161 protein-coding genes, 1 tRNA gene and 1 pseudogene are annotated in these 181751 nt (G+C 33.7%); 102 read left to right on the top strand and 61 right to left on the bottom strand.

What is annotated here, in order from left to right:
* Positions 1–127: 127 nt before the first annotated feature.
* Complete coding sequence (locus ABD935_RS11990) at positions 128–1009, bottom strand: OmpA family protein (RefSeq protein WP_345192313.1); 882 nt, start codon at positions 1007–1009, stop codon at positions 128–130.
* Between the two features lie 192 nt (positions 1010–1201).
* Positions 1202–1483: a pyrimidine/purine nucleoside phosphorylase gene (gene ppnP, locus ABD935_RS11985; RefSeq protein ID WP_345192312.1), complete on the bottom strand. Its 282-nt coding sequence runs from the start codon at positions 1481–1483 to the stop codon at positions 1202–1204.
* Positions 1484–1690: 207 nt separating this feature from the next.
* On the opposite strand from ppnP, the gene ABD935_RS11980 reads away from it, so the two are divergent.
* Complete coding sequence (locus ABD935_RS11980) at positions 1691–3472, top strand: Na/Pi cotransporter family protein (protein ID WP_345192311.1); 1782 nt, start codon at positions 1691–1693, stop codon at positions 3470–3472.
* Between the two features lie 39 nt (positions 3473–3511).
* On the opposite strand, the gene ABD935_RS11975 is transcribed toward ABD935_RS11980, so the two are convergent.
* Positions 3512–5812 carry an inorganic phosphate transporter gene (locus ABD935_RS11975; protein ID WP_345192310.1) on the bottom strand — a complete coding sequence of 767 codons (2301 nt, stop codon included), beginning with the start codon at positions 5810–5812 and terminating at the stop codon, positions 3512–3514.
* Between the two features lie 70 nt (positions 5813–5882).
* A complete protein-coding gene (locus ABD935_RS11970) occupies positions 5883–7073 on the bottom strand; it encodes a porin (protein WP_345192309.1) in 1191 nt (396 codons plus the stop codon).
* A gap of 383 nt (positions 7074–7456) precedes the next feature.
* On the opposite strand from ABD935_RS11970, the gene ABD935_RS11965 reads away from it, so the two are divergent.
* Complete coding sequence (locus ABD935_RS11965) at positions 7457–7771, top strand: toxin-antitoxin system YwqK family antitoxin (RefSeq protein ID WP_345192308.1); 315 nt, start codon at positions 7457–7459, stop codon at positions 7769–7771.
* Positions 7772–7853: 82 nt separating this feature from the next.
* Here ABD935_RS11965 and ABD935_RS11960 read toward each other — a convergent pair whose 3' ends face one another.
* From ABD935_RS11960 to ABD935_RS11950, 3 genes are all read right to left on the bottom strand, one after another.
* Complete coding sequence (locus tag ABD935_RS11960) at positions 7854–9065, bottom strand: multidrug transporter (RefSeq protein WP_345192307.1); 1212 nt, start codon at positions 9063–9065, stop codon at positions 7854–7856.
* Positions 9066–9096: 31 nt separating this feature from the next.
* Complete coding sequence (locus tag ABD935_RS11955) at positions 9097–11940, bottom strand: TonB-dependent receptor (protein WP_345192306.1); 2844 nt, start codon at positions 11938–11940, stop codon at positions 9097–9099.
* Between the two features lie 363 nt (positions 11941–12303).
* A complete protein-coding gene (locus ABD935_RS11950) occupies positions 12304–12687 on the bottom strand; it encodes a carboxypeptidase-like regulatory domain-containing protein (RefSeq protein WP_345192305.1) in 384 nt (127 codons plus the stop codon).
* A gap of 160 nt (positions 12688–12847) precedes the next feature.
* On the opposite strand from ABD935_RS11950, the gene dgt reads away from it, so the two are divergent.
* Together dgt and ABD935_RS11940 are read left to right on the top strand one after the other, a co-directional pair.
* Entirely contained in the window at positions 12848–14188 is a 1341-nt protein-coding gene (gene dgt / locus ABD935_RS11945; protein WP_345192304.1) for a dGTP triphosphohydrolase, read from the top strand.
* A 311-nt stretch (positions 14189–14499) separates the two neighbouring features.
* The gene (locus tag ABD935_RS11940; protein ID WP_345192303.1) at positions 14500–16077 is read left to right on the top strand and encodes a T9SS type A sorting domain-containing protein; all 1578 of its coding nucleotides are present in this window, start codon (positions 14500–14502) and stop codon (positions 16075–16077) included.
* Between the two features lie 175 nt (positions 16078–16252).
* Here ABD935_RS11940 and dxs read toward each other — a convergent pair whose 3' ends face one another.
* A complete protein-coding gene (gene dxs, locus ABD935_RS11935) occupies positions 16253–18007 on the bottom strand; it encodes a 1-deoxy-D-xylulose-5-phosphate synthase (RefSeq protein ID WP_345192302.1) in 1755 nt (584 codons plus the stop codon).
* A 39-nt stretch (positions 18008–18046) separates the two neighbouring features.
* Between dxs and ABD935_RS11930 the strand changes: the two genes are divergently transcribed.
* The 8 genes from ABD935_RS11930 to ABD935_RS11895 all read left to right on the top strand — a co-directional run bounded on the left by ABD935_RS11930 (position 18047) and on the right by ABD935_RS11895 (position 24977).
* A complete protein-coding gene (locus tag ABD935_RS11930; protein ID WP_345192301.1) occupies positions 18047–18496 on the top strand; it encodes a nucleoside deaminase in 450 nt (149 codons plus the stop codon).
* A 434-nt stretch (positions 18497–18930) separates the two neighbouring features.
* Positions 18931–20382 carry an arginine decarboxylase gene (locus ABD935_RS11925; RefSeq protein ID WP_345192300.1) on the top strand — a complete coding sequence of 484 codons (1452 nt, stop codon included), beginning with the start codon at positions 18931–18933 and terminating at the stop codon, positions 20380–20382.
* Positions 20383–20385: 3 nt separating this feature from the next.
* Positions 20386–21321 (top strand): agmatinase, encoded by a 936-nt coding sequence (gene speB, locus ABD935_RS11920; protein ID WP_345192299.1) that lies wholly within the window; start codon positions 20386–20388, stop codon positions 21319–21321.
* On the top strand, positions 21308–22285 hold the full coding sequence (locus tag ABD935_RS11915; RefSeq protein WP_345192298.1) for a deoxyhypusine synthase family protein: 978 nt from the start codon (positions 21308–21310) through the stop codon (positions 22283–22285). Before speB ends, ABD935_RS11915 begins: the two co-directional genes overlap by 14 nt.
* Before the next feature lie 6 nt (positions 22286–22291).
* A complete protein-coding gene (locus tag ABD935_RS11910; protein WP_345192297.1) occupies positions 22292–23818 on the top strand; it encodes a bifunctional GNAT family N-acetyltransferase/carbon-nitrogen hydrolase family protein in 1527 nt (508 codons plus the stop codon).
* A 48-nt stretch (positions 23819–23866) separates the two neighbouring features.
* Complete coding sequence (locus ABD935_RS11905) at positions 23867–24190, top strand: hypothetical protein (protein ID WP_345192296.1); 324 nt, start codon at positions 23867–23869, stop codon at positions 24188–24190.
* A 15-nt stretch (positions 24191–24205) separates the two neighbouring features.
* Entirely contained in the window at positions 24206–24433 is a 228-nt protein-coding gene (locus tag ABD935_RS11900; RefSeq protein ID WP_345192295.1) for a hypothetical protein, read from the top strand.
* A gap of 163 nt (positions 24434–24596) precedes the next feature.
* Positions 24597–24977 carry a hypothetical protein gene (locus tag ABD935_RS11895; protein WP_345192294.1) on the top strand — a complete coding sequence of 127 codons (381 nt, stop codon included), beginning with the start codon at positions 24597–24599 and terminating at the stop codon, positions 24975–24977.
* Between the two features lie 114 nt (positions 24978–25091).
* Here the strand turns inward: ABD935_RS11895 and ABD935_RS11890 are convergent, their stop codons facing one another.
* The 7 genes and pseudogenes from ABD935_RS11890 to ABD935_RS11865 form a co-directional block, all read right to left on the bottom strand.
* Entirely contained in the window at positions 25092–26630 is a 1539-nt protein-coding gene (locus tag ABD935_RS11890) for an MptA/MptB family glycosyltransferase (protein WP_345192293.1), read from the bottom strand.
* A gap of 288 nt (positions 26631–26918) precedes the next feature.
* Positions 26919–28409 (bottom strand): cellulose synthase family protein, encoded by a 1491-nt coding sequence (locus ABD935_RS11885; RefSeq protein WP_345192292.1) that lies wholly within the window; start codon positions 28407–28409, stop codon positions 26919–26921.
* Positions 28406–29098 carry a glycosyltransferase family 2 protein gene (locus ABD935_RS11880; protein WP_345192291.1) on the bottom strand — a complete coding sequence of 231 codons (693 nt, stop codon included), beginning with the start codon at positions 29096–29098 and terminating at the stop codon, positions 28406–28408. Before ABD935_RS11880 ends, ABD935_RS11885 begins: the two co-directional genes overlap by 4 nt.
* The gene (locus ABD935_RS11875; RefSeq protein ID WP_345192290.1) at positions 29095–29271 is read right to left on the bottom strand and encodes a hypothetical protein; all 177 of its coding nucleotides are present in this window, start codon (positions 29269–29271) and stop codon (positions 29095–29097) included. The genes ABD935_RS11880 and ABD935_RS11875 overlap by 4 nt, the downstream gene beginning before the upstream one ends.
* A 114-nt stretch (positions 29272–29385) precedes the next feature.
* Positions 29386–29442, bottom strand: a pseudogene (locus tag ABD935_RS16645) (toxin-antitoxin system YwqK family antitoxin); the annotation flags it as partial.
* Between the two features lie 351 nt (positions 29443–29793).
* A complete protein-coding gene (locus ABD935_RS11870) occupies positions 29794–31383 on the bottom strand; it encodes a 4Fe-4S binding protein (RefSeq protein ID WP_345192289.1) in 1590 nt (529 codons plus the stop codon).
* Between the two features lie 2 nt (positions 31384–31385).
* Positions 31386–32687: an NAD(P)/FAD-dependent oxidoreductase gene (locus ABD935_RS11865; protein ID WP_345192288.1), complete on the bottom strand. Its 1302-nt coding sequence runs from the start codon at positions 32685–32687 to the stop codon at positions 31386–31388.
* 209 nt (positions 32688–32896) lie between these two features.
* On the opposite strand from ABD935_RS11865, the gene ABD935_RS11860 reads away from it, so the two are divergent.
* The 6 genes from ABD935_RS11860 (at position 32897) to ABD935_RS11835 (ending at position 38431) form a co-directional block, all read left to right on the top strand.
* Positions 32897–33610 (top strand): DUF547 domain-containing protein, encoded by a 714-nt coding sequence (locus ABD935_RS11860; RefSeq protein WP_345192287.1) that lies wholly within the window; start codon positions 32897–32899, stop codon positions 33608–33610.
* A gap of 103 nt (positions 33611–33713) precedes the next feature.
* A complete protein-coding gene (locus tag ABD935_RS11855; protein WP_345192286.1) occupies positions 33714–34589 on the top strand; it encodes a hypothetical protein in 876 nt (291 codons plus the stop codon).
* 35 nt (positions 34590–34624) lie between these two features.
* The gene (locus ABD935_RS11850) at positions 34625–35629 is read left to right on the top strand and encodes a glycoside hydrolase family 113 (RefSeq protein ID WP_345192285.1); all 1005 of its coding nucleotides are present in this window, start codon (positions 34625–34627) and stop codon (positions 35627–35629) included.
* Complete coding sequence (locus tag ABD935_RS11845; RefSeq protein ID WP_345192284.1) at positions 35626–36372, top strand: hypothetical protein; 747 nt, start codon at positions 35626–35628, stop codon at positions 36370–36372. The genes ABD935_RS11850 and ABD935_RS11845 overlap by 4 nt, the downstream gene beginning before the upstream one ends.
* A complete protein-coding gene (locus tag ABD935_RS11840; RefSeq protein WP_345192283.1) occupies positions 36369–37628 on the top strand; it encodes a POTRA domain-containing protein in 1260 nt (419 codons plus the stop codon). The genes ABD935_RS11845 and ABD935_RS11840 overlap by 4 nt, the downstream gene beginning before the upstream one ends.
* 71 nt (positions 37629–37699) lie before the next feature.
* A complete protein-coding gene (locus tag ABD935_RS11835; RefSeq protein WP_345192282.1) occupies positions 37700–38431 on the top strand; it encodes a metallophosphoesterase family protein in 732 nt (243 codons plus the stop codon).
* Between the two features lie 41 nt (positions 38432–38472).
* Here the strand turns inward: ABD935_RS11835 and ABD935_RS11830 are convergent, their stop codons facing one another.
* The 8 genes from ABD935_RS11830 to ABD935_RS11795 form a co-directional block, all read right to left on the bottom strand.
* Positions 38473–39255, bottom strand: coding sequence for a TIGR04283 family arsenosugar biosynthesis glycosyltransferase (locus ABD935_RS11830; protein ID WP_345192281.1), 783 nt, complete (start codon positions 39253–39255; stop codon positions 38473–38475).
* Positions 39256–39259: 4 nt separating this feature from the next.
* A complete protein-coding gene (locus tag ABD935_RS11825; RefSeq protein ID WP_345192280.1) occupies positions 39260–40129 on the bottom strand; it encodes a DUF547 domain-containing protein in 870 nt (289 codons plus the stop codon).
* Between the two features lie 183 nt (positions 40130–40312).
* Positions 40313–41281, bottom strand: coding sequence for an arsenosugar biosynthesis arsenite methyltransferase ArsM (gene arsM / locus ABD935_RS11820; RefSeq protein ID WP_345192279.1), 969 nt, complete (start codon positions 41279–41281; stop codon positions 40313–40315).
* Between the two features lie 79 nt (positions 41282–41360).
* Complete coding sequence (locus tag ABD935_RS11815; protein ID WP_345192278.1) at positions 41361–42173, bottom strand: purine-nucleoside phosphorylase; 813 nt, start codon at positions 42171–42173, stop codon at positions 41361–41363.
* Positions 42174–42290: 117 nt separating this feature from the next.
* A complete protein-coding gene (locus ABD935_RS11810; RefSeq protein WP_345192277.1) occupies positions 42291–42920 on the bottom strand; it encodes a TIGR04282 family arsenosugar biosynthesis glycosyltransferase in 630 nt (209 codons plus the stop codon).
* Complete coding sequence (locus tag ABD935_RS11805) at positions 42913–43332, bottom strand: rhodanese-like domain-containing protein (protein ID WP_345192276.1); 420 nt, start codon at positions 43330–43332, stop codon at positions 42913–42915. The genes ABD935_RS11810 and ABD935_RS11805 overlap by 8 nt, the downstream gene beginning before the upstream one ends.
* Before the next feature lie 111 nt (positions 43333–43443).
* Positions 43444–44499 (bottom strand): arsenosugar biosynthesis radical SAM (seleno)protein ArsS, encoded by a 1056-nt coding sequence (gene arsS / locus ABD935_RS11800; protein ID WP_345192275.1) that lies wholly within the window; start codon positions 44497–44499, stop codon positions 43444–43446.
* A 77-nt stretch (positions 44500–44576) separates the two neighbouring features.
* Positions 44577–44912: an arsenosugar biosynthesis-associated peroxidase-like protein gene (locus ABD935_RS11795; protein WP_345192274.1), complete on the bottom strand. Its 336-nt coding sequence runs from the start codon at positions 44910–44912 to the stop codon at positions 44577–44579.
* 361 nt (positions 44913–45273) lie between these two features.
* On the opposite strand from ABD935_RS11795, the gene ABD935_RS11790 reads away from it, so the two are divergent.
* From ABD935_RS11790 to ABD935_RS11780, 3 genes are all read left to right on the top strand, one after another.
* The gene (locus ABD935_RS11790) at positions 45274–47238 is read left to right on the top strand and encodes a leucine-rich repeat protein (RefSeq protein ID WP_345192273.1); all 1965 of its coding nucleotides are present in this window, start codon (positions 45274–45276) and stop codon (positions 47236–47238) included.
* Between the two features lie 169 nt (positions 47239–47407).
* Positions 47408–49597 carry a tetratricopeptide repeat protein gene (locus tag ABD935_RS11785; RefSeq protein ID WP_345192272.1) on the top strand — a complete coding sequence of 730 codons (2190 nt, stop codon included), beginning with the start codon at positions 47408–47410 and terminating at the stop codon, positions 49595–49597.
* Positions 49597–50334: a LytR/AlgR family response regulator transcription factor gene (locus ABD935_RS11780; protein ID WP_345192271.1), complete on the top strand. Its 738-nt coding sequence runs from the start codon at positions 49597–49599 to the stop codon at positions 50332–50334. Before ABD935_RS11785 ends, ABD935_RS11780 begins: the two co-directional genes overlap by 1 nt.
* 89 nt (positions 50335–50423) lie before the next feature.
* Here the strand turns inward: ABD935_RS11780 and ABD935_RS11775 are convergent, their stop codons facing one another.
* Entirely contained in the window at positions 50424–51566 is a 1143-nt protein-coding gene (locus ABD935_RS11775; protein ID WP_345192270.1) for an acyl-CoA dehydrogenase, read from the bottom strand.
* 94 nt (positions 51567–51660) lie between these two features.
* Between ABD935_RS11775 and ABD935_RS11770 the strand changes: the two genes are divergently transcribed.
* The 10 genes from ABD935_RS11770 to ABD935_RS11725 all read left to right on the top strand — a co-directional run bounded on the left by ABD935_RS11770 (position 51661) and on the right by ABD935_RS11725 (position 60919).
* On the top strand, positions 51661–52725 hold the full coding sequence (locus ABD935_RS11770) for an anhydro-N-acetylmuramic acid kinase (RefSeq protein ID WP_345192269.1): 1065 nt from the start codon (positions 51661–51663) through the stop codon (positions 52723–52725).
* A gap of 157 nt (positions 52726–52882) precedes the next feature.
* A complete protein-coding gene (locus ABD935_RS11765) occupies positions 52883–54109 on the top strand; it encodes a Glu/Leu/Phe/Val dehydrogenase dimerization domain-containing protein (RefSeq protein WP_345192268.1) in 1227 nt (408 codons plus the stop codon).
* A 10-nt stretch (positions 54110–54119) separates the two neighbouring features.
* Positions 54120–55544 carry a sodium:proton antiporter NhaD gene (gene nhaD, locus ABD935_RS11760; RefSeq protein ID WP_345192267.1) on the top strand — a complete coding sequence of 475 codons (1425 nt, stop codon included), beginning with the start codon at positions 54120–54122 and terminating at the stop codon, positions 55542–55544.
* Between the two features lie 129 nt (positions 55545–55673).
* Entirely contained in the window at positions 55674–56375 is a 702-nt protein-coding gene (locus ABD935_RS11755) for a MotA/TolQ/ExbB proton channel family protein (RefSeq protein WP_345192265.1), read from the top strand.
* A gap of 1 nt (position 56376) precedes the next feature.
* The gene (locus ABD935_RS11750) at positions 56377–56769 is read left to right on the top strand and encodes an ExbD/TolR family protein (RefSeq protein ID WP_345192264.1); all 393 of its coding nucleotides are present in this window, start codon (positions 56377–56379) and stop codon (positions 56767–56769) included.
* A 4-nt stretch (positions 56770–56773) separates the two neighbouring features.
* Positions 56774–57622, top strand: a complete 849-nt coding sequence (locus ABD935_RS11745; RefSeq protein WP_345192262.1) for an energy transducer TonB — start codon at positions 56774–56776, stop codon at positions 57620–57622.
* A gap of 4 nt (positions 57623–57626) precedes the next feature.
* Positions 57627–58844 carry a bifunctional folylpolyglutamate synthase/dihydrofolate synthase gene (locus ABD935_RS11740; protein ID WP_345192261.1) on the top strand — a complete coding sequence of 406 codons (1218 nt, stop codon included), beginning with the start codon at positions 57627–57629 and terminating at the stop codon, positions 58842–58844.
* A gap of 63 nt (positions 58845–58907) precedes the next feature.
* Positions 58908–58982 (top strand) — tRNA-Val (locus ABD935_RS11735).
* 113 nt (positions 58983–59095) lie between these two features.
* Positions 59096–59866, top strand: a complete 771-nt coding sequence (locus ABD935_RS11730; protein WP_345192260.1) for a LuxR C-terminal-related transcriptional regulator — start codon at positions 59096–59098, stop codon at positions 59864–59866.
* Positions 59867–60142: 276 nt separating this feature from the next.
* Positions 60143–60919, top strand: coding sequence for an alpha/beta fold hydrolase (locus tag ABD935_RS11725; protein ID WP_345192258.1), 777 nt, complete (start codon positions 60143–60145; stop codon positions 60917–60919).
* Positions 60920–61014: 95 nt separating this feature from the next.
* On the opposite strand, the gene ABD935_RS11720 is transcribed toward ABD935_RS11725, so the two are convergent.
* A complete protein-coding gene (locus ABD935_RS11720) occupies positions 61015–61788 on the bottom strand; it encodes a LuxR C-terminal-related transcriptional regulator (protein WP_345192257.1) in 774 nt (257 codons plus the stop codon).
* Positions 61789–61796: 8 nt separating this feature from the next.
* Entirely contained in the window at positions 61797–62570 is a 774-nt protein-coding gene (locus ABD935_RS11715; protein ID WP_345192255.1) for a LuxR C-terminal-related transcriptional regulator, read from the bottom strand.
* A gap of 773 nt (positions 62571–63343) precedes the next feature.
* On the opposite strand from ABD935_RS11715, the gene ABD935_RS11710 reads away from it, so the two are divergent.
* On the top strand, positions 63344–63796 hold the full coding sequence (locus tag ABD935_RS11710) for a fibronectin type III domain-containing protein (RefSeq protein WP_345192254.1): 453 nt from the start codon (positions 63344–63346) through the stop codon (positions 63794–63796).
* A 122-nt stretch (positions 63797–63918) separates the two neighbouring features.
* Here ABD935_RS11710 and ABD935_RS11705 read toward each other — a convergent pair whose 3' ends face one another.
* Together ABD935_RS11705 and gldJ are read right to left on the bottom strand one after the other, a co-directional pair.
* Positions 63919–65199 (bottom strand): UDP-N-acetylmuramoyl-tripeptide--D-alanyl-D-alanine ligase, encoded by a 1281-nt coding sequence (locus ABD935_RS11705; RefSeq protein WP_345192252.1) that lies wholly within the window; start codon positions 65197–65199, stop codon positions 63919–63921.
* Between the two features lie 87 nt (positions 65200–65286).
* A complete protein-coding gene (gene gldJ, locus ABD935_RS11700; RefSeq protein WP_345192251.1) occupies positions 65287–66981 on the bottom strand; it encodes a gliding motility lipoprotein GldJ in 1695 nt (564 codons plus the stop codon).
* 263 nt (positions 66982–67244) lie between these two features.
* Between gldJ and porU the strand changes: the two genes are divergently transcribed.
* The 5 genes from porU (at position 67245) to ABD935_RS11675 (ending at position 75920) form a co-directional block, all read left to right on the top strand.
* The gene (gene porU / locus ABD935_RS11695) at positions 67245–71132 is read left to right on the top strand and encodes a type IX secretion system sortase PorU (protein WP_345192249.1); all 3888 of its coding nucleotides are present in this window, start codon (positions 67245–67247) and stop codon (positions 71130–71132) included.
* Between the two features lie 104 nt (positions 71133–71236).
* Positions 71237–72445, top strand: coding sequence for a type IX secretion system outer membrane channel protein PorV (gene porV / locus ABD935_RS11690; protein WP_345192248.1), 1209 nt, complete (start codon positions 71237–71239; stop codon positions 72443–72445).
* Between the two features lie 168 nt (positions 72446–72613).
* On the top strand, positions 72614–73096 hold the full coding sequence (gene cdd, locus ABD935_RS11685) for a cytidine deaminase (RefSeq protein WP_345192247.1): 483 nt from the start codon (positions 72614–72616) through the stop codon (positions 73094–73096).
* 187 nt (positions 73097–73283) lie between these two features.
* On the top strand, positions 73284–74282 hold the full coding sequence (pdhA, locus tag ABD935_RS11680) for a pyruvate dehydrogenase (acetyl-transferring) E1 component subunit alpha (RefSeq protein WP_345192245.1): 999 nt from the start codon (positions 73284–73286) through the stop codon (positions 74280–74282).
* A 3-nt stretch (positions 74283–74285) separates the two neighbouring features.
* Positions 74286–75920 carry a pyruvate dehydrogenase complex dihydrolipoamide acetyltransferase gene (locus ABD935_RS11675; RefSeq protein WP_345192244.1) on the top strand — a complete coding sequence of 545 codons (1635 nt, stop codon included), beginning with the start codon at positions 74286–74288 and terminating at the stop codon, positions 75918–75920.
* 103 nt (positions 75921–76023) lie between these two features.
* Here ABD935_RS11675 and ABD935_RS11670 read toward each other — a convergent pair whose 3' ends face one another.
* The 3 genes from ABD935_RS11670 to ABD935_RS11660 all read right to left on the bottom strand — a co-directional run bounded on the left by ABD935_RS11670 (position 76024) and on the right by ABD935_RS11660 (position 79044).
* Positions 76024–77415 carry an FAD-binding oxidoreductase gene (locus ABD935_RS11670; RefSeq protein WP_345192242.1) on the bottom strand — a complete coding sequence of 464 codons (1392 nt, stop codon included), beginning with the start codon at positions 77413–77415 and terminating at the stop codon, positions 76024–76026.
* 25 nt (positions 77416–77440) lie between these two features.
* Positions 77441–77815, bottom strand: coding sequence for a group I truncated hemoglobin (locus ABD935_RS11665; protein WP_345192240.1), 375 nt, complete (start codon positions 77813–77815; stop codon positions 77441–77443).
* Between the two features lie 122 nt (positions 77816–77937).
* Positions 77938–79044 (bottom strand): nickel-binding protein, encoded by a 1107-nt coding sequence (locus ABD935_RS11660; protein ID WP_345192239.1) that lies wholly within the window; start codon positions 79042–79044, stop codon positions 77938–77940.
* A gap of 145 nt (positions 79045–79189) precedes the next feature.
* Between ABD935_RS11660 and ABD935_RS11655 the strand changes: the two genes are divergently transcribed.
* The 7 genes from ABD935_RS11655 to ABD935_RS11625 all read left to right on the top strand — a co-directional run bounded on the left by ABD935_RS11655 (position 79190) and on the right by ABD935_RS11625 (position 87402).
* Positions 79190–80134, top strand: coding sequence for a M28 family metallopeptidase (locus ABD935_RS11655; protein ID WP_425550220.1), 945 nt, complete (start codon positions 79190–79192; stop codon positions 80132–80134).
* Positions 80134–80817: an SDR family NAD(P)-dependent oxidoreductase gene (locus ABD935_RS11650; protein WP_345192237.1), complete on the top strand. Its 684-nt coding sequence runs from the start codon at positions 80134–80136 to the stop codon at positions 80815–80817. Before ABD935_RS11655 ends, ABD935_RS11650 begins: the two co-directional genes overlap by 1 nt.
* 3 nt (positions 80818–80820) lie before the next feature.
* Positions 80821–81456, top strand: a complete 636-nt coding sequence (locus tag ABD935_RS11645) for an HAD family hydrolase (RefSeq protein WP_345192235.1) — start codon at positions 80821–80823, stop codon at positions 81454–81456.
* Positions 81457–81465: 9 nt separating this feature from the next.
* Positions 81466–84087: a glycoside hydrolase family 2 TIM barrel-domain containing protein gene (locus ABD935_RS11640; RefSeq protein ID WP_345192234.1), complete on the top strand. Its 2622-nt coding sequence runs from the start codon at positions 81466–81468 to the stop codon at positions 84085–84087.
* 15 nt (positions 84088–84102) lie between these two features.
* The gene (locus ABD935_RS11635; protein ID WP_345192233.1) at positions 84103–84735 is read left to right on the top strand and encodes a SprT-like domain-containing protein; all 633 of its coding nucleotides are present in this window, start codon (positions 84103–84105) and stop codon (positions 84733–84735) included.
* Between the two features lie 100 nt (positions 84736–84835).
* Positions 84836–85918: a mannose-1-phosphate guanylyltransferase gene (locus tag ABD935_RS11630; protein WP_345192232.1), complete on the top strand. Its 1083-nt coding sequence runs from the start codon at positions 84836–84838 to the stop codon at positions 85916–85918.
* Between the two features lie 2 nt (positions 85919–85920).
* Positions 85921–87402 carry a DUF389 domain-containing protein gene (locus ABD935_RS11625; protein WP_345192231.1) on the top strand — a complete coding sequence of 494 codons (1482 nt, stop codon included), beginning with the start codon at positions 85921–85923 and terminating at the stop codon, positions 87400–87402.
* 1 nt (position 87403) lies between these two features.
* Here the strand turns inward: ABD935_RS11625 and ABD935_RS11620 are convergent, their stop codons facing one another.
* Positions 87404–88171, bottom strand: a complete 768-nt coding sequence (locus tag ABD935_RS11620) for an ABC transporter ATP-binding protein (RefSeq protein ID WP_345192229.1) — start codon at positions 88169–88171, stop codon at positions 87404–87406.
* Positions 88168–88908 carry an MlaE family ABC transporter permease gene (locus ABD935_RS11615; protein ID WP_345192228.1) on the bottom strand — a complete coding sequence of 247 codons (741 nt, stop codon included), beginning with the start codon at positions 88906–88908 and terminating at the stop codon, positions 88168–88170. Before ABD935_RS11615 ends, ABD935_RS11620 begins: the two co-directional genes overlap by 4 nt.
* A gap of 105 nt (positions 88909–89013) precedes the next feature.
* On the opposite strand from ABD935_RS11615, the gene pafA reads away from it, so the two are divergent.
* The 3 genes from pafA to ABD935_RS11600 all read left to right on the top strand — a co-directional run bounded on the left by pafA (position 89014) and on the right by ABD935_RS11600 (position 93655).
* Positions 89014–90699 (top strand): alkaline phosphatase PafA, encoded by a 1686-nt coding sequence (gene pafA, locus ABD935_RS11610; RefSeq protein WP_345192226.1) that lies wholly within the window; start codon positions 89014–89016, stop codon positions 90697–90699.
* A complete protein-coding gene (locus tag ABD935_RS11605) occupies positions 90699–91508 on the top strand; it encodes a DNA/RNA non-specific endonuclease (protein ID WP_345192225.1) in 810 nt (269 codons plus the stop codon). Before pafA ends, ABD935_RS11605 begins: the two co-directional genes overlap by 1 nt.
* Positions 91509–91603: 95 nt before the next feature.
* Positions 91604–93655 (top strand): T9SS type A sorting domain-containing protein, encoded by a 2052-nt coding sequence (locus tag ABD935_RS11600; protein WP_345192224.1) that lies wholly within the window; start codon positions 91604–91606, stop codon positions 93653–93655.
* A 114-nt stretch (positions 93656–93769) separates the two neighbouring features.
* On the opposite strand, the gene ABD935_RS11595 is transcribed toward ABD935_RS11600, so the two are convergent.
* The 4 genes from ABD935_RS11595 to gcvP form a co-directional block, all read right to left on the bottom strand.
* On the bottom strand, positions 93770–94654 hold the full coding sequence (locus tag ABD935_RS11595) for a glycosyltransferase family 2 protein (protein ID WP_345192222.1): 885 nt from the start codon (positions 94652–94654) through the stop codon (positions 93770–93772).
* A 24-nt stretch (positions 94655–94678) separates the two neighbouring features.
* Positions 94679–95200 carry a class I SAM-dependent methyltransferase gene (locus ABD935_RS11590; protein WP_345192221.1) on the bottom strand — a complete coding sequence of 174 codons (522 nt, stop codon included), beginning with the start codon at positions 95198–95200 and terminating at the stop codon, positions 94679–94681.
* Positions 95201–95285: 85 nt separating this feature from the next.
* Positions 95286–96344, bottom strand: coding sequence for a 3-oxoacyl-ACP synthase III family protein (locus ABD935_RS11585; protein ID WP_345192219.1), 1059 nt, complete (start codon positions 96342–96344; stop codon positions 95286–95288).
* Positions 96345–96449: 105 nt separating this feature from the next.
* Positions 96450–99299: an aminomethyl-transferring glycine dehydrogenase gene (gene gcvP / locus ABD935_RS11580; protein WP_345192218.1), complete on the bottom strand. Its 2850-nt coding sequence runs from the start codon at positions 99297–99299 to the stop codon at positions 96450–96452.
* A gap of 132 nt (positions 99300–99431) precedes the next feature.
* Between gcvP and ABD935_RS11575 the strand changes: the two genes are divergently transcribed.
* The gene (locus ABD935_RS11575) at positions 99432–100250 is read left to right on the top strand and encodes a UbiA prenyltransferase family protein (protein WP_345192216.1); all 819 of its coding nucleotides are present in this window, start codon (positions 99432–99434) and stop codon (positions 100248–100250) included.
* On the opposite strand, the gene ABD935_RS11570 is transcribed toward ABD935_RS11575, so the two are convergent.
* From ABD935_RS11570 to ABD935_RS11550, 5 genes are all read right to left on the bottom strand, one after another.
* Positions 100233–100493 (bottom strand): hypothetical protein, encoded by a 261-nt coding sequence (locus ABD935_RS11570; protein WP_345192215.1) that lies wholly within the window; start codon positions 100491–100493, stop codon positions 100233–100235. The two genes, ABD935_RS11575 and ABD935_RS11570, sit on opposite strands and share 18 nt — an antisense overlap.
* A gap of 1 nt (position 100494) precedes the next feature.
* Positions 100495–101046, bottom strand: coding sequence for a sigma-70 family RNA polymerase sigma factor (locus ABD935_RS11565; RefSeq protein ID WP_345192213.1), 552 nt, complete (start codon positions 101044–101046; stop codon positions 100495–100497).
* Between the two features lie 52 nt (positions 101047–101098).
* Positions 101099–103141 (bottom strand): M3 family metallopeptidase, encoded by a 2043-nt coding sequence (locus tag ABD935_RS11560; RefSeq protein WP_345192212.1) that lies wholly within the window; start codon positions 103139–103141, stop codon positions 101099–101101.
* 151 nt (positions 103142–103292) lie between these two features.
* Positions 103293–103772 (bottom strand): 5-(carboxyamino)imidazole ribonucleotide mutase, encoded by a 480-nt coding sequence (gene purE / locus ABD935_RS11555; RefSeq protein WP_345192211.1) that lies wholly within the window; start codon positions 103770–103772, stop codon positions 103293–103295.
* A gap of 92 nt (positions 103773–103864) precedes the next feature.
* A complete protein-coding gene (locus ABD935_RS11550; protein ID WP_345192209.1) occupies positions 103865–105019 on the bottom strand; it encodes a 5-(carboxyamino)imidazole ribonucleotide synthase in 1155 nt (384 codons plus the stop codon).
* A gap of 148 nt (positions 105020–105167) precedes the next feature.
* Here ABD935_RS11550 and ABD935_RS11545 point away from each other — a divergent pair, with 148 nt between their 5' ends.
* From ABD935_RS11545 to ABD935_RS11535, 3 genes are all read left to right on the top strand, one after another.
* Positions 105168–106277: an adenylate kinase gene (locus tag ABD935_RS11545; RefSeq protein ID WP_345192208.1), complete on the top strand. Its 1110-nt coding sequence runs from the start codon at positions 105168–105170 to the stop codon at positions 106275–106277.
* Positions 106278–106419: 142 nt separating this feature from the next.
* Positions 106420–107418, top strand: coding sequence for a GTPase ObgE (gene obgE, locus ABD935_RS11540; protein WP_345192206.1), 999 nt, complete (start codon positions 106420–106422; stop codon positions 107416–107418).
* Between the two features lie 420 nt (positions 107419–107838).
* Positions 107839–108360, top strand: coding sequence for a DUF4136 domain-containing protein (locus ABD935_RS11535; protein WP_345192205.1), 522 nt, complete (start codon positions 107839–107841; stop codon positions 108358–108360).
* Positions 108361–108405: 45 nt separating this feature from the next.
* On the opposite strand, the gene ABD935_RS11530 is transcribed toward ABD935_RS11535, so the two are convergent.
* The 4 genes from ABD935_RS11530 to ABD935_RS11515 form a co-directional block, all read right to left on the bottom strand.
* Positions 108406–109830: a T9SS type A sorting domain-containing protein gene (locus ABD935_RS11530; protein ID WP_345192204.1), complete on the bottom strand. Its 1425-nt coding sequence runs from the start codon at positions 109828–109830 to the stop codon at positions 108406–108408.
* Positions 109831–110337, bottom strand: a complete 507-nt coding sequence (locus tag ABD935_RS11525) for a hypothetical protein (protein ID WP_345192203.1) — start codon at positions 110335–110337, stop codon at positions 109831–109833.
* Positions 110338–110459: 122 nt separating this feature from the next.
* Complete coding sequence (locus ABD935_RS11520; RefSeq protein WP_345192314.1) at positions 110460–110783, bottom strand: DoxX family protein; 324 nt, start codon at positions 110781–110783, stop codon at positions 110460–110462.
* A gap of 436 nt (positions 110784–111219) precedes the next feature.
* On the bottom strand, positions 111220–117333 hold the full coding sequence (locus ABD935_RS11515) for an alpha-2-macroglobulin family protein (RefSeq protein ID WP_345192201.1): 6114 nt from the start codon (positions 117331–117333) through the stop codon (positions 111220–111222).
* Positions 117334–117541: 208 nt separating this feature from the next.
* On the opposite strand from ABD935_RS11515, the gene ABD935_RS11510 reads away from it, so the two are divergent.
* Together ABD935_RS11510 and ABD935_RS11505 are read left to right on the top strand one after the other, a co-directional pair.
* Positions 117542–118459, top strand: coding sequence for a tetratricopeptide repeat protein (locus tag ABD935_RS11510; RefSeq protein WP_345192200.1), 918 nt, complete (start codon positions 117542–117544; stop codon positions 118457–118459).
* Between the two features lie 138 nt (positions 118460–118597).
* Positions 118598–119953 carry a UDP-N-acetylmuramate--L-alanine ligase gene (locus tag ABD935_RS11505; protein WP_345192199.1) on the top strand — a complete coding sequence of 452 codons (1356 nt, stop codon included), beginning with the start codon at positions 118598–118600 and terminating at the stop codon, positions 119951–119953.
* A 105-nt stretch (positions 119954–120058) separates the two neighbouring features.
* Here ABD935_RS11505 and ABD935_RS11500 read toward each other — a convergent pair whose 3' ends face one another.
* Entirely contained in the window at positions 120059–120670 is a 612-nt protein-coding gene (locus ABD935_RS11500) for an FMN-binding negative transcriptional regulator (protein WP_345192198.1), read from the bottom strand.
* Positions 120671–120928: 258 nt separating this feature from the next.
* Here ABD935_RS11500 and ABD935_RS11495 point away from each other — a divergent pair, with 258 nt between their 5' ends.
* From ABD935_RS11495 to ABD935_RS11470, 6 genes are all read left to right on the top strand, one after another.
* Positions 120929–122059, top strand: a complete 1131-nt coding sequence (locus ABD935_RS11495) for an FIST signal transduction protein (protein ID WP_345192197.1) — start codon at positions 120929–120931, stop codon at positions 122057–122059.
* The gene (locus tag ABD935_RS11490) at positions 122053–123795 is read left to right on the top strand and encodes a PAS domain-containing hybrid sensor histidine kinase/response regulator (protein ID WP_345192196.1); all 1743 of its coding nucleotides are present in this window, start codon (positions 122053–122055) and stop codon (positions 123793–123795) included. Before ABD935_RS11495 ends, ABD935_RS11490 begins: the two co-directional genes overlap by 7 nt.
* 241 nt (positions 123796–124036) lie before the next feature.
* Positions 124037–124735 carry a RadC family protein gene (gene radC, locus ABD935_RS11485; RefSeq protein ID WP_345192195.1) on the top strand — a complete coding sequence of 233 codons (699 nt, stop codon included), beginning with the start codon at positions 124037–124039 and terminating at the stop codon, positions 124733–124735.
* 102 nt (positions 124736–124837) lie between these two features.
* Positions 124838–126139: a polysaccharide deacetylase family protein gene (locus ABD935_RS11480; RefSeq protein WP_345192194.1), complete on the top strand. Its 1302-nt coding sequence runs from the start codon at positions 124838–124840 to the stop codon at positions 126137–126139.
* A complete protein-coding gene (locus ABD935_RS11475) occupies positions 126129–126818 on the top strand; it encodes a YjjG family noncanonical pyrimidine nucleotidase (protein ID WP_345192193.1) in 690 nt (229 codons plus the stop codon). Before ABD935_RS11480 ends, ABD935_RS11475 begins: the two co-directional genes overlap by 11 nt.
* A gap of 84 nt (positions 126819–126902) precedes the next feature.
* Positions 126903–127763 carry a hypothetical protein gene (locus ABD935_RS11470; RefSeq protein ID WP_345192192.1) on the top strand — a complete coding sequence of 287 codons (861 nt, stop codon included), beginning with the start codon at positions 126903–126905 and terminating at the stop codon, positions 127761–127763.
* 182 nt (positions 127764–127945) lie between these two features.
* Here the strand turns inward: ABD935_RS11470 and ABD935_RS11465 are convergent, their stop codons facing one another.
* Positions 127946–129229 (bottom strand): replication-associated recombination protein A, encoded by a 1284-nt coding sequence (locus ABD935_RS11465; RefSeq protein WP_345192191.1) that lies wholly within the window; start codon positions 129227–129229, stop codon positions 127946–127948.
* A 333-nt stretch (positions 129230–129562) separates the two neighbouring features.
* On the opposite strand from ABD935_RS11465, the gene ABD935_RS11460 reads away from it, so the two are divergent.
* Positions 129563–130297 (top strand): rhomboid family intramembrane serine protease, encoded by a 735-nt coding sequence (locus tag ABD935_RS11460; RefSeq protein WP_345192190.1) that lies wholly within the window; start codon positions 129563–129565, stop codon positions 130295–130297.
* A 261-nt stretch (positions 130298–130558) separates the two neighbouring features.
* Here ABD935_RS11460 and rlmB read toward each other — a convergent pair whose 3' ends face one another.
* The 6 genes from rlmB to ABD935_RS11430 all read right to left on the bottom strand — a co-directional run bounded on the left by rlmB (position 130559) and on the right by ABD935_RS11430 (position 139201).
* Complete coding sequence (gene rlmB / locus ABD935_RS11455) at positions 130559–131299, bottom strand: 23S rRNA (guanosine(2251)-2'-O)-methyltransferase RlmB (protein WP_345192189.1); 741 nt, start codon at positions 131297–131299, stop codon at positions 130559–130561.
* Between the two features lie 87 nt (positions 131300–131386).
* Positions 131387–132067, bottom strand: coding sequence for a lipid-binding protein (locus ABD935_RS11450; RefSeq protein WP_345192188.1), 681 nt, complete (start codon positions 132065–132067; stop codon positions 131387–131389).
* A gap of 9 nt (positions 132068–132076) precedes the next feature.
* Positions 132077–132742 (bottom strand): immunoglobulin-like domain-containing protein, encoded by a 666-nt coding sequence (locus ABD935_RS11445; RefSeq protein WP_345192187.1) that lies wholly within the window; start codon positions 132740–132742, stop codon positions 132077–132079.
* A 16-nt stretch (positions 132743–132758) separates the two neighbouring features.
* Positions 132759–134285, bottom strand: a complete 1527-nt coding sequence (locus ABD935_RS11440; RefSeq protein WP_345192185.1) for a SusD/RagB family nutrient-binding outer membrane lipoprotein — start codon at positions 134283–134285, stop codon at positions 132759–132761.
* Between the two features lie 12 nt (positions 134286–134297).
* Positions 134298–137459, bottom strand: a complete 3162-nt coding sequence (locus tag ABD935_RS11435) for a SusC/RagA family TonB-linked outer membrane protein (RefSeq protein ID WP_345192184.1) — start codon at positions 137457–137459, stop codon at positions 134298–134300.
* A 116-nt stretch (positions 137460–137575) separates the two neighbouring features.
* Positions 137576–139201: a POTRA domain-containing protein gene (locus ABD935_RS11430; RefSeq protein ID WP_345192182.1), complete on the bottom strand. Its 1626-nt coding sequence runs from the start codon at positions 139199–139201 to the stop codon at positions 137576–137578.
* 302 nt (positions 139202–139503) lie between these two features.
* Here ABD935_RS11430 and rpsL point away from each other — a divergent pair, with 302 nt between their 5' ends.
* From rpsL to ctlX, 37 genes are all read left to right on the top strand, one after another.
* Positions 139504–139878 carry a 30S ribosomal protein S12 gene (gene rpsL, locus ABD935_RS11425; protein WP_019386263.1) on the top strand — a complete coding sequence of 125 codons (375 nt, stop codon included), beginning with the start codon at positions 139504–139506 and terminating at the stop codon, positions 139876–139878.
* Between the two features lie 94 nt (positions 139879–139972).
* Positions 139973–140449: a 30S ribosomal protein S7 gene (rpsG, locus tag ABD935_RS11420; RefSeq protein ID WP_345192180.1), complete on the top strand. Its 477-nt coding sequence runs from the start codon at positions 139973–139975 to the stop codon at positions 140447–140449.
* A 6-nt stretch (positions 140450–140455) separates the two neighbouring features.
* Entirely contained in the window at positions 140456–142582 is a 2127-nt protein-coding gene (gene fusA, locus ABD935_RS11415) for an elongation factor G (protein WP_345192179.1), read from the top strand.
* An 11-nt stretch (positions 142583–142593) separates the two neighbouring features.
* Positions 142594–142899 carry a 30S ribosomal protein S10 gene (rpsJ, locus tag ABD935_RS11410; protein WP_295985741.1) on the top strand — a complete coding sequence of 102 codons (306 nt, stop codon included), beginning with the start codon at positions 142594–142596 and terminating at the stop codon, positions 142897–142899.
* A 144-nt stretch (positions 142900–143043) separates the two neighbouring features.
* Positions 143044–143661 carry a 50S ribosomal protein L3 gene (gene rplC, locus ABD935_RS11405; protein ID WP_345192177.1) on the top strand — a complete coding sequence of 206 codons (618 nt, stop codon included), beginning with the start codon at positions 143044–143046 and terminating at the stop codon, positions 143659–143661.
* Positions 143661–144290 (top strand): 50S ribosomal protein L4, encoded by a 630-nt coding sequence (gene rplD / locus ABD935_RS11400; RefSeq protein WP_345192176.1) that lies wholly within the window; start codon positions 143661–143663, stop codon positions 144288–144290. The genes rplC and rplD overlap by 1 nt, the downstream gene beginning before the upstream one ends.
* Positions 144291–144295: 5 nt before the next feature.
* Positions 144296–144586, top strand: coding sequence for a 50S ribosomal protein L23 (rplW, locus tag ABD935_RS11395; RefSeq protein ID WP_345192174.1), 291 nt, complete (start codon positions 144296–144298; stop codon positions 144584–144586).
* A 10-nt stretch (positions 144587–144596) separates the two neighbouring features.
* Positions 144597–145424 carry a 50S ribosomal protein L2 gene (gene rplB, locus ABD935_RS11390; protein WP_345192173.1) on the top strand — a complete coding sequence of 276 codons (828 nt, stop codon included), beginning with the start codon at positions 144597–144599 and terminating at the stop codon, positions 145422–145424.
* Positions 145425–145427: 3 nt separating this feature from the next.
* The gene (gene rpsS / locus ABD935_RS11385; protein WP_042499126.1) at positions 145428–145706 is read left to right on the top strand and encodes a 30S ribosomal protein S19; all 279 of its coding nucleotides are present in this window, start codon (positions 145428–145430) and stop codon (positions 145704–145706) included.
* A gap of 6 nt (positions 145707–145712) precedes the next feature.
* The gene (gene rplV / locus ABD935_RS11380) at positions 145713–146120 is read left to right on the top strand and encodes a 50S ribosomal protein L22 (protein ID WP_345192171.1); all 408 of its coding nucleotides are present in this window, start codon (positions 145713–145715) and stop codon (positions 146118–146120) included.
* A gap of 6 nt (positions 146121–146126) precedes the next feature.
* Positions 146127–146855: a 30S ribosomal protein S3 gene (gene rpsC / locus ABD935_RS11375; protein WP_345192170.1), complete on the top strand. Its 729-nt coding sequence runs from the start codon at positions 146127–146129 to the stop codon at positions 146853–146855.
* Between the two features lie 21 nt (positions 146856–146876).
* A complete protein-coding gene (gene rplP / locus ABD935_RS11370) occupies positions 146877–147296 on the top strand; it encodes a 50S ribosomal protein L16 (protein WP_345192169.1) in 420 nt (139 codons plus the stop codon).
* Between the two features lie 13 nt (positions 147297–147309).
* Positions 147310–147501, top strand: a complete 192-nt coding sequence (gene rpmC, locus ABD935_RS11365; RefSeq protein WP_298555381.1) for a 50S ribosomal protein L29 — start codon at positions 147310–147312, stop codon at positions 147499–147501.
* A 12-nt stretch (positions 147502–147513) separates the two neighbouring features.
* Positions 147514–147771 carry a 30S ribosomal protein S17 gene (gene rpsQ / locus ABD935_RS11360; protein WP_019386276.1) on the top strand — a complete coding sequence of 86 codons (258 nt, stop codon included), beginning with the start codon at positions 147514–147516 and terminating at the stop codon, positions 147769–147771.
* A 2-nt stretch (positions 147772–147773) separates the two neighbouring features.
* A complete protein-coding gene (rplN, locus tag ABD935_RS11355) occupies positions 147774–148142 on the top strand; it encodes a 50S ribosomal protein L14 (protein ID WP_069831953.1) in 369 nt (122 codons plus the stop codon).
* Positions 148143–148157: 15 nt separating this feature from the next.
* Positions 148158–148469, top strand: coding sequence for a 50S ribosomal protein L24 (gene rplX, locus ABD935_RS11350; protein ID WP_345192167.1), 312 nt, complete (start codon positions 148158–148160; stop codon positions 148467–148469).
* Between the two features lie 2 nt (positions 148470–148471).
* Positions 148472–149023 carry a 50S ribosomal protein L5 gene (gene rplE, locus ABD935_RS11345; protein WP_345192166.1) on the top strand — a complete coding sequence of 184 codons (552 nt, stop codon included), beginning with the start codon at positions 148472–148474 and terminating at the stop codon, positions 149021–149023.
* A gap of 3 nt (positions 149024–149026) precedes the next feature.
* A complete protein-coding gene (gene rpsN / locus ABD935_RS11340; RefSeq protein ID WP_034043320.1) occupies positions 149027–149296 on the top strand; it encodes a 30S ribosomal protein S14 in 270 nt (89 codons plus the stop codon).
* Positions 149297–149364: 68 nt separating this feature from the next.
* Positions 149365–149763, top strand: a complete 399-nt coding sequence (rpsH, locus tag ABD935_RS11335) for a 30S ribosomal protein S8 (RefSeq protein ID WP_345192165.1) — start codon at positions 149365–149367, stop codon at positions 149761–149763.
* Between the two features lie 17 nt (positions 149764–149780).
* Positions 149781–150323 carry a 50S ribosomal protein L6 gene (gene rplF, locus ABD935_RS11330; RefSeq protein ID WP_345192164.1) on the top strand — a complete coding sequence of 181 codons (543 nt, stop codon included), beginning with the start codon at positions 149781–149783 and terminating at the stop codon, positions 150321–150323.
* A gap of 10 nt (positions 150324–150333) precedes the next feature.
* Positions 150334–150690 carry a 50S ribosomal protein L18 gene (gene rplR, locus ABD935_RS11325; protein ID WP_345192163.1) on the top strand — a complete coding sequence of 119 codons (357 nt, stop codon included), beginning with the start codon at positions 150334–150336 and terminating at the stop codon, positions 150688–150690.
* A gap of 6 nt (positions 150691–150696) precedes the next feature.
* A complete protein-coding gene (gene rpsE, locus ABD935_RS11320) occupies positions 150697–151221 on the top strand; it encodes a 30S ribosomal protein S5 (RefSeq protein ID WP_345192161.1) in 525 nt (174 codons plus the stop codon).
* Between the two features lie 11 nt (positions 151222–151232).
* Positions 151233–151412 (top strand): 50S ribosomal protein L30, encoded by a 180-nt coding sequence (gene rpmD / locus ABD935_RS11315; RefSeq protein WP_345192160.1) that lies wholly within the window; start codon positions 151233–151235, stop codon positions 151410–151412.
* Positions 151413–151427: 15 nt separating this feature from the next.
* The gene (rplO, locus tag ABD935_RS11310; RefSeq protein ID WP_345192158.1) at positions 151428–151880 is read left to right on the top strand and encodes a 50S ribosomal protein L15; all 453 of its coding nucleotides are present in this window, start codon (positions 151428–151430) and stop codon (positions 151878–151880) included.
* 14 nt (positions 151881–151894) lie between these two features.
* Entirely contained in the window at positions 151895–153250 is a 1356-nt protein-coding gene (gene secY / locus ABD935_RS11305; RefSeq protein ID WP_345192157.1) for a preprotein translocase subunit SecY, read from the top strand.
* A 10-nt stretch (positions 153251–153260) separates the two neighbouring features.
* Positions 153261–153476, top strand: a complete 216-nt coding sequence (infA, locus tag ABD935_RS11300; RefSeq protein ID WP_007094967.1) for a translation initiation factor IF-1 — start codon at positions 153261–153263, stop codon at positions 153474–153476.
* 4 nt (positions 153477–153480) lie between these two features.
* Positions 153481–153597: a type B 50S ribosomal protein L36 gene (gene ykgO, locus ABD935_RS11295; RefSeq protein ID WP_013305171.1), complete on the top strand. Its 117-nt coding sequence runs from the start codon at positions 153481–153483 to the stop codon at positions 153595–153597.
* A 3-nt stretch (positions 153598–153600) separates the two neighbouring features.
* Entirely contained in the window at positions 153601–153975 is a 375-nt protein-coding gene (gene rpsM / locus ABD935_RS11290; RefSeq protein ID WP_194766089.1) for a 30S ribosomal protein S13, read from the top strand.
* Positions 153976–154080: 105 nt separating this feature from the next.
* Positions 154081–154464 carry a 30S ribosomal protein S11 gene (gene rpsK / locus ABD935_RS11285; protein WP_345192155.1) on the top strand — a complete coding sequence of 128 codons (384 nt, stop codon included), beginning with the start codon at positions 154081–154083 and terminating at the stop codon, positions 154462–154464.
* Positions 154465–154690: 226 nt separating this feature from the next.
* Entirely contained in the window at positions 154691–155296 is a 606-nt protein-coding gene (gene rpsD, locus ABD935_RS11280; RefSeq protein ID WP_345192154.1) for a 30S ribosomal protein S4, read from the top strand.
* A gap of 95 nt (positions 155297–155391) precedes the next feature.
* Positions 155392–156384 (top strand): DNA-directed RNA polymerase subunit alpha, encoded by a 993-nt coding sequence (locus ABD935_RS11275; RefSeq protein ID WP_298555360.1) that lies wholly within the window; start codon positions 155392–155394, stop codon positions 156382–156384.
* Positions 156385–156443: 59 nt separating this feature from the next.
* Entirely contained in the window at positions 156444–156917 is a 474-nt protein-coding gene (rplQ, locus tag ABD935_RS11270; RefSeq protein WP_345192149.1) for a 50S ribosomal protein L17, read from the top strand.
* Between the two features lie 111 nt (positions 156918–157028).
* A complete protein-coding gene (carA, locus tag ABD935_RS11265) occupies positions 157029–158132 on the top strand; it encodes a glutamine-hydrolyzing carbamoyl-phosphate synthase small subunit (RefSeq protein WP_345192148.1) in 1104 nt (367 codons plus the stop codon).
* 157 nt (positions 158133–158289) lie between these two features.
* The gene (gene eno / locus ABD935_RS11260; RefSeq protein WP_345192147.1) at positions 158290–159582 is read left to right on the top strand and encodes a phosphopyruvate hydratase; all 1293 of its coding nucleotides are present in this window, start codon (positions 158290–158292) and stop codon (positions 159580–159582) included.
* 171 nt (positions 159583–159753) lie between these two features.
* Positions 159754–161040 (top strand): citrate synthase, encoded by a 1287-nt coding sequence (locus ABD935_RS11255; RefSeq protein WP_345192145.1) that lies wholly within the window; start codon positions 159754–159756, stop codon positions 161038–161040.
* Between the two features lie 154 nt (positions 161041–161194).
* Positions 161195–162109 carry a dimethylarginine dimethylaminohydrolase family protein gene (locus ABD935_RS11250; protein WP_345192144.1) on the top strand — a complete coding sequence of 305 codons (915 nt, stop codon included), beginning with the start codon at positions 161195–161197 and terminating at the stop codon, positions 162107–162109.
* Between the two features lie 6 nt (positions 162110–162115).
* Positions 162116–163051: a citrulline utilization hydrolase CtlX gene (gene ctlX / locus ABD935_RS11245; RefSeq protein ID WP_345192142.1), complete on the top strand. Its 936-nt coding sequence runs from the start codon at positions 162116–162118 to the stop codon at positions 163049–163051.
* A 214-nt stretch (positions 163052–163265) separates the two neighbouring features.
* On the opposite strand, the gene ABD935_RS11240 is transcribed toward ctlX, so the two are convergent.
* The gene (locus tag ABD935_RS11240; RefSeq protein ID WP_345192141.1) at positions 163266–165338 is read right to left on the bottom strand and encodes a tetratricopeptide repeat-containing sensor histidine kinase; all 2073 of its coding nucleotides are present in this window, start codon (positions 165336–165338) and stop codon (positions 163266–163268) included.
* A 425-nt stretch (positions 165339–165763) separates the two neighbouring features.
* Here ABD935_RS11240 and argS point away from each other — a divergent pair, with 425 nt between their 5' ends.
* Positions 165764–167542: an arginine--tRNA ligase gene (gene argS / locus ABD935_RS11235; RefSeq protein ID WP_345192140.1), complete on the top strand. Its 1779-nt coding sequence runs from the start codon at positions 165764–165766 to the stop codon at positions 167540–167542.
* Positions 167543–167547: 5 nt separating this feature from the next.
* Here argS and ABD935_RS11230 read toward each other — a convergent pair whose 3' ends face one another.
* The 6 genes from ABD935_RS11230 to ABD935_RS11205 form a co-directional block, all read right to left on the bottom strand.
* Positions 167548–168660 carry an SGNH/GDSL hydrolase family protein gene (locus ABD935_RS11230; protein ID WP_345192139.1) on the bottom strand — a complete coding sequence of 371 codons (1113 nt, stop codon included), beginning with the start codon at positions 168658–168660 and terminating at the stop codon, positions 167548–167550.
* 192 nt (positions 168661–168852) lie between these two features.
* Positions 168853–170472, bottom strand: coding sequence for a DUF1501 domain-containing protein (locus ABD935_RS11225; protein ID WP_345192138.1), 1620 nt, complete (start codon positions 170470–170472; stop codon positions 168853–168855).
* 13 nt (positions 170473–170485) lie between these two features.
* A complete protein-coding gene (locus ABD935_RS11220) occupies positions 170486–172132 on the bottom strand; it encodes a DUF1800 domain-containing protein (RefSeq protein WP_345192137.1) in 1647 nt (548 codons plus the stop codon).
* Between the two features lie 115 nt (positions 172133–172247).
* Positions 172248–174566 carry a TonB-dependent receptor plug domain-containing protein gene (locus ABD935_RS11215; RefSeq protein WP_345192135.1) on the bottom strand — a complete coding sequence of 773 codons (2319 nt, stop codon included), beginning with the start codon at positions 174564–174566 and terminating at the stop codon, positions 172248–172250.
* Positions 174559–175470 (bottom strand): FecR family protein, encoded by a 912-nt coding sequence (locus ABD935_RS11210; protein WP_345192134.1) that lies wholly within the window; start codon positions 175468–175470, stop codon positions 174559–174561. The genes ABD935_RS11215 and ABD935_RS11210 overlap by 8 nt, the downstream gene beginning before the upstream one ends.
* 268 nt (positions 175471–175738) lie before the next feature.
* A complete protein-coding gene (locus ABD935_RS11205; RefSeq protein ID WP_345192132.1) occupies positions 175739–176254 on the bottom strand; it encodes an RNA polymerase sigma factor in 516 nt (171 codons plus the stop codon).
* A 194-nt stretch (positions 176255–176448) separates the two neighbouring features.
* Between ABD935_RS11205 and ABD935_RS11200 the strand changes: the two genes are divergently transcribed.
* From ABD935_RS11200 to folD, 4 genes are all read left to right on the top strand, one after another.
* Entirely contained in the window at positions 176449–178209 is a 1761-nt protein-coding gene (locus tag ABD935_RS11200; protein ID WP_345192131.1) for a hypothetical protein, read from the top strand.
* 636 nt (positions 178210–178845) lie between these two features.
* Positions 178846–180174: a signal recognition particle protein gene (gene ffh, locus ABD935_RS11195; RefSeq protein ID WP_345192129.1), complete on the top strand. Its 1329-nt coding sequence runs from the start codon at positions 178846–178848 to the stop codon at positions 180172–180174.
* 39 nt (positions 180175–180213) lie between these two features.
* Positions 180214–180588 (top strand): four helix bundle protein, encoded by a 375-nt coding sequence (locus tag ABD935_RS11190; protein WP_345192128.1) that lies wholly within the window; start codon positions 180214–180216, stop codon positions 180586–180588.
* A 69-nt stretch (positions 180589–180657) separates the two neighbouring features.
* Positions 180658–181536, top strand: a complete 879-nt coding sequence (gene folD / locus ABD935_RS11185) for a bifunctional methylenetetrahydrofolate dehydrogenase/methenyltetrahydrofolate cyclohydrolase FolD (protein WP_345192127.1) — start codon at positions 180658–180660, stop codon at positions 181534–181536.
* Positions 181537–181751 lie beyond the last annotated feature (215 nt).

Genomic DNA, 181751 nt, shown 5'->3' with positions numbered 1-181751 from the left:
CATGATTCAAAGTTAATTTATGTAACTCTAAATCTCGCAACATAATGTCCAGTCTAATATAGTAAGTCCAAATCTAAAAAGCATCCCAATTGGGATGCTTTTTAATACTTGTAAATAAGTTTTGTGTTTAATCTAATATATTGTGTTCTGCAACAGTATTGTCATTTTCAGACATTAAAGCAAAAAACTTGTCAATGTTTGGAAGGATAACAATACGTGTTCTTCTATTTCTTGCTCTGTTTTTCCATGTTTTATTATCTGTTAGTGGTTGGTAGCTACTTCTACCTGAGGCTATCAGTTTTTCTGGAGAAACATCAAATTTGTTTTGCAATCTTCTAACTACAGATGTAGCTCTTAAAACACTTAAATCCCAGTTATCCGAAACTCTTTCAGTGTTAATTCCTCTAGAATCCGTATGACCTTCTACCATAACATCTAAGCTAGGTTCAGAATTTATAACATCTGCTAGTTTTGCTAAGATTTTATCTGCTTTAGAGCTTACTACGTAGCTTCCACTATTAAATAACATTTTGTCTGAAATAGAAATCATAACTACGGTTTCGTTAATATTTACAGAAATATCATCGTCTTCATCAATATGGTTGGCGTTAATTGTTTTCTCCAAGTTATAAGCAACAGCTAAATTCATAGAATCTTTTAGTGTTTTAGCTTGACTTAGTTTAGCAGCATCAACATGTGCTAATGTAGCACGCATTTTGGCTTTAGCATTATTAGAGATAACCGTGCCGTTTCCTAGCGCTTCAAATTTAGAATTGCTTTCTTCGGTTATTACTCCAATATCTTCTTTTAGAGACGATATTTTGGTGTTATACTCGTTTACTCTAGTTTGGATTTTCGCAAATTTAGTTTCTAGGTCTTCATTTGCTACTTGAGTTTTTTGTAATTCACTTTTAATTTCTCCATTTTCGTGTTCTAAAGCCATGTATTTCTTTTTTGAAACACAAGAAAAAGTGAGGGCAACTAATAATAAAATTGAAATTTTCTTCATAATAAAAAGCTTTTGGTTTATAACATTTATTTACGACGAAAAGCTAATTATAGACGTTAAGATGTGATTTATTTGTTTTTTGTAGTCTTTTTAAATGTTTTACAGTGTTTAAAACACTGAATATTAGATGTGTATAATAAAAAAGCACACTTAAAAAAAGTGCGCTTTATATACTTATTTCAAACAACTAGTTTACTTATACTGACATAAATAAGCTGTTTGTTCAGATACTTTTACTTGAAATTTTTCATTAGCTTCAATTTCGTAGGAGGCTCCGGCTTTATAAGTTGTCCATTCGGAACTGTTAGGTAATTTAACCGTCATTTCTCCTTCAACAACATGCATGGTTTCATGCGTAGATGTTCCAAATTCATATTCGCCAGCTTCCATAACGCCGACAGTAGATTTTCCTGTTGTTGATGTATAGCCTAAAGATTTTACGTTGCCTTCAAAATATTCGTTTGTAGAAATCATTTGCAATTTTTTATTTAAATGGTTATTAAGAATTCATCTCATAATTGAATAGTACAGATTGCAAATGTAAACCTTTTTATGAGTCAATAAGATGTTTTTTATGATACAACAACCATCAATATTATGTTTTGAGAGGATTAATTTTCTATTACAACTACTTTGTACTATATTAATGGCGGTTTTAGAATATTAATTAAATAATAATGTATGATCAGAAAGTCTTTATTCTTCGGACTTTTAATTGTCTTGGGCATTTCGCTTTACTTGAATCCAAATTTTAAAACAATTTCTGCTGGAGTTGCTATTTTACTTTTTGGGATGATAATGTTAGAAGAGGGCTTTAGAGTTTTTACTAAAGGCCCATTACAAAATATCTTAAAAAATGCTACAAATAAACTTTATAAAAGTATTACAGCAGGGGCTCTAGTAACGGGATTAATACAATCGAGTTCTTTAGTGTCGGTTATTACCATATCTTTTATAAGTGCAGGCTTAATTTCTTTAGGAGGAGGTTTGGGGTTGATTTTTGGAGCCAATATAGGAACTACGGCTACGGCTTGGTTAGTTGCAGGCTTTGGACTAAAAATAAAGATAGCAGCCTTAGCAATGCCCATGCTTGTTTTTGGGGTTGTTTTTTCTTTTCAAAAAAAACCATCACTTAAAGGTATTGGGAATGTTTTAGCTGGACTAGGCTTTTTCTTTCTAGGTATTCATTATATGAAAGAAGGATTTGATGTTTTTAAAGAATACATAGATTTATCTCAATATGCAGTTTCTGGGTTTTTAGGAGTCCTTATTTATACGGGACTAGGTATCATTATTACCACCATTTTACAATCTAGTAGTGCAACCTTAGCACTAATTTTAACAGCTTTAGCGGCTGGGCAAATTGAATATGAAAACGCTTTGGCATTGGCAATTGGTGCAAATGTAGGTACAACCATAACAGCAATTTTAGGGGCTTTGGGCTCAAATAGTGCTGGTAAAAGGCTGGCTGTTGCCCATTTTATTTTTAATATTATAACGGGTCTGGTAGCCATAGTCTTTATATTTCCATTGGCAAGATTAGTAAATAATTTTTCAGAAATATTATATATTGCCTCAACAAACTATACTTTGAAATTAGCACTGTTCCATACTATATTTAATGTTATTGGTGTTGTTTTAATGATTCCTTTTATTAAAAGGTTAGAGCGTTTTTTAATGCGTTTCTTTAAAGATAAACGTGATAAAGAAATTAGCGAGCCTAAATACCTTAATCCAGCGGTGTTAAAATTTCCTGGAACTGTTATTTCAGCATTATTAAATGAATCTAAATATTTATTTAAGAATAGTGTTTTTGAAATTGTAGCCCATGCATTAAATATTCATAGAGCGGATATAATATCTGATAAAAAACTAAAAAAGGTTATCAAAAAATCGAACATTGATTTAAAAACAAATGTTGATGATTTATATTATAGTAAGGTTAAAATTATCTATGGTGAAATTATAAAATATGCTTCAACGGCTCAAGGTACTTTAAGCTTGAATGATAGGCAAACAAAGGCTATTACAGATATAAAAATAGCCAATAGAAAAATGGTTGAAATTATTAAAGATGTTAGAGAGTTAAATAAAAACATCACTATGGTTTTAAATTTAGAAAACAAATACTTGCAAAATGAATACGACAGTTATAGAAAAAAAATAACCAAAGTCTTACGCGTGATATATTTATTCAGAACTGAAGATAATGCCGGGAAATATGCGCTTCAACTAAAGCAATTAAAGAAGGAAGCAAAAATTAATATTAGACAAAGTAACAAATCTATAGATAGACTGATAAGAAAAAATTTAATTACAGCAGAAATGGCTTCATCATTGTTTAATGATTATGCGAATGTAAATGATATGATTGAAAAATTAATTGATGTCGCAGAATTGTTATATGGTAAAAAAGATTCTTTACTAGAAGAACCATCTGAAAATGAAAACACCACGAAATAGAAGTTTTATTCAGTGGTGTTTATGTGATTTTTTTATTTGTTATTCTGCTTTTTCTATTCCGATTTCCTCACTTTCAACAACCGAAATTGTTGCAGGTTCAATAGAGCTATCGTGTGCGCCATGATACTCTTCAAGCAAGTTCATGGTTGCGTTTATTAGATCTTTTGTTTCTAATAGCACACTAAAATATAATGTAGTATTTTTCGGACTCGATTCTTCATTACGCGTTCGTTCAACTTGTTTCTGAATTTTTTCTTTAACTATAGCATAAACCTCAGCCTTTTCATTTAAAATAGTACCAATTTGTTCAAAAGAGTGAGATTTGAATGCAACTTCAGTATCACTAAACAAAATTTCCAGTTTATCGTCGATCACTTTCAGCTCCTTAATTTGACTGAATTTAAGTTTTTTGTGATTATTATTGATGTGCTTATGGCTCACTTTAGAAATGTATTCTAAAGATTGTGTCATGTCCTGCAGATGTCCTAAAATATTAATATAAAAATTACTTGCGTCAACACTAGTTTCATCTAGGTTTTTGATAAAATAGAAGATGTTATCTCTTAAATCATCAACTTCAGCAGTTAGTTTTACTACTTGTTTTTTACTCTTTTTAAGCAATGACAAATCCTGTTTGGCAAGCCCTACAATTGCATTAGAGTAAATTCTATTAGTTCTCTTTACAACGTTAGCTATGTTTTTCGCGCTTTCATGTATAACCCCTTGAACTGAACTACTTTCTGCCTTTGTTAGACTGTCTTCCTCAATAGTCTTTGTTGATTTTTTCTTATGAGAGGTGTAGTTTCTGTATAATAAAATAAAAGTTAGCAAAAGCAATATTGGAATTATTACACTTGGGTTCCAGTTAATCAAGAACACCACAAGACCCGCAGCAACAAATGCGCCAAGAGCAGTACCAAACCATCCTCCAATAACATTTAGTACTCCAGCAACACGATAAACAGCACTTTCTCTTCCCCAAGCTCTATCTGCTAATGAAGTACCCATGGCAACCATAAATGTAACGTATGTTGTTGATAGTGGTAATTTCATTGAGGTTGCAATAGCAATTAAGACCCCTGCTACCATTAAATTAACCGAAGCACGGATCATATCGAATGCAGGTGCATCAATACTTTGATCTTTTGTCATTACAATGTTTGGTTTTTCAAAACTCTTATCTACGAATTTTTGAACTGGTTCAGGCACAATTACACTAAAGTAATTAGATAATTGTGTTGTTCCTTTAACAATGGCTCTCGATAGGCGGTTAGGTTCAAATTTGTCGTGCGTATCGCCTTGTCGCGATAAGCTTATTTCTGTTTCTGCAACAGTTTTTGCTTTTTTAGAAAACCATAACGTTAGTACCATAATGCCACCTGCTATAAAAAGTAGTATAGGTTCAGCAGGTACTTTCTTTTCTAATACGGCCATTGACATAGTTGCGTCCATTCCACCAGCTACCCAAGCTTCATATGAATGATATGCTGCCATTGGTACGCCAATAAAATTCACTAAGTCGTTTCCAGAAAATGCTAATGCCAATCCAAATGTTCCAACTGCAATTACAACAAGTAAAATGGTTTTTTTAGAAAGCTTCTCGAATATGAACGAAAACAAGGTCCAGAAAACAAAACTGCCTACAATAATAAAAACTTCATTACCTTCTACTATACTTTTTAAGTCCTTATAATAGGGTGTTCCTTTTAGACCTTTAAGGAAAATGAAATAGGTTATAGCTGTTAAAGCTACTCCTCCAAAAATTACACCAAAACTCTTTATTTTTTTCTCGTAATTAAATGTAAATATCATTCTTGATATCCATTGTACAAAAGCGCCAACAGAGAATGCAATGACTACTGATAGCAAAATACCAGAAATGATTTCAATTGCTTTTTCTGTATTAATATAGGTCGCTAGATCTGAGAAAGTTTGAGTCTCAGAATTACTAATTTTAATTAAGGACATGACCACAGCAGCTCCCAATAAATTAAAAACAATCGAAACCGTAGTTGATGTTGGAAGACCAAGTGTATTAAAGAAGTCTAATAATAAAATATCTGTAATCATTACAGCCATAAAAATTAGCATAATCTCGCCAAATTCAAACTGAGCAGGTACAAAAATCCCTTTTCTAGCAACTTCCATCATTCCACTCGAAAATACGGCACCAATGAAAATCCCTAGACTCGCAACTATCATAATTGTACGTAACGAAATGGCCTTAGAACCGATTGCGGAATTTAAGAAGTTAATAGCATCATTACTTACGCCAACAACAATATCAACAACAGCCAAAACCGTTATGGCAATTAACATAAATAAATAAATATTATCCATAATTTAGTTATAATTAGTCTGCAAATATCTTATGCACGTTTGGTTATTAGGTTATCTTAATGTTATGTTTTTAAAAATGTATATCGAATTGTAATCGATACATTAATTCATTGTTTCCGCCATTAATTTCTAAATGACTTATATCAGATTGAACTTTTAAGCTATGGCCCACAATATACTTAGAAATGCCCAAAGTATATTGAGTTTCTGGATTTTTTCCAGTAATATTTTTATCTAATTCTATGTTGGTGTAACGACCAGAAACTTCCCAATCGTTTTTTAATAAAAATCCAGTTTGCACGTTTAAACCGTGGCCTACTTGTACTTCGTCTCCAGTTAATGTGCCATCGGAGTTTTTAGCAAAAGGATCTTTAGCATCCCTATTAGAGTATTCTGCCATTAAAGAAAAGCCATTATATTTAAACATGGCATCGATAAAGAGAGTGTTTATATTGGTTTCAAAAAAACCAGTATCTGTTACCATATAAGAACCTTGGTTACTTCTGGTTTTAACCGCATTGTTATTATGATCATAACTTACAGCTAAGGATAGTTTAGGCGTATTTTCTCGTTTTAAATCAGCGCCTTTATAGTCGCCTTTACTTTTAAATTGTCCAAAAGGGAATAGTTCTATTCGACCGGTATATTGGTGACCGCCTAAGTTTCCAGTGGTAATGTTTCTGCCTTCACCTTGTGCTAAAGAGAATATTTCTTTTACGACAAATTTATCTGAAAGATTAAAATGATGTCTTAATTGAAAACCGAAGTCGCGATCAATCGTAAACCGACTATTTAATAATGAACGGTCTACTTGTTGAAGATTTGCTGAAGATATAACACGCTCTCTGTTTCCAGGAAGTTTTGTTTGACCAAACCAAATCACGAAATTTTGATGAAAATTCCACATTAAAACGGCATCTAGGATATATCTAGGTGCATTACTTGTGAACTGTGATGCGCCAGATTGGTCTCTGTTTGATAACCCTAATTCAATTTTATATTTTAATTTTGGGCTATAAGCAAAACCATCAAATTTTAAACGAGATCTTCGAGTCAAAAAACTGGCTTCGCCACTTTCTCCTTCTTCCCAGGTTGAAGTTCCTAGAAGTTGTGCTCTTAAGCCGACTCTCATAGTCCATGAACTATCTTTCCCAACAATATTGAAAAGACCTTTTCCGAATTTACCTGATTTAATTTCTTGTGCGCTTAAAGATGTAATTGCAAATAGAAGCGCCGCGATAAGGGTAATTTTAGTTTTCATTGTATTTATTAGTTTTTGTCGGTGCAAATAACTAAAATCAATGTTAACTTAATGTTTCTAAATGATTAATTTTAGAACAAAAAAGACTGCCTCGGCCAAAGGCAGTCTCATTAGAAATCATGATAATGTAGTCGACAAAAACTAATAGATTATATGAAATACTAATTGTTTTGTCTCAAGACGTTACAAATATCGAGGTTTAAGGTAATCTTAATGTAACCTCTATATTAAGTAATTATTAATATTCCAATGTTAAATCTTTGCTTTTAAGATACTGGTAGTTAGTTTTTTGAAGATTTAATGTTAATTTAATGTTATGTGAAAGTTGTGTAAATGTTATCGAATTTGTATCTTTATACTATAATGTTAAAACCCCCATAATTATGAAGAAATTATTATTTGTTTTTGCCTTTTTAATTACTGTGGTTTCTTTTGCTCAGCAAAAGAGAGAATTAAAACTTAATAAAGACACAAATTTAATTGATGTTGTTTATTATCATGACAATGGTGTTGTAAGCCAAACTGGATCTTACACAGCAGATGGTAAACTTCAAGGTGTTTGGTTAAGCTTTAACACAGAAGGCAAGAAAACAGTTTCTGCAAATTATGATAATGGAAAAAAAGTCGGCAAATGGATTTATTGGATTGACGGAACTAAAAAGGAAGTCAAGTATGAAAATAATGTCGCTTCGCTTTAATGTATATGGCAAAGTGATAAGATAAAAAAAGCATCCTGATTTTCAGGATGCTTTTTTTTATGATAATTTGTTGTGTATGTAATTAGTTTCCAGTGGTCCAACTTGCTCCCCAGATTGCATAATCTGTACCTGTTGCATTCCCAATACCTGTCATAAAATCTGCATCAGCAAAGGTGTCACCTGTATCATTTTTAAGTTGTTTGGTAACATCCGTAAAGGTTACATTGGTAATATCTAAATCGCCGTTAATAACGCCTGTGCCTGTTGGGTTATCGCTATTTGCTCCAGCGTCTCCATCTAAATCAAAACCTTCAGCAAAACCTTCAATTAATATATTCTCAAATATACCTTGAGTTCCAGCTCTTAATCTTATTGCTTCGTTTCCTGTACTAGAACCTAAACCTACTATAGTCACATCTTTTACAGTTGGTTTAGACCAGAATTTAGGGTTAGATAAATTTCCTATATCAGTATTGTAACCATCACATTCAAAACCTTTATCGTGATCGGCTCCATGTTTAACATAGGCGTTGGTTACTTTACCTGTAAAACCTTCAGTCCAGTCAATAGAATCATCTTGACAGTTAATTACAACGGCATGATTTACCTCAACATTTCCTCCGAAAAATTCTATACCATCATCAGCACCTTCGTAAGCTTGAATGTAATCTACTGTTGTTCCAGCACCTACACCGTAAAAAGAGAATCCGTTGTTTTCAGAAGATCCATCAGCAGCGCCACCAGAATATTCTACACGTACATAACGAATAATTCCCGAACTATCAGAAGTCTCAGTTCCACCGTATGGTAAGCTTCCTATTTCAGAAGTAGAAGTCGCATTTCCTGTTACAGAGTTGATAGGCGCTTTTCCTAAGATAATTAAACCACCCCATTGTCCAGCAGCTGGATTTGAAGCTCCAGAAGTCATAACAATTGGGTTGGCAGCTGTACCATTGGCAATTATTTTTGCACCTTGTGATATGGCAATGTAAACATCAGCACCTGTTGCTATAGCTTTAACAGTAACACCTTCACCGATGATTAAATTAGCACCATTAGCCATAATTACTGGGCCGTTTATGGTGTATGTTTTGCTAGCTTCTAGCACTAAATCTGATGAATATTCCGCTGCGCTAATGGCTATTTCTTCGCCATTTCCACTGCCAGAGTTTTCGCCATTATTGTTGTTAATTATACTATTGTCAGTAATAATGATATCGGCAGTATCATCTGTTGAGCAAGAGTTAAAAAGCAGTGCCGTAATTGCTAGTCCTAATAATAAATTGTTTTTCATCGTTTCTAAGTTTATTTTTTCTTTTAGTTATTTAAAATTTATATTTTAATTGTAATCCTATGTTCATTCCTTTTTTATAATCTGATACGTCTTTTCCGTTAGGTGATGTTACTACAATATTGCCTTGAGTTGTTTCTCTAACGTATGTTATGTTTGGGTTTAATAGGTTTTTTGCAGCTAAATTAATTTCGAAGTTTTCACCTATTTTATTTTTTAGAATAAAGTCTAAGGTTGGTACTCCCTTTTCTATAACATTTCCTAATTGCCCCGATCCTAAGGCATCAATTCTATCAGAGAAATATGAAAATGCTAGTGTTGCAATGGGTTTGTAGTTTTCAAATGATGAAGGCGCGTAACTAATATCTGTATTGACAATTAAGGGAGATGCCCCTTGTAATTCTTCCTTGTCTTTAACAAAACTGACGTTAAAGTTACTACCAATGATGTCGCTATATAAATCTTGCTCTGTATGCATATAAGTTGCATTTAAGCCGATTGAAAGTTCTGGGTCATCATTTTCATTAACGATGATATTTTTTCTAATTTCTGCTTCAACACCATAAATTTGAGCTTTATCCCCAGTTCTGAAAAAACGTTGTGTCCCTGTTGCATCAAAAGCAACAACTTGGTTTATAGGATCTTCAATTTGTTTGTAAAATGCTCCGATAGAGATTAATTCGGATTTGGTTATAAACCATTCATATTTTAAATCAACGTTTAAAATTTTTGAATAAGACACGTCTTTTACATTGGTATAGTTAAACCCTTCTTTTTGACCTAGTAAATCTGGGTTACCGCCTATACGCTGTGATACACTTTCGTAAACAAAGGGAGCAACTTCTTTAAATTCTGGCAAGGATATGGTTTGACTTGCGGAAAATCGTAAGTTTTGGTCGTCGTTTAAAGCATGTTTTATGCTTAAACTAGGTAAAAACAATACATCGGATGCGGTAATATTGTCATTTCCGTTAACGCCAAGATTGATTACATCATATTCAATGTATTGATCAAAAGATTCAATTCTTATACCTGGTACGATAAGCCATTTTTCGCCAAAATTAATTTCAGCATTAAAATAACCTGCAAAAATATCCAACTTTCCTTTATACGTGTTTTCATCTAAACCAGGTCTGTTTGTATTGCCAAGGTTTGGATAAGGTTTAATGACTTTAATTTCATAAGTGCCTTCATTACTGGTTAGGTTCAAATTGTTTAAAGTAAAAAAGCTGTTTAAGTCGTTAACATTTTCTATGCCGCTATTATCAATAATATCATAGCCATATCTTACATTGTTAAAACGACGTTCTTTAGTTCTAGCATTATAACCAAGGTTTAGTTTGATTTTTTCTGTGGCTTTGTAAGTTAAGTTTAAGCGTCCGTTTAATTCTTCATCTTGTATATCTTGAAAATAACGTTGGTTATCAAAATCTACATTACTGTAAAAAATCGGGTTAGTGTTTGGGTCGTTATCTAGAGCGAATTGATAGTTTTCGAAACTTAAACGTTTTCTGTCTGGTTCATGAGCATTAACAAAGTTGTGCCCAAACCCCCAATCAACATCAATCTTGTCAAATTTATGTGTTCCAATAAGTTGGTTGACATAAATTAGGTTTTCATTAAATTGAATGTTTTGTTGATAGAACCCTTCATCAGTATTAGCAATAGCGTCTCTATTTCGTCCTTTTCCATCAATTCCAAAAAAACCAACTTTATCCGATGAACTATTCACAAATAAAGAATTAAACTTTAAAGTATTGCTGCTGTCTATTTTATGAATAATAGATGCCATGGCTGTGGTGGTCGTACCATATTCAAACTCTTCAGCTTCCTCAAAAGCTTTTTTCTCAACGTTTGTATAATCTATATTAGCTCCTTTTCTGTATTGAAAATCATTTTCAAACGATCCTGTGCCATAAAAGCTAAGTTTAGAACCATTTTCAAAAGTGAATGATTTTCCAAAAGACCCTCCAAAACTTGTATTTATTGGAGTCCCTGCATCAACAGGGTCAAATCCGTGTGATAAAATAACCGCAAAAGGGTCATGAGCATATCTATTGTAGAAACCAAAATGACCAGTACCTTCACTTCTTACAAAGTCCTTGCTAACAGCGTTGGTGTTAATTGAAGATCCAACACCAAAATTAAAAAAGCCATTTCCTTTATAGTCTTTTGAAGAGATATCTACGTTCCCAGCAGCAAAATCGCTATAAAATTTTGAGGAATATGCTTTACTAATAGATACGTTTTCAATAACATCGGATGAGAACAAATCAAGATCAATATTTTTCTTGCTAACATCATTTGATGGTAATGATAAACCATTCATGGTGGTATTTAAGTATCTATCACCTAAACCACGCACATAAACATTACTTGAACCTTCTTGTTTAGAGACTCCAGAAATTTTAGCAACTGCGCCTGCAGCATTACTAACACCTTTTCTCTCTAATTCTACCGCTCCAATACTTTGTTTTATTTCAACAGCTTTCTTTTGGTCTAATAATAAAGCGGTTTCACTTTCTCTTTTAGTGGTTGTTGTAATAAATACTTCATCTAAAGAAGCTGCACTCGCATTCATAATTACATTAACATCTATGGATTTTCCAGCTACAACATGGGCATTAATTTCTTGAGTTTCGTAACCAACAAAACTAAATATTAGAGTGTAAGATCCTGGCTCAATGTTTTCGAAACTGTACAAGCCATCAAAATCTGATGTTGTTCCAATAGTTGTTCCTTTTAAAAGCACATTGGCAAAGGCTAAGGGCTCATTATTATATTCTTTGTCCGTTAGCTTTCCTTTAAGCGAACCAGTACTTTGTGCATTTAAGAGTACCGTTGTAAAGAGTATAAATAATAGTATAAATTTTTTCATTAGTATATTTAAATTTCTCGTTGCAAAGAAACCACCGTATTGTAAAAAAGGTGTTACCTGGGGATTAAAGAACTGTAATAAAAGCGTTAGGTAAATGTTACGATATTGCTGTAATTATTGCTAGATGGTTACATTTAATTAACATTGAATTGCTAATACTTTGGTTTGGCGGTATTGAACTCATTTAAACTTTTTTGATTGAAGCTAAAAAGTTTAAAAGTTCATTGATAACTCTTCAATTTTCTTCTTATTGGAAGTGGTGGAATAGGAAAGTTATTGAATTAAAAAAGCAACTTTTCTTTTTGAGAGAAAGTTGCTTTCTTTATTATAGCAATTAATCTATATGTTATTTACTAGATAATTTTAATTGACTGAAGCCGAAGTTGTCTTTTTATCAGCGCTTGCCATAGCCATCATTAGGTCATCTAAAGATAGTGTACTTGCTGTTAAAGCTAATTTAATAGGAGTTGATTTTCCTGAAATCACTTTAGCCTCTGTTTCTTTGTTTTCATAGCCTGTAAAACTACATGTTAAAGTATAAGTGCCATCTTTTAAATTTTGAAATTTGAAAGCGCCATGCTCATCAGATAATACTTCTGCACCTGTTTCTTTAATGGAAACTTTAGCAAACATTAAAGGGGCATTATTTAATTCAATATCTAATAAATTTCCGCTTATGGATCCATTATTCTGAGCAAAAGTAAATGCTGATACAAAAAAAATGGCTGTAAGTATGATATATTTCATAGTTGAAATCTAAGTTCAAGTGCAAAGTAAACGTTTAATAGTAATCTTGGTGTTACCTAAAGTTTAAACAACTATGATTAAAATGTTACCTTAATGTTAAGCGATTTTATATTTAATTTTTAATAGGAAATGTTATCTTGCCTTCACATAAATTTTCACCATGAACTGGGAACAACTACTATCCTTAAAACGCTTTGGCGATACTAATAAACGTATAAGAAAAGAACAAGACGAAACCCGCTTAGGTTTTGAAGTAGATTACGATCGTGTCATTTTTTCTTCAGAATTCAGAAGTCTTCAAGATAAAACACAGGTTATTCCATTATCTCAAACCGATTTTGTGCATACGCGTTTAACACACAGTTTAGAGGTGAGTGTTGTTGGGCGATCACTCGGTAGAAGAGTAGGACAAAAACTATTAGAAAAACATCCGCATTTACAAAGTGTACACGGTTATCAAGCCAATGATTTTGGAGCAATAGTTGCTGCGGCAGCTTTAGCACACGATATTGGAAACCCACCATTTGGGCATTCAGGAGAAAAAGCCATTGGCGAGTTTTTTAAAACGGGTAATGGTAAACAATTCAAAAGCCAACTAACAGAAAAAGAATATCAAGATTTATGCGATTTTGAAGGCAATGCCAATGGATTTAAAATTTTAACCGAAAGCAGAGCAGGACGCCAAGGTGGATTACGATTAAGTTACGCCACACTTGGAGCATTTACAAAATACCCCAAAGAATCCCTGCCAAAAAAACCAACCAAACATATAGCAGATAAAAAGTATGGTTTTTTTCAGTCTGAAAAAGAAGCCTTTGTAGATGTCGCTAATGAGCTTGGTTTAGTAAAAAGAAGTACTAAAGATTTGAGTTTTTCGCGTCATCCTCTGGCGTTTTTGGTGGAAGCAGCCGATGATATCTGTTATACTATCATCGATTTTGAAGATGGGATTAACCTAGGGCTCATTCAAGAAGAATTTGCTTTAGAATACTTGTCTAAAATTATTAGAGATAACATAAAACCAGAAAACTATTATGCGCTTTCAACGAAAGAGGATCGTGTAGGGTATTTGCGTGCTTTGGCTATAGGCTCGCTTATAAATGAAGCTGTTGATATTTTTATGAAACATGAAGATGCTATTTTAAGTGGCGATTTCGATTGCGCCCTGCTAGATAAAAGTAAATACGAAGCACAAATAAACGATATTATTAAAATCAGTATAGAAAACATCTATCAATCCACAGAAGTTGTAGATAAGGAAATAGCTGGCTATGGCGTTATAAATACTTTATTAAACACCTATACAAGTGCTATAAACAACTGTTTTGATAATAGCGGTTCAAATTACGATAAACTTATTTTAAAAGGATTGCCAAAAACCATTCAAACCAACAATTCTAGCCTATACAGCCGTCTTTCAAGCGTGTGTTATTATGTGTCCTTACTGTCCGATAGTAAGGCGATACTGGATTACAAGAAGATAAAAGGTATTAGTTTTTAGGAAAATTATTTGGACGCCTGCCTGCCGGCAGGTTACTGCAAGGGTCGGGATTTTAAGCTTGTGAGTACTTGTTTAAAAAGAGTACCAGTAATTGATAACCTAAAACAGTTTTTCCTATTTAAACATTACTAATTTTAGCGATATAATTTGTGATAGACAATCTTAAATCTTTAATGGATTCTTTGTTTAACAGAAAATTCAATATTTAGATAAATTAATTCGTACATTAGCGATTGTCATAAATTTAATGTTTTCTCATATTTTAAATCTATTTATAGCCACAATATCAACCACCAAAACACTAAGCCTATATGAACACTTTTACTTTCAAACCATTTACCTTAATTTTTTCTCAAATTAGTTTTTACTCTAAAGAGATATTTTTATTACTTTTCATTTTGTCAAGCGGTACTATTGCTACTGCTCAGTCACATACTTTTTCAAGTTTTGATGCAGGTACACTTACAAGTGGAACAACAGGAGTATCCGTCCCATTAACTACAACTGGAATTACAGGAGATTATTTAATCTATGAAATATCAGCAGACTTTATTGGAACAGGAAATATGGCTTGGTCAAGCACTATTGAAATGGAATTAAACAATGGTGGCAGTGAAATATTTAAAGACGTTGATAAAGCAACTTCTGGGTCATTGGATAGCGGGAATGCTACAAAGCTGTACTGGACTGGAGTTTTAAACAAAAAATATATAGGGGGCGATAATTTAACGATACGCTTTTTTGATTCCTTTAATGATGCCTCTGGTCCATATACCTCTAATATAACCAATGTGGTAATTTCTATTTCGAAGGCAGACTCTCACTCTTTTTCGAGTTTTGATGCAGGTACGCTTACAAGTGGAACATCAGGAGTGTCCATCCCATTAACTACAACTGGGGTTATGGGAGATTATCTAATCTACCAAATATCAGCAGACTTTATTGGAACAGGAAATGTGGCTTGGTCAAGCACTATTGAAATGGAATTAAACAATGGTGGCAGTGAAATATTTAAAGACGTTGGCAAAGCAACTTCTGGATCATTGGATAGCGGGAATGCTACAACGCTCCACTGGACAGGAGTTTTAAACAAAAAATATATAGGGGGCGATAATTTAACGATACGCTTTTTTGATTCCTTTAATGATGCCTCTGGACCATATACTTCTAATATAACCAATGTTGTGGTTACTATTGCGAAGGCGAATCCTCACTCTTTTCCGAGTTTTGATGCAGGTACGCTAATAAGTGGAACAACAGGAGTGTCCGTACCATTAACAACAACTGGGGTTACGGGAGATTATTTAATCTACCAGATATCGGCAGACTTTGTTGGAACAGGAAATGTGGCTTGGTCAAGTACTATTGAAATGGGATTAAACGATGGTGGCAGTGAAATATTTAAAAACGTTGGTAAGGCAACTTTTGGATCACAGGATAATGGCAATGCTACAACATTAAATTGGATAGGAGTATTAAACAAAAAATATGTGGGAGGCGATGATTTAACAATTCGTTTTTTCGATTCGTTTAACGACCCCTCTGGTCCATATACCTCTAGCATAACCAATGTAAACATAGTCATTGCAAACTTTGACAATACAACCTTGAACGTAGAATCTTTGGATAGTAATACTAACTTTACAGTGTATCCCATTCCGTTTGAATATGAGGTGTTCGTTGATTATTCTTTTGATTATCAAACCGATGTTGCTATTCAATTATATGATCTTAAAGGCGTATTAATTAAAAGCGTTGTAAACAAAAACTATGTAATTGGTTCCCAATCTAAAACAAAACTAGATCTAACAGCCCTTGGTAACCAGATGTACTTTGTGAAGTTAATTACTAATAAAGGTATTAGCGTTAAAAAAATTATTTCTAAATAATAGAATAGTCTTGAGGAAAGTTATTTGGACGTTACCACAAGGGTCGGGCTTTACTCTACAAGTCCTCGCTTATACCTCGCCGTGGGCTTTCCGTGATAAAAAATCGTTTCAATGATTTTTTATCAAGCGTTAAACGAAGTTAGTTAATTTTTCTGACAAAGTCAAGGAAAGGTATTTACAAAAAATCTGTAAAAATGGTATTCAAATTCCCAACATCCAAACCAACAAGTTCTTGCAGTTCATCAACGCTACCATGTTCTATAAAAGCATCAGGAATCCCCAATGTTTTTATATTGTTTTTATAACCATTTTCCGAAGCAAATTCTAAAATAGCAGATCCAAAACCACCTTTAATAGCATGGTCTTCAACAGTAACAATTATATCGTATATTTTAAAAATAGTATGAAGTAAATTTTCATCTAAAGGCTTAATAAAACGCATATCGTAATGCGAAACGTTTAAATATTTAATGGCTTCTGTAACATTTAGCGCCATACTGCCAATACTTAAAACCGCCAAATTTTTACCTTTTTTAAGCTGAACACCTTTAGCAATTTCAATTTTAGAAAACGGTTGTTTCCAATCTATGGTAACCCCACGACCGCGAGGGTAACGAATAGCAATAGGAAACGCTAAACCAAATTGAGCTGTGTACATGATATTGCGTAACTCCACCTCGTTTCTAGGAGCAAATATGATGAGGTTCGGGATGCATCGTAAATAGCTTAAATCATAAACACCATGATGTGTTGCGCCATCTTCCCCAACTAGACCAGCACGATCTAAACAAAAAATAACAGGTAATTTTTGAAGGGCTACATCATGAATGATTTGGTCGTAGGCACGCTGTAAAAAGGTTGAATATATATTACAAAACGGAATCAATCCTTGGGTTGCCATTCCTGCTGCTAGTGTAACAGCGTGTTGTTCTGCTATGCCCACATCAAAAGCACGTTCGGGAATTTCTTCCATCATATATTTTAATGAGCTTCCCGTAGGCATGGCCGGTGTAATACCTACAATGTTTTTGTTTTGCTTGGCCAATTCTACAATAGTATATCCAAAAACATCTTGGTATTTTGGTGGCTGCACTTCAGTAGATTTTGCCGCTAGATCTCCAGTTTTGGCATCAAACTTTCCTGGAGCATGATATTTTACTTGGTCTACTTCAGCTTGCTTTAAACCTTTTCCCTTTTTAGTAATAATGTGCAAAAACTTAGGGCCTTTTACGGTTTTTAGCCGATTCAATTCTGAGATGATAGTATCAATATCATGCCCGTCAATGGGACCTGAATAATCAAAATTTAAAGCTTCAAAAATATTGTCCTGTTTTTGAGTGCCTTTTTTTACGTTGGTTAAATACATTTTTAAAGCGCCAACACTGGGGTCTATTCCAATAGCATTATCATTTAAAATAACTAACAAGTTTGCATTGGTAACACCAGCATGATTCAATCCTTCAAAGGCCATACCTCCAGCAATACTAGCATCACCAATTACAGCAATATGATGTTTGTCTTCGCCTTTTAATTGTGAGGCAATTGCCATGCCTAAAGCTGCCGAAATAGAGGTGGAGGCATGCCCAACACCAAAAGCGTCATAGTTACTTTCATCGCGCTTTGGGAAACCACTTATGCCTCCAAGTTGCCTGTTGGTGTGAAAATTATCTTGTCGTCCCGTTAAAATTTTATGTACGTATGCTTGGTGTCCAACATCCCAAATTAATTGGTCTTTTGGCGTGTTGAAAACGTAATGTAGTGCAATAGTTAATTCTACAACGCCCAAACTGGCTCCCAAATGCCCTTCTTTTGTGGCAACGATATTAATTATGAAGTCACGAAGTTCTTTTGCGAGTAGTTGTAAGTCCTCTTGCTTTAAAAGACGGAGTTCTTTGGGTGAATCAATAGTATTTAAAAGACTTTTTTGCACAGGGCAAAAGTACAAGAATCAATTTGTATTTTTGCTATCATGATAGAACCTTTTGATGATATTTATTTTATGAAAAAAGCACTTCAGGAAGCTGAATCTGCTTTTGAACAAGGTGAGATTCCTGTAGGTGCAGTTATTGTTATTGATAATAGAATAATTGCTAGAGGACATAATTTAACCGAAACTTTAACAGATGTTACGGCTCATGCAGAAATGCAAGCCATAACCGCTGCTACCAATTTTTTAGGTGGCAAATATCTTCAAAAATGTACGTTATATGTCACTTTGGAACCTTGCCAAATGTGTGCTGGCGCCTTGTATTGGAGTCAGATTTCTAAAATTGTATATGGCGCTAGGGATATGGAGCGTGGCTGTATAAACTTGAAAACGAAATTACACCCTAGGACAACAATTTCTGGTGGTGTTCTAGAAGAAGAAGCTTCAGCTTTAATGAAACGATTTTTTGTTGAAAAACGGAATTTGAATTGATTTTTATCACCTTGAACTTGTAAATACTGAATTTAAGTATTACAAATACAAAAATAAGAGAGTGAGTCCCTAACTGTCGGGAGTGATAACACCCAAAAACAAGCACAATACATTTTTGAAAATTTTTCAAAAAAAAAGTTTGTAATTCAAATTTTTGTATTTCATTTGTATTCTATTTAGCTGAACATTTTGAACTCTGTTTCTGTGTTCGGGCCTTTGAAAATTAGGAAGTCATATTCAAAAGCAGCTTATAGATTAAGCAACCGAATTTTAAAGCTAACTTCCGTGTCTCCAATACATGCTATACAGCATGAGTATCCCTTTGTGCCTACTACCCAGAAAGAGTTCCGTATTTGATATTGTTATTTTTTTATTGGCTTAACGTGTAGTTAATACACCAATTACATTTTTAACTTTTATTAAAAAATAACACATTGAATACAAAATATATTGATTTAATCAATCAAACTTTTGATTTCCCTCAGGAAGAATTTAAAGTTGATAAAGGACAGTTGCATTTTCACGGAATAGATCTAATGCAATTAACAAAACAGTATGGCGCACCGTTGAAATTCACATACTTACCACAAATATCTAACAATATTAATAAGGCTAAGAAGTGGTTTGCAAATGCTATTGAGAAACACGATTACAAGGGCAACTACAACTATTGCTATTGCACAAAAAGTTCTCATTTTAAACATGTTTTAAATGAGGCTTTAAAGAATAACATCCATATAGAAACGTCTTCGGCTTTTGATATTGATATTGTAGAGCGTTTAAAGGCTGAGGGTAAAATTACTGATGACGCGTTTATAATTAGCAACGGGTTTAAGCGCGCACAGTACATAACAAATATTGCGCGTTTGATTAATAATGGTCATAAAAATGCCATTCCTATTATTGATAACTACGAGGAAATTGATTTGCTGTCAAAAGAAATTGACGGGAAGTTTAATGTTGGTATTAGAATAGCTTCTGAAGAAGAGCCAAAGTTTGAATTCTATACCTCGCGTTTGGGTATTGGCTACAAAAATATTGTACCGTTTTACAAGAATCAAATTGCAAATAATGAAAAGGTTGAGCTTAAAATGCTTCACTTTTTTATCAATACAGGCATTAGAGATAACGCCTATTACTGGAACGAACTTTTAAAATGTTTGAAGGTGTATACAAGTTTGAAAAAGATTTGCCCCACACTTGATAGTTTAAATATAGGTGGCGGTTTCCCGATAAAAAACTCTTTGGCTTTTGAGTTTGATTACGAGTATATGATTGATGAAATTGTAAATCAAATTAAATTGACTTGTGAGGAAGAAGGTGTTGAAGTACCAAATATTTTTACAGAATTTGGAAGTTTTACTGTTGGCGAAAGTGGAGGTGCTATTTACGAAGTGTTGTACCAAAAACAGCAAAACGACCGTGAGAAATGGAACATGATAAACTCATCTTTCATTACAACCTTACCAGATACTTGGGCAATTAATAAACGTTTTATTTTATTGGCTGTTAACCGTTGGCAAGATAGTTATGAGCGTGTGTTATTAGGCGGATTGACTTGCGATAGTGATGATTATTATAACAGCGAGCAGCACATGAACGCCATTTATATGCCAAAATACAATAAAGACAAACCTTTATATATTGGTTTTTTCAATACAGGCGCTTACCAAGAAACTATTGGTGGTTTTGGCGGTTTGCAGCACTGTTTAATTCCTTCGCCAAAGCATATTTTAATTGATAGAGATGAAGACGGAAATATAACAACAAAATTATTTAGCGAACAACAAAAAAGTGAAGACTTGCTTAAAATATTAGGTTATGATATGCCTCAGAAAGTTAAGACTGAAAAAGAGGTATTAGAAACAACTGAAACTTACTATTAAAAAATGACAAATACATACGCTGGAATTCCAGATGAATTAGCAAAATTAGAGCAAGCAAAAATTGTTTTAATTCCCGTGCCTTATGATGGTACAAGTACATGGCAAAAAGGTTCTGATAAAGGGCCAAAAGCTTTTTTAGAAGCTTCAGAAAACATGGAGCTTTATGATATTGAAACGGGTACTGAAGTATATCATCAAGGTGTGTTTTTAGCTGATGCCGTTACGGAAAATGCATCGCCAGAAACTATGGTTGAAGCTGTACACCAAGCTACTAAAACATACATTAAAAAGAATAAGTTTGTAACTATCTTTGGTGGAGAGCATTCAGTTTCTATAGGAACTATTCGTGCATTTAACGAGATGTTTCCAAGTTTGACTGTTTTGCATATTGATGCGCATGCCGATTTGCGAAAAGAATACGAAGGTTCTGCCTGCAATCACGCTTGTGCGGTTTATGAAGCGAGCCAAAACACCAATTTAATTCAAGTTGGGATTCGTTCTATGGACATCATGGAGAAAACGGTAATGGACGAAGAGAAAATGTATTTTGCTCATAATATGGCTGTGGATGATTCTTGGATGGATTCTGCTATTGATCAAATGACCGACAATGTATTCATCACTTTTGATTTAGATGCCTTTGATCCTTCTATAATGCCAAGTACAGGAACTCCAGAGCCAGGAGGTTTATTATGGTATGAAACTCTAGATTTTTTAAAGCAAGTTTTTGAAGAGAAAAATGTGGTAGGATTTGATATTGTTGAATTATGCCCTGATGAAAAAGAAAAATCTTCAGACTTTCTAGCAGCAAAATTATATTATAAGATGCTGAGTTATAAATTTATGAATGATGATGCAGGTGATGATTACGATAACGCTTATAATAATTCAGAACAAAAAAAGAACACTTTAAAATTTACTGACGATGACAACTACTAAGGGACCTATTTCTCAATTTATAGAGAAACATTATTTACACTTTAATGCAGCAGCTTTAGTGGATGCAGCAAAAGGGTATGAAGCACAATTGGATAATGGTGCAAAAATGCTTGTGTCTCTAGCTGGAGCAATGAGTACGGCGGAATTAGGTAAAAGTTTTGCAGAAATGATTCGTCAAGATAAAGTTCAGATTATTTCTTGTACAGGAGCAAACCTAGAGGAGGATATCATGAATTTGGTAGCACATTCACATTACAAACGTGTGCCTAATTATCGTGATTTAACACCACAAGAAGAATGGGGTTTGTTAGAAAAAGGACTAAATCGTGTTACAGATACTTGTATTCCTGAGCATGAAGCCTTTCGTAGATTACAAGAACATATTGTAAAAATTTGGAAAGATGCAGAAGCCAATGGTGAGCGTTACTTACCACATGAATATATGTACAAAATGTTATTGTCAGGCGTTTTAGAGCAATATTATGAAATTGATTTAAAAGATTCTTGGATGTATGCTGCTGCTGAAAAAAACCTGCCTATAGTATGCCCAGGTTGGGAAGATAGTACCATGGGTAATATTTTTGCAAGCTATGTTTTAAAAGGCGAATTGAAAGCAAGCACTATGAAATCTGGTATTGAATATATGACGTTTTTAGCAGATTGGTATACCAATAATTCTAAGAATGGTATTGGCTTCTTCCAAATTGGCGGGGGTATTGCTGGCGATTTTCCAATATGTGTGGTACCTATGTTGTATCAAGATATGGAGCGCACTGACACACCGTTTTGGAGTTATTTTTGTCAAATTTCAGATTCAACTACTAGTTACGGCTCGTATTCTGGTGCCGTGCCAAATGAAAAAATTACTTGGGGTAAATTAGATATTAATACTCCAAAGTTTATTATTGAAAGTGATGCTACCATTGTAGCGCCTTTAATTTTTGCTTATTTACTAGATCAATAAAATATCATGGATATAAAAAATATTGAAAATATAGAGCTTAAGTACCTAACTGTTGATGATTTTGAGGAATTAAAAGCAGCTACGTTAGAGTCTTATGGCGGTGTACTTAATTCTTATTGGAAAAAACATCATATTGAGGAATTGACCTCAATGTTTCCAGAAGGACAAGTTATCATAAAAATAGATGGTGATATTGCAGGTTGTGCATTATCTCTTATTGTAGATTATGATAGTATTGATGATGAGCATACTTATGAAGATATTATTGGCGGAGAATCTTTTAAAAATCATCACGCTGATGGAGATGTGCTTTATGGTATAGATGTTTTTATAAAGCCTGAATATAGAGGTTTGCGTTTAGGAAGACGCTTGTATGATTACAGAAAAGAAGTTTGTGAAAACCTAAATTTAAAAGGGATTGTTTTTGGAGGAAGAATGCCAAACTATCATAAACATAAAGAGCTTACACCTAAGGAATATATTGAAAGAGTTAAACGTAAGGAAATTTATGATCCTGTTTTAAACTTTCAGATTTCTAATGATTTTCATCCAGTTCGAATTTTAAAAGGGTATTTAGAAGGTGATACGGCTTCCAACGAATATGCCGTGTTAATGGAATGGGATAATATTTATTATACCAAACCAAATAAAAAGGCATCTACAGTTAAAACTGTTGTGCGATTGGGGTTAATTCAATGGCAAATGCGACCGTATAAAACCTTGGAGGATTTAATGCAGCAAGTAGAGTATTTTATAGATAGTGTTGCTGCTTATAGATCAGATTTTGCTGTGTTTCCAGAGTTTTTTAATGCGCCTTTAATGGCTGAATTTAATCATTTGCATGAGTCTCAAGCCATCAGGAAATTAGCGGAATATACTCAGACTATTGTAGATAAATTGAAGCAATTGTCCATTTCGTATAATATTAATATCATATCTGGTAGTATGCCAGAAGTGGTTGATGATAAATTGTATAATGTTGGTTATTTATGCAGAAGAGACGGAAGTTTTGAACGTTATGAAAAAATCCATGTTACACCAGACGAAGCTAAGGTTTGGGGCATGCAACGCGGTAATAAATTACAAACCTATAATACCGATTGCGGAAAAATAGGGATTTTAATCTGTTATGATTCTGAGTTTCCTGAATTGGCACGTTTGCTCTCAGATGAAGGTATGGATATTTTGTTTGTTCCTTTTTTAACGGATACGCAAAACGGGTATTCTCGAGTTAGGCTATGTTCTCAAGCTCGTGCTATCGAAAATGAATGTTATGTGGCTATATCAGGAAGTGTTGGTAACTTGCCTAATGTAAATAATATGGATATTCAATATGCGCAATCGGCAGTGTTTACACCATGTGATTTCTCGTTTCCCAGTAATGGTATTAAGGCAGAAGCTACCACAAATACTGAAATGATATTGGTGGCTGATGTTGATTTGAGTTTATTAAGAGAGTTACACTCTTTTGGAGCTGTTAAAAATTTAAAAGATAGAAGAAAAGATTTTTATGATGTTATTCGTGTAAAATAAGGATAAATAGTATCTTTAACTTATAACTAACTTTTTTACCCCATAAATATGAAAAATAGAAACGATAATTTAAAACGTGTTATCGTAGACTTTAAAAAGCTAACTCCAGAGATTTTAGCTTTATTAGTTGAAAGATATCCTGATGGCTATGATGATGACCAAATCATATCTTTCAAGAACCAGCATAATGAAATAATTGAAGCAGTTGAGGTCATTACTGAAGATACTAAATATTTAGTAAAAGTAAGTACTAAATTGGCGTTGACTATGGAGAATTATGATGAGGATGATTATGAAGATTTTGATAATGATGATCCAGAAGCAGTGCAAGACCCTAATCTGACTGATGAAAGCACAGAAGATAACGATTAATATATTTATAGAAACATGAGAATTGCCACTTTTAAGTCTTACAAAAAGGGATATTACACCTTTTGGTTTGAAAATGGAGAAGAATTAGTTTTTGAAGACGTACACCCACGTGTTTTAAAACAATACGATTTAAAAAACAATACAGAATTAATTGATCAAGAATTCAGATTAACATTTGTTGAAGATGTTGATGGCGATGATGTTTATTATAGAGTGGAAAGCTTAAAACCTATTGCGGTTTAATCGAAAAAGAATTCCTCGAGGCTATCCCTCGGGGTTTTAATTCAAGAAGTTCTTTATTTAGCATTGTTTTGTCTTTAAGAATTTGTCGGGCTCAATCTAAAAAGGAGTAGACTATATATAAATTTTAAATGAGTTCAATAATTTAATTTAAAATATCATGAATATGAAAGCAAAAAATTTAGTTGTATTAAGTGTTCTAATGGTTTTATTGTTAACACTTACCAGTTTTAAAACAGCAACGATTTCAAATGATACTATTAGTGAATCATTAATTCAAGACGGATTAATTGTTTATGCTACTTATGATGGGTATGAAGATTATGGCTATAATTTTATAACTAAAGATAAGGCTGGAGATGAGCAAACGCTTACATTCCAAATAATAGAAGAAGCCGTGTTAAAAACCTTCGATTTAAACTCAGAGGATTTTGTGGGAACAAAGTTTAAAATCACTTTTAATAGAAATATTAAGTTTTCCAAAGATGCTGATGGTATGGATGATGAAGATGAGATAAATATGATTACCAATTTAGAAAAACTATAATTATCCTTGTTGTGCTGTCCCGATAACTATCGGGATCGTTTCAGCATCTCTTTTTAATTTGAAGAAGTTTCTGGAATACACTTCGACTAAGTTCAGATTGATAATAAAAATTATTTAGGCTTCCTTTTTGGAGGCCTTTTTTATAAATACTTCCCAAATAAACATGCCGTAAACAATGGCGTACTCTAAAGCAATAACCCACAGGTTTTCGGATTTATCGGCTTTATCAATATTTACGTAAGCTAAATAACTTAGTATAATTACAAAACTCCAAACTAATGGAAATTTATATTTTGTAAATACCGATAAAATTAAAAGCGTAGCCACATACCAAGGATGGACCGTGGTGGTTGTAAAATAGTAAAAAGACAATACCAGCAACATGGCTGTAACACCTTCTACTGTGGTTTTGTTCTTTCTGAAAAAGGTGATGATAAGAACAAGCAAAACAACAATAATAGGCGTTACTTTTCCAATAAGAGCAATTTCGTTGTAGCCTCTAAAAGTATATCCAATTGCCCTGGCTATGTAATATAAACTCCCATTAAACTCGAAATTCTGAAACCAAAGGGCTACGGTTTGGGAATAGTTATTTATGAATTCTGAAGAATAAAAAGGTGAAAAAAGAAGAAACGTGGTCATGATAACGATGCTGTAAAACCCAATGAGTTTTGTCAAGTTGAGCGCAGTCGAAACCTCATTTACGTCAATGCTAGGGGTAAGCTTAGCATGTACTGAGCGCAGTCGAAGTGTGGCAATATCTTCCTTTTGATTAGATAACCTCACTGCATTCGCAGAGGCGTTACAATTGTCCCCTTGAGGGGACTTTAGGGGTGTTTTTGTTACCGTCTTTGAACCCCTAAAAACAAACCACTGAAAAAACAAAGGCAAAAAGATTAAAGGAATCAATTTAACCGAAATAGATAATGCCAAAACAACCGCAGCAAATGGCCATTTTCCAATATGTAATAAATACAAGCTCCAAATTAAAAAGAAGATCATGACACCCTCAAAATGCAAGTTGCCTGTAAGTTCTATAATGATAAACGGATTTAAAACATACCAGAATATATGATGAACCGGCATATTTAGTTTTTCCAATAGTTTTTTGCCAAAATGCAGGGTCCCAAAATCGGCGGCAATAATGAGTAAGCGCATGGCTATGGCAGAACCTAAAATACTTTTACCAGCAAAAAATGCTGCAATAGTAAAACAGAGTTGATTTATAGGCGGGTAATTTGTAAAATGACTAGCATTTAATGCGCCCATACCTGCTCGTAATTCTTGGGCTTGTGCCACAGGGAATTCACCTTGACGCATAAACGATTCTACCGTAAATACATAAGGGTTAATACCCTCTAAAATCATTCTGCCATCCCAAATAAATCGGTAAAAATCTTGTGATAGGTTTGGTATGGCTATTATAAAAATGGCTCTAAATGCAAAAGCCAAATAGGTTAAGGCTTTGGTGTTATGTTTTAAAATCTGTAATAGTTTATAAAACAAAAAGAATAACGCCACATACAAGCCTATTAACTTTATATAGTCTGTTCTAACCAAGTCGTACGCAAAAGCCCAATAGAATAAAATACTCGATAACACCATTAATAATGGCATTTTATTAAGTTTTAAAAAAGAGGGGGTTAAAAGCATGTTCCAAATATAAGATTAATTGTTTGTCGATTAAAAGCGATAATAATAATTGAATATCTATTCCGCGTTAGCGATTGTAGCGGCATCCTTTTTAAAAGATGGAAGCAATAAGATTGGTGATAACTAAAAAATCGACAGATTGCTGTGTCGCTGACATATTGCAATGACCTTTTAAAAAGATATAGTGGAAAGCGCTACCCTTAAGGGTAACGCCCAAAATATTTAGATTCCCTTCTTCAGGGAAATGACAATTACAGTGGAAACCTTAATAAAAACAAGGTATTTCTTTTAAACCTTAGATGCCAAAGATTTAAAAAACACATAGGCGAAACCTACAAATAACATGAGGTGAAATGGAAAGAGTCCGAAATCGCCGCCTTGGTTACCCACAATAAAGGCGCTGTACATACCAAAAGCAAAATAGAGCATGAGTATCCCTTCGAAAATAACGTGTACGGATACTGTTTTCTTCATGTACTTGTTATTCTTCCAATTGTCTTTATATTTACTGATGTTGAATTTTGGTGTGCGGACAAACTCAGATTTTTTCCCTAAATGCCCTTCTAAAACCGCTATAGAATTGTGTAGAGAAAAGCCCATGGCTATTGAGAAAAACACAAAAAACATACCAATGTAACGTACAAAGTTTTTAAAACCACCACCATATATGTTTTTGTACATAAACCAATAACACACAAAAAAGATAATGGTGCTTACCACAAAGAAGCTCATAACGTAAAAGTAGGGTCTTAAATGCGCATATTCATTTTTTATGTATAACATGGGAATGCTTAAAACGCCAACAATAAGGACGTTTAAAAACATGGTGCTGTTTAATAAATGCAGTAAACCGTGTACTTTGGTTTTAGCTGAAATGTTTTTACTTTTTAAAACACGCCCAAGCATTTTTCTAAAGTTTTCTGCGCCCCCTTTATTCCATCTAAATTGTTGCGAACGTGCTGCACTAATAACTACAGGAAGTTCGGCTGGGGTTTCTACGTGTTCTAAATATTTGAATTTCCAGTTTTTTAACTGGGCACGGTAGCTTAAATCAAGGTCTTCGGTTAGGGTATCACCTTCCCAGTTTCCTGCGTCAATTATACATGCCTTTCGCCAAAGTCCAGCGGTGCCATTAAAGTTTATGAAATGTCCTTTGCTGTTTCTGCCTACTTGTTCTAAAGTAAAGTGGGCATCGAGTGCAAAAGCTTGGATTTTTGTGAGTATGGAATAGTTTCTGTTAATATGCCCCCAACGGGTTTGTACCACGCCAATTTTTTGATCTTTAAAATAGGGTACGGTGCGTTTTAACCAGTCTTTTTTTGGTAGAAAATCGGAATCGAAAATGGCAATAATATCGCCTTTAGCTATTTTTAAGCCTTCTTTTAGCGCACCTGCTTTAAAACCCGAACGGTCTGTTCTGGTAATATGGGTTATATCTAATCCTTTGGTCTGAAGCGCAGCGATTTGATTGAATGTTGTTTCTACGGTTTCATCGGTAGAATCATCTAATACCTGGATTTCTAGTTTGTCTTTCGGGTAATCTATTAGTGCAATGTTTTCTAATAGGCGTTCCATAACATACATTTCGTTGTAAACGGGAAGCTGTATGGTAATGTATGGGGTTTCGTCTGGATTTGATAAATCGTATTTAGGACAATCGTCTTTTACTCTTTTAGAAGACAAATAATTGAACAACAGATTCAGTTGTGCCAATGCGTATAAGAATATAAGCAAAAGAGCAATGGTGTAGATTATAATTACTGTAGTTTCGAGGATCATTTTTTAAGACTGTATTTGAAAATCCAACCTAATATTTTTATGCCTGCAAATATAGCACCTTTTAACGTACCAGACACTTTTGAAATGCCAATTCTATTTCTATAGTTTACTGGTATTTCGATATATGTGAGTTTTTGTTTTAGTACTTTTAATTGCATTTCTACGGTCCAACCATAGGTTTTGTCTTCCATACTGAGCGCTAACAGCTTTTTGTATTTAATTGCTCTAAATGGGCCTAAGTCTGTAAACTTAGCTTGAAAAAACAGTTTCATTAAGATGGTTGCTAACCAATTGCCGAATATTTGCGGGAATGTCATAGAGCCATGTTCTCTAAGTCGTTTAACACGCGAGCCAATTACAAAATCTACATTATCATTAATTATAGGTGCTACAATTTTTGTTAGTTCTTCTGGGTAATCGCTATAATCGCCATCAAGAAATACAACAATATCTGGTTTTTCTGTTTGATTTGCGATATGCTGCATCCCCTTTAAGCATGCGTATCCGTAACCTTTATTTGTTTCTATTAGTACTGTTGCTCCAGCTCTTTTAGCGTTGATTTCGGTATCATCAGTAGAATTATTGCTAACAACAATAATTTCATTAACACTATCGGGAATATCATTAATAACATGTGTTATAGAATCGGCTTCGTTAAAAGCTGGAATGATGACTTTAATTTTGGTCATTTAAGGTCGCTGAGTTTATTTTCTCTTTTAAAGGATGCAAAGGTACTCCATTCTTTTAATTTTTTACCTGCTTTGTATTTTGAAGCTGAAACTAATGTTCCGTTTTTATACATGAGGCAATACCCGTTTTTTCGATTGTCTTTAAGTTGGCATTTATGGTTTACTTTTTCCATAGCGTCATAAAACAACCACCAATCATTTTTCTTGCCATTTTGAAAATGACCTTCTTTTTCTATGTTGCCGTTGATTGTATAAAACTTCCAGTATTTAGTTTCTTTATTTGCTGAAAAGTGTCCTTCTTTTTTAAGGTTTCCGTTTTCATGATAGAATTTCCAAAATTCTATTTTCTGATTGTTTTCTATCCAGCCTTCGGATTTGATATTACCGTTTTTATGGAACTTTTTTTGGTATTTCTTTTCTGCGGAAACAGTATAATTAATAATATTATTATAAAAATTAAGTTTTTCATTTTACGTGTTTGTCTATTTTACAGAGATTCACTGATGTTTCACAAAGATACCAGGAGAGGTCCTAGAGCGTTTCATATTCGTTTATCATAATCATAACAAGTGTTTGTCGTTTAATTGAAAATTCTCTGCGTGTCTCAGTGGTTCTCTGAGCGACTTTGTGTTATAACTCCACAATAATGCTCAACTGAAAACTGTGACTACCAACTAAGACTGAATACTGTCAACTTACTTCTTATTCACTAAATTCATTAAATCTACATCGTTTCCTAACAAGATTTCTGTTGGATTGATTCGGCCTTCCATAGTATCATTTTCTAGTTTTAAAACCCCTCTTGGGCAAACAGCTGCGCAAATGCCACAGCCTACACAACTAGAACGTACAATGTTTTCTCCTTTTTGTGCATAGTGTCTAACATCAATTCCCATTTCGCAACTGTTAGAGCAATTGCCACAAGAAATACATTGTCCGCCATTAGTGGTAATTCTAAATTTTGAAAATAAACGTTGTTGGAATCCTAGAATAGCTGCCATAGGACATCCAAAACGGCACCAAGATCTATTTCCTAAAATAGGGTAAAAACCTGTGCCAATAACGCCTGAAAATATGGAGCCAATATAAAGCCCGTAAGCCGATCTTAACACGCCGCCTTTAACATAAAAAACATGTTCCGTAGTTCCAGTAAAATGCAAGATTAATAATGCAGCAATAACCACAAAGAAACCAATAGCACCATATTTAGCATCTTTACCAAATTCTTTGCTTTTAAAAAACATAACACTGGCAAAAACTAAAGTTAAGAAGCCAATAACTAAAGCGATGAACACACCTCTGGTTAGCCAGAAATCATTTTTGTTATAACCTAAATAGGTGTAAACCATGGCTGTTGTCATGACTATAGAAAAGACTAAAACGGTATGGATTAACCAGCGTTCTAATTTCCAAGCAGACATTTTTTTAGAGGATAATTGTCTAAACGAATCTCCTGCAGTTTCTGCTAATCCTCCGCAGCCACAAACCCAAGAACAATACCAGCGTTTCCCGAATTTATAAGTTAAAATAGGTGAAATCACAAAGATTGTAATAATACCAAAAAGTAGAAAGGCTAAGCCAATATTACCGCTAGAAAGAAAACCATTTATAGACCACTCATCAAAAATATAGTAGTTAAGGGGCCACATGGATTTTAAATCGTAGTATGGCAAGTTATTATTCATAACATACATGAATTCGGGAATCAAAAAGGCGAATCCTAATTGAAAAAACATGACTGAAACGGTACGTATTTGTTGGTAGCGGTTATGTCTGTATTTTAATATGAATTTATAACCAAAGGCTAAAATGGCAACGGTGTAAAGTGTTCCGTAAACAAACCATTGGCTTGCTGTTCTTCCACTTAATAATCGACTCAAAGGGTCGAATAGGCCTATTAATCCTGAGTTTTCAGTACCATTAGTGCCTAATCCTAAATATTTTGGGAAAAAGTAAAGTACAATGTAAAAGGAGGTCAATATAATACCCACTATCCAACCCCAAATACCTCTTGATGAAATGGATTTAAACCAAACGCCATCATTCTTTATACCTTCTAGCTTAGTTAAATAGGCTTCTCTAGAATACACAATAACTCCAACAGAAATTAGTCCTAATGCTAACGTTAAAAAGAGCTCTTTGTTTGGAAAATCAGTATTAAAAAGTGAGAGCGTTAAAATGAATAATCCAACAATTCCTATTGCCAATGCTACTTTTTGTTTATTTGAAATATCTACAGCATCTGGTTTTGCTAAAGACATGCTATGGTTTATTTTATTGCTCATAATTATACGGTTTGTGGTTGTCTGTTGTAGGCTGAAAGAATATCAGCTTCATAATGACTGTAAAATTCTGGGTCGAAATTAGCATTAGGTAGATGATTCATAACATAATCCACATCTCGTTTTTCGGTAAGCCACGCATCATATATCTCATGACGCATGCGAATTCCAAAGGTGTTAATTCCTAGAAATTCGTTGGTGTTTTTATTATAACAAACGGTAATGCATTTCGTGTCATCCTCATGTTTCCAATGGAAATGTGCTTCATGTTCTCGAGGTTTAGAAAATACCCATCCATATGTTTGGTATTCAATATCTAAAAATTTAGCCGAGTTAAACCAATGTCCAGGTTTGTATTGTATTCTATTTCCGCAAATGGTTTGTGCTAAAGTTTCTCCCATCATTCTGCCTGTATACCAAACGGCTTCAATGGGTCTGCGTCCATTTATGCCTTCGTGTTGTTCTGCACAATCGCCAATAGCATATATATCAGGAATGTTGGTTTCTAAATAACGATTTACTTTTACACCACGGCCAGTTTCAATGTCTGAATCTTTTATAAAATTGATATTTGGAGACACGCCTGCAGTTAACCCAACCACATCGCAAGCAATTTCTTCTCCTGTTTCTTGAATAATTATAGACTTTACTTTACCGTTTTCATCGGAAACTATTTCTTTTAGATTATTACCTAATCGTAAATCGATATGATGGTTTTTTATGTGTCTATTAATCATTTCGCTTTCGCCTTCAGGTAAAACACCGTTCCAAAAACTATCTTCTCTTACTAAAAACGTAACAGCGATATTTCGAGAAATTAACATTTCAGCAAGTTCAATACCAATTAAACCGCCACCAACAATCACGGCTCTTTTACATACTTTATTATTTGGAGCATACTTTTCAAGGTTTTCTAAATCTTGTTTGTGGTACATGCCCATAACACCTTCTGAATCTTGTCCTGGCCATCCAAATTTGTTTGGTTTACTACCAGTTGCAATGATGAGTTTATCGTATTTTAAAGTATCTCCTTCGGTAAAATGAAGTGTTTTGTTTTTTGTTTCAACAGACTTTACATATCCTTTTTTAAGATCAATGCTGTTTTTCTTCCAAAACCAATTTTCATAAGGTTTTGTGTGCTCAAATTTCATGTGACCCATATACACATACATAAGAGCAGTACGAGAAAAGAAATAATCGGTTTCTGCAGAAACGATGGTGATTTTCTTATCAGATAATTTTCGAATATGTCTGGCAGCGGTTACGCCAGAAATTCCATTTCCTATAATAACGATGTGATCTTGCATAAATATTTGTTGTTATGTTGAAGTAGGTCGAAGTTAAAGATAATAACTTATCATGAGTTTGTTAATTTAGAATGAGTTTAAATTGAATTTTAAACGTAAGGTTCTCAACTTTGCTAAGACACTGAAAATCTTTTTTTAGAGATGTAAGTTACCTAACACTTTGTTCGACTTAAGTGCAGTTACTTTGCAAAGTATAAAATTTATAAAACATGAAAAAACGATTAATAGTGTTAGTTATAGCTTTATTAGCGGTTCAAGGTTTTTCGCAAGATATGAATGCCTTTTTTAATAAAACCGATGCTTTTTTTAAGGCAAACGTGTCTAACGGGAAAGTAGCCTATTCAAAGATTCATGAAAATCAAGATGAACTTAACGATATTTTAAGATTGGCCGAAGGAATTTTAGTTACAAAAAACGACACTGATAATTATCAAGCCTTTTGGATTAATGCCTATAATGTATCTGTAATTAAAGGGATTGTCGATAATTACCCAACAAATTCACCATTAGATAATAAAGGTTTTTTTGATAAAACGACTTATAGTTTAGGCGGAATAAATATCACTTTAAATGATATTGAACATAAATTATTAAGAGGACAGTTTAAAGATGCCCGTTTCCATTTTGTGTTGGTATGTGGTGCTGTTGGTTGTCCACCATTAATTAATCAAGCCTATTTACCGAGTACTTTAAATGTTCAGTTGGATAAGCAAACTAAAATAGCTTTAAATGGTTCTTTTTTAAGAGTGAATGCTAAAAAGAAACGTGTGCAAGCGTCTCAGATAATGGAATGGTATAAAGAGGATTTTACAATGAACGGCGAAAGCGAAATAGATTTTATAAATAAATACAGGATAGAAAAATTAGACAGTAAATTTAAATTAAGCTACTTTTCTTATGATTGGAAAGTAAATAAACAATAACAAATTCCTGCAAGCCTCGATAGTTATTGGGAAGAGGCTTTTAGAGCCAAACAAAATAATAATCAGATTTCCTTTTTCTAGGGAATGAAAAAAACTAACACCAATGAAAAAAATAATCGCAATACTAGTATTTACAGCCATTACATTTAATGGGTTTTCTCAAGAAGATTCAGAAGCATCACAAAAAAGTAATATTCAAACGTACACACCTTCAAAGCTTTTGAAGAAAGGACAATGGGATATTAAATGGTTTAACAATCTTTACACGCAAACAAAAGGTGCAGATAGTAATGGTGATATAACGAAAGACTTAGATAGAGAAACATATTTTACTTCTAGTTTCGATATATTTACTGGAGTTTCTGAGAGAAGTAAATTAAATGTTGGTCTTTTATTTGAAATTAGATCAAATGTTATTGGCGATAGGAACGCATTAGATGTATTTTCTTTTGATGGAGAAAGTGAAACCGCTCGTTCTGGTTTAACTTCCATAGCACCAGTTATTAAATTTAATCCGTTTAAAAATGTTAGTAATTTTACCGTGCAGACAGCATTTCATATCCCTCTTATAAGCGAAGAATCTGATGATAGTGGCGTGTTCCTAGATCAAACGGCTTATACATTTCAAAACAGATTCTTTTATGATTATACATTTCCTAGTGGAGATTGGCAATTATTTACAGAATTAAATACAGAATATAATTTTGGTGATGATAGTAGTTTTGCGGATAAAACATTTGTATTGGCGCCAGGTGTGTTTATGAGTTACTTCCCAAGCCAAAAATCTACTATTTTAGGTTTTGTTCAGCACCAAAAGCGTTTTGGCGATTTTGAACAAGATTTTACAGCTTTAGGTTTTGGCGGAAAGTATCAATTAAATCAAACATTGAACTTAGAAGTGCTTTATAGTAGTTTTGTGCGAGGTACAAATTCAGGTATAGGACAATCTTTTAACATAGGCTTAAGAGCGTTGTTTTAATCAGTAATAGTAAATTAGAGATTTAAATATGTTTTATGAAACCATTTAAGGTCATAATTTTTTTATCAATTTTAAGCATACAGTCATGCAGAGCTCAGACCAATAAAATTAATGGTGTGAGTTTTGTTGCTTCTAGGGAAGCTGTAAATGAGAGCCATGTTACTCCTGTTGTAAAAGTGAATGCTAATTATGCAGCCATTATGCCTTTTGGATTTATAAAGGATTTAGAGCATCCTGAAATAGTTTTTAATACAGATAGACAGTGGTTTGGAGAAACCAAAACTGGAGCACAACAATATATTGAGGAGTTAAGAAAAAAACATATTAAGATCATGCTAAAACCCCAAATTTGGGTGTGGCGTGGCCAATTTACCGGGTTTATAGAAATGCAGAATGAGGCAGATTGGAAAACTTTAGAAGATTCTTATTCAAAATTCATTTTGGAATATGTCAAATTAGCTCAAGATTTGAAAGTAGATATATTTTGTATTGGTACCGAACTAGAAAAATTTATCGAAAACAGACCAGCATATTGGTTTTCATTAATAGAAGAAATAAAAATTAGGTACAAAGGAAAGTTAACCTATGCAGCAAATTGGGATGAGTTTAAAAGAACGCCGTTTTGGGATAAGCTAAATTTTATTGGTGTTGATGCCTATTTTCCCGTAAGTGATAGTAAAACACCAACAGTAGACGCATGTTTAGAAGGTTTGAAAGTTCATAAAGCGATAGTTTATAATATATCTAAGAAACATAATAAACCTATTTTGTTTACCGAGTTTGGTTATAGAAGTGTCGATTATTCCGGAAAAGAACCTTGGAAAAGTGATAGGAGTATGAATCAAGTAAATCTTGAAGTACAGGCAAACACAACACAAGCATTGTTTGAAACATTTTGGAAAGAGGATTGGTTTGCAGGTGGATTTATTTGGAAATGGTACCATAATCATGATAATGCAGGTGGGGAAAATAATTCCAGATTTACACCGCAAAACAAACCTGCAGAGGCTTTAATAAGAAAACAGTATAGTTTTAAATGAAAAAAATAGCCTATATCATCATGTATGTTTTTGTTTTAATGTCTTGTTCAAAAGACCATGACGATGTGGTGCAAACTTTGGCAACCTATATGGAAGGAGAAGCTTTCGAAATGGGTGCCGTTATTGCTTGCGCAGCTAGTGATAAAGATTCTGGAAATATCCTAACATTTTATTATCCAGAAAAAGGTGCTTCGGATATTCGATATTATGAGACTTCAGGCCATCAAGTCGATGCCAATGCTTTTTCAAATTATACCAGAGTCTTACTAAATAATGCTCCTTTTTTTAATGGTTATTTGGGTAAGTTTACCCAGCGTGCTTCTAAAGAAAAATGGATTATCATTACTTTTGAATTGGATGGCGAAATTAAAATTTCAAACCCTATTCGGTCTAAGCAAATCTCTAAACCAACGGTTTGGAATAATGAAGTCGCAATAAATCAATCGCAATCTGGAATGCCAGATTTTATGTGGCAAGATAATCCAGTTGGCGATAATGCTATTTATTTTCAAGTCCTTTCAGATGAAAACAATAATTTATTGTCTGGAACCTATACTTACGAGAACCGTTTTCAATATTACAATACCAGTAATGTAGTTTTAAATGTTACTACAGAATCACCTCCGGTTTTAATTTTAAATGAAAATTATAATTTTACTTTAATGGATATAAGTCTAGATAATTGGGTAAATTGGGTAAATTGGGTAAATTGGGTAATTCAAAAACCATTTATTTCTGAATGAAAAGACTAGTATTCATTTTTGCCTTTTTTAATTTTATCGTCTCAGGTGTTTATGCTCAAGAATCTATAGTTCACGATTTAAAAATTCAAGGAAACAAAAAGTTAAAAACATCCTTTATAAAAAGTATTTCTAAAATAAAGTCAGGTGCAATTTTAGATTCTATAACTATTGAACAAGATATTTTACGATTAAAACGTTTGCCGTCCGTATCTCATGTTTACTATCAAGTATTTCCTTCTGAGGGCAATCAGTATAATGTGTTTTATAACATAGAAGAGAATTTCACACTCATACCTTCTGCAAATATTTATACCACTAATGATGAAGAGTTTGCATATAGATTAGGACTTTATGAGTTTAATCTTTTAGGGAGAAATATCACTTTTGGGGGCTTTTATCAAAAAGATATTTATAGTAGTTATGCTCTAAATTTTAGAGCGCCATATCTGTTTTCAAATAGGCTGGGATTGGCAGTAAATCACCAAGATTTAACGACGCAAGAACCTGTTTTTTTTAATGATGAAACTGCCAATTATAAATATAGAAATAAGTCGTTTGAAGTTTTAGGTTTATATGAAGTCAACTTTAAAAACAGATTAGAATTAGGTGTGAATTACTTTGTTGAAGATTATAAGTTTAAAGGTGAAAATATAAATAATAGACCAGAATTAAATGTACATAAATGGCTTTTAAAAGGTATTTATGAGTATAATGAATTGGATTATTTTTATCAATATATTTCAGGTTTCAGGAGTCAGTTTAATTTTCAATATGTGACTTCCACCAACGATATGTTACCTGATTTTTTTATAGGATGGAATGACTTTTTTCTTTTTAAACGAGTGGGAGAGAAAGGCAATTGGGCCAATAGATTGCGTTTAGGGTTATCTACTAACGATGAAACCCCATTCGCACCTTTTTCAGTCGATAATAATTTGAATATAAGAGGCGTTGGAAACACCATTGATAGAGGTACGGGTGTGATAGTTTTGAATACAGAATACCGCCATACATTATATGAAAAAGGCTGGTTTGTTTTGCAAGGAAATGCTTTTGTTGATGCAGGTACATGGCGAAACCCAGGAGGTAATTTTGGCGATTTCAGTAAAGAAAATAACATTAAAGTATATCCCGGTTTAGGTCTGCGTTTTATTCATAAAAAAATATATAATGCTATTTTTAGAATTGATTATGGTTACGGGATTTCTGAAAATGCAACCAAAGGTTTTGTGTTTGGTATTGGACAATATTTTTAAATATTATATAAGATTTAGTTTATGAACTCATTTCTTAAGATGAATCTATTAATTTTGTCAAAATTTTTGATATGAGAACTTTTGCAATAGGAGATATACATGGCGGTTTAAAAGCTTTGATTCAAGTTTTAAATAAAATAGAAGTTAAGGATGACGATACCTTGGTTTTTGTTGGAGATTATGTGGATGGTTGGAGTGAATCTGCTCAAGTGATTCAATTTTTAATTGAACTTTCTGAAAAAATAAACTGTATTTTCATTAAAGGAAATCATGATGTTTGGTGTGAAGAATGGCTGAGGAGCGGTGATGTTAGTCCTACTTGGTATATGCACGGCGGAAAAGAAACTATAGAAAGTTATGAGGGTTTTTCTGAAGACGATAAAGAACAACATTTAGAATGCTTTGAAAATATGCCTTTGTATTATTTAGATGATGAAAATAGATTGTTTCTTCATGCAGGGTTCACATCGATGCATGGTGTAGAAAAGGAAGTTTTTGAAACCACATTCTATTTTGATAGAACCCTTTGGGAAATGGCTTTGACTATGGATAAGCGTATTGAAAAAGATTCAGCAATATACCCTAATAGACTTAAACATTACGAAGAGATTTATATTGGGCATACGCCAACCATTAATTTTAATTGTGATGTGCCTATGCGAGCTGTTAACGTATGGAATATTGATACGGGTGCTGCCTTTACAGGGAGATTATCTGGTGTTGATGTAAATACAAAAGAAGTGTTTCAAAGTGAAAATTTACCATCACTTTATCCAAATGAAAAGGGGAGGAATAAAGGTTAACTTAATACTAGACCTTTCAGGTTTTATGTTTGGGTTGGTTCTCAAATATATTTTTTATAATAAGCAAACAATTCATCTGCTGTTGCTCCAAACCAGCTTTTTACATAGATACTCCAATAATGATATTGTAACTTCCAAATACCGTGTTTTTTATATAATCTAGCAGAAGTACGGATTTTTTTATTGATAACGACAAATTGTTTTCTTGAGAATAATGTGTTTATTAAAATATTGTCTTCGTAAATCGTATAGCTTTCATCATAGCCACCAATATTATCAAATAGCTTTTTTGTTATAAACTGACTTTGGTCGCCCCCTCGGCAAGCGCGCCAACTAAATTTTGTAAGCCAACTTGCTAAACGCAACCACCAATGTTTACTGTCAAATTGCATTCTAAAACACCCAGCTTGATTCTTGTTTTTAACTTCATTAATAATTAATCTATCAAAATGTTTTGGTGGTAATGAGTCGGCGTGTAGAAAATAAAGGATGTTTCCGGTACTGGTCTTTGCACCTAAATTCATTTGTTTAGCGCGTCCTTTTTCTGAATTTAAAAGTTTTATTTGGGTTTTTATTGCTTGCTTTGGAGTTGGTTTAGTTTCTAAAACAGTAGTATCTATATAATGGTACGCTTCTTTACGACCTTTGTTGAAATTAACAAATGATTGAACAATATCTTGACTTTCATCTATACTACCACCATCAACAACAATGATTTCTGAAATATTTTTTACTGAAGAATTAGCAAGTAAATGTTCTAGTAATTTGCCAATATAGGGACCTTCATTTAAAATGGGGATTATAATGGAAATTTGGTGCTTCATATATTTACTCATTCAAATCCCAATTATAGTTTTTAAACGATTTTTTCGCTTTCGCTGAAATTTCAATAGTTGAATATTGATTTAGAAAATCGATTAAACTTGGGTTTTGTTTAAAATCTTTAGCAAACCATTGAAAAATTTTAGATAACTCTAAACTGTTTTTTGAAATCGTGTTTCGTGCAGAATCGTTTAAAAATTCTGTAGTGGCTAGAGTAAGTTGCGATTCGATATTTGAAGCCGTAAACGCTTCGTTTTGTAATTTAGGACAAGAGAAAGAGGCGCAAACAATAGCAAAATGAATTCTGGGTTCGTCCATTTTACGTAAAATTTGATGTTCTATTTCTTCAAGATTATACCATTTGCTTCCTAATTTCCACAAGCGTTGTTTCCAAGGGTTTTTAATGTCTTTTATACTTTTTACAGGATAATTTTGTAGAATTAAATCAATTGTAAAAGCATTATAGGCGTTTATCCAATAGGCTAACTTATCGGCTTTAGTCCATAAATCATTAGGCGTGTTTTTACCTAAGACCGTAATGTAATTTAATAACGCATTTCGGTTGTTCTTTAATCCTTTATAATTAACATGGCCTTTGTTTGATACATACTTTTGAAGCAAGTCATGCCATGCATGGTGGTTAACTTTTTCTGTAGTTTCTGCTTTAATAGGTGGGGCTTCTATATCGGGTTTGTTGATTTTAACAACTACTATTGGTTTTGGAGTAGTTTCTTCAATAGGTGTAATGTTCTCACTTATGGAATCCGTAGTTTTTACAGTTTTTGAAACCTCTTTTGAAGTTGTTTCAGAAATGCGTTTTGAGCTAGAACAAGATGCTATTAAAAAAAGTAGAATGATTAATTTTTTGTATCTCATTTGAAATTTAGTCCTTAAAAAATGCTAGACCTTACACGCTTTGGTGATTCATATAATTAAAAATTCAGCAATGGTATTTGAGATGATTCCAATACCCAGAATAGGAGTTAATTATGATGTCTATGTTGATTTTGCATGAATTATTTCTACTTAAGTGATAATAATTAAATGGCGATTATCGTCTTAGCAACAACCTCCACCATCATAATGATAAGTAGATTCGCTAATAAAAATATCGTCTCTACCAAGAGATGCTAAAACACCAGCCGTTTTATCACAAATGGCTAAGGGTTGGTTTTTTAGTAAAATATGACCTGCTTTATCATCAAAATAAGGTCCATCACCATAATAAATAGCTGCTTTTCCTGTAAATACGCAAGGGCCGTCTGCTGGCATTGGGTCTTTTATGGCAGCCACTTCAATGGATTCTATATAGATTAGCTCGTCTGTAGGGTAGTTTTTAGTGTCTAAAATTCGGTATGGTTTTCGAGCACGAATTTCAATAGTTCCAAAACCTGCATCAGTTAGTGCTTTTACATATTCTGAAATTGGAAGACTTCCGCTTAAACATAATGCACGCAAGCGTTCATCATTACGTAGTTCATCATTCATAGGTTGCTCACAAGTTGGGTCGCTCATTACTAATTTACCATGAGGTTTTAAAACACGGTACATTTCGGCTATAGCTTTCTTTAAATCATCTGCTTTAAAAATATTAAAAAGGCAGTTTTGTGCAGCCACATCAATACTATTGTCTTCAACAGGTAAATGCAGAGCGTCCCCTTTTTTAAGGTCTACAAATTCACTTTTAAACCAATCGTTTTGAGCTTCAGCTTCAACAAAGTTTTTTCGAGAGGCCTCTAGCATTTCATCCACCACATCAATACCAACAACACCTCCTTTTTGACGATTAAAGTAAGCGAATTGCAACAATTCCATACCGCCACCAACACCAACATAAAGCATTTTCGGACTATTGGTTAAATCGCGAGCATGAACAGTAGAGCCACAGCCATAATTCATTTCTTGCATGATTTTTGGAATTTTTAAACCAGGCAATTCCCAAATCGGGTTGGTGGTACAGCAAAGACCAACATCTGGGGTTAGTGCTGCTTCTTTATATACGTCGTGGGTGGTTTCTAAATAGCTCATAATAGGTGTTTTCAAAAAAAATTTAGTGATGTAAAAGTAGGCTTTCCATTAATGATTAAGTGTAACTAATATTGCACAATTACATCGTTTTTATTAACTCTTTAAAAAGTGTAATCATTTGCGGTTCTGCTTTGGTAGCCATAGCGATGATTTCACTAATATCAACAGGTTTTAGGTTTTCTGGGTCGCATTCATCTGTTAAAACGGACACTGCCGCCACTTTTAAATTTAAATGATTAGCGACAATAATTTCAGGTACGGTACTCATGCCAACAGCGTCTGCGCCAATTATTTTTAACATGCGGTATTCGGCTCTGGTTTCTAATTGCGGACCAACAACGCTGGCGTAAACACCTTTATGCAATATAATATGGTTTGCTTTTGCGATGTTTTTGAATGTTGAATTAATTTCTGAATCATAGGGCGCGCTCATATCTGTAAAACGTTCGCCTAAATGTTCAACACCTTTAAAAGCTAATGGCGAACTGCCTTGAAGGTTGATGTGGTCTTCAATAACCATGAGTTCTCCCTTTTTGAAGTTTAAATTTATGGCTCCAGCTGCATTGGAAACCAGTAGGGTTTTGATGCCTAGTTTTTCCATGATGCGCACTGGGTAGGTTACATCTTGAAGTGTATAGCCTTCATAAACATGAAAACGACCTTGCATGACTACTACTTTCTTGCCAGCTAGAATGCCGTAAATGAGTTTGCCTTTATGGAACTCGACAGTTGCTGTTGGAAAGTTAGGGATGTGATTGTAGCTAACCTCTTTTATAATGTCTATTTCATTGATAAGTTGCCCTAATCCTGTGCCAAGAATAATGCCTATTTCTGGAGTTTTAAACCCTTTGTTTTTTAAATAATCAACGGTTTCTTCTATATGTTTCAGCATGTTTAAATTTTTTAAAATAAAAAAATGTTTAAAAAATTGAGAACCTGTGTAACCACTCCGTTCTCTTATTCAAAATTAAATTATTGAAAAATAATAATTTAATTTGTAAACATTCGTTTAATCATGTAATTGCTTGATTTTTTCTTGTAGTTCTAAATTGGATTGATAAAAATGAGAGGTTTCTAAATCTTCAAAAGTATCAATGTCGTTTAAGGTTTCTAGGGTAGTAAATGCCAAATGATTTACTTTTAACTCCTTTAGGGTTTCTTCTAATAAACTAGTTTGACTCCAAGGTTTGTTGTTAAAAACAAAATCATGCATTTTTGAAAGTCCAATTAAGTAATAACCGCCATCTTCGGCTGGTCCAAAAACACCGGCACTGTCTTTCAAGGCTTTTAGACCTTGGTTAATATGTTCTGCTGTAATATCTGGTAAATCTGAACCTATTAATACAATACGCTCATAGCCATCTGCAAACCCTTTATTGAAAGCATTTTTCATACGTTCGCCTAAATCTATGCCTTCTTGAACGGCTTTATAATCGTTTTTCCATTTGGTATCTACAACCGCGTCAGAAAAATAGATACGTTTGTCTGCCACAAGGTTAGTTGTTGCTTTTTCGGTTACTTTTACCAATTCGCTATAAACCTCAAAAGCACCTTGATTGCCTATGGTTTTTGCAAGTCGCGTTTTTACTTTTCCCAATTTGATGTTCTTTACAAAAACAATAACGAGTTCTTTATTCATACACCTTGATGCCTTTTTTTAACCATTTGCTCCATACTTTGTTAAATGTATGGATACTGTCGGTTTCTTTTTCTGCTGAATTATAAACGGGAAAATCATTGCTTTTCCATTCAAAAATACCACCATATAAATTTTCTACATGGTTGTATCCCGCTTTTTTAAGGCTGTCTGCAATAGCTTCTGAGCGAATTCCGACAGAACAATACACCACAATTTTAGAATCTTTATTTGGTATTTTTTTCTTTACACTATCTATTTTAAAATGGTCATAACCTACGTGAATAGCGTTTTTAATATGACTTGTTTCGTACTCTTTTAGCTCTCTAGAATCTAAAAGTATAGCATCGGTTTTTGGCATTGCCAATGCTTGAACCGTTATATAAGGTATGCTATTGTCGTTATATTGTTTCAAAAGCTTGTCAATTGATTTTTGTGCAAAGCACAATTGAATTGAACTAAGAATTATAATAATGAATATGAGTAAATGTTTCATTTTGAAATCAAAAATCGTTAGTCGTAATTCTTAAATCGTGTTTCCTTGACAACTGCTTCCTGCTCCCGCAGTGCAACCATAGCAATGTTGGGAAATTACAATGTTTCTGCCTTCCAGTAATTCTTCATTATACTCCGATATGTGTTTTGCTTTACTGTTTACGGGTAATTCTAACATTTGGTTGAAATCGCAATCAAATAAATAACCATCCCAACTTATAGAAAGGGTGTTGGTGCACATCACATGGGCAACAGCCTCAGGGTTATAGGCTTCAACTAGCGAATACATATAATCTTCGTAATTTTCTGAAGCAATTAAATAATCTAAAAACCGTGAAATTGGTAAATTTGTAATGGCGAACAGGTTATGAAACTGAATGTCAAAATCTTCTTTTAAGGCTTTCTTAAAATCCTTTTCCATGGCGACTTGATCGCCTGGTAAAAAAGCACCTGAAGGGTTGTAAACTAAATCTAATTTTAGACCGCTATTTGGCATGCCGTAACCAATAGCGTTTAGCTCTTGCAATGCTTTTATTGATTTGTCAAAAACACCATCACCACGTTGTTTGTCAGTTTTTCCTCTAGTCCAATGCGGCATAGAACTCACGACGTGAACATTGTGTTTTTTGAAAAATTCTGGTAAATCGTAATACTTTTTATTGGCTCTAATTATAGTTAAATTTGAACGAACTATAAAATCTTTGATGCCTACTTTTGCAGCTTCCTCAACAAACCATCTAAAATCAGGATTCATTTCTGGAGCGCCTCCCGTTAAATCTAAAGTATGAGCATCAGAATTTTTGATGACCTCTAAACACTGTCTCATCGTATCACGCGTCATAATTTCCTTCCGGTCAGGACCTGCATCTACATGACAATGCTCACAAACTTGATTGCACATGTAACCAACGTTTATTTGTAGAATCTCTAGTTTTTTCGCTTTAAGCGGAAACTGATTGGTTTCAGAAATTTTAGTTTTAAAGGTTGGTAGTTCGTCTTTTTGGAAAATACCATTCGATAAAATTTCTAATTGCCTGTTGCTATTTGCTAAATCGCTTTTGCGTTTATGTAGGGACTTTGTTATCATATTTTGATTTAAGAATTACGAATTGTGAATTACGAATTGAAAACTCAAAAATCGTAAGTCTTATATTGTAAATCGTTTTACCCGTCTAACTTATTTACTTTATTCATCATTTGTACACCATGTACTAATGTCGCTCCACTTTTTATGGCTGCACCAACGTGTAAGGCTTCCATCATTTCTTCTTTTGTTATGCCGCGTTGTAAACCATCTTTTGTGTAAGCGTCAATGCAGTAAGGGCATTGCTCTGTGTGTGAAACAGCTAAGGCTATTAAGGATTTTTCTCTTGCGGTAAGTGCACCTTCTTCAAAGACTTTGCTGTAATACTCGAAAAATTTATCGCCTAATTCTTGATTCCATTCGCTTATTTTTCCAAATTTTTTTAAATCGGCTGGATCGTAATATGTTTTTTGCATAAAATATTTTTTTCTAAAGATAGAAATCTAATTTATTAAGTCGACGTATTTAGTACAACTTAACAAAAATCGCCAAATAATATTTTAAAACATATTAGATGACGATTTTTTTAAAAGTAGATCTGTAGTTTATGGAGAAAAACTATGTAATTATTGTTTTATAAGACTTCTTGAAATGACTATTTTTTGAATTTCAGTTTGATTCGTATTAACTTTCTTGAGATATTCCTGTCAACATAAAACGCATATTAAATCAAACCCAACGCTTATTGTTTAAAACCCTTCAGAAAAAGATTCCCTATATCATAGTGTGTTTTATACAACTACTTTGGCTTTTTATTTAACCCAAAAAACCAAAATCATGAAAAAACAACTACTCTTTTTAACCGCTTTACTAATATATGTATTGGGGTTTACGCAAACTTTTACTAATAATTTTATCACGTATCAAGTTATAAGTGCTACACCACCCTATACGGTACAAGTAACAGGTTATGATTTCACAAATGGCAGTTCGTCAGTTACTATTCCAGCAACGGTAAGCAATAACTCGATAACTTATACTGTTACCGTAATTGGTGATCAGGCCTTTCTTGGTAATACCACAACAGGTGCGCAAATAACTAGTGTAACCATTCCTAATTCGGTTACTTTTATTGGCTATAGAGCATTTCAAAGTAACTTATTAACTAGTGTTACCATTCCTGATAGTGTTACCCAATTGAGCAACTTAAGTTTTGCAGAAAATCCACAATTATCAAGCGTTACACTTAGTGCTAATTTAACTGATATTGCTCAATTTTCTTTTGTTAGTTGTGCTTTAACTACTATTGACATACCAAGCTCTGTTACTGCCATCGGATCTAATGCATTTTCTAATAACCAATTAACAAGTGTTACCATACCCAGTAATGTAAATAGCATAGCTACTCGTGCATTTTATAGTAATCCCTTAATTTGTGTTATTTCGCAAAATTCAACACCGCCATCAATAGATACGCCAACTGGTCCAAACGTAAGTTCTGATAGCTTTGGGAATAGAAGTAATATAAACCTAACTATACCATCTAATGCAGCTACTGCTTATGCAAATGCAACTTGGACAGGTTTTAATAGTATAGCTGAAGGACTTACAGGTTTTTTTATAGTAAATAATATCACTTATACTATTCTATCTGGGAATACAGTAAGAACTGGGGGTTACAATACCGCAGGCGGGACAGTAGTTAATATTCCCTCGACGGTAACAAGAAGTTGCATGACGTATGATGTTACCGAGGTTGGATTCTTTTTTCAAAAAAACTTAACCAGTGTTACTATTCCTTCCAGTGTTACTGTTATTTTACCAAGTGCTTTTTCAAATAACCCAAACTTAGTAGATGCACCATTGCACAATGGGATTACCAGTATCGGTTCAAATGCTTTCAACAATTGTGGTTTAACAAGCGTAAACATCCCTATAAGTATGACTACTATTGAAAATAGTACTTTTTCGATTAATAATATAGCCAGTGTTACAATTCCAGATAATATTACAAGTTTGGGAAATTCTGCTTTTCAGAATAATAATATAGCCAATGCTGTTCTGTCTAATAATTTAACAAGTATCGGAGATTTTGCTTTCGAAAATAATAGTATTACAAGTATTAGTTTTCCTAGTACATTAATTAATATTGGTCAAGGTGCTTTTATGAATAATGATTTAACTAGCGTAACTATTCCAAATGGTGTAACTGACATACCAATGAATGCGTTCCTTCAAAACAATATAGCGAATCTTACTATTCCAAATAGTGTCACATCTATTGGAAGTGCTGCTTTTCGTTCAAATCAATTAACAACAGTAACTATTCCAGCAAGTGTAACTAATATTGAAGATAGAGCTTTTAATAATAATCCTTTTACCGATGTTACCTCACTTGCCATCACGCCTCCAATTATAACTACCACAGGTGATTTCATGGATACTTTTGCTTCAAATCGTAGCACAATCAATTTGCATATTCCAACGGGGACAACAGGTGCCTACGTTACAGATTCTGGCGCGTTATGGACAGGTTTTAATCCAGTTACTGAAGATGCATCATTAAGCGCTACTGATTTTGAGTTAGAGAACGGTATAAAAATTATAACCAATAAAGATGAATTAAAAATAATCTCATCGGGAAGTGCAAAGCTTAAAAACTATAGTATCTATAGCATTACAGGTGCTAAAGTAAAAAAAGGTACAGAAAACACAATCAGTATTAATACTTTATCAAACGGAATTTATATTTTAGAACTTAATTTTGATACTGGTAAACTAGTTAAAAAGTTTGCGAAGTAAAACTCTTGATGCATTAATAGTTTAGGAAATAGCTTCCTGCCATAAATTTAATAACCTTAAGTGTTTTGATTAAAGCGCTTAAGGTTGTTTTTTAATACCATGTATATTTATATGCACAACTGTTCAGTATTTTATTGTTATTTAGCTTAAAATTATTCTATTTTTTTATATGAAAATCACCAATACATTCATTCTTTTTTTAGTGGTCTTTTTGTCCTTTTCGACAACTGTGCTATCTCAAAATGTAGAAATAGATAGTCTCAAACTAGTATTGCAAAATCATAAAGAGAACGACACAACAAGAGTAAATCTATTATATAAACTAGCGTTTGATAATTTTCAAAGAGATTTGAAATTAACAAAATCATATCTAGGAGAAGCTAAGGCTTTAAGTAATAATTTAAACTACATAAAAGGTAAAGCAAAAGTATCATACTTAAAGGGAATACTAGAAAGTAGAAAATCGAATTATGAAGAAAGTTTAGACTTTTTTAAACGCTCCCTAAAACATTATGAGTCTATACAAGACCAGTCTGGAATTGCTGCTATTTACAGAGCATTTGGGATAACTCATTATCTTCAGGCACAATACAAAGAAGCACTGGTATATTATAAAAAGGCATCAGAAATTCATAAAGATTTAGGAGAGAAAAAAGAGCTTATAGACGACTTAAATGTTGTTGCAAATGTATATACTGTAACAGCAAAATATGATGAAGCTATTTTAAATTATAAAGAGGCGTTAAAGCAACATAAATTGATTGATAATAAGGAAGGTATTTCGAGTGTGCATGGTAATTTAGGTGTTCTTTATAAAACTCAAGGCAACTACCCACTAGCAATCGATTATTACAATAAGAGTTTAGAGTATAATATAAATATTGGTGATACTTTAGGTATAGCAAGAAAGCTTAATAATTTAGGAGACGTCTATAATTCCATTAGGAAATATGATACAGCTTTAGAATATCATAATCAATCGTTAGGCTATTCAAAAAAAACAGGAAACAAACGTCTTATAGCAGTAAATAACGGTAATATTGGCAACATTTATCTACATACAAAAAAGTATGATAAGGCTCTTGAATATTATAATATAGCTCTAGAGATAAGCCAAGAAATTAACTATCAAAAGCAAATTTCAATAAATTTTCACAATATTGGAGAAATTAATGTTTTAATAAACAAACCATTAATAGCTCGTGAAAATTTTATAAAAGCCAAAGATGTTAGTCAGAAAATAGATTTTAAACATGTTTTGTCTACTAGCTATTTAGGGATATCAGAAACTTATATACGCGAAAAAAAATATAAAAAAGCACTTTCTTTTGCCCAAAAAGGCAAGAAAATAGCTGATGAACATGGACTTCTTGAGTCGCAAAAAAAGGCTTCAGAATTACTTTCAGAAATTTATGAAAACTTAGGCAGCTATAAAAAAGCTTTGTTAAATTATCAACAATTCAAAATCTTGAACGACAGCCTTTTCAATAAAGAAAATATTGAAAAAATTGCACAAATAGAACACGAGTACAAGTACAAACAAGCACTGGATTCTGCAAGTATTCGTGAATTTCAACTAACAAAAAAAATAACTGCAACTAATAAAGATTTAGAAAAATCGCAACGCAATTATTTATGGTCTGTTATTGGTGTTCTTATGGTTTCTATGTTACTGGGTTCTGTTATTTTTTACCAAAAATTACGTCATGCAAAAGCAAAAACTCAAAACGTAGAGATAGAACAAAAATTACTGCGCTCGCAAATGACACCACATTTTATCTTTAATTCATTATCTGTGTTACAAGGCATGATTTTAAATAAAGAAGCTAAGAAGTCGGTTAATTATCTATCAAAATTTTCAAAATTATTGCGCATTACATTAGAAAATTCAAGAGATAAAACAGTTTCACTATCAGAAGAACTAAAAGCTATTCAAAATTATTTAACGCTTCAGAATTTAGAAAACGACTCTTATCAATCCACGCTTTTATTAGAAGACACTATAGATGTGCCTCGGTTTGAAGTACCTCCCATGTTGATCCAACCCTTTGTGGAAAATATTATAGAACATGCTTTTGTAGATGAAACAGACAATAGAAAAATTGACATTCGCTTAACATTTGTAAACCAAAAACTAATTTGTACTATTACAGATAACGGAATAGGATATAAGTATCAAAAGCCTAATAAAAATAGGAACAAAAAATCACTATCAACAACAATTACATCAGAACGCTTAAAAATATTATCTAAAGATTTTAAAATGGAAGGTTCTGTTACTGTTGAAGATAGAAAAAAATACAACGAGCAAGGTACTATTGTTACTTTAGTAATTCCGCATAAAAGACTTGTAGCATAATGAAAGCATTAATAGTAGAAGACAAAGCCTACATTAGAAAAGGGCTACTTAATATTTTAAAAACAATAGATGCCGAAGTAGAAGTTATAGGCGAATGCGTATCTGTAAAAGATGCCGTTGTTGTTGCAAGTACTTGCAAACCAGAGTTAATTTTTTTAGATATTAACCTTATAGATGGTAATGCTTTTGAGTTTTTAGAGCAAACGGAACACTTGTCGTTCAAAGTGATTTTTATCACAGCCTATGAAGAATATGCTTTAAAAGCCTTAAAGTGTGGCGCGGTAGATTACATTTTAAAGCCAGTAGATGTAGAGGAACTTAAAACTGCTTTAGAAAAAGTGAAGGGCCTGCCTTTAGTGGAACAAAGACAGCAAATTAAAAGGGTAAAAGAAATTTGGAATAATGACGATTCTAAATTAATAGTATCTCTGCACGATAGCTTTCAAGTTATAGATTTAAAAGAATTGTTATATTGCGAATCGGATAAAGGCTATACCACATTTTACTGTAATGATGGAAAAAAGCATGTGGCATCTAAGACTATAAAAGAGTTTGAAGAACAGTTGACAGCCGTAAATTTTGTGCGTCCGCACCAATCGTTTCTGGTTAACTTAAAGTTTATAGATAAATACGAGAAGTCTGGTGCTATTTATCTTAAAAATGGAAAAAAAATTCCAGTGTCCTCAAGAAAGAAAGAACATTTTGTATTGTCATTTTTGAATTGGTATAAAAGCTAAATAATGCAAATCTACATTTGTACTATAAAGTTCTAATATCAAATAAAAATTAGCAGGCTTCAAAAAAAACAAATAGTGTTAGGACTATTTTATTTTCTAATCAAACTTCTCGAAATCACAATTTTTTGAATTTCTGAAGTGCCTTCGTAAATCTGTGTGATTTTAGCATCGCGCATTAAGCGTTCTACATGATATTCTTTTACGAAACCATTACCGCCATGTATTTGTACGGCTTCCACAGTATGTTCCATGGCTACTTTAGAGGCGAAAAGTTTTGCCATGGCACTGGAGTAATCATAATTTTTGCCTTGATCTTTCTCCCATGCTGCTTTCATAACTAAATGTCTTGCTGCTTCAATATCTGTAGCCATATCTGCCAATTTAAAAGCAATAGCTTGATGGTTGCAAATTTCTGTTCCAAAAGCTTTGCGTTCTTTTGAGTATTTTAAGGCCAATTCAAAAGCGCCAGAAGCTATTCCTAAAGCTTGAGCTGCAATGCCTATACGGCCACCGGATAGGGTTTTCATGGCAAATCTAAAACCAGAGCCATTAACGCCAATCCTATTTTCTTTAAGCACTTTTACATCGTTAAATTGAAGGGTGTGGGTGTCGCTTCCGCGGATTCCAAGCTTGTCTTCTTTGGGGCCAATATCAAATCCTTTAGCGCCTTTTTCAACAATAAAAGCATTGATGCCGTGAGACCCTTTATCTCTGTCCGTTTGAGCAATTACAATATATACATCTGCGCGTCCACCACTAGTTATCCAGTTTTTTGTGCCATTAATAATATAATGGTCGCCTTTATCTATAGCTGTTGTTTTTTGCGATGTAGCATCACTACCAGCCTCTGGTTCGCTTAAGCAAAACGCGCCAACAAATTCGCCAGTAGCTAATTTGGTTAAATATTTTTGTTTTTGTTCTTCGGTTCCGTAAGCTTCTAAACCATAGCAGACTAGTGAATTGTTAACAGAAACAATTACAGATGCAGAGGCATCAATTTTAGATAATTCTTCCATAATAAGAACATACGAAATTGCATCCATACCACTTCCGCCGTATTTAGGGTCAACCATAATACCTAAAAAACCTAAATCGCCCATTTTTTTTACCAATTCTTGAGGGAATTCCTGCTTGTTATCACGCTCAATAACGCCTGGGAGTAATTCTGTTTGTGCAAAATCGCGAGCAGCGTCTCGTATCATGATATGTTCTTCTGAAAGACTAAAATCCATAATTCGTAATTATTGTATTGATTTTGGAAAATATATTTGTAAATATAGCTTTTTGGTGTGAATTTTTCAATTTGGATTGTTATTTTTATGCCGTATGAAAAAAAACGAATACCATATTATTGGTGTGATGTCTGGTACATCTTTAGATGGAGTTGATTTAGTTCAAGTTATGTTTTCTTTTAATGGTAAATGGAATTTTGAAATTATTCATACTGAAACCATGAGCTATAGTGAAAAATGGCACGGAATATTAAAGGGTTTGGTGTCTTGTTCATTTGAAGAATTACAAAAAATAGATGATGATTATACCAAATATCTGGCAAGTATTATTAAAGATTTTATAAGGAGCAATCAAATTAAAAATATTGATGCCGTGTGTTCGCATGGGCATACCGCTTTGCATCAACCTAAAAAGAAATTAACCTACCAAATAGGGAATAAACCTTTTTTAGCTGAGTATTTAAACGAAACCGTAATTTGCGATTTTAGAGTTCAAGATGTAGAACTTGGTGGGCAAGGGGCGCCTCTTGTTCCTATTGGCGATACATTATTGTTTTCGGAATATGATTTTTGTTTGAATTTAGGAGGATTCGCTAATATTTCAATGGATTTAAATGATGAGCGAATTGCTTACGATATTTGCCCCGTAAATATTGTGTTGAACCATTATGTAAATAAGCTTGGATTTAATTATGATGACAAAGGACAAATAGCTTCAACAGGACATTTAAATTTAGAATTACTCAATCAATTAAATGCCTTCGATTTTTATAAGGAAAGGCATCCTAAATCCTTGGGCCTAGAATGGGTTAATGTAAATATTTTTCCGTTAATAGATGGATTTCAGTTAGAAACAAAAGATGTTTTGGCAACTTTTGTAGAGCACATTGCTGTTCAAATAGCTTCAGAAATTAATAAAAAAAGTCATGCAACGGTTTTGGTGACAGGTGGAGGTGTTTATAACGAGTATCTTATAAACCGGCTCAAAACACATTCGGAACATACTATTTTAATCCCTTTAAATAAAATTGTTGAGTTTAAAGAAGCCCTTATTTTTGGGTTTTTAGGCGTGTTGAAATTGCGGGATGAAGTTAATTGTCTGCAAAGTGTTACAGGGGCTTCAAAAGACCATAGTTCTGGTATAATATTTCTTCCTTAAAAATAATGAAAAATTAATCTTAATGGATTTTTAGTTTTTTATATTTGTTACATTAATAATTTTAACCTCTTTTTTTATGAATCAGTTATAGCTAGACTTAAATCTTACTTCGGAAAGTATAAATACTAGTTATATATGAATCAGTTTAAAAGTGAACATGAAAGAATTATTAAAAAAATATGAAAATAAAGAACCCGAAATTGTTTTTAATTGGAAAGATTCTGAGACAGAAGCAGAAGGTTGGGTGGTTATAAATTCATTGCGCGGTGGTGCTGCTGGTGGTGGTACACGAATGCGCAAAGGGCTTGATATGAATGAAGTTTTATCTTTAGCAAAAACTATGGAAATCAAATTTACGGTTTCTGGTCCTGCTATTGGTGGCGCTAAATCTGGAATTAATTTTAATCCTAAAGACCCGCGAAAAAGAGGTGTTTTAGAACGTTGGTATGCTGCTGTTTCACCTTTGTTGAAAAGCTACTATGGCACTGGTGGTGATATGAATGTAGATGAAACCCATGAAGTGATTCCTATAACAGAGCAAAGCGGGGTGTGGCATCCTCAGGAAGGTGTTTTTAATGGGCATTTCAAGCCAACAGAAGCGGATAAAATAAATAGGATAGGACAGTTGCGTCAGGGTGTTATTAAGGTTATTGAAAATCCAAAATATTCACCTAGCGTGTCAAGAAAATATACAGTAGCCGATATGATTACAGGTTTTGGTGTAGCCGAAGCTGTAAAACAATACTACAATATTTACGGAGGTTCGGTAGAAGGAAAACGAGCCGTTGTACAGGGTTTTGGAAATGTTGGAGCCGCTGCGGCATTCTACTTATCTCAAATGGGTGCTAAAGTAGTAGGTATTATTGATATTGTAGGAGGTTTGATAAATGAAGATGGGTTTACTTTTGATGAGATAACTGCATTGTTTCTTGCAAAAACAGGAAATACTTTGGTGGCAGATCATTTAATACCTTTAGAAGAGATTAATAAAAAAATATGGGCATTAAAAACGGAGATTTTTGCACCTTGTGCCGCTTCAAGGCTTATTACCATTAATCAAATAGATGAAATGATTGATAGTGGATTAGAAGTTATATCTTGTGGCGCAAATGTGCCTTTTGCGGATAAGGAAATTTTCTTTGGCCCCATCATGGAACATACCGATTATAAAGTGAGTTTAATACCGGATTTTATTTCAAATTGCGGAATGGCTCGTGTTTTTGCGTATTTTATGGAGCAAAAAGTGCAAATGACCGATGAGGCGATTTTTAACGACACATCAAACAGAATTAGAGAAGCGATACAAAAAGTTTACAATAAAAATAAATCAAAAACAGGGATTAGTGCTACCGCATTTGAAATTGCACTAGAACAACTTATTTAACCAAAAATTTATGGAAGCAACGATTATCTTAGTGTTTGTTATGGGCTATTTAGCCATTACTTTAGAGCATAGTATAAAAATTGACAAACTTATCCCGGCTCTGGTCATGATGGCTATTTGTTGGGCTTTAATAGCGTTAGGAATTGATAGCTTTCCACAATGGTTTGATTCTGCCAATCATAGTCTTATAGATTTTGCAAAGTATTGGCCTGAAAGCCTTACGCCATTAGAAATACATGAAGAGAAGTTGCATTTAATGGAGGAAACCTTACTACACCATTTGGGCAAGACCTCTGAGATTTTGGTGTTTTTATTAGGCGCCATGACCATTGTTGAAATCATTGATTATTTTGATGGTTTTTCAACTATAAAAGACTTCATAAAAACTAAGAAAAAAAGCAAGATATTATGGATTTTTGCCATATTAGCGTTCATCTTATCGGCTATCATTGATAATCTTACAGCTACTATTGTTTTAATTTCGATACTACAAAAAATAGTAAAAGACAGAAGTGTACGTATTTGGTTTGCTGGTTTAATTATAATTGCTGCTAATGCTGGTGGTGCTTGGTCTCCAATTGGCGATGTTACTACAACCATGCTTTGGATTGGTAAAAAAGTAACCACAGGTCATTTGATTGGCTATTTACTTTTGCCATCATTTTTATGTATGGCAGTGCCAACATTTATCGCGTCGTTTTTACCAGCATTTAAAGGCGATTTAGATGTTGAAGAGGTTGAAGAAAAAAAGAAATCCCAGTTTAGTGGTACGATGCTTTACTTAGGTTTAGGAGCTATTATATTCGTTCCGATATTTAAAGTGATAACACATTTACCTCCTTATGTTGGTATGATGCTATCTTTAGGTGTTGTGGCTATTTTTGCTGAAATTTATAGTAGTTCTAAGTTTAGTCTGACTATACATGATTCGGAAGAAAGTGATGCACATGCGCAACACAGTCCAGTACATTATTCATTATCTAAAATAGAATTACCAAGTATTTTATTTTTCTTGGGTATATTAATGGCAGTAGCAGCACTTGAATCTTTAGGGATTTTATTCAACTTTGCGGGTTCACTTCAAGATTCTATGCCAATGCTTGGGACCGAATTGCATCAAGAAGGTCATACTGGAGTTTCAGATTTAGTGGTATTATTACTAGGAGTAGGTTCAGCAGTTATAGATAATGTGCCTTTAGTAGCGGCTAGTTTAGGGATGTTTCATGAGCCTATTGATAATGAACTTTGGCATTTTATTGCCTATTCAGCTGGAACAGGAGGAAGTATGTTAATTATTGGTTCTGCAGCGGGTGTTGTTGCTATGGGCATGGAGAAAATAGATTTTTTCTGGTATTTAAAAAAGATTGCTTGGTTAGCATTTGTTGGCTTTTTAGTAGGTGCGGTAGCATTTATGTTTACTAGAACGTTGTTTTAGGCAAAGAGGACTAATTATGGTTTTTTCGCTTTCACGGAAACATGCGGCATGCTAATTGATTATTACTATGAATTCTATACTTTAATAAAAAAATAGGCGTTATACAGTTGCAATAAATTTTAATATTATATGCTAAATACATTATTACAAAATACACAAGAAGGCACAGAATTGCTGACAGATGGCGAATCTGTTGAAAAAACACTTTCAATAATAGAATTAATAAGTAGTGGTGGTGCTGCAGGACAAGTTATTATAGCTGTTCTGTTTTTGCTATTAGTCGGTGCTATTTATATTTATTTTGAACGCATATTTGCTATAAAAGCAGCGTCGCAAGTAGATGCTAATTTTATGAATCAAATTAAAGACCATGTCAGTCATGGTAAAATTGATTCTGCTCAAATACTATGTGCGCAACAAAATTCGCCAGTGTCAAGATTGATTGGTAAAGGGATTTCCAGAATAGGAAAACCACTTGCTGATATTAATACAGCGATTGAAAACGCAGGGCGTCTAGAAATTTACGGATTAGAAAAAAACGTGAGTATTCTGGCAACTATTTCAGGTGCAGCACCCATGATTGGTTTTCTTGGAACAGTAATAGGAATGATATTGGCCATATTTGAATTGGCTAATGCAGGAGGTACTATTCAAATGGATGTTTTAGCAAGTGGTTTATATACAGCTATGACCACTACTGTTGCAGGTTTAATAGTAGGTATTGTTGCTTATATGGCATACAATCACTTAGTCGTTAAAACCGATAAAGTCGTTTACCAAATGGAAGCGAATTCATTAGAATTTTTAGATCACCTAAACGAACCTACGTAGTATGAACTTTAGAGGAAGAAATAAAGTTACGCCAGAATTCAATATGTCATCAATGACAGATATTGTATTCTTATTACTTATCTTTTTTATGATTGCTTCTACTTTAGTGACTACCAATGCTATTGATATCTTGTTGCCAAAAGCCAGTGGCAAGACAGAAAACAAAAAGTCTGTAGCAGTTAGTATAAAAAAGGATTTGACCTATTATATAGATCAAAAACGAGTAGGCGAAAGTGTTCTAGAAAACGAATTATTGGCAGCGTTATCTTCAAAAGAAAACCCAACCATTGTTTTAAGAGCAGAAAAATCTGTGCCAGTTGAAAACGTGGTTAAGGTCATGGATATAGCCAATAGAAATAAATTTAAGGTCATTTTAGCAGTAAAGCCTAAATAGGATAATGAAGTATTTTGAAACCAAACACGAAAAGAATTCAGCAAGATTAACAGCTCTAATAGCCGTTATTATGTTGTTATTGCTATTTGTGGTTGGCACAACATATATGGATCCGCCAGAAGAGTATGGTGTTGCAGTAAACTTTGGTAATTCAGATTTTGGCAATGGCAATGTGCAGCCTTTAAAATCAGTGAAATCTGAACCTCGTAAAATTGAAGAACCGCCACAGCCTGATGTTTCAAAATCTGAACCAACAAAAACGGCTGAAACTAAAGAGGAGGTGTTAACGCAGCAAGATTTGGAGTCTATAGCTATTAAAAAAGAAAAACAAGCTGAAGCAAAAGCAAAAGCCATTGCAGATGCCAAAACTAAGGCGGAAGCTGATAGAATTGCCAAAGAAAAGCGTGAGCAAGAAGAAAAAAAGAAAAAATTGGATGCTTTAATTGGTGGTGTAAGCAAATCTGAAGGCAGTGAAACGGGTAGCGAAGGCAATGATAATAATTCAGGTGATAAAGGGCAATTAGACGGTAACCCTTATGCGTCAAGTTATTTCGGTGGACAAGGTACAGGAAGTGATGGCGTTGGTTATGGCCTAAACGGCAGAGGGCGCGCCTCTTTTAAAAAGCTAAAACAAGATTGTAATGAATCTGGGATGGTCATTGTTAAGATTATTGTAAATCAAAGTGGAAATGTAATTTCAGCCGAACCTGGTCAAAGAGGTACAACAAATACAGCAGAATGTTTATTAGTTCCTGCAAAAAAAATAGCGATGTCCCATAAATGGCCAGCGGATTCTAAGGCACCTTCACGCCAAATAGGTTTTGTTAGTGTTAATTTTAAATTAAGTCAATAGTATAATGACGTATCAAGATACGCTCAATTGGATGTTTTCTCAACTGCCAATGTATCAACGACAGGGGAAAGTAGCCTTCAAAAAAGATTTATCAAATACTATAAAATTATCAGCTCATTTAAATTTTCCTGAGAGAGGCTTCAAATCTGTTCATGTTGCTGGAACTAACGGAAAAGGGTCTACAAGCCACATGTTGGCATCTATTCTTCAAGAAGCAGGATATAGGGTAGGGCTTTATACGTCTCCACATTTAAAAGATTTTAGAGAGCGAATTAAAATTAATGGAAAAGAAGTCACCAAACAGTTTGTTATTGGTTTTATAAAACGTAATCGTCCTTTTTTTGAGGCTAATAAATTGTCTTTTTTCGAAATGACCGTAGGCATGGCATTTGATTATTTCACTAAACAAAAAGTTGATATTGCTATTATAGAAGTTGGATTGGGAGGTCGATTAGATTCAACAAATATAATTACACCCGAGGTTTCAGTAATTACTAATATAGGACTTGACCACACACAGTTTTTAGGAGATACTATAGAAGCTATTGCTTTTGAAAAAGGTGGTATAATAAAACCAAATATTCCTGTAGTTATTGGTGAAACTCAAAAAGAAACAAAACCAATTTTCAACAATTTAGCAAAAACCAATAACTCAAAAATTGTTTTTGCAGATAAAGAAGTTTTTGAAATTTATAAATCTGATTTAATAGGAAGTTATCAAGTTAAAAATATTAAAACAGTTGTCCAAGCGGTTAAAGAACTTCAGCAAAAAGGGTATAGGATATCTGAGCAAAATATTAAGCAAGGTTTGTTAAGCGTAGTAAAAAACACAGGTTTATTGGGGCGTTGGCAAGTTTTAAATGAGGCGCCTAAAGTTGTTTGTGATACAGGGCATAACAGAGAAGGCTTAAGTTATGTGATGGAGCAAATTTCAAATGAAGCTTTTAAATCGTTGCATATTGTTTTTGGCGTTGTAAATGATAAGGATTTAGATTCTATTGTAGATTTATTGCCCAGAAATGCCAGGTATTATTTCTGTAAACCAGATATTCCAAGAGGTTTAGAGGCCTTGAGATTAAAACAAATTTTCAATCAACATAATTTGAAAGGCGAAGCCTATAGCTCTGTAAACGAAGCCCATAAATCAGCTTTGAAAAATGCAGATGCAAATGATTTTGTATTCATTGGAGGTAGTACATTTGTAGTAGCAGAAATAATTTAAAATTTTATTAAAAAAGCTTTTGCAATATTAAAAACTAGATTATATTTGCACCTCCTATAATTAGGGCGACTAGCTCAGTTGGTTCAGAGCACTTGGTTTACACCCAAGGGGTCAGGGGTTCGAATCCCTTGTCGCCCACAGAAAATCCTAAAGTATGTACTTTAGGATTTTTTTTATACCTTAATTGTAAATAAGTAATTGTTTTCTTTAGTTCCAACGTTTTTTTATTACTTTTAAAGAAATCTCTCTGAATGAACGAAAGTAATATTAAAGAAGCCTACAAGACTATTTTTGAGTCTCATGGTCATCCTTCATTAGAAAAACATATCGAAAAATTAATAGAGTTAGATGCTTATCTACCTTACAGTTCTACTTTTTTTTGCATAACCAATACACAAGATTTGTCATTTGAATACATCAGTAAAAATACTAAAGCATGTTTGGGTTTAGATAGTGCAGAATTACAAACCAAGGGTATGAAGTATTTTTGGAGCAGAATGCATCCTGATGATTTAGAGAAATGGCTTATGGCTTTAAATGAGCTTATGAAGTTTACACTTAGTGAAATTAAAGAGGAAGATCGGATTAGAATGAGTTATACATGGAATTATCGATTTAAAAACGGTAATAATGAGTATGTAAATATTATTCAAAACACCACGCCTTTGGAGTTTGATAGTACTAATAAACCGGTAATAGGACTTGCGCATTATACAGTCCTATCACCAGAGATTAAATTGCAAATATGTGCATCAGCAAAATTGTTAAATGATAACGATGAATATGAGACGGTGTATTTTAATAATTTTTCTCAAAAATTGCTTTCGGCAGGAATTAGTAATAGAGAACGTGATATTATTAGATTGTTGGCTCTGTATGATTCAAGTAAAACTATAGCTGAAAAATTAAATATAAGTGCTAATACGGTTGATACGCACAGAAGAAATATTTTGAAAAAATTAAATATATCTTCAACAGGAGAATTAATTGGGATGCTTAAAATGAATAAGAATCTAATTTAGAGATTGTTATGGGAAAACTAATATTATTATTAGATATTCATGTTGTCTAATAATTGATGTGTTTCATCGAAAAATCATAAAAATACTCAAATTGAGTATTGCGCTTTTTGTTTATATCACGCATCTTTACAGTGCTATTAATTAGTTCTTAGGGAGAATTTATTAGAAAGTGTCTGTTTATTAGTTTAATCAGGCGCTTTTTAGGTTTTACTTGTATTGAAATTTTCATAAGCGCAATAAACATCCATCCTTTTTGAAACTTTTAGATAATTTTATATGACATACAATATTGAGAAAGGACAAGTAAGAGGGACTATTGTTTTTATTCATGGTAATTCATCTTCATCCTTTGTTTTTGACGAAGTTCTAAAATGTAAATCTATTCCTCAAACAAAAATAGCTGTTGATTTGCCGGGTCATGGTATTAATGCTAATTTAGGACATGAAGTAAAAGACTTTTCAATAGAAGTATACAGAGCGAAGCTCATAGATTTGTTAAGTCGTATAGATGATGATATTTTATTAGTTGGTAATTCGCTTGGAGGGCATCTAGTTATTGAAGTTGCTCAGGAAGTGAATCGGTTAAAGGGCTTGGTTATTTTTGGAACTCCACCTCTTAAAAAGCCGCTTAATCTAGAAGAAGCTTTTTTACCAGTGGATGCATTGCAAACTTTTTTTACCGAAAATCCGACTGATACTGAAATAGAGTCCGCCATACATCAAGCATTATATAATAAAGAAAACGCACATATATTAATAAAGGATTTTAAGCTAGCTAATCCCAAAGTACGAAAAGCAATTACTATGGATGTAGCTGAAGATAAATTTCTAGACCAATATGCTATTTTTACCAATCTTGAGCTGCCAAAATTTATTATTGCAGGAAAACAAGATCCTAGTGTGAATCCTGAGTATTTGGAAATGATTGAAAACAAGAGCGTTAAAACCTGCGAACTTATAAAGTTTGAAGACTGTGGCCACTATCCAAGTATTGAAAAACCAAAAGAATTTATTGATACGCTTAATAAAATAGTTTTAAAAACTTTTTACTAAAAAAAACTAAGCTCTACATTTAATTATGCATTAAACTCATATTCCCTTAAAATCAAAAGATTAATGAATTATTATTAAACAATAATAACGGGAATCTAAATAATACCTTCTCTAAGACACTTTGCTATGAGCTCTGGTGTATTCTTACAGTTTGTTTTTCGTAGAATGTTTCGTTTATGTGTGTTTATGGTATGTATTGAAATATGCAAATAGTGCGCTATCTCAGAATTTTTTTTCCCTTTAGCAATTGCATTAAGAACTTCTTTTTCTCGTTTGCTAAAAACAGTGTCAACATTTGCTATAAGATTAAAAGTGTCATTTTTTTCATCATAATAATAATTAGGACGCTTAAATCCAATAAAAGAAACTTTGTGGTCATTTATAACATTAAAATGGCTTACATCGGTGTGAACACCCATGACTTGTTGAACTTTACCATCTTTAGAGACGCTTAGTGCTTTAGATTGATGCAGTAGGACCTTTTCTGTATTGTCATCAAGTTGCATCCGCATTAAGTAAACGGTTTTGTATTTTGTTATATCTTCAATAGGGATCTTTTCTAATTTAAAATTAATAGCAGCACGCTCTTTTATATGTAGGTTTTTCAAATCCTCTGGGTGCATTAAAGAAAATAATCTGTCAATTGAAAATTCATCTGGCTTAATGCCTAAAACTTTTTTTACACCATCACTTACAAATTCCATTTTGTAGGTAGCAAAATTCACAATATAGTAATAAAAATCGCCAGGCGAAAGTAAGGAGGCTATCTGGTCAACAAAATCCAATAAGGGTTCTTTAAAGTCAGGTTCAAAGATTTTATTTTTTGCTTCCCAAGTATTATAAACTTTTTTTATATCTGTTGATTTCATAAGTGCTATTAAATAAGTCCCTCTCTTAAACAAATGGCTATAAGCTCGCTTGTGTTTTTACAATCAGCTTTCCTGAAAATGTTTCGTTTATGTGTGTTTACTGTTAAAGGTGAAATGCATAATAGTTCTGAAATATCTTTAGCCTTGTTGCCTTTAGCCAATAAATCAATTATTTCTAATTCTCGTTTTGAAAAATTGAAGCGGTCTTTTTCAATAAGTTTATAGCCTTTTTTAGTGTCTCTGTAATAAAATGAAGGGTATTTATGGCTTATAAAGGCAATCTTGTTGTCAAAAGGCATGTTAAGATATGTAACATCTGTATGTACGCCTAAAACTTTTTCAATCTTACCGTCTTTAGAAGTGACAATGGACTGTGCTTGATGTAAAATGGTTTTATAACTTCCATTGGTGTGTTTTAAGCGCATTAAATAAACCACTTTATAGTCAGGTAATTGCTCTTTAGTGATATCACCAAAAAGAAAACTGGTAGCAAAAGCTTCCTTTTCAGGCATTCTTGCCAAATCTTCAGGGTGCATTATTTCCAGTAGTTTGTTTATTGTAAAGCTTTCTGGTGGTATTCCAAGAATATCAGAAATACTTTCAAACACATAATCCATTTTTAATTCATGAAAATTAATGATATAATAATAAAACGAACCAACCGAAAATAGTGAAGCTATCTGTTCAATGAGTTCAATAAAAACTTTCTTGTTACTAGGAAGTAAAATTTTATTTCCAGTTTCCCAAACTCTAGTAACTTTTAAAGCATTTTTATTTATCATATATAATTAGTTGTTAACCTATATGTTTAAATATATCTAAAAAGGAATTAAATGGTTAATGATTTCCGCTTAAAGGTAATTTTTTGGTGTGAAACGGATGTTTTTAATATATTCATTGGGTTTGAGCTTTATGCAACAGACTATAAACTTGATAGGTGGTCCTTATGAAACTTATAGATTTTAAACTTTTGAATAACAAAGTAAGAATATATCAACAATAGTACCTTATAGAATCTCTCAAAAGCTTAAAAAATGCTCAAGTGTTTTTTTAAGGATGATTTCTAAAGTCGATGAATGGCAAATAAATTAGGTTAAAAAATGCGCGTATTTATAAATATACCTAAAACTAGGTATTGTGAATTTCCCCTAACTATCTGAAATTTGTAATGCTATTAATTAGTTCTTAGGGAGAACGACAAAACAAGTGTCTAAGTGATGATTATTTGAGTTAGTGATTTAGCTTAGGCACTTTTTTGTTTTAGTATTTCCTGTAACTTTTCAATAAACTCTTTCTAATAGTAAATAGTAGCTACTGCAATTTTACGGCCTAATCTTTTGCTGTCTTTATAGAAAACAGTTTTGTGCTGTTTTTGAAATTATTGCTTTTGACTAAAAGCCAACGAATATGAAACATTTAAAAAGGGTACTTACACTAAGTTTATTGTTAATTACCATTATGGCGTGCAGTAGTGATGATAATACTACTAATAAAGACAATAAAGACATCTAAGTAATCTAACCAATAATAATATTTACAACCTAACTAACCAATTATGAAAGCAACAATAAAACTATTATTTATACTTTTAACATTAACTGTAATGTTATCTTGTTCAAAAGATGATCCAAATACACCACCGGATGTACCTTTAATAGGAACAGCCACTGCAGGAGATGCAGAAGCAATAATAACATTTACAGCACCATCAAGTGATGGTGGTTCAATAATAACAGGATATACAGCTACTTCCAGGCCAGATAATATTATTGGCACACTAGAGCAAGCAGAAAGCGGTACAATTACCGTAGCGGGACTTACAAATGGTACAGAGTACGCCTTTACGGTAACAGCCACAAATGCTATTGGTACAAGTATGGCAAGTTCAGTATCTAATGCTGTAACACCAACAGCCCCTTATATCCCTGATTGGTATTATAACTGCTATCCTGTTTATGATTATCGGGGTTATTATTTGTATGATGACTGTTATTGGGAATATTACTAAACATTAAACAATTTTATTGATTTCAAATAATTAAGGTGCAAGTTATCCAGTTTTTGTAAGTTTTTTGTTTTTGGTATTATGCTTAGTTTCACTTTATATGTATTTGCATATATTCTTATTATTTAACTCAAATCTAAAACCCGTTCTAATGCCATGCCACGAGAGCCTTTTATTAAAAGTGTAGCATTTTTAATTTCAGATAAATCAAAGCTAGTTTTAAAATCATCAAAAGTTTTAAATTGTTTTGATTTGCTTGACTTTGCATTAGATTTATAAAAATTCTCCCCAACTAAAATAATGTCGTTTATCTCTAAAGATATTGCCAAATCTGTTATGTTTTGGTGTTCTCTCTCAGCTTCATTGCCCAATTCAAACATATCGCCAAGAATAGCAATTTTATGTCCTTTCTGTTTTTCAAAATTCAATAATGCAGCTCGCATACTGGTAGGATTGGCATTATAGGCATCTAAAATAATTTTATTCGAGCCTTTTTCTATAATTTGAGACCGATTGTTAGTAGGGATGTAATTCTCTATAGCTGCTTTAATGGTAGAATCATCTACTTTAAAATAGTTCCCAATAGCAATAGCGGCAGCCATATTGTTAAAGTTATAATCGCCTATTAATTGACTTTGAATATCTAAACCGTTATATAAACATGTTACAAAAGGTTGCGCATCCAAAAAGTTTATCGAAACATCTGTTCCTTCAATTCGATTTCCAAAAGAAAATCGGTTGGCATCTTTAGTTTTCTCAACTTGAATAGCATCATTGGCATTAACAAAAATGGTTTTATTATGAGCAATCAAATATTCATACATTTCGCTTTTGCCTTTAATAACGCCTTCTATACCACCAAAACCTTCTAAGTGAGCTTTTCCAAAGTTTGTAATATATCCATAATCAGGTGTTGCTAAACTGCATAAAAATTCAATTTCTTTTTGATGATTAGCACCCATTTCAACAATACCAATTTCGGTATCTTTTGTCATAGACAGAAGCGTTAACGGAACACCAATATGGTTGTTTAAATTTCCAATGGTAGCTGTGGTCTTAAATTTTAGTGATAGTACTGCATTAATAAGCTCTTTAGTGGTCGTTTTTCCATTACTTCCCGTAAGGGCAATAATAGGTGTGCTTAAATAAATTCTATGGAAAGCAGCTAGTTTTTGTAGTGTTTCGAGAACATTGTCAACTAGAATGGTTTTAGACGATGTGTTAAATTCCGTTTCGTCAACAATAGCATATTTAGCACCGTTTTTTAGTGCCTTTTCGGCATAGGTATTTCCATTAAAATTAGCGCCTTTAAGCGCGAAAAACATAGCGTTTTTTTGAAGTTTTCTAGTATCTGTACATACCGAATGACATGCTAAGAAAAGACGATGAATATGTTCTATTTTCAAAAGTTGAAGTGGATTTGTTTGTGAAAATAAATGTATAAAAAAAGTCCTAACAAATGCTAGGACTTTTAAATTTATAATAAAGAAATATTAGTTTTTCTTTTTATTTTTCGTTTTGCTTTTTGAGCCCACTCTAGACATAGCACATCTAAAACCAATATAGTCTGTGGCCATATCTTGCGGAAAATAGCGTCTTTGAGCTGGATCTAACCAGTACTCTCTATCTTTCCATGATCCACCTTTATAAACTCTTACTTCATCATTGATTAACGATGTTCTGTTGTTTCCTTTATCATATTCTCTAATAATATTACCTAAAGAATCTCTAGTGATGCTGTGTTTAGGCGAATTGTACATTTTGCTAGTGTTAGACTTTTTACCTTCTTCATCATTTTCGTCATCACCAAAGCTTTCAAAATTACGAGAAGAACGTTTGTCTCCATCTCTAAAGTTTATTTCATCACTTTTATCAAAGTTAGTTCTTAAATAAGTTTCATTCTCATCAACAGGAACTTGTAATATTTCACCAGGTAAGTTTCTTGCAACTACTTTTCCGTTAGATAAAGTGTCATAAACAATATCATCTGAGGTTACAACTTTTACACTGCCATCTTCATTCAATGCATTTTTAGTATAAACATTTCCACGATAATAGTTGAAATCGTTAAATTCATCATCAATAATAGGTCTGTAAACATCAGCAACCCATTCAGCAACATTACCGGCCATATCATATAAACCGTAATCGTTAGGATCGTATGATTTAACAGCGTTTGTAATATCTGCGCCGTCATCAGACCAACCTGCAATTCCGCCGTAGTCACCTTTTCCTTGCTTAAAGTTAGCCATTTGATCGCCACGAATTTTACGTTTTCCAGAGCGTGTATATTGACCGTCCCATGGATATTTTTTACGTCCGCGATATAGGTTGTAACTTCTAATTTCACTTAATCCTAATGCGGCATATTCCCATTCTGTTTCAGTTGGTAGTCTGTAATCAGGAGAAATAATTCCAGTTTCACGAGTGGCGTAAATACCAGTTTCATTTCCGTCAGCATCAGTTCTAACATTTCTTCTACCACGACCATCACCATTAATAATTTCTTCATTGCCACCATAGGTTAAGGTAGGGGCGTTAATGTAAGTATCTGTATTAAACGTTTGGTCTGCATTTACATCAATAATTTTTGCGTCTCGTTTTAAGTAGCCTGATTTTTCTAAATTAAACTCATTAACACGGTCTGTGCGCCAGTTAGCAAACTCAACAGCTTGAATCCAACTCACTCCTACAACAGGATACTCTCCATAGCCAGGGTGACGTAAATAGTTATCGGTCATAACTTCGTTGAACCCTAAACGGTTTCTCCAAACTAAGGTGTCTGGTAAAGCTCCGTGATAAATAGCTCTGAAATTTTCGTCTGATGGTGGGTAAACTCTTTTGATCCAATCTAAGTACTCCATGTACATGGCATTAGTTACTTCGGTTTCATCCATGTAAAAAGACTGAACGTGTTGCTGATTTGGACTATTGTTCCAATCATGCATTACATCGTCTTGTACACGGCCTTTAGTGAATGTGCCACCTTCAATAAATACTAGTCCAGGAGATGTTTCTTGTTCTTTGAAGTCAGAATTGTATTGAAAACCGCCTTCTCTAGAATTGATTTGCCATCCGGTAGCTCTAGAGCTATTTTTTGAACTCGAAGATTTTTTACAACCAGTTGAAGCCACTGTTAGTGCTAAAACTAATAAAACCTTGAATGCTACTACTTTTTTCATATCCATACTTTTAAGTAAGCTAATAATATTTTGGTGGTGCAATATAAGAATTAAAGCTAATAACACAAGCTATTTTTTACATTTTAACCAAAAAAACATGTATTTCGTCTTGTTTTTTTAACATTACAACGATGATTTTACTGTTTCTTATCATTGATTTGAGTTATATTAACGCATGGTTTACTAATTTATTATTGTATTTTTGAAGCAGTTTTAAAATTGTTGTTATTTTTTAATAATAACATGGTGTTAATGACGTTATTCTAGCAATGAAAAAGAAAGTTTTATTTTTACTGTTGATCACTTCAGCAGTCGTATTAGCGCAACAAAAAAAATACAGTCTGGTTTGGGAGGGCTCTCAAATACTCTCTGGAGGAAGTTATTCCGTTGAGGTACCTTCATTTAATAAAGCGCATTTTACATATAATTTTGAAGATGGCTTGCTGTTTATTGATCAATGGGAAACAAAAAGTCCTGTTAACGAATCTTCTGTAACTTTAAGTAATGTTTCCTACCAAGTCATATCTAATGCTAGTTTAAAAGATTTGGATGTCAATAAAATCCCTGATACCTTAGAGTTTAGTTTAGAGAATTCAATAGCAAGGGATAAGAAATATGTATTTTTCCAGCTTTCGCCCATTATAAAAGATGCTAATGGCAGTTATAAAAGAGTCATTTCATTTCAAATAAATTACAAAAATGGAGGCATTGCAGCTAGAAAGTCTGCTTTTAATAAAAATTTAGGGGCGTCTGGGATTATTTCTAATTCTGTGTTAAGTTCTGGGGAATGGTACAGGTTTTATGTAGATACCACAGGTGTTTTTAAGCTATCTAAAAGTTTTTTGCAGCGTTTAGGGGTTAATGTAAATAGTGTAGACCCTAGAACTATTAAGCTATATGGCCATGGAGGTCGTATGATACCTTACTCTAATGCTGTTGCTTATCCTTTTGGTGTTCCAGAAAATGCTATAAAATTTGTTGGAGAGGAAGATGGGGTGTTTGATAATGAAGATTTTATTCTGTTTTATGCTCAGGGGCCAAATGGTTTTAATTCAGATAGTCAAACTAATATTAACTGCTATACAGATAAGACTTATTATTACATAAATGTTGGCTCTGGTAACGGAAAACGTATTCAGCCATTTGTAAAGCCTAGTGGGACAGTAGATTTGGTTATTAATACTTTTGAAGATTATCAATATCATGAAGTTGATGCTTATAATTTGGTGTCTTTAGGAAGGCGTTGGTTTGGTGATAGATTTGATGTAGATAGCAATAAAAAATTTGAATTTGATTTTCCGGATATAGTAACTACCGAACCTGTAAGTTTAACAGTTCTTGTGGCTACTGCTTCTCAATCCGATAGTTCAATGAACATTAAGGTAAATAATGTTGACTTAACTACATTATCACTTTCCGGTGTATCAAGCCCTAATTTTGGTAACGGGGCATCGTATAATGACAACATTAATGTCAATACATCAAAAATTACAGTAGAACTGGATTTTGATAATCAAGGAAACCCGAGCATAATGGGGTATTTAGATTTTATATCTATTGAAGCTACTCGAGCCTTAAATTTTTCTAATAAACAATTTCAGTTTAAAAACAGCGATGTTGCCTCTGTATCAGGAATCGGGCAATATAATATAGCCAATGCTTCACAGCTTTCAGAAGTGTGGGATGTAACGGATATATACAATGTAGCTAATTATATAAATGCCGACCAAAACTCGAATTTAAGCTTTACTGCTGCTCTTGGGAGTTTAAAAACATATGTGGCGCTTTCACCATCAGATTATTTCGTGCCTAAATTTGATTCCAAAACAGTTGTAAATAATCAAAATATTAAAGGCACTATTTTTCAAAATAATCAAGGTGAATTTCAGGATGTGGATTACATTATAGTGTCTCCAAATAATATGATAAATCATGCAGAGCGTTTAGCACAAATTAATAGAACCCAATACGGTTTAAATGTTAAGGCGTTAGGTTTAGATGAAATATATAATGAGTTTAGTTCTGGTAATCAAGATATTGGGGCTATCAGGAATATGGTTAAGTATGTTTATGACAATGCCAGTGCTCCAGAAAATAGAATAAAATATTTGTGTTTGTTTGGTGACGGATCTTATGATTATAAAGATAGAATTCCTAATAATACCAATATTGTGCCTTCCTGGCATGCTTATAATAGTTTTAGCTTAGCGACTTCCATAATTTCTGATGATTTTTATGGTATGATGGATGATAATGAAGGCAGCATGTCAACTAGTGATAAGTTGGATATAGCGGTAGGGAGAATATTAGCAGATACACCTCAAAGAGGCAAGGAAATGGTTGATAAGGTTGAATCGTACTATGTAAAAGAAGCTTTTGGAAGTTGGCGAAATAATTTTGTGGTTATTTCTGATGATGTTGATAAAGACTGGGAAGGCTTACTGCAAGAAACTACGGATAATGTTGGGAATCTAGTAACACAAGAAAAACCATTTATTAATGTGGTAAAAATTCATTCTGATGCTTTTCAGCAAGAGTCTTCTGCTGGAGGAAATAGATATCCCGAAGTAAATGCAGAAATTGTAAATGCAGTTGATAATGGAGCTTTGGTCGTGAATTATTTTGGGCATGGTGGTGAAGACGGTTTGGCACAAGAGCGTATTTTGTTAAAGCCTGATGTTAATGGATTTCGTAATTTTTATAAGCTTAACTGCTTTGTTACGGTTACCTGCGAGTTTACTAGATTTGATAACCCGTTTAGGCAGACTGCTGGCGAATTTACATATTGGAATAAACAAGCAGGAGCTATTGGCTTAATTACAACAACTAGGCAGATTTTTGTGAGTTTTGCTATTGCATTTAATAATATTCTAGGAGAATATTTATTTTCTTATAGTGATAAGGACAACTTTGGAGATGATGAATACCCATCTATGGCAGAAGCTTTAAGATTAGCGAAAGCTGATCCCTCTATAGTAGGTGTGAATCAAAGACGTTTGGTGTTTTTTATAGGAGATCCTGCCATGAAATTGGCATTCTCTAAACCAAATATTAAATTAACAAAAATTAATGATGTACCTATTGGACAAACTACTGATACATTAAAAGCTTTAAGCTACGTGAAATTAGCAGGCGAAGTTACCGATGTTTCAGGCAACCTGTTAAATAACTATAATGGAACACTATCTACAACTATATATGATAAATCAATTGAAAGGCAAACTTTAGCTAATGACAATACACGCTTAAATGGGCAACTTGTAAAGTTAGATTTTACAACCCTTGGAGAAATTATATTTAGAGGGCAGTCATCTGTAAAAAATGGTCAATTTGAAGTTGATTTTGTTGTGCCTAAAGATATTGGTATTCCTGTTGGGTTTGGTAAAGTGAGTTTCTATTCCAAAAACCAAGAATTATCCCAAGATCAAGCTGGCGCAAGTGTTAATACAGTTAAAATTGGTGGGTTAAATGAAAATGCCGTAGAAGACAATACAGGTCCGGTGGTGTCAATATTCATGAATGATGAAAATTTTGTAACAGGAGGCATAACCAACGAATCACCTACTTTATTGGCTAAAATGGAGGATTCTAATGGCATAAACACCGCTAGTGGTATTGGTCATGATATTGTTGCCATAATTGATGGCGATGAAACAAACCCAGTAATCCTGAATGATTATTACCAAACAGAAGTTGATGATTACACAAAAGGCACAGTAACTTTTCCATTTAAGGATTTAGAACCAGGATTACATACATTAACCCTTAAGGCTTGGGATGTGTATAATAATTCGTCAATATCTGAAATTCAGTTTATTGTATTTGATAAAGATGAAAGTTTGGTTATAAATAATGTGCTTAATTATCCAAATCCATTTGTTAATTACACAGAATTTTGGTTTAACCACAATAGTTCAGAACCTTTAGACGTTTCTATACAGATATTCACGGTGTCTGGAAAATTAGTAAGAACACTAAATGGACAAACAACGGGCGGAGGTATTACCACAAGTTCCTTGTCTAGAGACATGGTTTGGGATGGAAGAGACGATTTTGGAGATAAAATAGGTAAGGGTGTTTACATTTATAAACTAAAAGCACATTCCAATCTTTTAAATAAAACCGTAGAAAAAATAGAGAAACTCGTTATACTTTGATTTTTAGTTGCTTTGTGTGTTTTAATCGATGATTTTAGTATGTTGAAGAAATAAAAAATGAGTATTGAAATAAAAATTATATTTGCAAAATTAAAAAAGAATTCATGAAGAATCAAATAGTACTATTAATAGCGTTTACGTTTATTTTAAAAATTAATGCACAGGAAACGGTTATTTTTCCAAATCAAGACAGAAGGGTAATTACAACAGGAGTGCCATTTTTGTTAATAGCACCAGATGCACGTGCAGCAGCCCTCGGAGACATGGGAGTTGCAACTTCCGTAGATGCATTTTCACAACAATGGAATTCATCAAAATATGCGTTTTCTGAAACTAAATCAGGAGTCGGTGTAAGTTATACACCCTACTTAAGTAAATTGGTAAATGATATTTTTTTAGGAAATGTAACCTACTTTAATCGTATAGACGAACGTAGTGCGTTTGCATTAAGTTTAAGATATTTCTCTTTAGGTGATATTGAATTTGTTGATGGACCTGATGATACTCCAAGGATACAAAAGCCTAATGAATTATCTCTAGATGCATCTTATGCTTTACGCTTATCAGACCAATTTGCCATGTCTGTTGGGATGCGTTACTTGAGGTCAGATTTAAGAATACAAGGTATAGGTGGAGATTCATCGGCTGCAAGTACTTTTGGTGTTGATATTTCAGGGTATTATCAAAGTGAAGAAGAAGCGTATTCGGATTTCAATGGGCGTTGGAGAGCTGGATTTGCCATTCAAAATATAGGACCGAAGTTTAAATATGATGAATTAGGAGAAGAAAACTTTCAGCCAACTAATTTGCGTTTAGGAGCAGGTTTCGATTTTATATTTGATGATTATAACAAAGTTTCTGTAACGGCTGAAATAGCAAAATTATTAGTGCCAACACCTCCAGTTTTGGGTTATGTAGATGCAGATGGGAATGAATCACAAGCTAATGATGGTAGTGAGCCAACAATCATAGTAAAAGGTAAAGATCCAGATGTAAGTTTCTTATCTGGAATGTTCCAATCGTTCGGTGATGCACCAGATGGGTTTAGTGAAGAATTAAAAGAATTTACATGGGCGCTTAGTGCAGAGTATCTTTATCAAGATTCATTTGCATTTAGAGCAGGTTATTTTAATGAAAGTGAAGAAAAAGGCGCAAGAAAATTTTTAGCATTAGGTGCTGGTTTTAAAGCTAATGTTGTAAATATAGATTTGTCTTACTTATTCTCTGCTTCAAAAGTGCAGAGCCCATTAGAGAACACGTTGCGTTTTTCTTTAACGTTTAATATTGGTGCTGATGAGTATAGAGAATACTAGAAATGACTCAATAAAATGATATTAAAAACTATTGCCAACAGCAATAGTTTTTTTATACAAAAGAATATAATTTTAAAAACTATTTTGGAATACAGTTGTTAAAATATCGCCTTGAGGGGGTTATAGGGGTGTTTTTTTATTTCTTAAATTTACTCAATATATTTGCTTATGAGGGAAATAAAAATAGAATCCACATTATATGTTTTCGATAACATAAAAGAACTTCCAAAAGAAGCATTCTCTTTAATGCAAAAAGCCATTGAAGCCAGAGGAAAGGCTTATGCGCCGTATTCTAATTTTAGTGTTGGTGCAGCTATCCTTTTAGATAATAATAAAATCATTACAGGAAGTAATCAAGAAAACGCATCCTATCCGTCTGGTCTATGCGCAGAGCGAACAGCCATTTATTATGCAGGTTCTCAATATCCAAATGCTAAAATTGTAAGAATGGCAATAATAGCTGGTTCAAAATTAAAGAAAACAATAGAGCCTATTCCGCCTTGTGGTGCATGTAGGCAGGCTATTGCGGAATATGAAATAAAACAAGAAACGCCTATAGAAATTTACTTTATGGGAGAAACAGGGAAAGTAGCTAAATCCAATTCGCTTTCAAATTTATTGCCACTGGGTTTTGATAAATCAGTATTGTAATACGTTTTCCAAATTATCAAATATTTCATTATGAGTTATATGGGTTGTTAATTATGAAAAATCACTAATCTAATTGGTTTAGAGTGTTTTTTTAATATTTTTTCTACTTTAATCAAATTGGGTTTTTGCAATTACTCTCAATGTATTACTTTTGTGTTTCGCGAAATTAAAAACATAATAGTAGCCCATGCAAAAAATCACAAAAGAGGTTTACCTTAAATGGTACGAAGACATGTTATTCTGGAGAAAGTTTGAAGACAAACTGGCTGCCGTATACATTCAGCAAAAAGTAAGAGGGTTTCTTCATTTATATAATGGTCAAGAAGCAGTGTTGGCAGGAGCTTTGCACGCCATGGATTTAACGAAGGACAAAATGATTACAGCTTACCGTAACCACGTGCAGCCCATTGGTATGGGGGTAGATCCAAAACGTGTTATGGCAGAATTATATGGAAAAGCAACAGGAACTTCTAACGGTATGGGTGGCTCAATGCATATCTTTTCTAAAGAATTTCGTTTTTATGGAGGTCATGGTATTGTTGGAGGTCAAATTCCTTTAGGAGCGGGTATTGCTTTTGGTGATAAATATCATGGTGTTGATGGAGTAACCTTATGTTGTTTTGGCGATGGTGCTGCTCGACAAGGTTCATTACATGAAACTTTTAATTTAGCCATGCTTTGGAACCTACCCGTTGTTTTTGTTTGTGAAAACAATGGATATGCTATGGGTACATCTGTTGAAAGAACTGCAAATCATGTGGAAATCTGGAAATTAGGTTTAGGTTACGATATGCCATGTGGACCAGTCGATGGGATGAATCCTATTAAAGTTGCTGAAGCTTTTGATGAGGCTATCCAAAGAGCGCGTAGAGGAGATGGGCCAACATTCTTAGAATTAAAGACCTATAGGTATAGAGGGCATTCAATGAGTGATGCACAACATTACAGAACAAAAGATGAGGTTCAAGAATACAAGAAAATTGACCCGATTACGCAAGTAAAAGATGTTATTCTTGATAAGAAATACGCTTCTGTAGACGATATTAAAGCTATTGATAAACGTGTAAAAGAGCGTGTAGCAGAATGTGAAAAATTTGCAGACGAATCTCCATATCCGGAAAAGCAACAACTTTATGATATGGTTTACGAGCAAGAAGATTATCCATTTATTCAACACAAAATATAAGATATGGCAATAGTAGTAAACATGCCGCGTTTAAGCGACACAATGGAAGAAGGAACCGTTGCTGCTTGGTTAAAAAAAGTAGGAGATAAAATTGAGGAAGGCGATATTTTAGCAGAAATTGAAACAGATAAAGCCACAATGGAGTTTGAATCTTTTAACGAAGGTACATTGCTTCATATTGGCGTTCAAGAAGGTGAAACTACTAAAGTAGATGAGCTTTTAGCCATAATTGGAGATGAAGGAGAAGATATTTCTGGTTTGTTAAATGGAGGAGGTAGCGCTTCCGCGGAAGCAAAAGAAGAAACGAAAGAAGATATTACTCTGAGCACAGCCGAAGAGTCTAAAGAAATTGAGGCTTCAACTGAAACCCAAGATTTACCAGAAGGTGTTATAGTAGTTACTATGCCACGTTTAAGTGATACTATGGAAGAAGGAACTGTGGCAACATGGTTAAAGAAAGTTGGTGATGCGGTTGAAGAAGGCGATATTTTAGCAGAAATAGAAACAGATAAAGCAACCATGGAATTTGAATCATTCCAATCAGGGACTTTATTAGAAATAGGATTGCAAGAAGGTGATTCTGCAAAAGTAGATGAACTATTAGCTATTATTGGCCCTGCAGGAACAGATGTTTCTGGAGTAGCTGCCAATTTTTCTTCTGGAGCACCAGCTAAAAAAGAAGAAGCGCCAAAGAGCGAAGCTAAAAAAGAAGCATCTAAATCTGCTCCTTCTGCTACATCGGCTTCAAAAGCTAGTGCACCAGCGCCAACCCCTGTTACTGCAAACGGACGTTTATATGTTTCTCCATTGGCTAAAAAATTAGCAGAAGAGAAAGGGATTAACTTGGTGAAAGTTCAAGGTTCTGGAGAAAACGGACGTATTGTAAAAAGAGATATAGAAAACTACGAACCTGCAGCTTCTGCAGCATCGGTTGGTAAATTTATCCCTTCAGGACAAGAGGATTTTGATGATGTTGATAACTCGCAAATGCGTAAAGCTATTGCGAAAGCATTAACGAATTCTAAGTTTTCAGCACCTCATTATTACTTAAGTGTAGAGTTTGATATGGAAAATGCTATGGCATTCCGTGCGCAATTCAATTCTATTCCAGATACAAAAATATCTTATAACGATATTGTAGTTAAGGCCTGTGCTTTAGCGTTAAAACAACATCCGCAAGTAAACTCGCAATGGTTTGCAGATAAAATGCGTTTGAATAACCACGTGCATATTGGTGTTGCAGTAGCTGTACCAGATGGTTTGGTTGTTCCTGTAGTTAAGTTTGCTAACGAACAAACACTACCACAGATAGGTGCGGAAGTTAAAGACTTAGCTGGAAAAGCTAGAAATAAGAAACTAACACCAGACGAAATGCAAGGCAGCACATTTACGGTGTCTAACTTAGGTATGTTTGGTATAGATACGTTTACGTCTATTATCAATCAGCCTAACTCAGCCATTCTTTCTGTTGGAAATATTGTTGAAAAACCAGTAGTTAAAAACGGTCAAATTGTTGTTGGAAATACTATGAAATTATCATTAGCATGCGACCATAGAACAGTTGATGGTGCTACTGGAGCACAATTCCTTCAAACACTAAAAGGATATATTGAGAATCCTGTAACGATGTTAGTTTAATGCGTAGTAATTAATTGATATTCTGAACTAGATTCAGAATCTATAATATTTAAAACCTGTTTCATTAATTTGAAACAGGTTTTTTTTAGCCAAGGAAATAATATTATTTCCTTGGTTTTATATTCTGATTGACTCTAAATAGATTGTTAGGGTCGTATTTTGCTTTAATTTTTGTTAACCTGTCATAATTATGCTTGTAACTTGCTTTTACACGTTCTTGTCCTTCATCCATCATGAAGTTCGAATAAGCGCCTCCGGAAGAATAAGGGTGTAGTGCTTCCCAATAATCTTTACACCAATTGGTGATTGTATCTGCATTTTCGGGGTCTGCATCCACACCTACTATCACACCTGCATATTTGGCATCACGATACGCCCAAGGTGTATCTGTAGCTCCAACTCTGCCAGCTGCCCCACTAATTGGGTATAAATGCATTTGAGAAAGAGGTGTTGGTATCTTAGATCCAAAATTTAAGTGTTCAGCTCTTACTTCTGGACCTAGTTCATTAAAAAAGTCAGCTCTCCAGTACCATTGTAATCCATGTGGTAACAAACCATCAAATAAAGTTTGAATTGATGGATAGGGCATTTCGCCTACGTGTGCAAAAATGGGTTCTAAGTCCATGGCAGGCTTTATTAATTTGTCGAATTCTTCTTGGTTGCCAGTATAGCACCACACAATTCCGCAATACTTGTTCCTATGTAAAAAATCAGGGAAAGGAGGACCTGGGATAACCATAGTGGCAATAAATCCATTTAATTCATCTGGAGCATTATGAATAAATGAATGATACCATGCCATGATTTCTTCAGTTCTTTCTATAGGCCATAACGTAGGTCCTCCAATTACTGTTTTTATAGGATGTGCCTGAAATTTAAAAGAAGTTATAATACCAAAGTTTCCTCCTCCACCACGAATTGCCCAAAATAAATCTGAGTTTTGGTTAGCATTTACGGTTGCAAAAGAACCATCTGCCAAAACCATGTCAGCTTCTAAAAGATTGTCAATAGTCAAGCCGTGTTTTCGAGATAAATGCCCAACACCACCGCCCAGTGTTAGTCCTCCAACACCTGTGGTTGAAATTATTCCTGCCGGAACAGCTAGCCCAAAAGGATGAGTGGCATGATCAACTTCACCCCAAAGATTGCCTCCGCCAACACGTACTGTATTGTTGGAAGTGTCTACGCGAACAAATTTTAATCCAGATAAATCGATAACTAAACCATCATTACACAATCCTAAACCACCCCCATTGTGTCCGCCTCCTCTAATGGCAATTAGTAGATTGTTTTCTCTTCCAAAATTCACAGAAGCTATAACATCGGCAACATCAACACACATAGCAAAAAGTCCTGGGTGTTTATTTATCATGCCATTATACACTTTTCTGGTTTCATTGTAATTCTCATCAGATGGCATTATAAGTTCACCTCTTAGTTTTAATGCTAGTTCTTCAATCAACTTGGGGTCTAAGTCTTTTACTAATGTTGTCATGATTTTTTGTTTTAATTGGTTTAAATTATTTAGCTATTATCATGCCTTTTAAAGACCATAAAATTGCTAGTACATCTTTTTTTGTGTCTTCATTAATGGCGTTTTTGTCTAAAGCTGTAACAATATCATCCATGACATGCATATATTCAGCAGGGCTAATATTCATTCCTGTATGCGCTGTTACCATATCTTTTCCTTTGTAAACATTAGGTCCTCCACTACCAGTTACAAAAAAGTCAACCGTATGTTGTTTAATAATGGCTAAGTGTTCTGGTCTTTCTAAAAAGGGTAAAAAACGAGCGTTTACATTTGGGTTTGTCATGTGTTCACTAACGGTGTCATCAACGATCTTCGATATGCCATTTCTGCCTCCTAATCGTTCAAAAAGTGTTTTACTCATAATGTTATAGTATTGGTTATATGTCAAAACTATGAATAGCAAAATGAAGGCACCTCGACATTTAATTCAAAAAAGTAGAATTTTGAACCATAGGGGAAAAGTGGTGTAGATTGGAGATGTTTTTAAGCTATATGTTGTTGAATATATTTAGAAGGTAGAATGCCATATTTATCAAGAAAACATTTTGAGAAATAGGCAGCGCTATTAAAACCTGTTTCAAAAGCAATTTCAGAAATGTTACCATGTTGCTTATGCAATAGGCTCAGAGCTCTGTGCAACCGGAATTCTTTTAAAAAATTATTTGGTGATTGCCCAGTTAATTTGGTTAGTTTTCTATAAAGTTGCGATTTGCTTAAACCTAGCGCCTTACTAAAGTCATTCACTTTAAAGTTAGGTTTGTTCCATACCTGTTCTACAAAATCAATTAACTGTGTTAGAAACTTTTCTTCATTTGGTTTCAGTATTTTAATCATTTTGTCATCAATAGTAGCATTCCTGTTTTCGCTTTCGTATAATAATTTTACTTCAGTAGTAATTACTACTTGCTCCTTAACAATATCACACATGCGTGTAGCTAAAGTAATGGTTTCTTCAAATATATTTTCTTTATTAGTTACTGGAACACCAGAGCTTAAAGCAATATTTAGTTTACGCGTAGAGGGATCGAACTTAGGCGTAACATATTTGAATTGAAACTGAATTTTTAAAGCACATAAAACGGCATCTGTTACAGATTTAAAGGAAGCTAAATACGAGTTATTATCTTTTTTTACTACACGACCATTCAATTTTTTTAAGGTTTTAGATACATTGTTATGAAATTTTTGAGCAAAGATGGTAAATTGATTTGCTTCAAGCCGATTTAAATAATTACTCGTTTCTATGACCATTAAAACTCTAAAAGCAGGGTCGTTTATAATGTTTAGCTTAGTGTTTTTTGATTTTTCAGGGTCTTCTATTCTGCCCAAAAACGATTCTACTATGGTGTCGTCTACTTCAATTATACGCAGAGGTACATCCCCATGAGCCTGAGCATGTAAATCTTTAAGAGCTTGTTTGTTTGGGGCTTCTATCAAGCAGAAAGCTGTTTGTCTTTTTTCGTCACACCAATATGTTAATCCACGACAATTAAATTCATGTTCAATTTTTAAATCAGCTTGATGCATTTCTGCAACATGTTCTGCAGTAACTCCGTCAGGCATTTCATGGAGGTCTAAATATATTGGCATGGTATTTATTTTAATACAAATTAGTCATTTTTAACGGGTTATGCAAGTTGAAAAATAGGTCTTTAAATTGTTGTTATTTAAACAAGAGTTAAAAGTAGAATGGTTTCTATGAGTTTTTTATCTTTAAGCACAAATAAAATCTTGTATGAATAAAATATTTTACGCTTTCATTTTATTAGTCATTCTGGGGTGCAAATCCACAATGGATCACAGTATTAAAACAATTGAAGTAAGTGAAAATGAGGTAAAATCGAGTTTAGAATATTTGGCTTCAGATGGATTGGAAGGTAGAAACACAGGAAGCAAGGGTATTGAAAAAGCAGCTGTTTTTATTGAAAATATATTCAAGGAAAACAACATAAAACCTTATTTTGAAACCTATAGAGATAGCTTTAATGTAAAAGAAGTTATCGGTTATAATGTGATAGGTTATATAGAAGGCAACGACCCAAATTTAAAAAATGAGTTCGTTATTCTTGGTGCGCATTACGATCATATAGGAACAGTAAAAATGGTTAATGGCGATGTTATTGCAAACGGTGCAAATGATAATGCCACAGGGACAAGTGCTGTAATAGCCATGGCAAAATATTTTGCAGATAAAAAGAATAATAAACGCAGTATTATGTTTACCTTATTTTCGGCTGAAGAAAAAGGACTGTTAGGTTCAAAACATTTGTCCAAACGATTAAAGGGTGATAATTTAAATCTCTATACGATGGTTAATTTTGAAATGATAGGTGTGCCTTTTAAAGATAGAGGTTATGAGGTATTTGTGTCAGGTTATGATATGTCCAATATGGCGAAAAAGATAAATGCCTATACGGAATCAAACCTGATAGGGAAATCTGAAATAGCTCTAAAGTACAGTTTGTTCAAGCGTTCTGATAATTATCCATTTTATACTGAATTTAATGTGCCGTGTCAAACTATTTCCTCCTGTGATATGACTAATTTTGATTTTTACCACCATGTTGATGATGAAATTGATAAATTAGATTTTAAATTTATGCAACGTTTAATTAATAAAATTATTCCAGCAATAGAAAAAATGAGTAATACACCCACTAAGGAAATTAAATTAAACTAATGAGTAAGAACATAATTATAACAGGTACAAGCCGAGGTATTGGGTTTGAGTTAGTACAACTATTTGCCAAAGCCGGACATCAAGTTTTAGCGCTTTCGCGGAATGAAAAACCGATTCAAAATTTAAAATTAGATAATGTTACAGCATTTCCTTTTGATTTGAATGATAATGAAGCTTATAAAAAAGTTGATAATTTTATAGATAGCGATTGGGAACACGTAGATATATTGATTAATAATGCAGGGGCTTTGATAAATAAACCGTTTTCAGAAACTTCCATGGAAGATTTCGGAAATGTTTATAAAACCAATGTTTTTGGTGTTGCCGAACTAACAAGAGTGGTGTTGCCGTTCATGAGAAAAGAAAGCCACGTGGTTACCATAAGCTCTATGGGTGGTGTTCAAGGTAGCATGAAGTTTCCAGGATTAGCGGCTTATAGCTCCAGTAAGGCAGCCGTAATTACGCTAACTGAATTATTGGCTGAAGAATATAAAACATCTGGAATTTCATTCAATGTTTTAGCATTAGGTGCCGTACAAACCGAAATGTTAGAAGAAGCTTTTCCAGGGTATCAAGCACCAACTACAGCTTTAGAAATGGCGGAGTATATCTTTGATTTCTCGCTTAGCGGAAATAAGTATTATAATGGCAAACTGTTACAAGTATCTAATTCTACTCCATAATTTATGAGAAAATACAAGTGTATTATTTTTGATTGCGATGGTGTTTTAATTGATAGTGAATCTATAGCCATAGGGGTTTTAGTCGATATGGCTAATAATTTAGGCGCGAATATGGATTTTGAGGCATCTTTGATTAGTTTAAAAGGAAAAGCATTTAACTTATGTATGGAACTTATTTCAAAACGGATAGACAAGCCTCTACCTATTAATTTTGAGCAAGATTACCGCATCAACACGTTCGAGACTTTTCGGGAAAAAATCCAACCCATAAAAGGCATTAAAGATGTTGTTGAAAATTTAAAAATCCCTTTTTGTGTGGCATCAAGCGGACCAGAAAATAAAATTAGATTAAATCTAGACGTTACAGGTTTATTGCCTTTTTTTGAAGGACATATTTTTAGCTGTTATGCCATTCAGAAATGGAAACCAGAACCCGATATATTTTTGTGGGCAGCCAAAACCATGGGTTTTAAACCCCAAGAATGTTTGGTTGTAGAAGATAGTGTATCTGGAGTAAGGGCTGCAAAATTGGGAGGTTTTGATGTTTTTGGATATACCGAGCACGATTATAAAGATGAATTAAAAAATGAGGCAACCAAAACATTTAGTAAAATGTCACAGCTTTTAAATTTAATATAACTCACGAAAATGAACAGATTAAATACTATTATAGTACTAGCATTAATCCTAAATTTTTCTTGTGCTAACCAACAAGAATTAAAGTTTGATAGAACCAACAATTTTAACAGCGATTGGAAATTTAAACTTGGCGATATTGAAAATGCCGAAAATTTGGATTTTAAAGATGAAGGTTGGTCGAACCTACATTTACCACATGATTGGAGTATAGAACAAGGTTTTACACCACCATTAGCAGTTAAAGCAGATTTGGATACTAATGCAGAGACCTCGGCAAACAATAATAATTTACCATCGGGAATATCTGCTGTTCGAGTTAACGAATTTAGAAAAACTGCCAGTAGCACAGGGTTTGTTCCAGGAGGTGTTGGCTGGTACAGAAAATCATTCTCTTTAAATGAAACTGATAAGGGTAAACATATTTCTATAGAATTTGATGGAGTTTATACACGTTCTGAAGTTTGGATTAACGGGCATTTTTTAGGATTCAGACCCAATGGCTATATCAGTTTTGATTATGACCTTACACCTTACCTTCATTTCGATAAAGAAAATATTATTGCCGTTCGTGTAGACCATTCCAACTATGTAGATTCTAGATGGTACACAGGTTCTGGTATTTATAGAAATGTGAGATTGGTAAAGCGCAACGCCATTCATGTGCCTACTTGGGGTGTTACAATTACAACATCTGAGATTAATAAAAATGAGGCAACAGTTTCTCTTAATATCGATTTAAAATCCACTTTAAACCAAGAAGAAACTATTAAAGTGAAAACTCAAATTTTATCTCCTGATGGTAGATTAGTTGGCCAATCTTCTGAAGAATTAACGATTAAAGATGAATCAAAAATAAATTCAGAAATCGTTTTAAAAAATCCACAGTTATGGGATTTGGAAACACCAAATATTTATACGGCTAAAATTCAAATTATTAGTAATGATATTGGGTTAGATGAAGTTTCTGAAACATTCGGTATTCGTACTGCTGAATTTACTGCTAATAAAGGTTTTCTTCTAAATGGTAAACAAGTGAAGATAAAAGGCGTGAATCTGCATCATGATGCTGGTGCGGTAGGTGCTGCTGTTCCTGTTGATGTTTGGAGGAGACGTTTATTGAAATTAAAAAGTATTGGTTGTAATGCAGTCCGAACCGCCCACAATCCATATGCTCCTGAGTTTTTGGATCTATGTGATGAATTGGGACTATTAGTAGATGCCGAATTTTTTGATGAATGGAACAAAGAGAAAGACAAGCACACAACAGAATTAGGTTCTAACGATGCGCCTGAATCTTTTACGGATGGTTATGCGTCCTATTTTAACGAATGGGCAAAACAAGATTTACAGGATTGTATCCGTCGGGATAAAAACCACCCATCCATTATCATGTGGAGTATTGGCAATGAAATTGAATGGACATTTCCTTATTACACGCAAGCATATAAAAAAGTAAACGGCAATGTGAAATATTATGAGCATATACCTAATTATGATTATGAAGTGAATAAGGCCGCTTTTGAAAGTGTAAAACCAGAGGTAGATTCGCTAGCTGTTATCGCAAATCTATTATCAAAATGGACCAAAGAGATGGACACCACAAGAGCTGTTACTGTAGGGAGTGTTTTGCCTGTTATAGCTAATGTTAGTGGTTATGCAGATGCTGTAGATGTGTTAGGGTTTAATTATAGAGCTCCAGAATATGATGGGGCACACAAAGAATATCCCGATTTAAAAATTTTAGGGTCTGAAAACAATGGCACCTGGGAAGAGTGGAAAGCTATAGACGATAGAGATTTTGTTGCTGGTATTTTTACATGGACAGGAATTGCCTATATGGGTGAATCTGGACCATTTCCTAGAAAGGGATTAAATTTGTCTTTCTTTGATTTTGCCTGTTTTAAAATGCCACGTGGTCATTTTTATGAATGTTTATGGAAGGATGACCCTAAAGTTTATATAGGTACAGCACCACGTTCTGTTTCTGAATATAAATATGATAAAGACAAAGGTTTTACTTTAGAAATGCGAACCAATTGGTTGCGCCGTTGGACATGGTATGATATTGAAGATTCTTGGAATTATAAACAAGGCGAAGACATTGTAGTTCAGGGGTATGCAAATTGTGATGAATCCGAACTTTTTTTAAACGGAACTTCATTAGGCAAACAAAAGGTGAAAGATAACAAAGGCCATGTTATAAAATGGTTGGTGCCTTTTCAAGCTGGGGAATTAAAAATTGTTGGGTATAACAATGGCAAAAAAGTGGATGAATATAGTTTGAAAACTGCTGGAAAACTTGCACAAATTAATATAGAATCCGACAAAAAAGAAATGAATCCAAACCATAGCGATGTGGCTCATATTGAAGTAACGCTTTTAGATGAAAATGGCATTAGAATTCCAAATGAAGATACCGATGTGCAATTTGAAATTAAAGGTAATGGAAATCTAATTGCAGTAGATAATGGCTGGGAGTATAGTGTGCAGCACCCAAAGGCAAATCATATAAAAACCCATAACGGGAGAGCACTTGGTATTGTGCAATCTACTTATAATAAGGGTTCGATTAAAATTTCAGCCAAATCGGGTAGTTTAATTTCTAATGAAATTTCAATACAAGTTAAGTAATCGTTTTAATATTCAATGCTAAACCAAATTCAAAATTACATTCCGTCATCAGCTATATCTCAAGTTTTAAATCTATTAGAACAGGATAATTTGTTGGTAAAAGTTAAAAATGAACGTAAAACGCGTCATGGGGATTATATGCGTTTGCCAAACGGGAAGCATCAAATAACTATAAATTCGAATTTAAATGAATACAGATTTCTAATCACATTAATTCATGAAATAGCGCATTTTGAAGCTTATGAAATTTACGGAAGATTTATTAAGCCACATGGGATAGAATGGAAAAGAACGTTTCAGCATTTAATGTTACCGTTTTTAAATCCCGAGATATTTCCTAATAGTCTATTGCCTCTTTTAGCAAAACACTTTAAAAACCCTAAAGCCAGTAGTGATACCGATGTTAATTTAACCTTTGCATTAAAACAATTTGACGAACCTAACGATAAAACCTATATTTTTGAAGTGCCCATAGGAAGTGTTTTTGAATTATATAATGGAAAGGTGTTTAAAATGGGACAAAAACGTGTAAAACGTTTTGAATGTGTTGAGGTTAAAACAGGAAGGTTATATTTGTTTAATCCAAACGCTGAAGTAGAAATTGTCATTCCTGTGAATCCCGATAGCTATCTGGAAGGAATCTCATAAATGAAAACTAAATGTACAATCGTATTTCCAAAATTTTAAAATAACGATTTAAAGGAATTACAGAAACAAAAAGATTCTCACTTTCGTGAGATAACAAAATATGAAAGATAAAAACTATTATGCCATTTTAATGGCAGGAGGTGTAGGCTCTAGATTTTGGCCGGTTAGTACACAGGATTTTCCAAAGCAATTTCATGATATGCTTGGAACAGGTGATACACTGATACAGAAAACATTTAATCGTTTAGCACATATAATTCCAAAAGAAAATATTTTCATTTTAACCAATGCCCGTTATAATGATTTGGTTTTAGAGCAGTTGCCAGAAGTTGAGCAAAGGCAAGTGGTTTTAGAACCCGCCATGCGTAATACAGCACCTTGTATTCTATATGCATCGCTAAAAATCCAGAAAGAAAACCCAGATGCTGTCATGATTGTTGCGCCAAGTGATCATTGGATTGAAGATGAGCAAACTTTTGCAGAAAATGTTCAGCAAGCTTTTAATTTCTGTTCAGAGAATAATGCGTTAATGACCTTGGGCATTCAGCCCAATTTTCCAAATACTGGATATGGTTATATTGAATACGATAAAAATTCCGTAGAAGCGATAAAGTCAGTAAATCAATTTAGAGAAAAACCAGATTATAAAACCGCCAAAGAATTCATTGCGCAGGGTAATTTCTTATGGAATGCTGGTATTTTTATGTGGAGTGTAAAAAGTGTTGTTGGAGCATTTCAAAATAATCAACCTGAATTGTTTGAATTATTTAAAACGGGAATTTCTGTTTACAATACAGAGTTTGAATACGACTTTATTAGAGATAATTACCCAAAAGCAGAAAACATATCTGTGGATTATGCCATTATGGAGAAATCCACTAATGTACATGTTATTGCTGCTGAATTTGATTGGAACGATTTAGGGACATGGGGGAGCTTATATGATAAATTAGATAAGGATGAATCTGGTAATACTGTAGTGAATGCCAGGACATTAGTAGAAGATGCATCAGGCAATATGATAAGAACCAAAGATGATAAAATTGTTGTTGTTGATGGTTTGCAAGATTACATTATTGTTGATAAAGACGAAGTTTTGCTTATCTTTCCTAAGTCTAAAGAACAAGATATAAAGAAAACTCTCCAACAGGTTAAAGAGAAATTTGGAGAACAATATGGCTAATTATGAGTGAAGAAAGTAAGTTTGATTTTTCGGAAGAAGAACAGCAACAATTAGATAAGGATAAAGCTGTAGAAGAAAAAAAGGAAGCTGTAAAACAAGACGCTAAAGGCTTATTCGTAAGTGTTAGGACTTTTTTAAGCGAGCTCCTAGACTTTCGAGATGATACAGATAGAGATGCAACTATAGCTGCCATAAAAGGCGATATTTCGTTTAAAGGTGCAACAGCTTGGATTTTAATCTGTTCTATATTTGTAGCGTCTGTTGGCTTAAATGCAGATTCTACTGCGGTTGTAATTGGAGCCATGTTAATTTCGCCATTAATGGGTCCAATCCTTGGGATTGGAATGTCCATTGCAATTAATGATATCGATACCTTAAAAAAATCACTTATCAACTTAGCAATAATGATTGTGCTAAGTTTATTAACCGCATATTTATTTTTTAAATTTTTCCCTCTTGGAAATCAGGAAACTTCAGAATTATTGGGTCGTGTAAAGCCCGATATTCGGGATGTTCTAATTGCCTTCTTTGGCGGTTTAGCTTTAATTATTGCACGTACTAAAAAAGGAACCATTGCCTCTGTAATATTTGGTGTGGCTATTGCTACAGCTTTAATGCCGCCATTATGTACAGCGGGTTATGGATTGGCAGATGGTAATTGGTCTTATTTTTTAGGGGCGATGAATTTGTTTACCATTAACACCATATTTATTGCTTTAGCAACTTTTATAGTACTCAAGGTGCTTCGATTTCCAATGCTAAAGTATGCCAATTCCGCAAAGCGAAGACGTATAGCAAGATTTGCTGCTTTAGTAGCCTTTTTGGTTATGATTTATCCAACTATTACCTTTTTAAGAGTGTTAAAAAATAGTGGTTTTGATAACGATTATAATAATTTTTTAGCTGACGAAGTAAAGTCCAATCGGGAACTCTGGTTTCAAAATGGAACACTAAATACAAAAGACAAAAAAATTACACTTTACTTTAATGGTGAAATTGCCGAAGCTACGGAAGCGGATTTGCGTAATGAGCTAAAAGGTTATGATAAGATTAGCGATTTTGATTTAGAGATTAGTGGGAATAAGAATAGAAGTTTTGATAAAATTTCCAATGCCTATGATAGAGCGATCATTGAACTTGATAAAAAAGACAATATAATCTCTGGATTACATAAAGAAATAAGTGAATTACAAGAAAATATTTCTGGACTTAACCAACAACTAGAAGCCCAAAATGCTTCAAATGGTATAGCCTTTTCTTCTTTGGCTAAAGATGCTAAAATAAGATTTAACGATTTAGACTATTTTGGTTATGCTAAAATGCTAGAATCACAGGATTTTATAAAAGTAGATACGTTAACTATTGCTAGTGTGAGATGGAAACCTGCGCTGAATGACAGTATTGTTGCTGTTAAAGAAGGCGAATTATTATTGTGGTTGAAACAAGAACTGAAGACTGATAAAATAAGAGTTAGGAGAGATTAAGTTACTGATTTTCTTCAAGATACATTTTACGGACTTTTTTGAATAAATTAGAAGAGTAAACAAAGTCTGTAACAACTTCGTTATCCGTTTTAAAAATAGTGTCTTTAGAGCCTTCCCAAGCTTTTAATCCATCTTTTAGAAATACAATTTTTTCGCCTATTTCCATAACAGAATTCATATCATGGGAGTTTATTACGGTAGTTATTTGATATTCTTCAGTAATCTCTTTAATAAGGTTATCAATAACAATAGCCGTTTTTGGGTCTAAACCGGAATTGGGTTCATCGCAAAATAAATATTTAGGGTTATTGACAATAGCTCTGGCTATGGCTACGCGTTTTTGCATACCTCCAGAAGCCTCACTTGGCATTTTATTATGTGCATCAGGAAGATTTACTCGTTTTAAAACAAAGTCTACTCGGTCTTCCATTTCGCTTTTACTTTGTTTGGTAAACATACGTAGTGGAAACATCACATTTTCAGCAATAGTCATAGAATCAAACAAGGCACTTCCTTGAAAAACCATACCAATCTTGGCGCGCATATTCCGTTTTTCATCTTCGGTAAGTTTAGCAAATATTTTTCCATCGTAAGCTATTGAGCCTTCTTCGTAATCAAATAAGCCTAGTAAACATTTCAGGAAAACGGTTTTACCGGAACCACTTTGCCCAATAATAAGATTGGTTTTTCCTTTGTCAAAAGTGGTGGTTATGCCCTTCAGAATGTGAGCTTCTCCAAACGATTTATGTAAATTCTCAACTTCAATCATGAGCTTAAAAGCATTTGGGTTAGTAGATAATTTAAAAGAATAATAACAACACTAGTCCAAACAAACGAAGTAGTACTAGCTTTACCAACTTCAAGCGCGCCACCTTTCATATAATAACCATGAAAAGATGGAATGGTAGCCAAAACAAAAGCAAAAACAAAGGTTTTTATAAAAGCATAAGTAACATGAAACGGAATAAAATCAGTTTGGATACCTACAATATAATCTTCAAGCGAACTGAAACCACCATAAACACAAGCTGCCATACCACCGAGTATGCCTAAGAACATAGCAATAGAAATAACAAAAGGATATAGCGTAAGTGCTATGAATTTTGGGAAAACAAGATAGTTTAATGAGTTTATGCCCATAACTTCTAAGGCGTCAATTTGTTCTGTAACGCGCATAGTACCAATACTAGAGGTTATAAAAGAACCTACTTTACCAGCCATAATTATCGAGATAAATGTTGGTGCAAATTCTAAAACAATAGATTGTCTTGTAGCGAATCCAACTAAATACTTGGGTATTAGCGGGTTGTCTATATTTAAAGCGGTTTGAATAGTAACAACACCACCAACAAAAAAAGCAATAAATGCCACAATGCCAAGAGAGCCTATAACTAAGTCGTCAATATCTTTTAAAATGAGTTGCTTCATCACAGACCACTTAGTTGGCTTGCGAAACATCTCGGCAATCATCATAAAATAAGCCCCAATATTATGTAGGTAAGTCATATTAACATATCTGCGTGCTAAAGTAAAAAAAAGATATACCAATTTAACTTTAATTTTAAATTATGATATTTTAAAATGTGTATTTTTGAATTGATATTTATGACTATGATAAAAAATTTATTCTTCCCTGTAATAGCAATTATACTTTGTTTTTCTTGTAAAGCTCAAAATGAAGTAGTTTCAAATAAAAATGAAAGTGTAATCGAAAAACCAAAGTTGGTAGTAGGCATTGTGATAGACCAAATGCGATATGACTATTTAACTCGATTTTATAATAAATATGGCGACGGTGGTTTTAAACGCATGATGCGAGAGGGTTATAACTGCAAGAACAACCATTATAATTATATACCAACAAAAACGGGACCTGGTCATGCTTCGGTATTTACAGGAGCTACACCCAAATACCATGGTATTATAGGGAACAATTGGTTCGATAGAAAGTTAGGGTCTAATGTAAATTGTGTTGAAGATAAAAATGTAAAAGCCATTGGGACTGATAATGAGGATGCTAAAGATGGGAAGAGGTCGCCAAGAAGAATGTTAACGACTACATTTGCTGATGAAAACAGATTGTTTAGTCAAATGAGAGGAAAAACAATTGGGATTTCTATAAAGCATAGAGGCGCTATTTTATCCGCGGGTCATACTGCAAATGCAGCGTACTGGTGGGATTATGATCATGGTGGGAATGGTAACTGGATCACGAGTTCTTTTTATATGAACGACTTACCTCAATGGGTTAAGGATTTTAATTCATCAAATATTACAGAATCCTATTTTAAGGTTTGGAATACGTTGTATGATATTAATTCTTACACAGAAAGCGGTGAAGATTTAAATACGTTTGAAAGAATTTTTAGAGGAAAAGAAAATGCAACATTTCCATATGATTTGGAAAAATTAAAAACTCAAAATGGTAATTTTAAAATTATTGCTGAAAGTCCTTATGGTAATAGTTTAATTACCGATTTCGCAATAGAAGCTATTTCTGCAGAGAATCTTGGAAAAGATAATATTACAGATGTTTTAACAATTGGCTACTCAAGCACAGATAAAGTAGGGCATGATTTTGGAGTGAATGCAAAAGAAACAGAGGATACTTATTTGCGTTTGGACATAGATTTAAAACGATTGTTTAATGCACTAGATGAAAAAGTAGGGAAAGATCATTATACGGTATTTTTAACTTCAGATCACGGTGCTCCTTATGTGCCATATTATCTATTGTCTAATAAAATTCCTGCAGGTCTTTTTAATGAAAGTAAAATGTTTGACGAGTTGAATGCGTTTTTAGAAAATAAAGTTCAGGTTTCAGATTTAATATTAAGCCGGATTAACAATCAAATTTATTTTAGTCATGATAAAATATATGATAACAATTTAGATCTAGAATATTTAAAAGAAATTACATCTCAACAATTATTGAAATACGACCTTATTGATAAAGTTTACATGACCAGTAAAATAAATCATTTTGAGGGGCCTGAAGGGTTTTTAGAGACACTTTTAAAGAATGGGCATAATCAAAAGCGTTCAGGTGATTTATTGTTTGTTTATAATCCTGAAGTCTTTAAAGATACGCCTTGGAATCGAACAGGTACAGATCATCATTCAGGTTTAAATTACGATACTCATGTGCCGCTTTTATTCTTTGGTAAAGGCATTAAGCACGGACAGACCTTGCAAAAAACAGAAATAACCGATATAGCACCGACCATGTCGGCACTTTTAGATATTAGTTTTCCTAATGCTGCTATTGGGCAACCGCTAGAATTTGTTTTTGATTAATGAATAAACGTACATTATATTCTGTTATAGCTATAATTATTGTTTTGGGCGTTTATGCTTATGAACATTTTTTAGGAGAAGAAGAAAAAGCTGAAATCGTCTCGGAAGGACAAACCACTAAAACAGATACTAACGAATACTTTTTGCCAACAAGTACAACGGGGCAGATTGTACATCATGAAGGGTATTCATTATCCTATAACGAGGAGCATGAACAATCAGAATGGGTAGCTTATGAATTGAAGAAATCTCATCTTTCAAACACCAATCATAAGCGTCCTTATTTTGAAATTGATAAATCTGTAAAAACAGGTGCAGCCAATTGGCGCAATTATAAAAAATCTGGTTATGACCGTGGGCATCTTTGTCCAGCAGGAGATAGGCGTTATAGCAAATCAGCTCATGACGAAACTTTTTTAACCAGTAATATTAGTCCGCAGGAGCATCAGTTTAATGCTGGTTTATGGAACACTTTGGAACAAAAAATACGGTATTGGGCAAGAAAATACGATGGTGTTTTTGTGGTAACTGGAGGTGTTTTAAAGGGGAATATGAAAACCATTGGAGATGAAGATGTTTCAGTACCCAATCAATTTTACAAGGTTTTAATTGATAACAATACTGGTAAAACAAAAATGATTGCCTTTTTAATACCACATACAGATTCAGATCGACCTTTATATGAATTTGTTGTTTCAGTAGATGAAATAGAAGCGCTCACAGGAGTCGATTTTTTTCCTGCATTGGAGGATAGCATTGAAACAAAATTAGAGGCTTCAAATAGCTATCAAGATTGGGATTTTTACTGATTAACGAATATTTATGTTTGTTAAATAAAAGCTACCTAAAATTTTAATATTTTTTTGTACTTTATATCTTCATATTAATTAACAATCAAGTAGTTATGAAAGAAAAAATACACATGAGACCCCCAAGTCGCTTGTTTAGAAATTTAAAAAATATAGTATTAACTTTTGCTTTAATGGCTTTTTGTTTTGTCATTAATGCTCAAAACCCCAATGCCAACGAGAACAGTCATGTTGATGGAGGGATTATTTTGGCTTTAGATGATACGACTGTTTGTGTGGGGGATGGTGTCGCAGACCTTATTGATGTTCAACTTACCGAGGCTTCAGGGCGCGTTAAGCAGTGGATTATTACAGATGATGAAAACAATATCTTAGAACTTCCAGAACAGCCACCATTTGATTTTGATAGTGCGCCTCCAGGGAACTGTAGAATATGGCATTTATCGTATAATGGCATAAAACCACTAGTAGATCCATTTTGGCATAAGCATGTAGTGAATCTGTCGGATTTAAAAGGTAAATATGATTTGTCAAATTATATTGAAGTAACAAAAATCCAACAGCCTAAAGGAGGCTATTTAGAAATAGAAGGCGGTGGAACGGAAATAGAAATCTGTGCAGGAGATGGTAATAGTGATGCATTCAACGTTACTTTAACAGGTGCTGAAGGTCCAGATATGTTATGGGTAATAACAGATTTAGACTTAAATATTTTAGCAACTCCCGATGCACCACCATTTGATCTGGAAGGTGCGGGAGAAGGCGTTTGCTTAATTTGGAATTTAAGTTATGCTGAAAATGTGAATTTAGATGGTATTACAAATGCTGGAGACATAACAGGTTGTTTTGATTTGTCCAATCCAATTACGGTCACCAGAAATGGCGTTCATGGTGGGCAAATAGCGATAGTTGGCGGTGCAACAGAGATTGAAATCTGTGCAGGAGATGGAAATTCAGATGCTTTTGATGTCACGCTTTCAGATGATATAATGGGAGATAATTCCGCTTGGGTAATAACAGATCCCGATTTAAATATTTTAGGGCTGCCATCTGGGCCACCATTTGATTTGGAAGGAGCTGGAGAAGGTGTTTGTCTCATATGGCATTTAAGTTTTGAGGATGGATTGACCGGTGCGGAAGTTGGAATGAATGCGGCAGATTTAGCAGGTTGTTTTGATTTGTCCAATCCAATTACCGTCGCCAGAAATGGCGTTCATGGTGGGCAAATAGCGATAGTAGGCGGTGCAACAGAGATTGAAATCTGTGCAGGAGATGGAAATTCAGATGCTTTTGATGTCACACTTTCAGACGATATTATGGGAGACAATTCGGCTTGGGTAATAACAGATACCGATTTAAATATTTTAGGGCTGCCATCTGGACCACCATTTGATTTGGAAGGAGCTGGAGAAGGTGTTTGTCTCATATGGCATTTAAGTTTTGAGGATGGATTGACCGGTGCGGAAGTTGGAATGAATGCGGCAGATTTAACAGGTTGTTTTGATTTGTCCAATCCAATTACCGTCATCAGAAATGGCGTTCATGGAGGCGTTATAGAAGGAGGCCCCTTTGCTTTTACCATTGATGAGGTAGCAGATAAAATTCCCAATGAAGCTATAACGCTAAAAGATAATATAGGAGATAAATCACAATGGGTCATTACTAATGAAGAGGCTACTATTATTCTTGACTTACCAAACTCTTATACAGATCCAGATTTTAATGCATTAGGAGTCGGTGTTTGTAAAGTTTGGCATTTAAGTTATGCAGATGGTTTACTAGGGCTAGAGCCTCCCGCTGAAGGCGATCACTTGGTGGCTAGTTTGTCAGGGTGCTTTAGTTTATCTAATGCAATCACTGTTACCAGAACGGCTCCAGTTGCCAGTAAAATAGGATTGTTTCCTAACCCTAGTAAAGAAATAGTTAATGTTGATTTATCTGAATTTGGAAGTAAAGATGTAAGCGTTAGTGTGTATAGCTTATTGAATGTCTTGATTTATAGCAAAGATATTAATTCGAGCGACTTAGGTATAAGCAAATTGGTTCCTTTAAATATAAGCGGGTATTTAGATGGTATTTATTTTGTGTCTGTTAAAGATGCTCATACTGGATATACCGTAATTAAAAGTTTGGTTGTAGGGAAGTAGCAACTATTTAAAAATAGATAATAAAAGAGGCTGTCTAAAAAGTCTAATTCTGTGTCATATTGAGCCTGTCGAAATGTCCTAACTTACTTATAATTAAAATGGATTTCGACAATCTCAATCTGACAAATTAAATTCAAAGGATTTTTTAGACAGCCTCTTTTTATTTATCATGCCTTTCCAGCGTACATCTCTAATAAACTTACCTTCTTCTTCAGAAACCAAAAAATCAATCTTTTCTTTTTTTGCCTTAAAAAATCCAGCCATATAATCTTTGAATAAAGAAAAACGTCGTTTTTTATAAGCCAGTTTCAATGCGGAAATAAAAGTGATAATAAAACCATAGCGCATTTTATACATGGCTTCTCCCTGTAAATATTTTGAGGCTTTATTGTAACTGATTCCCGTAGGTTTTAGATGTTTAACATGCAGGGTTTCATCCGTTAAAATCTCCCAACCGTGATATTTGGCGAGTAACTCATCAACCGTATCCCAACCCATAGAGGGTTTTAACTTTCCTATTTGCATGAAACATGCTTTTCTATAAGCTTTTAAAGCACCACGAATATGGTCTTTTCGGGTGAGGTTTTCTAAAACCCACTCGCTATTTTTTTCAATATAACAAAAACCAGAGGCCATGCCTAATTTTTCATTGGCATTGAAATGCAGGGATAGTTTTTCTAAATAATCCTTCGGAAAAATCAAATCGGCGTCAAACTTACAAATCACATCATAATGGTCGTCTAAAGTTTCATAGCCTTTATAAAACGCATTTATTATTTTCGAACCTGGTAAGTGTTCATTAGATGATTTGGAGTTTATAAGAGACATAAAACCGTATTTTTCAGTATATGCTTCAACAATATCTTGAGTGCTATCAGTTGAATTATCATTAACGATCACAACACGTTTCGGTAAAAGGGATTGATTTGCCAAAGCATCTAAAGTAAGCCCAATAGCCGATGCTTCGTTATGTGCAGGGATAATGATGTAGAAGTTCAAAGTTTTAAAGTTTAAAACGTAAAGTTATACTCTTTCTGCATAAACAATGTAATATCTAGGCGTAAACCATCTTAAAATTGGACGGATACCAAGCTTTTTTGTTGGGTTTGTCCATTTTTGCCTATCAATAATTTTCCATCCCGCTTTTTCTAATAACCAATCAAACTGCCAATCTTCAAACTCATGATAATGTCTGTCTAACATATCCGTTTTACTTCTATACGCTGAAGAAAACCATAGTTTAAGAGGGACGCTAGCTACTAATTTGTCTGCTTTTATGGATTTAATAACAGTAAAAGGAGAAAGTAAGTGTTCGAAAATCTCAAAAGCTGTAACAACGTCTACCTTAGAATTTTCAATAAATGAAGAGTCTAAATCTAAATCTTCACCTTTTGTATTTTCAACTTTATAACCATGCTCTTGCATAATTTTAGTAAATGGATTTATAACACCCAAATCTAAAATAGTTTCAGAACTAGAAATATGCTTTTTTAAAAATTGAATAGTATGCTTAAAGCGTTTATTGGGGAACGTTTTCTCGTACATTAAATTATTTTATTTTTTCAATTTCCACCTTTCGTCTTCGTTCAAGAGAAATTTCAAAGGAAATCTCAAATAATCATTAGATAGTTTAGTGCTTGTAAACAATGGCATTAATATTCATACCTGCACCAACGCTGGCAAAAATGATAATATCACCTTTATTTATTTCTTGATTTTCTAGCGAACCATTTAAAATAGTATCATATAAAGTAGGAATAGTGGCGACACTGGAATTTCCTAATGTCCCTATAGTCATTGGCATAATGCCTTCTGGCATTTCCATATCATATAATTCATAAAAACGCTTTACTATAGCTTCATCCATCTTTTCATTAGCTTGGTGGATGAGTATTTTTTTTACTTCACTTATATTAATGCCACTTTTATCAAGGCATGATTTCATGGCAAGAGGGACATTGGTTAATGCAAATTCGTAAATTTTTCTACCATACATTTTTATGTATCGGCGTTTGTCATTTATTTCGGGATTGTTAGTTTCTCCAAAATATATAAAGTGTGCTTCGTCTAGCGTGTAAGTTGCAGAATCGTGAGTTATAATACCACCTTCATCAGTTGTGGTTTCCAAAACCACTGCTCCAGCTCCATCACTATAAATCATGGAATCTCTATCGTACGGGTCAATAACACGAGACAATGTTTCAGCGCCAATAACTAAGCATTTTTTTGCAATACCTGCTTTTATAAATGCATGGGCCTGTATAACACCTTCAATCCATCCTGGACAACCAAAAAGAACGTCATAACCCACGCATTTTGGGTTTTTAATACGTAAAAGATGTTTTACTCTTGATGCCATACTCGGTACGGTATCACTTTGAATACTATCATGTCTAACATCACCGTAATTATGAGCAACGATAATGTAGTCTAAATCTTCACGGTCAATCTTTGCGTTTTCAATAGCTTTTTCAGCAGCGAAAGAGGCTAAGTCTGAAGTGTTTAAATGCTTTTTAGCATAGCGCCTTTCATTAATACCCGTTATGGCTTTAAATTTTTTGACAATGACTTTATTGGGTGCGTTTATAGCAGAACCATCACTATTTAAAAATTCATGATTATAAAAGTCCTCGTTTTTCTCTATATCGGTTGGAATATAGCTTCCGGTACCAGTTATTTTAATATTCATAAAACAGAAAAATTAACTTTAATTTACTTAGTTACTTGCAAGGTAAATACTTTTAATTAATTGCGGATTAATTTTAGTCTAAATTTACGACGTTCAAAGTGCTATTTAAGCTTCAGCATAGGCTTCAATAGGGATGCAAGAACAAATTAAATTTCTGTCGCCATAGGCATCATCAACACGTCTAACGCTTGGCCAGAACTTATTATCTCTTACATAGTTTAATGGAAATGCGGCTTCTTCACGGGTGTATGGAAAATACCATTCATCTGCAGTAATCATATTCAAGGTGTGCGGTGCGTTCTTTAAAACATTGTTGTTATCATCTTTTGTTGCCTTGTCAATTTCTTTTTTGATGGAAATCATAGCATCACAAAAACGGTCAATTTCAGCTTTACTTTCACTTTCTGTAGGTTCAATCATTAACGTTCCAGCAACTGGAAACGATACGGTTGGTGCATGAAAACCATAGTCCATCAATCGTTTTGCAATATCGGTCACCTCAATACCATTTGCTTTAAATGGTCTGCAATCTACAATCATTTCATGGGCTGCTCTCCCCCGTTCACCAGAGTACAACGTATCAAAACTTCCTTGTAAGCGTTGTTTTATATAGTTCGCATTTAAAATGGCAATTTTGGTAGACTCTGTTAAGCCTTCAGCGCCTAACATTTTTATATAGCCGTAAGATATTAAACAGGCTAAAGCCGAACCAAAAGGCGCGCCAGAAATAGCTGTAATAGCGTCTTTTCCACCAGTTTTAATTATTGGATTTCCTGGTAAAAACGGTACAAGCTGTTTTGCTACACAAATAGGGCCAACGCCTGGACCTCCACCACCGTGCGGAATAGCAAAGGTTTTGTGTAAGTTGAGGTGGCATACATCTGCGCCAATATTTCCAGGATTGGTTAATCCAACTTGAGCGTTCATGTTGGCACCATCCATATAAACTTGTCCACCATTATCATGAATGATTTTAGTGATTTGTTTAATAGCCGATTCGTAAACACCATGAGTGGATGGATATGTAACCATTAATGTAGAAAGGTTGTCTTTATGTAGCTCTGCTTTTTCACGTAAGTCATCTACATCAATATTTCCTTCGGCTGTTGATTTTGTTACCACCACTTTCATGCCTGCCATAACCGCACTAGCTGGATTGGTACCATGGGCAGAAGATGGAATTAAGCAGATATTTCTATGATGGTCATTACGAGATTCGTGATAAGCTTTAATAACCATCAATCCTGCAAACTCGCCTTGAGCACCAGAATTAGGTTGTAATGATGTGGCTGCAAATCCAGTAATTTCTGTTAACTGGTCTTCTAATCCTTTTAAAACGGTGAAGTAACCTTTAGCTTGTTTTAAAGGTGCAAAAGGGTGGATATTACCCCATTTAAACCAACTTAGAGGTAACATTTCTGCAGCAGCATTTAACTTCATGGTGCAAGATCCTAAAGAAATCATAGAATGGTTTAATGCTAAATCTTTACGCTCTAAAGATTTTATATAACGCATTAATTCGGTTTCAGAATGATAAGTGTTAAATACAGGTTCTTTTAAGAATTCTGACTGTCGTTGTACCGTTTTGGAAATATTATTTGCTTTTTCAATAGATGAAATAGTAATCGTTTCTTTTTTAGCAGCTTCGGCAAAAACAGAAATCAAATAATTAATATCTCGAATAGCTGTGGTTTCGTTAATTGAAATTATAACCGTTTTAGAATCAGGATAAAGTAAATTTACTTTCTTTTCAGTCGCTATTTTCTTGATTTTTTTAGCCTTTGTTTTTATTTGAATTGTATCAAAATAAGAGGTGTTTATTTGTTTGTAGCCTAATTTTTCTAAAGCATGAGCTAAGGTCGATGTTTTATTATGAACTTTGTTGGCTATAAATTTTAGTCCTTGAGGGCCATGATAAACCCCATACATGCTAGCCATAACGGCTAAAAGTACTTGGGCGGTACAAATGTTAGAAGTAGCTTTGTCGCGCTTTATGTGTTGCTCACGGGTTTGTAATGCCATACGTAGTGCGCGGTTGCCATTAGCATCTTTTGTTACCCCGATAATACGCCCTGGTAAATCACGTTTATAAGCTTCTTTTGTAGCAAAAAAGGCAGCATGTGGGCCACCGTAGCCCATAGGGATTCCAAATCGTTGGGTTGTTCCAACTACCACATCAGCTCCAAATTTGCCTGGAGCTTCTAATTTTACTAAGCTTAAAATATCAGCAGCTACGGCTACTTTAATCCGAGCAGCATTCGCCTGGCCAATAAATGATTTTATATCAGTGATTTGACCATCTTTTCCCGGATATTGTAAAACAGCACCGAAAAATTCTGAAGAAAATTCAAAAGTGTCTTCATTTCCAATTACCAATTCAATGCCAATAGGGTTTGCTCTTGTTTGAAGTAAGGATAGCGTTTGTGGTAATATATTTTCAGAAACAAAAAACTTATTGATTCCTGCTTTTTTCTGATCACGTTCGCGAACAGCAAATAATAAACTCATAGCTTCTGCAGCAGCAGTGCTTTCATCTAGTAGGGAAGCATTAGCAATTTCCATTCCAGTAAGGTCTATAACCATGGTTTGGAAGTTTAAAAGCGCTTCTAATCTACCTTGTGCAATTTCAGCTTGATATGGCGTGTAGGCGGTGTACCAACCTGGGTTTTCTAAAATGTTACGTTGAATAACTGCGGGTAAAATAGTTGGGTGGTAGCCTAAGCCTATGTATGTTTTGTAAGCTTTGTTTTTTTTGGACAATTCATGAATATGAAGTAAATATTCATGTTCTGTCATGGGGTCTTCTAAATTTAAACCATTTTTTAAACGAATATCATCTGGGATAGTTTCGTAAATCAGTTGATCTAAAGAATCAACACCAATGGTTTTTAACATGAGGTTTTGGTCGTCTTCTCTAGGACCTATATGGCGCAATGCAAAAGCGTTTGTATTCATTACAATAAAATTGTTTAAATAATTCGCAAAAATACACAATATTTGATGCGTTTTATTGTGTGAAATGGAAAGTTTTTAACTATTCCAATACGTTATGAACACTAATACATTTGGTATGGTTATTTTAGCTTTATGAAGTTTATAAAACAGCTTTTTAATTTTTATATAAACAGTAGTATTCACGTTGCTTTGGCGGTGTATTCGTTAACATGGATTACCTTATTGGAATTAGGTTTAGAGTATAATGAATCCGTTGTGTATTTTGTGTTTTACGCATCTATAACTGGCTATAATTTTGTGAAGTATTTTGGAATTGCAAAATTCCATCATAAGCAGTTGGCCAATTGGCTGAGATTGATACAGATTTTGTCATTTATTTGCTTTATCCTCATGTGTTTTTATGCATACCAATTACATTTAAAAACACTTGTTTTTATTGTTGGTTTTGCGGCTTTAACTTTTTTATATGCCATTCCTTTTTCATCAAAACAAGTTTATACTTTACGAAGTATAGGTGGTTTGAAAATTTATATAATTGCATTGGTATGGTCTGGGGTAACCGTTTTACTTCCCACAGTAAATGAAGATATCAGAATTAACAATGATATTATATTATTAGGTTTTCAACGATTTATTTATGTGTTGGTTTTAATGTTGCCTTTTGAAATTAGGGACTTAAAATTTGATAGTTTGAAATTATTAACAATTCCTCAGCGTATAGGTGTTAAAAACACCAAGAGGGTAGGTGTGTTGTTATTGATACTATTTTTCTTTTTGGAATTTTTTAAAGATGAATTAGATGCTAATCAAATAATTGTTTTAGCAATAATTACTATTATGACACTTTTGGTCCTTTTGAATTCTAAAATTAAACAAGGACATTACTATAGTTCGTTTTGGGTAGAAGGATTACCGATTTTATGGCTGATTTTATTACTTGTGTTCAATTAAGGCTTTGTCGAAATCTTTTTTCATTGCTTCTTTACAGTCTTTATCTAAACACGCTACTTGAGACTCTTTAAGTTTATTAGTCAAGGACGTATTGTTTTTCGTGTATTTTCTACAAGCTCTACAGTAAATTAAATGAATATTGAGTTTTATCATTTCCCAGAGTGAGGCTTCTTTATATTGTGTTTTATCACAAACATGATTTGCTTCATCACAAGGAATTGTCAACTTTATTTTTGTACTCATATTAAAACCAATTTTCTTTCAGGCAATCTGCCATAGCCGTACGTGCTCTATGTATGATTACCCAAAGGTTAGACGCTGTAATATTTAGTTCATTACAAATTGCTTCAGTTTCATGGCCTAGTATCGTTTTCATTTTAAAAACGTCGGCCTGTTTTTTTGGTAATTTCTCTAAACAGTTATGTATAGCTTCTCCTAATTCGGCATTTTGTAATGTGTCTTCGGCAGTTTTATCAAAAGGATCTGCAACACGCTCTTCTAGCCAATCACCTTCGCTTTCAGAATCATTGTAATTTATTCTTACTTCAGCTTTTCCTTTTTTTGAATTTGTTTTTCGGTAGTGGTCTATAATTTTTCGTTTTAAAATAGAAATCAGCCATGTACGTTCGCTAGCTTCTCCTTTAAAGTTTTTCATGGACTTTAAACCTGCCAAAAAAGTGTCTTGAACCAAGTCTTGGGCAATCTCTCTATCACTAACACGCGAAATGGTGTAGTTGAATAAGTAATCTGAATATAAATCGATCCACTTATTGGGATTAATTTGATGGTTGGGCATTATTTAGCAAATGTTTTTGAATTTCAAAAATAAGGTAAAAAAATGGATTTTTTTAATTTTTCAACAACCCAGCACGTCTCAACAACGCCTCAGGTTTAGGTTCTTGTCCTCTAAAACGTTTATAAAGCGTCATTGGGTTATCGGTCCCGCCTTGAGATAGTACGTTATCTTTAAATTTATTTGCAACTTCTTTGTTAAAAATGCCTTTCTCTTTAAAATATTCAAAAGCATCAGCATCTAAAACTTCAGCCCATTTGTAGCTGTAATATCCTGAAGAATAACCGCCTTGGAAAATATGAGAAAACGCTGTACTCATACACGTTTCTTTTGTTTCAGGATAAAGTGTTGTGTTTTTAAAAACTTCAGTCTCATAAACTTTTACAGATTTTATGGTCTCTGGCGACTCGCAACCATGCCAGCTCATATCCAATAATCCAAAACTTAACTGACGCAAGGTTTGCATGCCCTCATGAAACGTTGCCGATTCTTTTATTTTTTCAACTAAATCCATCGGGATTACTTTTCCAGTTTCATAATGCGTGGCAAACAATTCCAAAGCTTCTTTTTCATAACACCAATTTTCTAAAACCTGACTTGGTAGTTCTACAAAATCCCAATACACACTAGTTCCAGATAGGCTAGGGTAGGTGGTATTGGCTAACATACCGTGCAGTGCATGTCCAAATTCATGAAATAAGGTCGTTACTTCGTTAAATGTTAATAACGATGGTTTGCTTTTTGTAGGTTTAGTAAAGTTGCAAATAATAGAAATATGGGGTCTGCTGTTTTCCCCGTTTTTAATATATTGAGGTTTGTATGACGTCATCCATGCGCCATTACGTTTCCCTGCTCTAGGAAAAAAATCAGCATAAAATATAGAAACTAAATTACCATTGGCATCGGTTACTTTGTATGTTAAAACATCTTCGTGATAGGTGTCAATATCGTTAATTTCTTCAAAGTTTAAATCGAATAATTTATTAGCTACAGTAAAAGCGCCATTAATAACATGTTCTAATTTGAAATAAGGTTTTAATAATTCGTCATCCAAACTGAATAACTTTTGCTTTAGTTTTTCGGAGTAATATGCACCATCCCATTTTTCAAGTCTATCAATATCGTCCAGACTTTTAGCAAAGTTTTCAAGGTTTTTAAATTCACGTTCAGCTGCGGGTTTGGCTTTTTCTAACAATTCATTTGAAAACTCTAGAACCTTTTCAGGTGTTTCAGCCATACGTTCTTCTAAAACAAAATGCGCATGGGTTTTATAACCTAAAAGGTTAGCGCGTTCATGTCTGAGTTTTACAATTGTTAATACATGTTCTTGATTGTCTAAAGCATCATTTTTAAAAGCTTTACTTCCTGCGGCTAATGTTATTTTTTTACGTAATTCTCGACTATCAGCATAGGTTACAAATGGAATATAACTGGGGTAATCTAAAGTAAATAACCAACCTTTTTTGTCTTTTGATTCTGCTAATTGTTTTGCAGCTTCTTTAGCGCCATCTGGAAGACCTGATAAATCAGACGCTTTTGTAATAAGCATTTCAAATTTGTTGGTTTCTGCTAAAACGTTTTCACCAAACTTTAGTTTAAGCTGACTTAACTGTTTGTCGATTTCACGAAGTTTAAGCTTTTTGTCTTCAGCTAAATTGGCACCATTTCTTGAAAAACTTTTATATTTTTTATCTAAAAGTGTTTGTTGTTCTGTTGTTAGGTTTAATTTGTTTTTGGAATCGTAAACTGCTTTTACGCGTTTAAACAATGCTTCATTTAATGTAATGTCATTACTGAATTCTGATAATAAAGGAGAAACCTCTTGAGCTATTTTCTGGATAATTTCATTCGTTTCAGCAGAATTCAGATTAAAGAAAATACTTGAAATTCTATCTAATTGTTCGCCAGAGAAATCTAAAGCTTCAATCGTGTTTTCAAAAGAGGGGTTTTCAGGATTCGTTATAATGGTGTCAATCTCTGATTTTGCAATTTTAATAGCCTGTTTGAAAGTTGGAAGATAATCCTTATTTTCAATTTTTGAGAACGGAGCGGTATTATATTTGGTATTAAATGGGGTAATTAAAGATTTCTTTATCATTTTATCAAAGAATATGTTAAAACTCTAATTTGTTATGCATGCATAACAAATATTATATATTTTTGCAGCTAATAATATGAAGAGTGACTAACTCAAGAGCATTATTTGTTAATAGCAGAAAAGCCTCGAATTCATTTCGGGGCTTTTTTCATTATAAATCTTTAGCAGATTCGTTCACTTTTATTTTTAGGCCTTCTTTATAAGCAACTATTTTGTCAAGCACACATTTGTCGCTACAGCCCATAATTTGTGCTGCTAAAATACCTGCATTTTTAGCGCCGTTTAAAGCTACAGTTGCAACCGGAACACCTCCAGGCATTTGCAGAATAGAAAGAATAGAATCCCAACCATCAATAGAATTACTGCTTTTTACAGGAACCCCTATTACAGGAAGTGGAGATAAAGAAGCTATCATTCCTGGCAAATGAGCAGCACCACCAGCACCAGCAACAATAACCGAAAAACCTCTAGTATGAGCGTTTTTACCGTAATCAAATAATTTTTCTGGCGTTCTGTGAGCCGAAACAATATCAACTTCAACTTCTATATCAAACCCTTTTAAGATGTCTATCGCATCTTGCATAACTGGCAGGTCGCTTTTGCTTCCCATAATAACTCCTACTTTACTCATAGATTTTTATTTTCTGTCTGGTCGAGCGCAGTCGAGACCTAAATTCAAAAACTTAAAATATTAAAGCCCCCTCGACTGCGCTCGTGGAGACATTATTCACTTATCACTTTAATAGTGTTTTTTACTTGTTCTGCAACCTTTCTAGCTTCATTCAAATCTTCATTAACAATAGTTACATGTCCCATTTTTCTGAACGGTCTGGTTTGTTTTTTACCGTAAATATGTGGTGTCACACCATCCATCTTCATTATGGCTTCAATATTTTCATAAATAACATTACCGGTAAACCCTTCGGCTCCAACTAAATTAACCATAACACCCCCAACTTTGCTATCCGTTCTTCCTAAAGGTAAATCTAAAATAGCTCTAATATGTTGTTCAAATTGAGAGGTATAACTGGCTTCGATGGTTTGGTGACCAGAATTATGAGGTCTCGGCGCCACTTCGTTTATTAAAATTTCATCGTCTTGGGTCTGAAACATTTCAACAGCCAATAACCCTACATGGTTAAAAGCTTTTGATGTTCTTAACGCTATTTCTTTTGCTTTTTCAGCAATATCATCATCAATTCTTGCCGGGCAGATAACATATTCTACCTGATTGGCTTCAGGATGGAATTCCATTTCTACAACAGGATAGGTTTTGGTTTCACCTGATGGACTTCTAGCAACAATAACCGCTAATTCATTTTTAAAAGGGACTAAGTTTTCTGCTATACATTCCACATTTGGTAAACCTTTTAAGTCTTCAACTGATTTTACCACTTTTACCCCTGTGCCATCATACCCGAACTGTGCACATTTCCAAACAAAAGGTAATGATAATCCACCATGGTTTATGGCGTCTTCAATTTCAGAGGTATAAGCAAAACGCGAAAAAGGGGCTGTTGGTAAATCTTTATCAATATAAAACAGTTTTTGTTTCGCTTTATTTTGAATTGCACGTAACGTTTTAGATGCAGGATATACTTTTACGCCTTCTTTTTCAAGAGCTTCCAGGGCATCAACATTTACATTTTCAATTTCAATAGTAAGCACATCTACTTGTTTTCCGAAATTGTAAACGGCATCATAATCCATTAAATCACCCAAATGAAATTCATCACTAGCAATTTTGCAAGGCGCATCATTACTGGCTTCTAAGACACAAGTGTAAATGTCAAATTTCCTGGTGTTATAAAGCAACATTTTACCCAGTTGACCGCCACCAAGAATGCCGAGTTTAAATTTTGAAGAAAAATAATTCATTTAATTTTTTATCTGAAATAGGATATTGATACGCAAAAATACACTTAAATCTTAAATTACTCCCGAATTCACAAATCAAAAAATCCTCGCGATAGCTATCGGGACGTTAATCTATTGATTATCTTTGCGTCTTTAAAAATTATTACTAGTGATAAAGCTACACGACAAATATTTTAAACCTTTTATTTCTGCAAAACAGATTGATGACGTTATGCAACGTTTAGCTATCGAGATTGCTGAAGATGTAGGAGATGAAATTCCCGTTTTTGTTGGTATTTTAAACGGGTCATTCATGGTGGTTAGTGATTTTGTGAAAAAATACCCAAATCCGTGCGAGGTCACATTTATAAAATTAGCATCTTATGAAGGTGTTAAATCTACCGAAGATATCCAAAGGCTAATTGGTTTAACCCAAGATTTAACAGACCGTACAGTAATAATTTTAGAAGATATTATTGACACGGGAAACACGTTGCATGAGGTTTATAGGATTTTCAAGAATGAAAACGTAAAATCGTTAAAAATAGCAACTCTATTTTACAAGCCAGAAGCCTATAAAAAAGATTTTAAATTACATTATGTTGGTATTGAAATCCCTAATAAATTTATAGTAGGCTACGGCTTAGACTATGATGGGTTAGGAAGGAATTTACCAGAAGTCTATCAAATAAAAGAAACACAACACATGACAAACTTAGTATTATTTGGCCCTCCGGGAGCAGGGAAAGGAACGCAAGCAGAATTTTTAAAAGAGAAATATAATTTAGTGCATATTTCTACTGGCGATGTTTTTAGATATAACATGAAGAACGACACCGCTTTAGGCATGTTGGCTAAATCTTATATAGAAAAAGGAGGTTTAGTTCCAGACCAAGTAACTATTGATATGTTGAACGCTGAAGTAGAAAAAAATGCGGATGCTAAAGGGTTTATTTTTGATGGTTTTCCACGTACCAATGCGCAAGCCGAAGCTTTAGATAAGTTAATGGATAGTAAAGATTCTCAAATTAACGCTATGATTGCTTTGGAAGTTGACGATGAGGTTCTAGTAAAACGTCTATTAGAAAGAGGGAAAACCAGTGGAAGAAAAGACGATGCTGATGAAACTGTAATTAGAAACAGAATTAAAGTATATTACGACGAAACAGCCATATTAAAAGACTATTATGCCGCACAAAATAAATATTTTGGAGTAGATGGCGTTGGTAGTATTGAAGATATTACTGTTAGATTGAGTGCTGTAATTGATAATCTGTAAATTGAAAACTATGGTTTTGGAATTGAAGCTATAGTTTAGAACACCAATTCTAGAATGTTTTCGCTTCCGCGGAAAAAATCAAAGGTAAGAGTTAGAAAACTTTTAACTTTTAACTTTTAACTCATAACTTTTAACTTGAATTATGACTGAAGGGAACTTCGTAGATTACGTAAAAATGTATGTTAGCTCTGGAAGTGGAGGTAAAGGCTCTGTGCATTTACATAGGGAAAAATACATTACTAAAGGAGGCCCAGACGGCGGAGATGGTGGTCGAGGTGGTCATGTTATTTTACGTGGAAATTCAAACCTTTGGACACTACTTCATTTAAAGTATAAAAAACATATTAGAGCCGGTCACGGTGGTAGCGGGAGTAAAAGTAGAAGTTTTGGTGCCGATGGCGAAGATATATATGTAGATGTACCATTAGGAACCGTTGTAAGAGATACTGAAACTAACGATATTATATTAGAAATCACCGAGCATGGCGAAGAGCAAATTATAGCCCAAGGCGGAAAAGGTGGACTAGGAAACTGGCATTTTAGGTCGTCAACCAATCAAACACCACGTTATGCGCAACCCGGGATTCCTTTAGAGGAAAAACATATAACACTCGAGTTAAAAGTGCTTGCCGATGTTGGTTTAGTTGGTTTTCCAAACGCCGGAAAATCCACATTGTTATCTGTGGTTACCTCGGCAAAGCCAAAGATTGCCGATTACGAATTCACAACGCTTAAACCTAATTTGGGCATAGTAGAGTATCGCGATTTTCAAACCTTTGTTATGGCAGACATTCCTGGAATAATTGAAGGTGCTGCAGAAGGAAAAGGATTGGGACATTACTTTTTACGCCATATAGAACGTAACTCTATTTTGTTGTTTTTAATACCGGCAGATGCTGAAGATATTAGAAAGCAATATGATATTCTTTTAGATGAGTTGCGCAGATACAACCCAGAAATGCTAGATAAAGAACGCATCATAGCCATTTCAAAATCTGATATGCTAGATGATGAGTTAAAGGCAGAAATGAAAACGGAGTTGGATAACGAACTTCCTATACCATACCTGTTTATTTCGTCTGTGGCACAACAAGGCATTACCGAACTTAAAGATGTTTTATGGAAGATGCTGAATGATTAGTGTTTGGGCGTTCCCAAAAAGGGTCGGGCTTTACACTGTATCTTTTGCTTTTTGTCATTCCTACGAAGGCAGGAATCCACTTGTAAATATTTAGTTTCTCCAAAAGTTTCTTGCTTGTTTGTTAAAGAAGCAAAAGGATGCCGTTTCAATCCCTAACGCACTTATTTGCTAGCGTATCTTATAAATCGAAAGCTAATTGTTTTTGGAGAGGTTCGTTTAATGTTCTTCACGGATATGAAATCGTTTTAATGTTTTATATCCGACGTTAAACGAAGATAGCAGATTTTTTTTACAAAGTCAAGGGTTTTCGTGTCGTTATTTTGTAACAGATTAAAATAAACATTGGAATAATTTTTGATTAAATTAGTTGAACCAATTCTGATGAAAATCAGACATCTCATTTAACTTAAATTTTATGCCATGCGATTTCTAAAAACGACCATTTTAACTCTACTTATTATATCATGCGCACCAATTCGTGTTAATTATGACTTCGATAAACAAACTGATTTTCAACAATACAAAACCTACAACTATTATACGGATATGGAAACGGGTTTAAGTGAATTAGATACAAAAAGGCTATTAGATGCCTTGGATGCAAAAATGACAACAAAGGGATTTAGTTTATCTGACACTCCAGATTTTTTTATTGATATTAAGAGCATCGAATATCAAGACCCACAAAGGCAAACGGTTGGTGTTGGAGTTGGTGGTAGCGGACGAAATGTTGGCGGCGGCATTTCCATAGGCCTACCAATTGGTCAGGCTCATGTTAATCGTCAAATTACTATAGATTTTGTAGATGAAAACAAAAAGCAACTCTTTTGGCGAGCTGTTAGCGAGTCTAGTTTTAATCCAAAATCTGCACCAGAAAAGCGCAAGGCACGTTTAAATGCTATTGTAGAGAAAGCATTAACGCAATATCCTCCTAAAAAGTAATGGTATAAGTACGGTTTGTCATTCCTGCGAAGGCAGGAATCCACTTTAGTTTTTTACCAACTTTTTACTGGCAATTAAAGTATTATTAGAATAGAAATTCGTCATGTAAATACCTTGACTTAAATAACTAATGTCAACTTCTTGGTTTTCGTAATTAGAAATAACCAGTGTTTTTACTTGCTTACCATCCATACTAACAATCTCAACTTTCAAATTAGCAGTCGTATTACTTTCAAACTTTAAATTTAAAATGCTGTTAGCTGGGTTTGGGTATAAGGAAATATCAAAATTGTTTACTTCATTTTTAATGGTTTCAATGCCTAGAGTTGTATAATTTATAGTCCAAGTTACACTGTACACGTGAAAACTTTCATGATTGTCAACTTTAAGTAAACCTGTGGCATCATGTACAACCGATGTTAAGGTATTGGCACCTTCAACCAAATCGGTTTCTAAAATGAGTATATCATCAACATCATTTGCAAAGTTAGACCCGTTAAGTGTCCATTCACTTTTTAAAGAATTTGTGGTAGGATTTATTAAACTCAGTTGAAAATCTAAAGGGAAAGTTGGGGCATTAACCGTGTTGTTATTTGGTGTGAAAGACTCTATTGGTGAAATTAATTCATGTATTTTTTCAATAATGCCTTCCTTGCAAACAGAACAAAAGGGATTATTCAAAACTTCCATTTTACAATTTGTAGCCGGCTTATACCAATCCGCACAATTTCCCGAAGAACAGTTGTGTTGATAAACATCAACATTATTTGTTCCTATCCAATTGCTCCATTTTGGATTGCCAATATTGTCAACATGCGTCATGTTAGTGGCTTCGGCTGCTAATACATCTCCTGGATAATATTCGTCTTTCAAGTCAAATAAAGAATGTCCCAACTCATGTATTGCTAGTTCAATAGCACTTGCACCAGTTGAAGCCATTGGGAAAGTTCCTCCGCTACCACCATAATAAGGGGAGTTTACTAGTATTAATGCTTGGTCGTAAGTGGGAAAATTATCTGCCAAAACGCTATATATTTTGGATTCAGTATTATTGGCATAATTACCATCTACCTCATAAAAAAGCAGAAAATGACTTCCATAGGAATCAAAGGTCGCATTAAAATAAGTATCTACATCTGTTGTTGGCACTGGCCAATTTGTTTCATGATAAGCACTCCCTGTACCCGGATGGTCTGCTCCACTTTCATTCGATGGCACTTTTATCGCATATACATTAAAATAATCGGCATATTCTAAAAATGGCGATTGGCTAAACATAGCATTTGTAAAGTTAGTGGCATCTGTGATAAATTTAGGTAATTCGCCCACTTGATAGCCATCACCTAAAATAACTAGGTTAATTCTTTTATCATCAGCTCCAGAATATTTAATGTTTTCTACATCAAATGTTTGTGAAAAAACACTTAAGCCAATACATAAGAATACTATAAAAAGTAACCTGTTTTTCATTTAATGAATTTGGGTTTTTACTAAGGGTTTTCCTTGGTTTTCAAAAGTACTAAAATCAATAATGCTGATGTGTTTTGTGTTAGGTTTTAATTGCAGCCTTATTGTAAACTGCGTACTATCCAAATCAATTTCTTTTCTTTGGAAGGATTTTGACTCGTCAAGAAACTCTATGTTTTTAATGAGTGGATTTTTTACAATGTTGCGTTGTAATATATTTGATTTTTTATCAAGTTGAAGACATACCAAATCACCTTGAACACCTTCTTCATTCGGTTTTGTGTTTTTTAATTTACCATCGGCAATTACTTTGTTAATAAACTGAATCCTTTTATTGCCATTCGAAGTCTTTTTGATGTTATAATTTAGGAAGATGATTTTTGGTTCATTTTCAATAGAAGATTGAGGTGACACCATGCTTTTCTTAATTCCACAGGCACTAAAAAAGCATAGAATAGTTAATACTAGTATAGTTGTAATTAGGTTTGTATGTTTTATAGTTTTATTCAAAACATTAAAAATTAGTAAAAGTGGGGGCTTTTAATTTTTGTAAAGTTAAGAATTATGTTAATAAAAAGAGGGTGTTTGAAAAGTATTAAAAGTTTTCAAACGCCCTCTTTTTTAAAAATATACTAGTTAAGTAAATCTACATATATGTCCTTATATCCATAAAGAATTAAAATATTCAAGACAAGTAAAACTAAAGCTCCAGCAATATTCCCAGGATCTAACGTCGCATGAAATAATACAGCGTTTACAGAAATACTCATTAAAATCAAAGCGAATAAAGCTCCAAATTTATTGAATATTAAAGCTAAACCTGCTGCAATTTCAACAATTGCAACTAGAGTTAATGTTTTAGAATTAACCAATGCTCCAAAGTAAGCACCTGCATCTGCAGACATGTCACCCATTGGAATAAAATTAAGGAATTTGTTTAATCCAAAGACTAAAATAAACAGTCCAAGAAGTATTCTTAAGAACCATAAAAACTTTTGAATTCATAATGCTATATGTATTAGTTAGTGAATTGAAAGATAGTTAATTATAAATAAATCTATCTGGAGCTTTGTCGAAAGTGGGTTGTAGAACTAACAGAATAGTTTAGCTTGTCAGGTTTCTAAGATATAAATGTTCGGAAGTTAAAGATTTATGATAAGCTGTTCCCCTCCGCGGAGGGGCTAGGGGTGGGTTTTATATTTTTGACCTCTTTAGCTGACTAGTTATATTAATTTACCCACCCCTAACCCCTCCAAGGAGGGGAATTAAAATGCGGTTTGGTTTTAAATAAAAAAAATCACTAGCTGTTTCATATGCTATGTCCATTTTTTTTTGTCAATATTTTGTATTCCGAACATTTATGTTTCAAAAACCTGACAGGTTTTGTGAAAATTATTTTATTGTAATTCTAGTACCCTCACTATGACTGCTAAATTCTGGAGCGTACATGCTTTGAATAGTAGTTATGCCATTACTCATATTGCCGGCATTATTCACGCGTAAATCATATTCAAATACATAAATGCCTTTAGGTAAGTAATCAAAAAAGAAATTAGTGCTAGCATCTTTAGTGCTTTCGTAATACCCCAAACCATCTTGCCACTTGTATTTCGAAATTACATTTACAGGTTCTAACCCAGATGCGCGCATATCTTTCATGTGAATAAACTCCATGTTTCTATCGCTTCGTAATTCAATACGAACACGAACCAAGTCACCTACTTTTAAATGTGTTTCAGAAGTTATTTCCGAAATTTCTTCACCAGTATCTGTATTTGTTTTAAGGAATAGTTTTTTCTTCAATTTAAGCGGTGTTTCTGCTGAGGTAATTTTATCTAAATCCTCAAAATACTGCCAATACAAACTTCCCCAGGTTATACCGTTTCCTTTTTTAGTGATTTTTACTTTACCCATATCTGGATTAATTTCAGATGAAGGCCAAGATGTTTTAAAATAACCTGTTCCAGCTTCAACTTGTACATCTTCTAATTTTGAAGGCTCAATTTGTTGTCCACCCAAAACCACATCAACCATATCGGTTATAGGTAGCCAATCACTGCCTTGAAGCAATAAAGCGTAAACGGCTTCGGTAGTAGCTTTAGTAGTTTTCCAACTATTGGTTTGTTTGTTTTTAAGTAACCATATTTTTAAATTATCGATGGTTTCCGTCTCGTTCTGCTGCATGTCAGAATCTTTTCCAATCTCAGAGAATGCTTCTATCATTAACGCTTGGGTTTCAATTGGTGCCTGATACCAATACCATGAGTTGGTATTTGATTTCCAATACATACCCAATTCTTCTGAAGTAATGCTTGTTTCTTTTAAAGATTTTAAGATTGAAGAAGCGGTTTTGGTAGCATCATTTCTATGAGACACTAAAGCCATTAATCCTTTTGAATATAACGAGCGACTTAACCAATACTTTTGGATTTGCGTTTGATAATATGCTATAATAGTTTCAACTTCTTTCGACTTTTTAATGTCTGGATAGAAGCTTCGCATATATAAATAATGCAATTGTGTGTGGCTTAAATGGTCTTTATTCAAATCTATTTTAGCATCATATTTTCTGATGTCTTTGTATTCTTTTACAAATTGTGCATCTAAATAATTAATAGCCTTTTGAATCATTTGAGATGATTCGACAGCATTCGACGAGACAACAAGTTGTTTTAAGTGACCAAAACCAGTTATAATATGTTGTGTAATATATCTGTTTTCTCTTCCGCCATTAAACCATGCCCATTCGCCAGAATGCATTTGATTTGCTTTTAGCTTGTTTATTGCGGATTGCAATTCATTATTCATTTTATTTAAATCGAATAATAAGGCGATGCGTTTTTTCTGTTCTGTTTCACTTTGTGCATCACGTAGCCAAGGTGTTTCCTGAATTAAGATAGACTTTAAATCTTCATTTTTTTCCAAGTTTGAAAGTAGTGCATCAGTATTTCTCCATTGATTGAATACGTCTTGAATTCTAGGGTTTGAGTTGGCAATATGAGTAGCTAAAGCATTGGCATAATATCTACTGAACGTTTGCTCATTGCACTCATATGGGAATTCCATTAAATAGGGCAGTGCTTGGACCGCATACCACGCCGGATTGGACGTCATTTCCAAAGTCAGTTTATGATTTTTAAGCGTTGTTGAGGTATTGGTTTTCAACTTGTCTAAAGTGAACGTTTTGGTTTGATTGCTACGAATCCACATCGGTAGGGTTTCAGTAACCAACATGCGGTTTGATAAAACGGGTAATGCATTTTGTTCGCCATCGCTGAAATCTCCAGCCTTAGCGATGACTTTATATTGCAGGGCTTGTACATCATCAGGAATCGATAAATGCCAGGATACCTGAGTGTTGCCAGAGGGCGGGACAGAAAAGAAAGCCCCCTCTAACTCCCCCGAAGGGGGGGAAGTAGCTTGTTTACGGATAAGTCTTGAGGTAATATCTTTTCCTGAAATAGCGTCGGTTAATATTAATTTGGCTTGTCCCGAAAGTTCTTTTTCTGTTAGGTTTGCGATTTTTGTGCTAATAGTAATGGTATCGCCTTCGCGTAGAAATCTAGGTGCGTTGGGGATGACCATCAGTTCTTTTTGAGTAACGGTTGTTAAGGTTTTAGTGGCACTTTCTAAAGTTTTGGTATGTGCTAATAATTGTAGTTTCCATTGGGTTAATGCTTCTGGTGTTGTAAAGCTAAAGCTTATATTGCCTTCTGAATCTGTTTGTAGTTTTGGAAAGAAAAAAGCCGTTTCCTGAAGGTTTTTACGAATTTTGATATTGTTGAAGTTTGGTTTTTCTTCTTTCAAATGTCCTTCGGCATTTAATTGCTCAATTGATGCACCTACTAAGCCTTTCTTCTTTTGTTCTCCATTACCAACAACTACAACTTCATCTAAATCAGCTTCAGGGTTAAGCATTACGGATTCTTCAACTTCCATTTCATTTTCAATAATTTGCACACCTGCAACTCTTCCTCTTGAAGATTTCGTTAAATACCTATTCCCATATCCAAAACTAAACCCAAACCAATTTAACTGGTCATAATATTGTTGGGGATAATTTATGCGTGACCTATCATTATAAACCCTGAAATTGCGTGTTCCAAAGCTTTTGTTTGCTCTGCTATTGTTATTTGAATAGTAAATGGCTTTTTGTAAAGGGTTAAACTTCCATGTATGTGGTTTAAATTGGTCTAAAGACGCATCGTACATACTTGCTAGTAATTCGGCACTAACTTTTTCGCCGTAAGGCCCTTTAATTTTAAATTGCCAAGTTTCATCCGTTCCTGGTTGTAATTTATCTCTAAAGGTTACCGTTTCAATTTCTAAATTGGTTTTAGGATAAGGCACATTAATTACTTGCGATCCTGCTTGAAAACTATTAAACGCAGCAAAAGTATAATGCACTACAAATCCACCTAAATCGCCTTTTGTGACAGGAATACTAATCGTTTTCTTGTTTGCATTTAGTTTGATGATTTCTGTCTTTATGATGTCTTTATCTTTTTCTACAGATACAGTAACGGATACGTTTACAGCTGCGGACCCTATAGTTACATAAGCTGTATCGCCAATAGCGTACGACGATTTATTGGTTGCGATATTAAATAATTGTTTGTCGGCTATCGTTTTGTCATCATTACTAAAAAGTGTCGTTTTAATTTCGTCTTTTACCAATTGACCGAATTTGTCTTTACTTTCTAAAGCAATGAGGTATTTGCCAGATTGCCACTTTTTGATTTTTCCAAGATTAAGTTTGGTTGCATTTCCAGTATTAAATGATGCTATAAAAGCAAGTTTCCCTTTTTTCCAATTATTGGAATTTTGTTCATTTTTATACGCCTCATGGGGAAAAAGCTTTTTAAAATCTTCCTCAGAAAAATCTTGATAATCGGGTGCGAACCAAGGACGCTGTCTAAACACTGTATTTGGTGCTTGTAATTTGTAAATTTTAATAGTGCCTTTTGCAGGAACAAATTCGCCGTTTAAGTTTTTAGTATCAATAGTAATGGCGTGGTCTTTTTTCGTTTTATCTAAAATAGCATCCATACTCATATTCGCTATTAACGCATGGTAACCAACACTTAAAGCGGTAGTTGTACTTCTGGTTTCGCCATTTAAATCGGTAACATCAGCTGTTATTTCATAATTGAAAATGGGTAAACTTGTTTTATCTACGCTAGTGTCGGGAATGGCTTTAAAAGTGATTTCAAATTCGCCTTTATCATTGGTAAAGCTTTCTCCATGAGTAATTTCTTGAGGTTCGCTGTTTGCCCAAGGTCTATACCAAAAATACCATCTAGGATATTCGACTTTTCGGTGCACACGATACACGACTTTGGCATCCGTAATATTACTGCCTGCATAAGCTAAGGCCTTTCCTTTAATAGTAACAGAATCGTTGACTTTAAAAGTTTCTGTAACAGGTGTGAATTTTGTTTCGAATTTTGGACGTTTGTATTCTTCAACAGAGAAATAATGATTTTCTCTTAAGGAACCTCTAGTTGTATAAACTTCAATATAATATTCTCCGTTTAAACCGCCGTTAGGTAAAATAAACTCACCTGAAACAGCCCCAAATTCATTAGATTGAAAATCTAGTTCAGAAACTTTTTCTCTGTTCGCGTTATGTAATGTTGCAAAAACAGTTTCATTTGAAAAAGGCTCAGATTTGTCTTTATCTTTCTGAACAATTATGGATTTAAAATAAACGGTTTGGCCAGGTCTGTAAATGCTTCTATCTGTAAATAAAAAGGATTTATAGCTTACTTTTTCTTGTTGCTCTTTGTATTGTTGATTGATGTAAAAATCTTCAAAATAAGCGACATCATTAGCATGTGTTACTTTCAGATTTAAATTTCTGTACCAACTATTATCCTTTTTAATTTTTACTTCGCCTAAATTATTGGTGGTATAGTTTTCTGTAGTTGGATTATTGTTATTCCTTTTGTAATACGATAATTCAACTTTAGCATTTGTAATTGGCGCACCATTATTTCTATCAATAATTTGAAATATTTTATACTGAGGTGTTTCAGTTTCCACCAAAGCTATATCGGTAACTTGAATGCTTGAAAAAGCAAAAACGTTACTGTCATTTTCTAAAGTACCTACAATTAAATACCTGCCATTGTGTAGTTCAGGGATTAAAATTTCAGAACTATGGGTTTGATAATCTTGCTCGTTTCTTAGCTTGCTGTTCCATTGTTTTCTGGCATTTAGTCCATTTATAAAGGCGCGTTGCTCATCTTTTCTGTATGTTTTGTTGAATTTTTCTAATTGACTTTTTGAGAGTTTATAGATGTTGAATTGTAGAAAATCTAAATTTTTATAACGTACTAATAGGCGCGCATTTTTTTTAATAGGAAGAAAATTTTCAGAAGTGATTTGAAGTGTTTCTTGTTCTATTTGAGCCTTTAAAACAGCACACTTTTTTGCGCCTTTACTTTTTGGGAATTTAGTAATAACAGTGTTGCAAATAGCCAAAGCTTCTTTAGCTTTCCAACGGTTTTCCTCTTTTTTATTAGGTTGATAATCTTGACTGTTTTGATAGTGAATAGAAGCCATTTCAAAATCATATAAACCAGAAACTTCATGCGCTTTTAATCGCGTGCTTTCGGTTTTTAAAGCATCTAGTAATATGGTTTGTTTGTCGCTAAAAGTCGCGTGTTGATTTACGAATTTTTGGCGTTCAATATTAACGTCAGCCAGGGCAAAAGGCAATTGATCTTTTAAATGAAATCGAATTAAATCTTTATAGATTTTTAAAGCATTTAATTGTAAGGACGTAGAATCTTTAGACTCGAATTTTAAAGTTGAAAATGTTTCAGCATCACTTGAAAACTTAGAATTATCAATTTCAAATTTATAAGCAGGTTTTGTAATATGGGTTTCGTTCGTTTTATAAAACGATAAAGCTGTATGACTTAAAAAATCAAACAAAGTAGGTCTGTAAATTTTAGAACCTTTATGCTCATTCAGTAAAGCACTGTAGTTTTCTAAACGTTCCTGCTGAAGCATCAATCCATTTTTCAATGACTTTTGGTAGTGCAGGTGGATTTCATTAAAAAGAGTTTGTAAGTCCCAAGTTCTAAAATCATTAGTGTCTACTTTTTCAGAAGTTTTTGTTCTGTTATAAAATTGCCATCTGTTTTGGTTAAAATATTGCCAATACAAATTAGCAAGAATGCTTTCTAATACATTTTTAGTAGGGAATTCACTAAGGGCTATTTGTTTTTTAAAATCATTAATAATGTTGAGTTGCGCATCTTCCTCTAAAATCAAAGCAAACTTGCTTTTAAAAATCATGGTTTTTATAAGTTGCGGATAGTTTTTGTCTTTTGCCGCTTTCTTTTCAATGCCTTCAACAACATCTAAAGCAGACTTAGGTAAGCCTTTGGTCTGAAATTGATTCACTTTTTCCCATAGCGACTCGTAGTTTGGTTGTTGTGCGTTAGGAAAGTTTGCAAAAAGTATAATCATTAATATAGATAGTGTGTGTTTCATTATGTGCTGAATTTATTTCAGTAGTTCAGTTTCCGTTAAGTTTATCACTAAAATACTTTCAAAAGCTATACCAAAAAATCACGAATGAGTGAATAGTATGTTTAGTTGAGTGAAGGTAGGATTTTTATCAATAAAATAGAAACTGTATTTTTGCGTTATCCACTTATTTACTATGAATAAATTTTTGCTCCTATTTTTGTTTCCAATCATGGCAATCTGTCAATCTAATCTTGATGGTGTAGAAGCGCTTTTTCAAAAAAAACAATTCAAAAAAGCAGAACATTTAATTGTTAAATATTTAGAAGACCATGCAAATAGCCTTAAAGGCATAGAGCTTTTAGGCGATGCTTATGGACATCAAAAAATGTGGGATGATGCTATTAATAACTACGGAAAATTAGTAGTAGCCAATAAAAACAGTGCCAATTATCATTATAAATACGGCGGTGCTTTAGGGATGAAAGCGTTAGAAAATAAGTTTAAAGCTTTAGGGTTCATTGGCGATGTAAAATCATCGTTTTTAAGGGCGGCAGAATTAGATAAAAATCACATTGGTACACGTTGGGCTTTGGTAGAACTGTATGTTTCCCTTCCAGGAATTATTGGAGGGAGCACGTCCAAGGCGCTCAAATATGCTTCTGAGTTGGAAAGGTTATCTAAAGTCGATGGGTATTTGGCAAAAGGCTACGTTTATGAGTATGATGATGAACCAGAACTAGCCGAAAAGTATTATAAAATGGCAATAAAAGTAGGTGGCTCACTAACTTGTTTTGATAAGTTGACTAAGCTTTACGAAAACGAAAACCAACCTCAAAAAGCCATTAGTAATATTGAAAAAGCAAAAGATAAACACCAGCGAAATGCACTGCATTATCAAATTGGTAAAGTGGCCGCCGAGTACAACATAGAACTTCAGAAAGGTGAAGACTGTTTGCATACCTATCTTAAAAACTATTCTGCTGAAGATGGCGTTCCAAAAGCATGGGCGCATTACCGCTTAGCTCAAATCCACATGCACAAAAAAAATAAAATAGAAGCTTTAAAATATATTGATTTAGCCATTGCTGGACTTCCTAAAATAAAACCGTTTATAAAGGAGAAGGAGAGGATATTGGGGATTCAGTAGTTTTTAGTCGCAGTCGCAGTCGCAGTATTCAGTAAAACTTTGCGCCCTTGCGCCTTTGCGTGAGAAAAAAAATCAAGAAAAATCATTCGAGAATTCGTAACGAAAAAACTATATTTGAAAATCTTCAAAACAACATAAATGAACGTACATTTTATAGCTATTGGTGGTGCAGCCATGCACAATTTAGCACTCGCACTTCACAATAAAGGCTACCAAGTAACAGGAAGCGATGATACCATTTTTGAACCTTCAAAATCACGATTAGCCGCCAAAGGCTTATTGCCAGAAACTTTTGGTTGGTATCCAGAAAAAATCACATCAAATTTAGATGCCATTGTTTTGGGGATGCATGCCAAAGAGGATAATCCAGAGCTTTTAAAAGCACAAGAATTAGGTTTGAAAATTTATAGTTACCCTGAGTTTTTGTATGAACAATCTAAATACAAGACCCGTGTAGTTATTGGCGGAAGTCATGGAAAAACCACAATAACATCCATGATTTTGCATGTGATGCATTATCATGACAGAGAAGTGGATTATATGGTGGGCGCACAGTTAGAAGGTTTTGACGTGATGGTAAAACTTACCGAAACAAACGATTTTATTGTTTTAGAAGGCGATGAATATTTAAGTTCCCCAATAGACAGACGACCAAAATTTCATTTATACAAACCCAATATAGCTTTATTGAGCGGCATTGCTTGGGACCATATAAATGTGTTTCCAACCTATGAAAACTACCTAGAGCAGTTTAGTATTTTTGTAGATTCTATTGTAAGTGGCGGAAGTATCAATTACAATGAAGAAGACCCAGAAGTTAAGCGTGTAGTGGAAGCTTCAAATAATACCATTAGAAAAATAGCATATCAAACTCCAGAATATACTGTTGATAACGGACAAACTTTATTAGAAACTCCAGAAGGCGAATTACCAATTGAGGTTTTCGGGAAACACAACTTAAACAATCTTGCAGGCGCCAAATGGATTTGTCAACACATGGGTATAGATGAAGATGATTTCTATGAAGCTATTTCTACATTTAAAGGTGCCAGTAAACGCTTAGAAAAAATTGCTGAAAGCAAAAATAGTGTCGCTTATAAAGATTTTGCACACTCGCCAAGTAAAGTAGAAGCAACCACCAATGCCGTTAAAGAGCAATACAATAACAGAACTTTAGTGGCCTGTTTGGAGTTGCATACCTACAGTAGTTTGAACGCCGAATTTTTAAAAGAATATAAAGGTGCATTGGATGCAGCCGATGTAGCCGTGGTGTTCTATTCGCCACATGCCGTAGAAATTAAAAAATTAGAAGAAGTCACACACGAGCAAATTGCCAATGCTTTTCAACGTGACGATTTAATTATTTATACCAACCCAGACGATTTTAAAGATTTTCTATTCTCGCAAAACTTTGATGATAAAGCGTTGCTTTTAATGAGTTCAGGTAATTATGGAGGTTTGGATTTTGATGCTGTGAAAAACTTAATTGAGTAGAATTAGGAATGTTCGTTTAATGTTCTTTACGGATATAAAATCGTTTTAATGTTTTATATCCGACGCTAAACGAAGGTAGCTGAATTTTTTTACAAAGTCAAGTTTTTAGATTTTAAAAATCATCCCCAAAAAAGCGGCAATACTCTCTCGATTAGCACGTATCAATTCTGCTCTAGCGTTCTCAATATCTCTAGGTTTTTTATCCTGTGAGAGTTTAAACTTGCCTTCCCAACTAGTAATAGTAATTTCAAACATTTTAATGTAATCTAAATTGCCTTCCATGCTTTTATTATCTGCTTCTAAAACGTATTTATGGTCTGGTGCTTCCAAAAATTCAGTCATGGTTATTAAGGATTCTTTTAGCGCCGCTTTGCTTTCAATGGCTTTTACCGAGCCTTTTAAATGTACTTTAATATAGTTCCAAGTGGGTAATTGCGTGGTTTCGTAAATACTTGGTGATATATAACATTGCGGGCCAGAAAAAATGATGGTGATGTCGTTACCATTCTTTAACAATTCCGCGTGCGGATTAAATTTATCAATATGACCAATAAGTTTACCCGCTTCATTATAAATTAAGGGCAAATGTGTAATTAAAGGTTCGTCGTTTTTAACAGAAATAAGTGTTGCTAATGGATAGGTTTTAATCACTTCAATCATGTGATTAATATCGTTGTCTTGATGGTGTTTTGGTGGGTATTTCAAAGTGTATGTCATGCCCTATAATGAGGGAGTCTTATGATTTTAGTTAATGATTTTTTGGTATTTTAAATTTACGATAAATGTATTTCATTTAAAAACTAAATTGTAGATATGGATTTAAAAGGGAACAGAATAATAATAATTCTCAGCTCATTTTTCATATTCGCATTACAAATTAATCTTATTTCTTACAAAAATATCTTTTTACCGATAAAATTTGTAAATAAACGATAAAATGTTTATTTTCGTCGACCAACCAACCAAAGCCCCTAAATGATGAAAGTGAAACAAATATCATTAATTGAAAATAATTGGTGTGAGAAGATTGAATCAATAGACATTGATGCTAATTTGTTCTTATTATTTATTTCCCCAGACTTTAACTTAAAAGATGAAGTCTTACTTTCTCTTAACAAAAAGTATCCTAAATCTACAATAATTGGATGCTCTACTGCTGGCGAGATATCAGACGTAACTGTAAAAGATAAAACCATATCGTTAACAGCTATTCAACTAGAAAAAACGACCTTAAAAAAGGTTTCTTTTCAAATAAAGGATATGGATTGTAGTTATAAAGCTGGTGAAGAAATTGCAAATAAGCTTGATAACAATGATTTAAAACACGTGATTGTTTTAAGTGATGGATTAAACGTTAATGGCGCAGACCTTGTGTCTGGTTTAAAATCAAAAATACCTCATGTAAGTATTACAGGCGGGTTGGCAGCAGATGGTTCAGATTTTAATAAAACGTTTGTAATTAATAATGATGAAATAATTGATAAAACGATAATAGGACTTGGCTTTTATGGTGATGATTTTAAAGTTGGTTTTAGCTCTAAAGGCGGATGGGATAGTTTTGGAATTGAAAGATTGGTTACAAAATCGAATAAAAATGTCCTTTATGAGTTGGATGGTATGCCTGCTTTAGAAATTTATAAATCGTTTTTAGGGGAACATGCCAAAGATTTACCCAGTTCTGGATTACTTTTTCCGTTAAGTATGAGAAACATAGAAAATACAAGCCCATTAGTGAGGACAATTTTAGCAATAAATGAAGAAGAGCAAAGTCTAACTTTTGCAGGGAATATACCCCAAGATTCCTATGTTAGATTAATGAAAGCAAATATAGACCGATTAATTAGTGGTGCTGAAGATTCAGCAATTTCTGCAAATAAAAATTTAAAAGAAACATCAGAATTAGCAATCCTTATTAGTTGCGTTGGCCGAAGATTGGTTTTAAAACAACTAGTAGAAGAGGAAGTTGAGGTGGTAAGAGATGTTATAGGCCCTAAGCCAAGTATTACTGGGTTTTATTCCTATGGTGAAATTGCACCATTTGGAGAGTTTTCGCCTTGCGAATTGCATAATCAAACCATGACAATAACAACACTTTCAGAATGTTAAATAATGATTTACATAGGCTCCTGAAGCGCCAGCTTAAAAAAGCAGATTTAAATGATTTGGACAATCCTCAATTAACGGATTTTTTAAATACAATTAATGACGCTTATAAGAGTTTTGACAAAGATGTATATCATATTGAAAATATTCTTGAGCAAAGTTCAAAAGAGCTTTTTGCCGCAAATCAAAAATTAATCAACGAACGAGATACTACCAAAACTAAATTAGAAAATTTAGTAGATAATATTGGAGGGGTTATTTTTGAAACCGACATGCATGGGAATTTTACGTTCTTGAATAATGCCTGGGAAAAATATTCAGGGTTTACTATTGAAAATACTCTCGGCAAAAGTTTTAAAGATTTTTTAGTGACTAAAAATATTGAAGGAAATAAAGAATCCCATAAATTATTCTCTAAGAAAAAGAAGCGTATTGAGTTTATCTTTAAGCATAAAAAGAATAATAAATTAAAGTGGTTTGAGTTAAAATCAAAACTAATTAAGGACAATAATGGTTTGCCAACTGGATTTATAGGTACAATTATAGACGTAACCAACTTAAAAGAAACAGAAGTTGAGTTGCAAAAAGCGAGTAAATCTAAAGATGAGTTTTTATCTACCATGTCTCATGAAATTAGAACTCCTTTAAATGCTGTTACTGGATTAACAAATATTCTATTAATGGAAGATTATTTGCCAGAGCAAGTTGAAAATCTTAAAGCTTTAAAATACTCTGGTGAGCATTTATTGGGTTTAATAAATGATTTGTTAGATTTTGATAAAATTAAATCTGGAAAATTAAAAGTTATAGAAAAAGATTTTAGCTTAAATTATTTTTTAGAAAATATAAAATCTCACTTTCAATTAAGAGCCGAAAAAAAAGGTGTAGTTTTTAATGTTATAAAAGAAAATAATATCCCAGATAATATTATTGGCGATAAATTAAAACTCACTCAAATAGTAAAAAATCTGCTAAGTAACTCTCTGAAATTTACCGAAAAAGGAAGTATAGTTCTTAGCGTTCAAAATTTAGGCTTTGATAAAAATAAAATCAGCCTTAAGTTTAAAATCATAGATACAGGTATAGGAATATCTAAAAGTAGACAAGAATCGATATTTGAAAGTTTTATGCAAGCAAATTCCGAGACTTCACTAAAATATGGAGGTACTGGTCTTGGCTTATCAATTAGTAAAAAATTATTAAACCTACAAAACAGTAATTTAATAGTTGAAAGCAAATTAGGGCAAGGAGCAACTTTTTCTTTTGAAATTACATATAAAGTTAGTAATAGGCTTAACCTATACGAACCAGATATGATAAAAATGCAGCCAAACTATGCCCCTTTAAATATAAATGTATTGGTTGCCGAAGACAATAAGATGAACATTCTTATTTTAAAAAGATTCTTTTTGAAATGGAAAGTAAATTATAAAGTAGCTGAAAACGGCGAAGAGGTTCTGCAGTTTTTTGAAAGTTCTAATTTTGATTTGGTTTTAATGGATTTACAAATGCCAATTTTAGATGGTTATCAAACGGCTAAGGTGATTAGAAACATGTCAGATAAATCTAAAGCAAATATTCCAATAGTAGCCTTAACGGCATTTGCTCAAACCGATATTAAAGAAAAAACTAAACGATATAAAATGAATGGATTTATGGGTAAACCATTTAATCCTGAAAAACTTTATGCCTTATTAAAGTCTTATTCTAAGAAAGCTCTAAATGAGCAAGTTATTTAGCCGTTATTAGATAGATAAATAGTGTCTGGTCGTAAACAGACTATTTTTATAATTTGAATTATTTTTGATGTCATTTTTATTTACTTTTTATGAGGTGATGCCTTAGCATCAGGCGGTTAAAAATAAATGGAAAGGGCGCAAAAAGAGACAAATTTAATTTTGCTATGTTTACGTCCAGACACTAATTAGATATACAAATAATTTTATTGTTTGTAATGCAATCAATATTTATCTTTAACCAATGCAAGAAAAACCATCCTCATTTTCTATAAAAAACTGGAGTCAAGACGACCGGCCACGTGAAAAATTGCTCTATAAAGGTAAGTCTGCTTTAAGCGATGCAGAATTAGTGGCCATATTAATAGGCTCTGGCAATAGAGATGAAAGCGCTGTGGCGTTGTGCAAACGTATTTTAGCCAGTGTAGATAATAATTTAAGCGCATTAGGGAAGTTGTCGATAAAGCAGCTTATGGAATTTAAAGGTATAGGTGAGGCAAAAGCAATAACTATAATATCCGCTTTAGAATTAGGACGGCGACGTAGGGGTGAGGAGGCCTTAGAAAAAAAGAAAATCACTTCTAGTATATCGGTTTTTGAACTCATGCAGCCCGTTATTGGTGAATTACAGCATGAGGAGTTCTGGATTATTTATATGAATAATTCTAATAAAGTTATTCAGAAAAATCAACTAAGTAAAGGTGGTATAACGGGAACTTTGGTAGATGTGCGTTTGGTGCTAAAAAATGCTTTAGAAGTTGGTGCCACAGGATTGATATTGGCGCATAATCATCCGTCGGGAACCTTAAAACCTAGTGAAGCCGACAAACAAATCACTCAAAAATTAAAAGTGGCGTCACAAAGTTTGGATATAAAAGTATTAGATCACTTAATTATAACAGAAAAAGCATACTTTAGTTTTGCTGATGAATCACTTTTGTGAAAGCACCAAAAAAATAATCAAAAGTAAAATTTCAAAACCCTAAACATGGAATGATTCAATTAATTGGAATTTGTAATTTTTTAAATTAGAATTTGGAAAAAAATGCTATTAGTCTATACCCATAAAATATCTCCTAGATTAAAATATGTTTTCAAACATATTTGCACAAGAATTTTAGGTATAGAGGTAAGTTTTACAACTAAAATAGAGGTTTTTATTGCACACGACAGCATGAAAATGTCGTACACCAAACAACAACTTGGTAACGAGTTTTTTATTAAAAGCCATGAGATTTTATTTGAACAAGGATTAAGCGATGTTGAAATCCATATGCATGATTGGGGTCAAACTAAATGTTTCTTTTATAATGGAGAAAAGAGCGCTATGCCTTTTGATATTTTTTCAGCTGCCTTTTATTTATTATCGCGTTATGAAGAATATTTACCCCATGTAAAAGATGAGTTTGGTCGCTTTACCGCAACTGAAAGTTTAGCCTATAAAAAAGGGTTTTTGCATCAACCCGTTGTGGATATTTGGGCCTATAAATTTAAGGACGCTTTACAAAAACAGTTTCCAGAATTTGAATTTCCGACAAGAACCTATAGCATTAAACCTATTATTGATGTGCCTAGTGCCTATAGTTACAAATTAAAAGGTATTATGCGAACTTTGGGAGGTGTTATTAAAGACTTTTCTAGATTTAGATTTATAAGTTTGTACCGTAGGTTTATGGTAATTCTTGGTTTTAAACACGACCCGTTTGATACCTTTAAATATGTGATAAATAGACAGAAAACCTCTAATTTTAAATTCCTTTTCTTTTTTTTGATAGGGGATTATTCTACTTATGATAAAGGGATTAACCATAATAAAAAGAAGTTTGTGTCACTTATTAAGTATGTGGCAGATTATTGTAAAGTAGGGCTTAAAATATCATTTTTTGCGATTGAAGATGAAGCTATATTGAAAAAGGAAAAATTGCGTATGGAAGATATTTTGAATACCAATTTAAAAGCATCAAGGCAGTCTTTTTCAAAACTGAATTTACCAGAATCGTATAGAAATCTAATAACTTTAGAAATCCAAGAAGATTATACTATGGGCTATGTAAATCAGGCTGGTTTTAGAGCGGGTTCATGTACCCCTTTTTTATTTTACGATTTGGATTACGAAGTGCAAACTCCTTTAAAGGTTAACTCCTACCATCTAATGGATTATGCTTTGTTGAAAAATAGATCATTACTTGATAAAAAAAAGGCTTTAAATGAAATCATTTACGAAATAAAACAAGTAAATGGGGAATTTGTTCCTGTATTTCATAATTATACGTTTAGTGATGATGATAGGTGGAAAGGATTTAAGGAATTGTTTAATATAATTTTAGATTCAGCCAATGAGTTCTAAAAATATTACAGATGTTTTTTTTGATTTAGATCATACCCTGTGGGATTTTGATAAAAACTCAGGGTTGGCTTTTAAAGAAATTTTCAAAATAAATAGTATAAATCTGAGTTTAGATGATTTTCTGTTACATTATGTGCCTATAAATCTTAAGTATTGGAAACTTTATAGAGAAGAAAAAATAGAAAAAGAAGCGTTGCGTTTTGCAAGGTTAAATGATGCTTTTCAAGCTATTGGTTTTCAGGCTGAAGCACGTTTGGTTTACAAACTATCAGAAGATTATATAACACACTTAACGACATTTAACCATTTATTTGAAAACACATTCGAAATCTTAGATTATTTGAGTGTTAACTATAATTTGCATATTATAACCAATGGATTTGAAGAGGTACAACATAAAAAGTTAACTAAATCTAAAATCAACCAATATTTTAAAACGGTAACCAACTCGGAAATGGTAGGTGTTAAGAAGCCCAATCCTAAAATTTTCAATTTTGCCTTGGAATTGGCGAATGTTAATGTGAACCAAAGTATTATGATAGGCGATAGTTATGAAGCCGATATTCTTGGAGCAAAAAACATTGGTATGGATGTTATTTTTTTTGATTTGAATAACATGACTCTAGATATTGATATCAAACAAATTGATAATTTAATTCAATTAAAAAAGTATTTGTAACTATTACAATTTTGTGTTAAAAATATCTATAAAATTTACAAAAGTGTATCTTTACAAAAAGCCTTTAACTATAATATTTTAAAAATGAAAGCTAAGTTTTTCCCTATATTAATAGCATGTTTTATTATAACATCTGTATTTTCTCAAGCAAACTTAAATAATTATAAGTATGTTATTATTCCTAATAAATTTGATTTCCTAAAGGAAAAAGACCAGTATAAATTAAATTCATTGGCTCAGTTTTTATTTAATAAGTATGGGTTTGAAGCTATAATGGAAGGCACAGCTTATCCTGAGGATTTAATAAGAAATAGATGTTTAGCGTTAAAATCTGATGTTATAAAGGACTCTGGAATGTTTAAAACAAAACTGTCTTTAGAACTTAAGGATTGTAATGATCGAGTAGTTTATACGTCTGGTGAGGGAGAGAGTAGGGAAAAGGATTATAAAACAGCTTATAATCAGGCTTTAAGAGAGGCTTTTAAGACGGTTGGGACATTGAATTATAAGTATGAGCCTAATGAAAATATAACGTCTATAGTAACCTCTCAAACTTCAGGTAAAAGTGAAGTTACAGATGAAATACAGCAATTAAGAGAAGAGATACAGAACCTGAAAAAGGAAAAAGAAGTTGCAGTGGTTGCGCCACCTAAAGTAGTAGCGCCGCAACAACCAATATCTAAGCTAGTTGAAGAAAAATCAATTAAAGAAACGGTTATCATACAAGGTGTTTCAAATGTTTTGTATGCTCAAGAAATTGAAAACGGATTTCAGTTGGTTGACAGTTCTCCTAAAGTGGTTTATAGAATTAAAAGCACAGGAATAAGCAATACCTATATAGTTGAAGGCAAAAGTGCTATTGTTTACAAAAAAGGTGATGATTGGGTTTTAGAATATTATGTTGATAGTATTTTAAAGCAAGATGTTTTAAATATTAAATTCTAAAGTTTATTTGAAACCTGAAGTGCGTTAGGGATTGCAGCGGCATCCTTTTTTGTGCTTAACTATAAGTTTACTTTGAAACACATTTTAAGTTATGTGAAAAACACTTGATGAGATACTGAAACAAGTTCAGCACAAGAAAGATATAGCGGAAAGCCCGACCCTTGGGTGACGCCCAAATAATTTTAATAATCATACTTGTCTTTCCAACGTTGTTTTAAAAATTCGCGATGCACATGTTCTCTTGCATTGTTTCCAGGGTCATAAAGTTTGGTTTTTTTAATGTCGTTGGGCAGAAATTCTTGATTGGCAAAATTATTGTCGTAGCTATGTGCGTACTTGTAATTATTGCCGTAACCTAGTTCTTTCATGAGTTTGGTAGGTGCGTTTCTAATTTCTAGAGGTACACTTAAATCGCCAGTTTCTTTAACCAGTTGCTGGGCCTTGCCAATAGCCATGTATGCTGCATTGCTTTTAGGCGAACAGGCTAGATAGGTAGCGCACTGACTCAAAATAATTCTGGATTCTGGATAACCAATAGTCGAGACCGCTTGAAAGGTGTTGTTGGCAATTACCAAAGCAGTAGGGTTGGCATTTCCAATGTCCTCACTTGCCGAAATCAATAAACGTCGTGCAATGAATTTTACATCTTCACCACCTTCAATCATGCGAGCTAACCAATAAACGGCTCCGTTGGGATCGCTACCACGAATGGATTTTATAAATGCCGAAATAATATCGTAATGCTGCTCCCCCGTTTTGTCATAACGTACCGTGTTATTCTGAATCTTTTGTAAAACAGTTTCATCAGTAATAGTGATGGTGTCTGTGTCATACGAATTCACAATGAGTTCAAAAATATTAAGTAATTTTCTGGCATCACCACCTGAAAGCCTTAAAAGTGCATTGGTTTCTTGTAGTTTTATGTTTTTTTTAGAGATGTACTCGTCTTTTTCAATAGCGCGTTTTAAAAGGGTTTCTAAATCGTTTTTGTCAAAGGCATTTAAAATATAAACCTGACAGCGTGATAAAAGGGCGGAAATCACTTCAAAACTAGGGTTTTCGGTAGTGGCACCAATAAGGGTAATCCAACCCTTTTCAACGGCTTGTAATAAGGAATCTTGTTGTGATTTGCTAAACCTATGAATCTCATCAATAAACAAAATGGGGTTTTTTGTAGTAAATAAACCGCCACTTTGTTTTGCTTTATCAATTACATCTCGAATATCTTTTACCCCAGAATTTATAGCACTCAAGCTGTAAAAGGGTCTGCCTGATTCAGTAGCAATAATGTTGGCAAGCGTCGTTTTTCCCGTTCCCGGAGGTCCCCAAAAAATCATTGATGGTATTAAACCCTGTTTAATATGTTGCGTTAAAGCACCCTGTTTACCTACCAAGTGGGTTTGGCTCACATAGTCCTCTAAGTTTTTGGGTCGTAAACGTTCTGCTAATGGCTCATTCGCGTTCATAAATGTAAAATTAAAACAATTCCTTTTCAAAAAGGAATCTTAATAGGACGAATGTTTAATAAAATTTATCTAATAATTCTAAAGGCACTAATTTAAAAAGTACTTAGTGACTGGATGCATTGACTGTAAGAAGCGACTGAATACTGATAACTGTCAATTTAGCACGAAACCTAAATTGGTAAACTATTTGCTATCTTTAATTTTTATGAAACATCCATAACTAAAACTTGATAACCAAGTACAAAGATTAAATAGACGTTATATAGGTTGCTTGGACAATTTCGGCGTGACTTCCCGATAGTTATCGGGATAAAAAAGAATATATATAAACACATGAAACAACAGGAGCATTTCAAATTTTCAACAGGTGTTGTAGCTTATCCTGTTTTTTTTGTGCTAATCATTTGGTTGGTGTTTTGGTTTGAGGTGCGTTTTGGTTTCAATTTCAGTAAATATGGCATCTATCCACAAAGCCTAAAAGGGTTAAGAGGCATCTTTTTAAGTCCTTTTATTCATGGCGATATTAAGCATATTTACCATAATACTATCCCTTTATTTGTGCTATCCATAGGCTTGTTTTATTTCTATAGACCTATTGCTTGGAAAGTGATATTATTTGGAATTTTATTTTCAGGATTTTTAACCTGGTGTATTGGAAGGCCATCGTACCATATAGGCGCTAGTGGATTGATTTATGTATTGATCAGTTTTACATTCTTTAAGGGTGTTTTTGCAAAGCATTATAGGCTTATTGCATTATCGTTGTTAGTTGTTTTCCTTTACGGTAGTATGATTTGGCATACCTTACCAATAGAAAAAGGGATTTCTTGGGAAGGGCATATGGCAGGGTTAATCACAGGTGTGTTATTTGCTCTGTTTTTTAGAAAAGAAATTGCAAAGCCTAAAAAATATGTTTGGGAACAAGAAAATTATAATGAGGATAATGACCCATTCTTAAAACATTTTGATGAAGATGGAAATTTTGTTGAATCTAATGAACCCGAAATCGAGCAGGAGCAAACTAAGTTTAATTACATTTATAAAGAAGAGTCGAAAGACGGCGAATAATAATTATAAACCTGAGTTCGACGTAGCGACGAATATAATCTAATGTAAAATCATTGACTTATTTTCGAATGTCAGGTTGAGCGCAGTCGAAACCCAGAGAATTTATCGACTTCAAAGACCTTTCGACTTTAGTTTATACTGAGCACAGTCGAAGGGCTCAAGGAGACAACTATATATTTTGTTGGCTTTTATCCTAAAAATAACGGTTCTTATATCAAACTCACGTTACAAATAAATTCTAAAATCAACAATCCAAAATCGTTAATTGTTAATCCTTTGTCTGACTACTTCATATAAAATAGCACCACAGGCTACAGAAACATTTAAAGACTCAATATCGCCAAGCAATGGTAATTTAACCTTAGCATCTACCACTTTTAAGGTAGATGGGTTTATACCTCGCCCTTCAGAACCCATAATAATGGCACAAGGTTCAATAAATGAAACATCGTATAACATATTATCAGTTTTTTCGGTAGCAGCAATTACTTTAATACCTTCTGCCTGCATATAAAACACAGCATCTTTAATATGGTCTACTTTACAAATAGGGATTTTAAAAACGGCACCAGCACTTGTTTTAATAGTGTCTCCATTAACCGGAGCACCTCCTTTTTTCTGAATAATGATACCATTCACTCCAGTACATTCTGCAGTACGGATTATAGCACCAAAATTCCTAACATCACTTAATTGATCCAGTAATAGAAAAAGAGGTGTTTTTCCTGATTCTATCACACTTAAAACCAAAGTTTCCATATCATGAAACTCAATAGGCGATATTTGGGCAACGGCGCCTTGGTGGTTCTTGTTAGTTAACCTGTTAAGTTTTTCAACAGGAACATAAGATTTGTTGATAGATTTTCTATTTAATAAGGACTCTAATTCACTAAATAACTCACCTCTTTCTCCTTTTTGGAGGAATACCTTATCAATAGTTTCACCTGCATTTACAGCTTCTATGATTGCTCTAATACCGAATATTTGTGTTTGATTTTCCATTGGGGTAAAGGTAATGTTATATAACGAAAAAACCGAAGAAGCTATGCTTCTTCGGTTTTTTTTATCATTTTTAACTTAATAAATTAATTAATGATCATCTTCTGAAAAACCAGTTTTTCTATGACCAGAAATAACGTAAGTTTCATCTAGAGTGTTATCGTAAGTAGCACTGCTAAATTCCCAATCAAACTCTTCTACTTCGGGATCTGCTCTTTTTGCAACAGGTACTTCAATACTAGAGTAGGTTACGGTTCCACTGTATAGCTTTATTTTAATATATAAACTATCAACTGGGTTTCCACTAGTAGTTGTTCCAGCATTAGGCAAAATTTTACCTTCAATTATTGAGCTTCGAATGTAGTCTGTATCAACGGTTACTTCTTGATTTAGACCAGTAGGCTTATCATCTGGCTCATCAGGATCAATAACTGCTTCATTATTCGTTAAATTAGCGAAATCTGAATCAGTGGAGCTAAAAGCAGAAGAATTTCCTGTAAATGAAAATTTACTTTTTAAAGGAAAAACATGATCCGTATCTTCAATCCATACTTCATTTTCTTTATTGTCTGAAGTGTTATAAATTAAGATTTGAATAGCATGATCATAATCAACGTAAAGATCAGTATTTGTTTCATCATAAAGTTGCCAAAAGTAAGTTCCAGAATAGTCTAGTGTATTACTATCCCATATCTCGATATCTTCTTCGCAAGAAAAGATGGTTGTCGAAAACACTGCGATTAGCAGTAAGTATATTATTTTATTTTTCATGTTTTTATATTATTGTTTTATTAATACAACAGGTGTTTGAAAAGTCCCACTTTGTAAATCGTGAGTAAAAGTTGTTCCGTTTAGAGTAGGGTTTAACACACCCCATGGTCCCCAAGGAGAATCAGTTAAAAGAGCTTCATAAGTTGTTCCATCTCCGCTAACATAAAAATAAGCTGTGATTTTGTAAATAGGAGGAAGTCCTCTTCCTTGAACATATCTACCTCCAATAAAATCATCAGCGTAGTATAATCCATCTCCTAAATGGGAAATGTTTGTAGCATCCGAAAACGTTCCATTACTGACATCACCTGTGTAGGTGCCTACGTAATCTTCAGATTTTGATCTATCGGTAGGAAGAACAAAAACATGTCTGGTTATTGATTTTTCAAATCCATCTTTATTTGCAATATTATATGTAATCAGGTAATGTCCTGAAGAGCTGGTGTCTACGACTCCGGAAATTACTATTTGATCCGTAACGTCTGTCTCAGCCTCAGAAGCAATAGCTCCTGGTTCTGAATAACTAGAACCTTGTTCGACAATAAAAATTTCTGCACCAACCAGTTCAATATCATTAAAGAAAGTGATTCTTGACACGTCTCCAGTGCTTTCTCCTTCGCACGAAACGAAAAAGACTAACATTACTAGTGTTAAATTATAAAGTATTTTTTTCATGATATATTTTTTTTTATTAGTTGCCAACTTTTTTATCCCACCATACTTTTTGTAATAAATCTGGTTTTTGGCTTGGAGCGTTAATATTTCTTCCCATTACATCAGCTGGATAAACAGGAGATGATGGTAATTTGGCATTAGTTTTATCTCTACCATTTACTGAATTTGTTAAATCTCCTAAAGGGAAATTAAGGAAAGCATCGTTTCTGTCTAATTTAATGTCTATAGGGTTTAGAGCTGGGTATTTAGTTCTATTTCTTTCTACGAACGACTCTAAATGTTGGTAGTTAGCATTAGCTACCCATTTTTGCATAGCGATTTGTTTAAGGTTAGCTTCTGTAGTTCCATCAACCCAAGTAGCATACCCTGTAGTTATAATATCAGTAGCACTAAAACCATTTTGTGCTAAAGAGGCTGTAACTCCCATCTCATAATAAGTTTTAGCATTTACTAAATCGCTTGCTCTTGCGTAAACTTCAGCAATAAAAAAGTTAACTTCCCAATCAGACATAATAATTAAGTCAGTATCGCCAGCAAATAGTGCTTCACTATAGTCTTCATCCTCATCAAGCGTACCATCTTCGTCTGAATCTTTTTTAGAATCAAAATCTCCGAAAAAAGCACCTAAATGACCTCCTGAAGGTGCTGTGAATAAAGCATCTATTCTAGGGTCTGAATTTACGTTTAAATAATCAATAAAACTTTTACAGCCAATAACATTAATCGATAAAGTATTTGCTCCACCTTCTTGAAATTCTCTCATTGGGTGCCTTTTTCCTTCTTTATCATCTTCCCATATTGCTCCAGAAATTTTAGCAGATGCATCAATAAACGAAGCGCTAGAGATAAAAGAAAGAGCAGTACTATTACTGTAATTTGAAGTTTCTGATTGTCGCATCATCAACTTCAACTTTAAAGAATTTGCAAATTTCTCCCATGCATTAAGGTCGCCTTCATAGATGAAGTCGAATTTAGCATCAATCTGAGTTAATTCAGATACATCAATTGCTAATAAGGCGTTGATTCGAGTTTCTAAATCAGCGTAGATATCTTCTGATGCATCAAACTTGGGAGCAGTAATACCTTCGTTGCCTTGTAAAGCTTCAGAATAAGGAATATCTCCCCATAAATCGGTCATGACTTGCCAAGTGAAAATAGATAAGGCTTCCGCTATGTATGCATAACCTTGGTTTTCTGGTAAATCTCCAGAAAGCGTTTGCATCCTTTTTAAATCATTTAAAACTACAGCTGAAAACTCAACATAGGCGTCGTTAAAACTTTCTTCTTCAAATTCGCAAAGATCTTTGAATTGAGAAGCTGTATACGATTGTGTCCAATACTGTGTCCAAAATCCACCACCAAATCCAATGTCATACCCCATCATGGTATGAGCTAAACCTACTTGAGCATTTGGCAATAATATTTTTGGTTGATCTGTGTCACTTAATACATTAGGGTCTTGGTTAACGTCTAAGTAGCTCTCGCAACTAAACGATAAGACCGTCAGGAATGCAAGAATAAATTTTAATATATATTTTTTCATTGTCTTAATTTTTTATAATTGAATATTTAGTCCTACCGTATAAACCTCATTAGTAGGGTTACCGTTATATTCTCCAAATTTAGCATCTACATTATTACCAAAAGTTGTTGTTTCTGGGTCAATGTAAGGGTTGTCTTTATGTTTCCATAATAAAAAGTTGCTAGCAGTAAAAGAGAAATTAACCGAAGTTAGATTCAATTTTGAGATAAATTTTTCAGGTAAGCTGTAAGCTAGTGTTACATTTCTTAGTTTAAGATAAGATTTGTCGATAACAGCGTATGAATCTCCATCAAAACCTCCATTACTATAAAATGTATGCAAAGCAGTAGGATCAACAGGAATGTTATTTTCACTATACGTTCCATCTCCATTGTCAATAACTGAATTAGGAATTATAAATGCATTTCTGTCATTAGCAACACTTTCTACAGAACTCCCTGTCCAGTGTAAGTAATCTTTTGTTCCAGAGTATATATGCCCACCATATCTAAAATCTAATGTTCCAGTAAGAGAAAGCCCTTTCCAAATTACAGTATTGGTTAATCCCATTCTATATTTTTCGTGAATGTCTTTGCCTAATAGTTCTGGGTCTGTAGTTTGTTGTGGATTACCATTTCCATCAACAACAGTTCTAAGAACGCCATCTCCATTTGCATCAACCATTTTAGCTGTAGTGAACTTGTATTGACCTATTGGCATACCTTCAATAGCGTAGATCCCATTTCCATCGCCGAAACCTGTTAATTGAATTTCATCAACATCTAGTTTCTCAACTTTGTTTTTGTTTTCCGAATAGTTCCATGAAACAGTCCATTTAAAGTTGTCAGTTCTAATTGGAGTAACATCTATAGCTATTTCATAACCTTTGTTTCTTATGTCACCTAAATTAGCAATTATAAAATCATAACCGCTAGAAGGGTCAAGATCTAATTGCGAAATTAATCCGTCTGTAAATCTGTTGTAGTATGAAAATTCTATACCTAAGCGGTTTTTAAATAGTCTATTTTCAATTCCTACTTCAAACTCTGTTGTAATTTCTGGGGTTAAGTTAGGGTTACCTAATCTGTTTGATGCCGTATATGAATTTACACCGTTAAGAGGGAATGTTAAATCATCAACATCTGGGAAATTTGGACTACTTGAAGCCCCTGTAACATAACGGTCAGCAACATTATAAACATCAGCATCAAGCCCAGTGCTACCATAACCTATTCTTAATTTAGAGAAATCAAAGACACCAGTATCTTCGAATAGATTAGTCAAAATAAAACTAGCGTTCAAACCTCCATAAAAGAAACTGTTGCTACCTTGAGGTAATGTAGACGACCAGTCATTTCTTGCCGTAGCATTTAAATATATGAAATCCTTATAGCTTAAATCTGCACTTATGTATGTCCCTATGAGTCTTCTTTTTTCTCTATATTGATCAGAAGTTGCAGGGGTTAAACTATTATTTAGGTCATAAAAACCTGGAATATCTATTGATGAAATGTCTCCATATAACCAATCGTATGATCTTTCATTCACGTTTAAACCAGCAATAGTACTGAAATCAATATTTTCATTTATTGATTTGTTATAAGTAGCCATTATATCGTGACTAGTTTGTGTTCTATTTCTTTTAGTTTGTCTATAGCTCCCAGGTGTTGTAGCACTAGCCCCATCGTTGTATGAGTCTGGTGTAAAAGCAATTATGCCTGTATGTGTATTTGCGGTTGAGGTTTCATAATCACCAGAGAAACGATACATAAGACTTACGTCATCTAGGACATTATACTCTACTTCAAATTTACCAAAGAACTTGTTTTTATTTTGAGAAGCCCCATCATTATTTAAAATGAAGTAAGGGTTAACCCCGTAAGGTGTGAAATAGTTATCCAAATTGTTAAAAGGGTCATTGTAATCTTTCAAATCTATAATAGATATATCGTTGGCTATTTCTCTTAAAGACCTGTTTAAAGAAGTTCCTTGTCCTGAAGGAATTGCATTAGTTTTTTCCTTAGAGAAGTTTATTACAGAAGTAAATTTGAACTTTTCTGTCTTATGGGTTGCTTTTGTAGAAAGCGTGTATCTGCTGTATGAGTCATTGTCAGTTGGAACAACACCATCTACAGTATTTTGAGATAAAGACAAGAAATAGGTGTTAGTGTCGTTACCTCCAGAAAGAGAAATAGAATTTTTGCTATTCCCTCCATCTTCATAAAAGTCTCTAATGTTATTCTTTAAATAAACATAGGGTTTGATTTTTTGACTATTGTTTACTATGTTACCCCATACACGATCAACTCCGTCGTATGCAGCTCCCCAGTTGCCATTTTCATCTAAAGCTCTGTCTCCACTCCAACCTTGTCCAAATTGACTTTGCGTATCAGAAAGAAAGCCTACTTTATTAATAGAGTAAGAGCTATTAATATCAATTTTCATTTTTCCGCTTTTTCCACTTTTAGTGGTTATCAAGATAACACCGTTAGCAGCTCTGGATCCATAAAGAGCAGTAGAACTAGCTCCTTTTAAAACAGTAATATTTTCAATGTCGTTAGGGTTAATAGAATTAATCCCAGAACCAAAATCTACTTGCGAATTAAGATTATCTCCCGCTCTGTTTTGTTCATTGGTAATGACAACACCATCTATTATGTACATTGGTTGTACATTTCCAAAAGAGGAAATCCCACGTATTATAACATTTTGAGTTGCTCCAGGTCCTGGCGCCGAACTTACGTCTAACCCAGTAATCTTACCTTGTAGGGCGGTCATTGGGTTGACTGCTTGTGCTTTGTTGATGTCTTCACCATCTACCTCAGAGATGGCATACCCTAGAGTTCTCTTTTGTTTAGAAATTCCCAGAGCTGTTACCACAACCTCTTCCAGGGCTTCCGCATCTTCCTGTAAAGTAACATTGATTGTGTTGGATGCTCCAACAGCGATTTCTTTCGTAGTATACCCGACAAAACTAAATACAAGAGTAGCCCCTTGTTTAGCTGATATTGAGTAATTACCATCAAAATCTGAAGATGTACCAGATGAGGTACCTTTAATTATGACACTTGCTCCTGGAAGCGGTAAACCAGATCCATCTGATACCGTACCTGAAATTGTCTTTTCTTGTGCAAACGTTATTTGCACAACAAACGCTAGTAATAGCGTTAGAATTCCACTAAACTTTGTTTTCATTTTATAATTATTTGAATTAGTCAATGTAAAAATCATAAAATTATCTTAATAAAACAATAAATAATGGTTAAAATTTGAGAATAAGGGTAGTATTTTAAGAAAATGATAATTTGAGACTAGAAATTTGCCGTCAAACTGAGATGTATTTTAGAATTAGAGAGTTTAAATTGAGTATTCTCAGTTTTTCCGTTTGCATAATTAAACTTAAATAATCCTGCTTTTGTAAGAATTCCAAATCCAAACCCATAGCCAAAGAGTTTTTCTTTGGTATTTGATGCTTTATTTTCAAAATATGCTGCGTCAATTATAGAGTGTATATATATGGAGTTATTAAGTTGAAATCTATATTCTGTATTAATCAATCCATATAAGGAGGCAAAAAGACTGTTTTCTTCAAAACCCCTAATGGAATTAATGCCACCAAATCTTAGTAGTTCATTTTCAAAATAAGTATCCGAAATCAAATTTGAGCCATTTAGCCTTAGATAGATGCTGTTTTTTTTGTTTAAGTTGAAGATTTTCAAGGCGTCAATGGTTAATTGAGATTGTTTTTCTAAAGTATTTGAACTCTTTCTGTCTCCAAAAGCTGTTTCCAAGTAAACTTTCGATTTAATAGGGAACAATACATTATAGGATTGTGGTTTTAGGTATTGATAGGCGAGTGTGTAATATTGGGTCTTGTAATCGGCTATTGAGGTTGTTGAATTTTCTTTAAGTAAATTATTAGATTCTGTTGAAACAATACCAGCATAAATTTTATGTTTAGCATTTATTTGATAATATAATTTAGCAGATTGATTAACTGTGGTAAATGATGAATCTCTTTTAAAAATCCGTAAAAGTAAATCAACACCTATTGGAGATTTAAATAAGTAAGGTAAAGAAGCATCAACTTCGAACGTTTTTTGGTCATTTTCATCACTTTTATACAGTAGTCTAAAGGATTCGCCGAAATTCAAGTTATTTGTAAGATTCAAATTCAAGTAGCCATCAAACTCTAATTTGTTGGTTTCATCATTGGTGCCAAACCCTAAGAAACCATCAAAGGAATTACTTTTGGCTTTTTCAAGATAAATATAAAGTCTAGTAGAATCTTTAGAGAACAGAACCTCTGGTGATTTTATCTCTTTGGCGAAATTTAAACTATTGAGTTGTTCTGTTTTGTTTTGAATTTTATTTAAATCAAAAACCTGAGATGGTTTTATCTTCAAGAAATGTTTTAAGTAGGAACGAGGGAATTTTTCATACCCTTTAATTACAATGTCGTTGATGATTCTTTTTTGTTCCGAAGAATCAACTATTAAGTGCGCTTCTAGGTTTAACAGATCTTTGATTTTAATATCAGTTAAACGCAATTTAGAAAAAGGCAAACCTTTTTCTGATATTTTAGAATTGATGTATTTCAACGCGTTTTCAATTTCAGAGCATTCCAATTCAAAATAATTATCTGAAACATGTTTTGAAATGAAGTTTAAAACGGAAGCATCAACATCTTTTTTATTGTAGTATATATATATGGTGTTGAATTTCTTTTTTAAATGAATTTGAGAATAGAAAGTCGTATCGTTTATTCTTATAATGTTTTTCAATTCATTTTCAATATACCCCATTTTAAAAAGTGTCTTTTGAAGCGAGTCTACTTCAAATTTGATAGATGCATAATCTTTATGGTTTGTCAAGTAGTTTAAAGAATCTATTACAGTCGTTTCAAATTCAGAATTGCCATCTATTTTCAGTCGCAAGTTTTGGCAGAATACTTCCGAAGAAAAAAGGATGTATATAATAAGGATTAAAAAAGGAGTTTTTTGCACAAGTTAAAGATTACTAAAATGATTAATGAGCAGTTTTAGGCTTCTGTGTTCTAACTTCAAGCCTCTAACTTTTCAGTGTAAATCTAACGGAAAATATACGCTTATAATATAGGTGATGATATAATTTTTGAAAACTCTTAAAAATTAATGATTTAGGATTTGAATTCTAGATTTTAATTTCTACATTTGCACCCCTCTTAAAAAGAGGATAATAAAAATTATATATATTATATATGCCAACAATTTCGCAATTAGTAAGAAAAGGAAGAGCCAAAATAACCAAGAAGAGTAAATCGGCTGCTTTAGATTCTTGTCCGCAAAGACGTGGTGTGTGTACTCGTGTTTACACAACAACTCCTAAAAAACCTAACTCAGCAATGCGTAAGGTAGCAAGGGTTCGTTTAACAAACGGAAACGAGGTTAATGCATACATCGGTGGTGAAGGACACAATCTACAAGAGCACTCGATAGTATTGGTTAGAGGTGGAAGGGTAAAAGATTTGCCAGGAGTTAGATATCACATTGTACGTGGTGCTTTGGACACAGCAGGTGTTTCAGGTAGAACGCAACGTAGATCTAAGTATGGTGCAAAACGCCCTAAGAAGTAAAACAAAGTTAGAAGTAGGAGGTTGTAAGTTAGAGTTTTAAGAAGACTAATGACTAATAGCCAAAAACTAAAAACTAAAAAACTCAAAAGAAGACATGAGAAAAAGAGCAGCAAAAAAGAGACCGCTTTTACCGGATCCACGTTTTAACGATCAGTTAGTAACTCGTTTCGTTAATATGATGATGTGGGACGGAAAGAAGTCTGTCGCCTTTAAAGTATTCTATGATGCCATTGACATTGTAGACTCAAAAAAAACTGACGAAGAAAAAACAGCATTAGAAATCTGGAAAGATGGTTTGTCAAATGTAATGCCTCACGTAGAAGTACGTAGTCGTCGTGTTGGTGGAGCAACATTCCAAATACCAATGCAAATTCGTCCAGACCGTAAAGTTTCAACCGCAATGAAATGGCTAATTAGCTACGCGCGTAAAAGAAACGAAAAATCTATGGCATTGCGTTTAGCTTCAGAAATTTTAGCAGCAGCTAAAGAAGAGGGGGCAGCCGTTAAGAAAAGAGTTGATACTCATAAAATGGCAGAAGCAAATAAAGCATTCTCTCACTTTAGATTTTAATAGGACATGGCAAGAGATTTAAAATATACTAGAAATATAGGTATTGCTGCGCATATTGATGCAGGAAAAACTACTACTACAGAACGTATTCTTTATTATACAGGTGTTTCGCATAAAATTGGAGAAGTGCATGATGGTGCTGCAACAATGGACTGGATGGAGCAAGAGCAGGAAAGAGGTATTACAATTACTTCTGCTGCTACTACTTGTGAGTGGAAGTTCCCAATTGAAAATGGGGAGCCTACACCAGAGACTAAAGGATATCACTTTAATATAATTGACACACCAGGTCACGTTGATTTTACCGTAGAGGTAAACCGTTCGTTACGTGTGCTTGATGGTTTAGTATTCTTATTTAGTGCAGTTGATGGTGTTGAACCTCAATCTGAAACTAACTGGAGACTAGCAGATAACTATAAAGTACCAAGAATTGGTTTTGTTAATAAAATGGACCGTCAAGGGTCAGACTTTTTAGGTGTTTGTCAACAAGTAAAAGATATGTTGAAATCTAACGCTGTGCCAATCGTTTTAAATATTGGTGACGAAGAAGATTTTAAAGGTATTATAGATTTAGTTAAAAACCGTGCTATTGTATGGCATGATGAAACTCAAGGGGCGACTTTTGATGTGATCGAAATTCCAGAAGAACTTAAAGAAGAAGCTCGTAAATATCGCGCACTACTTATTGAAGAAGTTGCTGGTTACGACGAGGATCTTTTAGAAAAATTCATGGAAGATGAAGATTCTATTACAGAAGATGAAGTGCACGCTGCGCTTAGAGCTGCTGTAATGGATATGGCAATTATTCCTATGATTTGTGGTTCTGCCTTTAAAAATAAAGGTGTTCAATTCTTGTTAGATGCTGTATGTCGTTATTTGCCTTCTCCAACTGATAAAGAAGGTATAGTAGGAACTGATCCAGATTCTGGAGAATCAATTTTGCGTAAGCCATCTGTAAACGAGCCTTTTGCTGCTTTAGCATTTAAAATTGCTACTGATCCTTTTGTAGGTCGTTTAGCATTTTTCCGTGCGTATTCTGGTCGTTTAGATGCTGGTTCTTATGTGTTAAATAACCGTTCAGGTAAAAAAGAACGTATCTCACGTATTTATCAAATGCATGCTAATAAGCAAAATGCCATTGATTTTATAGAAGCTGGAGATATTGGAGCTGCTGTTGGATTCAAATCTATTAAAACAGGAGATACGCTTTCAGATGAGAAACATCCTATTGTTTTAGAGTCTATGGACTTCCCAGATCCAGTAATTGGTATCGCGGTTGAACCTAAAACTAAAGCAGATGTTGATAAATTGGGTATGGGCTTAGCTAAATTAGCTGAAGAAGATCCTACGTTTACAGTACGTTCAGACGAAGCTTCAGGACAGACTATTATTTCTGGAATGGGTGAACTTCACTTAGATGTTATTGTAGATCGTTTACGTCGTGAATTCAAAGTTGAGGTTAATCAAGGTCAACCACAGGTTGAATATAAAGAGGCTATTACACAATCAGCTGATCACAGAGAGGTTTATAAAAAACAATCTGGTGGTCGTGGTAAATTCGCAGATATCGTATTTACGGTTGAACCTGCAGATGAAGGTGTAGTTGGACTTCAATTTGAATCTGTCATTAAAGGAGGAAACGTTCCTAAGGAATTTATACCTTCTATTGAAAAAGGATTCAAAATGGCAATGGTAAATGGACCTTTAGCTGGATATGAAATTGACGCTATGAAAGTAACGTTGAAAGATGGGTCTTACCATGATGTGGATTCGGATCAATTATCTTTCGAATTAGCAGCAAAACTAGGATTTAAAAACTGTGCTAAAGCGGCAAAAGCTGTAATCATGGAGCCTATTATGAAGCTAGAAGTTATTACTCCTGAAGAAAATATGGGTGATATTGTAGGTGACTTAAATAGAAGACGTGGTCAAGTAAGTGATATGGGCGATAGAGCCGGTGCAAAAACTGTAAAAGCTACTGTGCCATTATCAGAAATGTTTGGATATGTTACTACATTAAGAACATTATCATCTGGTCGTGCAACGTCAACAATGGAATTTTCACATTATGCTGAAACGCCTTCAAATATATCTGAAGAAGTTATTAAGGCAGCTAAAGGAGAACAATCTTAAAAGTTAAGAAAATGAGTCAAAAAATCAGAATAAAATTAAAGTCTTACGATTTTAACTTAGTGGACAAGTCTGCTGATAAGATTGTAAAAACAGTAAAAAGTACTGGAGCTGTTGTTACTGGACCAATTCCATTACCAACTCACAAGAAAATTTTCACTGTATTACGTTCTCCACACGTAAACAAGAAATCAAGAGAACAATTTCAATTAAGCTCTTACAAGCGTTTACTTGATATTTACTCTTCGTCATCAAAAACAATTGATGCGTTAATGAAACTTGAATTACCAAGTGGTGTTGAAGTAGAAATCAAAGTTTAGTAATAAACTTACATGTCCTTAACGATTGGTTAAGGAAAAACGGTAAAAATACAATTCAAGGCTGAAACGTATTTTCAGCCTTGAATTTTAGTAAAAACGTGATTTATCACGTATCATAAATAGTAATAAATTAAATAAATAATTATGTCTGGGTTAATTGGAAAAAAAATCGGTATGACCAGCATCTTCGATGAAAATGGTAAAAATATGCCATGTACAGTAATCGAAGCTGGACCATGTATCGTTACCCAAGTCAGAACTGAAGACGTTGATGGCTATGAAGCTATTCAACTTGGTTTCGATGACGCGACAGAAAAAAGCGCTACTAAAGCTGACTTAGGTCACGCTAAAAAAGCAGGAACTTCTGTAAAACGCAAAATCGTAGAATTTCAAGGTTTTGATGAGGAGTACAAATTAGGAGATGCAATCACTGTTGAACATTTCGCTGAAGGTGAATTTGTTGACGTAGCAGGAACATCTAAAGGTAAAGGATTTCAAGGTGTTGTAAAACGTCATGGTTTCGGTGGTGTAGGTCAAGCTACTCACGGTCAACATAACCGTTTAAGAGCGCCTGGATCTATTGGAGCTGCATCTTACCCTGCTCGTGTTTTTAAAGGCATGAAAATGGCAGGAAGAATGGGTGGAGACACAGTTAAAGTTCAAAATTTAAGAGTTTTAAAAGTAGTTGCTGAAAAGAATCTACTTGTGGTTAAGGGATGTGTTCCTGGTCATAAAAACGCTTATGTAATTATTAGAAAATAATGAAAGTAGCAGTTTTAGATATAAACGGAAAAGACACAGGTAGAAAGGCAGACCTTTCTAAAGATGTGTTTGCTATTGAGCCTAATAATCACGCTGTATATTTGGATGTTAAACAATATTTAGCAAACCAACGTCAAGGAACTCACAAGTCGAAAGAACGCGCTGAGATTTCTGGAAGTACACGTAAGATTAAAAAGCAAAAAGGAACTGGTACAGCAAGAGCAGGTAGTATTAAGTCTGGTGTATTTAAAGGGGGTGGTCGTATGTTCGGTCCAAGACCTAGAAATTACAGCTTCAAACTTAATAAAAACTTAAAGCGCTTAGCGCGTAAATCTGCCTTAAGTATCAAAGCAGGAGAGAAGTCAATAACAGTTGTTGAAGACTTTACTTTTGATAATGTAAAGACTAAGAACTTTACAGCAGTTTTAAAGGCTTTAGAGCTAGAAAACAAAAAATCTCTGTTTGTGTTGGGTGGGTCAAATAATAACGTATATTTGTCATCGCGCAATTTAAAAGGCTCTGAAGTTGTAACTAGTTCAGAAATAAGCACTTATAAGATTTTAAATGCAAATCAAATAGTTCTTTTAGAAGGCGCTTTAGAAGGAATTGAAACAAACTTAAGTAAATAGAAACAATGAATATCTTAATTAAACCTATAATCACAGAAAAGGCTACAGCAGATAGCGAGTTGAGAAACTGCTACACGTTCTCGGTGAATACAAAGGCGAACAAGGTAGAAATCAAAAAAGCGGTGGAAGCTGCTTATGGTGTTTCTGTTGAAAAAGTTCGTACTATAAATGTCCGTCCAGATCGTAGTACCAAGCACACAAAAACTGGTATTCAAAATGGTAAAACAAATGCTGTTAAAAAGGCAATTGTACAACTGGCGGAAGGTGAAATGATTGATTTATACAGTAACATGTAATTAAAGACAAATGTCAGTAAGAAAATTAAAACCAATCACACCAGGACAGCGATTTAGAGTAGTAAATGGTTATGACGCCATCACTACTGATAAGCCGGAAAAGAGTTTACTCGTTCCGAATAAAAGGTCTGGTGGTAGAAACAGTGAAGGAAAAATGACCATGCGCTACATAGGTGGTGGTCATAAAAGAAAATATCGTATTATCGATTTTAAAAGAGACAAAGCTGGGATTCCTGCTGAAGTAGCTTCAATTCAATACGATCCAAACAGAACAGCTTTTATCGCATTATTGAATTATCAAGATGGTGAGAAAAGATACATTATTGCTCAAAATGGACTTCAGGTTGGACAAAATGTAGTATCTGGTAATGAAGGTATTGCTCCAGAAATTGGAAATGCAATGCCATTAAGTCAAATTCCATTAGGAACTATTATATCTTGTATAGAGTTACGTCCTGGACAAGGTGCAATTATGGCACGTAGTGCTGGAGCTTTTGCGCAGTTAATGGCAAGAGATGGTAAATTTGCCACAGTTAAATTGCCTTCAGGTGAAACAAGATTAATTCTTGCTAACTGTATGGCTACAATAGGTGTTGTATCTAACTCGGATCATCAATTATTAGTTGGTGGTAAAGCAGGTAGAACAAGATGGTTAGGAAGAAGACCACGTACTAGACCAGTAGTAATGAATCCAGTTGATCACCCAATGGGTGGTGGTGAAGGTAAATCTTCAGGAGGACATCCTCGTTCTAGAAATGGTATTCCAGCTAAAGGTTACAGAACCCGTTCTAAGACTAAGTCAAGTAATAAATATATTGTAGAACGTAGAAAGAAATAAGACATGGCAAGATCATTAAAAAAAGGACCTTACGTTCATTATAAACTAGAAAAGAAAGTAGCTGTTAATGTTGAATCTAACAAAAAAACAGTAATCAAAACGTGGTCTAGAGCCTCTATGATTACTCCAGATTTTGTTGGACAAACTATAGCAGTGCACAATGGCCGTCAATTTGTACCAGTATATGTTACAGAAAACATGGTAGGTCATAAATTAGGAGAATTTTCACCAACACGTTCATTCCGTGGACATGCAGGTGCTAAAAATAAAGGTAAAAAGTAGTAAGCTATGGGAAGTCGTAAAAAACAAATGGCAGACGCTATTAAGGAAGCAAAAAAACACGTTGCTTTTGCAAAGCTTAATAACTGTCCTACATCACCGAGAAAAATGCGTTTAGTAGCCGATTTAGTAAGAGGTGAAAAAGTAGAACATGCACTTAATATCTTAAAATTCAACCAAAAAGAAGCATCTGGTCGTTTAGAGAAATTGTTATTGTCTGCAATTGCAAACTGGCAATCTAAAAACGAAGAAGCTAACATTGAAGAGGCTGAGTTGGTAGTAAAAGAGATTAAAGTTGATAGCGGATCTATGTTAAAGAGATTACGTCCAGCTCCGCAAGGTCGTGCACACAGAATAAGAAAACGTTCTAACCACGTAACAATCGTAGTTGGAGCTAATAATAACACACAAGCTTAATAAAGTATGGGACAAAAGACAAATCCAATCGGAAATCGCTTAGGAATTATCAGAGGATGGGAATCTAACTGGTACGGAGGAAACGATTATGGTGACAAACTTGCCGAAGACGATAAGATTAGAAAATACGTTCACGCGCGTTTATCTAAAGCTAGTGTTAGTAGAGTAATTATCGAAAGAACTTTAAAACTTGTAACCGTTACTATCACTACTGCAAGACCAGGTATTATTATCGGGAAAGGCGGACAAGAGGTAGACAAGTTAAAAGAAGAACTTAAGAAAATTACTAGTAAAGAAGTTCAGATTAACATCTTTGAAATTAAAAGACCTGAACTTGATGCATTTTTAGTAGGATCAAGCATAGCTCGTCAAATTGAAAACAGAATTTCATACAGACGCGCAATTAAGATGGCTATTGCTGCTACAATGCGTATGAATGCTGAAGGAATTAAAATCCAGATTAGTGGACGTTTAAATGGTGCTGAAATGGCACGTTCTGAACACTACAAAGAAGGACGTATTCCTTTATCAACCTTTAGAGCCGATATTGATTATGCTTTAGTTGAGGCACACACTACTTATGGTAGATTAGGTGTTAAAGTATGGATCATGAAAGGTGAAGTATATGGTAAAAGAGAACTTTCTCCGCTTGTTGGATTGTCCAAAAAGCAAGGAAAAGGTGGAGCCGGAGGACGTGGCGGAAACAGAGATAACAAACCTCGTCGTAGAAAGTAATTTTTTATAAAGTAAAGAAAAATGTTACAGCCTAAAAGAACAAAATTTCGTAAGCAACAAAAAGGACGGATGAAAGGTCTTTCTCAAAGAGGAAACCAACTTTCAAATGGAACTTTTGGAATAAAAGTATTAGATTCAACGTTTTTGACATCACGTCAAATTGAAGCAGCGCGTATTGCCGCTACACGTTTCATGAAAAGAGAAGGGCAACTTTGGATTAAAGTATTTCCAGACAAGCCTATTACAAAAAAGCCTCTTGAAGTACGTATGGGTAAAGGTAAAGGTGCAGTTGAGTACTGGGTTGCGGTATGTAAGCCAGGTAGAATAGTTTTTGAAATTGGAGGTGTACCTCTAGATGTTGCAAAAGAAGCATTACGCTTAGCAGCACAAAAACTACCAGTTAAAACTAAGTTTTTAATCGCTAGAGATTACGAAGCATAATTTATTTGATATTATGAAACAATCAGAAATTAAAGAATTATCTGTAGCTGAGTTACAAGATAAACTTGGTGAAACAAAAAAGAGTTATTCAGACCTAAAATTGGCTCATGCAATATCTCCTTTAGAAAATCCAATTCAATTACGTTCTATAAGAAGAACTGTAGCTAGAATTGCGACTGAATTAACTAAAAGAGAATTACAATAATTCTGCTGAAAGATGGAAACAAGAAATTTAAGAAAAGAACGTATAGGAGTTGTTACTAGTAACAAAATGCAAAAATCAATAGTTGTTGCAGAGGTTAAAAAAGTAAAACATCCTATGTATGGTAAGTTCGTGTTGAAAACGAAAAAATACGTTGCACACGACGAGACAAACGATTGTAACATTGGAGATACTGTAAAGATCATGGAAACAAGACCTTTAAGTAAATCTAAATGTTGGAGATTAGTAGAAATCCTAGAAAGAGCTAAATAATTATGTTACAACAAGAATCAAGAATAAAAGTAGCAGACAATACTGGAGCAAAAGAGGTTTTAGTTATCCGTGTTTTAGGAGGAACTAAAAGAAGATATGCTTCTGTAGGAGATAAGATAGTTGTTTCGGTTAAAGATGCAACGCCTAATGGAAACATTAAGAAAAAAGCAGTTTCTACAGCAGTTGTTGTACGTACTAAGAAAGAAGTAAGAAGACCAGACGGATCTTATATAAGATTTGATGATAATGCTTGTGTTTTATTAAACCCAACGGGTGAAATGAGAGGAACACGTGTATTTGGTCCTGTTGCTAGAGAGCTTCGTGATAAACAATTCATGAAGATTGTATCATTAGCACCAGAAGTGCTTTAATACATTATAACTAAGATGACAAAGCTTAAAATAAAAACTGGAGATACTGTAAAAGTAATTGCTGGAGACCATAAAGGATCTGAAGGTAAAGTACAAAAGGTATTAATAGCTAAGAACAAGGCGATTGTAGAGGGTGTAAACATGGTTAAGAAACATACTAAACCAAGTGCACAAAACCCTCAAGGCGGAATCGTAGAGAAAGAAGCTGCTATTCATATATCTAACTTATCGTTGTTAACTTCAAAAGGAGAAACAACAAGAATTGGATTTAGAGTAGAAGGCGATAAAAAAGTAAGATTTTCAACAAAATCTAATGAAGTAATATAGTTATGGCATATTCACCTAGACTTAAAGAAGAGTATAAAAGCAGAGTAATTGCAGCTCTTACAGACGAATTTGGTTATAAAAATGTAATGCAAGTGCCTAAACTTACTAAGATAGTAATATCTAAAGGTGTTGGAGCAGCCGTTGCAGACAAAAAGTTAATCGACTACGCAGTAGAAGAAGTAACTACTATATCTGGACAAAAAGCGATAGCTACATTATCTAAAAAGGATGTTGCAACATTTAAATTACGTAAAGGAATGCCAATTGGTGTTAAAGTAACTTTACGTGGTGAAAGAATGTATGAGTTTTTAGATCGTTTAGTAACATCTGCACTTCCACGTGTAAGAGATTTTAACGGCATTAGAGCTACAGGATTTGATGGTAGGGGTAACTACAATTTAGGAGTTACCGAACAAATTATATTCCCAGAAATAAACATTGATAAAGTGAACAAAATTTCTGGTATGGATATTACATTTGTAACAACTGCAGATACTGATAAAGAAGCAAAATCATTATTAACCGAATTAGGATTACCTTTTCAAAAGAACTAAGATATGGCTAAAGAATCAATGAAAGCCCGTGAGGTAAAAAGAGCAAAAACAGTAGCAAAGTATGCTGAAAAACGTAAAGCTTTAAAAGAAGCTGGAGATTATGAAGCATTACAAAAGTTACCAAAAAATGCATCTCCAGTTCGTATGCATAATAGATGTAAATTAACAGGAAGACCAAAAGGATACATGAGAACTTTCGGAATTTCTCGTGTAACTTTTAGAGAAATGGCTAATCAAGGGCTTATCCCTGGAGTAAGAAAAGCTAGTTGGTAATATTATTTAAATAATCAGGTTTAAGGTTCGAAATAGTTCGAAAACCAATACCACAAAATCAATTCATTATGTACTCAGATCCAATTGCGGATTATTTGACAAGAATTAGAAACGCAGTGCGTGCCAACCACAGAGTGGTTGAGATTCCTGCTTCTAATTTGAAAAAAGACATCACTAAAATATTATTCGAACAAGGATATATTTTAAGTTACAAATTTGATGATTCGTCTGTACAAGGTTCTATTAAAATAGCGCTTAAATACAACAAAGAAACAAAGGAACCAGTAATTAAAAAACTTCAAAGAATTAGTACACCAGGTTTACGTAAGTATGCTGGTTCTAATGATTTACCTAGAATCTTAAATGGACTTGGTATTGCTATTGTTTCAACTTCTCACGGAGTGATGACAGGCAAACAAGCTAAAAGAGATAATGTTGGCGGGGAAGTTTTATGTTACGTTTACTAATTTAAAGCCAGAAAGAAATGTCAAGAATAGGAAATAATCCAGTAGCCATTCCAGAAGGTGTAACAGTTGATGTTAAAGATAGCGTTGTTACTGTAAAAGGGAAATTAGGAGAGTTAACACAAAATTACGATTCTATAGAAATTAAAGTTGAAGACGGTAGCGTTTGGGTTACACGTTCTTCAGATACTAAAGATCAAAAAGCTAAACACGGTTTGTACAGATCTTTAATGCACAATATGATTGAAGGTGTATCTAAAGGATGGACTAAAGAATTAGAATTGGTAGGTGTAGGTTATAGAGCAGCAAACCAAGGACAAAAATTAGATTTAGCTTTAGGATTTTCTCATAATATTATTTTGAACATTGCTCCAGAAGTAAAAGTGGAGACTGTATCAGAAAAGGGGAAAAATCCAATTATAAAATTAACATCATTCGATAAACAACTTGTTGGTCAAGTAGCAGCAAAAATTCGTGGTTTTAGAAGACCAGAACCTTATAAAGGTAAAGGGATTAAGTTTGTTGGTGAGATACTAAGAAGAAAAGCAGGTAAATCAGCTTAATAATTAAGTTATGGCATTGACAAAGAACGAAAGAAGACTAAGAATAAAAAACAGAATCCGTAAGGTTGTTTCTGGTACAGAAGCAAGACCTAGATTAGCTGTTTATAGAAGTAATAAAGAAATTTATGCTCAGATAGTTGATGATGTAACTGGTAAAACTATCAGTGCAGCATCTTCAAGAGATAAAGGTGTAAGTACTGCGAAAGCAACTAAATCAGAAGTAGCTAAGTTAGTAGGTAAATCACTTGCTGAAAAAGCTTTAAAAGCTGGTGTGGAAACAATCTCTTTTGATAGAGGTGGTTATTTATATCACGGTAGAGTTAAATCATTAGCTGAAGGAGCTAGAGAAGCAGGACTTAAATTCTAAGAAATTATGTTTAAAAAATATAAAAGTGCAGAATTAGTAAAACCAGGTGGATTAGATCTTAAAGATCGTTTAGTTGGGGTACAAAGAGTTACAAAAGTAACTAAAGGTGGTAGAGCATTTGGTTTCTCAGCAATTGTAGTAGTTGGTGATGAAGCAGGTGTTGTAGGACAAGGTTTAGGGAAATCTAAAGACGTTGCTAGTGCTATTGCAAAAGCTGTTGAAGATGCTAAGAAAAACCTAGTTAGAATTCCTATTATAAAAGGAACATTGCCACATGAGCAAAAAGGTAAATATGGTGGGGCTAGAGTAAACATTATTCCTGCTGCTCCTGGTACAGGTGTAATTGCTGGTGGTGCTGTTAGAACAGTGCTTGAGGCAGTTGGTGTACATGATGTATTATCAAAATCTCAAGGGTCTTCAAACCCTCACAATGTGGTAAAAGCAACATTTGATGCTTTACTTCAATTAAGAGATGCGAATGCCATTGCTCAGGATAGAGGTATTTCACTTGAACAAGTTTTTAACGCTTAACAAAGACAGAGATGGCAAAAATTAAAGTAAAAAAAGTTAAAAGCGCAATCAATCGTACGCAAAGACAAAAAAGAACTTTAGAAGCTCTAGGTCTTAAAAAGATTGGTCAAGTAATAGAGCATGAGGCTACACCAAATATTCTTGGTATGGTTGCTAAAGTTTCACATTTAGTTTCTGTAGAAGAAGCTTAAAAATATAAACTGAAAATGGATTTAAGTAATTTAAAACCTGCAGAAGGTTCAGTAAAAAACCAAGGGAAAAGAATAGGTAGAGGACAAGGTTCTGGTAAAGGTGGTACGGCAACTCGTGGTCACAAAGGAGCTAAATCGCGTTCTGGTTATTCTAAGAAACTAGGATTTGAAGGCGGGCAAATGCCTCTTCAAAGACGTGTTCCTAAATTTGGTTTTACTAACATTAACCGTATTGAGTATCAAGGAATTAATTTGGATACCTTGCAACAATTGGTTGATGATAAGAAAATAAAAGATGCAGTAGATTTTGAAACATTATTTGCAAACCGTTTAGCTGGAAAAAATGATCTAGTTAAAATAATGGGACGTGGAGAGTTAAAAGCAAAATTAAAAGTATCTGCTCATAAGTTTACTGCTTCAGCAAAAGCTGCTATAGAAGCTGCTGGAGGAGAAGCTGTAACTATATAAGACTTTTTATAAGTATGAAATTTATAGAATCAATAAAGAATGTTTGGAAAATAGAAGAGCTAAGAAATAGAATCATAGTTACACTTGGTCTATTATTGGTTTATCGTTTTGGTGCTCAAGTAGTATTACCAGGTATAGATGCATCTCAATTAGGTGGTTTAGCAGAAAAAACAGACAGTGGTTTGTTAGGTTTGCTTAATGCTTTTACTGGAGGAGCATTTGCTAACGCTTCGGTATTCGCGCTAGGTATCATGCCTTACATTTCTGCTTCTATTGTTGTACAGTTAATGGGTATTGCTATCCCTTATTTGCAAAAATTGCAAAAAGAGGGTGCTAGTGGGCAGAAGAAAATCAATCAGATTACACGTTGGTTAACCATCGCAATCTGTTTACTTCAGGCTCCAGGTTATTTAGCAAGCTTACCAGCTTTAGGAATTCCTTCAACAGCATTCTTATTGGGTACAGGACCTTTATTTTATTTCTCTTCAGTTTCTATATTAGTAACGGGCTGTATTTTCGCAATGTGGTTAGGAGAGAAGATTACTGATAAAGGTATTGGTAATGGTATTTCATTATTAATTATGGTTGGTATCATTGCAACATTACCTCAAGCATTTTTACAAAATGCAGCGACTAGATTAGAAGGTGGTGGAAACGGTGGTTTAATGATGGTATTAATAGAATTTGTTATCTGGTTTGTTATTATTTTAGCGTCAATTATGTTAGTCATGGGGGTTAGGAAAATAGCCGTGCAATATGCAAGAAGAACTGCTACTGGTGGTTATGAAAAAAGCGCTATGGCAGGATCAAGACAGTATATTCCATTAAAGCTTAATGCTTCTGGAGTTATGCCAATTATATTTGCTCAGGCTATTATGTTTGTTCCAAGTTTAATAGGTGGGTCTGCTTTCTTAAAAGAAACAGCTGCTGGGGCTTGGATGCAAACGAACTATTCTGATATGTTTGGGTTTTGGTATAATCTAACATTTGCTTTATTAATTATAGTATTTACATACTTTTATACTGCAATTACAGTACCTACCAATAAAATGGCAGACGATTTAAAACGTAGTGGTGGTTTTATCCCTGGTATTCGTCCAGGTTCTGAAACATCTGAATATTTAGATAAAATAATGTCTCAAATAACCTTACCAGGTTCTATATTTTTAGCGCTTATTGCTGTGTTCCCTGCGTTTATTGTTAAACTGATGGGTGTGCAACAAGGATGGGCTTTATTTTTCGGAGGAACCTCATTATTAATTATGGTTGGAGTTGCAATTGACACTATGCAACAAATAAATTCTTATTTGTTAAATAGACACTATGATGGTTTGATGAAAACTGGTAAAAATAGAAAAGCAGTAGCTTAATTATTATACTATGGCAAAACAAGCAGCAATAGAACAAGACGGAACTATTATAGAAGCATTATCCAATGCTATGTTTCGTGTAGAATTAGAAAATGGTCACATTGTGACGGCACATATCTCTGGTAAAATGCGTATGCATTACATTAAATTATTACCGGGAGACAAAGTAAAACTAGAAATGAGTCCTTATGATTTAACTAAGGCTCGAATAACTTATAGATACTAACAAGATGAAAGTAAGAGCATCCGTTAAAAAGAGAAGCGCAGATTGTAAAATTGTGCGTAGAAAAGGCAGACTTTACGTGATAAACAAAAAGAATCCTAGATTTAAACAAAGACAAGGGTAAATTATGGCAAGAATTGCAGGTGTAGACATACCAAAAAACAAAAGAGGAGTTATTTCTTTAACTTATATCTATGGAATAGGTAGAAGTAGAGCAAAAGAAATTTTAGCTGAAGCTAAAGTAGACGAAAGTACAAAAGTTCAAGATTGGACCGATGACCAAATTAGCGGTATTCGTGAAGCTGTTGGTACTTTTACTATCGAAGGTGAATTACGTTCTGAAACACAATTAAACATTAAGCGATTAATGGATATTGGGTGTTACAGAGGTATTCGTCACAGATCGGGTCTTCCTTTAAGAGGGCAACGTACTAAAAACAACTCTAGAACCAGAAAAGGTAGAAGAAAAACCGTTGCTAATAAGAAAAAAGCAACTAAGTAATAATTAGAAATATTTAGTCTTTAGTATTTAGACGTTGGAAGGAATCTGTTTGAAATTACGGTTTAGGATTCTAGCGACTATCACTGAAACTGAGCACTAGAAAATATGGCAAAAACAAGCACAAAAAAACGTAAAGTTATAGTTGATGCTGTTGGAGAAGCGCATGTAACAGCTTCTTTTAACAATATCATTATTTCACTTACCAACAAAAAAGGAGACGTGATTTCATGGTCTTCAGCTGGTAAAATGGGATTTAGAGGTTCTAAGAAAAATACACCTTATGCTGCTCAATTAGCTGCTGAAGATGCTGCGGGAGTAGCTGTTGAAGCTGGATTGAAGAAAGTAAAGGTTTATGTTAAAGGGCCGGGTAATGGTAGAGAATCTGCTATTCGTTCTATCCACAATGCTGGAATTGAAGTCACTGAGATTATCGATGTTACTCCATTACCACATAATGGATGTCGTCCTCCAAAACGTAGAAGAGTCTAAATAAATTTACGATTGTAGATTTACGATTTTCGAATAGTTTGATTCGTCTTGAGTAACTCAAAATCGTCACAAAAAATTAATATCATCTGAACCTCAGATGGTATTAATTTTTTGTGTAAATTTGCAGACTGAAAAAAATAATTAACAAGTATTAACGAGAGATCAACGATTATCGAAGGATAAGATTAAGACCTTAATTCATAATCACTCTCAAAACAAATTTAAAATGGCAAGATATACTGGTCCTAAAACTAAAATAGCACGTAAATTTGGCGAAGCTATCTTCGGAGAAGACAAATCTTTCGAAAAAAGAAATTACCCTCCTGGACAACACGGAAACGCAAGACGTCGTGGAAAAAAATCTGAATACGCAATCCAATTAATGGAAAAACAAAAAGCTAAATATACTTATGGTATTTTAGAGCGTCAATTTAGAGGTCTATTTAAAAAGGCAAGAGCTGCTCAAGGTATTACAGGTGAAGTTTTATTACAACTTTGCGAATCTAGATTAGATAATGTAGTATTTAGAATGGGTATTGCTCCAACAAGAAGTGGTGCTAGACAATTAGTATCTCACAGACACATTACGGTAAACGGGGAATTAGTAAATATCCCTTCTTACTCTTTAAAAGCTGGAGATGTTGTTGCTGTTCGAGAAAAGTCAAAATCACTTGAAGCTATCGAAAGATCACTTTCAAACTCAAGTCAAGTTTACGAATGGATTACTTGGAATACGGATACGAAACAAGGAACTTACGTTTCTATTCCTGCTAGAATTCAAATTCCAGAAAACATAAACGAGCAATTCATAGTCGAATTATATTCTAAATAATAAATTATTCATATTGGTATTTGGCCAAAGGATTTATTAGTCTTCTTCAAACTTTTAGATCGCGCAACTAAATAACAATTAAAACGAAGAAAAATATGGCAGTTTTTAATTTTCAAAAACCAGACAAAGTAATCATGATTGATTCTACTGATTTCGAAGGTAAATTCGAATTCAGACCATTAGAACCTGGTTACGGTCTTACAGTAGGAAACGCTTTAAGAAGAGTACTTTTGTCTTCTTTAGAGGGATTTGCAATCACATCGGTTAGAATTGAAGGTGTAGATCATGAATTTTCAGCAATTGCTGGTGTAGTTGAAGATGTTACAGAAATCATCTTAAACTTAAAACAAGTTCGTTTTAAAAGACAAATTGAAGATATTGATAACGAATCAATTTCAATTTCAATTTCTGGTCAAGATCGTATCACAGCTGGAGATTTCCAAAAATTTATTTCAGGATTCCAAGTATTAAATACAGAATTAGTTATCTGTAACTTAGATCCTAAAGTTAATTTCAATATGGAAATTACAATTGAAAAAGGTAGAGGATATGTACCTGCAGAAGAAAACAAAAAAGCTTCAGCACCAATAGGAACTATCTTTACAGATTCAATTTACACACCAATAAAAAACGTTAAGTATAGTATTGAAAACTATCGTGTTGAGCAAAAAACGGATTATGAAAAATTAGTTTTTGAAATCATTACTGATGGATCAATTACTCCGCAAGACGCTTTAACTGAAGGTGCTAAAACATTAATTCACCACTTCATGTTATTCTCTGATGAGCGTATCACTTTAGAAGCTGATGAAATTGCACAAACTGAAACTTATGACGAAGAATCTCTTCATATGCGTCAGTTGCTTAAAACGAAGTTAATCGATATGGATTTATCTGTTCGTGCACTTAACTGTTTAAAAGCTGCAGAAGTTGATACTTTAGGAGATTTAGTATCATTCAACAAAAACGATTTAATGAAATTCAGAAACTTTGGTAAGAAGTCTTTAACTGAGCTTGAAGAGCTTGTAAATGTTAAAGGACTAAATTTCGGAATGGATTTAAGCAAATATAAATTAGATAAAGATTAATTAATCATATTTTGCTCCTCGATTTACGAGTTTGGTAGCAAGATGATAAAACAAATGTCATGAGACACGGAAAAAAAGTAAACCACTTAGGTAGGCAAACAGCTCACAGAAAAGCAATGTTAGCAAATATGGCTTGTTCATTAATAGAACATAAGCGCATTAACACAACAGTTGCTAAAGCAAAAGCTCTAAAACAATTTGTAGAGCCTATGATTACTAAGTCTAAAGAAGATACAACACATAACAGACGTATTGTGATGGCTCGACTAAGACAAAAAGATGTAGTAGCTGAATTATTTAGAGATGTAGCTGCTAAAGTAGCTGATAGACCGGGAGGATATACTAGAATTATAAAACTAGGAAATCGTTTAGGGGATAATGCAGATATGGCTATGATTGAGCTTGTAGATTACAATGAAATCTATAATGCAGATAAAGCTAAGAAGAAAACAACTAGAAGAAGCAGAAGAGGAGGTTCTAAACCTGCTGCTGTTGCTCCAGTTGAAACTAAAGCATCTAACGAAGAAGAATAATGTTAATAAGCATTTAATATATTAAGGATAAACTATTTTAGTTTATCCTTTTTTTTGTGCAATTTTGTAAAACCTTGTTCCCGCGCAGGCGGGAATCTCATAAAGATTATAATGAAATATCAAAAAAGACAACAAGCCATCGTACTTCTAGCAGATGGTACTATTTTTTACGGTAAAGCAGTAGGTAATAAACAAGGAACTTCATTTGGCGAAGTGTGTTTTAATACGGGAATGACTGGCTACCAAGAGATTTTTACAGACCCATCTTATTATGGTCAATTAATGGTTGCAACCAATGCACATATTGGAAACTATGGAGTAAATAATGATGAAGTAGAATCTGATTCCATAAAAATTGCTGGACTGATCGTGAAAAACTTTAGCTATGAGTACTCTAGAGATAATGCAGACGGTTCGTTAGAAGATTTTCTAGAAGAAAATAATTTATTAGCAATTTCGGATGTAGATACTAGAGCATTGGTAAGCTACATTAGAGATCATGGTGCTATGAATGCCGTAATTTCTACAGAAGTTGATAATATTGAAGGTTTAAAAAAACAATTGGCTGATGTGCCAAATATGGAAGGTTTAGAGTTAGCTTCACAAGTTTCTACTAAGGAGCCTTATTGTTTTGGTGATGAGAATGCCACGTATAAAGTTGCCGCTTTAGATATTGGAATTAAAAAGAACATTCTTAGAAACATAGCAAAAAGAGACGCTTACATAAAAGTGTTTCCATACAATGCCAAGTTTGAAGACCTAGAAGCATTTAAACCTGACGGATACTTTTTATCAAACGGACCTGGAGATCCAGAACCTCTAGTTGAAGCTCAAGAAGTTGCGAAAGAGATTATAAAAAGGAATTTGCCATTATTTGGTATTTGCCTGGGCCATCAAGTAATTGCACGTGCAAATGGTGTTTCTACATATAAAATGCATAATGGTCATAGAGGAATTAATCATCCAGTAAAAAACATGATTACTGGTAAAGGTGAAATTACTTCTCAGAATCATGGTTTTGCTGTAAATAGAGAAGAGGCAGAAGCAAATCCAGATTTAGAGGTAACACATGTGCATTTAAACGATCATACTGTGGCAGGTTTAGCTATGAAAAGCAAGAATTGTTTCTCGGTTCAGTACCATCCTGAAGCTAGCCCAGGACCACATGATTCATCATATCTTTTTGATCAATTTATTGAAAACATCAAGAAATAAAAATTAATAAAAACTTCAATTATAATCGACTATTTATGAAGTTTTTTTACTAAAACGTTATAGATGCTATTTTGTCAATTTCTTCAAAAACATCTCACAAAAAACAAGATTTAACCGTAAATTTGAAATAATTTAAAAGATTTAAAATAAACCAATTATGAGTATAATAATTAACGTTCACGCAAGACAAATTCTAGATTCAAGAGGAAATCCAACCGTTGAAGTAGATGTAGTAACAGAAAACAACATATTAGGTAGAGCTGCTGTACCATCAGGAGCATCAACAGGAGAACATGAAGCTGTTGAATTGCGTGATGGTGGAAATACTTATATGGGAAAAGGTGTTTTAAAAGCAGTAGAAAATGTAAATACTACTATTGCAGAAGAATTGTTAGGGGTTTCTGTTTTTGAACAAAACCTTATTGATAAAATAATGATTGATTTAGATGGTACGCCAAATAAATCAAAATTGGGAGCTAATGCTATTTTAGGTGTTTCTTTAGCGGTTGCTAAAGCTGCGGCCAATGAATTGAACATGCCATTATACAGATATGTAGGCGGGGTTTCTGCTAATACGCTTCCAGTACCAATGATGAACATCATAAATGGTGGTTCTCACAGTGATGCGCCAATTGCGTTTCAAGAGTTTATGATTATGCCAGTTAAGGCTAAAAATTTCACGCATGCCATGCAAATGGGTACTGAAATTTTTCATAACCTTAAAAAAGTATTACATGATAGAGATTTAAGTACAGCTGTAGGTGATGAAGGAGGGTTTGCTCCAAACTTAGCAGGCGGAACAGAAGATGCTCTAGATACTATAGCTAAAGCAGTTGCTAATGCGGGATATAAATTTGGTGATGAAGTTAAAATCGCTTTAGATTGTGCTTCTGCTGAATTCTATGAAAATGGAACATACGATTATAAGAAATTTGAAGGTGATACAGGTGTTGTAAGAACAAGTAAAGAACAAGCTGAATATTTAGCTGAATTAGCAGCTAAATACCCAATCATTTCTATTGAAGACGGAATGGATGAAAACGACTGGGAAGGTTGGGCTTATTTAACTGAATTGATAGGAGATAAAGTACAGTTAGTTGGTGATGATTTATTCGTAACTAATGTAGAGCGTTTATCAAGAGGTATTGAAGAAGGTATTGCCAATTCAATCCTAATTAAAGTAAACCAAATTGGGTCTCTAACTGAAACTATTGCTGCGGTTAATATGGCTAAAAATGCTGGTTATACCTCTGTAATGTCTCACCGTTCTGGAGAAACTGAAGATAATACTATTGCAGATTTAGCGGTAGCATTAAACTGTGGTCAAATAAAGACTGGTTCTGCATCTCGTAGTGATCGTATGGCAAAATACAACCAGTTACTTCGTATTGAAGAAGAGCTTGGAGAAGTTGCTTATTTTCCACAAGAAAATGCATTTAAAATAAAATAAGAAACATTTTAGTTTTAAAAAAAAAGCGATTATTTTTCAATAATCGCTTTTTTTTGGCGTCAATTTCAATAATTCTTAAATGTACGAAATCGTTATAGATAATCTTTAAAAACAAATAGATATTTCGTAAATTAGCGTTCTGCAAAATAAAACTAAATTCACACTAAAAACATGGCAAACACAGCTACTATAGAAATCAACGGTCAAAAAAACGAATTCCCTTTAGTAAAAGGAACAGAAAACGAACTAGCAATAGATATATCAACGCTTAGAAGTAGTACAGGCGGTGTAATTACCCTAGATCCAGGTTACAAAAACACGGGTTCTTGTGAGAGTGCTATCACGTTTTTGGATGGTGAAAAGGGAATTTTAAGGTATTGTGGGTATTCTATTGAAGAGTTAGCAGAAAAGGCCGATTTTTTAGAAGTAGCTTATCTTTTGATTTTTGGCGAACTGCCAACAAAAGAACAAAACGATAAATTCCACGCAGATATTGTAGCAGAAGCTATAGTTGACGAAGATATAAAAAAGATATTAGACGCTTTTCCTAAATCTGCTCATCCTATGGGTGTCATATCTTCTTTAACAAGTGCGTTAACAGCGTTTAACCCGTCTTCGGTTGATGTGAATTCTGAAGCAGATATGTATAAATCCGTGTGTAGGATTATGGGGAAGTTTCCTGTTTTAGTGGCATGGACACTTCGTAAAAAGCAAGGATTACCATTGGATTATGGCGATAACTCTTTAGGGTATGTTGAGAATATTTTGAAAATGATGTTTAGACAACCAAACGCATGCTATGTGCAAAGTAAAGTTTTAGTTAATGCTTTAGATAAACTTTTAATTTTGCATGCCGACCATGAGCAAAATTGTTCTACTTCAACTGTAAGAATTGTTGGGTCATCGCATGCCGGGTTGTTTGCGTCAATTTCCGCTGGTATTTCCGCACTTTGGGGGCCACTTCATGGTGGTGCAAATCAAGCCGTTTTGGAAATGCTTGAAGCCATTAAAGCAGATGATGGTGATACTAAAAAATATATGGCTAAAGCCAAAGATAAAAACGATCCTTTCCGTTTAATGGGCTTTGGACACCGCGTTTATAAAAACTTCGACCCACGTGCTAAAATACTTAAAAAAGCAGCCGATGAAGTATTAGGAGACTTAGGTATTGAAGATCCTATCTTAGATATCGCCAAAGGACTTGAAAAAGAAGCGCTTGAAGATAAATACTTTGTAGATAGAAAATTGTACCCTAATGTAGATTTCTATTCTGGAATTATTTATAGAGGTATGGGCATACCAACAGATATGTTTACCGTAATGTTTGCTTTAGGACGTTTGCCAGGTTGGATTGCGCAATGGCGTGAAATGCGTTTGCGTAAAGAACCTATTGGAAGGCCAAGACAGGTTTATATTGGTGAAACAGAAAGAAAGTTTGTGCCAATTAGTAAAAGGTAGATTTAAAATATTTTATATTATTATTAAGCTTCATGAAAATTTCATGAAGCTTTTCTTTTTTTTAACGCTTTATTTTAAGAATAATGTAAAATGTGTTTAATTATTCTTAATTTCGGCTTTTTAAAAGTGACATTTCGATAAACCTTAAAAAAACATGTTAAAGCTTAATATAAAAAACGAAACCTCAAGATTAAGAGCAGTGATTTTAGGTACTGCCGAAAGTAGCGGGCCGGTACCAAAAGTTGAAGACTGCTATGATCCTAAAAGTATTGAGCATGTTTTGGCTGGCGACTACCCGAAAGAGGCCGATATGATTTTAGAAATGGAGGCCGTTGCTCAAGTTTTTGAGAAATATGATGTTACCGTTTTTAGACCCCAAGTCATTAAAGATTGCAATCAGATATTTTCAAGAGATATTGCTTTTGTGATTGAAGATAAAGTGATACGCGCCAATATTTTGCCAGATAGAGAAAAAGAAATTGAAGCCATACGCTATGTTTGGAATCAAATTGATAGAAAAAACAGAATTATATTACCTGAAGAATGCCATGTTGAAGGCGGTGACGTTATACCTTGGAATGAGTATATTTTTATAGGCACCTACTCAGGAGAAGACTATCCGGAGTTAATAACTGCCCGAACTAATATAGATGCCGTAATAGCTATTCAAGAATTATTTCCAGATAAAATAGTAAAGTCCTTTGAGCTCAGAAAATCTGATACAAATGCTAAAGAGAATGCACTGCATTTAGATTGCTGCTTTCAACCCATAGGAAAGGGTAAAGCCATCATACACAAAAACGGATTTTTAATTGAACGCGAATATGAATGGTTGGTTGATTTCTTCGGAAAAGAAAACATTTTTGAAATTACCAAAGATGAAATGTATAATATGAATTGTAATATTTTTTCAATTTCTGAAGATATTATTATTTCTGAAAAGAATTTTACACGTTTAAACACCTGGTTAAGACAAGAAGGGTTTACCGTAGAGGAAGTGCCTTATGCTGAAATTGGGAAACAAGAAGGTTTATTACGCTGTTCTACGATGCCATTAATTAGAGATTAAATAAAAATGCAACAAACCACCAATACCATATTAATGATTCGTCCTGTAAATTTTAGGATGAATGAACAAACGGCTGTAAATAACTATTATCAAAAAGTATTGGATAATATGTTACCTGAAACTGTTAATGCAAAAGCGCAACAAGAATTTGATGCTTATGTAGATAAGCTTAGGGGCATAGGAGTAAATGTAGTTGTGGTAGATGATAAATTGGATATAGATACACCAGATTCTATTTTTCCGAATAATTGGGTGTCGTTTCATGAAAACGGAAATGTGGGTTTATATCCGATGTTTGCTGAAAATAGGCGTTTAGAGCGTCGTGAAGATGTTTTAGAAACCTTAGAAGCGGAAGGTTTTATAATAAATAACATCATTGATTATACAAGTGCCGAAGAGGAACATGTTTTTTTAGAAGGTACAGGTAGTGTTGTGTTAGATCGTGTTAATAGAAAAGCCTATTGCGCTTTATCGGCTCGTGCTGATGAAGAGTTATTTATAGAGTTTTGTGAGGATTTTGAATATACACCGGTAATTTTCACATCCAACCAAACAGTTAATGGCATACGTAAAGCTATTTATCATACTAATGTTATGATGTGTATAGGTGAAACTTTTGCTGTGATTTGTTTAAGTAGTATTGACGATAAAAAAGAACGTAAAAATGTGATTAAACATTTAAAGGAAGATGGAAAGGAAATAATAGATATTACTGAATCTCAAGTCAATAATTTTGCGGGTAATATGCTACAAGTAAAAGGGGCTAATGATTTACTTTATTTAATTATGAGCCAAGCTGCCTATGATGCTTTAACTGATAATCAAATAAAGACTTTAGAAAAGCACAGTAAAATATTATCAAGTTCTTTAGATACCATCGAGGCTTGTGGCGGTGGAAGTGCCCGTTGTATGATGGCAGAGGTGTTTTTGCCTAAAAATTAATTTGCAAATAGGCGCGTTAGGCCTGCCTGCCGGCAGGCAGGGATTGCCGTGGAAATCCTTTTTTTGTGCTAACTAATATTATGATTGAAACTAGAATTTTAATGAATCTGAATTTCTTGATGGAATACTGAAAGTTCAGCACAAGAAAAGATTGTAACAGAAAGCCCGACCTTTAGGTAACGCCCAAATACATAAGAATATTTAGTTTAAAATTCTAAGATGAAGGCTTATATTTTGGTAATTGTACATAAAATGTGGTGCCAACGCCCTGTGTGCTTTCTACCCAGATTTTACCATTATTAAGTTCTACCAATTCTTTACAAATAGAAAGTCCTAAACCTGTACCTTTTTCATTATCGGTACCCATGGTTGTAAAAGAGTTGCTTTTAAATAGTTTTTCAATGTTTTGTTTAGAAATACCAATGCCCGTATCTGCTACGCTTGCAATACAGTTTCCGTTACTAATATGGTTAGAAACGGTAATAGTATCACCGCTTTCACAGAATTTTAAAGCGTTTGCTAGCAGGTTTTGAATAATGATTTCAAACATGCTTCTATCTGCATAAGCAAAATCGCGTAAAGAATGGTCAACTAAAGTAATGCCTTTACTTTCCATACGTTGTTCAATAAGTTTTATCTTGTCTTCAAAAACTTCTTGAACATCAAACAAGCTTGGTTTTGGCTCTAAGGATTGCATTTGGGACTTAGACCAGTTTAGTAAATTAAACAATAATAACGAGGCGTTATTAGCATTTTCGCTTAATTCTGGAATTAAATTATCAAACTCTTCTCTAGATAAAGAGCCATCTTTTAATAAATCAATAAAGCCATTAATAGAGGAAAGTGAATCTTTTAAATCATGAGAAACAATAGAGAATAGTTTGTCTTTTACATTATTTACATTTTCAAGATGTTTGGTTTGTTCTGCAAATGCTTCGTTTTGCAATTCTATTTTAATATTCTTTTCTTCTAATTCTTGCATGTATTTGATATTGCTATTACGCTTAAAATAAATTAATATTAAAAACGTAGAGACCATGGCAAGTGCGGCTAATAAGGCGTAAAAAATTAATTTATACTTTTTTAATTTTTCGTTATTATCAGAAGTGTATTCCGTAGTTGTTATTTGAGGTTTTGTATTGGTGTCTACTGAGGTTTTATCAAGACTAGTTTGCAACTCTAATTCTATAGGTTCATAGATGTTTGTGTTTAAATTAACCTCATTTCTTCTAAGGCTATTGCTTAAATCATAATATTCTCTCTGCCATACAAAAGCTCTGTCAAACCTTCTTCTGGTAGAATCAAGGGTTTTCATCAATTTATAATACCTCAGTAATTCGGTTTTATTATCAATATCATTAGCAATATTTCCAGCTTCAAGAAGTTGTTTTTCGGCTATATTTAATCGATTTTGACGTAAATTTAAATCCCCTAAATTATTTAAAGCGGTTAGTAATCCTGCTTTATCATTGGTGCGTCTATTTATGTTGAAACCTTGAATTAAGTATTTTGTTGCCTTAGCGTAATCGTTGAATTTTAAATATTCGCCACCTAATTTTGGTAATATCCGTCCACGAATAGAATCATTATTGGATGCATCGCTATCCAAAACTTTCTCGTAATATTCTATGGCTTTTCGGTGTTCTTTTTTTTGAGAATACAGCTCAGCCAATTTATTGTTAGACTCGTTTAAACCTGCAGTGTCATTTAATTTTTCTTGCACGTCAGCAGCTTTTAAATAAAAGGTAATAGCTTTGTCGTAGGCATTAATGTTGTAATATGCTTTAGCTAAATTGCTATATGCTAAATTAAGGTCGGTTATTAGATGTCTTTTTTCAAGTTCCTTAATTGCGGCTAATGAAAATTGTAAGCCTTTAGCGTAGTTGCCTCTTTTTATTTCTATTAAACCAATACTGTTGTTAACCTTCGCAACTCCTAAGGTATCTTTTAGAGTGTTAAATAACATCTTAGCTTTTGAATAGCCACTAACAGCATTTATGTAATCATTTTTTTCGGCATAAACTAAAGCCTTATAATAGGTGATTTCTGCAATGCCTTTCTCATGATTTAGAGCATTTGAAAGTTTTTCGCTTTCTATGATATACTTTATAGCTCTATCATAATCATTTATCTTATAAAGCGATTTAATAATCTTTAAAGAGGTATCTATCTTAAGTGAATCTTGGGCTTGAAAAGCTAGTTGTAAGGCAAGGCTATCAATCTCATCGGTTTGGGAAAAACCTATAGAAATTGATGATAAAAGTATTAAAGTAATTAATCTCCTCATACAACGTTTAAATTACGACTCGTAATAAAGCAATTTAAAGGTCTTAATTTGAGGGAAAATAAGATAGCTTTATTAAGCTGTAATTATTTGTTAGTGTTAAATCTTTCCAAATAAATGGATTGGTTAATAGCATTACTAGGCAAAAGTTGGAAAAAGCCTTATTATAATCTAATTTCTGCGTTTTAATACCAATAAATTAGATGAAAGGACAAAGTAAAATTAACGTAAAAATCGACGAATAGACGAACGGCAATAATCATAGAAAAAGAACACTTTTATCGATGAAATGCATACTGCTATATTTACTTTGGAATGATTTTTATAAACGTAGGGATTTCAATAATTTATACTATTTATTAAATATTTGGAAGCTTCAAGAAAACATAAAAAACTTTCTATCTTTGCAGGCTTATAATACCAAATAAATGAATCTTCAGGATACCTTATCAAATTACGTTAAACAAGCTGTAAAGTCAAGTTTTAATATAGCATTAGAAACTGTAGAATTTCAAGCGACTAGAAAAGAATTTGCTGGCGATATTACCGTTGTTATTTTTCCTATGTTGCGTTTTATTAAAGGAAATCCGGTACAGATAGGCGAAGCTATTGGTAATTATTTAGTTGAAAAAGTAGCAGATGTTAAAGCGTTTAATGTAGTGAAAGGCTTTTTGAATGTTGAAATAAGCGATTCGTATTACATCAATTTTTTTAACGGTATTAAGGATGATGCATGTTATGGATTTGTTTCGTCTAAGGCAGAAGAAAAAGCTGTTATGGTTGAGTATTCATCGCCAAATACAAACAAACCTTTACATTTAGGTCATGTTCGAAACAACCTTTTAGGGTATAGCGTTGCTGAAATTTTAAAAGCTTCAGGCAAAAAAGTTTACAAAACCCAAATTATAAACGATAGAGGGATTCATATTTGTAAAAGTATGTTGGCTTGGAAGAAATTTGGAAACGAAGAAACGCCAGAAAGTACAGGTTTAAAAGGCGATAAGTTGGTCGGTAATTATTATGTAAAGTTCGATCAAGAATATAAAAAGGAAATTCAAGATTTAATTTCCAAAGGCAGCTCTGAAGAGGAAGCAAAAAAGAATGCCCCATTATTGATAGAAGCACAAAATATGCTTTTAAAATGGGAAGCTGGAGATGAAGAGGTTGTTGCACTTTGGGAAAAAATGAACGGTTGGGTATATGAAGGCTTTGCCGAAACTTATAAAAATTTAGGGGTTGACTTTGATGCCTTATATTATGAAAGCAATACCTATTTGTTAGGGAAGGAATTTGTTGCCGAAGGTTTAAAATCGGGTGTTTTTATTAAAGAAGAAGATGGTTCTGTTTGGTGCGATTTAACTGAAGAGGGATTAGATAAAAAAATCGTGCAACGTGCCGACGGTACCGCGGTTTATATGACCCAAGATATTGGTACGGCAATACAACGTATTAAGGATTTTCCTGATGTTGGTGGTATGGTTTACACGGTTGGAAACGAGCAAGATTATCATTTTCAAGTGTTGTTTTTAATTCTGAAGAAGTTAGGCTTTGATTGGGCGAAAAATTTGTACCATTTAAGTTACGGTATGGTTGATTTACCTAGTGGAAAAATGAAAAGTAGAGAAGGCACCGTAGTTGACGCTGATGACTTAATTGATGATATGGCAAAAACAGCCCAAGAAATCTCTGAAGAGTTAGGCAAACTTGATGGTTATTCAGATGATGAAAAGCAGGAACTTTACAAAAGCATTGGTCTTGGTGCTTTAAAGTATTATATCTTAAAGGTTGATCCTAAAAAGCGTATTTTATTTGACCCGAAAGAATCTATTGATTTTCAAGGGAACACAGGGCCTTTTATACAATACACCTATGCAAGAATACAGTCTATTTTGCGTAAGGCCGATTTTAATGCTAATGTAAATACAGGTGAATTGTCTCTTCATCCAAAAGAAAAAGAGCTTATTAAGCAAATACAATTGTTTCCAGAGGTAGTTCAAAATGCTGCCGATAATCATAGTCCTGCATTAATTGCTAATTATACTTATGATTTGGTTAAGGAATTCAATTCCTTTTACCAAAACGTTTCTATTTTAGGAGCAGATAATGATGCCGAGAAAACATTAAGAGTGCAATTGTCTCATACAGTTGCGAATACTATAAAAAACGGTTTTGGATTGTTAGGAATTGATGTCCCTGAGCGAATGTGATTTATTTACCAGTCAATTTTTTGTTCAATAAAGTCAATTAACCCATCAGCTATTGCTTGTTGTTCTTTTATGGACGGGTGATTGCCAGTGTTTTTATAAGGTGCAAAATATGTGAATATTTTTGGGTCTTTTAATTGGCTTACTGCTGTTTCGACATATCTTGGCCATTTAGAATCTTTTTTAGTAACATCCATATTGCCCAAAATACAGATAATATCAGCATTAGGATAATGTGCTCTTATCTTGCTGACAAAATCTTTATAAGCATTTATGATGTTGTTTTCTGAAGGTGCTTTTTCTCCAAACCTTTTTTTGAAATTTTCATTTTCAGGCAGTCTAAACAACCAAGAATCATTTTGAAACAAGTTAACCACCGCAACATCTGGTTGGTATAATGAAAAATCCCATTTGGTATGTGGGTCATGTGGATTTAATCTATCATACATCTCTGGCATAATTATGTTGTGCCAACTCACCATTATACCTATGCCAGTTTTGCATATTGCACGATATTCAGCATCAAAATATCTTGCGGTTATGGCAGAATAGCTCAAATAGTTATTCGTATAAGTGCCGTCAGGAGAATCTGCACCAGACATGTCTTCAACTGCATAACCAGATGTTATGGAATTGCCATAAAACTCAATTTTTCTTTTTTTCTTAGGCGACTTTTCCAAAATTTTACCGTCTCCTTCAATTTTAAAACTGTAAAAGTTGGTTACTCCATAATGAGGTTCTGTACGTTTAAAAATCTCTATAGTATGCTTTCCTTTCTTTAAATTTTGTGCTAAAGTATGATATGATTTTAGAGTATCAGGACGCAGAATAAAAATACTGTCGTTGTCTAAAATAACATTGTAATAACTATCACCTTTGCTGTCTTTTAATAAGGCATTAATAGATTGACCTTCAAAATTTAATGATATTGAACTGCCAGGCCAGTAAAGTTTTACGCTTTCTTGATTGGAGCTGTCTATTCTTCCAGAGTAAGTGATCTCGTGGTTTGAATAGTTCACATCAAGTGGTGTGGTTGCAAACTTATGCGTTTTTTTACAACATAAAAGAAGTACTAGAATTCCCCAAGAAAAAAGAATAAAGTTGTGTTTTGTGGGTTTCATTTTTAATTTCAGAAATATAAAACCAAGGTATTAAAATATTTCTTTGATGTTTTCTTTTTCTAGTTTATCTTCTTTTTCATCTACTTGTTCAAAGTTATATTTGGGAATATTATCTTTCTTATTTAAATTTATTGGTACAGATAAAATGGATGTTAATGCAATAAAGCTAAACCAGTCATAAGTTTCTTTACGTTATAATTTGATGAGTTTATGAATCTCTTGGGTGTTCCCAGTTTTAATAGCACAAAAATAAACACCACTACTCAAATACATAAGATTTAATGATAGTTTTCCATTGGTAATAACATCTGTTCTATTAATGATTTCTACTCCAGAGGCATTAAACATTTTATAACTTACGGTTGGGTTTTCGTTGATACTTGCAAAATTAAGTGTATCGGTAAAAGGGTTTGGGTATGCCAACCATTCTTTTTCAGCTTTTAATTGTTCTTTGCTACTTAACGCTTGATAGCAATCGCTCGTTAAGGGGTTCTTCAATATTTCAGGCAGTTTTAAATTGGTAAAGCTATCGTTTAAGGAATGGTTGAAAAAAGTGTTATCAATAATAGAATTTTGAGCTCCTAAGAAATCCTGTAATAGTGTCGCAAAAGTTTGGCGATAATCGTATTGAACGGTTTGTATTTGAAAATTATTAGAGCTAGTAGCTTCAGTTAAATTTGGATTAGTGCCAGATATTCCGCCCGCAACAGGTTTTCCAAATATAAACATAGGGGCTATTTCGCCGTGGTCTGTACCAAAATTACCATTTTCTCTGGCTTTTCTTCCAAATTCAGAAAAGGTTATACCCACAACATCGTCGGCTAGGTTTTGACTCTCTAAATCTTTAGTAAATGCATCTATAGCACCAGATAATTCTGTTAGCAAAGTGTGGTGTCTGCCCAATACATCGCCTACACCTTGTACTTGTGCATTATGTGTGTCAAAACCAGAAATACGAACCATATATACTTTTGAACCTAAATCGCCACTAATTAATCGTGCTACGGTTTTTAACTGATCGGATAAATCGGTGTCTGGATAAGTGGCATCATTTTGTCCGCCGTTAAAAGCATTGGAAATAGATGCTGCATAAGTATTTGATAACGTGTCGGTATTATTTATAAATTCTAATTGGGTTCCATAATCAGAATTAGGAATATTAGTGGGAGGTGTACCACCTAATCCGTTCAAAATAGAATAAAAACCAGCAGGGTCTTGTCCTGTAATGTTTAAAGATAGTCCGTGAGCTTCTTTAGCATGAAAACCAAGAGAGGTTTTATTAGATCCTATTTCAACAGCCAATGGATAGGTTTCTACAACTAAATCGGCATAATATAACTCCATAAAACGTCCAAGCCAACCCGTATCAGCACCGTTTAAAAGACTGTTTCCATCGTTTCCTGTTAAATATAAATCGGTAGATTTAAAATGACTTTTGTTTTGCGAAGGATAGCCAACAGATTGCATAATGCGTAGCCAACCTTTGTCATAAAGCGATTTAAACTCATTAAGCGCAGGATTTAAACCAATTTGTTGATGGTCTGGCAAAGAAGTGTCAAGCGCTATGTATTCGGATTCTGGAACTTTTATGGTTGGTCTTAAATTACTATAGGTATCATACTGATTTAGTGGAATTATAGTATTTAAACCATCATTGGCACCTGCTAAATTGATAAGCACCAGTTTTCTATTTGAAACATCTGGACACGCCACATAAGGCATAAAAGATTTTAACGCGGCCTGCAATTCAAAAGGTGTTAAACCAATAACTGAAGCTGATGCTGAAAGTTTTATAAAATTTCTTCTTTTCATTTTAAATCCTATCTTACATTAATTGAAATTCAGCAGCATTTACCATAGCGGTTAAGAGTGTATCAAGTCTGGTTTTTACCGTAGTGTCGTCGTCGTCATTTATGTATTGATTCCATGTGCCAGTCCAATAGTAATCTGGAAAACCTTCATCTACTAAAAATGTTTTAAAGTAGTTTATTCTATCCGCATCAATAGTTTCTGGATATAATAAATCTGCAGTTTCTAATATTAATAAATTAGGGTCTGATGGGTTAGCTATTTTGTTTTTTATAAATGAAACAGTATCTAGTTGCGCGTATATGTTTGCATTTGGTGTAATAGTATTTCTTCCAATAATTAGGCTTTCTATGAGTTTGTATCTCCCTATTAAAGTGTTGGATGAAAACCAGTTTCTGTCAAAACTAGGTTCTTGATAGTAGGCTGGGTAACCTGCTACAGAATCTGGGTTATATAATTCCATGCCAGCTGCTTTAAAATAAATGTTATGAACAAATCTTAAAAAGAAATTATTATAAAACCTTAAAGCATCCGTACTTGGATCTGGAAATGATACGCTAAACATAGAACAAACCTCTGATAATTGCTGTAACGGACTTTTTATAATGGCGCCTATAATATTATCAGTGGCATCGCTGTCATCAGCATCATAAAAGTGTTCACTTGAAAGTAAAGTGGTTACAACGGGTAAAATCTCATAGTTATTAGCAATTAATAATTGAGATAATGGTGTAATAATATCTGTTTCAACCGTCTCATCCCATTCACTTTTTACAAAATAGCGGTATAGTTTTCTGCAATAAGCTTTAGCAGTTCCCTCTTGTGCAAAAACCATTTCAACAAAATCATCTAATTCCCCTAGTATTGTCGATGCTGTATTTTTACCAACAATGACTTGATTGCCAAATGCACTGCTAAATGTTTTGTTGGTTGTGTCGTGTTGATTTACATTAATATATCCTATTGGGAGGTTAGTTTCGCTATCAATATCTCCATTTCGGTCGTACTTCTTTTTAAATCCTGAAAACACTTTAGCAGCCTGCTGGATGTCCAATTCCGTATAATTGGTGTAGTTACCTTCTCCAATTTGTTCGCCTTTTAGAATGGTAAACAATTCCAAGTACTCCCTAGCATAGTTTTCATTTGGGTTGTTTTTGTTGTTTTGGGTATTATCCAAATAATCCAACATTCCATTGTCTAAAGTTATTTTTTTTGCAAGGGTTTTAATATTTCCCAAGGCATAGAAATCAAGCAAGCGAATGTGGTCGTAAAAGAAGTGTGAAAGCCCAACGCCAGAATCTTTTCCAACGGTAAAACAGGTATGCAAAAAGAAAGAGAGCTTATGCTTTAATGACACTTGATTTATGGCGTTGTACCACCACCAAGCGGTAATGTGTGCTCTTTTTCTGCCTTGTCCATCAAATGTATTGGGGTGTTCCGTGGATGATAACCAATACCCATCTGGAGCACTTGTTGGAAGTGGGTCGTAAGGTTCGGGTAATACATTAGCCGAAGCTGTTGTTAAGCTATTTACCGCATCAGTTGCTGTCATACCAACAAAAGTTTCTAATTGCTCTTTTGAAAAGGTGAAAGTAGCTCGTCGTAATAGATGCTTAGCTTTCCTTAAATCTAATGGAGAACTGAGTGGGTTAAGTGATGCCATTACCTGATTTTTGTGAAAAAGTAATTAAAATTTTAATGAATTAGATGAGAATTTTGAAATACTCGTTGAAATTCAGTTGGTTAGACTCTATAATAGCCAAAAAGTTTAATTATGTTTAAAATTGCACTCTAAAACTTACATTAGGAGTGATGCCAAGGGATTCATTTTCAACGGTATTAACCTTATTTTCAATATCTAAAGTATAGTATGAATTTATAATATTTTTTTTGTTTAGCACATTCCAAACAGAAGCCCCAACTGTTGCACGTGCGCCATCGGAAATATTAAAGGCATAAGTAGCCGAACAATCTGCACGTAAATAATCATCTAAATTTTTACTGTTAGGACTTGAGTAGGTTATCTGTTCATCGTCTGGGTTGTCATGTATACTTGGAGCTGTAGTGGGTTTTCCCGAATGCCAATTTAAGCCTAATGCCAGCTTGATATTTTTATTGGTGTAGGTTCCTGCAAAAGTTACTGCATGCCTAATATCTACGTTGTTGGGGAATTCTTCGCCGTTATTTAGTTCGTTAAATGTGTAACTATTAGTGTTGTAAGAATAAGAAACCCAACTACTTACTGTATTGCTAAATTGTTTGTTAAGTAAAAGATCGATCCCCTTAATTTCGTAACTGCCTATACTATTTACAAATTGGTATTGATTTTGAAAACCTTGACTTCTAGTTGTAATACCATCAACTTTTTTAATATACCCTTCGGCACTTATTAGTAATTTGTTTTTGCTGTAATGAATGCCAGCGGACGCTTGTTTGCTTTTTATTACTGGTATGTTGTCATTATTAGAAAGTACCCATCGGCGTTTTTCAATACCTAAAAAATCGTTTTGTAAATCTATGATTTGCGAGGTGGTTTGACTTTTAAATTCACCTAAAACTTCAAATCTTAAATAATGCAAAAATCGCTGACTAAAACTCAATCTTGGTTCTGCTAAAAGTAGATTAAACTTACTCATTTGATTTAATCGCCCACCTAAAGTTAATTTTGTTTTAGCATCATTTAACAAAAAACCAGTTTCGGCGTAAACAGCATGCGTTTTAATAACTTCTCTTATAAAACTTCTGAATTCAGGGTTGTTAACGTCTTCTAAATTACTAATGCCAACTTCGGTAAATTGGTAGCCACCATTAATTTTAAATTGATTATTTATGGAGTAATTAATATCCAATTTTACCGAGCCATCATAAACTTCATTCTCTTGAATTAAGCGTTGGTTGTTCGTAATGTCGAAGTTTGTGGCATCCAAATCATAGTTAGACACATAAATTTGAGAGGTCATTGACAGTTTGTTGTTCCAATCTCTAGTGTACGTCATTCCTATAGCTGAATTGCGTTGCGATAATTTGCTATTCAAGGATTCATTTCTATCATTAATGCTAGATTGCTCATCATAATTTAAATTGTTGTTAACGTGTAAAAAGTGAAACCTGAGTTTGTCTTTTTTGGTAATATCGTATAAGAATTTAGCGGTTACATCATAAAAATAAAACGTCTCATTTCGAGAAATGGAATTTCTGTTATTCTTAGATTTTTCAAAATCCGAATCTTGGAAAATGCGCTTAGAATATTGCTCGAATGTAGCTGTGTTTATAAAATCTGTTATAGAACGACGCGTAGATAATTGTAATTCCATTTTTTTAGATAACGGAATTTTAGCATACCCATCTGCGTTAATTAGGTTAAAGCCTATACCTGCGTTCAATTCTTGGTCTATATCATCAGGTAATTGCATGTCTATAATACTAGAAATACCATCGCCGTATTTAGCCCGTGTTCCATTTTTGTATACATTAACACGTTTTGTTGTGTATGGATTAAAAGCAGAAATAAGTCCGAAAAAATGCCCGGATTGATACATTTTAATGCCATCCCAAAGGAGCAGGTTTTGGTCATGGGTGCCACCACGAATGTTAATGTTTGAAACGGTTTCGTCAGCACTTAAAACACCGGGAATAGCTTGAATGGTTTGTAAAATATCTGGTTCAATTAAGCCTGGTAGAATACCGAAAGTTTGTGGTTTAATGGTAATCGATCCATCATTTAATTTTGTAATACCTGTAGTTAAATAATTGGTAACAACAACTTCTTCTAAGTGTTGGATTCTGTAATTAGTTTTGCTTTTTTTAGGAATTTTAATAACAACAAACCGATTGTCCAACAACTCAAAGTCTAGTTGCGTTTCCATTTTGAGGAATTCTAATATATCTTCTAATGATAAACTGGCGTCTGGAACTATGCATTCCTTGTCATTAATTGTGTTATCAACATAAGAAAAGCTAACATTAAATTTTTCTGATAAATTTTTTAAGACAACTATAAGCGGTTGCTTTTCTTTTTGAACAGTTTGAGAGCTTAAAGTTCCAAAATTCAAAAAAAATAATAGTATAAAGATAGAACGTGTACCTTTTCTACTCACGTTTTAATGTTATAGTATGGTTAGATTTGCTGTAGATTACATGTAAAGGTAAGGTAATCGATTTTATTGCCACATTTATATTATCGTGAGCAAAACTACCTGTGAATAATTGATTTGAGTCTATGTTTATTAAAGTAATATCAACGTTATATTGTCTTTCAAATTCTGCAATAACTGCTTTGTATGGCAAGCTTTTAAAAGTACTAGTATTATTTAACCACGAAGGCGTCGTGCGATTTTCTTTTTCTTTAGCAATTGTTTTCCCATCGATTATTAAAAAACTGTCGCCAGGTTTTAATTTTGTTTCATGAGAGTTATGCGTAACCCCAACTAGGCCTTCGTAGCAAATAACCTCAAAATAATTGTCCCGTTGTTTTACATTAAATTGAGTACCATAAACCGTTACAGTTCCTGATTTTGTTATCACTTTAAATGATGATCCTTTAGCAACCTTAAAAAAGGCTTCGCCGTTAAGTTCTACTTCGCGTTCTTTTTTCCAATCTTTTTTGTTGAATGCCAATAATGATTTAGCGTTAAGGTGAACACTAGAAGCATCTGGTAATTCTATGGTTGTTTTCTGTGCAAATTCAGTAGTGATTTTAGTGTCTAAAGTGGTTGTGTAATAATATAAACTAAAGCAAACGGCAAGTATAGCAGCCACACGCATTAATGGTTTGAACCAATGCGTAGGTTGTTGCTTTTTACTCCCGATAGCTATCGGGGTAATTTTTGATAGTACGCTTTCTAATTCCTTAGACGTATCGTAATCATTTGCTTTAAAAGCCTGCACGCTTTCAGATAACTTTATTAAATCATCATAGTCTTCAAGGTTTTTAAACGCTTCAAGTTCGTAATCATTAAGATCGTTATCTAACCATTTCGATATGAGTTCTTCTCTTTTCATAATCTTTATTCAACTATATAACATTTAACTTTTGTTTTTCCCTACCCTTATATTGAAAAAATCAAAAAACTTAAATTCCAAATCCCAAAATGTTACGCTGAGATTCACAGAGAAAAAACTTTATGTCTTTCAATCTATTTTGAGTTTATTGTAGTTTATATATTTTTTTTCTCGTTAATGAGTCTTCTTCATTATTTTTCATAAGAATGTTCAAAAATCAAAATTAATTGCTAACAAAACTTCGGTCTTCAGACTTCCATCCTTTTTTTTACAACTCCTTAATATCCTTCCTCAGTTTATTCAGAGCGCCATAAATCCTTTTCTCAACCGCTTTTGTGGAAATGCCTAAGGTTTCTGCAATTTCTTTAAACCGTTTTCCTTCTACCCGATTCATCATAAAAGCTTCTCGTTGGGCTTCGGTTAAATTGGAAAGTGCTTTTTGTAATTTATCATTATACTCGGATTCCTGCATTAAAAATTCAGGATTCTCATTGGTATATGTTTTGAGCTTGGTTTGTTGATACCTTAAAACTACCTTTTGGTGTGCCACTTCATTCAGCATTAAATTATTGGCGGTAGTAAAAACAAAACTCTTTGCTTTCTCCGGAGAGATTTTAGCACAATTCTGCCATAATTTAATAAAAGCTTCCTGCACTTTATCTTTTGGATTTAGCAAATCGCCAAACTTATAATATAAGAAGTTGTGTAAATCTTTGGCATGTTTATCAAATATGGACGAAAAAATATGTTCCTCGCAAATATTATTATGTAATTGTTTCCCCATTGTTATTGGTGATTGTGCGACTAAAGTAAGTCTTTTTGGAATTTGGAATTTAAGTTTTTTTGTTTTTTTTAGAATTTTAGGGTAGGAGTTTTTAAAGTTATCTTGTTTTATAATCAAAATGCTATGTCGTACCAGTTGTTTTTTGTTATAGTAATCTCAACTAATAACTGGTACTTAACCCAAAATCAATTATCATGAGAACTAAAATGAAAACACTACTGTTATTACCTTTTTTTGCCTTTTTAATGTTCACTTCTTGTCAGGATGAAGTTACTGAAATTACTCAGCCTGACGAAAGTGAAGCATTAGCTCCTGCTTCAGAGCTAACAAGTTTAATGCTTTCCACATCTAGTTTAGATGGATCTGCGGATAATATTATTGACAAAGCAAGCTGCACGGCTGTTAAATTGCCTATTACTGTTGAGGTAAATGGTCTTGAAATTAGAATTGATTCTAGAGAAGATTTTAAAGTTATTGAAGCCATTTTTAACGAATTTGAAGATGATGAGGATAACCTGGATATTGTTTTTCCTATTACTATTATTTTATCGAATCACGATGAAATAGTCATTGAAAATCGTGATGCTCTAGAAGAGTTAATTAAAGATTGTAGAGGGGAAAATGAAGACGATGATGATATTGAATGTATTGATTTTCATTACCCAATTTCATTTTCAGTATTCAATACAGACTTTCAAATTATTGATGTTGTAACTATTGAAAACGATAGACAATTATACCGTTTTTTAAAGCGTGTTAGAAACAACGAATTCATTGCGAGTCTTAATTTTCCTATTACACTTGAGTATGCCGATGGAACTACTGTTGACGTTAATAACAACCAAGAATTAGCAAGAACTATTAAAGAAGTTAAAGATGCTTGTGATGAAGATGATGATAATGATTATGGTGATGACGATTTTACAAAAGAACGTTTAGATAAATATTTAGTAGCCTGTCCTTGGGTAGTTTATGAATTCCATAGAAATGATATTAGTCTATCAGATCAATATAATGAATATGCTTTAAACTTTAAAGAAGGCGGTATTGTTGTTATGCGTGCTAGAGGTGGCGATGTGTTAACAGGTTCTTGGAGTACTCGTGTTACGGACAGGGGTGCACTTTTAAAAATGACCTTTGAAAACTTAGCCGATTTTACTTTAGAATGGATTGTGTATGATATTGAAGATGGTAAAATTAAAGTTTATGAAGTAGGTGGAAACAAAATCATTTTAAAGAGAAACTGCGATGTAGTCATCGACTATACCAAAGAACGCATTGAAAACTATTTACAAGAATGTTTATGGAGAATAGCGCGTTTAAGTGTTAACGGTGCCGATAACGAAAAAGATTATATAGGTACGCCTCTTAAATTCTATGAAAATAATGTTGTTAAACTTAGAATAAATGGTGAGTTAGTACAAGGTACTTATGAAATTGGTGTAAGAAATGTAGGTTTCATTTTGCAAATCACTTTAGATGGCAGACCAGATTTAAAACTAGAATGGTTAATTACGTTCCTAGAGCCAGGTTTAATCAAACTTGCAAATGCTAATAATAAAATGATACTGGAAAGACACTGTCCTAATGCAGATGACGATTTAACGTATGTTGATGCCGTGCTTATTAATGGTGAGTGGGAAGTTGCTAAATACGATGATGGTTTAGTGCATGTTGTCGATCCTACAGAAAACTTTAAAATGTACACCCTTAACTTTTTAGAAAGTGGAAGAATAAAAGTTACCGATCCCAATAATGGAGTAACTGCAGGATCTTGGTTAGCGTATAGGAACAATGGATTGTTTTTAGGGATGTATTTCGGAAATAATGCACCTTTTGGAGAGTTAAACCACAGATGGAGAATTAAAGAAATTACCCTAAATAGAATAGAATTGAAGGATTTAAATGCCAACGGCGGTATAGAACGCATATTAGTCCTTGAGAAGAAAGCGTAACATGTTTGGTTAAAAGAGAAACTTGTATTTTTGGTTGGTTAGGTTAATTAATAAGTATAGTTTCCTTTTCAAAGGCTGTCGTCCCCAAATGACAGCCTTTTTTTATATATAAATAATTGGAGTTTTCTGCTATTGCTCCTTAACACAGGGTCGGTTTTCTGTTAGTTGTTTTATTTGCAAAGATTTAAAAAGGCTGTCAAATTAAATTTTGGCAGCTTTTTTATTGTCAAAACTCATTTTTGGTTTTTACGGTACTACCACAAGGGGCGGGCTTGGAGTTTATCCTGAGCGCAGTCGAAGTGCAGTACCTTTCTTGTGCTGTCCCAATAACTATCGGGATTGTTTCAGTATCTCATCGTGCTTTTTTTTTTAAAATCTAATGTTGAGTTAATTTTAAATTTGTTTTCAAGCACAAAAAAGGATGCCACTACTATCTCTAGCGCACTTATCCTCCAAAAACAATATCTGGGTCAGAGTTCAAGCGGTCCATGTGCTTTTGATAATACCACCGTTTTTTTATAAAAACCAACTTCATTAATACACTTCAAATCATTAACTTTGCAACTTCATTTTTAATCATAAAGCAGACTGCTCCCGATAGCTATCGGGACTGCTTACTGAATACTCAAGAAAACTATGTTTAATAATTTAAGCGATAAATTAGATAAAGCCTTACACGTTCTTAAAGGACATGGAAGCATTACCGAAGTTAATGTAGCAGAAACTTTAAAAGAAGTTAGGCGTGCATTACTAGATGCCGATGTTAACTTTAAAATAGCAAAGGATTTTACAAGTAGAGTAAAAGAAAAAGCATTAGGACAAAACGTATTAACAACTTTGCAGCCAGGTCAGTTAATGGTTAAAATTGTTAAGGACGAACTTACCCAGCTCATGGGTGGCGATGCTGAAGGTCTTAATCTGTCTGGTGCACCTAGTGTTATTTTAATGTCTGGTTTACAGGGGTCTGGTAAAACAACGTTTTCAGGAAAACTGGCTAATTATCTTAAAACCAAAAAATCAAAGAAACCTTTATTAGTTGCTTGTGATGTGTATCGTCCAGCGGCAATAGACCAATTACATGTTGTGGGAGAGCAAATTGGTGTCGAGGTTTTTAGCGATAGAGGTAATAGCGATCCTGTAGCCATTTCACAAGCAGGTGTTGCCCATGCCAAAGCAAACGGATTTAATGTGGTTATTATAGATACAGCGGGTCGTTTAGCTGTAGATGAAGCCATGATGACCGAAATATCAAACATTCACAAAGCCATCCAGCCTCAAGAAACCTTGTTTGTTGTAGATGCTATGACGGGGCAAGATGCTGTAAATACGGCAAAAGCATTTAACGATATCTTAAATTTTGATGGTGTTGTTCTAACCAAATTAGATGGAGATACTCGAGGTGGTGCCGCTATTTCTATTAAATCGGTAGTCGATAAACCCATTAAGTTTATTGGTACGGGAGAGAAAATGGAAGCTATTGATGTGTTCTATCCGTCTCGTATGGCAGATCGTATTCTGGGAATGGGAGATGTGGTGTCTTTAGTAGAAAGAGCACAAGAACAATTTGATGAGGTCGAAGCCAGAAAGCTTCAGAAAAAAATAGCAAAAAACCAATTTGGGTTTGATGATTTCTTAAAACAAATTCAGCAAATCAAGAAAATGGGGAATATGAAAGACCTTATGGGTATGATTCCTGGTGCTGGAAAAATGATGAAAGATATAGATATTGATGATGATGCTTTTAAAGGTATTGAAGCCATCATTCATTCAATGACACCAAAAGAAAGAACGAATCCATCAATAATCAATGCAAGCAGAAAAAAGCGCATTGGCAATGGTTCAGGAACATCGGTCCAAGAAGTGAATCAGCTTTTGAAGCAATTTAACCAAATGAGCAAAATGATGAAGATGATGCAAGGCGGTGGCGGTAAAAAGATGATGCAGATGATGAAGGGGATGAAGTAAGTTTTTTAGTTTACAGTCTCAGTTTGCAGTAAAACAAATATGGATTTTAAACAATTGTTAGCATATAAAAAGGCATTTGATTTATCAATGGTAATTTTTAATATATCTAAATCTTTTCCGAAAGAAGAAACATATTCCTTAACAGACCAAATAAGAAGAAGTTCGCGTTCAGTATGTGCTAATATTTCAGAAGCATATAGAAAAAGAAGATATCCTAAACATTTCGTAAGTAAGCTTACAGATGCTGATGGCGAAAATTCTGAGACGAATATATGGTTGGATTTTGCGTTAGCATGTAAATATATTTCAACTGAAGATTATTATAAATTTTCTGAAGAAGGAAAAGAGATTGGGAAACTAATAAACTATATGATTAACAACCCCGAAAAATTTGGAGTTAAAACCGAAAACTAATAACGCGCAAGAGTAAGTCGTCAGAGTAAGAACTGAGACTGCGACTGCGACTGAAAACTATTTTTAAGAATGACCATTTTAGACGGTAAAAAAGTAAGTAACGATATTAAAGACGAAATCGCTGAACATGTAAAATCAATGGTTTCTAAAGGCGAAAAAGTACCACATCTTGCAGCTATTCTTGTTGGCTCTGATGGAGCAAGTATGACCTATGTTAATGCCAAAGTAAAAGCTTGCCAGCGTATTGGGTTTAATTCTACACTAATAGATTTACCGGAATATACGTCTGAAGAAGAATTGCTAGAAAAGATTCACGATTTAAATACCAATGATGATATTGATGGTTTTATAGTGCAATTACCCTTACCAGAACAAATTGATGAGCAAAAGGTATTAATGGCTGTAAATCCAGATAAAGACGTAGATGGTTTTCATCCTACAAATGTTGGAAAAATGGCTTTAGATTTGCCAACCTTTTTACCAGCAACGCCTTATGGCATATTAGAATTATTAGAAAGATATCAAGTAGAAACTTCTGGTAAAAATGTAGTGGTTATGGGAAGAAGCCATATTGTTGGGCGTCCTATGAGTATTTTGATGAGCCAGAAACGAAAAGCAGGTGATGCTACAGTAACTGTTGTTCATAGTCGTTCTAAAAACTTAACGGAGATTACAAAGCATGCCGATATTATAGTGGCAGCCATAGGGATTTCAGAGTTTTTAACAGGAGATATGGTTAAAGAAGATGTTGTTATAATTGATGTAGGGATTACTCGTGTTCCCGATGCTACTAAAAAGTCGGGATACAGACTTGCTGGCGATGTTCATTTTGAAAGCGTCAGCCAAAAAGCAAGCTATATAACGCCTGTTCCTGGTGGCGTTGGCCCTATGACCATTGCCATGTTACTCAAGAATACTTTATTGGCCAGAGAAAGACATCAACAATAATATAAAGTAATTTAACTAAAAGGAGGCCGTCTAAAAAGTAATTAGAACTTGTCCAACTGAGCGCAGTCGAAGTTTTAATGCCTTATAAATCAAGGTATTTCGACTGCGCTCAATAGGGCGTTTAGACTAAAAATTGACTTTTCAGGTACTTTCAGATGTACACAAATACTTGTAAATCAGCGATATAATTCGTAAATTAGAATAAACAAACCCCG

Origin of the sequence: Algibacter agarivorans, from assembly GCF_039543245.1 — a bacterium.
Lineage (GTDB): Bacteria > Bacteroidota > Bacteroidia > Flavobacteriales > Flavobacteriaceae > Algibacter_G > Algibacter_G agarivorans.
This window is presented reverse-complemented; position numbering and strand designations above follow the sequence as displayed.

Bases quoted from the DNA above. Each gene is read 5' to 3' on its own strand.
- ykgO (WP_013305171.1), top strand. From the start codon at position 153,481: ATGAAAGTAAGAGCATCCGTTAAAAAGAGAAGCGCAGATTGTAAAATT.
- ABD935_RS11615 (WP_345192228.1), bottom strand. From the start codon at position 88,908: ATGACTTACCTACATAATATTGGGGCTTATTTTATGATGATTGCCGAG.
- ABD935_RS11490 (WP_345192196.1), top strand. From the start codon at position 122,053: ATGTTAAATAATGATTTACATAGGCTCCTGAAGCGCCAGCTTAAAAAA.
- ABD935_RS11885 (WP_345192292.1), bottom strand. From the start codon at position 28,409: ATGATCCTCGAAACTACAGTAATTATAATCTACACCATTGCTCTTTTG.
- rpsM (WP_194766089.1), top strand. From the start codon at position 153,601: ATGGCAAGAATTGCAGGTGTAGACATACCAAAAAACAAAAGAGGAGTT.
- ABD935_RS11505 (WP_345192199.1), top strand. From the start codon at position 118,598: ATGAACGTACATTTTATAGCTATTGGTGGTGCAGCCATGCACAATTTA.
- gcvP (WP_345192218.1), bottom strand. From the start codon at position 99,299: ATGAATACAAACGCTTTTGCATTGCGCCATATAGGTCCTAGAGAAGAC.
- ABD935_RS11795 (WP_345192274.1), bottom strand. From the start codon at position 44,912: ATGCAAAAAACATATTACGATCCAGCCGATTTAAAAAAATTTGGAAAA.
- ABD935_RS11900 (WP_345192295.1), top strand. From the start codon at position 24,206: ATGAGAATTGCCACTTTTAAGTCTTACAAAAAGGGATATTACACCTTT.
- ABD935_RS11450 (WP_345192188.1), bottom strand. From the start codon at position 132,067: ATGAAAAATAAAATAATATACTTACTGCTAATCGCAGTGTTTTCGACA.
- ABD935_RS11825 (WP_345192280.1), bottom strand. From the start codon at position 40,129: ATGAGATACAAAAAATTAATCATTCTACTTTTTTTAATAGCATCTTGT.
- ABD935_RS11745 (WP_345192262.1), top strand. From the start codon at position 56,774: ATGAAGTATTTTGAAACCAAACACGAAAAGAATTCAGCAAGATTAACA.
- carA (WP_345192148.1), top strand. From the start codon at position 157,029: ATGAAATATCAAAAAAGACAACAAGCCATCGTACTTCTAGCAGATGGT.
- ABD935_RS11860 (WP_345192287.1), top strand. From the start codon at position 32,897: ATGAAAAAACGATTAATAGTGTTAGTTATAGCTTTATTAGCGGTTCAA.
- ABD935_RS11250 (WP_345192144.1), top strand. From the start codon at position 161,195: ATGTTAAAGCTTAATATAAAAAACGAAACCTCAAGATTAAGAGCAGTG.
- rpsL (WP_019386263.1), top strand. From the start codon at position 139,504: ATGCCAACAATTTCGCAATTAGTAAGAAAAGGAAGAGCCAAAATAACC.
- ctlX (WP_345192142.1), top strand. From the start codon at position 162,116: ATGCAACAAACCACCAATACCATATTAATGATTCGTCCTGTAAATTTT.
- ABD935_RS11530 (WP_345192204.1), bottom strand. From the start codon at position 109,830: ATGAAAAACAGGTTACTTTTTATAGTATTCTTATGTATTGGCTTAAGT.
- ABD935_RS11570 (WP_345192215.1), bottom strand. From the start codon at position 100,493: ATGAGTACAAAAATAAAGTTGACAATTCCTTGTGATGAAGCAAATCAT.
- ABD935_RS11780 (WP_345192271.1), top strand. From the start codon at position 49,597: ATGAAAGCATTAATAGTAGAAGACAAAGCCTACATTAGAAAAGGGCTA.
- gldJ (WP_345192251.1), bottom strand. From the start codon at position 66,981: ATGGATATGAAAAAAGTAGTAGCATTCAAGGTTTTATTAGTTTTAGCA.
- ABD935_RS11740 (WP_345192261.1), top strand. From the start codon at position 57,627: ATGACGTATCAAGATACGCTCAATTGGATGTTTTCTCAACTGCCAATG.
- ABD935_RS11660 (WP_345192239.1), bottom strand. From the start codon at position 79,044: ATGCCAATATATTTAGACCTCCATGAAATGCCTGACGGAGTTACTGCA.
- rplQ (WP_345192149.1), top strand. From the start codon at position 156,444: ATGAGACACGGAAAAAAAGTAAACCACTTAGGTAGGCAAACAGCTCAC.
- fusA (WP_345192179.1), top strand. From the start codon at position 140,456: ATGGCAAGAGATTTAAAATATACTAGAAATATAGGTATTGCTGCGCAT.
- rpsG (WP_345192180.1), top strand. From the start codon at position 139,973: ATGAGAAAAAGAGCAGCAAAAAAGAGACCGCTTTTACCGGATCCACGT.
- ABD935_RS11830 (WP_345192281.1), bottom strand. From the start codon at position 39,255: ATGAAGCACCAAATTTCCATTATAATCCCCATTTTAAATGAAGGTCCC.
- ABD935_RS11255 (WP_345192145.1), top strand. From the start codon at position 159,754: ATGGCAAACACAGCTACTATAGAAATCAACGGTCAAAAAAACGAATTC.
- speB (WP_345192299.1), top strand. From the start codon at position 20,386: ATGACAAATACATACGCTGGAATTCCAGATGAATTAGCAAAATTAGAG.
- ABD935_RS11535 (WP_345192205.1), top strand. From the start codon at position 107,839: ATGCGATTTCTAAAAACGACCATTTTAACTCTACTTATTATATCATGC.
- ABD935_RS11640 (WP_345192234.1), top strand. From the start codon at position 81,466: ATGAACAGATTAAATACTATTATAGTACTAGCATTAATCCTAAATTTT.
- ABD935_RS11550 (WP_345192209.1), bottom strand. From the start codon at position 105,019: ATGAATTATTTTTCTTCAAAATTTAAACTCGGCATTCTTGGTGGCGGT.
- ABD935_RS11605 (WP_345192225.1), top strand. From the start codon at position 90,699: ATGAATAAACGTACATTATATTCTGTTATAGCTATAATTATTGTTTTG.
- ABD935_RS11480 (WP_345192194.1), top strand. From the start codon at position 124,838: ATGCTATTAGTCTATACCCATAAAATATCTCCTAGATTAAAATATGTT.
- argS (WP_345192140.1), top strand. From the start codon at position 165,764: ATGAATCTTCAGGATACCTTATCAAATTACGTTAAACAAGCTGTAAAG.
- ABD935_RS11225 (WP_345192138.1), bottom strand. From the start codon at position 170,472: ATGAAAAGAAGAAATTTTATAAAACTTTCAGCATCAGCTTCAGTTATT.
- porV (WP_345192248.1), top strand. From the start codon at position 71,237: ATGAAGAATCAAATAGTACTATTAATAGCGTTTACGTTTATTTTAAAA.
- ABD935_RS11895 (WP_345192294.1), top strand. From the start codon at position 24,597: ATGAAAGCAAAAAATTTAGTTGTATTAAGTGTTCTAATGGTTTTATTG.
- pdhA (WP_345192245.1), top strand. From the start codon at position 73,284: ATGCAAAAAATCACAAAAGAGGTTTACCTTAAATGGTACGAAGACATG.
- ABD935_RS11855 (WP_345192286.1), top strand. From the start codon at position 33,714: ATGAAAAAAATAATCGCAATACTAGTATTTACAGCCATTACATTTAAT.
- ABD935_RS11715 (WP_345192255.1), bottom strand. From the start codon at position 62,570: ATGATAAATAAAAATGCTTTAAAAGTTACTAGAGTTTGGGAAACTGGA.
- folD (WP_345192127.1), top strand. From the start codon at position 180,658: ATGACCATTTTAGACGGTAAAAAAGTAAGTAACGATATTAAAGACGAA.
- ABD935_RS11790 (WP_345192273.1), top strand. From the start codon at position 45,274: ATGAAAAAACAACTACTCTTTTTAACCGCTTTACTAATATATGTATTG.
- ABD935_RS11845 (WP_345192284.1), top strand. From the start codon at position 35,626: ATGAAAAAAATAGCCTATATCATCATGTATGTTTTTGTTTTAATGTCT.
- ABD935_RS11460 (WP_345192190.1), top strand. From the start codon at position 129,563: ATGAAACAACAGGAGCATTTCAAATTTTCAACAGGTGTTGTAGCTTAT.
- ABD935_RS11670 (WP_345192242.1), bottom strand. From the start codon at position 77,415: ATGACAACATTAGTAAAAGACTTAGACCCCAAGTTGATTGAAGAACTA.
- ABD935_RS11910 (WP_345192297.1), top strand. From the start codon at position 22,292: ATGGATATAAAAAATATTGAAAATATAGAGCTTAAGTACCTAACTGTT.
- ABD935_RS11675 (WP_345192244.1), top strand. From the start codon at position 74,286: ATGGCAATAGTAGTAAACATGCCGCGTTTAAGCGACACAATGGAAGAA.
- ABD935_RS11205 (WP_345192132.1), bottom strand. From the start codon at position 176,254: ATGGGGAAACAATTACATAATAATATTTGCGAGGAACATATTTTTTCG.
- rpsN (WP_034043320.1), top strand. From the start codon at position 149,027: ATGGCTAAAGAATCAATGAAAGCCCGTGAGGTAAAAAGAGCAAAAACA.
- ABD935_RS11515 (WP_345192201.1), bottom strand. From the start codon at position 117,333: ATGAAACACACACTATCTATATTAATGATTATACTTTTTGCAAACTTT.
- ABD935_RS11730 (WP_345192260.1), top strand. From the start codon at position 59,096: ATGAACGAAAGTAATATTAAAGAAGCCTACAAGACTATTTTTGAGTCT.
- ABD935_RS11785 (WP_345192272.1), top strand. From the start codon at position 47,408: ATGAAAATCACCAATACATTCATTCTTTTTTTAGTGGTCTTTTTGTCC.
- ABD935_RS11435 (WP_345192184.1), bottom strand. From the start codon at position 137,459: ATGAAAACAAAGTTTAGTGGAATTCTAACGCTATTACTAGCGTTTGTT.
- ABD935_RS11880 (WP_345192291.1), bottom strand. From the start codon at position 29,098: ATGACCAAAATTAAAGTCATCATTCCAGCTTTTAACGAAGCCGATTCT.
- ABD935_RS11975 (WP_345192310.1), bottom strand. From the start codon at position 5,812: ATGGATAATATTTATTTATTTATGTTAATTGCCATAACGGTTTTGGCT.
- ABD935_RS11665 (WP_345192240.1), bottom strand. From the start codon at position 77,815: ATGAGTAAAACACTTTTTGAACGATTAGGAGGCAGAAATGGCATATCG.
- ABD935_RS11750 (WP_345192264.1), top strand. From the start codon at position 56,377: ATGAACTTTAGAGGAAGAAATAAAGTTACGCCAGAATTCAATATGTCA.
- ABD935_RS11955 (WP_345192306.1), bottom strand. From the start codon at position 11,940: ATGAAAAAATTTATACTATTATTTATACTCTTTACAACGGTACTCTTA.
- rpmC (WP_298555381.1), top strand. From the start codon at position 147,310: ATGAAACAATCAGAAATTAAAGAATTATCTGTAGCTGAGTTACAAGAT.
- ABD935_RS11915 (WP_345192298.1), top strand. From the start codon at position 21,308: ATGACAACTACTAAGGGACCTATTTCTCAATTTATAGAGAAACATTAT.
- ABD935_RS11240 (WP_345192141.1), bottom strand. From the start codon at position 165,338: ATGAGGAGATTAATTACTTTAATACTTTTATCATCAATTTCTATAGGT.
- ABD935_RS11810 (WP_345192277.1), bottom strand. From the start codon at position 42,920: ATGAATAAAGAACTCGTTATTGTTTTTGTAAAGAACATCAAATTGGGA.
- rplB (WP_345192173.1), top strand. From the start codon at position 144,597: ATGTCAGTAAGAAAATTAAAACCAATCACACCAGGACAGCGATTTAGA.
- ABD935_RS11625 (WP_345192231.1), top strand. From the start codon at position 85,921: ATGAGTGAAGAAAGTAAGTTTGATTTTTCGGAAGAAGAACAGCAACAA.
- rplP (WP_345192169.1), top strand. From the start codon at position 146,877: ATGTTACAGCCTAAAAGAACAAAATTTCGTAAGCAACAAAAAGGACGG.
- rpsJ (WP_295985741.1), top strand. From the start codon at position 142,594: ATGAGTCAAAAAATCAGAATAAAATTAAAGTCTTACGATTTTAACTTA.
- ffh (WP_345192129.1), top strand. From the start codon at position 178,846: ATGTTTAATAATTTAAGCGATAAATTAGATAAAGCCTTACACGTTCTT.
- eno (WP_345192147.1), top strand. From the start codon at position 158,290: ATGAGTATAATAATTAACGTTCACGCAAGACAAATTCTAGATTCAAGA.
- ABD935_RS11585 (WP_345192219.1), bottom strand. From the start codon at position 96,344: ATGAATATTAAAATAACTGGTACCGGAAGCTATATTCCAACCGATATA.
- rpsS (WP_042499126.1), top strand. From the start codon at position 145,428: ATGGCAAGATCATTAAAAAAAGGACCTTACGTTCATTATAAACTAGAA.
- arsS (WP_345192275.1), bottom strand. From the start codon at position 44,499: ATGATAACAAAGTCCCTACATAAACGCAAAAGCGATTTAGCAAATAGC.
- ABD935_RS11980 (WP_345192311.1), top strand. From the start codon at position 1,691: ATGATCAGAAAGTCTTTATTCTTCGGACTTTTAATTGTCTTGGGCATT.
- ABD935_RS11210 (WP_345192134.1), bottom strand. From the start codon at position 175,470: ATGAAAAGAGAAGAACTCATATCGAAATGGTTAGATAACGATCTTAAT.
- rplF (WP_345192164.1), top strand. From the start codon at position 149,781: ATGTCAAGAATAGGAAATAATCCAGTAGCCATTCCAGAAGGTGTAACA.
- rpmD (WP_345192160.1), top strand. From the start codon at position 151,233: ATGGCAAAAATTAAAGTAAAAAAAGTTAAAAGCGCAATCAATCGTACG.
- ABD935_RS11655 (WP_425550220.1), top strand. From the start codon at position 79,190: ATGAATAAAATATTTTACGCTTTCATTTTATTAGTCATTCTGGGGTGC.
- cdd (WP_345192247.1), top strand. From the start codon at position 72,614: ATGAGGGAAATAAAAATAGAATCCACATTATATGTTTTCGATAACATA.
- porU (WP_345192249.1), top strand. From the start codon at position 67,245: ATGAAAAAGAAAGTTTTATTTTTACTGTTGATCACTTCAGCAGTCGTA.
- ABD935_RS11850 (WP_345192285.1), top strand. From the start codon at position 34,625: ATGAAACCATTTAAGGTCATAATTTTTTTATCAATTTTAAGCATACAG.
- rplC (WP_345192177.1), top strand. From the start codon at position 143,044: ATGTCTGGGTTAATTGGAAAAAAAATCGGTATGACCAGCATCTTCGAT.
- ABD935_RS11600 (WP_345192224.1), top strand. From the start codon at position 91,604: ATGAAAGAAAAAATACACATGAGACCCCCAAGTCGCTTGTTTAGAAAT.
- pafA (WP_345192226.1), top strand. From the start codon at position 89,014: ATGATAAAAAATTTATTCTTCCCTGTAATAGCAATTATACTTTGTTTT.
- rplR (WP_345192163.1), top strand. From the start codon at position 150,334: ATGGCATTGACAAAGAACGAAAGAAGACTAAGAATAAAAAACAGAATC.
- ABD935_RS11275 (WP_298555360.1), top strand. From the start codon at position 155,392: ATGGCAGTTTTTAATTTTCAAAAACCAGACAAAGTAATCATGATTGAT.
- ABD935_RS11930 (WP_345192301.1), top strand. From the start codon at position 18,047: ATGATAGAACCTTTTGATGATATTTATTTTATGAAAAAAGCACTTCAG.
- rpsE (WP_345192161.1), top strand. From the start codon at position 150,697: ATGTTTAAAAAATATAAAAGTGCAGAATTAGTAAAACCAGGTGGATTA.
- ABD935_RS11230 (WP_345192139.1), bottom strand. From the start codon at position 168,660: ATGAAACCCACAAAACACAACTTTATTCTTTTTTCTTGGGGAATTCTA.
- ABD935_RS11890 (WP_345192293.1), bottom strand. From the start codon at position 26,630: ATGCTTTTAACCCCCTCTTTTTTAAAACTTAATAAAATGCCATTATTA.
- ABD935_RS11200 (WP_345192131.1), top strand. From the start codon at position 176,449: ATGAGAACTAAAATGAAAACACTACTGTTATTACCTTTTTTTGCCTTT.
- ABD935_RS11725 (WP_345192258.1), top strand. From the start codon at position 60,143: ATGACATACAATATTGAGAAAGGACAAGTAAGAGGGACTATTGTTTTT.
- ABD935_RS11465 (WP_345192191.1), bottom strand. From the start codon at position 129,229: ATGAACGCGAATGAGCCATTAGCAGAACGTTTACGACCCAAAAACTTA.
- rplD (WP_345192176.1), top strand. From the start codon at position 143,661: ATGAAAGTAGCAGTTTTAGATATAAACGGAAAAGACACAGGTAGAAAG.
- ABD935_RS11755 (WP_345192265.1), top strand. From the start codon at position 55,674: ATGCTAAATACATTATTACAAAATACACAAGAAGGCACAGAATTGCTG.
- dgt (WP_345192304.1), top strand. From the start codon at position 12,848: ATGAACTGGGAACAACTACTATCCTTAAAACGCTTTGGCGATACTAAT.
- rplN (WP_069831953.1), top strand. From the start codon at position 147,774: ATGTTACAACAAGAATCAAGAATAAAAGTAGCAGACAATACTGGAGCA.
- rpsC (WP_345192170.1), top strand. From the start codon at position 146,127: ATGGGACAAAAGACAAATCCAATCGGAAATCGCTTAGGAATTATCAGA.
- arsM (WP_345192279.1), bottom strand. From the start codon at position 41,281: ATGAGCTATTTAGAAACCACCCACGACGTATATAAAGAAGCAGCACTA.
- purE (WP_345192211.1), bottom strand. From the start codon at position 103,772: ATGAGTAAAGTAGGAGTTATTATGGGAAGCAAAAGCGACCTGCCAGTT.
- ABD935_RS11710 (WP_345192254.1), top strand. From the start codon at position 63,344: ATGAAAGCAACAATAAAACTATTATTTATACTTTTAACATTAACTGTA.
- ABD935_RS11940 (WP_345192303.1), top strand. From the start codon at position 14,500: ATGAACACTTTTACTTTCAAACCATTTACCTTAATTTTTTCTCAAATT.
- ABD935_RS11815 (WP_345192278.1), bottom strand. From the start codon at position 42,173: ATGCTGAAACATATAGAAGAAACCGTTGATTATTTAAAAAACAAAGGG.
- ABD935_RS11590 (WP_345192221.1), bottom strand. From the start codon at position 95,200: ATGTACGAGAAAACGTTCCCCAATAAACGCTTTAAGCATACTATTCAA.
- ABD935_RS11475 (WP_345192193.1), top strand. From the start codon at position 126,129: ATGAGTTCTAAAAATATTACAGATGTTTTTTTTGATTTAGATCATACC.
- ABD935_RS11835 (WP_345192282.1), top strand. From the start codon at position 37,700: ATGAGAACTTTTGCAATAGGAGATATACATGGCGGTTTAAAAGCTTTG.
- ABD935_RS11720 (WP_345192257.1), bottom strand. From the start codon at position 61,788: ATGAAATCAACAGATATAAAAAAAGTTTATAATACTTGGGAAGCAAAA.
- ABD935_RS11960 (WP_345192307.1), bottom strand. From the start codon at position 9,065: ATGAAAAACAATTTATTATTAGGACTAGCAATTACGGCACTGCTTTTT.
- obgE (WP_345192206.1), top strand. From the start codon at position 106,420: ATGACTGAAGGGAACTTCGTAGATTACGTAAAAATGTATGTTAGCTCT.
- ABD935_RS11470 (WP_345192192.1), top strand. From the start codon at position 126,903: ATGAAAGCTAAGTTTTTCCCTATATTAATAGCATGTTTTATTATAACA.
- rpsQ (WP_019386276.1), top strand. From the start codon at position 147,514: ATGGAAACAAGAAATTTAAGAAAAGAACGTATAGGAGTTGTTACTAGT.
- secY (WP_345192157.1), top strand. From the start codon at position 151,895: ATGAAATTTATAGAATCAATAAAGAATGTTTGGAAAATAGAAGAGCTA.
- ABD935_RS11765 (WP_345192268.1), top strand. From the start codon at position 52,883: ATGAAAGAATTATTAAAAAAATATGAAAATAAAGAACCCGAAATTGTT.
- ppnP (WP_345192312.1), bottom strand. From the start codon at position 1,483: ATGATTTCTACAAACGAATATTTTGAAGGCAACGTAAAATCTTTAGGC.
- ABD935_RS11630 (WP_345192232.1), top strand. From the start codon at position 84,836: ATGAAAGATAAAAACTATTATGCCATTTTAATGGCAGGAGGTGTAGGC.
- ABD935_RS11870 (WP_345192289.1), bottom strand. From the start codon at position 31,383: ATGAGCAATAAAATAAACCATAGCATGTCTTTAGCAAAACCAGATGCT.
- ABD935_RS11620 (WP_345192229.1), bottom strand. From the start codon at position 88,171: ATGATTGAAGTTGAGAATTTACATAAATCGTTTGGAGAAGCTCACATT.
- ABD935_RS11440 (WP_345192185.1), bottom strand. From the start codon at position 134,285: ATGAAAAAATATATATTAAAATTTATTCTTGCATTCCTGACGGTCTTA.
- ABD935_RS11905 (WP_345192296.1), top strand. From the start codon at position 23,867: ATGAAAAATAGAAACGATAATTTAAAACGTGTTATCGTAGACTTTAAA.
- ABD935_RS11565 (WP_345192213.1), bottom strand. From the start codon at position 101,046: ATGCCCAACCATCAAATTAATCCCAATAAGTGGATCGATTTATATTCA.
- ABD935_RS11990 (WP_345192313.1), bottom strand. From the start codon at position 1,009: ATGAAGAAAATTTCAATTTTATTATTAGTTGCCCTCACTTTTTCTTGT.
- rpsK (WP_345192155.1), top strand. From the start codon at position 154,081: ATGGCAAAAACAAGCACAAAAAAACGTAAAGTTATAGTTGATGCTGTT.
- rplE (WP_345192166.1), top strand. From the start codon at position 148,472: ATGGCATATTCACCTAGACTTAAAGAAGAGTATAAAAGCAGAGTAATT.
- ABD935_RS11965 (WP_345192308.1), top strand. From the start codon at position 7,457: ATGAAGAAATTATTATTTGTTTTTGCCTTTTTAATTACTGTGGTTTCT.
- nhaD (WP_345192267.1), top strand. From the start codon at position 54,120: ATGGAAGCAACGATTATCTTAGTGTTTGTTATGGGCTATTTAGCCATT.
- ABD935_RS11445 (WP_345192187.1), bottom strand. From the start codon at position 132,742: ATGAAAAAAATACTTTATAATTTAACACTAGTAATGTTAGTCTTTTTC.
- ABD935_RS11635 (WP_345192233.1), top strand. From the start codon at position 84,103: ATGCTAAACCAAATTCAAAATTACATTCCGTCATCAGCTATATCTCAA.
- ABD935_RS11865 (WP_345192288.1), bottom strand. From the start codon at position 32,687: ATGCAAGATCACATCGTTATTATAGGAAATGGAATTTCTGGCGTAACC.
- rlmB (WP_345192189.1), bottom strand. From the start codon at position 131,299: ATGGAAAATCAAACACAAATATTCGGTATTAGAGCAATCATAGAAGCT.
- rplO (WP_345192158.1), top strand. From the start codon at position 151,428: ATGGATTTAAGTAATTTAAAACCTGCAGAAGGTTCAGTAAAAAACCAA.
- ABD935_RS11510 (WP_345192200.1), top strand. From the start codon at position 117,542: ATGGCAATCTGTCAATCTAATCTTGATGGTGTAGAAGCGCTTTTTCAA.
- ABD935_RS11650 (WP_345192237.1), top strand. From the start codon at position 80,134: ATGAGTAAGAACATAATTATAACAGGTACAAGCCGAGGTATTGGGTTT.
- ABD935_RS11770 (WP_345192269.1), top strand. From the start codon at position 51,661: ATGAAAAAAAACGAATACCATATTATTGGTGTGATGTCTGGTACATCT.
- rplW (WP_345192174.1), top strand. From the start codon at position 144,296: ATGAATATCTTAATTAAACCTATAATCACAGAAAAGGCTACAGCAGAT.
- ABD935_RS11875 (WP_345192290.1), bottom strand. From the start codon at position 29,271: ATGGAAAAAGTAAACCATAAATGCCAACTTAAAGACAATCGAAAAAAC.
- infA (WP_007094967.1), top strand. From the start codon at position 153,261: ATGGCAAAACAAGCAGCAATAGAACAAGACGGAACTATTATAGAAGCA.
- ABD935_RS11840 (WP_345192283.1), top strand. From the start codon at position 36,369: ATGAAAAGACTAGTATTCATTTTTGCCTTTTTTAATTTTATCGTCTCA.
- ABD935_RS11950 (WP_345192305.1), bottom strand. From the start codon at position 12,687: ATGAAATATATCATACTTACAGCCATTTTTTTTGTATCAGCATTTACT.
- ABD935_RS11500 (WP_345192198.1), bottom strand. From the start codon at position 120,670: ATGACATACACTTTGAAATACCCACCAAAACACCATCAAGACAACGAT.
- ABD935_RS11575 (WP_345192216.1), top strand. From the start codon at position 99,432: ATGAAGTTTATAAAACAGCTTTTTAATTTTTATATAAACAGTAGTATT.
- rpsH (WP_345192165.1), top strand. From the start codon at position 149,365: ATGTACTCAGATCCAATTGCGGATTATTTGACAAGAATTAGAAACGCA.
- rplV (WP_345192171.1), top strand. From the start codon at position 145,713: ATGGGAAGTCGTAAAAAACAAATGGCAGACGCTATTAAGGAAGCAAAA.
- rpsD (WP_345192154.1), top strand. From the start codon at position 154,691: ATGGCAAGATATACTGGTCCTAAAACTAAAATAGCACGTAAATTTGGC.
- ABD935_RS11775 (WP_345192270.1), bottom strand. From the start codon at position 51,566: ATGGATTTTAGTCTTTCAGAAGAACATATCATGATACGAGACGCTGCT.
- ABD935_RS11970 (WP_345192309.1), bottom strand. From the start codon at position 7,073: ATGAAAACTAAAATTACCCTTATCGCGGCGCTTCTATTTGCAATTACA.
- ABD935_RS11560 (WP_345192212.1), bottom strand. From the start codon at position 103,141: ATGATAAAGAAATCTTTAATTACCCCATTTAATACCAAATATAATACC.
- rplX (WP_345192167.1), top strand. From the start codon at position 148,158: ATGACAAAGCTTAAAATAAAAACTGGAGATACTGTAAAAGTAATTGCT.
- ABD935_RS11190 (WP_345192128.1), top strand. From the start codon at position 180,214: ATGGATTTTAAACAATTGTTAGCATATAAAAAGGCATTTGATTTATCA.
- ABD935_RS11220 (WP_345192137.1), bottom strand. From the start codon at position 172,132: ATGGCATCACTTAACCCACTCAGTTCTCCATTAGATTTAAGGAAAGCT.
- ABD935_RS11645 (WP_345192235.1), top strand. From the start codon at position 80,821: ATGAGAAAATACAAGTGTATTATTTTTGATTGCGATGGTGTTTTAATT.
- ABD935_RS11495 (WP_345192197.1), top strand. From the start codon at position 120,929: ATGATGAAAGTGAAACAAATATCATTAATTGAAAATAATTGGTGTGAG.
- radC (WP_345192195.1), top strand. From the start codon at position 124,037: ATGCAAGAAAAACCATCCTCATTTTCTATAAAAAACTGGAGTCAAGAC.